The organism is Streptomyces sp. NPDC088810, assembly GCF_044750305.1.
Classification (GTDB): Bacteria; Actinomycetota; Actinomycetes; order Streptomycetales; family Streptomycetaceae; genus Streptomyces.
In genome coordinates this window covers 474,429-658,855 of record NZ_JBIVJQ010000003.1, presented here as the reverse complement: position 1 = coordinate 658,855, position 184,427 = coordinate 474,429, and the positions used below count along the sequence as shown (strand labels likewise).

At 72.2% G+C, this 184,427-nt stretch carries 153 protein-coding genes, 8 pseudogenes and 2 riboswitches (1 of these 163 only partly in view); of the genes and pseudogenes, 85 read left to right on the top strand and 76 right to left on the bottom strand.

Going from position 1 to position 184,427, the window contains the following annotated elements; genetic code table 11:
* Positions 1 to 278 (bottom strand): annotated as a pseudogene (locus tag ACIP4Y_RS13805) (DUF4232 domain-containing protein); the annotation flags it as partial.
* Positions 279 to 526: 248 nt separating this feature from the next.
* Here ACIP4Y_RS13805 and ACIP4Y_RS13800 point away from each other — a divergent pair.
* Together ACIP4Y_RS13800 and ACIP4Y_RS13795 are read left to right on the top strand one after the other, a co-directional pair.
* Positions 527 to 1,600 carry an NAD(+)/NADH kinase gene (locus ACIP4Y_RS13800; protein ID WP_401392122.1) on the top strand — a complete coding sequence of 358 codons (1,074 nt, stop codon included), beginning with the start codon at positions 527 to 529 and terminating at the stop codon, positions 1,598 to 1,600.
* Positions 1,601 to 1,714: 114 nt separating this feature from the next.
* The gene (locus tag ACIP4Y_RS13795) at positions 1,715 to 2,215 is read left to right on the top strand and encodes a peptidylprolyl isomerase (protein ID WP_401392119.1); all 501 of its coding nucleotides are present in this window, start codon (positions 1,715 to 1,717) and stop codon (positions 2,213 to 2,215) included.
* A gap of 49 nt (positions 2,216 to 2,264) precedes the next feature.
* Here the strand turns inward: ACIP4Y_RS13795 and ACIP4Y_RS13790 are convergent, their stop codons facing one another.
* The gene (locus ACIP4Y_RS13790; protein WP_401392116.1) at positions 2,265 to 3,038 is read right to left on the bottom strand and encodes a thioesterase II family protein; all 774 of its coding nucleotides are present in this window, start codon (positions 3,036 to 3,038) and stop codon (positions 2,265 to 2,267) included.
* A 161-nt stretch (positions 3,039 to 3,199) separates the two neighbouring features.
* On the opposite strand from ACIP4Y_RS13790, the gene ACIP4Y_RS13785 reads away from it, so the two are divergent.
* The 5 genes from ACIP4Y_RS13785 to ACIP4Y_RS13765 all read left to right on the top strand — a co-directional run bounded on the left by ACIP4Y_RS13785 (position 3,200) and on the right by ACIP4Y_RS13765 (position 7,708).
* The gene (locus tag ACIP4Y_RS13785; RefSeq protein ID WP_401392113.1) at positions 3,200 to 3,874 is read left to right on the top strand and encodes a transcriptional regulator; all 675 of its coding nucleotides are present in this window, start codon (positions 3,200 to 3,202) and stop codon (positions 3,872 to 3,874) included.
* A gap of 14 nt (positions 3,875 to 3,888) precedes the next feature.
* The gene (locus ACIP4Y_RS13780; protein WP_401392110.1) at positions 3,889 to 5,058 is read left to right on the top strand and encodes a DSD1 family PLP-dependent enzyme; all 1,170 of its coding nucleotides are present in this window, start codon (positions 3,889 to 3,891) and stop codon (positions 5,056 to 5,058) included.
* 46 nt (positions 5,059 to 5,104) lie between these two features.
* Positions 5,105 to 6,088, top strand: coding sequence for a threo-3-hydroxy-L-aspartate ammonia-lyase (locus tag ACIP4Y_RS13775; protein ID WP_401392107.1), 984 nt, complete (start codon positions 5,105 to 5,107; stop codon positions 6,086 to 6,088).
* A 326-nt stretch (positions 6,089 to 6,414) separates the two neighbouring features.
* The gene (locus ACIP4Y_RS13770) at positions 6,415 to 6,549 is read left to right on the top strand and encodes a hypothetical protein (RefSeq protein ID WP_358636749.1); all 135 of its coding nucleotides are present in this window, start codon (positions 6,415 to 6,417) and stop codon (positions 6,547 to 6,549) included.
* 259 nt (positions 6,550 to 6,808) lie between these two features.
* Positions 6,809 to 7,708, top strand: coding sequence for a hypothetical protein (locus ACIP4Y_RS13765; protein WP_401392104.1), 900 nt, complete (start codon positions 6,809 to 6,811; stop codon positions 7,706 to 7,708).
* Between the two features lie 20 nt (positions 7,709 to 7,728).
* On the opposite strand, the gene ACIP4Y_RS13760 is transcribed toward ACIP4Y_RS13765, so the two are convergent.
* Positions 7,729 to 8,067 (bottom strand): hypothetical protein, encoded by a 339-nt coding sequence (locus ACIP4Y_RS13760; RefSeq protein ID WP_358636752.1) that lies wholly within the window; start codon positions 8,065 to 8,067, stop codon positions 7,729 to 7,731.
* Positions 8,068 to 8,156: 89 nt separating this feature from the next.
* A complete protein-coding gene (locus ACIP4Y_RS13755; RefSeq protein ID WP_401392101.1) occupies positions 8,157 to 8,660 on the bottom strand; it encodes an NUDIX domain-containing protein in 504 nt (167 codons plus the stop codon).
* A 222-nt stretch (positions 8,661 to 8,882) separates the two neighbouring features.
* Here ACIP4Y_RS13755 and ACIP4Y_RS13750 point away from each other — a divergent pair, with 222 nt between their 5' ends.
* Together ACIP4Y_RS13750 and ACIP4Y_RS13745 are read left to right on the top strand one after the other, a co-directional pair.
* Positions 8,883 to 9,902 (top strand): RNA polymerase sigma factor RpoD/SigA, encoded by a 1,020-nt coding sequence (locus tag ACIP4Y_RS13750; RefSeq protein WP_401392098.1) that lies wholly within the window; start codon positions 8,883 to 8,885, stop codon positions 9,900 to 9,902.
* Between the two features lie 119 nt (positions 9,903 to 10,021).
* Positions 10,022 to 10,474: a YbhB/YbcL family Raf kinase inhibitor-like protein gene (locus ACIP4Y_RS13745; protein ID WP_358636758.1), complete on the top strand. Its 453-nt coding sequence runs from the start codon at positions 10,022 to 10,024 to the stop codon at positions 10,472 to 10,474.
* 16 nt (positions 10,475 to 10,490) lie between these two features.
* Here ACIP4Y_RS13745 and ACIP4Y_RS13740 read toward each other — a convergent pair whose 3' ends face one another.
* Both ACIP4Y_RS13740 and ACIP4Y_RS13735 read right to left on the bottom strand, forming a co-directional pair.
* Complete coding sequence (locus ACIP4Y_RS13740) at positions 10,491 to 12,560, bottom strand: SpoIIE family protein phosphatase (protein WP_401392095.1); 2,070 nt, start codon at positions 12,558 to 12,560, stop codon at positions 10,491 to 10,493.
* 141 nt (positions 12,561 to 12,701) lie between these two features.
* Positions 12,702 to 13,184, bottom strand: a complete 483-nt coding sequence (locus ACIP4Y_RS13735) for an ATP-binding protein (protein WP_401392092.1) — start codon at positions 13,182 to 13,184, stop codon at positions 12,702 to 12,704.
* Positions 13,185 to 13,402: 218 nt separating this feature from the next.
* On the opposite strand from ACIP4Y_RS13735, the gene ACIP4Y_RS13730 reads away from it, so the two are divergent.
* From ACIP4Y_RS13730 to ACIP4Y_RS13720, 3 genes are all read left to right on the top strand, one after another.
* Positions 13,403 to 17,173: a CHAT domain-containing protein gene (locus tag ACIP4Y_RS13730; RefSeq protein WP_401392089.1), complete on the top strand. Its 3,771-nt coding sequence runs from the start codon at positions 13,403 to 13,405 to the stop codon at positions 17,171 to 17,173.
* Between the two features lie 43 nt (positions 17,174 to 17,216).
* Positions 17,217 to 18,113, top strand: a complete 897-nt coding sequence (locus tag ACIP4Y_RS13725; RefSeq protein ID WP_401392086.1) for an endonuclease/exonuclease/phosphatase family protein — start codon at positions 17,217 to 17,219, stop codon at positions 18,111 to 18,113.
* A gap of 145 nt (positions 18,114 to 18,258) precedes the next feature.
* The gene (locus ACIP4Y_RS13720) at positions 18,259 to 19,233 is read left to right on the top strand and encodes a trypsin-like serine peptidase (protein WP_401392083.1); all 975 of its coding nucleotides are present in this window, start codon (positions 18,259 to 18,261) and stop codon (positions 19,231 to 19,233) included.
* Positions 19,234 to 19,279: 46 nt separating this feature from the next.
* Here the strand turns inward: ACIP4Y_RS13720 and ACIP4Y_RS13715 are convergent, their stop codons facing one another.
* The 3 genes from ACIP4Y_RS13715 to ACIP4Y_RS13705 form a co-directional block, all read right to left on the bottom strand.
* On the bottom strand, positions 19,280 to 20,515 hold the full coding sequence (locus ACIP4Y_RS13715; RefSeq protein WP_401392081.1) for an epoxide hydrolase family protein: 1,236 nt from the start codon (positions 20,513 to 20,515) through the stop codon (positions 19,280 to 19,282).
* Between the two features lie 148 nt (positions 20,516 to 20,663).
* Positions 20,664 to 20,864 carry a hypothetical protein gene (locus ACIP4Y_RS13710; RefSeq protein WP_401392078.1) on the bottom strand — a complete coding sequence of 67 codons (201 nt, stop codon included), beginning with the start codon at positions 20,862 to 20,864 and terminating at the stop codon, positions 20,664 to 20,666.
* 165 nt (positions 20,865 to 21,029) lie between these two features.
* Positions 21,030 to 22,238 (bottom strand): MFS transporter, encoded by a 1,209-nt coding sequence (locus ACIP4Y_RS13705; RefSeq protein ID WP_401392075.1) that lies wholly within the window; start codon positions 22,236 to 22,238, stop codon positions 21,030 to 21,032.
* 239 nt (positions 22,239 to 22,477) lie between these two features.
* Here ACIP4Y_RS13705 and ACIP4Y_RS13700 point away from each other — a divergent pair, with 239 nt between their 5' ends.
* Positions 22,478 to 23,059 (top strand): histidine phosphatase family protein, encoded by a 582-nt coding sequence (locus tag ACIP4Y_RS13700; RefSeq protein WP_401392072.1) that lies wholly within the window; start codon positions 22,478 to 22,480, stop codon positions 23,057 to 23,059.
* Positions 23,060 to 23,254: 195 nt separating this feature from the next.
* Here ACIP4Y_RS13700 and ACIP4Y_RS13695 read toward each other — a convergent pair whose 3' ends face one another.
* The 4 genes from ACIP4Y_RS13695 to ACIP4Y_RS13680 form a co-directional block, all read right to left on the bottom strand.
* Positions 23,255 to 24,007 carry a CbtA family protein gene (locus ACIP4Y_RS13695; protein ID WP_401392070.1) on the bottom strand — a complete coding sequence of 251 codons (753 nt, stop codon included), beginning with the start codon at positions 24,005 to 24,007 and terminating at the stop codon, positions 23,255 to 23,257.
* A 22-nt stretch (positions 24,008 to 24,029) separates the two neighbouring features.
* Positions 24,030 to 24,251: a CbtB-domain containing protein gene (locus ACIP4Y_RS13690; protein WP_358636779.1), complete on the bottom strand. Its 222-nt coding sequence runs from the start codon at positions 24,249 to 24,251 to the stop codon at positions 24,030 to 24,032.
* Between the two features lie 36 nt (positions 24,252 to 24,287).
* Positions 24,288 to 24,429: riboswitch (cobalamin riboswitch) on the bottom strand.
* A gap of 101 nt (positions 24,430 to 24,530) precedes the next feature.
* On the bottom strand, positions 24,531 to 24,908 hold the full coding sequence (locus tag ACIP4Y_RS13685; protein WP_358636780.1) for a (2Fe-2S) ferredoxin domain-containing protein: 378 nt from the start codon (positions 24,906 to 24,908) through the stop codon (positions 24,531 to 24,533).
* Between the two features lie 60 nt (positions 24,909 to 24,968).
* Positions 24,969 to 25,092, bottom strand: a riboswitch (cobalamin riboswitch).
* A 153-nt stretch (positions 25,093 to 25,245) separates the two neighbouring features.
* A complete protein-coding gene (locus tag ACIP4Y_RS13680) occupies positions 25,246 to 25,893 on the bottom strand; it encodes a superoxide dismutase (RefSeq protein ID WP_401392065.1) in 648 nt (215 codons plus the stop codon).
* Positions 25,894 to 26,279: 386 nt separating this feature from the next.
* On the opposite strand from ACIP4Y_RS13680, the gene ACIP4Y_RS13675 reads away from it, so the two are divergent.
* The 4 genes from ACIP4Y_RS13675 to ACIP4Y_RS13660 are packed head-to-tail and all read left to right on the top strand — an operon-like array spanning position 26,280 to position 29,750.
* Positions 26,280 to 26,618: an antibiotic biosynthesis monooxygenase family protein gene (locus tag ACIP4Y_RS13675; protein ID WP_401392062.1), complete on the top strand. Its 339-nt coding sequence runs from the start codon at positions 26,280 to 26,282 to the stop codon at positions 26,616 to 26,618.
* Positions 26,615 to 27,502, top strand: a complete 888-nt coding sequence (locus ACIP4Y_RS13670; protein WP_358636786.1) for an NAD(P)-dependent oxidoreductase — start codon at positions 26,615 to 26,617, stop codon at positions 27,500 to 27,502. The genes ACIP4Y_RS13675 and ACIP4Y_RS13670 overlap by 4 nt, the downstream gene beginning before the upstream one ends.
* The gene (locus tag ACIP4Y_RS13665) at positions 27,499 to 28,512 is read left to right on the top strand and encodes an amidohydrolase family protein (RefSeq protein ID WP_401392058.1); all 1,014 of its coding nucleotides are present in this window, start codon (positions 27,499 to 27,501) and stop codon (positions 28,510 to 28,512) included. Before ACIP4Y_RS13670 ends, ACIP4Y_RS13665 begins: the two co-directional genes overlap by 4 nt.
* Positions 28,509 to 29,750, top strand: coding sequence for a cytochrome P450 (locus tag ACIP4Y_RS13660; protein ID WP_401392055.1), 1,242 nt, complete (start codon positions 28,509 to 28,511; stop codon positions 29,748 to 29,750). Before ACIP4Y_RS13665 ends, ACIP4Y_RS13660 begins: the two co-directional genes overlap by 4 nt.
* A gap of 216 nt (positions 29,751 to 29,966) precedes the next feature.
* Here the strand turns inward: ACIP4Y_RS13660 and ACIP4Y_RS13655 are convergent.
* From ACIP4Y_RS13655 to ACIP4Y_RS13640, 4 genes and pseudogenes are all read right to left on the bottom strand, one after another.
* Positions 29,967 to 30,111: pseudogene (locus ACIP4Y_RS13655) on the bottom strand (XRE family transcriptional regulator); the annotation flags it as partial.
* 119 nt (positions 30,112 to 30,230) lie between these two features.
* Positions 30,231 to 31,259 carry a DMT family transporter gene (locus ACIP4Y_RS13650; protein ID WP_401392052.1) on the bottom strand — a complete coding sequence of 343 codons (1,029 nt, stop codon included), beginning with the start codon at positions 31,257 to 31,259 and terminating at the stop codon, positions 30,231 to 30,233.
* The gene (locus tag ACIP4Y_RS13645) at positions 31,256 to 31,846 is read right to left on the bottom strand and encodes a TetR/AcrR family transcriptional regulator (protein ID WP_401392049.1); all 591 of its coding nucleotides are present in this window, start codon (positions 31,844 to 31,846) and stop codon (positions 31,256 to 31,258) included. Before ACIP4Y_RS13645 ends, ACIP4Y_RS13650 begins: the two co-directional genes overlap by 4 nt.
* A 69-nt stretch (positions 31,847 to 31,915) precedes the next feature.
* Positions 31,916 to 32,587: a TMEM175 family protein gene (locus ACIP4Y_RS13640; RefSeq protein ID WP_401392046.1), complete on the bottom strand. Its 672-nt coding sequence runs from the start codon at positions 32,585 to 32,587 to the stop codon at positions 31,916 to 31,918.
* Positions 32,588 to 33,024: 437 nt separating this feature from the next.
* On the opposite strand from ACIP4Y_RS13640, the gene ACIP4Y_RS13635 reads away from it, so the two are divergent.
* A complete protein-coding gene (locus ACIP4Y_RS13635) occupies positions 33,025 to 34,005 on the top strand; it encodes a helix-turn-helix domain-containing protein (RefSeq protein WP_401392043.1) in 981 nt (326 codons plus the stop codon).
* 34 nt (positions 34,006 to 34,039) lie between these two features.
* Here the strand turns inward: ACIP4Y_RS13635 and ACIP4Y_RS13630 are convergent, their stop codons facing one another.
* Together ACIP4Y_RS13630 and ACIP4Y_RS13625 are read right to left on the bottom strand one after the other, a co-directional pair.
* On the bottom strand, positions 34,040 to 35,026 hold the full coding sequence (locus tag ACIP4Y_RS13630) for an alpha/beta hydrolase (RefSeq protein ID WP_401392040.1): 987 nt from the start codon (positions 35,024 to 35,026) through the stop codon (positions 34,040 to 34,042).
* 203 nt (positions 35,027 to 35,229) lie between these two features.
* On the bottom strand, positions 35,230 to 36,255 hold the full coding sequence (locus ACIP4Y_RS13625) for a helix-turn-helix domain-containing protein (protein ID WP_401392037.1): 1,026 nt from the start codon (positions 36,253 to 36,255) through the stop codon (positions 35,230 to 35,232).
* A gap of 332 nt (positions 36,256 to 36,587) precedes the next feature.
* Between ACIP4Y_RS13625 and ACIP4Y_RS13620 the strand changes: the two genes are divergently transcribed.
* A complete protein-coding gene (locus tag ACIP4Y_RS13620; RefSeq protein WP_401392034.1) occupies positions 36,588 to 37,559 on the top strand; it encodes a helix-turn-helix domain-containing protein in 972 nt (323 codons plus the stop codon).
* An 18-nt stretch (positions 37,560 to 37,577) separates the two neighbouring features.
* Here the strand turns inward: ACIP4Y_RS13620 and ACIP4Y_RS13615 are convergent, their stop codons facing one another.
* The 4 genes from ACIP4Y_RS13615 to ACIP4Y_RS13600 form a co-directional block, all read right to left on the bottom strand.
* Positions 37,578 to 39,851 (bottom strand): tetratricopeptide repeat protein, encoded by a 2,274-nt coding sequence (locus ACIP4Y_RS13615; RefSeq protein WP_401392031.1) that lies wholly within the window; start codon positions 39,849 to 39,851, stop codon positions 37,578 to 37,580.
* 76 nt (positions 39,852 to 39,927) lie between these two features.
* A complete protein-coding gene (locus ACIP4Y_RS13610; RefSeq protein ID WP_401392029.1) occupies positions 39,928 to 40,803 on the bottom strand; it encodes a universal stress protein in 876 nt (291 codons plus the stop codon).
* Positions 40,804 to 40,938: 135 nt separating this feature from the next.
* The gene (locus ACIP4Y_RS13605; RefSeq protein WP_401392026.1) at positions 40,939 to 42,681 is read right to left on the bottom strand and encodes a GAF domain-containing protein; all 1,743 of its coding nucleotides are present in this window, start codon (positions 42,679 to 42,681) and stop codon (positions 40,939 to 40,941) included.
* Between the two features lie 634 nt (positions 42,682 to 43,315).
* Positions 43,316 to 44,008, bottom strand: coding sequence for a response regulator (locus ACIP4Y_RS13600; protein WP_401392023.1), 693 nt, complete (start codon positions 44,006 to 44,008; stop codon positions 43,316 to 43,318).
* 187 nt (positions 44,009 to 44,195) lie between these two features.
* Between ACIP4Y_RS13600 and ACIP4Y_RS13595 the strand changes: the two genes are divergently transcribed.
* Together ACIP4Y_RS13595 and ACIP4Y_RS13590 are read left to right on the top strand one after the other, a co-directional pair.
* Positions 44,196 to 45,563: an alkaline phosphatase PhoX gene (locus ACIP4Y_RS13595; protein ID WP_401392020.1), complete on the top strand. Its 1,368-nt coding sequence runs from the start codon at positions 44,196 to 44,198 to the stop codon at positions 45,561 to 45,563.
* A gap of 90 nt (positions 45,564 to 45,653) precedes the next feature.
* Entirely contained in the window at positions 45,654 to 46,325 is a 672-nt protein-coding gene (locus ACIP4Y_RS13590; protein WP_401392017.1) for a precorrin-8X methylmutase, read from the top strand.
* Positions 46,326 to 46,346: 21 nt separating this feature from the next.
* Here the strand turns inward: ACIP4Y_RS13590 and ACIP4Y_RS13585 are convergent, their stop codons facing one another.
* Positions 46,347 to 47,090, bottom strand: a complete 744-nt coding sequence (locus ACIP4Y_RS13585) for a cobalt-precorrin-6A reductase (protein ID WP_401392014.1) — start codon at positions 47,088 to 47,090, stop codon at positions 46,347 to 46,349.
* Positions 47,091 to 47,404: 314 nt separating this feature from the next.
* Between ACIP4Y_RS13585 and ACIP4Y_RS13580 the strand changes: the two genes are divergently transcribed.
* The 3 genes from ACIP4Y_RS13580 (at position 47,405) to ACIP4Y_RS13570 (ending at position 54,513) form a co-directional block, all read left to right on the top strand.
* Positions 47,405 to 48,790 (top strand): hypothetical protein, encoded by a 1,386-nt coding sequence (locus ACIP4Y_RS13580; protein ID WP_401392011.1) that lies wholly within the window; start codon positions 47,405 to 47,407, stop codon positions 48,788 to 48,790.
* Positions 48,791 to 49,295: 505 nt separating this feature from the next.
* Entirely contained in the window at positions 49,296 to 53,495 is a 4,200-nt protein-coding gene (locus ACIP4Y_RS13575) for a molybdopterin-dependent oxidoreductase (protein WP_401392008.1), read from the top strand.
* Positions 53,496 to 53,556: 61 nt separating this feature from the next.
* The gene (locus tag ACIP4Y_RS13570; protein WP_401392005.1) at positions 53,557 to 54,513 is read left to right on the top strand and encodes an alpha/beta fold hydrolase; all 957 of its coding nucleotides are present in this window, start codon (positions 53,557 to 53,559) and stop codon (positions 54,511 to 54,513) included.
* Between the two features lie 120 nt (positions 54,514 to 54,633).
* Here the strand turns inward: ACIP4Y_RS13570 and ACIP4Y_RS13565 are convergent, their stop codons facing one another.
* Positions 54,634 to 55,722, bottom strand: coding sequence for a substrate-binding domain-containing protein (locus ACIP4Y_RS13565; RefSeq protein ID WP_401392002.1), 1,089 nt, complete (start codon positions 55,720 to 55,722; stop codon positions 54,634 to 54,636).
* On the bottom strand, positions 55,719 to 58,277 hold the full coding sequence (locus tag ACIP4Y_RS13560) for a SpoIIE family protein phosphatase (protein ID WP_401391999.1): 2,559 nt from the start codon (positions 58,275 to 58,277) through the stop codon (positions 55,719 to 55,721). Before ACIP4Y_RS13560 ends, ACIP4Y_RS13565 begins: the two co-directional genes overlap by 4 nt.
* A 248-nt stretch (positions 58,278 to 58,525) precedes the next feature.
* On the opposite strand from ACIP4Y_RS13560, the gene ACIP4Y_RS13555 reads away from it, so the two are divergent.
* Genes ACIP4Y_RS13555 through ACIP4Y_RS13545 form a run of 3 tightly spaced genes read left to right on the top strand, consistent with a single transcriptional unit; the run spans position 58,526 to position 61,854 of the window.
* Positions 58,526 to 59,773: a substrate-binding domain-containing protein gene (locus tag ACIP4Y_RS13555; RefSeq protein ID WP_401391996.1), complete on the top strand. Its 1,248-nt coding sequence runs from the start codon at positions 58,526 to 58,528 to the stop codon at positions 59,771 to 59,773.
* 21 nt (positions 59,774 to 59,794) lie between these two features.
* A complete protein-coding gene (locus ACIP4Y_RS13550; RefSeq protein WP_401391993.1) occupies positions 59,795 to 60,577 on the top strand; it encodes an ATP-binding cassette domain-containing protein in 783 nt (260 codons plus the stop codon).
* A gap of 5 nt (positions 60,578 to 60,582) precedes the next feature.
* Positions 60,583 to 61,854: a sugar ABC transporter permease gene (locus tag ACIP4Y_RS13545; protein WP_401391990.1), complete on the top strand. Its 1,272-nt coding sequence runs from the start codon at positions 60,583 to 60,585 to the stop codon at positions 61,852 to 61,854.
* 49 nt (positions 61,855 to 61,903) lie between these two features.
* On the opposite strand, the gene ACIP4Y_RS13540 is transcribed toward ACIP4Y_RS13545, so the two are convergent.
* The 4 genes from ACIP4Y_RS13540 to ACIP4Y_RS13525 all read right to left on the bottom strand — a co-directional run bounded on the left by ACIP4Y_RS13540 (position 61,904) and on the right by ACIP4Y_RS13525 (position 64,659).
* Positions 61,904 to 62,362: a Fur family transcriptional regulator gene (locus tag ACIP4Y_RS13540; RefSeq protein ID WP_401391987.1), complete on the bottom strand. Its 459-nt coding sequence runs from the start codon at positions 62,360 to 62,362 to the stop codon at positions 61,904 to 61,906.
* On the bottom strand, positions 62,359 to 62,700 hold the full coding sequence (locus ACIP4Y_RS13535; protein WP_401391984.1) for an ATP-binding protein: 342 nt from the start codon (positions 62,698 to 62,700) through the stop codon (positions 62,359 to 62,361). The genes ACIP4Y_RS13540 and ACIP4Y_RS13535 overlap by 4 nt, the downstream gene beginning before the upstream one ends.
* Positions 62,701 to 62,833: 133 nt before the next feature.
* Positions 62,834 to 63,655, bottom strand: a complete 822-nt coding sequence (locus tag ACIP4Y_RS13530; protein ID WP_401391981.1) for an SDR family oxidoreductase — start codon at positions 63,653 to 63,655, stop codon at positions 62,834 to 62,836.
* Positions 63,652 to 64,659 (bottom strand): NADP-dependent oxidoreductase, encoded by a 1,008-nt coding sequence (locus tag ACIP4Y_RS13525; RefSeq protein ID WP_401391978.1) that lies wholly within the window; start codon positions 64,657 to 64,659, stop codon positions 63,652 to 63,654. Before ACIP4Y_RS13525 ends, ACIP4Y_RS13530 begins: the two co-directional genes overlap by 4 nt.
* Before the next feature lie 176 nt (positions 64,660 to 64,835).
* Between ACIP4Y_RS13525 and ACIP4Y_RS13520 the strand changes: the two genes are divergently transcribed.
* Positions 64,836 to 65,198: a DUF485 domain-containing protein gene (locus ACIP4Y_RS13520; protein WP_358641934.1), complete on the top strand. Its 363-nt coding sequence runs from the start codon at positions 64,836 to 64,838 to the stop codon at positions 65,196 to 65,198.
* A complete protein-coding gene (locus ACIP4Y_RS13515; protein WP_401391975.1) occupies positions 65,195 to 66,811 on the top strand; it encodes a cation acetate symporter in 1,617 nt (538 codons plus the stop codon). The genes ACIP4Y_RS13520 and ACIP4Y_RS13515 overlap by 4 nt, the downstream gene beginning before the upstream one ends.
* 90 nt (positions 66,812 to 66,901) lie before the next feature.
* Here ACIP4Y_RS13515 and ACIP4Y_RS13510 read toward each other — a convergent pair whose 3' ends face one another.
* Positions 66,902 to 69,319, bottom strand: a complete 2,418-nt coding sequence (locus ACIP4Y_RS13510; protein WP_401391972.1) for a SpoIIE family protein phosphatase — start codon at positions 69,317 to 69,319, stop codon at positions 66,902 to 66,904.
* A gap of 47 nt (positions 69,320 to 69,366) precedes the next feature.
* Positions 69,367 to 70,554, bottom strand: a complete 1,188-nt coding sequence (locus ACIP4Y_RS13505; RefSeq protein ID WP_401391969.1) for a PucR family transcriptional regulator — start codon at positions 70,552 to 70,554, stop codon at positions 69,367 to 69,369.
* 166 nt (positions 70,555 to 70,720) lie between these two features.
* On the opposite strand from ACIP4Y_RS13505, the gene ACIP4Y_RS13500 reads away from it, so the two are divergent.
* Positions 70,721 to 71,323 (top strand): carboxymuconolactone decarboxylase family protein, encoded by a 603-nt coding sequence (locus ACIP4Y_RS13500; protein WP_401391966.1) that lies wholly within the window; start codon positions 70,721 to 70,723, stop codon positions 71,321 to 71,323.
* On the top strand, positions 71,316 to 72,125 hold the full coding sequence (locus tag ACIP4Y_RS13495) for an SDR family NAD(P)-dependent oxidoreductase (RefSeq protein WP_401391963.1): 810 nt from the start codon (positions 71,316 to 71,318) through the stop codon (positions 72,123 to 72,125). Before ACIP4Y_RS13500 ends, ACIP4Y_RS13495 begins: the two co-directional genes overlap by 8 nt.
* 92 nt (positions 72,126 to 72,217) lie before the next feature.
* Here the strand turns inward: ACIP4Y_RS13495 and ACIP4Y_RS13490 are convergent, their stop codons facing one another.
* The 5 genes from ACIP4Y_RS13490 to ACIP4Y_RS13470 are packed head-to-tail and all read right to left on the bottom strand — an operon-like array spanning position 72,218 to position 77,094.
* The gene (locus ACIP4Y_RS13490; RefSeq protein WP_401391960.1) at positions 72,218 to 73,495 is read right to left on the bottom strand and encodes an ABC transporter substrate-binding protein; all 1,278 of its coding nucleotides are present in this window, start codon (positions 73,493 to 73,495) and stop codon (positions 72,218 to 72,220) included.
* Between the two features lie 5 nt (positions 73,496 to 73,500).
* The gene (locus ACIP4Y_RS13485; protein ID WP_401391957.1) at positions 73,501 to 74,649 is read right to left on the bottom strand and encodes a branched-chain amino acid ABC transporter permease; all 1,149 of its coding nucleotides are present in this window, start codon (positions 74,647 to 74,649) and stop codon (positions 73,501 to 73,503) included.
* The gene (locus ACIP4Y_RS13480) at positions 74,646 to 75,527 is read right to left on the bottom strand and encodes a branched-chain amino acid ABC transporter permease (RefSeq protein ID WP_401391954.1); all 882 of its coding nucleotides are present in this window, start codon (positions 75,525 to 75,527) and stop codon (positions 74,646 to 74,648) included. Before ACIP4Y_RS13480 ends, ACIP4Y_RS13485 begins: the two co-directional genes overlap by 4 nt.
* Before the next feature lie 5 nt (positions 75,528 to 75,532).
* A complete protein-coding gene (locus ACIP4Y_RS13475) occupies positions 75,533 to 76,339 on the bottom strand; it encodes an ABC transporter ATP-binding protein (RefSeq protein ID WP_401391951.1) in 807 nt (268 codons plus the stop codon).
* Positions 76,336 to 77,094 carry an ABC transporter ATP-binding protein gene (locus ACIP4Y_RS13470; protein WP_401391948.1) on the bottom strand — a complete coding sequence of 253 codons (759 nt, stop codon included), beginning with the start codon at positions 77,092 to 77,094 and terminating at the stop codon, positions 76,336 to 76,338. The genes ACIP4Y_RS13475 and ACIP4Y_RS13470 overlap by 4 nt, the downstream gene beginning before the upstream one ends.
* 221 nt (positions 77,095 to 77,315) lie before the next feature.
* Between ACIP4Y_RS13470 and ACIP4Y_RS13465 the strand changes: the two genes are divergently transcribed.
* The 3 genes from ACIP4Y_RS13465 to ACIP4Y_RS13455 all read left to right on the top strand — a co-directional run bounded on the left by ACIP4Y_RS13465 (position 77,316) and on the right by ACIP4Y_RS13455 (position 81,093).
* Entirely contained in the window at positions 77,316 to 78,578 is a 1,263-nt protein-coding gene (locus ACIP4Y_RS13465) for a PucR family transcriptional regulator (RefSeq protein ID WP_401391945.1), read from the top strand.
* Complete coding sequence (locus ACIP4Y_RS13460) at positions 78,575 to 79,231, top strand: TetR/AcrR family transcriptional regulator (protein WP_401391942.1); 657 nt, start codon at positions 78,575 to 78,577, stop codon at positions 79,229 to 79,231. The genes ACIP4Y_RS13465 and ACIP4Y_RS13460 overlap by 4 nt, the downstream gene beginning before the upstream one ends.
* A gap of 1,028 nt (positions 79,232 to 80,259) precedes the next feature.
* The gene (locus tag ACIP4Y_RS13455) at positions 80,260 to 81,093 is read left to right on the top strand and encodes a peptidoglycan-binding protein (RefSeq protein ID WP_401391939.1); all 834 of its coding nucleotides are present in this window, start codon (positions 80,260 to 80,262) and stop codon (positions 81,091 to 81,093) included.
* Between the two features lie 93 nt (positions 81,094 to 81,186).
* Here ACIP4Y_RS13455 and ACIP4Y_RS13450 read toward each other — a convergent pair whose 3' ends face one another.
* Both ACIP4Y_RS13450 and ACIP4Y_RS13445 read right to left on the bottom strand, forming a co-directional pair.
* Positions 81,187 to 82,911, bottom strand: a complete 1,725-nt coding sequence (locus ACIP4Y_RS13450) for an acyl-CoA dehydrogenase family protein (protein WP_401391936.1) — start codon at positions 82,909 to 82,911, stop codon at positions 81,187 to 81,189.
* A 97-nt stretch (positions 82,912 to 83,008) separates the two neighbouring features.
* A complete protein-coding gene (locus tag ACIP4Y_RS13445) occupies positions 83,009 to 83,584 on the bottom strand; it encodes a PadR family transcriptional regulator (protein WP_358641904.1) in 576 nt (191 codons plus the stop codon).
* A gap of 140 nt (positions 83,585 to 83,724) precedes the next feature.
* On the opposite strand from ACIP4Y_RS13445, the gene ACIP4Y_RS13440 reads away from it, so the two are divergent.
* The 4 genes from ACIP4Y_RS13440 to ACIP4Y_RS13425 all read left to right on the top strand — a co-directional run bounded on the left by ACIP4Y_RS13440 (position 83,725) and on the right by ACIP4Y_RS13425 (position 89,797).
* A complete protein-coding gene (locus tag ACIP4Y_RS13440; RefSeq protein WP_401391933.1) occupies positions 83,725 to 86,106 on the top strand; it encodes a SpoIIE family protein phosphatase in 2,382 nt (793 codons plus the stop codon).
* Positions 86,107 to 86,148: 42 nt separating this feature from the next.
* The gene (locus tag ACIP4Y_RS13435; RefSeq protein WP_401391931.1) at positions 86,149 to 86,295 is read left to right on the top strand and encodes a hypothetical protein; all 147 of its coding nucleotides are present in this window, start codon (positions 86,149 to 86,151) and stop codon (positions 86,293 to 86,295) included.
* A gap of 545 nt (positions 86,296 to 86,840) precedes the next feature.
* Positions 86,841 to 88,136 carry a choice-of-anchor Q domain-containing protein gene (locus tag ACIP4Y_RS13430; protein WP_401391928.1) on the top strand — a complete coding sequence of 432 codons (1,296 nt, stop codon included), beginning with the start codon at positions 86,841 to 86,843 and terminating at the stop codon, positions 88,134 to 88,136.
* Positions 88,136 to 89,797, top strand: coding sequence for a carboxylesterase/lipase family protein (locus ACIP4Y_RS13425; RefSeq protein ID WP_401391925.1), 1,662 nt, complete (start codon positions 88,136 to 88,138; stop codon positions 89,795 to 89,797). The genes ACIP4Y_RS13430 and ACIP4Y_RS13425 overlap by 1 nt, the downstream gene beginning before the upstream one ends.
* A 40-nt stretch (positions 89,798 to 89,837) precedes the next feature.
* On the opposite strand, the gene ACIP4Y_RS13420 is transcribed toward ACIP4Y_RS13425, so the two are convergent.
* The gene (locus ACIP4Y_RS13420) at positions 89,838 to 90,497 is read right to left on the bottom strand and encodes a TetR/AcrR family transcriptional regulator (protein WP_401391922.1); all 660 of its coding nucleotides are present in this window, start codon (positions 90,495 to 90,497) and stop codon (positions 89,838 to 89,840) included.
* 127 nt (positions 90,498 to 90,624) lie between these two features.
* The gene (locus ACIP4Y_RS13415; RefSeq protein WP_401391919.1) at positions 90,625 to 91,743 is read right to left on the bottom strand and encodes a PP2C family protein-serine/threonine phosphatase; all 1,119 of its coding nucleotides are present in this window, start codon (positions 91,741 to 91,743) and stop codon (positions 90,625 to 90,627) included.
* Positions 91,744 to 91,909: 166 nt separating this feature from the next.
* On the opposite strand from ACIP4Y_RS13415, the gene ACIP4Y_RS13410 reads away from it, so the two are divergent.
* The 3 genes from ACIP4Y_RS13410 (at position 91,910) to ACIP4Y_RS13400 (ending at position 98,087) form a co-directional block, all read left to right on the top strand.
* Positions 91,910 to 94,645 carry a SpoIIE family protein phosphatase gene (locus tag ACIP4Y_RS13410; protein ID WP_401391916.1) on the top strand — a complete coding sequence of 912 codons (2,736 nt, stop codon included), beginning with the start codon at positions 91,910 to 91,912 and terminating at the stop codon, positions 94,643 to 94,645.
* A 104-nt stretch (positions 94,646 to 94,749) separates the two neighbouring features.
* Entirely contained in the window at positions 94,750 to 95,565 is an 816-nt protein-coding gene (locus tag ACIP4Y_RS13405; protein WP_401391913.1) for an intradiol ring-cleavage dioxygenase, read from the top strand.
* Between the two features lie 248 nt (positions 95,566 to 95,813).
* The gene (locus ACIP4Y_RS13400; RefSeq protein ID WP_401391910.1) at positions 95,814 to 98,087 is read left to right on the top strand and encodes an ATP-binding protein; all 2,274 of its coding nucleotides are present in this window, start codon (positions 95,814 to 95,816) and stop codon (positions 98,085 to 98,087) included.
* Positions 98,088 to 98,173: 86 nt separating this feature from the next.
* On the opposite strand, the gene ACIP4Y_RS13395 is transcribed toward ACIP4Y_RS13400, so the two are convergent.
* Entirely contained in the window at positions 98,174 to 99,184 is a 1,011-nt protein-coding gene (locus tag ACIP4Y_RS13395) for a hypothetical protein (RefSeq protein ID WP_401391907.1), read from the bottom strand.
* Between the two features lie 425 nt (positions 99,185 to 99,609).
* On the opposite strand from ACIP4Y_RS13395, the gene ACIP4Y_RS13390 reads away from it, so the two are divergent.
* Positions 99,610 to 100,797 carry a type III polyketide synthase gene (locus ACIP4Y_RS13390; RefSeq protein WP_401391904.1) on the top strand — a complete coding sequence of 396 codons (1,188 nt, stop codon included), beginning with the start codon at positions 99,610 to 99,612 and terminating at the stop codon, positions 100,795 to 100,797.
* A 25-nt stretch (positions 100,798 to 100,822) separates the two neighbouring features.
* Here ACIP4Y_RS13390 and ACIP4Y_RS13385 read toward each other — a convergent pair whose 3' ends face one another.
* The 7 genes from ACIP4Y_RS13385 to ACIP4Y_RS13355 all read right to left on the bottom strand — a co-directional run bounded on the left by ACIP4Y_RS13385 (position 100,823) and on the right by ACIP4Y_RS13355 (position 108,704).
* Positions 100,823 to 102,979: a SpoIIE family protein phosphatase gene (locus tag ACIP4Y_RS13385; protein ID WP_401391902.1), complete on the bottom strand. Its 2,157-nt coding sequence runs from the start codon at positions 102,977 to 102,979 to the stop codon at positions 100,823 to 100,825.
* 216 nt (positions 102,980 to 103,195) lie between these two features.
* Entirely contained in the window at positions 103,196 to 104,734 is a 1,539-nt protein-coding gene (locus tag ACIP4Y_RS13380; RefSeq protein WP_401391899.1) for a patatin-like phospholipase family protein, read from the bottom strand.
* 25 nt (positions 104,735 to 104,759) lie between these two features.
* On the bottom strand, positions 104,760 to 106,445 hold the full coding sequence (locus ACIP4Y_RS13375; protein ID WP_401391896.1) for a GMC oxidoreductase: 1,686 nt from the start codon (positions 106,443 to 106,445) through the stop codon (positions 104,760 to 104,762).
* 113 nt (positions 106,446 to 106,558) lie between these two features.
* Positions 106,559 to 107,455, bottom strand: coding sequence for an alpha/beta hydrolase family protein (locus ACIP4Y_RS13370; RefSeq protein WP_401391893.1), 897 nt, complete (start codon positions 107,453 to 107,455; stop codon positions 106,559 to 106,561).
* Between the two features lie 38 nt (positions 107,456 to 107,493).
* Positions 107,494 to 107,733 carry a hypothetical protein gene (locus tag ACIP4Y_RS13365; protein WP_401391890.1) on the bottom strand — a complete coding sequence of 80 codons (240 nt, stop codon included), beginning with the start codon at positions 107,731 to 107,733 and terminating at the stop codon, positions 107,494 to 107,496.
* A gap of 187 nt (positions 107,734 to 107,920) precedes the next feature.
* Positions 107,921 to 108,346, bottom strand: a complete 426-nt coding sequence (locus ACIP4Y_RS13360) for a DUF3592 domain-containing protein (protein WP_401391887.1) — start codon at positions 108,344 to 108,346, stop codon at positions 107,921 to 107,923.
* Between the two features lie 196 nt (positions 108,347 to 108,542).
* Entirely contained in the window at positions 108,543 to 108,704 is a 162-nt protein-coding gene (locus ACIP4Y_RS13355) for a hypothetical protein (RefSeq protein WP_358641882.1), read from the bottom strand.
* A gap of 466 nt (positions 108,705 to 109,170) precedes the next feature.
* Between ACIP4Y_RS13355 and ACIP4Y_RS13350 the strand changes: the two genes are divergently transcribed.
* Positions 109,171 to 109,446, top strand: coding sequence for an alpha-amylase (locus ACIP4Y_RS13350; RefSeq protein WP_401391884.1), 276 nt, complete (start codon positions 109,171 to 109,173; stop codon positions 109,444 to 109,446).
* Between the two features lie 55 nt (positions 109,447 to 109,501).
* A complete protein-coding gene (locus ACIP4Y_RS13345; protein WP_401391881.1) occupies positions 109,502 to 110,071 on the top strand; it encodes a GNAT family N-acetyltransferase in 570 nt (189 codons plus the stop codon).
* A gap of 33 nt (positions 110,072 to 110,104) precedes the next feature.
* Here the strand turns inward: ACIP4Y_RS13345 and ACIP4Y_RS13340 are convergent, their stop codons facing one another.
* The 4 genes from ACIP4Y_RS13340 to ACIP4Y_RS13325 all read right to left on the bottom strand — a co-directional run bounded on the left by ACIP4Y_RS13340 (position 110,105) and on the right by ACIP4Y_RS13325 (position 115,759).
* Positions 110,105 to 111,448 carry a VWA-like domain-containing protein gene (locus ACIP4Y_RS13340; protein WP_401392522.1) on the bottom strand — a complete coding sequence of 448 codons (1,344 nt, stop codon included), beginning with the start codon at positions 111,446 to 111,448 and terminating at the stop codon, positions 110,105 to 110,107.
* A gap of 38 nt (positions 111,449 to 111,486) precedes the next feature.
* Positions 111,487 to 112,764, bottom strand: a complete 1,278-nt coding sequence (locus ACIP4Y_RS13335) for an AAA family ATPase (RefSeq protein WP_401391878.1) — start codon at positions 112,762 to 112,764, stop codon at positions 111,487 to 111,489.
* 93 nt (positions 112,765 to 112,857) lie between these two features.
* Complete coding sequence (locus tag ACIP4Y_RS13330) at positions 112,858 to 114,336, bottom strand: hypothetical protein (RefSeq protein ID WP_401391876.1); 1,479 nt, start codon at positions 114,334 to 114,336, stop codon at positions 112,858 to 112,860.
* A 136-nt stretch (positions 114,337 to 114,472) separates the two neighbouring features.
* The gene (locus tag ACIP4Y_RS13325) at positions 114,473 to 115,759 is read right to left on the bottom strand and encodes a PAS domain-containing protein (protein WP_401391873.1); all 1,287 of its coding nucleotides are present in this window, start codon (positions 115,757 to 115,759) and stop codon (positions 114,473 to 114,475) included.
* A 269-nt stretch (positions 115,760 to 116,028) separates the two neighbouring features.
* On the opposite strand from ACIP4Y_RS13325, the gene ACIP4Y_RS13320 reads away from it, so the two are divergent.
* From ACIP4Y_RS13320 to ACIP4Y_RS13205, 24 genes are all read left to right on the top strand, one after another.
* The gene (locus tag ACIP4Y_RS13320) at positions 116,029 to 117,402 is read left to right on the top strand and encodes an acetyl-CoA carboxylase biotin carboxylase subunit family protein (RefSeq protein WP_401391870.1); all 1,374 of its coding nucleotides are present in this window, start codon (positions 116,029 to 116,031) and stop codon (positions 117,400 to 117,402) included.
* Entirely contained in the window at positions 117,399 to 119,411 is a 2,013-nt protein-coding gene (locus tag ACIP4Y_RS13315; RefSeq protein ID WP_401391867.1) for a PEP/pyruvate-binding domain-containing protein, read from the top strand. Before ACIP4Y_RS13320 ends, ACIP4Y_RS13315 begins: the two co-directional genes overlap by 4 nt.
* Before the next feature lie 8 nt (positions 119,412 to 119,419).
* Entirely contained in the window at positions 119,420 to 120,754 is a 1,335-nt protein-coding gene (locus ACIP4Y_RS13310) for an MFS transporter (protein WP_401391865.1), read from the top strand.
* Positions 120,755 to 121,412: 658 nt separating this feature from the next.
* Complete coding sequence (locus ACIP4Y_RS13305) at positions 121,413 to 122,891, top strand: sugar transferase (RefSeq protein ID WP_401391862.1); 1,479 nt, start codon at positions 121,413 to 121,415, stop codon at positions 122,889 to 122,891.
* A gap of 73 nt (positions 122,892 to 122,964) precedes the next feature.
* The gene (locus tag ACIP4Y_RS13300) at positions 122,965 to 124,281 is read left to right on the top strand and encodes a nucleotide sugar dehydrogenase (protein ID WP_401391859.1); all 1,317 of its coding nucleotides are present in this window, start codon (positions 122,965 to 122,967) and stop codon (positions 124,279 to 124,281) included.
* On the top strand, positions 124,271 to 125,536 hold the full coding sequence (locus ACIP4Y_RS13295) for a glycosyltransferase family 4 protein (protein ID WP_401391856.1): 1,266 nt from the start codon (positions 124,271 to 124,273) through the stop codon (positions 125,534 to 125,536). Before ACIP4Y_RS13300 ends, ACIP4Y_RS13295 begins: the two co-directional genes overlap by 11 nt.
* On the top strand, positions 125,533 to 126,885 hold the full coding sequence (locus ACIP4Y_RS13290; protein WP_401391854.1) for a Wzz/FepE/Etk N-terminal domain-containing protein: 1,353 nt from the start codon (positions 125,533 to 125,535) through the stop codon (positions 126,883 to 126,885). Before ACIP4Y_RS13295 ends, ACIP4Y_RS13290 begins: the two co-directional genes overlap by 4 nt.
* A complete protein-coding gene (locus ACIP4Y_RS13285) occupies positions 126,882 to 128,435 on the top strand; it encodes a Wzz/FepE/Etk N-terminal domain-containing protein (RefSeq protein WP_401391851.1) in 1,554 nt (517 codons plus the stop codon). The genes ACIP4Y_RS13290 and ACIP4Y_RS13285 overlap by 4 nt, the downstream gene beginning before the upstream one ends.
* A gap of 3 nt (positions 128,436 to 128,438) precedes the next feature.
* Entirely contained in the window at positions 128,439 to 130,373 is a 1,935-nt protein-coding gene (gene asnB, locus ACIP4Y_RS13280) for an asparagine synthase (glutamine-hydrolyzing) (protein WP_401391848.1), read from the top strand.
* Between the two features lie 17 nt (positions 130,374 to 130,390).
* Positions 130,391 to 132,571, top strand: a complete 2,181-nt coding sequence (locus ACIP4Y_RS13275; protein ID WP_401391845.1) for a bi-domain-containing oxidoreductase — start codon at positions 130,391 to 130,393, stop codon at positions 132,569 to 132,571.
* Positions 132,568 to 134,526: an alginate lyase family protein gene (locus tag ACIP4Y_RS13270; protein WP_401391843.1), complete on the top strand. Its 1,959-nt coding sequence runs from the start codon at positions 132,568 to 132,570 to the stop codon at positions 134,524 to 134,526. Before ACIP4Y_RS13275 ends, ACIP4Y_RS13270 begins: the two co-directional genes overlap by 4 nt.
* Before the next feature lie 8 nt (positions 134,527 to 134,534).
* The gene (locus ACIP4Y_RS13265; RefSeq protein WP_401391840.1) at positions 134,535 to 136,070 is read left to right on the top strand and encodes a right-handed parallel beta-helix repeat-containing protein; all 1,536 of its coding nucleotides are present in this window, start codon (positions 134,535 to 134,537) and stop codon (positions 136,068 to 136,070) included.
* 1 nt (position 136,071) lies between these two features.
* Positions 136,072 to 137,304 (top strand): O-antigen ligase domain-containing protein, encoded by a 1,233-nt coding sequence (locus ACIP4Y_RS13260; protein ID WP_401391837.1) that lies wholly within the window; start codon positions 136,072 to 136,074, stop codon positions 137,302 to 137,304.
* Between the two features lie 2 nt (positions 137,305 to 137,306).
* Positions 137,307 to 138,515, top strand: coding sequence for a glycosyltransferase (locus tag ACIP4Y_RS13255; RefSeq protein ID WP_401391834.1), 1,209 nt, complete (start codon positions 137,307 to 137,309; stop codon positions 138,513 to 138,515).
* Positions 138,512 to 139,762 (top strand): class I SAM-dependent methyltransferase, encoded by a 1,251-nt coding sequence (locus ACIP4Y_RS13250; protein WP_401391831.1) that lies wholly within the window; start codon positions 138,512 to 138,514, stop codon positions 139,760 to 139,762. The genes ACIP4Y_RS13255 and ACIP4Y_RS13250 overlap by 4 nt, the downstream gene beginning before the upstream one ends.
* On the top strand, positions 139,759 to 140,553 hold the full coding sequence (locus tag ACIP4Y_RS13245) for a sugar phosphate nucleotidyltransferase (RefSeq protein ID WP_401391828.1): 795 nt from the start codon (positions 139,759 to 139,761) through the stop codon (positions 140,551 to 140,553). Before ACIP4Y_RS13250 ends, ACIP4Y_RS13245 begins: the two co-directional genes overlap by 4 nt.
* On the top strand, positions 140,550 to 141,197 hold the full coding sequence (locus ACIP4Y_RS13240; protein ID WP_358641838.1) for a PIG-L deacetylase family protein: 648 nt from the start codon (positions 140,550 to 140,552) through the stop codon (positions 141,195 to 141,197). Before ACIP4Y_RS13245 ends, ACIP4Y_RS13240 begins: the two co-directional genes overlap by 4 nt.
* A gap of 3 nt (positions 141,198 to 141,200) precedes the next feature.
* A complete protein-coding gene (locus ACIP4Y_RS13235; protein ID WP_401391825.1) occupies positions 141,201 to 142,226 on the top strand; it encodes an NAD-dependent epimerase/dehydratase family protein in 1,026 nt (341 codons plus the stop codon).
* On the top strand, positions 142,214 to 143,497 hold the full coding sequence (locus ACIP4Y_RS13230; RefSeq protein ID WP_401391822.1) for a DUF4910 domain-containing protein: 1,284 nt from the start codon (positions 142,214 to 142,216) through the stop codon (positions 143,495 to 143,497). Before ACIP4Y_RS13235 ends, ACIP4Y_RS13230 begins: the two co-directional genes overlap by 13 nt.
* Positions 143,494 to 144,792 (top strand): hypothetical protein, encoded by a 1,299-nt coding sequence (locus tag ACIP4Y_RS13225; RefSeq protein WP_401391819.1) that lies wholly within the window; start codon positions 143,494 to 143,496, stop codon positions 144,790 to 144,792. Before ACIP4Y_RS13230 ends, ACIP4Y_RS13225 begins: the two co-directional genes overlap by 4 nt.
* Positions 144,789 to 145,736, top strand: a complete 948-nt coding sequence (locus ACIP4Y_RS13220; RefSeq protein WP_401391816.1) for a glycosyltransferase family 2 protein — start codon at positions 144,789 to 144,791, stop codon at positions 145,734 to 145,736. Before ACIP4Y_RS13225 ends, ACIP4Y_RS13220 begins: the two co-directional genes overlap by 4 nt.
* Entirely contained in the window at positions 145,733 to 146,953 is a 1,221-nt protein-coding gene (locus ACIP4Y_RS13215; protein ID WP_401391813.1) for a polysaccharide pyruvyl transferase family protein, read from the top strand. Before ACIP4Y_RS13220 ends, ACIP4Y_RS13215 begins: the two co-directional genes overlap by 4 nt.
* Positions 146,950 to 147,501, top strand: coding sequence for a dTDP-4-dehydrorhamnose 3,5-epimerase (gene rfbC / locus ACIP4Y_RS13210; RefSeq protein ID WP_401391810.1), 552 nt, complete (start codon positions 146,950 to 146,952; stop codon positions 147,499 to 147,501). The genes ACIP4Y_RS13215 and rfbC overlap by 4 nt, the downstream gene beginning before the upstream one ends.
* A gap of 7 nt (positions 147,502 to 147,508) precedes the next feature.
* The gene (locus ACIP4Y_RS13205; RefSeq protein WP_401392519.1) at positions 147,509 to 148,834 is read left to right on the top strand and encodes a glutamate-1-semialdehyde 2,1-aminomutase; all 1,326 of its coding nucleotides are present in this window, start codon (positions 147,509 to 147,511) and stop codon (positions 148,832 to 148,834) included.
* A gap of 27 nt (positions 148,835 to 148,861) precedes the next feature.
* Here ACIP4Y_RS13205 and ACIP4Y_RS13200 read toward each other — a convergent pair whose 3' ends face one another.
* Positions 148,862 to 149,521: a phosphatase PAP2 family protein gene (locus tag ACIP4Y_RS13200; protein WP_401391807.1), complete on the bottom strand. Its 660-nt coding sequence runs from the start codon at positions 149,519 to 149,521 to the stop codon at positions 148,862 to 148,864.
* Positions 149,522 to 149,765: 244 nt separating this feature from the next.
* Here ACIP4Y_RS13200 and ACIP4Y_RS13195 point away from each other — a divergent pair, with 244 nt between their 5' ends.
* Together ACIP4Y_RS13195 and ACIP4Y_RS13190 are read left to right on the top strand one after the other, a co-directional pair.
* Positions 149,766 to 150,980 carry an Ig-like domain-containing protein gene (locus ACIP4Y_RS13195; RefSeq protein WP_401391804.1) on the top strand — a complete coding sequence of 405 codons (1,215 nt, stop codon included), beginning with the start codon at positions 149,766 to 149,768 and terminating at the stop codon, positions 150,978 to 150,980.
* Between the two features lie 93 nt (positions 150,981 to 151,073).
* Entirely contained in the window at positions 151,074 to 151,229 is a 156-nt protein-coding gene (locus ACIP4Y_RS13190; protein ID WP_401391801.1) for a hypothetical protein, read from the top strand.
* Positions 151,230 to 151,471: 242 nt separating this feature from the next.
* Here the strand turns inward: ACIP4Y_RS13190 and ACIP4Y_RS13185 are convergent, their stop codons facing one another.
* Positions 151,472 to 151,876 carry a hypothetical protein gene (locus tag ACIP4Y_RS13185; protein WP_401391798.1) on the bottom strand — a complete coding sequence of 135 codons (405 nt, stop codon included), beginning with the start codon at positions 151,874 to 151,876 and terminating at the stop codon, positions 151,472 to 151,474.
* 405 nt (positions 151,877 to 152,281) lie between these two features.
* Here ACIP4Y_RS13185 and ACIP4Y_RS13180 point away from each other — a divergent pair, with 405 nt between their 5' ends.
* Positions 152,282 to 153,373 (top strand): glutamate--cysteine ligase, encoded by a 1,092-nt coding sequence (locus ACIP4Y_RS13180; RefSeq protein WP_401391795.1) that lies wholly within the window; start codon positions 152,282 to 152,284, stop codon positions 153,371 to 153,373.
* A gap of 364 nt (positions 153,374 to 153,737) precedes the next feature.
* Here the strand turns inward: ACIP4Y_RS13180 and ACIP4Y_RS13175 are convergent, their stop codons facing one another.
* Both ACIP4Y_RS13175 and ACIP4Y_RS13170 read right to left on the bottom strand, forming a co-directional pair.
* Positions 153,738 to 154,280: a DUF1360 domain-containing protein gene (locus tag ACIP4Y_RS13175; RefSeq protein ID WP_401391792.1), complete on the bottom strand. Its 543-nt coding sequence runs from the start codon at positions 154,278 to 154,280 to the stop codon at positions 153,738 to 153,740.
* Positions 154,264 to 155,232, bottom strand: a complete 969-nt coding sequence (locus ACIP4Y_RS13170) for a Rieske 2Fe-2S domain-containing protein (RefSeq protein ID WP_401391789.1) — start codon at positions 155,230 to 155,232, stop codon at positions 154,264 to 154,266. Before ACIP4Y_RS13170 ends, ACIP4Y_RS13175 begins: the two co-directional genes overlap by 17 nt.
* A gap of 212 nt (positions 155,233 to 155,444) precedes the next feature.
* Between ACIP4Y_RS13170 and ACIP4Y_RS13165 the strand changes: the two genes are divergently transcribed.
* Positions 155,445 to 155,615: a hypothetical protein gene (locus ACIP4Y_RS13165; protein WP_401391786.1), complete on the top strand. Its 171-nt coding sequence runs from the start codon at positions 155,445 to 155,447 to the stop codon at positions 155,613 to 155,615.
* 142 nt (positions 155,616 to 155,757) lie between these two features.
* Positions 155,758 to 156,363, top strand: a complete 606-nt coding sequence (locus tag ACIP4Y_RS13160; RefSeq protein ID WP_401391783.1) for a hemerythrin domain-containing protein — start codon at positions 155,758 to 155,760, stop codon at positions 156,361 to 156,363.
* A 127-nt stretch (positions 156,364 to 156,490) separates the two neighbouring features.
* On the opposite strand, the gene ACIP4Y_RS13155 is transcribed toward ACIP4Y_RS13160, so the two are convergent.
* From ACIP4Y_RS13155 to ACIP4Y_RS13140, 4 genes are all read right to left on the bottom strand, one after another.
* Entirely contained in the window at positions 156,491 to 157,027 is a 537-nt protein-coding gene (locus ACIP4Y_RS13155; protein ID WP_401391780.1) for a GNAT family N-acetyltransferase, read from the bottom strand.
* 263 nt (positions 157,028 to 157,290) lie between these two features.
* The gene (locus tag ACIP4Y_RS13150) at positions 157,291 to 158,022 is read right to left on the bottom strand and encodes an SDR family oxidoreductase (protein WP_401391777.1); all 732 of its coding nucleotides are present in this window, start codon (positions 158,020 to 158,022) and stop codon (positions 157,291 to 157,293) included.
* 254 nt (positions 158,023 to 158,276) lie between these two features.
* Positions 158,277 to 160,748: a SpoIIE family protein phosphatase gene (locus ACIP4Y_RS13145; protein ID WP_401391774.1), complete on the bottom strand. Its 2,472-nt coding sequence runs from the start codon at positions 160,746 to 160,748 to the stop codon at positions 158,277 to 158,279.
* A 141-nt stretch (positions 160,749 to 160,889) separates the two neighbouring features.
* Entirely contained in the window at positions 160,890 to 163,166 is a 2,277-nt protein-coding gene (locus tag ACIP4Y_RS13140) for a restriction endonuclease (protein ID WP_401391771.1), read from the bottom strand.
* Between the two features lie 381 nt (positions 163,167 to 163,547).
* On the opposite strand from ACIP4Y_RS13140, the gene ACIP4Y_RS13135 reads away from it, so the two are divergent.
* Both ACIP4Y_RS13135 and ACIP4Y_RS13130 read left to right on the top strand, forming a co-directional pair.
* Positions 163,548 to 164,156, top strand: a complete 609-nt coding sequence (locus ACIP4Y_RS13135; protein ID WP_401391768.1) for a TetR family transcriptional regulator — start codon at positions 163,548 to 163,550, stop codon at positions 164,154 to 164,156.
* Position 164,157: 1 nt separating this feature from the next.
* Positions 164,158 to 165,123, top strand: a complete 966-nt coding sequence (locus ACIP4Y_RS13130; protein WP_401391765.1) for a hypothetical protein — start codon at positions 164,158 to 164,160, stop codon at positions 165,121 to 165,123.
* A gap of 24 nt (positions 165,124 to 165,147) precedes the next feature.
* Here ACIP4Y_RS13130 and ACIP4Y_RS13125 read toward each other — a convergent pair.
* Together ACIP4Y_RS13125 and ACIP4Y_RS13120 are read right to left on the bottom strand one after the other, a co-directional pair.
* Positions 165,148 to 165,413: pseudogene (locus tag ACIP4Y_RS13125) on the bottom strand (hypothetical protein); the annotation flags it as partial.
* Positions 165,414 to 165,633: 220 nt separating this feature from the next.
* On the bottom strand, positions 165,634 to 166,443 hold the full coding sequence (locus ACIP4Y_RS13120) for an AraC family transcriptional regulator (protein WP_401391761.1): 810 nt from the start codon (positions 166,441 to 166,443) through the stop codon (positions 165,634 to 165,636).
* A 107-nt stretch (positions 166,444 to 166,550) separates the two neighbouring features.
* Here ACIP4Y_RS13120 and ACIP4Y_RS13115 point away from each other — a divergent pair, with 107 nt between their 5' ends.
* Positions 166,551 to 166,922, top strand: coding sequence for a cupin domain-containing protein (locus tag ACIP4Y_RS13115; RefSeq protein ID WP_401391758.1), 372 nt, complete (start codon positions 166,551 to 166,553; stop codon positions 166,920 to 166,922).
* 256 nt (positions 166,923 to 167,178) lie between these two features.
* Here ACIP4Y_RS13115 and ACIP4Y_RS13110 read toward each other — a convergent pair.
* The 3 genes and pseudogenes from ACIP4Y_RS13110 to ACIP4Y_RS13100 all read right to left on the bottom strand — a co-directional run.
* Positions 167,179 to 167,448 (bottom strand): annotated as a pseudogene (locus ACIP4Y_RS13110) (helix-turn-helix domain-containing protein); the annotation flags it as partial.
* A gap of 174 nt (positions 167,449 to 167,622) precedes the next feature.
* Entirely contained in the window at positions 167,623 to 168,321 is a 699-nt protein-coding gene (locus tag ACIP4Y_RS13105) for a type 1 glutamine amidotransferase domain-containing protein (RefSeq protein ID WP_401391755.1), read from the bottom strand.
* Between the two features lie 22 nt (positions 168,322 to 168,343).
* Positions 168,344 to 168,736 carry a nuclear transport factor 2 family protein gene (locus ACIP4Y_RS13100; protein ID WP_401391752.1) on the bottom strand — a complete coding sequence of 131 codons (393 nt, stop codon included), beginning with the start codon at positions 168,734 to 168,736 and terminating at the stop codon, positions 168,344 to 168,346.
* Between the two features lie 200 nt (positions 168,737 to 168,936).
* Here ACIP4Y_RS13100 and ACIP4Y_RS13095 point away from each other — a divergent pair.
* Positions 168,937 to 169,032: pseudogene (locus ACIP4Y_RS13095) on the top strand (IS5/IS1182 family transposase); the annotation flags it as partial.
* A 56-nt stretch (positions 169,033 to 169,088) separates the two neighbouring features.
* Here ACIP4Y_RS13095 and ACIP4Y_RS13090 read toward each other — a convergent pair.
* From ACIP4Y_RS13090 to ACIP4Y_RS13070, 5 genes are all read right to left on the bottom strand, one after another.
* Positions 169,089 to 170,225 carry a serine hydrolase domain-containing protein gene (locus ACIP4Y_RS13090; protein ID WP_401391749.1) on the bottom strand — a complete coding sequence of 379 codons (1,137 nt, stop codon included), beginning with the start codon at positions 170,223 to 170,225 and terminating at the stop codon, positions 169,089 to 169,091.
* A gap of 9 nt (positions 170,226 to 170,234) precedes the next feature.
* Positions 170,235 to 171,161 carry a DUF6895 family protein gene (locus tag ACIP4Y_RS13085; protein WP_401391746.1) on the bottom strand — a complete coding sequence of 309 codons (927 nt, stop codon included), beginning with the start codon at positions 171,159 to 171,161 and terminating at the stop codon, positions 170,235 to 170,237.
* Positions 171,158 to 171,997 carry a hypothetical protein gene (locus ACIP4Y_RS13080; protein WP_401391743.1) on the bottom strand — a complete coding sequence of 280 codons (840 nt, stop codon included), beginning with the start codon at positions 171,995 to 171,997 and terminating at the stop codon, positions 171,158 to 171,160. The genes ACIP4Y_RS13085 and ACIP4Y_RS13080 overlap by 4 nt, the downstream gene beginning before the upstream one ends.
* A complete protein-coding gene (locus tag ACIP4Y_RS13075; RefSeq protein ID WP_401391740.1) occupies positions 171,994 to 172,185 on the bottom strand; it encodes a hypothetical protein in 192 nt (63 codons plus the stop codon). The genes ACIP4Y_RS13080 and ACIP4Y_RS13075 overlap by 4 nt, the downstream gene beginning before the upstream one ends.
* A gap of 83 nt (positions 172,186 to 172,268) precedes the next feature.
* Complete coding sequence (locus tag ACIP4Y_RS13070) at positions 172,269 to 172,481, bottom strand: hypothetical protein (protein ID WP_401392545.1); 213 nt, start codon at positions 172,479 to 172,481, stop codon at positions 172,269 to 172,271.
* On the opposite strand from ACIP4Y_RS13070, the pseudogene ACIP4Y_RS13065 reads away from it, so the two are divergent.
* A pseudogene (locus tag ACIP4Y_RS13065) lies at positions 172,378 to 172,636 on the top strand (DUF5994 family protein); the annotation flags it as partial. The gene ACIP4Y_RS13070 and the pseudogene ACIP4Y_RS13065 sit on opposite strands and share 104 nt — an antisense overlap.
* Positions 172,637 to 172,671: 35 nt before the next feature.
* Here ACIP4Y_RS13065 and ACIP4Y_RS13060 read toward each other — a convergent pair.
* The 3 genes from ACIP4Y_RS13060 to ACIP4Y_RS13050 form a co-directional block, all read right to left on the bottom strand.
* Positions 172,672 to 173,865, bottom strand: a complete 1,194-nt coding sequence (locus ACIP4Y_RS13060) for a PP2C family protein-serine/threonine phosphatase (protein WP_401391737.1) — start codon at positions 173,863 to 173,865, stop codon at positions 172,672 to 172,674.
* Positions 173,866 to 174,004: 139 nt separating this feature from the next.
* A complete protein-coding gene (locus ACIP4Y_RS13055; protein ID WP_401391734.1) occupies positions 174,005 to 174,340 on the bottom strand; it encodes a DUF5994 family protein in 336 nt (111 codons plus the stop codon).
* Between the two features lie 217 nt (positions 174,341 to 174,557).
* The gene (locus ACIP4Y_RS13050) at positions 174,558 to 175,547 is read right to left on the bottom strand and encodes an STAS domain-containing protein (protein ID WP_401391731.1); all 990 of its coding nucleotides are present in this window, start codon (positions 175,545 to 175,547) and stop codon (positions 174,558 to 174,560) included.
* Between the two features lie 836 nt (positions 175,548 to 176,383).
* Here ACIP4Y_RS13050 and ACIP4Y_RS13045 point away from each other — a divergent pair.
* Positions 176,384 to 176,950: pseudogene (locus ACIP4Y_RS13045) on the top strand (transcriptional regulator); the annotation flags it as partial.
* Positions 176,951 to 177,203: 253 nt separating this feature from the next.
* Here the strand turns inward: ACIP4Y_RS13045 and ACIP4Y_RS13040 are convergent.
* Positions 177,204 to 177,913 (bottom strand): annotated as a pseudogene (locus ACIP4Y_RS13040) (helix-turn-helix domain-containing protein).
* A 280-nt stretch (positions 177,914 to 178,193) separates the two neighbouring features.
* Between ACIP4Y_RS13040 and ACIP4Y_RS13035 the strand changes: the two are divergent.
* The 6 genes from ACIP4Y_RS13035 (at position 178,194) to ACIP4Y_RS13010 (ending at position 183,667) form a co-directional block, all read left to right on the top strand.
* A complete protein-coding gene (locus ACIP4Y_RS13035; protein WP_401391728.1) occupies positions 178,194 to 178,526 on the top strand; it encodes a carboxymuconolactone decarboxylase family protein in 333 nt (110 codons plus the stop codon).
* A gap of 69 nt (positions 178,527 to 178,595) precedes the next feature.
* Entirely contained in the window at positions 178,596 to 179,003 is a 408-nt protein-coding gene (locus tag ACIP4Y_RS13030) for a cupin domain-containing protein (protein WP_401391725.1), read from the top strand.
* Positions 179,004 to 179,037: 34 nt separating this feature from the next.
* Complete coding sequence (locus tag ACIP4Y_RS13025) at positions 179,038 to 180,054, top strand: zinc-dependent alcohol dehydrogenase family protein (protein WP_401391722.1); 1,017 nt, start codon at positions 179,038 to 179,040, stop codon at positions 180,052 to 180,054.
* A gap of 575 nt (positions 180,055 to 180,629) precedes the next feature.
* Entirely contained in the window at positions 180,630 to 181,001 is a 372-nt protein-coding gene (locus ACIP4Y_RS13020) for a DUF2255 family protein (protein WP_401391719.1), read from the top strand.
* A 67-nt stretch (positions 181,002 to 181,068) separates the two neighbouring features.
* Positions 181,069 to 182,655, top strand: a complete 1,587-nt coding sequence (locus tag ACIP4Y_RS13015) for a Na+/H+ antiporter (protein WP_401391716.1) — start codon at positions 181,069 to 181,071, stop codon at positions 182,653 to 182,655.
* Between the two features lie 52 nt (positions 182,656 to 182,707).
* Positions 182,708 to 183,667 carry an amidohydrolase family protein gene (locus ACIP4Y_RS13010; protein WP_401391714.1) on the top strand — a complete coding sequence of 320 codons (960 nt, stop codon included), beginning with the start codon at positions 182,708 to 182,710 and terminating at the stop codon, positions 183,665 to 183,667.
* 32 nt (positions 183,668 to 183,699) lie between these two features.
* Here the strand turns inward: ACIP4Y_RS13010 and ACIP4Y_RS13005 are convergent, their stop codons facing one another.
* On the bottom strand, positions 183,700 to 184,427 hold the 3' portion of the coding sequence (locus tag ACIP4Y_RS13005) for a helix-turn-helix domain-containing protein (protein ID WP_401391711.1). It continues 142 nt past the right edge of the window; 728 of the gene's 870 nt are visible here — the last part of the coding sequence; its start codon lies off the right edge, out of view; the stop codon is at positions 183,700 to 183,702.

Below are 184,427 nucleotides of genomic sequence, written 5' to 3'. Positions count from 1 at the left end.
CGGGTGGAGCCGGTGGAGCCGGTGGAGCCGGTGGAGCCGGTGGAGCCGGTGGAGCCGGTGGAGCCGGTGGAGCCGGTGGAGCCGGTGGAGCCGGTGGAGCCGGTGGCCTGGGCGGGCCGGGGAATCGCCGCGGCCGCGACGGTGGCAGCGGAGGCCTTCGAGGTCGGGGCCGTGCCCGCTGCTGCGCCGCTTGGCGTCTGGCAGGCCGTCAGCGACAGGGTGGCGGCGACGGCGGCCAGGGCCGCCGCGGTGACGCGGCTGGTGTGTCGGTGGTGCATGAGGTCCCCCGGTTGTCGGTGGTGCGTGGTCAGGGCGACCGGCAGGGCGCCGGTGCTCAACGACCCAGACCGGGCGGCGGGACCCGGGGTTCCCCTGGGCGGCTGTTGTGACACGCCGGTGACGAAACGAGGGCCGGACGTGCACGGAAGGCCGCGAGGCGGCCTCGGCGTGGCGCGCGCCGGGCCGGCGGGGTCCGCGGCGAGGATGGCGCTCGGTACGGAGCCGACCGGGAGGCGGGTGTGCGGGTATGACGGTGAACCGTGTCGGCCTGGTCGTGCACGGCGGGCGCGCCGAGGCGGTGGCCGCCGCGCGGACGGTGCGCGCGTGGTGCGCCGAGCACGCGGTGGGGTGCCGGGACATCGACGTGTGGCAGGAGGGCGCCCGGCACAGCGCCCGCGAGGAGGTCGACAGCGCGGGCGACCCGGACCTCATCGTCACCCTGGGCGGCGACGGCACGTTCCTGCGCGGGGCCCGGCTGGCGGCCGAGAACGACGCCCTGGTGCTCGGCGTGGACCTCGGCCGGGTCGGCTTCCTCACGGAGGTGCCCGCCACGGGGGTGCGGGCCGCGCTGGACGCCGTACGGGAGGAACGGATCGGTATCGAGCGCCGGATGCTGCTCACCCTGCGGGCGTCGTGCCGGCTGGAGGTGCCCTCGCAGATGGAGGCACTGCTGCGGTACGGCCGCGGGCCGATGCTGCCCCCGCCGCGGGTGCGCACGGAGTGCGAGGCGGGCGGCGACTGGGGGGTCGCCCTGAACGTCACCGCGCTGAACGACGTGGTGCTGGAGAAACTGGCCCGGGACCGGCAGGTGTCGGTCGGGGTCTACCTGGCGGGCCGGCTCCTGGCCTACTACTCGGCCGACGCGCTGCTGGTGGCCACGCCCACGGGCTCGACGGCGTACAGCTTCGCCGCGGGCGGTCCGGTGGTCTCGCCCCGCGCGGAGGCCCTCGTGTTCACGCCGGTCGCCCCGCACATGGTGTTCAACCGCTCGGTGGTGGCCGCACCGGACGAGCCCATCGCGCTGCGCGTGCTGGAACGGTCGGGCCAGGCCGCGGTCAGCATCGACGGCCAGCTGCGCGGGGTGCTGAGCCCCGGCGACTGGATCGGCGTGTACGCCGCGCCGCGCCGGCTCAAGGCGGTACGGCTCGGTCCGACGGACTTCTACGGCCGGCTGCGCGAGCGCATGCACCTCACCGACGCTCCGGCCGCGCTCGCCGACGGGGAGGCCCCTCCGCTGTGGCCGGTGACCACACCGCCGCCGGGCGACCTGGCCCACCTGGCCCTGCCCCCGGCGCCGGGAGACACTCCCCCGCTGCCCTGACGCACCCGGATGGCCGTTCGGACCACGGGGCGCTGCGACACGGTGCGTGTGCTGTGTGGTCGTATATTCCGTAGCGTAGGCGTGGGCAAGCCCCACCGGAATAAGGAGATTTTGATGTCGTCCGTCGAGCTGAACACCAACTTCGGCCGGATCGTGCTGGAACTCAACGACGCCGAGGCGCCGAAGACCGTCGAGAACTTCCTGTCGTACGTGCGCAGCGGCCACTACGACGGCACGATTTTCCACCGGGTAATTAACGGCTTTATGATCCAGGGCGGCGGTTTCACCCCGGACATGGCCCAGAAGCCCACCCAGGCGCCCATCCAGAATGAGGCCGACAACGGGCTGAAGAACAACAACTACACCGTGGCGATGGCGCGGACGAACGACCCGCACTCCGCGACGGCGCAGTTCTTCATCAACGTATCGGACAACGCCTTCCTCAATTACTCGGCGAAGACCCCGACCGGCTGGGGCTACGCCGTGTTCGGCAGGGTCACCGAGGGCCAGGATGTCGTCGACTCCATCAAGGGGGTCAAGACGGGCAGCCGGGGCGGCCACCAGGACGTCCCGACGGAGCCCGTGGTCATCGAGTCCGCCAAGGTTCTCGGCTGACGCACGCCGCCGGGGCGGCACCGGTCCACCGGTGCCGCCCGCGCCGGCATCAGGCCGCCGCTCCGGCGCCGAGCCGCCGTAGCGTGGTCTCGATCCGGGACAGTACGGCCTGTTGCTGCGCCACCAGGTAGAAGTGGCCTCCCGGGTACACGTGGAGCTCGAACGGGCCGCCGGTCTCCTGGGACCAGGTCCGGGCCTCCTCGGGGGTCACGCGGGGGTCGGCGTCGCCCGTCAGCGCGACGAAGGGGCAGCTCAGCGGCGGCCCGGGGGTGCGCCGGTACGTCCCCACCGCGCGGTAGTCGGCGCGCAGCGCGGGCAGGATCATCCGCAGCATCTCCTCGTCCTGCAGCACGGCCGCGTGGGTGCCGTCGAGCTTGGTGACCTCCTCGATCAGCCGCGCGTCGTCGCCCTGGTGGACGTCCTCGACCTGCTCGACGGACGGGCCCCGGCGGCCGGAGACGAAGAACACCGCGGGCGGCCGGCCGGCGTCCTCCAGCAGCCGGGCCAGCTCGAAGCCGACCATGGCGCCCATGCTGTGTCCGAACAGGGCGAGCGGCGTGTCGTCCCGCTCGTCCAAGGCGCGGAACACGCCCTGCGCGAGTTCCTGGACCGAGTCCACCGGGGGTTCCGGGAGGCGGTCCTGGCGGCCGGGGTACTGCGCCGCAAGCACGTCCACCGCGGGCGACAGCTCCTTGGAGAAGGGGAAGTAGAAGCTCGCGGAGCCACCCGCGTGCGGCAGGCAGAGCAGCCGCGGCGCACCCGGTGTCGGCTGGTGGAAGCTGCGCAGCCACAAGCGGTGTTCTGCGCTGGACCGGTCGGCCATGTGTCCCCCTAGGTGAAACGTTCCGGACGTGCTCTGTGCGAAGGGTCTCGGTCTAGAAGGTAGTTGACGGCACCGGCGGGCCGGTGCCGGGCCGGTGTACCCCTCCGCTGCCCGTGACGGTTGACGCGCCCCGCCCCGCTACTTAGACTCCGAATCCAGAGATGGACAGCAAGTCGACGGAGGGTGGCGTGGACGACGCCGGCAGGGGCGAGGACGGCGCGGACGAGCACCTCATCCGGGAGGCCGAGAAGATCGCCGTCGCGCTGGGCCGCATGTTTCCCGGCCTGTGCGAGGTGGTGCTGCACGACCTGCGGGACCCCGACCACGCGATCCGCGCGATCGAGAACAACCTGTCGGGCCGTCAAGTAGGCGACTCCGCAACCGAGTTGGGCCTGGCCCGCATCGCCGACCCGCAGTACCCCAGCGTCATCCAGAACTATCCCAACCGCTTCCCCGACGGCCGCCCGGCGAAGTCCACGTCCATCGGCATCAAGAACGCCGCCGGGGAATACGTCGCGGCCCTGTGCCTGAACCTCGACGTGTCCGTCCTGTCCCCGGTGACCCTCGCGTTGTCCAACCTCGTCGCCACGGACACCGAGCACCGCGACCAGCCGCTGGAGACCCTGCGGGACCGCACCGCGCGCGAGCTGCGCCAGGCGGTCGAGGCCCGCGCCGCCGAGCGCGCCGCCACCCCCCGCTCCCTCAGCCGGGAGGACAAGAGGGCCCTCGTACGGCAGTTGCAGCGCGACGGCTACTTCGACTCGCGCGACGCCGCGCAGACCATCGCCGACCTGCTCGGCGTGTCCCGGGCCACGGTCTACAACTACGCGAAGTGAAGGGGCACTCGTCCATGTCCACCGCCGCCTCCCCCACCGCCCGGACGCTGGCCGACCCCGACACCCCGTTCGCCGTCGTCGACGTGCACCGGGCCCGTCGCAACATCGCCCGGCTGCGCACGAGGGCGGACCGGCTCGGGGTCGCGCTGCGCCCGCACGTGAAGACGGCCAAGAGCCTCGACGCCGCCGCCCTCCTGCACGACGGCGGCCCCGGCCCCGTCACCGTCTCCACCCTCGCCGAGGCCGAGGCGTTCGCCGACGCCGGTCACCGCGACATCACCTACGCCGTCGGCATCGACCCGCACAAACTTCCGCGCGTGGTCGCCCTGGTGCGGCGCGGTGTCACCCTGCGCGTCCTGCTGGACAGTACCGAGCAGGCGGCGTTCGTCGCCGCGGCCGTGCGGGAGGCGGGCGTCGCCCTCCCCGCGCTGATCGAGATCGACTGCGACGGCCACCGCGGCGGACTCGGGCCCGACGCCCCGGGGCTCCCCGGGATCGCCCGCGTCCTGCACGACGCGGGGTGCCTGGACGGCGTACTGACCCACGCGGGCGAGTCGTACTTCTGCCACACCGCCGAGGAGCGGCGCGAGGCGGCGCGGAACGAACGCGACGCCGCGGTCGCCGCCGCGGAACGGCTCCGCGCGGCCGGCCTGCCCGTGTCCACGGTCAGCGTGGGCTCCACCCCGACCGCCCACGCCGCCGACGACCTCACTGGAGTCACCGAACTCCGCGCCGGCAACTACGTCTTCTTCGACCTGGTGATGGCCGGCCTCGGCGTGTGCGACCTGGACGACCTCGCCCTGTCGGTGGTGGTCACCGTCATCGGCCACCGCCCCGAGTACGGCTGGATCGTCACCGACGGCGGCTGGATGGCCATGTCCCGCGACCGCGGCACCGCCGCCCAGCCGCAGGACCAGGGCTACGGCCTGGTCACCAACCTGAGCGGCACCCTGATCCCGGACCTGGTCATGACCGCCGCCAGCCAGGAGCACGGCACCCTCACCACCCGGAACGGCGCCGACCTGCCCGAGCTGCCCATCGGCACCCGCCTGCGCGTCCTGCCCAACCACGCCTGCGCCACCGCCGCCCAGCACCACGGCTACCACGTCGTCGACGGCACCCGGGACACGGCAGCGCCCGCGCCGGCGGTCGAGGCGTACTGGCCGCGCGTCACCGGCTGGTGACCCCCTCCCAGCCTCTTCCCCTGCCAAGGACACAGTGAGGACTCCCATGGCCGCCGCCCCCCTGCCCGTTTCGTTCGCCGACGTCCGCGAGGCCGCCGCCCGCCTCGACGGCATCGCCCACCGCACCCCGGTCCTCACCTCCCGCACCCTGGACTCCCTCGTCGGAGCGGAGGTGTTCATCAAGGCCGAGAACTTCCAGCGGATCGGGGCCTTCAAGTTCCGCGGCGCCTACAACGCCGCCGCCCAACTCCCCCCGGACCAGCTGGCGAAGGGCATCGCGGCCTACTCCTCCGGCAACCACGCCCAGGCCACCGCGCTCGCCGCCCGCGAACTGGGCACCACCGCCGTCATCCTGATGCCCGAGGACGCCCCGCGCTCCAAGCGGGAGGCGACCGCCGGGTACGGAGCGGAGATCGTCACCTACGACCGCTACACCCAGGACCGCACCGCGCTCGGCCACGCGCTGGCCGAGGACCGCGGCCTGGCCCTGATCCCGCCCTACGACCATCCCCACGTCATCGCCGGCCAGGGCACCGCGGCCCTGGAACTCCTGGAGGAGACCGGCCCGCTGGACGCCCTCCTGGTACCCGTGGGAGGCGGCGGGCTCATCGCCGGCAGCGCCACCGCCGCGACGGCGCTGCACCCCGGGATCCGCGTCATCGGTGTCGAACCGCAGGCCGGCGACGACACCAAGCGGTCCCTGGAGGCCGGGACGCGCGTCACCATCCCGGTCCCCCGCACCATCGCCGACGGCCAGGCCCTGCCCACGCCCGGCGAGATCACCTTCCCCGTCAACCAGCGCCTGGTGGACTCCATCGCCCTCGTCAGCGACGACGAGATCGTCACCGCGATGCGTTTCGCCTTCGAGCGGCTGAAGATCGTCCTGGAGCCCAGCGGGGCCACGCCCCTGGCCGCCCTGCTGGCCGGACGCGTCGGCAACCCGCCGCGGCGGATCGGCGTCATCGCGTCCGGCGGAAACATCGACGTCGACCGCTTCGCCGCGCTCACGAAGCGCCCGGACCAAGGGTGACGCGGGTGTAGTACTCGGTGCCCGGGATGCGGCCCCCGGGTCTCCGCCCGGAGACGCGCGAGGATCCCGGACAGCGCCCGCTCCCGCGCCACCTCGCTGCGATGCGCCGGCATCGCGGCCCACTTCCGGTCGCGCCACGGCCGTTCCACCGTGCCGGTGACGTGACGGCTGCGCGGCGACGCCGGGTACGACGCGGAGCCTGCCGGCGGCCGGGCCTGGCACGTGCGGTGTGACCTGCGGCATTGCAGGCGCAAGCGGGGAGCTCCCACGATGAGGCGGACGACGGGCGTCACGGAAGGCAGCTCCACATGGGTGATCATGTGCACGTGCGACTCAGCCAGGGGCTGAGCGTGTCGGAGGAAGGCGAACTGGTCGAGTACTCCCGCTGCCGCTGCGGTGCCACCTGGACCAAGGTGTACGACGCCGACGGCGGGGAGCCGGAGGACCCGAGCCGGTCCTGACTCCGCGCGGGGCCCGCCCTGCCGCTGCGCCTCACCCGGACGGTCGAACCGCCTTGAAGAGCGTCCCCGTGCCCGCTAGGCGCGGGGAAGACCGGGCGCCGGCACCGTTGCCACCCGGGGGCGAGGACGCTCCCGGCGGGCGATCTTGGCGCGGATCTCGCAGGATGATCGCGGTTGCCCCGCGGCAGGAGTACGGCCGGCCGGGCAGCCGTATCCTGCGCGGCTGAACGCCGCCCGACCTCCGCAGGGAGCAGCCCCCATGGCGATGACGCAGGCCTTGATACCGGCGCTCGAGGATGCCCAGCATGCCCATGCCGCAGCGCGCGACCGACTGCGGGCGGATGCGGAGACCGCACCGCCCGGCCCCCACCGGCAGATGCTGCAACGCCAGGCCGACGACATGCAGGACCAGCTCCGCAGCATCGAACTGCACCTCAGCGGTCTGCGGCCCCGCGGCCTGCTCGGCGGTGTGACCGACATGGCGCGCTTCGCCGCCCGCACCACGGTGAGGACGGCCACGCTCCCGTTGACCCTCGGGCAGAAGGCCGTGACGGGCCTGATGCGCGGCCGGGGGCCGGCCGACGAGCGGCAACTGCTGAGAAACACCGAGGACGAGTACGCCGCCGCGGCCCGGGCCCTCGCCACCACCCAGGCCGGCGAGGTCCTCGCCGACCAGGCCCAGGACCGCGTCACCCTCGACCTGTTTCTGGAGATGCGCCACCACGACCGGGAGCTGCTGGACCAGCTGGAGGACAGCCTCGCCCGGCAGGCCCGGGCCGTGGCCACCGCCGGCGACGGCTTCCGGGTGGAACAGACGGCGAGCGGCAGCCTCGCCCAACGGGCCACCCGCCCGCTGCTGGCCGTCGCCGACCGGCTGCGCCACGCGGCGCGCCCCGGACAGCGCCCCGGGGGAGCCGAGGAGCCGGCGGGAGAGAGGACCGAAGTGACCGCCGCGGCCGAGCAGGTCCAAGGAGCGGTGAGCAGTGAGGAGAGCCTGCCCATCGTCGGTTTCAGCCAGCTCAGCGTGGAGGAGATCGAGCGGCGCCTGCCCACGCTGTCCGAGTCCGACCTGCAAGTCCTCCAGGGCTACGAGCGCACGCACGCCCAGCGCAGGGGTGTCCTGGAGGCCATCGAACGGCTGAGCGCCCACCCGTACTGACCGACCGAGCCGCTCGGTGATCACGGTGTCCGCGTCGTCGCCGTACGCCGGCCTGCATTCCCCTGCCGCAGCTGTGCCGCGAGCGCCTGCGGGTCGCGGACGGACAGCGCGAGGCGGGTGTACGGGCTCTGCCAGGGGTGGAAGTCGACGATCAGGGCGGGCCGGCCCGCCCTCAGCGCGACGAGGTCGCGGCCCTTGGCGTGCACCAGCTCACCGGCACACCACCGCCCCGGACGGAAACAGGGGTGCCGGCCCGGCGCGCCGATTCGCAACGCCCGCCACCAGGACGGCTCGACCCGCACCCCCGACAGGGCGTCGAGCGGCACCTTCACGGTCCGCCGCCGCGCGGCCACGGCCATGCGCCAAGGCAGGCGGACCAGGAGTTGACGACCGTGGACAGACGCCCGTACCGGCACGCCCCTCACCTCCTAGTCGAGCTGCTGTCACGTCATCTCCCTCCCCAGCCCATCTCCGTGTACAACCGCCCGGCGCCGATGCCGCCGATGGCGGCCCGGGTGTAGGGAACGACCGGGTCCGGCAGGGCGTCCGGTGGCCACCACCGCCAGGCGAGGCACTTGTCGGGCTCACGCACCTCCGGGGTGCCCTGCCAGCGGCGGACGCGGAACACCAGCTGCATGCGCGGCGCCGAGCCGGGACCGTCGAGGAGGTGCACGGCGTGCACGTACTCCGCGTCGGCCGGGTCGATGACCAGCCCCGCCTCCTCGTGGGCCTCCCGGACCAGGCACCCGAGGGCCGGTTCCCGCTCGCAGTGCCCCGCGAGGAAGTGCCAGGTCCGGCCGGCGTAGGCGGAGTCCGGATGCCGCAGCCCGAGCAGGACCCGGCCCTCCTCGTCCTCCAGGTACAGGTGCACCCCGATCACGTGCTGCGCGGCCTCTGGCCGCCGGGCCTCGTGCGGCGCCGCCGGGCGGGGCGTTCGCCGGTTCTCCGACATCACCGTGCTCCCCCTCTCATCGGACGGCACCGTATCCGGGGAGGACCGCATCCCGGGAGGTTCTGACGGGCGTCCACCGCGGCATGGTGCAGGCAGCGGTGCGGCCGGTCGACCACCGCCTGCCCTCGGTGTCGTGCCCTCGTGCCCGGGTACCCGGGCCTTTCTGGACGCAGAGGCCGAAGCGACCGACAGGAGACCGAGAGGAATCGGAGGGCCGTAACCATGCCTGCCCGGGCTCGATCCGCCGTGGCGGATCCCCGAGAAAGCCGTCGAGCCGCCGCCCGCGCCGCGCGCCCGCGCAGCCGGGTCCCGGAGACCGGCGAAGATCCTGATCTGCTGGGCCAGTATCTGGCCCAGATCGGCGCGACCCCGCTGCTCACCGCCGAGGACGAGGTGCTGTTGGCCCGGCGCATCGAGGCCGGAGTGCACGCCGCCGAGGAGCTGGAGCGGGCCGACGCCGGCGAGCGGCGCCTGGCGCCGCGGCGGCGCCGGGAACTGGAGGCGGCCGTACGGGACGGCTGGCACGCCAAGGACCACATGATCCGGGCCAATCTGCGGCTGGTGGTGTCGATCGCCAAGCGGCACGCGCACCGGGGGGTGCCCCTGCTGGACGTGATCCAGGAGGGCAACCTCGGGCTGATACGGGCGGTGGAGAAGTTCGACCACTCCAAGGGCTTCAAGTTCTCCACGTACGCCACCTGGTGGATCCGCCAGGCGATCGAACGGGGCCTGGCCCAGCACGCGCGTACCGTGCGGCTGCCCATGCACGTCGTGGAGGAGCTGCAGAAGCTCGCGAAGGCCGAACGGCGGCTGCAGCTGCGCCTCGGCCGTCAGCCGGCGGTCGAGGAGGCCGCCCGGGAGAGCGGCTTCGACGAGGGCCGGGTGGCGTGGCTGCGCCGGGTGGGCCGGCAGACCCTGAGCCTCGACACGCCTGTGGACGACACCGGCGAGACCGTCGTCGGCGATCTCATCCCCGCCGCCGACGTGCTGCAGGCTCCCGAGGTGGCCGAGTACCGGGCGCTCGCCGAGGACCTGAGGGACGCGCTGGGCCTGCTGGCACCCCGCGAGGCCATGATCCTCAGTCTGCGCTACGGGCTGCACGACGGGCAGCCGCGCACGTTGCAGCAGGTGGCCGACCAGGTCGGGCTGACCCGGGAACGCGTCCGCCAGCTGGAGCGGGAGTCGCTCAGCCGGCTGCGGGCGCCCGAGACCGGGGAGCGCCTGCTGGAGTGGGCCGGCTGACGGTCGGTACACGGCGGGCACGGCCGCGGTCCGGTCGTGGTCTCGGCCCGCTTCGCGTGTCGTATGCCCCGGCCCGCGTCGGGTGTCGTATCCCGCGGTCCGTCGGGTACTCCGGGAGCATGTCCGGTATCGAACTCAGCAGCGCCGCATTCAGCGATCACAGCATGATCCCGCGCCGCCACGCCCATGACGCGGACAACGTCTCCCCGCCGCTCACCTGGTCCGGCGTGCCGGAGGAGGCGGCCGAGCTGGTCCTGCTGTGCGAGGACCCGGACGCGCCGTCCGGGACCTTCCTGCACTGGCTCGTCACCGGTATCGACCCACGGGCCGGGGGCCTGGACGCGGGCGGGACGCCGCCGGGCGGCCAGGCGCATCGCAACGGCTTCGGGGAACGGGGCTGGGGCGGCCCGCAGCCCCCGGTCGGCGACGACGCGCACCGGTACGTCTTCCGGCTGTACGCCCTCCCCGCACCGGTCTCGCTCCCGGACCGGGCGAGCGCGGAGGAGGCCCACGCCGTGCTCGACCGGCAGCAGCTGGCCAGCGGCACCGTCGTCGGGCTGTACCGGCGCTGACGTGGTTCCGGGCCGGTCAGGGCTCGGCACGGGCCACGAGGAGGGCGACGTCGTCGTCGCCACCGGGGGGCCGGAGCGTCTCCAGCACCCGGTCGCACGTCTCCCTCAGATCCTGGGCGGCCGTCGCGGTCAGGGCCTCCAGGAGGGTGCCGAGGCGGGCGTCGATCGGGTCGCTGCGGGTCTCGACCAGGCCGTCGGTGTAGAGAGCGAGTTGGTCACCGGGGCGGAAGGGGAAGACCGTCGTCTCGAACGCCGTCCCGCCGACCCCCAGCGGCACTCCGGACGGCAGGTCGAGCAGCTCCGCGGGCCGGCCGGACCGCAGGAGGGCCGGGGGCAGATGGCCGGCGAGGCTGATACGGCACTCCCCGCGCTCGGGGTCGTACCGGCAGTAGGCGCAGGTGGCGATGGTGTGCTCGACGTCCTCGGTCAGGCGGTCGAGGTGCCGGAGCACCTCCGCCGGGTCGAGATCGAGCTCGGCGAACGCGCGGGTGGCGCTGCGCAGCTGCCCCATGCTGGCGGCGGCGTTGATACCGCTGCCCATCACGTCCCCGACGACCAGAGCGGTCTTGTCGCCGGGCAGGCGCATGGCGTCGAACCAGTCACCGCCGATCTCGCTGACGGCTCCGGCCGGCAGGTAGCGGCAGGCGATCGCCAGGCCGGGCAGGCGGGACGGCAGCTGCGGCAGCAGCCGGCGCTGGAGGGTGAGGGCGGTGTTGCGCACGCTCTGGTACCAGCGGGCGTTGTCGATGCAGGTCGCGGCCCGGCTGGCCAGCTCGCAGGCGAGGAGCGTGTCGTCCTCGTCGAAGGAGGCGGGCGTGCCGGTGCGGATGAGGCTGAGGGCTCCCAGGACCTCGCCGCGGGCCAGGAGCGGCACCGCGAGGTAGGAGTGCACCCCCGCCTGTTCCAGGGGGGCGGCCTCGCCGGTGCGGGCGATGCGCCGCAGGTCCTCGCCGGTGGTCTCGGCCACCAGGACCGGTCGGCGGGTGCGCACACACCGGGTGAGCAGCCGGTCGCTCTCGTAGCGGGCCAGTTCTCCGGGCGGGTCGGCGACGTCGGCGGCCTCCGTGGCCTGTGCCGCGGCGACGGCGGCGACGCGGAAGCGGGCGGGGCCGGCGACCGACGGGGTCCGTCCGTGCAGGAGGCTTTCGAGCACGTGGACGGAGGCGAGGTCGGCCAGGTCCGGTACGACGACACCGGCCAGCTCGCGTGCCGTCTGCTCCACGTCGAGGGTCGTACCGATGGAGGCGGAGGCGGAGGCGATCATGGCCAGCCGGTTCCGGGCCTGTGTCGCCGAGATGGTGGCCTCGTGCCGCTCCGTGATGTCGATGACGGACGTGGCCACTCCCAGCACCCGGCCGGCGGCGTCCTCCAGCCGGTGGTACGACACGGACCAGGCGTGATCGCGCTGCGGATCGGAGGCGGGGCGGCCGACGACGTATTGGTCGGTCACCGGCTCCCCGGTCTCCAGGACCCGGCGCAGCCTGTTCTCGATGGCCTCGCCGTCCAGGAAGGTCAGGACCTCGCGGACCCGCCGGCCGCGATGGTCGGCGGCGGACATGCCGTGGATCCGCTCCAGCGCCGGGTTGACGTTCAGGTAGCGCAGGTCGGTGTCCAGGATGGCCAGGCCGATCGGGGACTGGGTGACCAGGCGTGCCGACAGGGCGACGCCCCGCTCGACCTGGGCCAGCATCGCCTGGTCCACGGCCAGTCCCAGGGCGTAGGTGTCGCCGAGGTCGTCGAGCAGGCGCATGTTGCGGAACTCGACCAGCCGGGTGCTGCCGTTCTTGTGCCGGACCGGAAAGGCGCCGGCCCAGTCGGTGCCGGACTCCAGGACCTCGGCGAACAGCGCGATCACCTCGTCCCGGTGCTCCTCGTGGACCAGCAGCTGCGCCGCGAACTGGCCCAGCGCCTCCTCGGCGGTGTAGCCGAACAGCTCGACCGCCTGGGGGCTCCAGAACACCACGCGCCCGCTCGTGTCCAGCACCACCGCGGCCACGCTGAGCAGATCGAGCAGGCCGGTGGGCGACGAGCCGGCACCGGCCAGGGGGCGTCCCCGGCCGGGTCGCGAGGTGTCCGTGCTGCCCATGCCCGTGCTCCTCTCCCACTCGGTGGGAGCGCGCGCCGCGTCGGCGGCCTACTGCCTGCCTTCTTCCTACCTTCTACATAGTCACCGCGTTCGAGTCGACGTGCCTCGCGGCGACCGGCACGAGTGGGACGGGGCCGCTCGTCACAGCCCCGGAGCGCGCCCGGCCACGTCACCTCCGGGGTCGTCCGCCAGCACCACCGAGGCGGTGGTCCGCTTGCCGACCGGTTCCCGGTGCACCTCGAAGCCCTGGCAGACGGCCATCACGATCTCGAGGCCGTGCTGCCCCACCCGGCCCGGATCGGCGGCCCTGGCCACCGGCAGTGTCGGCGCGCCGTCCCAGACCGTGATGTCGACGCTGCCGCCGGAGAGCTCCAGATCGACCAGGCACGGCCCGGGCGCGTGCTTGCAGGCGTTCGTCACCAGCTCGCTGACCACCAGCTGGACCACATCCATCGCCCGGTCCGACACCGGCAGACCGTGATCGGCCTGGACCCGGGTCAGGAAGTCCCGCGCCAGGTCACGGGCCTCGGCGATGTCGGTGGGACCGCCCTCGTACGCGGCCGACACCATGACGGGCGCCGCCTGGTCGGACCGCGGCTCCCCGCTGCGGGCAACCTCGTCCATACCCACCGCCCTTTGCCTGAGCGCCTGATGCCTACCCGGCGTGTACCCAGAAACCGGCGCGGTCCCGATGGGAACGGGTGGGCGAGGGGGGCGGGGTGCGGTCGTCATCGGTCTGCCCGGGCGGCGCGGGGCCGGCACGCGAGCCCCGTCTTCGGTGGTGGATCGGCCCCCGTGCCGGGCATGATGCGGGAACGAGGCGGGCGCACGGCGGGGGGCCGATGGGCAGCGAGGTACGGCGGGACGAGGGCGGTGCCGGGGCGGCGGAGCGGCAGAGGGAGCTGGCCGAAGTCCTCGACGAGGTCCACCGGTTGTGGCACACCGCCACCGGGGAGGAACTCGCCGGGGCGTGGGGCCCGGTACTCGACCGACTGGGCCGCGTCGAGGCCGCGTTGGCGGAGCACGGGGAGGACTTCTGCCTCGTCTTCGTCGTCCGGGGCCTTGTGCTCGGCATGCGCTGCCACAGCAGGAGGGAGCACGCGCCGTCCGACTCCGATTCCGCGGACCGGGCGGAGGCGCTGCGGCGCCTGCGGTGGACGGATCGCCATGCGCCGACGGCCGACCAGCTGGCCGTGCACGCCCGCGTGATTTTGGTCTTCCTGCTCGTGCCCTGGGCCGTGCCCCGCGCCGACGGCGCCCCCACCGTGCTGCGGGACGCGCTGCTCACCGCGGGTCACAAGGAAGAGCTGCTGACCGAGTCGTTGCGCCGGGATCTCGAAGAGGCCCAGGAGGTCGTCGGCCGGATCGCCGCGGCCCCGCTCGACGCGAGGTTCCGGCAGCAGACCGCGAACGTCAAACGGGTCATCGAGCGGATGCTGGCCCCCGGTGCGGACTGGGCGGATCCGTCGGCCGATACGCAGGCGCCGGCCCCCGAGGCGGGGGCCACGGACACGTCCGCGTCCGGGCAGGACGGTGATGACCCGGACGACCCGGAGGAGGCACTGCTCGACGCCGTCCGCGGCCTGGTGACCCTGGCCGGCGCCCGCAGCACGGCGCAGTTCACCCGCATCCTGGTCTGGCTGGGCGCAGGGCTGGGGTCTGCGGCCGGACGACCTCACCACAGCGTGCTGGAGCAGGACGCACAGGCCGCGGCACTGCTGCACCGGGCCGCCGCCGGCAGCGCGGCCGGGACCGACGGCGTACGCCGCGCCGCCGGCCTGATGCTGCGGACGCTCCACACCCTGCCGCCGGACGCACCGCAACGGGCCCGGGTCGCCAGGCTCCACGCCCACCTGCTGGTCACGCTGGAACTCCTGGACAAGGGATCGGCCGACTTCAGCCTGGCGGAGCGGCCGGCGCCGGATGCGGCCGACGACAGCGGCAACCGTCTGGACGACTGGCCGCTCGGTCTGGCCCTGGAGCCCGGTCTGGCCGCTCACCTCGACGGCGGTGCACGGGACTTCGCTCTGCAGATCGGCGTGTACGAGCGGCGCCACGTGGCCCGCATCGACCGGCTGCTGGCCTACCGGACCGGTGACACCGGCTACTTGGACGACGCGGCCGCCCTGCTCAGGGAGGCGATCGACGCGAGCCCGCCCGACTCCTGGTGGGTCGTGGCCCTGCGGGTGGACCTGGCCGAGATCCTGGAGCAGGCCGCCCTGCACGGCGGCAGCTTCCATGACGCGGACGGCTCCCTGGCCACCCTGCGGGAGCTGGGCGCGCGACTGCGCCACGACGGCTCGCTGCCGCCCGACGCGCCGTTCACCCTGGAGCTCCTCCTCTCCACCGCGGACCTCGAACTGAGCCACGCGAAGCGCACCGGTGACCACGCGGCCCTGCCGCCACTGATCGAGGAGCTGCGCGCCCGGCACACCGCTCTGCCTGCGGAGAGCACATGGCGCGGCGAGCTGGCGCGGCGGCTGGACGAGCTGGAGCAGCTGGGCGCGGACGGGCGGCAGGCCTCCCGCGGCGAGGCGCCCGAGGCGCTGGACGTCGCCGCCGAGCTGGCGGACCTCAGGCGCACGGTCGAGCAGGTGCACCGTGAACTTCAGGCGCCCGTGGTGTACCAGCAGCAGGAGTACGACCGGCGTGCCCTGCTCGGCCTGCGGCTGTTCCTCTCCGTCCAACGCGGCCTGAACGACCCGGTACTGCTGGACGGCGCCATCGCCCAGCTGACCCGCGCCCGCACGCTGCTCGCCGAGGGCAGGGGCGAACACCGCCGGGTGGACGTCCTGACGAAGCTGGCCGAGGCCCACGTGATGCGCGCCGCCACGCGGCGGGGGCCGCACGCCGGAGCGGACGAGCGGGCGTTCCTCGAGGTCACCCGCGAGGCATTGGACGAGCTGGCCGCCGACGTCCTGCTCCAGACCGGGGCCGACCACGGCCTGTCCGCCGCCCTCAACGGTGACGTGCTGGCGGAGCGGCTGGCGTGGGCCGCCCTCATCCGGCGCCGGCCGGCCGACGCGGTCGCCGACCTGGAGAAGGGGCGTGGCCTGGTGCACCAGGCCGCCGTCGCGTCGCGCGGCATCCCCCGACTCCTCGACGCGGCAGGCCATCCCGGGCTGGCCCGGCGGTGGCGGGCGCACGTTCGCGCCGGCCCGCCGCGTCCGGAGGCCGGCGACGCGGCGGGCCGGCCGGCCGGCAGTCCGCCGGTCCCCAGTGCCCTGCGGCGGGAGGCACTCGCCGTGCTCGGCGTCCGTGCCCGCCCCGGGCGGGGCCGGGGCACCCGGCAGATGGCCGGCACGGCGGACGTGGCCGCGCTCACCGAGGGCCTCGCCGCCTCGGGCACCGACGCGTTGGTCTATCTCGTGCCCGGCGTGCCCCTGCCCACGGGTTCGTTCCCCGGCCACGCGCTGATCCTGCGTCCCGGCACCGCACCCGCCATGCTGCCGCTGCCGGAACTGATCCGGCCCGGCAGCGAACCGCTGGAGCGGTACCTCGACGCCGCGGCGCGTCGTTCCCGGGCACTCGCCGATCCGCGCATGCACGTGACCTGGCAGTCCGCCTACGACGGGCACTGGCAGGTCGTGCTGCGCGAGCTGTGCGACTGGGCGTGGCCTGCCGTGATGGAGCCGGTGCTCTCGGCGGTGCGCACGCTGCCGTCCGCGCAGGGGCCGCCGGACCGGCCGCCGCGGCTCGTGCTGGTGCCCTGCGGACGGCTCGGCGTCGTACCGTGGCACGCCGCACGGACCGACCGTGCCGACGGGCAGGGCCACCGGTACGCCTGCGAGGAGGCCGTCATCAGCTACGCCCCCTCCGGCACGCAGTTCCTCGCCGCGGCCGGCCGGCGCCGGATGTCCCCCGCCGACGGGCCGCAGGTGCTCGTCGCGGACCCCGAACTGACCCTCCCCTGGGCCGAGGTGGAGGCGGAGGCGCTGCGGGCCGCGTGCTATCCCGGGGCGCTGCGCTACGGCGAGTTCCTCGGCACCGAGGAGGAACCGGACGCCGCGGGCACACCGGCGGAACTGCTCGCGGTGCTGCCCGGCGGCACGTCGCCGGCGTCCGTGGTCCACCTGGCCTGTCACGCCCGGGCCGCGCCACGGCCCACGGACTCCGCGCTGCGGCTGGCCGGCGCTCCCCGAGCGGACGAGGAGACCGGCCGGCTCACCGTGGCGGGCATCCTGGACGGTGCCGCCGACGTCCCACCGGACAGCGCCGGCCCGCTGGTGGTGCTGAGCGCCTGCGAGACCGATGTGAGCACCCGTGACCACGACGAGGCGCTGACCCTCGCGACCGCGCTCGTCACGAGCGGTGCCGCGGACGTCGTGGGGTCGCGGTGGGCGGTGCGGGACGGTCCGACCGCCGTGATGATGGCCGTCTTCCACCACCACCTCACGGCCGGCGGGCTGGCCCCGCCGGACGCCCTGCGTGCCGCGCAGTTGTGGATGCTCGACCCCCACCGCAGTCTCCCGTTCCCGCTGGACGGCCCGCTCCGGCACGAGGCGACCCGTTCCGACCTGCACCACGTCCATCACTGGGCCGCCTTCACCCACCAGGGCAACCCTGCGCCCTCGGGCCGGGGGACGGGTCCCCGACAGCAGCGCCACGGGTGAACGTGCGCCCCCGAACCCGACCGGATCACCGCTGGAGGATGCAGTGGACCGCAAGCCCCGACGCCCTGTGCACCGCGCACCGGCCGCCGCCGTCGCCGCCGTGCTCGCCGTCGCCGCCGCTCTCGGAGTGGCGGCGACGAGAGCCACCGCGGCGGACCGGACGGGCGGCACGGGACCGGACGCCGCGCGCGTGCCGTTGCGCGTGGCCACCTACAACATCCATGCCGGAGCCGGCCAGGACAACGTCTTCGACCTCGACCGCACGGCGGCGGCGATCCGGGACCTCGACGCCGACGTGGTGGGCCTGGAGGAGGTCGACGTGCACTGGGGCGCCCGGAGCGACTTCACCGACGAGGCCCGGGAGTTGGCCGACCGGCTGCGCATGCGGGTCTTCTTCGCGCCGATCTACGACCTCCCTCCGGCCACTCCGGGCGGGGAGCGCCGGCAGTACGGCGTCGCGGTGCTGAGCCGCTTCCCGGTGCGCGGCGCCTGGAACCACGAGATCACCCGGCTGTCCACCCAGACACCCGATCCGGTGCCGGCCCCCACGCCGGGCTTCGCCGAGGTGAAGGTCAGGGTCCGGGGCATCTCCGTGCACGTGTACGCGACCCACCTGGACTACCGTGCGGACCCCTCGGTCCGGCGGGCCCAGGTCGACGACATGCTGGCGGTCCTGGCCGAGGACCGCGGCCCGAAGGTCCTCCTCGGCGACTTCAACGCCGAGCCGGGCTCCCCCGAACTGGCCCGGCTGTGGGGGCCGTTGACCGACGCCGCCCCGGACGGCGGCAAGACCTACCCGGCGCTCGACCCGGTCAGGCGGATCGACCTCGTGACCGTCTCCCCGGACGTGACCGTCACCGGCGCGTACGAGTCCGGGACGACGGCCTCCGACCACCGCCCGGTGGTCGCCGACCTCCTGCTGCGCCGCCGGGGCCGCTGACCGCACCGACGGAAACGTCGTTTACGTGCTCCTGACAATTCACGCAACCCATGGCACCCTGCCTCACGCACGTCCTTCCGCACCGTTCTTCGTTCCCCCACCCTGCCCGGGCCGACCGTCCCGGGCACGGCAGAAGGAGACCTGCGTGAGACGCCATCGCACCGCAGCGGGCATTCTGTTGACCGTCGGAGCCCTGTTCACCGGCGGCCTCGTCCAGGCCGGAGCCGCCGACGCCGCGCCCGCCGGACCGTCGGCCGCGGCCCACACCGCCTCGGCCGCCGCACAGCACAAGGCCCGCACCTTCTGGACCGCCGAGCGCATGCGCAGCGCCACTCCCCTCGACCTGCTGCTGACCGAGCGGACCGCCAAGAACCTCAAGTCCCCGAAACACAACGGGAGTTCGGTCACCGTCGCCGCCACCCGCCCCGCGCTCGCCTCCTTCCCGCAGGCCGGCGGACCCTGGACCGGCGGCGGCGCCGTCGTCACGACCTCGGGCCGGGTGTTCTTCACCTTCCAGGGGCGCACCGCCTCCTGCACCGGCTCCGCCGTGACCAGTCAGAACGCCGGCACCGTCCTCACGGCCGGGCACTGCGTGAAGTACCAGGGCAGCTGGCACACCAACTGGGTCTTCGTGCCGGGCTACGACAACGGCAAGGCGCCGTACGGCCAGTGGACCGCGGCCAAGACGCTCACGACCCCGCAATGGGAAGCGAGCGAGGACATCAACTACGACGTCGGAGCCGCGGTCGTCACTCCCCTGAACGGCAGGACCCTCACCTCGGTCGTCGGCGCGCAGGGCGTCCAGTTCAACGGCGGTTACAACAAGCCGATGTACTCCTTCGGCTTCCCTGCGGCCTCGCCGTACGACGGCACCAAGCTCATCTACTGCAGCGGCAACAGCTCGAAGGACTTCCTCTTCTCGCAGGACCACGGCCTCGGGTGCAACATGACGGGCGGCTCCAGCGGCGGCCCCTGGTTCACCGGCTTCGACGAGGCGTCCGGCACCGGTCTGCAGGCCTCCGTGAACAGCTTCGGCTACACGTTCCTGCCGAACCGGATGTTCGGCCCGTACTTCGGTGACGTGGTCAAGGCCCTGTACGACAAGGCCCAGGCCTCCTGACTCGCCCAAGAAGGGCCCGGCGCCGCAAGATCGGCGGCGCCGGCGTTCAGGGCCTGCGGCCGTGGAAGGTGCGGCGCAGGTCGCTCACCCAGGCGTCGGGGTTCTCCCAGGGGATGAAGTGGCCGCCGTGGTCGTGGGCGTTGACGTTGACGTGATGGAACCAATCGGCCTGCGGGCCGGTCTCGAACGCCCGGACGCGCTCGTGGGCGGTGCGGATGCCGGGCGGGTTCTCGTACGTGACGAAGGTGAGGCCGACCGGGGCCTGCACGACCGGGGTGCGGTCGTGGGCGGGGCTCCAGGGATGGCGGTTGGCGTTGGCGTAGTAACGCATCGATGTGGCGATCGAGTTGTTCGCCCAGTAGATGGTGGCGTGGGTGAGCAGGTCGTCCTTGGTGAAGACGGATTCGAGGTCGCCGCCGTTGTCGCTCCAGGCGTTCCAGCGCTCCAGCAGCCAGGCGAGCAGTCCGGCGGGTGAGTCGCTCAGCCCGTGGGCCAGGGTGGCGCCGTCGAGCATGTGCACGGCGAGGTGGGGCGCCCAGCGGTGGTCCAGCTCGATGATGCGGGCGCGGACGTCGGCGGGCTGGTCGTCGGTGAGGGGCCGGTTCCGGGCGAAGTCCCAGGCGCGGGGGCCGGTGAAGAAGTCGAGCGGCAGCCCGGAGCCGATGTGGATGCCGTACAGCTCGTCGGCGTACTTGTGGCCGAGCTGGCTGGAGACGATCCCGCCGATGTCGCAGCCGCCGGCAGCGTACTTCTCGTATCCCAGGGTCTCGGTCATCAGGGTGTGCCAGAGATCGGCGACCTTCCAGAAGTTGACGTCCGGAAAGCCGGTGAGCGGGCCGGGGAAACCGAAACCGGGCAGGGACGGCACGACGACGTCGAACGCGTCGGCCGGGTCACCGCCGAACGCGGCCGGGTCGGCGAGCGGGTCGATCACCTTCGACCAGTGCCAGAACGTCCACGGCCAGCCGTGGGTGAGGATCAGCGGGATGGGGCGGGGGCCGCGGCCGGGCTTGCGCATGAAGTGCACCGGGACACCGGCGACGCTCACCTGGTAGTGCTCGTAGAGGTTGATGGCGGCCTCGGCCTTGCGCCAGTCGTAACCGTCCCGCCAGTAGGCGACCAGCTCACGGAGATAGCTGTCCGGGACGCCGTAGGACCAGTCCTCGTTCCCCTCGTCCAGCGGCGGACGGGTCAGTTCGAGACGGACACGCAGGTCGTCGAGGACGTCGTCGGACACATGGATCGGGCCGGGCTCCAGGGGGAAGGCGTGCGGGGCGGTCATGGCGTGATCCCTTCTGAGCAGGGGGAAGCGGTGCCGTCGGGAACGTTCCCCCGTCTCCGGTCCCCCTGAACGCACTCGGCCTCGGGCCGGCTCCGTCGCACGTTTCGAACCCTCCGCCGCCCGCCACCTCACAGCGGCGGGGCCGGCGTCAGCGGGCGCAGCCGACGTCCAGCACCTCGACCACGTCGCCGTGGACCGTGTACACCAGCCAGCACCATTCCCCGAACGCGGCCGCCAGGTCCGGCGCCCGTGTCAGGGCGTCGTGGGTGACCGCGTCGATGAGCGTGATGATCTCCGCGTGCATCTCGTCCGGCACGTCGAAGAGAACGTCGGCGGCCCTTTGGATCATTTCGACTTTCATGACACCCCCCGGGACGAGCAGGAGCGGAACGGCCCGGCGGAACCGGGTAGCCCGGGCTGCGCCCGGTGACCGGGCAGAGCCTTCGTCACCACCGTAGACCCGCCGGGCGCCCGCCATCGACGGCAACGGACGAGCGGGCGGGTCTGGCCGTCGTCACGCGCGGCGAGGGCCGGTCACGGCGAGCAGGAGGAGGGCGAGGGCCTGGATCGCGGCGACCACCGTGATCAGGAGCGGGATCGAGTGGCCGTACAGGGCTCCGGTCAGGGCGCCGCCCGCCAGGCTCGCACCGCCCACCACCCCGGCGAAGACGCCGTACGCGGTGGCCCGGCGCCGCGGGGGCACGAGGTCCGCGACGGTGGCCCGGAGCGTGGACTCCTGGATGCCCATGGCCGCGCCCCACACCAGCGACCCGGCCACGGCCAGGCCGGTGGTGTGCGTGAAGGCCAGCGCCGGGACGGCGGCGGCCAGCACCGGCAGCACGGCCAGCACGTGCGGGCCGATCCGGTCGTACAGCCAGCCGGTGGCGAGCGCGGCCACCGCGTCCACGGCCATCGCCGCCGCGTACAGCACCGGCACCCAGGGCGCCGTCATCAGGTGCCGTTGGACGAGGTGGTACGACAGGACGCCGAACGTGGCGAAGCCGGCGGTGGTGGTGGCGGTGAACGCCGCGTAGGTCCAGAACGCGGCGGGCAGCCAGCCGTCCGGTGGCGGCGCCTTGGCCGGCGCGGGTGCCTGCCGCTCGTACGCCTCCGGGTCCGGGACCCGTGCCCGGAGCCAGAACAGCAGACCCAGCACCGCCACGCCGGGTGCGGCGAGGACGCCGAGCGCGGGGCCGTAGGCGTCACTGCTGAGGGCGAGGACGCCCGCCACCGTCAGGGGGCCGACCAGCGCGCCCACCTGGTCCATCGCCTCGTGGACGGCGAAGCCCCGGCCGCGTCCGGTCACGGCCGTGGCGTGCGAGAGCAGGGTGTCCTTCGCCGGGGAGCGCACCGCCTTGCCGACCCGTTCGGCGACGACCAGGGCGCAGGCCGCCCACAGGACGCCGACCACGCCCAGCGGCGGCACGCAGAGCACGGTCAGGGCGTATCCGGCGATCGACAGGCCCCAGAAGCGGCGCGTGCGGTCGGCCAGCGGGCCGGACACCAGGCGCAGTCCCAGTGCCGCCGCCTCACCGGCGCCGGTGACCACACCGACGACCAGGGCGGAGGCGCCGAGGGACGCCAGCAGCGGGCCGGTGACGGAGCGGGCCCCCTCGTACACGAAGTCGGCGAGCAGGCTGACCACGCCGAACCACACGACGAACCGCCACGGCCCCATCCCGCCCGGCCCCGGCCCTTCCGTCCCCGCTGCTCTCTCGCCCACGGCGCCTCCGCAACCCCCATGCCGAAGCATGCCGCACACCGTCGCCGCACCGGGCCTCGTGCAGCCGAGGCCTGCGTATCCGCGGATGGTGCACCTCGTGCGGATGCTAAGTTCGCGAGGGCGCGGCACGCGGTGGGCGGCTCGGAGGACGAGGAGGTGCTCGCCGCCGGTGCCGGCGTCCGCAGGGGCCTTGCCCGGCCGAGTCCCGCGCCCAGGACACCAGTGACAGGAGCGACCGTGTGACCAGCCGAGTCCTTCTCGTCTCGCCCGCCATGAGCGTCTCGCTGCGGCAGGCCCGCTTCGACGACGGCGGCTCTCTCGACGACGGCGGTGCGGCGCGGGCCCGTTCGGCGGCCGGGTCGCTGCCCTCCGCGGCGCGGGTGCTGGTCTCCCCCGGCGTGCGCTGTCGTGAGACGGCCGCGGCACTGGGTCTGGACGGCGTGCCGGCAGCGGACCTGGCCGGTCTGGATGTGGGCCGCTGGCGGGGCCGCACGCTGGACGAGGTGGGGGCCGCCGAGCCGGAGGCGGTGGGGCGCTGGCTCACCGACCCCGCCTGCGCACCCCATGGCGGCGAGTCGGTCCGGGACCTGTGCGGACGGATCGCGCGCTGGCTCGCCGACGCCCGAGCCGTGGAGGGTCGTACGCTCGCCGTGGTCGAACCGGAGGTGGTGCGGGCCGCGGTCGTGGAGGCGCTGAACCTGTCTGCCGCGCTCTTCTGGCGTCTCGATGTGCCACCGCTGACCGTGACCGAACTCAGCGGCCGGACCGGGCGGTGGAATCTGCGGCTGGGGCGTCCGCTGGCGGCGCCGCACGCGGACTAGGGTCTGCCGGCCCGCGCTGCGCGGTGCCGGCGGAGCAGACGCGGCCACCGTGCAGCGCAGACAGCCGCGGTCGGGCACCCGGCGCGGCTGGGGGTGTCGTGCCGCTGCCGGGGCGGGCCCGGTGAGCGTCGGTGTCCGGAGAACGCCGGAGGGCCCCCGGTTGGTTCCGAAGGGCCCTCTGTCGTCCGGAAGAGGTCAGTGCGCGGCCGGAACCGCTCGCGCGCTCTCGGCCCTGACCGGCCGGGGGTTCAGCAGCCGCTCGGCCAACTCGCCGAAGGCGAGCCCGAATCCGCCCCACAGGACGGCCTGGATGGCCAACGCGGACAGCCGGAACCGCCACAGCAGGGTGGCCGGGAAGTCCTGCGGCACCTCGTTGACGGCCGGCAGGAACGCGTAGGCCAGACCGACGGCGACGGCGAACGCGGCCACCGCGGCCACGGTCGCCCACCAGGTGCCCAGCGCGGGCGCCAGGCGTTTGCCGAGGAGGGTCGCGGCGACCGCCAGGAGGACGCCGAGCAGCATCATCAGGAAGTACAGGCTGGTCCGCTTGCCGATGGTGTCGGGGTCGCCGACCGACGGCGGGTTGGCCGGGTACTTCAAAAACGGCACGACGTACACGGTGAGCAGCGCGCAGCCCGACAGCAGCAGTGCCGTGGCGCGCGGGCCGAATCGGCCGACCCGGCCGAGCGCGAAGCAGAAGGCGAGCGCGGCGATGCCGCCGAAGGCGACCCCGTAGACGAGGACGCCGGTGGCGAGGCCCGCGGTGGACTGGAGGGAGCGCGAGACGACTTCCGCCTCGTGCTCGTGGGAGTGGGCCTCCTCGAAGCCGATCGCCTTGTCGACGCTCGGCTCACCGAGGAGATAGGCCGCGATCAGGGCGAGCACGCCGGCCGCGAGGCCGGCGAGCATGCCCCGTACGAGGAGGTTCCGTACGGTTGCGGAATTCATGGGCGGGCGGTGTCCCCTCGCGTCAGTGGCAGGGGAAACCGAGCAGATGGCGGGCGTCGTGCACCCATTCGTGGACGTCCGTGCCGTTGAACACGGAGGTGGCGCCCTGCTCGGCGCCGACGAAGTAGAGCAGGACCAGCATCAGGATGCCGAAGAAGACCGCCCAGGGAGCTATCGCCTGCAGCGGCAGCTTGGCGGGGACGGCGGGCGTGGTGGCTGTCGGCGGGGCGACGGTCTGCGCCATGGCAGAACCTCCTCTGGGAATTCGCGTCCCATCTCGGTGGTGCACAGGACGACGGCCCCGGGTCTGACTCGCGAGCACCCTCGCGGGGCCCGCACACAGTGGCGCGACCGTTCCGGATTCTCACCGGCTTCCGTCATGCCGTCGTCGATATCGGACAGACCGTACCGCGGGACCGGCACCCCGCCAAGACCGCCTCCGACCGGCGTGATCTTCCTCTCGTGCCGGGTGGGCGGCCGTGTGCCCGGTGGGTCGGCGGTGGCGCGATTCGACTGGTCCCGCTCAGGGTTCCGCGCGCCGGCGCGGTGGGGTGAAGGCGTACAGGTCGAGGATGTCCGGCCGGGGCGCCACGCCCGGACCGCCGGCGCGTACCCAGGTGACGATGTCCTCGGTCGCGGCCGGGTCGTTGACCAGCCCGAGCCAGACCGGTCGCGCGCCGGCGGCCCGGCCGGCCGCGGAGGGCTGTACGACGATGACGTTGGCCTGGTCGCACACGTCGAGGCAGTCGGAGATGCGCACGGGCACCTCCGCCCGCAACCGCGCGGTCTGCGCCGCGTGATCACCCGTCACCTTCGGGCTGCCACAGCAGCAGTCCCGGCACACGACGACCCGGCACGGCACCGGTCCGCCCGCTGTCTCTTCCGTCGGCCTGTCGGGCATACCGCGCCGCTCCCCTCCCGGGGAGATCCGCCCCGGTGTCGCCTGAGGAGGCGACCGCGTGAGTCTCCTGGCTCCCGGGTCGTCGCCCGTCCCGCCTTCCCGCCCCGCTCGGGGGCGGTGGCCTGCCGGGACTCGCTCACCGGTCACAGTGGCGGGACCGCGCCGGATTCGCACCGGCTTCCTCGGACCGCCGTCGCCTTGTGTCGCCGGTCATCATGTCATCACCGGTGGCGGCCCGTCACCCGGCCGCCGTTCGGAGGGGCTCCCGCGGGAGCCCCTCGCCTGCCGTGAACGGTGAGAAGACGATCACGAGCAGGACCCTTCCGGGACTACGGCGTCACGGGGCGAGCAGCAGCAGATCCGTGCGGGACTTGGCCGCCTCGTAACGACGGGCCACGTCCTGCCAGTTGACGACCTGCCACATCGCCTCGATGAAGTCCACCTTCTGGTTCTTGTACTGGAGGTAGAAGGCGTGCTCCCAGGCGTCGAAGACCAGGATCGGGGTGGAGCCCTGGCCGACGTTGCCCTGGTGGTCGTAGACCTGCTCCACGATCAGGCGTCCGCTCAGCGGCTCGTGGGCGAGTACGCCCCAGCCCGAACCCTGCGTGGTGGCCGCGGCCTTGGACAGCTGGGTCCTGAAGGCGGCGAAGGAGCCGAAGGACTCCTTGATGGCCTCGGCCAGCTCGCCGACACCGTCGGCGGCTAGGGGCTCGCCACCGCCGTCCTTCGGACCGGTCATGTTCTGCCAGTAGATGCTGTGCAGGATGTGCCCGGAGAGATGGAAGGCCAGGTTCTTCTCCAGGCCGTTGATCGACCCCCAGGCGTCCTTGTCCCGTGCCTCGGCGAGCTGCTCCACGGTGTCGTTCGCGCCCTTCACATAGGCCGCGTGGTGCTTGTCGTGGTGCAGCTCGATGATCTCCGGGCTGATCACCGGTGCGAGCGCCGAGTAGTCGTACGGAAGCTCCGGGAGCGTGTACAGCGCCATGTCCAACGTCCTCCGACATTATTGCGAACGAGATGCAAGTGCACGTTAACAGCAAGAACAGCCGCATGCCGATCAGGCCTTGGACCTAGGACTCGTGACGTCGGCCGGCACGGCAGCGCCCACCGCGCCTGCCGGGTGGCGTCGCCGAGCGGGAGAGCCAGCGCGGCGAGTGCACGTCAGTTCCCCTGATCGTGTACCCCGGCTCCGTGTCATGGCCGGGACCCTGCGCGGACCACGCGCGTCGGGCCGTCAGTCACCCGATATGACTAATGACGCAGCGTGCACCCCTTGTCCCCACTGGGCCGTCCCCCGTTCGGAGTTGCAGCCGTCCGAGGGACATGAGTCCGTTGGTGTCGTGTCCGTCCGGCTCTCACTCAGGAGGAGACATGGGCGCCAACGACAACGGCCGATCGGCCGACAAGCTGAGCGTGGTTTTCGCGGTCCGCGTGATCGAGGGCGGCGAACAGGGATTCCTGGATCTGTACGAGCAGCTCCGGAAGTCCGTGTCCAGCACCCCCGGACACATCATCGAGCGGCTCGGCGAACCCGTCGACGACTCCCGCCAGTGGGTGATCACCAGCGAATGGCGGACCGCCGAGGACTTCTTCGCCTGGCAGCAGAGCGCGGAGCACCAGGAGTTGGTGGCCCCGCTGCGCCAGTTCGTCGACCAGCGGCAGTCCATGCGGTTCCGTGTGATCAAGGAGACCAAGGGGGTGGCGTCTTGACTCCCCCCGTGCGCGGCCCCGTCGCCGTCCTCGGTCTCGGCACGATGGGCGCCGGCCTGGCCGGTCGCCTCCTCGACCAGGGGATGCAGGTCCGGGTCTGGAACCGGACCCCGGAGCGCACCGCCCCGCTCGCCGAGGCGGGCGCCTACGCCGCCGCCAACCCCGCCGACGCCGTCGCGGGCACCAGCGCCGCCCTCTGCGTCGTGGCCGACGGCCAGGCCCTCGGCGCGGTGCTGCACGGACCGGGCGGCGTGCTGGCCGAGGGCCCGTACCCCGGCGTGCTGATCTGCGCCAGCACCGTCGCCCCCGACGAGGTCGTGCAGATCGCCGGAGAGGTCCCGGCGGTCCTCGACGTCGGCATGCTCGGCAACCGCGACCACGCCCGCGACGGAGAGCTGCGGCTGTTCGCCGGCGGCGAGCAGCGGGCGTTCGAGACCGCCCGCCCGTTGCTGGAGACGCTGGGCAAGGAAGTGGTCCATCTGGGCGCACTCGGGTCCGGCATGCGGATGAAACTGCTCCTCAACCTGCTGATGGGCATAGAGGTGCAGGCCCTGGCCGAGGCCACCGAACTGGCGGAGGCCTGCGGCCTCGACCGGCAGCTGGTTCTCAGGACCATCGCGGGCAGCGGCTTCGCCTCGCCGGTGATGGCGTTCAAGTCGCGGCGCCTGGCCTCCGGCCGCTTCGAGGAGCCGGACTTCCGGCTGCGGCTGATGGCGAAAGACCTCATGCTCGCTTCCAAGCAGGCAGCAGCAGTCGGCCTGAGCCTGCCGCTGGCGACCGCCGCGGCGGAGACCCACGTCCGCGCCACCGAGCAAGGGCTGGGCGACCAGGACTGTGCCGCGGTCACCCGCGCACTCGCACCGAAACCGGAAACCGACACGTGATCATCGACATCCACGGGCATCTGTCCCCACCGGAAGCGGCGAAGCGCTTCCCCATGCCCCCGAGTCTGACCGACGTCGACGGCATGCTCGCCGCTCGCGCCGAGGCCGGCATCGACCTGACCATCATCGGCAGCCCCGTCGGGGCCGGCGCGATGGCGCGGGTTCCGGGCGTCGACAACTACGCGCAACCACGCGACCGGCTGCGCAGCTTCCACGCCTGGATGTCGGGGCTGATCCGGAAGTTCCCGGACCAGTTGCGCGGGTACGTCTACGCCAACCCGTTCGGCGACGACGATCACCTCGAAGGGGTGCGCGAGACCCTGGCGGACCCCGCCTTCGTCGGCCTGATCACCACGTCCAGCGTGCACGGAGAGCTGCTCGGCTCGCCGCGCGCCGACTCCTTCTTCGCGCTGGCCGCGGAGGCCGGGGTGCCGGTGCTGGTGCACGCGCCGGCCGAACCGCTCGGCACGGAACGGGTCGAGGAGCTCGGCTTCGTGGAGCAGATCGGCCGCTTCGGCGACGTCACCCTGGGCATGGCCATGATCGCGTTCGCGGGATGGCTGGACAAGTACCCCGGTCTGCGGCTGATCGGCGCTACCGGCGGCGGCGCGATGGCGCTGCTGCCGGAGCGCCTGCAGACGGCGGCGCGCCCCCGGCACTGGGCCGGGGGCGCACCGCCCTCCGGCCGGCCCGGGGCGGCCTCCGCTCCGCCGGCGGAGCAGCGGGCACCCCAGCAGGACCCCGCGGCCCTGCGGCCCTCGGCCGACCCGGCCGCGGCGCTGCGGCGCATGTACGTCGACACCAGCCCGTTCAGTGCGGCGCACCTGAGCCTGAACGCCGAAGTGCTGGGCCCCGAACGGATGCTGTTCGGCACCGACTCACCGCCGATGGCCGCGCCGCTGGAGGACTTCATCCACATGATCGAGAAGCTGCCGGTCGACGCGGCCGCCCAGCAGCGCATCCTCGGCGGCAACGCCCAAGCCCTCTTCGACCTCAGGAGTCGTCCGTGACCACCACCCAAGAGGCCGTCACCGCAGCCGAGCGGTGCACCCCGGAGTTCCGGCGCGATCCGCACGCGGTCTACGCCCATCTGCGCACAGCGGCGCCCGTCTGCCCCATGAGGCCGCCGCACGGCAACGACACGTACCTGATCACCCGGTACGACGACGCGCGGGCCGCCCTGTCGGATCCGCGGCTGAGCAAGGACATGTACGGGGCCATGGACGCCTACCGGAGGATCTTCGGTGACTCGTCCGTCGCGCTGGACGACAACATGCTCAACTCCGATGCGCCGAAGCACACCCGGCTGCGCCGGCTGGTCAACTCCGCGTTCACACCCCGGCGCGTGGAGGCGCTGCGGCCGCGGATCGAGGAGATCGTCCGGGACCTGCTCGACGCGTGCCCGACCCGGGAACCCTTCGACCTGCTGCCCGAGTTCGCCTTCCCGCTGCCGATCATCGTGATCTGTGATCTGCTCGGCGTGCCGCCCGAGGACCGGTCGCGGATGCAGCACCTGTCCACCACGGTGGCGCAGACCGGTTTCGGCGAGGAGGCCAAGCGGGCCCAGCAGCGGGCCGAGGAGGACCTGCACGCGTACTTCACGCAGCTCATCACCGCCAAGCGGGACCGTCCGGGCGACGATCTGCTGAGCGCGCTCATCGCGGTCCGGGACAACGACGACGGGCTCACCGAGAGCGAGCTGGTCTCCACGGCGTTCCTGCTGATGTTCGCCGGTCACAAGACGACCGCGTACCTCATCGGCAACGCCGTCCACCACCTGCTGTCGCATCCCGCGCAGCTGCGCGCCGTACGGGAGAACCCGGAGCTGATCCGCGCGGCGGTGGAGGAACTGGTGCGCTACGACGGCTCGGTGGAGAGCGCCACGTTCCGCTACGCGACCGAGGACGTGGAGTACAGCGGGACCCTGATCCCCAAGGGCGCCCTGGTGCAGATCGCCATCAGCTCGGCCAACCGCGATCCGCAGAAGTTCGACCACCCCGACGAGCTGGACGTGATGCGGCCGGGCAACGCGCAGGACGCCCATCTCGGTTTCGGGCACGGCAGCCACTACTGCCTGGGTGCCCCGCTGGCCCGGATGGAGACGCAGCTCGCGCTCACCCGGCTGTTCGACCGGTTCCCCAGGATGGCCCTGGCCGACCCGGCCGCCGGGCCACGGTGGCTGGAGGTGCCCTTCCCGGCCTTCCGCGGCCTCGCCGAGCTGCCGGTGGTCCTCGACCCCGCCGGCTGAGCGACCGCGCCCACCCGTCCGCGCCGCCTCGCCACCATGACCGGCCGGGCGGCGCGGCCGCGTGGGACCAGGCGGTGGGCGGCAGTCGGGCCGGGCCGACCCGTTCGCCCGGTACGTCGGCTCGGCTCCGTGTCGAACGGCAGGCGGACCGGGCGCAGGCGACGGGACGCTTCTGCTTCGTCGCCGCCGTGGCGGTCCTCGTCTTGCCGGCCGTCATCACGCTGCCGGGCCGGGCGGCAGCTGGACCGTCGTGATCAGGTGGCAGGCCCCGGTGCCCGAGCCGCGGTAGGTGTGCGGGGGCGTCGGCGTCGAAGGTGGCGGTCCGGCCGGCTTCGACGGTGTGCTCGGTGCCTTCGACGACCGGCCTGCTGAAGGTCGCGGCGGAAGAACTGCAGGGCCTGCTCGCCCCGCACGCCCGACAGACCGCCGTCCACTATCGCGGCCCCGCGAGTCCCAGGCATCCGTCCGAGGCCGGCGTCGTCAGCCGCCGTCCGCCTCCGCACCGGGCAGCAGCACCGTGGCCGGGTGCGCCGTACCGCGGGCCTCGCCAGCCCGAGCCGGCCCGTCGGACCGCCGCTGCCGGCGGCGGGCGGCCGGTGACGGGGTGGTGAGGACGGCGAGGCAGGCGATGACGAGGGCGATGCCCATCCACCCGGCGGCGGGCAGGCGTTCGCCGACGACGAGGACGGCGAGGACGGCCGCGACGGCCGGTTCGAGCTGGGACAGGGTGGTGGCCGTGCTGGCGGGCACGCGCGCGAGACCCCAGCCGAACAGGACGTACCCGGCGAACATGGGGACCACCGCCATGTAGGTGCCGACGGCCGCGTTGGACCAGGAGCCGACGAGCGGCGCGCCGGTGGCCAGCAGGACGGGCAGCAGGAGCACTCCGCCGAGCCCGAAGACGGCGCCCATCGCCGCCCGCGAGGGGAGGCCGCGGCTGATGAGCCGGTGCGCGGCCCAGGAGTACAGGGCGTAGGTCGCGGCGGCGACCAGGCCGAGGCCCACGCCGAGCAGCGTCCCGGCCACGGACGCCGGTCCCGCGCCGTCGGCGGCGTGGCCGGCTTCGGCGACGCACAGCAGCACGGTGCCCAGCAGGCCCAGGGCTGCCGCGGTCGTCCAGCGGCGCGTGAGCCGGCGGCCGTCCATGACGCGTTCGATCAGGGCCGAGGCGAGCGGGGCGGTACCGATCGACACCACGGTGCCCACGGCGACTCCCGCCAGGTGCATGGAGCTGTAGAACGCCAGGGGGTAGACGGCCACCGAGGCCGCGCCGAGCAGGACCGCGCGGCGCCGCTCGCGCAGGCGGGGTGCGTGCCGGGCGAGCTGCGCGGCGGCGGCGAGGGCCTGGAGCAGCCCGCCCAGGCCCATGGCGACGGCACCGATGGCGAGCGGGCCCACCTCCGGGGCGAAGGTGGCGGCCGTACCCGTCGTCCCCCACAGGACGGAGGCGGCCAGCACGCACAGGGCGCCGGTTCCGGCGGACCGGCTGTGGCCGGCGAGCGGCTTCACAGGCGGTCCAGCAGGTCCGCCGCCAGGGAGCGGGCGTGCCGGAGGCGGTCGCCGTCGCCTTCCAGCCCGGCGCGGGCCATCGCGCCCTCCAGGAGGAAGGCCAGGTGCTCGGCCGTCGCGTGCGCCTCGTCGGGACGCTCGGGCAGCAGCTCCCGCAGGTGGCCGGCGATCAGCCGCTCGACCTCCTCCTTGTGGGCGCGCACCACCGCCCGGCCCGCGTCCCCGGCGGGAAGTTCGGCGGCGGCGTTCAGCAGGCCGCAGCCGCGGAAGCCGTGCTCGTAGGCGAACGCCGCGTGGTCGGCGTAGGCGTCGAAGACCGCGAGGACGCCGTCGCGCGGGCTCCGGGCCTGCTCCAGCCGGGCCCGGTACAACCCGAGCCACTCCTCGTGCCGGGCGTCGAGGTAGGCCCTGACCAGGTCGGCCTTGGAGGCGAAGTTGTTGTAGAGGCTCATCTTCGCCACGCCGGCCTCCGCGGTGATCGTGTCGATGCCGGTGGCCGCCACGCCGTCGGCGTAGAAACGGCGGGCGGCGGCCGCCAGCAGCCGCTCCCTGGCCGGCCGCCGCCGGCCGCTCTCCGCGGTCGTCACACCGCTCTCCTCATCGTCGTAAAACTAGGTAGGTAGGTCTACCTAGCGTACGGGACGATGCCGTCGGTGTCAGCGGGTGGCCTCGCCGGGTCGGGTGTCCGGTCCCTCGGGGAGGCCCTCGCTGGTGAGGAAGTAGAAGACCGGGAGGGCGACGAAGACGGCGACCGCCCACAGGGGTGCGACGAGCACGCCGAGCAGCCCGGCCGCGCCGTACGCGAGGGCGCCGGCCCAGGAGCGCAGCCGCCCGTGCCGGACGTAGGTGGGCTCCACGTCCGGTTCCAGCAGCTCGGGCCGGCGGGCGAGCTGGTGGTAGAAGGCCACCCAGCTCAGACACATCGCGGCGGCCAGCCCGGCGTAGAGCGCGACGGCGACCCGTGCGTCGGAGCCCGCGGGGTCCGCCCGGAGTGCGTCGGCGACCACCGCGGTGGGGAACGAGAGCGCCGCCGTGGTGAACAGCAGCAGCAGATTGGCGGCGTGCAGCCCGCGGTCCATGACGCGGACCCGTACGAAGGCCTGGTGGTGGTTGAGCCAGATCACCGACACATAGCCGAAGGAGGCCAGGTAGCCCAGGTAGGAGGGCCACTGGGCCAGCAGGGCGTGGCCGAGGCCGCCCGGCCGGTGCGGTGGGCCGGCGAGGCCGAGGGCCAGCAGCGTGACGGCGATGGCCAGCACGCCGTCGCTGAAGGCTTCCGCGCGGCTGGTGTCGGAGCGGGAGAAACCGCGGAGGCGGGTACGGGACACGCTGGCTCCTGAGGTGCTCGTCGGTTCGTCAGGCACCGCTGCCCGGCCGGAAGGCGCTCAGCGGGGCCGGTGCGAGGACGGGCGGCGGGTGGTGTCAGTGGCCGGTCTGCCGGACCGGGACGTGGGGAAACTCCCTCGTCGTGGGGTCGGGCCGGCCGCTGCCCGGGGGGGCGCGGGGGCAGGTGCCGGGGCCGGAGGACGTCCGGTCCGGGGCCGGCGGCGCGCCGAGCGCGTGGCCCGCAGGACGGTCGCGCCCGCCCGGGTCGCCGTGCCGAGGGGGACCCACCGGCACGTACGAGACCCTAGGGCGGGCGGTCAGGGGTGGCTTGACTGTGTGTGCACCGGCTGTGGCCTGTCCGCGCTCACCGGCCGCAGCCCCGTTACCGTGCGCCGTATCGTCGGACCGCGATGCCGGGTACCTGACTTCGGGGGGTTGTGTGCTGCTGCTCGATCTCGCCACCGTGGCGCCACGTGACCGGGTCGACGCGTTCCATCACGCGTTGACGGACTCGTCGGTGCCCAACGACGTGGTCCACGAGGAGCCCGCCTCCGGTATCCACGCCCGCATGGAGATGTGGCGGGTGGGCGGGCTGCACCTCTTCGCCACCCGTAACTCCGGCTTCGAGGTACGACGGACGGAACGGCACGTACGTCACCACCGGAGCAGCCCCGTGGTCTCCGTCTCACTCCAGCCGGAGGGCGTGCACCGGGCCGAAGTCGCCGGTGAGCGACGGCTGTTGGGCCTGGACGACCTCTGCGTCTTCCACGAGCTGTCGCCCCGCGTGTACGGCTGGTCCGGTGACGGGGCGTCCCGGTCCGTGATGTTCGACGTGCGCCGACTCGGCCTGCCGGTGGACGTGGTGGCGAAGGCGGCCGGGCGACTGCGCGCCAGTCCGCTGCACGACCTGGTCCTGAGCCATCTGCGCGAGGTGTGGCGCGATCCGGACCGCCTGGAAGCCGACCCCGGCGCACCGCACCTGGCGTCCGCGACCACCGACCTGGTCCGCGCCCTGCTGCTCTCGGCCGCGCACACCGAGGAGTCGACCGCGGTCCGGTCCGCCATGGACGACACCCTGCTCACCCGGATCATGTGCTACGCGCGGCGGCACCTCGCGGACCGCGATCTGACACCCGAGCGGATCGCCGCCGAGCACGCGGTTTCCGTACGCCGGCTCTACCTGCTGTTCAGCGAGGCGGGGTGCAGCCTGGAGCAGTGGCTCATCACGGAACGCCTCGGCAGGGCGCGGGAGATGCTGGCCTCCCCGCGGTACGACCGTCTCACCGTGGCCGCGGTCGCCGCACGCTGCGGGTTCAGCAGCCCCAGCCACTTCAGCCGCCGCTTCCAGGCGGCGTACGGGTCCGCACCGAGCGAGTGGCGGCGGCACCGGCGCACGGAGGCGACCGGCGCGGCCGGCTGATCCCGGCGGGCGCCCGCGGCGGCGGACTTGCGGGTCAGCCGGTGTGCAGGGCGGTGTGCAGGGTGTCCGTCACCTGGATGCGTGCCGCCCTGGACGCGTCCGTGCCGCGGAGCAGGTCGAACAGGAGGAATCCGTGGATCGTCCCGTGGTAGCGGAGGGAGACGACGGGGACGTCCGCCGCCCTCAGATGCGCGGCGTACGCCTCGCCCTCGTCGCGGAGCACGTCCGCCTCCGCGGTGAGGACGAGCGCCGGCGGCAGCCCCCGTAGCTGACGGGCGGGTGCGCGCAGCGGGGAGACGGTGTCGTGCGTGCGGATCCGGGGGTCCGGCGCGTACCGCTGCCAGTAGTCGCGCATGGCGGCGCGGGTCAGGAAGTAGCCGTCGGCGAACCGGTGGTAGGACGGGGTGTCCATGGCCGCGTCGGTCACCGGGCAGATCAGCACCTGGTGCCGGAAGCCGGGACCACCGCGCTGCCGGGCGGCCAGCAGGGTGAGGGCGGCGGCGTGCTGGGCGCCCGCGCTGGCCCCGACGACGGCCATCCTGCTCCCGTCCAGCCGGCAGCCCGCGCCGTGCCGGGCGATCCACCGGGCCACGGCGTACGCCCGCTCGACGGCCGCCGGGTAGCGGACGTCGTCGGGGACGTCGTACTCCGGGACGACCACGGCGGCGTCCGCTCCGAGGACGAGGTCCGTCACCAGGTGCCGGTGGGCGTAGGCGTCGGTCAGCATCCAGCCGAGCCCGTGCAGGTACAGCACGACCGGCAGGGTCTCGTCGCTGCCGGCGGGGCGCAGGACCCGGACCCGGATCCGGCCGCCGTCGTGTCCTGGCAGCGCCAGCCACTCCTCCTCGACGTCCGGCTCGGCGCCATCGTCACCGGTCCACAGAGACGCCATCCGCGCCCTGGCAGCCGCCGCGCCCGCGTCCGTGTCCGACGGCGCGGGCAGTTCGTACGCCTCGGTGAAGGCGCGAGTGAGCCGCTCCAGGACAGGCTCGGCCCCGGGAGGCGGAACGTCGTCTTGCAAGAGAACTCCTGCGCGGGTTCGCGGGCCGTTCGGGAGAGGGGCCGTGGGGATGAGCCACCGGCCCTCCCCCGTGGCCGGGCAGGCAGGCGCTCGGCGCCGGAGGCGGCTCCACCGGCACGGGTGACCAGCGTAGGGCGCGCCCTGCGGGGTGCGAGCGGCGCCGTCGGACGAATACTTGCCGCTGCGTGCACAGTTCCGGCCGGTCAGCCGGTTCCGCTCCCGGGGGCGCCGGACGGCCGGGTACGGCTGCGCCAGTCGCGGGGTGACATGCCGTAGGCCGCGCGGAAGCTGCGGCTGAAGTGGGTGGCGTTGACGAAGCCCCAGCGCCGGGCCACCGCCGACACCGTGAGGTCGGCCGAGCCGGGCCCGGCCAGCTCGCGCCGCGCCTCCTCCAGGCGGCGTTGCTGGATCCACCGGCCGATCGTGCTGCCCTGTCCCTCGAAGAGCTTGTGCAGATAGCGGACCGAGATGTGCTGGGCCGCGGCGACGGTGGCGGGCGTCAGGGTGCGGTCCCACAGCCGCGCGTCGACGTAGGCGCGCACGCGGCGGAGCAGCTCCTGGTGTTCCGGTCCGGGCGCCGGCCGCGCGGGCTGCGGTTCCCCGGCTTTCGACGCGTCTCCCCCGGCTGCAACGGCTACGGCGGCTTCGGCGGCCAGCGAATCCACGAACCCGGTGATCGTCGTGGCGAGCCGGAGCGCCGTCCGTGGCGGGTACTCGGGCAGCGTGTCGAGGAACGTCCGCAGGAGGGGTCCGAGCAGGGGCGCCACCGGGCCGTCGGCGAAGGGCGGGCGGCCGGCGAGAGCCCCCGCCTGGCGGTCGGTGAGGGTGAGGGCGAGCCGCGGCACGCGGACGAGGTGCAGCTCGAAGGGCTCCGACTCGTGCAGCAGCAAGGGGACCGCTCCGTCGCACACGAAGAGGTCGCCGGGACCGCAGGGCGCGGTGCCGGCGCCCCGGACCAGGGTCGCCCGGCCGGCGGCGTGCACGCCCAGCAGCAGGTGCGGTTCGCTGGTGTCGTCGGCGGAGCGGACCAGGGACCGGGCCGCTCCCCGGTAGGTGGTCATCCGGAGGAGGCCGAGGGTGCGGACCCGCGCCGGTTCGGTGAAACGGGCGCAGGCGCGGGCCCCGGCCGGCAGGAAGGACCGCACCGGCGTGCTCGCCCACGTCAGGTCGGGATACGGGGCTCGGCCGGCGTCGCCGCCGGTCGCGGCGGGCGGGCGCATCAGGTGCATGGGTCCCCCTGGTCGAAGCGGTGGTTCGGACGCCGGGACGGTCCGGCGGTGGACGTCCGCCGAGGGAGCCCACGACGTCAGCCTGGGCCGCCCGGGGAACGGCGGGGAGAGCGTCCGGCGTTCCGTGCGGACAGGGGCACGAGCCGTGCGCGGTGAGGCACCGCGCCGTGCGTTCCTCGGCACGAAGCGCGCGTTCGCCGCGTTGCGGCGGCACTTCTCCCGGCTGTTTCTGCCTGTCTTCTTCCTGGTGGTCCGCAGGGGCCCGCTGCTTGGCTGGTGCGGGCGGGACCGCGAGTGCGGCCCCGGCCCACCCCATGCCGAGGGAGAGCAAGTTGAGCGTGGTGCTGTCGACCGATGCGGTGCCGGACCAGGACAAGGTCGCCTACTGGAGCGACGCGCTGGGCCGGGCTCTGGTGCCGGTCGCCGTCACCCCGCGGGCCGGCAAGCCGTTCGACGGCAGGATCGTCACCGACCGTCTCGGCTACCTCCGGATCTCCCGCATGGAGGCCGACGCCAAGCGGGTGACCCGCACCCCGGCCCTGATCGGGCGGTCGCCCGAGGACCTGGTGGCGGTCGGTCTCCAGCTGGCGGGCACGGCCACCTTCGTCCAGGACGGCCGGCGGGCCGAGCTGGGCAGGGGCGACCTGGTGCTCTACGACACCGCACGGCCCTTCTCCGTCACCTATCCGGAGCGGTTCGCCAGCCACGTCTTCCACGTGCCGCGCCAGGTGCTGGGCGTCTCGGACAGCGACATCAGGCTGGTCGCCGGTACCGCCATCGGTACGGGCCGCGGCTTCGGCGCGGTGCTGCGGCCGTTCCTCGCGACGCTGGCCGCTTCGGCCCCCTCCTACGCGCCCGACGTCGGGCAGCGGCTGGCCGGCCACGTCGTGGACCTGTTCGCCACGCTGATCACCGATCAGGCCCACCGGGAGCCGGACGGCAGCCGCGACCACCTGGTACGGAGTGTCCGCGCCCACATCGACCGGCATCTCGGCGAGGCATCCCTGTCACCGGAGTCCATCGCCCGGGCGCACCACATGTCCGTCCGCTACCTGCACCGGCTCTTCGAGGGCGAGGGCATCACCGTGAGCCGTCTGATCCAGCAGCGGCGGCTGGAGGCGTGCGGGCGTGAACTGGCCCGGCGCGGACGGGTGACCCCCACCGTCTCGGCCGTGGCCCGGCGCTGGGGGTTCGTCAACCCGGCCCACTTCAGCCGGGCGTTCCGCGCCGCCTACGGGGTCTCCCCGCGGGAGTGGCGCACCCTGCACCTGGAGCAGGGCGTGGGCGGGCTGGCGCACAGCTGACTCGCGGCGGCGCGCGTGTCAGCCGGTGTCCAGGCGGACCAGCCGGGCGCGGGCCTCGGCGACCCGTTCCGCGTCCGCTTCGGGGCCGAGGGCGACGCACCGCGCGAACACCTCGCGTGCCTCGGTGGTGCGGCCTGCGCCGAGGAGGACGTCGCCGAGCGAGAGGAGATAGCGGCTCTCCAGGGCGATGTTGCCGTCCGTCCGGGACAGTTCGACCGAGGTGCGCAGGTGTTCCACCGCTTCGTCCCAGCGGCCCATGCCGCCGTAGCCGGCTCCCAGGCCCGCGAGCACGTTGGCCCGGGTGAAGGCGGCGATGTGCGGTTCGACGCGGTCGCCGGCCTCGTCCAGCCGGGTCAGGGTCTGCCGGTAGGCCTCGATCGACTCCTCGTAGCGCCCGGATCTGCGCAGTTCCGTGGCGCGTGAGATCAGGGCCTGGAGCATGCCGTGCAGGTCTCCGGCGGCCCGGAACAGCGCGACGGCCTCGGCGGTGTGCTCGGCGGCCCGGCCGTGCTCGCCGAGCAGGCGGTGGGCCCACGAGGCGTACTGGTGCGCCCACGCCTGCTGCCCGGTGTCACCGGCCCGCCGGGCCGCGGCGAGCGCACGCGCGGAGTACCGGAGGCCGTCCTGGGGCCTGCCCTCGCACAGGATGAGGGCCCAGGCGTAGTAGTTGAGGTGGGTCGCTTCGAGCAGCGGGTCGCCGAGGGCCTCGGCGGACCGGGCGGCGGTGCCGAAGACCTCCGGCCAGTGCCCCCAGAAGATCCACTGGTCGGAGAACCAGTGGAGGGCCTCGGCCACCTCGACGACGGCGGCGTGGTCGCCGTCCGCCGCGGCGGCGTGCAGGGCCGCCAGCCAGTTGGCGGCCTCGGCCTGGAGCCAGTCGCGGGCCTTGTCGGCGCTGGAGAGGTCGGCCGTGCCCTGCCAGGACGGGGGCGGGGCGCCGTGGTCGGGTTCGTACCACCGGCCGGCCACGACGGCCGTCTCCAGCAGCCAGCGGAACATCGACCGGCGGGCCCGCTCGATGTCCGCCGCCTTCTCCTCGGCGGTGAGGCGGTCACGGCCGTACAGGCACAGCAGGTCGTGCAGCCGGTAGCGGTCGTCCCCGGTGTCGAGCAGGCCGGCCTCGACCAGTTCCTCCAGGGTGTCCTCGGTGTCGTAGAGGTCCTGGCCGGTGAGCCGGGCGGCGCAGGCGGCGCCCACGTCCGGGCCGGGGACCAGGGACAGGCGGCGGAACATGCGGGCGGCGGGGGGCGTGAGCTGCCGGTAGGACAGGTCGAAGGCGCTCGCCACCCGTACGTCGCCGGCGGACAGCGTCTCCAGCCGACGTTCCTCGCGCGTCAGCCGGTCCGCGAGCCGGCGCACGCTCCAACCGGTGCGCGTGGCCAGCCAGTTGCCCGCGATCCGGAGGGCCAGCGGCAGGTGTGCGCACAGCCGGGCGACCTCCTCCAGGGCGTCCGGTTCGGCGGTGGCCCGCTCCTTGCCGACGAGGGAGGCCAGGAAGGCGGCCGACTCGGCGGGGTCGAGCCGGCCGAGCGGCAGCCGGTGCACGTCGTCCAGTCCGGTGAGCATGCGGCGGCTGGTGAGCAGGACCAGCGTCCCGCCGGCGCCCGGCAGCAGCGGACGGACCTGTGTCTCGTCGCGGGCGTCGTCCAGCACCAGCAGGCAGCGGCGGTCGGCGAGCACCTGCCGGTAGAGGGCGGGGTGGGCCTGTGATCCCGCCTGCGCCAGGTCCCGGTCGGGCACACCGGCGGCCTTGAGCACCCGGACCATCAGCTCGGGCGGTGCGGGCGGGCTGTCGTCGGTCCCCCTGAGGTCCAGCATGAGCTGGCCGTCGGGGAAGCGGTCGGCCAGCCGGCGGGCGGCGCGCAGCGCGAGGGTGGTCTTGCCGGTGCCGGGTGCGCCGTGGATGGCGACGACGACGGGCTGGGCCTGCGGGGCGGCGCCCTCGTCCTTCCCCGGTCGCGCGAGTTTCTCCAGGCTGCTCAGCTCGTCGACGCGGCCCACGAAGTCGTCGGTGCCGCGCGGGAAGGAGCGGACGCCGACGGGGCTGTAGCCGGGGGTGCGTCCGGCGCGGGCGGCGGTGAGCAGCCGTTCCCGTTCGGCGTGGGCGAGACCGAGTCCGTCCGCGAGCGCGGCCACCGTCCGCCGCTGGGGTGCGGCCCGCCGGCCGCGCTCCAGGTCGCCGATGCCGCGCACGCTGACCCCGGACGCTTCCGCCAGCGCCTCCATGGTCAGCGACTTCGCCAGTCGCAGCTCCCGTAGCAACGGCCCGAACGCCGCCTCTGCTGCGGACACGCCAGCCCCCTCCCCCTGAAGATTGAACATTCTAATACTTGTGGAGGGTCGTTGATCAGGCGCGCGCGTCGATCGGTCACCGCTGCGGCACGAGCGCCACGGGGCACAGCGAGTGGTGCAGCAGGGCGTGCGCCACCCGGCCGAGCTGGTGCCCGAGACGGCCGTGCCGGGGGCGGGCGCCGACGACGACCAGGTCGGCGGCGGCCGAGCGGTCCACGAGCACCTTCCGGGCGTGGCCCTCCAGCGTCGCGCGGTCCACCCGGACCCGCGGATGGTCCGCGGTCACCTCCCGCAGCAGGGTGTCCAGCAGCTCGGCCGCCTCCCGCTCGTGCCGGGGCGCCAGGTCCTTGCCGAGCAGCGGACGGCCGGCGCTCTCACGCGCGGGGCGGTGCCAGACCCGTACGACGTCGAGGACGCAGCCGCGTGCCTCGGCCTCCTGGAAGGCGAAGCGCACGGCATCGCCGGCGGTGTCCGGTTCCCCGGCGCCGAGCAGGACACGCCGGTGGGCGCCGGCCAGACCGGCCCGGTCCCCGCGGACGACGACGACCGGGCAGCGGGCGCGGGCGGCCACGGCGAGGCCGACCGAGCCGGGCAGCAGCTCCTTCACCACGCCCCGGCCGCGTGCTCCGGTCACCACGGCGAAGGCCTTGTCGCCTTCGCTCAGCAGGGCGGCCACCGCCTCCTGCGGGACGATCTCGGTGGCCGTCCTGACCTGCGAGGACCGCTCCCGGGCCCGGGCCGCCGCCGAAGCGACGATCTGCTCGGCCAGCACCTGCTCCGAGAGGGGTTCCTGGCTGCCCGACGGTGCGGCGCCCTCGTAGCGCGCCCAGAGACAGGCGTACACCAGCCGCAGCGGCAGGCCGCGGCGGGCCGCCTCGTCCACCGCCCAGTCGACCGCCGTCAGACTGGCCTCCGATCCGTCCACTCCCACGACCAGGGGCAGTTCCGTCATCGGGCTCACCGCCTTTCGCCGGGCCGCCGTGCCTGCGGCACAAGCCCTCGATGCCACCGTGACACGCCCCGGCGCCGGGCACGAACAGGTCGCTTGGCCCGGCCGCCGGGACCTGCGGCAGCCGGGGGCCTGGCCCTAGTCCTCGGGAGCCGCCGCCCCGTGCAGCGGCGCGTGCCAGACCAGCCGGGTGCCCCCGCCGTCCGGGCGGCCCAGTTCCAGGCCGCCGCCGAGACCGCGCGCCCGTTCCGCCAGGTTGCGCAGACCGCTGCGGCGGCCCTGGGGCGGGATGCCGACGCCGTCGTCGGTGACGGTGAGCCGCACCTCGGTCCCGTCGGTCTCCAGCACCACGTCGGCGCGGCGGGCACGGGCGTGCCGGGCGATGTTGGTGAGGGACTCGGACAGGACGGCCACGACATGGTCGGCGGTCTCCCGCGGCACATGGGTGTCGAGCAGGCCCTCCATCCGGAGGCTGGGCGCGAAGCCCAGTACCGGCGTGGCCTCGCCGGCCACCCGCACCGCGCGGGCCCGCAGCCCGGGTGCCCGGTCGCCGTCGGGGGTGCGCAGCCCGAAGATCGTCGACCTGATGATCTTGATGGTCTCGTCGAGGTCGTCCACGGCCCGCCGCACCCGCTCCGCGGCCTGCGGGTGCTCGATGAACCGGCCCGCGCTCTGCAGCGTCATGCCGGTGGCGAACAGCCGCTGGATGGCCAGGTCGTGCAGGTCGCGGGCGATGCGGTCGCGGTCCTCCAGCAGTGCGATCTGCTCGGCGTCCCGACGGCGCTCCGCGAGTTCCATGGCGACGGCGGCCTGCGCGGCGAACCCCTGCAGCAGCTCCGTCTCGGTCGCGGAGAAGTCTCTCGCACCCGTCTCCCGCGCCAGCAGGACCACGCCCCGGACGCGCTCCTGCCGGCCGATCGGTACGGCGACGGCCGGGCCCAGTCCGGCGAACCGCGGCGGTCCCGCCGTGACCCGGTCGTCACGCGAGACGTCCGGGCTGCTCACCGGCGCGCCGCGGGCGAAGGCCTGTCCGGTGAGACTCCCCTCGACCGGCAGCACCAGCCCGCGGTGCGCCTGCGCCTCCCGGCCGATGGCCAGCTCCACCGCGAGGGTGCCGGTGTCCTGCACGGGGGTGGCCACCGTGGCGAGCGCCGCGCCGGTGATGTCCCGCGCCCGCCCGGCGATCAGCCCCAGCACCCCGTGCTGGCCCGTACCGGACATCAGGCTCCTGCTGATCTCCGCGCTGGCCTCCAGCCAGCGCCCCCGCAGCCTGGACTCCTCGTACAGGCGGGCGTTGTCGATCGCCACGCCCGCCGCCACGGCCAGCGTGGACAGCACCGACTCGTCGTCCTCGTCGAACTGCAGCCCGCCCCGCTTCTCGGTCAGGTAGAGGTTGCCGAAGACCTGGTCGCGCACCCGGATGGGCACGCCGAGGAAGCTGTTCATCGGCGGATGGTTCGGCGGGAAGCCGTACGACGCCGCGTGCTCGGAGAGCTTGGCCAGCCGTAACGGCGCCGGGTGGCGGATGAGTTCGCCGAGGATGCCGCGGCCCTCCGGGTAGCGGCCGATGCGGGCGATCCGCTCCGCGTCGACGCCGGCCGTGACGAAGGCCGAGAGCCGCTCGCCGTCCGAGCCGATCACGCCGAGCGCCGCGTACTCGGCGTCGACCAGGGCCGCCGCGGCCTCCACGATGCCGCGCAGCACCTGCTCCAGGTCCAGTTCGCGGCCGACGGAGAGCACCGCCTCCAGCAGGCTGTGCACCCTGTTCTGGGTGCCGCGGGCCGCATCCAGGCGGGCCTGCAGCTCGTCCAGCAGTTCGTCCAGCCGGAACTGCGGCAGCCGCACAGCCCGCGCCTCGCGCCCGTCCTCGGAGCCTCCCACTGCCGTTCCTCCAGCCCCGTCCCCGCGTCCGGCCGTCCCCGCCGAGGTTCACCGTAGCGGGCCCCGGACCGGACCCCTCGGGCAGGGCCGATCGGCCCTGCCCCCGCCGGGGTGCCGGCGGGGCCGATGGCCTGGTGCCGGCCGGCGCGCGACCGCCGGGCCGGGCAGCGCGACCGGGTGGTGATCGTGGGCACGGCCCGCGGGCGGACGGCGGCGCCTTCCGGTACGAGGGGCTTCCCCCGCGGCAGGTGCCGGCCCCGGCGGAGTTCCGGCCGACGGCGTACCGCCCACCTGGACCCGGCGCACCGGCCCGGACGGGGACCGGGCCCCGCTGGCCGGCGGGGTCCTCCTGCTGCGGATGCCCTAGCTCACCGGCGACCAGCTCCGCCGGGAGACCGGGCGCAGACAGCGGCGCACGGAACCGGAGAGCGGCACGAACCGGCGCGGAGCCGGTGCGCGCGGTCGACCGGGCGGTGGGGCCTTCGAGGCGGACGCGTCTGGAGTGTGCCGGTGACCGGCCGGGCCGCCCTCGTGACGGACCCCGCCGAGCAGGTACGGGGAGTTCGTACGGATCGCGCCGGCCCTGGTCACCGGGTGCCGGCCGACCGGAGTCCCAGCAGACGGGCCGGGGCGCTCAGTGGCCGTCGGCGCGCAGACGGTCCCGGGCCCGGGTGGCGATGACGGCTGCCTGGACGCGGCGTTCGACGCCGAGCTTGGCGAGCAGCCGGGAGATGTGGTTCTTCACCGTCTTCTCGGCCAGGTACAGCCGCCGGCCGATCTGCCGGTTGGTCAGACCCTCGCCGATGAGGGCCAGGATCTCCCGCTCCCGCTCGGTCAGGCCGGGCAGGACGCCGGGCTCGGTCTCCTGCTGCTGCCCGGCCCGGAGCCGGGCCATGAGCCGGGTGGTGGCGCTCGGGTCCAGCAAGGACTGCCCGCGGGCCACCGTGCGCACGGCGGAGACCAGGTCCGCGCCCTGGATCTGCTTGAGGACGTACCCGGAGGCGCCCGCCATGATCGAGTCGAGCAGGGCCTCCTCGTCGTCGAACGAGGTCAGCATCAGACAGGCCAGCCGGGGCAGGTGCGAGCGCAGTTCCCGGCAGGCGGTCACGCCGTCACCGTCCGGCAGCCGGACGTCCAGCACCGCGACATCGGGGCGCAGGGCGGGGACGCGCACCAGCGCCTGTTCGACGGTGGCCGCCTCGCCGGCCACCGTGATGTCCGGCTCGTCGTCCAGCAGGTCGCGCACCCCGCGCCGAACCACCTCGTGGTCGTCGAGGAGGAAGACCCGGACCGGCCGACCGGGCCCGGCCTGCTCGCGCTGCACCATCTCGCTCCTTGTGACGTGTTCGGTCCTGTCCGACGATCCTTCTCCTCCCCGGAATGTGAGACCAGGGCCGAGCGGCCCTCCTTCGCGCGAAGTGACACGGCTACGCGCGTGGTTCCCGCGGCCCGCACCAGGTGATAGACACAGCGGGATCACAGTTCCTGTCCGCCAGCAGGAAGGTTGCTGCCGCATGTCTGCAACACGCCGTCAGATCCTGTCCCGCGCGAGCGCCTTGGGAGCGGGCATCGCCTTCACCGGTGCCCTGTCCGAGCTCTTCGCGGGCACCGCCGCCGCGCAGAACCTGGGCCACACCGGCTACGGCCCGCTCGCCTCCGACCCGAACGGGCTGCTCGACCTGCCGAAAGGTTTCCGCTACACGGTGCTCTCCCGCGAGGGCGACCAGCTCCGTTCGGGCGAGGGCCGAGTCCCCTCCAACCACGACGGCATGGCCGCGTTCGGCGGCCGAGGGGGCCGTACGCACCTCGTCCGCAACCACGAGAACCGGGTCACCGCGCGGATCCCGGTGCCGACCGTGAGCGGTCTCACCTACGACCCGGCGGGCAAGGGCGGCTGTACGGCCCTGACGCTCGACGCGGACCACCGCGTGCTGTCCGAGCGGGTCGCCATCGCCGGTACGGCCGTCAACTGCGCGGGGGGCCGCACCCCTTGGGGTACCTGGCTGACCTGCGAGGAGACCGAGGACCGGGCGGGCACCAACGGCTACACCAAGGACCACGGCTTCATCTTCGAGGTCCACCCCACCGACCCGCACCGCACCGGCGCGGTCCCGCTGACCGCGATGGGTCGATTCCAGCACGAGGCGATCGCGGTCGACCCGCGCAACGGCACCGTCTACGAGACGGAGGACGCCTTCCTCAAGCCGTTCGGCCTCTTCTACCGCTTCCTGCCCGCCAAGCCGCTGGGCGGTGTCGGTTCGCTCCGCGCCGGCGGCCGGCTCCAGGCGATGCGCGTGCCCGGCGTACCGGACCTCTCCACCATCCAGGAGACCGGAGCGCGCTTCGACGGCATCGAGTGGGTGGACGTACCCGACCCGCTGGCCGCCTCCACACCCACCCGGCTGCAGGACTACGGCCCCGGCGGCATCACCCACGCGCAGAAGCTGGAGGGCTGCTACTGGGGCGGCAGCTGTGTGTACTTCGTGTCGTCCTTCGCCCGCAGCGCGGACGGCTCCGCGGCCGACCACTACGGCCAGATCTGGCGCTACGACCCGGCGCGCCGGCGGCTGACCCTCGTCGTCGTGTTCGGCCCGGACACCGACGTCCAGCTGCCCGGCGAGTCCCCGGACAACATCTGCCTCGCGCCCAGCGGCGGCCTGATGGTGTGCGAGGACGGCAACGGCGCCCAGCACGTGTTCGGCGTGACCCGCAAGGGCGAGGTGTACGCGATGGCCCGGGGCCGCCAGAACATCGGGACGCCGGAGCAGCCCGAGTGGGGCGAGTTCGCCGGGGTCACCTTCTCCCCCGACGGCGGGACGATGTTCGTCAACTGCTACACGCCCGGCACGACGTTCGCGGTGACCGGTCCGTGGCGCAGGTGACCACCGCTCGCCGACGGTCCCCGGGTTCCCCGACGCTGCGTCCGGTGGTCCGGTAGGTATGCTCACCGCCGTGCCGCAGGCGATCACCTCATGCGCCGCAAGACGACCGAGAGCAGCGAGAAGAGCACCGTGACCACCCACGTCTACGAGAAGGACGGCGCGGCCATCTACCGCCAGTCGTTCGCCACCATCCGTGCGGAAGCCGACCTCGCGGGCCTGCCCGCCGACGTCAGCCAGGTCGCGGTGCGCATGATCCACGCCTGCGGGATGGTCGACCTCGTCCGGGACCTGGCCTACACGCCGGGGGTGGTGGCCCGCGCCCGTGCGGCCCTGCGCGCCGGGGCGCCGGTCTTCTGCGACGTCCAGATGGTGGCCAGCGGCGTGACCCGCAGGCGGCTGCCGGTCGGCAACGACGTGCTCTGCACGCTGTCCGACCCGGCCGTCGCGGAGCTGGCCGCGCGGCTGGGCACCACGCGCAGCGCCGCGGCGGTGGAACTGTGGCGGGACCGGCTGGAAGGCGCGGTGGTCGCCATCGGCAACGCGCCCACCGCGCTGTTCCACCTCCTGGAGATGATCGAGGCGGGCGGACCCCGGCCCGCCGCCGTCATCGGTGTCCCGGTCGGGTTCGTCGGCGCCGCCGAGTCCAAGGACGCCCTGGCCGCGCACCCGTCCGGGCTGGAGCACCTCGTGGTCCGCGGCCGGCGCGGCGGCAGCGCCATCGCCGCCGCCGCGGTCAACGCGATCGCGAGCGAGGAGGAGTGACGGCACGGGCGGCGGCACCGGTCAGGGTGTGAGGCGCTCGCCGATCCAGCGGGCCGCGCTCTCCGGGTCGGATACGACCGGCACACCCTCGGGAACCGGTGGCCTGCGCACCACGACGACGGGCAGCCCGGCCTCCCGGGCGGCCGTCAGCTTCGGCGCGGTGGCCGCCCCGCCGCTGTCCTTCGTTACGACGACGTCGATGCGGTGGCGCCGCAGCAGTTCGCGCTCCCCGTCGAGGGTGAAGGGGCCGCGGTCCAGCAGCACCTCCGTCCGGGACGGCAGCGGGGGCCCGGGGGCGTCCACGGACCGGACGAGGAACCACAGGTCGTCCAGGTCCGCGAAGGCGGCCAGGCCCATGCGCCCGGTGGTGAGGAACACGCGCCGGCCGAGTGCGGGCAGTGCCCGTGCTGCCCCCTCCAGCGAGTCCGCCTCGTGCCACCGGTCGCCCGGGACGGGGACCCAGCCGGGCCGCCGCAGGGCGAGCAGGGGAACACGGGCGGCGGCAGCGGCCTGTGCCGCGTGGAAGCTGATCGTCCCGGCGAAGGGGTGGGTGGCGTCGACGACCGCGCCGACCGTGTGCTCCCGCAGCCACGCCGTCAGCCCTTCCACCCCGCCGAAGCCGCCGACGCGCGTCCCGCCCGGGAGCGCCCGGGGACCGGCGACCCGTCCGGCGAGGGAACTGGTCAGCCTCAACCCGGGTGTGCCGTCGAGCAGTTCGGCAAGGCGGCGGGCCTCCGTGGTGCCGCCGAGGATCAGTACGTGCATGGGCAGTCCGGGTTCCGTTCATGAGGAGCAGCGGGTGCGGGCCGGGGCCGGAGCGGCGAAGCGGTCATCTTAAGTCCGGGTTCACCGTCCGGATGGCTCGGAGGTCTCGGCCCGCAGCTCCGCCGTCACGCCCTCGACGGTCGAGCGGGCCGTCTGGTCCGGAACGCCCGCCGCGATCAGGGTGGCGTGAAATACTCAGTACATCCCTGATGATCTCATCAGTTTCTCTCGCGGCTGCTATCCGTCCGCCGCTGCCGGGAGCATGACGAAGCCCGAGGTGAGGGGCGGCCCGCCCCGGCCTACCGTCGGAACCGATGGAGGCACACGCGCAGTACGGTTCGGGAGCGACCCTGCACGACCTGTGGCACCGGCTGCCGGGCGGGGCGCGCTCGGAGCTGCTGCGCCGGAGCGCCGAGGCCGACTGGTGGATCCTCGACGCGCTGCCGAGCCACTGGGAGGCGCTGCGCCCCCTGGTGTTCTCCGAAGCGGCCTACCACCGGTTCGGCGCACTGGCGGCAGGCGTGCTCCGGTGCGCCCTGCTCGCGTGCCGGCGCCGGGCCGGGACCGCCGGCGAGCTGTACCGTGCCCTGCACGACCACCGCGACCTGCGGCTCCTTGACCCGGCACAACGGCTGTCCGCCGCCGTCCTGCTGCGCATGGCTCGTCCCGACGCGCTCCTGGTCGGCGGTACGCCGTGGTTCGTCGAGCTGAACATCGGCCCCAACATCTACGGCGTCCCGGGCCTGGAGCAGCGGAGCGCGGCGTTCGTCCGCGGCTGGCGGGACGGCGTCCTGGCCGAGCCGCCCTCGACCCTGCGGGCCCGGGCGAGCTGCCTGGCCGGAGCCGTACCGGCCGGCAGCCGAGGTAGCCGGACGCTCGTCCCCACCTGGCGGGCGACCTCGGGCATCGCGGCGAAACTGGACGGCACCGGCGCCCTGCGCCGCTACCTGGGGCCGGCGGCGGCAGCCGCCCGGGCGGCGGGTCTGGACGTGTCCGTCGCGGACCTGTCCGAGGTGCGCGGCGGCGCCGGCGGGCTGTGGGTCGGCGACGACCGCATCGACGTGGTCTTCAACCAGTTCGCCAGTCCGGTGCTGGCGGACGGCGGATCCGTCGGCGTCCTGCGTGCCGCGGTCCTGGCCGGCAGCGTGCAGTTGTTCGTCCCCGAAGCCTCGTGCCTGCTGAGTGCCAAGCAGGTACTGGCCTGGATGCACGAGGATCTGGACCTGTACGAGCCCGCGGACCGCGAGCTGATCCTCGCGCACGTGCCGTGGACGGCGTGGCTGGGCCCGGAGCAGCCGCCTGAGCTGCGCCGGAGCGTCCTGGCGCGCGCCGTGCGGGAGCGGGCCGGCCTCGTCGTCAAACCGTCGTGCGGCCGTGGCGGCGCCGGTTTCGCCGCCGGTCACCAGGTCCCGGCGCGGGACTGGCTCGACCTGCTGACGCAGCGGTCCCGCGAGCGCACGCTCGTCCTCCAGCGCCGGCTCGTGCCCGACCGCACCCGGATGCACTTCCGCAGCCGCGACGGCGCCCGGAAGGTCGCCCTGGTGCCCTTCGTCCTGTCCCCGTTCTTGCTGGACAGCCGCATCGCGGGCGCCTACGTCCGCCATCCCGGCCCCGAGGCGGACGCCGCCGACGCGCCCGTGAACACCGCGGCGGGAGGCGTCTCCAACACCGTGCTGCTGCTCCCGGACACGGAGCCGTGACGCCGCCTCACGGCCACGCTCAGAAGGTGAGGACCAGACGCCACCGGAGGCCGCCCGCCTCCGGCAACCGGTGGGCTTCGGGTGCCTGTGCGGCCGGCAGGGTGCGGGCGCCCCTCGGGGTGAGACGGGCCTTCCTGGGCGAGCTGCCGGATGCGGTCCCGTTCGGCGTGTTCGCGCGCGTACCGCGGTACGAAGGTGTTGCGGGTGACGGTGCCGCGTTCTCCGGGCACCTGCACACCACCGGCCGGCCACGCCACCCGGCCACCGTCGCGCACCGCCCGGGCGGCTCGGGCCTCCGGCGCCGACGGGGTACGGCAGGTGAACGGCACCGACGGCGCCCCCTCCCGTCTCACACGGCGTCGCCGCGGCATGTGCGCGGGGCGTAACCCCGTGCGCTCCCGAGGCGTGACGGTCCGGTAATTCGATCTTCCTACGGTGCTTGTCCTGGGGCCGCCCGCCAGCTGCGGGCCGGTCTGGAACGTACACGCACGGCGGTGGGGGTTCGGTGGCGGCTGACTCGAAGGACGGCAGTGTCCGCACGGTCTGCTCGTACTGCGGTGTCGGCTGCGGGATCGTCCTCGACATCACCCGGGACCCCGCCGACGGCAGGCGGATCGCGGCCAAGGCCTCCGGTGACAAGGCGCACCCCACGAACGCCGGCCGCCTGTGCACCAAGGGCGCCACGAGCGCGGACATGATGGCCGCTCCCGGACGGCTGGCGAAGGCCCTGGTGCGCGCCGAGCGCGAGGCCCAGCCGGCCGAGACGGACGTGGACGAGGCCGTCACGGCGGTCGCCGGACGGCTGCGGGCGATCCTGGACGAGCACGGGCCGGACGCGCTGTCGTTCTACGTGTCCGGGCAGATGTCCCTGGAGGCGCAGTACCTGGCGAACAAGCTGGCCAAGGGCTTCGTCCGGACCAACCAGATCGAGTCGAACTCACGGCTGTGCATGGCCTCCGCCGGCACCGGCTACAAGCTGTCGCTGGGCGCGGACGGCCCGCCCGGTTCGTACCAGGACTTCGACCACGCGGACGTGTTCTTCGTCATCGGCGCCAACATGGCCGACTGCCACCCGATCCTCTTCCTGCGCCTGATGGACCGCGTGAAGTCGGCGGGCGCCAAGCTGATCGTCGTCGACCCGCGCCGCACCGCCACCGCCGACAAGGCCGACCTCTTCCTGCAGATCAGGCCCGGCACCGACCTCGCCCTGCTGAACGGCCTGCTGCACCTGCTGGTCGCGAACGGCCACAGCGACGAGGAGTTCATCGCCGAGTTCACCGAGGGCTGGGAGGAGATGCCCGGCTTCCTCGCGGACTACCCGCCCGAGAGGGTCGCGGAGATCACCGGCATCCCCGAGAGCGACCTGCGCCGGGCCGCGCGGTGGATCGGCGAGGCCGGTGAGTGGATGAGCTGCTGGACCATGGGCCTGAACCAGTCCACGCACGGCACCTGGAACACCAACGCCCTGGTCAACCTGCACCTGGCCACCGGCGCCCTGTGCCGCCCGGGCTCCGGCCCGTTCTCGCTGACCGGCCAGCCCAACGCCATGGGCGGCCGGGAGATGGGCTACATGGGCCCCGGTCTGCCCGGCCAGCGCTCGGTCCTGGTCGACGCCGACCGCGCCTTCGTGGAGAAGCTGTGGGACATACCCGAGGGCACCCTGCGGACCGGGGCGGGGCGCGGCACGGTGGAGATGTTCGAACGGATGGCCGCGGGCGACATCAAGGCGTGCTGGATCATCTGCACCAACCCGGTCGCCTCGGTCGCCAACCGCAGGACCGTCATCGCCGGCCTGGAGGCCGCCGAACTCGTCGTCACGCAGGACGTGTTCGCCGAGACCGAGACCAACGCGTACGCCGATGTCGTGCTGCCCGCGACCCTGTGGGCGGAGTCCGACGGCGTGATGGTCAACTCCGAGCGGAACCTCACCCTGGTCCAGGGGGTCGTCGACCCGCCGGGCCAGGCGCTGCCCGACTGGCAGCTGATCGCCCGGGTGGCCTGTGCGATGGGTTTCGCCGACGGCTTCACCTACGCCTGTGCCGAGGAGGTTTTCGAGGAACTCAAGCGGGCCTGGAACCCCGCGACCGGCTGGGACCTGCGCGGTGTGACGTACGACCGGCTGCGCGCCGCCCCCGTCCAGTGGCCGGCACCGGACGCCGACGGCCCGGACCGCAACCCGATCCGCTACCTCAACGACGGCGTCAGCCAGACCCTGCGCGAACGCGAGGACGGCACCCGGCCCCGCCTGGCCTTCCCCACCGCGAGCGGACGTGCCCGGTTCTTCGCCCGCCCGCACCTGCCGGCCGCCGAACTCCCCGACGACGACTACCCGTTCGTCCTCAACACCGGTCGTCTCCAGCACCAGTGGCACACGATGACCAAGACCGGGAAGGTCGCCAAGCTGACCAAGCTCAGCCCCGGACCGTTCGTGGAGGTCCACCCCGAGGACGCCCGGGCGCTGGGCGTGGCCGAGGGCGACCACCTGGAGGTCGCCTCCCGCCGCGGGCGTGCCGTACTGCCCGCCGTGGTCACCGACCGCGTCCAGCCGGGCACCTGCTTCGCGCCGTTCCACTGGAACGACCTGTTCGGCGAGTACCTGAGCGTCAACGCCGTCACCAACGACGCCGTCGACCCGCTGTCCTTCCAGCCCGAGCTGAAGGTCTGCGCCGTCGCCCTCGCGAGGACGGCCGCCCCCGTCCCGGCGGGCCGCCCCGACGCCCGGCGCGAGCCCGTGCCGGTAGCGGTCGCCGCGGCCACCGCACCGGCGGACTCCCCCGTCCGGACGCTCGCCGCGGTCTTCGGCATCACCGACCTCGCCCCGTCGCCGCTGGCGGAGCCGGAGCGCCGCTACCTCTCGGGCTTCCTGTCCGGCCTCGCCGCGACGCCGCCCGACGGGCGCGTCCCGGTGCTGCCGCCCGGCGCTCCCTTCGCACCGGACCGCGCCCTGTGGGTCGACGGCGTCCTCGCCGGCATGTTCTCCCGCGCCGCCACCGAAGCGCCTGCGCAGCCGGCTGCGCAGGCCGCCGGTACGGCCGTACCCACCCGGCGTCTGCTGGTCCTGTGGGCCTCGCAGACCGGTACCGCCGAGGAGTTCGCCGCCCAGGCCGCCGCCCACCTCGCCGAGTCGGGCCGGCTCCCCGAGCTGCTGCCCATGGCCGACGCGACCCCGGCCCACCTCGCCACGGACGCCGATGTCCTCCTGGTCACCAGCACCTTCGGCGACGGTGACGCTCCCGACAACGGGGCCGGCTTCTGGCAGGCGCTGTCCGAGCCGGACGCACCCCGGCTGGAGGGCATCCGGTACGCGGTCCTCGCCTTCGGTGACTCCGCCTACGACGACTTCTGCGGCCACGGCCGCCGCCTGGACGAACGTCTCGCGGCACTCGGCGCCACCCGTCTCGTCCCCCGTACCGACTGCGAACCCGACTTCGAGGAGACGGCCGGGCAGTGGCTCGGCGAGGTGGCCACCGCCCTGGCCACCGCAGTCGGCCGGCAGCCGGTTCCCGCGCGCCCGGCCGAGACGACCGCACCCGAGGCCGCCGTCACCTCGGCCGGCACACCGCGGGTCGCCGCCCCGCCGGCCCGCTACACCAAGGCGTCACCGTTCGCCACCCTGCTCATCGGCAACAGACTGCTGAGCCTTCCCGGTTCCGGGAAGGAGGTACGGCAGTTCGCCTTCGACACCCGCGGCGGCGAACTCGCCTACGACGCCGGTGACGCACTCGGCGTGTGGCCGGCCAACGGCGCCGGGCTGGTCGCCGAATGGCTCGCGCTCACCGGACTCGACCCCGCCGAACCGGTGGACCTCGGCGACGGCACGCCCCTGTCGCTCGAGGAGGCACTGCGCACCCGACTGGACATCGCCCGTATCACCACCGACCTGCTCAGGTTCGTGACCGAGCGCACCGGCAGCCACGACCTCAAGCGGCTGCTGCGCCCGGACAACAAGGACGCACTGGCGCAGTGGAGTTGGGGCAAACAGGCCGCCGACGTCGTCGCCGCGTACCCCGTCCGGGCCTCCGCCGCGGACTGGGCGGGCGTGCTCAAGCGCCTCCAGCCCCGGCTGTACTCCATCTCCTCCAGCCCGCTCGCACACCCCGGCGAGGTCCGCCTCACCGTCTCGGTCGTCCGCTACACCAACGACCTGGGCCGGGACCGCAAGGGCGTGTGCTCCACCTACCTCGCCGACTGCGCCGACGACGGCCCGGTCCAGGTGTTCGTGCAGCGCGCACCGCACTTCCGCCCGCCCGCCGACCCCGCCACTCCCATGATCATGGTCGGCCCCGGAACCGGCGTGGCGCCCTTCATCGGCTTCCTCGAAGACCGCCTGGCCCGCGGCCACACCGGCCCCAACTGGCTCTTCTTCGGCGAACAGCGCCAGGCCACCGACTTCTACTACCGCGAGGAGCTGGAGGCGTACCGGGCGTCCGGCCACCTCGACCGTCTCGACCTCGCCTTCTCCCGCGACCAGCGCAACAAGGTCTACGTCCAGGACCGGATGCGCGAGCACGGCCCCCGCCTGTGGCAGTGGCTCCGGGACGGCGCCCACTTCTACGTCTGCGGCGACGCGGGACGCATGGCCAAGGACGTCGACCAGGCGCTCCGGGACATCGTCGTCCACCACGGCGGCATGGACGCCGACGAAGCCGCCGCGTACGTCAGACGCCTGGCCGCGGACAAACGGTACGTCCGGGACGTCTACTGACACCGCGACAGACCCGGGGCGGTACCGCCGTCCGAAGATCACCGAGCGTACGCTCGTGCACATGGTTGAACATCGCATGGTCGACGTGAACGGCATTCGGCTGCACATCGCCGAACAGGGCAGCGGCCCCCTGGTGGTGCTCCTGCACGGCTTCCCCGAGTCCTGGCACTCCTGGCAGCACCAGTTCGGCCCGCTGGCCGACGCCGGGTTCCGCGTGGTCGCCCCCGACCAGCGCGGCTACGGCCGGAGCGACCATCCCGAGAACGTCGACGCGTACACCATCCTCCACCTGGTCGGTGACGTCGTCGGACTGATCCACGCCCTCGGCGAGGAGAAGGCGTACGTCGTCGGGCACGACTGGGGCGCGCCGGTCGCCTGGCACACCGCGCTGCTGCGCCCGGACATGGTGCTCGGGGTGGCCGGCCTGAGCGTGCCGCCGCCCTTCCGCGGGACCCAGCCGCCGCTGGCCGCCATGGCCAAGAGGTTCGACGGCCGCTTCTACTGGAACTACTTCAGCCGCCCCGGCGTCGCCGACGCCGAGTTCGCCAAGGACCCGCGCACCACTCTGCGGAAGATCTTCTACTGGGGTTCCGGAGACTCACCCGACGCCGGCGCGGGCAAGCAGCCGCTGGTCGACCCGGAGCGGGGCTGGCTCGCGACCATGCCGGACGCCGAGGTGCTGCCGGACTGGTTCACCGAGGAGGACCTGGACGCGCTCACCGAGAGCTTCTCCAAGGGCTTCACCGGGGCGCTCAACTGGTACCGCAACCTCGACCGCAACTGGGAACTGACCGCTCCCTGGCAGGGAGCGGTCGTCACCCCGCCCGCCCTGTACGTCTACGGCGACCGCGACGTCGTCCCCGCCTTCCCCGGCACCCCCGAACTCATCGCGAAACTCCCCGAGCTGATGCCCAACCTGTGGCGTGCGCCCCTGAAACTGACGGGCTGCGGACACTGGACACAACAGGAACGCCCCCACGAGGTCAACGAGGCACTCATCGACTTCCTCCACGCCTAGCCAGGCGGCGGCCCGCGTGGGTGCCGGTGTTCCACGACGCGGTGCGGTGGTCGGCCAGACGGGTCCGTACGGGCGGGGAGTCGAGCACCGGGGCGGGGATGCCGTCGGGGTCCAGTGTTCCTAGCTGTCCGCGCCGAGGCCGGCCTTCCTGCAGGCGGGGCGCAGTTCCCGGGTGCAGATCTGGTCGATGGTGTACACGCTGTCCTTCACGAGCGTCTGCCTGATGGTGCCGACGGTCACCGCGCGCGGAGTGAGCAGCACGGACGGGATGTGCTTCGTGGTGGGGCTGTCGATCGCCGTCTTGGCGAAGTCGCGCGGATCGCCGCCGCGTCCCAGGCTGACGGCCATCGCGGCGACTGCGTCGGCCTCCGCCCGGAAGGGTTTGTAGACGGTCATGTACTGCTCGCCCTTGACGATGCGTCGTACGGCGTCGAGCTCGGCGTCCTGGCCGGTGACGGGCGGGAGTTCGCGGACATGGGCACCCTTGAAGGCGGAGATGACACCCGCGGCGATGGCGTCGTTGGCCGCCAGGACGCCGTCGATCCGTTCCGGGCGCACGGCCGCGATGGCCGCGGACATGTTGGCGTGGGCGTTCTCCGTGCTCCAGCCCTGGGTGTCGTACGACCTGCCGATCTTCACCTTGCCGGTGAGGACGGACAGCGCGCCCTTCCTGAACCAGGCCGCGTTCGGGCTGGCCGGATCGCCGTTCATCATGACCACGTTCCCGCCGCGCGCCCTGTCGCCCATGGCCGTGAGGAGGGTCTCGGCCTGGAGCCGGCCGACCTGCGCACCGTCGAAGCTGACGAAGCCCGAGATCGGACCCTCGGCGAGCCGGTCGTACGCGACGACGGTGACGCCCGCCTCGTGCGCCTCCTGGATGGAGGAGCGCAGGGCCCTGGTGTCGGCGGCGTCGAGGATCAGGACCCTGACCCCTTTGGTGATCATGGAGGTCATCTGTTGCCGCTGTCGCGTGGGGTCGTTGTCGGCGTTGGCGTACTCCATGCCGCAGCGGGGACACAGTTCCTTCAGCCGCTTCTCGATCAGCGGCTTGTCGAACTGCTCCCAGCGGGGCAGGACGCGGCCCGGGAGCAGCAGGCCGACGGTGAAACTGTCCGGGCGTGTCCCCTCGTGTGCTCCGCAGGCGGCGGCGGGCACGGTCATGAGCCCCGCGACGAGCGCGGCGACGACGTGCCGGGAACGGGTGTTCACGGCAGCTCGCCCCGGTCCGCCGGGAGTCCCGGGTCCGGGCCGGACGGCTCGCGGTGCGGTACGACGATCTCGCTCCACACCTGCTTGCCGCTGGCGACCGGCACCGAGCCGAAGGTCTCCGACACCGCTTCGACCAGCATCAGACCCCGGCCGCCGGTCGACTCCCAGTCCACGATCACCGGCTTGGCGGGCGCGCGTGGCGACGAGTCGCTCACACTGATCCGCACCCGGTCCCCGCGGAGCACCAGGTCGACGTGGACCGGCCCCTGGGTGTGCACCAAGGCGTTGGTGACCAGTTCGGAGACGACCAGCAGGACCACGTCCGCCACTTCTTCGACATGCCACCGGCGCAGCGTGCGCGCGGTGAAACGACGGGCGTGCATGACGGCGTCCGGCAGCCGCCACACCGCCCAGCCGGCGCGGATGGGCCGGGTCTTCATGCCGTCGTAGCGGAGCAGCAGCAGGGCCACGTCGTCCTCGCGGCGGCCGGCGTCGCCCAGCAGTTCGTCGGCCACCCGTCCCGGATCGGAGGGATCGGCGGCGGCGAGCGCGGTGCGGGTGCGCTGCATGCCGTCGTCCAGGGGCAGGTCGGCGGCCTCGACCAGGCCGTCGGTGACCAGGGCGAGCAGCGTGCCGGGGGCCAGCGCGACCGCGGTCATGGGGAAGTCCGCGTCCGCGGAGACCCCGAGCGGCAGCGCGCCCTCGACCCGCACCTCCTCGGCGCTGCCGTCGGGATGGCGCATCAGCGGTGAGAGGTGTCCGGCCCGGACGAACAGGACGTTCCCCTCCTCCATGTCCAGTTCGGCGTAGCAGCAGGTGGCGAACAGGTCGGTCTCCATACCGACGAGGAGTCGGTTGGCGTGCGAGACGACCACGTCCGGTGGGTGGCCCTCCACCGCGTACGCCCTGACCGCGGTGCGCATCTGCCCCATGATCGTCGCTGCTCCGGCGCTGTGTCCCTGCACGTCACCGATGACCAGCGCCACCCGGTCTTCGGAGAGGGCGATGACGTCGTACCAGTCGCCGCCCACCTGCAACCCCCGCCTGGCGGGCAGGTAGCGGGCGACGGCTGTCCCGCCGGACAGTTCGGGCAGACGCCGGGGCAGCAGGCTGCGCTGGAGCATCGTCGCGAGCTCCTGCTCGGCGTCGTGCGCGTGCGCGCGTTTGACGGCCTGCCCGATCAGCGCCGCGGTGGCGGTCAGCAGGGACCGCTCCTCGGGCACGAACGCGTGGGGCTGGTCCCAGCCGATGAGGCACACGCCGACGGGCCGGCCCTTGGCGGGCAGCGGCAGGACGGCCAGACCTCCGGGGCCGACGCCCGCGAGACCCGGTTCGAGGGCGGCGCCGGCCGGCCACAGCCCCATGTGTCCGTCCCGCAGTGCCGTCTGCAGGGTGGGCAGGGCGGCGACCGCTGGATCGGGCCACTCCGAACGCCACTCGGAGCGCCACGCCTCCGGCCAGGCGGCGGGCTCCGGCGGATCGAGCACGGTGACCGTGAGCCGCTCGTCCTGCAGTTCGGCGAGCGCCACCCGATCGGCGCCGAGCGGCTCCCGGAGCGCGGTGACCACCACGCGGCTGACGTCGGCGACGGTGGTGGCGTCGTCGAGTGCGGCGGTCAGCCACTGGATCCGGGAGACGTCGTCGCTGCTGCGGGGGAGGACCGAGGTCGCCGTCACCACGCCCAGCACCCGGTCCGGCCGGTCGCCGGTACTCGCGAGCGCTCGGTACCGCAGGCTCAGCCAGCGCGTCTCGCCGCCGGGGCAGCGCACCCGGAACTCCAGCTCCCGGCCGCCGAGCGCCTCGGCGGCCGGCTCCAGGACTGCCATCAGGCCGGGCATGTCCTCCGGCAGGGCGTGCCCGAGCAGGGTGGCCGCCTTCCCGTCGAAGGTGTGCGGCACGATGCCGACCAGCTGGAGCAGGGTCTCGTCGGCCTCGATGAGGCCGGTGTCCGGCATCAGGGCGAAAGAGCCGACGCCCAGACTGCGCAGGGCGGGGCCCAGCAGCAGCGGCGGCGCGGGACCCGGGTCGCCGGCCTGGAGCAGGCCGGCGACCGCGTCGGCGTACCGCGCCAGGAAGCGCTGCTGCTCGGCGTCGAAACCGTCCGCGGTGGTGCCGACGACGACGAGGCAGCCCAGGCGTCTGCCCGCCGCCGCCAGGGGCAGTGCGCCGAGCGACGCCTCCGCGCCCGGGGGTGTCGGGCCGCCCCCGGAGAAGGAGGAGAGTGCCGCGGGTTTCAGCCACAGGGGCCGGCCGGTGCGGAAGGCATGGGCCGCGGGTGAGTCGCCGGTCAGGATCAACCGCTCCGGCAGCCCGCGCTCGGGAGTGGCGCTGCCCGCGGCATCCACGAGGTGCAGCGCTTCCGCGCCAGGACCAGGACCGGGCACATAGACCGCTGCCAGCGCCGCTCCGGCGAACGTCAGGACACGAGCACTCGCGGCGGCTTCTGGCGCAGGGGGCGGCGGACCGGTGCCGAGGGCGCCGGCCTGGGATGCCCGCAACTGCGCGACTCCGGTCCGGGCGCTGCCGTCATGAGGCATGTCCGCACCTACCTCCATGTCCGCACCTACCTCCCGTCCAGGCCCAGGTGCCGACAGGGCGAAGACCCCACACCAGAATCGCATATACGAGCTAATGGGACAGAAGGCCGATATGCCGCCTACCGCCGGGTTCGCGGATCACCGCAGCCGGTGTCAGACTGGCGAGGTGGTCGTCTGGCCACAACCACGTGGTCCGGGCGGGCGTCGGACGCCGGTGTCGCGGCCGTTCATCGGCTCCCGGATTTCTGCCCGGTGCTGCGCATGGCATGGTGGGGAAGCCGGGTGTCGTCATGGTCGACGAGGAAGGCGCCGGTACCGGGCTTGTCGGGCGGAAGCCGCGCCCCGCCCCGGCGGACAACGCTGTACGGTCCGGCCGGCCGCCGCGCGAAAGCCTCGACGCCGTGCACCGGCCCCGCCGTTCCTTCCTGAGCCGGTGGGCCTTCGTGCGCCACGCGGCCGTGGCCGTGGCCTCGACCACCCTCGCCGTCGCCTCCTGCGACACCGGGGCCGGTACCACCTCCGACGGGAAGGACCCGCCCAGGATCGGGGTGCTGCTGCCGGACGCCACCACCGCTCGGTGGGAGACGCAGGACAGGCCCCTGCTCGAGAAGAAGATCAAGGAGCTGTGCGACGACTGCCGGGTCGAGCACGCCAACGCCAGGGGCGATGTGGCGATCCAGCAGGAACAGATGGAGTCGCTGATCACCGAGGGCGCCGACGCCATCCTGCTGGTGCCCGTGGACGCCAGGGCGCTCGCCGCCTCGGTCAGAAAGGCACACGCGGCGGGTATCCCGGTCGTCTCCTACGACCGCCTCGCCGGGGGCCCGATCTCCGGATACGTCTCCTTCGACGGCGAGGAGGTCGGCAGGCTCCAGGGCAGGGCGCTGCTGAAGGCCATGGGCGACAAGGTGCGCAGCGGTCGGATCGTCATGATGAACGGCGACCCCAGCGACCCCAACGCGGTGTCGTTCAAGCAGGGCGCGCTGTCCGTGCTCAACGGGAAAGTGAAGATCGCCAAAGCGTACGACACCCTCCAGTGGAGTGCGGAGGCCGCGAACATGAACATGTCCGGTGCCATCTCCGCGCTCGGCGCCGGCCACATCGACGGGGTGTACGCCGCGAACGACGGTCTCGCGGCCGGCAGCATCTCCGCCCTCAAGGCGAACAAGGTCCGCCCGCTGCCGCCCGTCACCGGGCAGGACGCCGAACTCGCAGCCGTGCGGCGTATCGTCGCCGGTGATCAGTACATGACGGTCTACAAGCCGTTCGGGCCAGAGGCGTCCGCGGGCGGCGCCATGGCCGTGGCCGCGGCCCGCGGTGCCGGCCTCGACCAGGTCGCCACGGGCAAGGTGAGAACCAGCGAGGGGACGGCCGTTCCGGCCGTGCGGCTCACCCCGGTGTCCGTGACCGTCGCCGACATCAAGCACGTCCTCGTGAAGGACGGGATGTACACGATCCGGCAGATCTGCACCCCCCAGCTCGCGGCAGCCTGCGCCAGGGCCGGGCTGACCTGAGCGGCGGTTCCCGGGAAGGAGATGGTTCTCGTGCCGGCTCCCCCCTTGCTGGCGCTGCACGGCGTGTGCAAGCGCTTCGGCGTCGTCGAGGTCTTGACGGACATCGAGCTGGAGATCCACGCCGGTCAGGTCCTCGCCCTGCTGGGCGACAACGGCGCCGGCAAGTCCACCCTGGTCAAAGTGATCTCCGGGGTCGCCCCCGCGGACAAGGGCGCCATCGAGTGGGAGGGCCGGCCCGTCCACATCAGGCGTCCCCACGACGCCCGCGACCTCGGCATCGCGACCGTCTTCCAGGACCTCGCGCTGTGCGGGAACCTCGATGTCGTCGGCAATCTCTTCCTCGGCCGGGAGATCCGCAGGTTCGGGCTGCTCGACGAGGTGGAGATGGAGCGCCGCACCCAGCAGCTGCTGGAACGGCTGACCCGGCGCGTCCCGGATCTGCGCGGCCCTGTCGTCTCCCTGTCCAGCGGCCAGCGGCAGACCGTCGCCATCGCCCGCTCCCTGCTCGGCGAGCCGAGGATCCTGCTCCTGGACGAACCGACCGCGGCCCTGGGGTTCGAGCAGACGACCGAGGTGCTGGACCTCGTCGACCGGTTGCGGGACCGCGGCCTCGGGGTCCTGCTCATCAGCCACAACCTGGGGGACGTGAAGGCCCTCGCGGACCGGGCCGCCGTACTGCGGCTGGGCCGCAACAACGGCTTCTTCGACGTGAACACCGCGTCCCAGGAGCAGATCATCTCCTCCATCACCGGTGCCACGGAGAACGCGTCGCGCCGGATGGCCCACCGCGAGGCGGGGTGGTGAACGGGATGCACGACATGACGGACAACACGCGGGCCGAACCCCCCGCGCCCGCCGCAGGCGCCCGCCGGCCACACGGCACGCGGGCCGCCGCCGGCGCCGTGGAGAGGTCGGCCGCCGTCTTCCGGGACAGGCTCCGCGCCGGCGAACTGGGCTCGCTGCCCGTCGTCCTCGTCCTCGCCGTGGTCTGGATCGTCTTCCAGTCCCTCAATGCGAACTTCCTCTCCCCCCGGAACCTGTCCAACCTGAGCGTGGACATCGTGGGCACGGGGCTGATCGCGGTCGGCATCGTCTTCGTACTGCTGCTCGGTGAGCTCGACCTGTCGGTGGGCTCGATCAGCGGCCTCGCGGCGGCGGTCTTCGCCGTACTGAACGTGAACCACGGCGTTCCGGAGTGGCTCGCCCTCATCGTGGGGGTCCTCGCGGGCACCGTGGCGGGAACCGTCCAGGGTTTCTCCTACGCCAGGACCCGGGTGCCGGCGTTCGTCGTCACCCTCGCCGGGCTGCTCACCTGGAACGGCGTCATGCTCTCCGTCCTCGGCACGAGCGGCACCGTCAACCTCGACGAGAACGGGCTCGTCGCCAAGCTGACCAGCTCCTACTTCACCGACCCCGCTGCCGCCTACGGTCTGGCGGCACTCGGCACGGGCATGGTCTTCCTCTCCTCCTACCTGGACAGACGGCGCCGCAAGGCCGCCGGTATGCCGCACCGCTCGCTGCGGGACATCGCGGCACGTACGGCGGGACTTGCGGTCATCTCGTTCGCCGCGGCGTACGTGCTGAACCGGTTCCAGGGTCTGCCGCTCGCCCTCCTGATCTTCCTCGTGGTGGTGGCCGGCCTGGACATCCTGCTGCGGCGCACGCACTACGGACGGCAGGTGTACGCACTCGGCGGCGGCGTCGAGGCGGCCCGTCGCGCCAGTCTGAGCGTGACGCGGGTACAGACGACGGTGCTCGCGGTCTCCGGCACCATGGCCGCGGTCGGCGGCCTGTTCATGGCCTCGCGCATCACCTCGGTGAGTCAGGGCTCGGGTTCGGGCGTCCTGCTGCTCAACGCCATCGCGGCGGCCGTCATCGGCGGCACCAGCCTGTTCGGAGGCCGCGGCACGACCTGGTCCGCGGTGCTCGGCATGCTGGTCATCCAGTCGATCGCGTCGGGCATGGCGCTCACCGACACCCCTACGGCCGTCCAGCTGGTCATCACGGGCGGGGTGCTGTTCGCCGCGGTGGTCATCGACTCCCTGGCCCGCCGCTCCCAGGAGGCCCACGGACGCGCTTGACGCAACTCCCACCGGGTGTCACGTCGTGGCCGGCCCGTCGAGGGGTACGTCAGGTTGCCGGGGCGGCAGCCCGGCAGTCGGGGCACACCCCCCAGAAGGTCACGGCGGCCTCCTGGACGTCGTACTCCGCCGGCAGCCGTGGTTCCAGGCAGGGGGCCGCGCCCACCGTGCACTCGACGTCGCGGATGGCGGCGCAGTGCAGGCAGACGAAGTGGTGGTGGTTGTCGCGGTGCTCGACCTCGTAGCGGGCCGGGTGACCGGGGATCTGGGTGCACCGGACCAGGCCGGCTTCCGTGAGGGCGCGCAGCACGTTGTAGGTGGCCTGCAGGGAGAGGCCGCCCGTGACCCGCTGCGCGCGTCGGCGCAGGGCGTCGGCGTCGAGGTGGCCGGCCGCCTCGGATACGGCCGCCAGCACGGCCATGCGCTGGACGGTCACCCGCATGCCTGCCGTGCGCAGGCGTGCCGCGGCCAGGGCCATCGGCTCCTCGCCGGTCGCCGGCTCGGTCATGCGGCCTCGCCCCTCCCCTCGGCCTCCCCCTTGCGCTCGCCGGTGACCAGGCGATTCACGACGCCGTCGCACCGCCGCACCGCGTCCTCCGCCCCGGCGGGGAGTTCGAACCACACGGTCTTGCCCGAGGGCAGGCCGCGCTCGTAGCCCCACCGTGCGGCCAGCGTGTCCACGAGTGCCAGTCCGCGGCCGCCCTCGTCCTCGGGACCGGCCTCGGTGGGGCGCGGCGGCTGCGACGAACCGTCGCTCACCGCGCAGCGCACCACCGGGGCCCGCTCGAGGGTGAGGCGCAGCGGGCCGGCGCCGTGCCGCAGCGCGTTGCACACCAGCTCGCTCACCAGCAGTTCGGCGACCGGGACCGGCTCCGGCGTTCCGCGCCAGGCCGCCCGCGGTCGGCGACCACGGCAGGGACCAGGGCCCGGTTGCGAACGACCCGGGGGCGGCTGGGCCGGGGAGCGCTCCCCCCGAGGTTCATGACGGAATCAAGGTGCCGGTGGCCGTCGGGTCGACGGGCCTGGCCGGACCCGGGACGTTGCGGAAGCGGAACGGCTCCGGTTCGCGGCCGGCCTGGACGAACCAGCACTCGCCCGTGCCGTCGCCGGCGAGGATCCGCAGCACCGTGTCCGCGACGGCCTCGGCCGGGATGACCGGCAGTCCCTGGTCGGAGAGCAGGCCGCGCAGGTGGTCGATGATGCGCGACTCGGCGAAGCCCGGGCATACCGCGTTGAAGCGCACGTTCTCCGGCGCGAGCGCCGGCCCCAGGGAGCGCGCGAGTCCCACGACCGCGTGCTTGTTGGCCGCGTACAGCGGATCGAGCGGCACCGCCGCCAGACCCGCCAGGGAAGCGGTCGCCACGATGGATCCTCCGCCACGCGCCCGCAGCGCGGGCAGTACCGCGTGGGTACCGAAGACCACGCCGTCGAGGTTGGCGCCCATGGCCCGGCGGTAGCGTGCGGGATCGAAGTCCTCGCCGACGCCGCATCCGGTCGCCACCCCCGCGTTGAGCAGCGCGATGTCCACCCCGCCGTACCGCTCCTGGGTGAACTGCACCAGGGCGCGGTTGGCGTCGAGGTCGGAGACGTCACAGGCGCGGAAGTCGCCGTCGACCATGTCGGCCACCTCCCGCCCGCCCTGCGCGTCGAGGTCGGCGACGACCACGCGCGCGCCCGCCCTCGCCAGGGCCAGCGCCGAGGCACGGCCCAGTCCGCTGGCGGCGCCGGTGACGATCGCCACCTTGCCCGCGAGCGCGGTGCCTTCCGTCTGCCCTCTTCCGAGGGCCTCGGCGGCGCTCACGCCAGTTCCAGGACGAGCTTGCCGACGTTCTCGCCGCGGAAGAGCATCTGCAAGGTCGCGGGGAAGTCGTCGACGGTGCCCTTCACCACGTGTTCCTTGACCTTGATGCGGCCGGCACCGATCCAGGCGGAGATCTCCTGGGCGGCCTTGGCGTACTGCTTGGCGTAGTCGAAGACGACGAAGCCCTCCATGCGGGCCCGGCGCACCAGCAGCGAGAGGTAGTTGGAGGGGCCCTTGACCGGCGTGGCGTTGTTGTACTGGCTGATCGCGCCGCAGATCACGACGCGCGCGTGCATCGCCAGCCGGGTGAGGGCGGTGTCGAGGATGTCCCCTCCGACATTGTCGAAGTAGACGTCGATGCCGTCGGGGACGTGCTCGCGCAGCGCCTTCTTGACGTCCTCGGCCCGGTAGTCGATCGCCGCGTCGAATCCCAGCTCGCCGGTGAGCATGGCGCACTTCTCCGGCCCGCCGGCGATGCCCACGACACGGCAGCCCTTGGCCTTCGCGATCTGCCCCGCGATGGTGCCGACCGCACCGGCCGCCCCGGACACCACGACGGTCTCGCCGTCCTGCAGCGCGCCGACGTCCAGCAGGCCGAAGTAGGCGGTCATGCCGGGCATGCCCAGCGCTCCGAGGTACGTCGAGGGCGGGGCGAGGGAGGTGTCGATCTTCATGGCGCCCCGGCCGTCGGAGACCACGTACTCCTGGACGCCGAACGTGCCGACCACATGGTCGCCGGGCCGGAAGTCGGGGTGGTTCGACGCGGTGACCTCGATGACCGATCCGGCCCGCATCACCTCTCCGATGCCCACGGGCGGCAGGTAGGAAGGACGGTCGTCCAGCCAGCCCCGCATGGCCGGATCGAGGGAGATGACGCGCGTACGGCCCGCGAACCGGCCCGGGCCCGGTTCCGCGAGCGGTTCGGAACAGTGCTCCCAGTCTTCGGGCTTCACTTCGCCCACGGGGCGGGCTGCCAGACGGATCTGGCGGTTGGTCGCGGACATCACGCCTCCTGTTGGTACGGCCTCCCGTGACCATACCGACCAGTAGGTACGTCGGTGCACGTGATATTCCCCACAGGCCCAGGCTTTATCGCGCATTCCAACCAGTCGGTATCGTGCGCCGCCACACCCTTCACCGCCACCTCCCACGGACCCGAGCCGCACCGGAAGGCCATGCGATGACACACCCCGACGACGACCGGTACCCACCGCCACCGCACGCGCACCAGCCCCAGCCGCCCGCCGCCGACCTCGCCGCCCTCCGCTCGGCCTACCGGGGACTGCGCCGGGTCTCGACGCTCACCGCGCTCGGCTCGTTCGTGGTGTACGTGGTGCTGTCCTGCTGGGCGCCCGACCTGATGGGTTCCGCGATAGCCGGGGAGCTGAGCCTGGGCATGGGCCTGGGGATCCTCCAGCTCCTCGTCACCTTCGCGGCCGTCTTCTGGTACGGACGCAGCGCACGGCACTCGGTGGACCCGCTGGCGCGGGCCGTCAGGGAGCGCGCGGTCCGGCCGGTCCGGGATGCCGGAGTGGCGAGATGAACGACTACGGCTCAGGGACCCAGGCACTCGTCCTGGTCCTGTTCAGCACCCTGGTGACCCTCACGCTGCTGATGTGTGTGATGGCGGGGCCGGACCGCGACGACCTGACGAACTTCTACACCGGCTACCGCTCCCTCACCCCGCTCAAGAACGGCCTGGCGATCGCGGGCGACTACATCTCCGCGGCCACGGTGCTGAGCACCACCGGCATCATCGCGCTCGCCGGCTACGACGGTTACGTCCTGGCGGTCAGCACCGCCCTGTCGCTGGTGCTGCTGATGTTCCTGCTGGCCGAGCCGCTGCGCAACGCCGGCAGCTTCACCATGGGCGACGTCCTGGCCCGCACCATGCCCGGGCGGGCCGTCCGCATCGCCTCCTGCGTGGTGACGCTGTCGGCCACCCTGCCCTTCCTGGTGGTCCAGCTCTCGGGGGCCGGGTCGCTGCTCACCTTCATCCTGGGCCTGTCGCACGAGGCGGGCGCCAGGACGGTGTGCATCGTCCTCGTCGGCAGCCTGATGATCATCTATGCGGCGATCGGCGGCATGCGGGGCACCGCGCTGGTCCAGATGATCAAGATCGTGCTGCTGCTCGGCACGAGCATCACCGTCGCCGCCCTGGTCCTCAACCGCTTCGACTGGAGCCCCGGCGAGGTGCTCCGGGCCGCCGAGCGCGGCAGCGGCACGGGCCCGGCATTCCTCCACCAAGGCCTCCAGCTGGGCACCTCGGCAGCCCAGCGGCTGGACTTCGCCGGCCTTCAGATCACCGTGATCCTCGGCGCGGCCTGCCTGCCGCACATCACGATGCGGCTGTACTCCGCACGCGACGTGCCCGCCGTGCGCCGCTCCATGTCGTGGGCGGTCGGTACGGTCACCACGTTCTGCCTGCTCGTGATCATCCTGGGTACGGGCGCGGCGGCCCTGGTGGGATCGCCGGACATCACGGCGGCCGATCCGCACGGCAGGACGTCGGTGCTGATGCTGTCCCGTGCGCTCGGCGGCGGCGCCGGCTCCGCGGGTACGACCGTCCTCTACGCGGCCGTGGCGGGCACGGTGTTCATCACCCTGCTGTCCTCGGTCGCGGGGATGACCCTGGCCGCGGCCTCCTCGCTCGCCCACGACCTGTTCGCCCATGCGCTGCGGCGGCAACGGGCGGCACCGCGTACGGAGATGACGGTGGCGGCGTGGACGAGCGTGGCGGTGGGGACCGTCGCCGTGCTGCTCTCGGTCCTGGTCCAGAACTGGGACGTCGGCGTGCTGACCACGCTGGCCATCTGCATCGGGGCATCGGCGGTCGCCCCCGCACTGACCTACTCCCTGTTCTGGCGCGGGTTCACGCGCACCGGCGTGCTCGCCAGCCTCTACGGGGGCACGGCCTGCGCGCTGGTGCTGATGGTCTTCTCCAAGGCGGTCTCGGGCACGCCGTCCGCGGTCTTCCCGCACACGGACTTCAGCTGGTTCCCCCTGCAGTCCACCGGCCTGGTCTCCATCCCGTTCGGCTATCTGGCGGGCTGGCTGGGCAGCCGGCTGGACCACCGGCGCCGCGCCGCCGAGAGCCGCGAGAACCGGCGGCTGTACGAGGAGAGCGAGGCACGGCTGCTCGCCGCAGCCGAGTGAGCACGGCGGCGGGGCGGGCTACGGGAGCGGCCATAAACGCCGCCCCTGTGGTCCGCCCCGGGCCCGCGTCCCGGCGCCCGGCCCGGACGGTCAGGTGAGTGTGCCGGTCAGTGGTTGTTCGGTCCAGACGGTCTTGCCCTCGCGGGTGTAGCGGGTACCCCAGCGTTCGGCCATCCGGGCCACCAGGAACAGGCCGCGCCCACCCTCGTCGGTGGTGCGGGCACGGCGCAGGTGCGGTGAGGTGTGGCTGGTGTCGCTGACCTCGCACACCAGGGTCCGTTCCCGGATCAGCCGTAGGGTCGCGGGGCCGCTGGCGTACCGGTAGACGTTGGTGACCAGTTCGCTGGCGATCAGCTCCGTCGTGAACGCCAGGTGTTCCAGACCCCATTCGGTCAGCTTGGCCGAGGTCAACGCCCGAGCCCGGGCCGCGCTGGCAGGCTCCGGCGGCAGCTGCCAGGAAGCGACATCGTCCGGTGGCAGCATGCGGGTGCGGGCGATCAGCAGCGCGACGTCGTCACTGGGGCGCGAGGGCACGAGCGAGTCGACCACCGCTTGGCATGTTCGTTCCAATGCGTCCGAGGGGCGGGTGAGGGCTGCGCACAGCTTCGTCAAGGCGGTGTCGGCGTCGATGTGGCGTTCGCCGATGAGTCCGTTGGTGTACAGGCACAGCAGGCTCCCCTCGGCCAGGTCGATCTCCCGCGCCTCGAACGGCAGGCCGCCCAGTCCGAGGGGCGGGCCGGCGGGCAGGTCGAGCGGAGCCACCCGTCCGTCCGGAGCGGTCACCACCGGCAGCGGGTGACCGGCCCGGGCCACGGAGCAGCGCCCGGAGGCCGGGTCGTACACGACGTACAGGCAGGTCGCGCCGACGACCTGCTCGTCCACCGGCCGTTCGCCGGCTGCTTCCTGTTCGGCCGCCAGCAGGTCGACCAGGTCGTCAAGGCGCGAGAGGACCTCGTCCGGTTCCAGGTCGAGGCTGGCGAGCGTGTGTACGGCGGTACGCAGTCGGCCCATGGTGGCGGCAGCGTGGATCCCACGTCCCACCACGTCCCCGACGACGAGGGCGACCCGGGCCCCGGACAGGGGAATGACGTCGAACCAGTCGCCGCCCAGACCCGGGGCCGCGCTGGCCGGGAGGTACCTCAGGGCGACCTCGACGGCCGACTGGTCCGGTACGGCCCGGGGCAGCAGGCTGCTCTGCAGGGTGAACGCGGTCTGCTGCTGCTGCGTGAAACGCCGGGCGTTGTCGATGGCGAGGGCGGCGCGCGAGGCGAGTTCCTGGGCGAGGGTGAGATCGTCCGCCTCGAAGGGATCGGGGCGGCGCGAACGCCACAGGGTCATCACGCCCAGCACCAGGCCACGTGCGACAAGAGGTACCACGATCAGCGAGTGGACGCCCAGGTCCGGAGTGCGGGGCCCCTGGCGGCCTCCCGCCGAGAACCAGTCGGGCGGGAGAACCGGTTCCAGGACCGGCCGCCCCTCGGCCAGGCACCTGGCCTGCGGCGTGTCGGACGCGAACGCCACGGGTTCGCCGTGGGGGTGGGGCGGGCCGGTTTGCTGGACACCGACGCTGCAGGCTCCCAGCCGGACCAGGGGCCCGGCCAGGGTGCGCGCCGGTTCCTCACCGCGCGTCACCGGCTGGAGCAGGTCCACCGATACGTGGTCGGCCAGGTGCACCATCACCTCGGCGAGTTCCCGGGCGGTCTCGGCCACATCGAGGGTGGTTCCGATACGGCTGCCGGCCTGGTCCAGGAGCGCGAGCCGACGCTGGGCGCGATGGCGTTCGGTGATGTCCTCGATCATCTCGGCCACACCCAGGATGCGGCCGGAGGGGTCCGTCATCGGGAACGACGAGACCATCGCGACCCGCTCTCGTGCCGGATCCCACTCCAGGCGGACGAACTGCTCGGAGTAGACCATCGGCCTTCCGGTCTCCATCACCTGGCGCACACGGTCCACGGCCTCGCGCGCGTCGTCGGGGACGAGGAAACGACCGGTGGGCAGCCCCTGGAAGTCTGCAGCCGGGACGCCGCTGAAGCGTTCGATGGCCCGGTTGACCCGGAGAACCGTCAGGTCGGTGCCGTGGACGACCAGGCCGATCGGGCACCGGCGGTACAGTCCGTCGAGAATCGCGCGGTCTCTTTGCCATTCCAGGACGTCGACCGCGGGAGCGCCGGCGAGAATCCACTCACGGACCCGGTCGCCGCGGGAGAGCGCATGAGCCCTCAGCCCCATGTCCACGAGCCGCCCGTCGAGGTGCCGCAAGGGGAGCAGGCCGGCCCAGCCGCCGGCTCGTCTGCACTTCGCCACGGCCTCCATGGCAGCCGGCAGATCGCGAGGATCGACGAGGACCTCGAACGCCCGACGACCGAGCACGGCGGCGTCCGGATGGCCGAGCAGTTCCTGCGCCCGCCGGCTCCATCCGACCACGACTCCCCGGTCGTCCAGCACCGCCAAGGCGGCGAGGTGCAGGGCGAACGGATCGTCGTGTCCTTCGCCGAGCTCCGTCATCCGCTTCTCCACCGCTGGACACCACCTTGTACGAGGCCACCGATCGCCTATTGAAACCCGGTGGACGCCCGGCCTCGTGGAGGTGTCCTCAGCGCGCGTGCCGCCAGGGCCCAGCCGACCTCCACCGCGGTGTCCGGAGCGTCCAGGCTGGTGCCGGTGAGCTCCTCGAAGCGACGCAGCCGGTAGCGGACGGTGTTGACATGGACGTGTGCGCCGCGGGCGACCTCGCGGATGCGCCGTCCGCCCTCCAGGTATGCCCGCACCGACTCCTCGACGAGGGCGCCGAACTCCCCCTCCGCCTCCAGCGGGCGCAGGTAGCGGTCGAGCAGCAGCTCGGCGAGTTCCGGTTCGGCGACGACCGCCACCCGCCAGGACAGGTCGCTCAGGTCGTACACGCCGCGCAGACCATAGGCACGGGCGGCTTGCAGCAGCCTGCCGGCGGCGCGGAAGGAGCGGTGCACCGCGGCCAGGTCCGCCGGCGGGCCCAGCCCGGCCGTCATCTCCAGGCCACCGGTCTCCGGCCTGGCCTCGACGACCCCGACGACAGCGTCGTCCAGCACGGTGAACAGCGCGCCCCGGCCGTTCCTGCGGCTCCGGGACTCCAGGGAGCGGTCCAGCGCGTCCGGACCGGCATCGCCGTACGGGACGGCTCTGACGGCCCGGTACGGCCGCGACGCGTCCAGTCCGTAGACGGCCGCACCACCGTGGACCTCCGCGGCGCTGAGCGTCCCGTACAGCAGGCCGCGCAGGAACTCGGCGCGGCGGCGGGCGTCGAACAGGGCGGAGGCGACCTCGGCCTGCCGGTGGACGGCGGCGATCTGCAGGCTCGCGACGTCCGCCAGCTCCCACAGGCACTTGGTGCGGTCGACGATGAGGCCCGGGTCCAGCCCGCGTTCGGTCGCCTCGGCGATGAACAGGTCCCGTATCGCGCTCAGCGCCCGGCGGAAGGCGCTGAGCCCGTCGCCGAGCGGCACGCCTCGGGCGACCCGGTCCCGGGCCACGTCGGCTTCGCGGAGGTCCTCCGGCGCGGGCACCGTCCCCTCCCGCACCACGGCGAGAGCCCGCTGGAAGTGCCGGTGCCAGATCCCGTCCAGGAGGTCCCGCGGAACCGCGCGGTAGGACGGCACGTGTCCCACCAGTTCCGTGTACAACCCCCCGCCCACGGGCCCCTGTCGGGCGGTCATCGCGGCGATGACCCGCTTCAGGGGCGCCGCCGCACCCGTCTGTCCGGACATCGATCCCGCCTCCGCCCTCCGGCACCGGCCGTTGTGCATCTGAACAATATGCCGCCCCGCGGCCTTGGCCAGGGAGCCGTCGACAACTCCCCGCCGCCGAAAGGACAGTGGCACGGCGGCACCGCCCTGGTGCCACGCACTCCTGACGACCCGTACGGAGACCCGCATGACCGACGAGCACCCGCACCACCCGCGCCTCGCGCCGCTGCCCGAGGACGGCTGGGACCCGTCCGCCCGGGAGCTGCTCGCCCCGATTCCCCGGGACGCCGACGGCCGCCTGCCCAACGTGTTCACCACCCTGGTGCGGCACCCTGGCCTCTTCCGGCACTTCCTGCCGTTCGGCACCCATCTGCTGCGCGACGGCCGGCTTGCGGACCGGACCCGGGAACTGCTGATCCTGCGCACCGCCCGCAACGCCCGGGCCCCGTACGAATGGGGGCGGCACGTACCGCTGGCCAGGGCGGCCGGACTCACCGACGAGGAGATCCGGCGGGTCGGTGCGGGCCCGGACGCTCAGGGCTGGACGCCGGCCGACGCCCGGCTGCTGCGTGCCGCCGACGAACTGCACCGGGACGCACGCCTGTCCGCGGCCACCTGGTCGGCACTCGCCGCCGACCACGACGAGGCACAGCTGATCGAGATCACCATGCTGGTCGGCCAGTACCACATGGTCGCCTTCTTCCTGAACTCCGCCGGCACCCCGCTCGAACCCGGCTTCGCGACCGACACCCTGCCCGCTCCTACCAGGACGGGAGATGACGATGCCTGAGCCGCAGCACACCGCGAACCACCCGGCCGGCCTGCTGACCGGCCGGAACGTACTGGTCGTCGGAGCGGGCACCCGTCCCGCCGACGATCCGGAGGCACCGGTGGGCAACGGGCGGGCGTTGGCCGTGCTCGCAGCCCACGAGGGAGCCTCCGTCGCCTGCGCCGACGTCTCCGCCTCCGCGGCGGCGGCCACCGCCGCTCTCGTCGGCGCGGAAGGGGGTCGTGGCCTCGCCCTGGTCGGTGACGCCACGGATCCCGACCGGTCCTCGGCCATGGTCGCCGAGGCCGTCCGCGAACTCGGTGCGCTCGATGCGCTCGTGGTCAACGTCGGCATCGGTCTCGGCACGGGCCTGGCGGGCACCTCACCGCAGCAGTGGGAGCAGGTGCTCTCGCTCAACCTGAGCGCCCCCTTCCTCGCCGCCAAGTACGGGCTGCCCGCGATCGCCGACGGAGGGTCGATCGTCTTCGTCGGTTCCGTGGCCGGGCTGCGCGCGGCCACCGATTCGCCCGCGTACGACAGTTCGAAGGCGGGCCTGTTCGGTCTCACCCGGCATGTCGCCAAGGAGGGCGGGCTGCGCGGGGTCCGCGCCAACCTGGTCGTTCCGGGCCTGATCGACACCCCGATGGGCCGTGCGGCCTCGGCCCGGCGGGCGTCCCGCACCACCTCGTTCAGCCGCATTCCGCTCGGCCGCCAGGGCACCGCCTGGGAGGTGGCCGAGGCCGTCACCTTCCTGCTCTCCGACCGCGCCTCCTACGTCACCGGGCAGAGCCTGGTGGTGGACGGAGGGTTGAACGCCGTCTGAGCACGTGGGTCCGCTCACGTCGGTGACGGGGCGGTGAGGGGGGCGGGGGCGGCCCAGGGGTCGGGGCATCGACCGGGACCGCCCCCGCCGGCTCACTTCGTCAGCGGGCCGAACTCCTTGCGGGTGTCCACCGGCTTGCCGAACAGCTGCCACCGCTCGCCCTTGAACCGCATCAGCTGCATCGTCTCGATCGGGAAGGCGTCGCCCGGACCCGTGGACAGGGTGACACCGGGCAGCAGCATGCCCACCTTCACGTCCTTCAGATCGCGCACCGCATCCCGCAGTCCTTCCCTGGTCGGGCACTTCATCGCGTCCAGGGCCTGGTGCAGGCTGGAGGCGACGGCCCAGCCGTAGGCGTTGAACTGGTTGGCCGGGTCCGCGTCGGGGGCGTACGCGTGCAGGGCCTTCTTGTACGTCTTCACCTCAGGGTCGTCCGCCCACTGCGGGTCGGCGGGGTCCTTGAAGTAGGTCGCCGAGACCACGCCCTGGACGTTCTTGAACCCGACGGGCCGGAGCACGGCGGCGGACGAGGCCACGTTGTTCACGATGTGCAGCGGGTTCCACTTGGTGTCCTTGGCGTCGGCGGCGAGAGCCTGGCTGCCGAACTTGGGCGTGGTGATGTCGAGCAGCACGTCCGCCTTGGAACGGGCGAGGCTCGCCATCTGTGCCGACACGGAGGGGTCGGTCACCTCGTAGCTCTCCGCGGCGACCACCTTCACGCCGCTGCCGGCGAGGGCCTTCTTGAACCCGCCGAGCAGGTCCTTGCCGAAGTCGTCGTTCTGGTAGAGGACCGCCACCTCGGCCTTCGGCTTCTCCTCCTTGAGGTATTTGGCGTACACCCGGGCCTCGGCCACGTAGTTGGGCTGCCACCCGATGGTCCAGGGGTGCTTGTCGTCGCTGCCCCAGACGGAGGCTCCCGTGGCGACGAAGGGCTGCGGCACCTTCTGCTTGTTCAGGTAGTCCCACACGGCCGCCGTGGACGGGGTGCCCAGCGTCTGGAACACCGCGAAGACCTTCTCCTGCTCGACGAGTCTGCGGGCCTCCTCGACCGCCTTGGGCGGCTGGTAGCCGTCGTCGCGGACGGTGAACTCGACCTTGCGGCCGTCTATGCCGCCCTTGTCGTCGACGTACTTGAAGTAGGCGGCCACACCCTTGCTGATCGTGCCGTACGCGGAGGCGGGCCCCGACAGCGGGTAGACCCCGCCCAGCTTGATGGTCTTGTCGGTGATGCCCGTGGTCTGCTGCCCCTTGCACGCGCCGTCGGCAGCGGTGTCCTGGGCGTCCTGACCTCGCTGACTGCTGCAGGCGGTTGCGGTGAGCAGGGCGGCGGTGGCGGCCGCGGCGGCCCGCAGAGCGGTCGTCTTGCGCATGTGAATCATTCCTTTTCCGTGCGGGGCGGGGCGCCCACGGGTTCGGCGTCGGCAACTGCGGAGGCGGCAGGGGTGAGGGTCACGCAGGGTCCGGTTCCGGCCTGCGGGTTCGCCTCCGGATCAGGCGTGGAACCGGCCTCCGGCCTCCGGTCGGGGGCGGTGGCGGCGCGGGGCACACGACGGGCGACCGCGCCCAGGACACGGCCCGGCAGACCGGCCAGGCCGGTCGGGGCCACGAACATCACCGTGATGATCAGCAGGCCGAACACCACTCCCGGTGCGGCCTCGCTCAGGTCCTGGGAGACACTCGGCACGTACATCACGAACGCCGCGCCCAGCAGGGGTCCGTACAGCGAGGCGAGCCCGCCGACGACCAAGCCGGCCAGCAGGGTGACGGACAGGACGAAGCCGAAGGAGTCGGGCGAGACGAAGCCGATCACCCAGGTGTACAGACATCCGGCGACACCCGCGAACATCGCGCTCCACGCGAAGGCGAGGGTCTTGTGCAGCGCCAGCCGCACGCCCATGACCTCGGCGGCGCTCTCGTTGTCCCGCACGGCGCGCAGTGCCCGGCCGACCCGGGAGCGCAGCAGGTTGCGGGCGAGCAGCAGAGCCACCGCGGTGACGGCGAGGACGACGAAGTACGTCCACTGGTCCTCCGCCAGCCCGCTCCAGGCGGGCGGCCGCAGCTTGTCCACGGTCAGTCCCATGGAGCCGCCCGTCACCGGTTCCAGCCGCTTGAGCAGCGGCGGCAGGAACACCGCGAACGAGAGGGTGACCAGGGCGAGGTACAGCCCGCGCAGCCGCAGGGCGGGCACGCCGAAGCCGAGGCCCAGCAGGAAGCTTCCGGCGGCCGCGACCGGCAGCGTGGCCAGGTGGCCGGTGTCGTACCGGTCGAGCATGACCGCCGCCGTGTAGGCCCCGGCCGCGAAGAACGCGCCGTGGCCGAGGGAGATCTGCCCGCCGAAGCCGACCAGCAGGTTCAGCCCGGCCAGCGCCACGGCGTACAGCAGCACCATGGTCAGCTGGAAGACCTGGAAGGGGGCGAAGTAGAAAGGTGCGCCGACGGCGGCGGCCGCCGCGAGCAGCACGGTGAGCGCGGCCCGCAGGCGTCGGGCGCGGTCCGTGCCGAGTACGGTCGTGATCGTGCTCATGCGCGTTCCACCGCCGCCCGTCCGAACAGACCCTGGGGCCGTACCAGCAGCACCGCCAGAATGATCACCAGGGGTACGCCCACCTTCAGATCGGCACCGATCACATCCACGTACGCCCCGGTCAGCGTCTCGGCGACGCCCACGAACAGGCCGCCGACGACCGCACCCACCGGGCTGTCGAAGCCGCCGAGGGTGGCGGCGGCGAAGGCATAGATCAACACCCCGCCCATCATGTTGGGCTCCAGGAAAAGCACCGGGGCGACGAGTACGCCCGACACCGCGCCGACCGTCGCGGCCAGCCCCCAGCCGAGCATCAGCACCCGGCCCGCCCGGATGCCCGACAGCCGGGCGGAGGTGGGGTTGCAGGCGACCGCCCGCATCACCAGGCCGACCGAGGTGTGCTGGAACAGCAGGTACAGCAGGCCCATCACGACGGCCACCACACCGAGGATCCCGAGCGTCGACCAGTCCACGCGCACGCCGGCCAGGTCCAACCCGCCGTCGGGGAACGGCTGCGGGAAGTCCTTGACGGTGAACGACCAGATCAGGCCGGCCAGCGCGTTGACGAAGATGAACAGGCCGACGGTGACGATGACCACCGTCAGCTCGGGTGCGCCCTGCACGGGACGGATGACGATCCGCTCGACCAGCATGCCGCCGGCGAAGGACACCGCGAGGGTGACCGGCAGCGCCAGCCAGAACGGCATCCCGGACGCCACCAGCTGCCAGGCGACGTACGTGGAGAGCATGGCCAGCTCGCCCTGCGCGAAGTTGACGATCCCGGTGAACCGGTGGATCAGCACCAGGGCCAGCGCCAGGCTCGCGTACACCGCGCCGGAGCCCAGTCCTTCCACCACTTGTTGCAGAAGGTCGGTCACGGCGCTCACCCGGCCTTGCGGGAGCCGACGGAGACACCGAGGTACACCTCGGCGACCTGCCCGTCCTCGCGGATCCGCCGGGCCGGACCGGACAGCACCAGGCGGCCGGCCTCCAGTACGTGCGCCCGGTGCGCTATGTCCAGCGCGAGCTGGGCGTTCTGCTCGACGACGATCACGGTGGTGCGTTCCTCCTCGTTGACGGCACGGACGATCTCGAACAGCTCGCGGGTGACCAGCGGGGCGAGTCCCAGGGACGGCTCGTCCAGGAGCAGCAGGGAAGGCCGCAGCATCAGCGCCCTCCCGATGGCGAGCATCTGCTGCTCCCCGCCGCTGAGGCTGCCGGCGGCCTGACGCGAGCGCTGGCGCAGCTTGGGGAAGTGGCCGTAGATCCGTTCCAGATCGGCCGCCACGGCCGCACGCCCGGCACGGCCCCGCCATGGGGGGCCGGTGCGTACGTGGGCGCCGATACGCAGGTTCTCCTCGACGGTCAGGTCGTTGAAGGTGCCGCGGCCCTCGGGCACGTGCGCCACGCCGGCCCGGGCGGCCTGCTCGGGCGAGCGGCCCAGCAGTTGCCTGCCGTTCAGGGTGATCGAGCCACGGCCGCGGACCATGCCGCACAGCGCACGCAGCGTCGTGGTCTTGCCCGCCCCGTTGGGTCCGAGGATCGCGCACACCTCACCGCGGGCCACGGAGAAGTCGAGGCCCTGCAGCACGCGGGCCTGGCCGTATCCCGCGTGCAGGTCGGACACCGTCAGGAAGTCCGGCTCCGCACTCGCCGCGGCCTCGGTGCGGTCGGTGGTCGGCTCGGTCACGCCGCCACCCCCAGGTACGCCTCGACGACGGCCGGGTCGCGCTGGATCTCCTCCGGCGAGCCTTCGGCGATCCTGCGCCCGAAGTCCAGACACACGATCTTGTCGCACAGGCCCATCACGAACCCCATGTGGTGTTCGACCACCACGAGCGTGAGGTCGAACTCCTGGCGCACCGAGCGGACCAGATCCGCGAATTGGCCGACCTCGCCGTGGCTGAGCCCGTTGACGGGTTCGTCGAGCAGCAGCAGCCGGGGGCGGACCGCGAGCGCCCGGGCGAGTTCGACGCGTTTGAGCGTGCCGAACGGCAGCCCGGAGGCGGGGTGGTCGGCGATGTCCGCCAGGTCGAGCCGCCGTAGCAGGTCGTCCGCCTGGTCACGTAGTTCCCTCTCCTCCCGCCGGACGCGGGGCAGCCGGAGCGCCGCGGCGAGGTGTCCGGTGCGCCCCCGGCTGTGGGCGCCGACCATGACGTTCTCCCGAACCGTGAGCTGCGGGAACAGGCCGAGGTTCTGGAAGGTGCGGGCGATGCCGCGCCCGGCCACGGCGTGCGGAGGGAGGACGAGGAGGTCCTCGTCGTCGAACCGCACCGCTCCCGCATCCGGGGTGCAGCACCTGGTGAGGCAGTTGAACAAGGTGGTCTTGCCGGCTCCGTTCGGCCCGATGAGCCCCACGGCGGTGCCGGGCTCGACGGTGAAAGCAACACCGTCCAGTGCCGTGATGCCGCCGAAGCGCACGGTGATACCTTCGACCGCGAGCATGAGTGACGCCCCTTCCGACGTGCTGGGGGGTGGGCGAGCGTCACAGTAGGTGGGGGCGTTCCAGGCGCACATTGGGTGCGAGCACCCAACTTCCCGGTCGCCGGACTGTGCGCCGCGCACAGGTACCGCAAGAAGTCTCACGCCGAGCCTGTTGACGGAGCACGATCGGGACGACGACGATCGGCGCCATGCTTCTCGGTCCTGCCCGGGACACTCCCCCGATGCCCGAACCGCTCCGCCGGGAGCGGCAACGGATCCTGCACGCCGTCCACGACCGGATCGAGGAGGTGGCGGAGACCGCCGTCGCGGTGATGCGTGCGGAGATCCCGTCGTACGCACTGCAGGACGGACGGTTCTTCGACGACGTACGGGACCAGGTGCTGGAGCACTACCGGATGCAGCTGGCGGCACTGGCCGGCGACCGCGACATCGCTGCCGAAGACCTCGTCTTCAGCCGGGCGGCCGCCATGCGCCGGGCCCGCGCGGGGTTCGCCCTGGAGGACTGGATCAGCGCCTTCCGGGTCGGCCGGCAGGTGATGTGGGACGCGCTGCTGGACTGCGCGGGCACCTCCGTCGAGGCACAGCAGGCCGCACTGTCCCTCGTCACTCCGCTGATGCGGTACGTCGACTACGCCAGCACCCACGCGGCGCAGGCGTACGTCGAGTTCCAGCAGCACGTGGTGGCGGACGCGGACCGGGAGCGCCGGGACCTCCTGGACCAGCTCCTGGCGGGCGTGGCCCCGACGCGCGGTCCGCTGTTCGCCGCGGCGCAGGCGTACGGCATCGGACCGCGCTCACCGATGATGGCGGTGGTGGCGATGTGCGTCGGCGACACCCGCACGGGGGACCTCACCACGGCCGAGCACGGGTACGCCACCAGCGCGTCGATCAGCGTCGCCGGGCCCTGGGCCGGCCGGACCCTGGTCGTCGTACGCCACGGAGAGGTGGTGGCCGTACCCGTGGTCCGGGCCGGCATGGACGCGGAGGACATATGCGCCCACTTCGAGGCCGTGCAGGAGCGGCTCGCACGGGAGGGAACCATGCTCTCCATGGGCATCAGCACGGTCGCCCGGGGCGCGTCCGAACTGCCGCGCGCGTACGAGGAGGCGCGGGCCGCCCTGGACCTGGTGCCGAGCGGTGGCGGGGTGGCGGCCCTGCCGCGGCTGTCCCCGTTCGACTACCTGGCGCTGCGCGCCGACGACCTCGCCCGCCAGCTGGTCGATCCCCGGGTACGTGTGCTGCTGGAGGAGGACCGCAGACGCGGCGACACGCTGGCGGCCACCATCCGGGCCTTCGCGGAGGCCGACCTCAACCTGCGGCTGGCCGCCGACCGGCTGCGGGTGCACCACAACACGGCGCACTACCGGTTGCGCCGGATCGAGGAACGCACCGGCCGCAATCCGCGCCGGATCGCCGACCTCCTGGAACTACTGGTCGCCCTCGCCATCCGCGACGGCGCCGCGGAAGGTGAGGATTGCAGGTGAGCGGCATCATGGAGTCCGCCGGGACCGGGACGGCAGGCCGGCTGCCCGGCGGACAGGAGGGCCCGGCCCTGCCGGCCGGGCAGCGGCAAACGGTCCGGCGTGCGCTGCTGGGCGCCGCGCTGGAGGTGTTCACCGAGCGCGGTTACACCGACGCCGGCCTCACCGAGATCGCCACACGCTCCGGCATTCCGGTGGGCACCCTCTTCCAGCACTACGGCGGCAAGCGAGGACTCTACCTGGCCCTCTGGGAGGAGTTCCGGGAGGAGCAGGAGGGCCGGACGGAGGCCACGCTGACCTCCGAGCGCAGCCGTGGTGTGGACGACCCCATCGCCCTCTTCGCGGCGGGAGCCAGGGCGTACCTGGAGGGCGCCTGGGACAACCGGCGGCTCGGCAGACTCCTCGCGGAGGACGACGGCCCCTCGGGCTTCGACGCGCTGCGCCGCCAGTGGGACCGCGCGTGGGTACGGCGCAACGCCCGGCTGCTGCAGGTGGACGAGCGGCGGCGCGCCGGCCGGGTCCGGGTGAGCGTGCTGACCACCGTGATCGGAGGGGCGGCGCGCGAGCTGGCCGACTGCGGGGACGAGACGGAGGCCCGGGAGATCGTGGACGAGGTCTGCGGCATCCTGGTCCACCTGTCGACTCCACCCGGCTGAAGCCGCCGCCCGGGGCTCCGTGGTTCCTGGCCGGCTCGGGTCCGCTCGGGGATCAGCGGCCGGGGGAAGCCGACGTGCTCGGTGAACCGCTCCTGGTGGGAGAGGCGCTGATGCTGCCCGAAGGACTGGCGGAGGGCCGCGGGGAAGGGGTTGCCGTTCGCGAGGGCGGGCTGGGCCGGCGGCTGCTGGAGGGTCGGGGGGTGGGCTTCTCCTTCACCGGTGGCGGCGCACTGGTGGTGGCGGTGGAAGGCCGGGAGACCGGTGACGTGCGGCGCGGTGGCGCCGGCACCGGTTGCCGGTTGCCGTCGCTGTTGCGGTCCCGGACGCCCCTTCGCGCCGGATGCGTGGGCTCCCGCTCCGGCGAAGCGGGTGCATCGGTGACGCGGACCTCGGCCTCCGTGAACGACGGCTCCGGGGGCGAAGCCGCTCGTGGGGAGGTCGACTCGAGCAGCACCGACGCCGTGGCCAGGCCGCCGAGGATGGTGAAGGCGGCTGCGGCGAGGGAGTGGACGGCATACTTCTTCAGCCGCGACGGACGCTCGTGCCGTTCTGCCGGCAGGTCCTGCGAGGGAGCCGGTGGTCCGGGGAAGGACGCCTCCGCGGAGTCCGGCCCCCCGTCGAAGCGGACTTCCGGCATCGTCGCCTCGATGGCCGGAGCGCCGTCTCTCCGCTCGCTCGGCTCTGCCATGCCGGAGTCGTACGCCCCGCATTCGGGGCAGGTGACGGCACCGTTGAGCGTGCGGTTGCACGGAATGCAGTAGTCCATGGAGCGACCGTTCTCAGTTCTCGAGTCGACGGAGGGGAGGCCCAAGCCGGGCAGCGGTCAGTGGCTACCGGGGTCAACGAGGCGGATCGGACGAGTGCTCAAGCGTCGGCCGAGATGTGGGGTACGTAACCCTGCCGGCAGCAGCGTTGACGACCGGGCTTCGCATGAGGCGTGGGTTACATACCGGCCGTGGGACGAAGACAGAGCCGCGCGGCCTACGTATTGCCTCGCGAAGAGGAACAAGGCGAGCCGAGGAGGAACCGTGGGTCGCAACGACGGCAACCGGGAACGGACTCCGGCCTCGGACCGTGACCTCGTGCAGGAGACCAGGGACTCCTTCCAAGCCGTACTGGACGCGTTGGACGCCGCACGCGCCGACCTCCTGCGCGAGGAGCAGCAGGAACCCGTCGGGGGCCCGTCGCAGTCCCGGAGCCGGCGCGGCCACCCGACCGGCGATGCCCGCTCTCGGCCCCACCGGCCGAGTGCCGAGCCGGGCACCGTCCCGCCCCCGCCGGTGGGAAAGCCGCCGACGGTCAATGGACCGAGCCCGGAGCCCGCGGCACCCGCCGCGGCTCCCCCGGACCGCTCCTACGGGAGGAAGACCGTTCACGGACGGCGGCGATGCGCCGGCCACAGGGACCTGCGAGTCGCCGCAGTCCTCGGGCTGGGCGCAGCGAGCGGACTGGTTCTCGCCACCTGGCTGCTGATCCACCACGACGCCGAAACAGCGGCTTCCCCTCCGCCGTCCGGGCACACGGGAGCCCCCCTGCCGGCGAGTCCCGCGCCGCAGGAGCCGGCTTCCCCGGCTCCAGGGCAGACGGACCGGCCCCGGCCCGGCGCGTCAAATCCGCCGCTCCCCGAGATCCCGGGCACGGGCGTCCTGCGCCAGGGGGACAGCGGCCATGGCGTCTTTGAGCTCCAGGTACGCCTCCAGCAGATACCGGGCATCTATGACGGCGGCGCGATAGACGGCCGCTACGACGCGGAGGTCCGGGCTGCGGTGACGCTCTTTCAGGAGCGGTACGCGGTCCACGGCGACGAGAGCGGAGTCTACGGCGCCCGCACGCGTTTCGCCCTCATGCTGCGCACCAAGTGACCAGCGGCAGACGCTCGTCCCGTGTCTGCGGGGCTGAGAGCCTGACCGTCCGGGGGCCGGGCCCGCGCGGCCCGGCCCCCGTGTACGGCGCTGCTAGGGGGCCATCTCGTACGCGCCGGACAGCGCCTCGACCCGCTGCCAGACCCGGTCCGTGCGTGCCGCGTCGACGACCGGCCGCCGGACCGCGCCGAGCGCCCACTCCTGCTGCTGCGCGGTCGCCGAGTCCTTGCCGTGCAGTTCGACGGCGTGCGCGGAGAAGTCCCGCACGAGGACGGCGAAGAGTTCGTCGAGCACGTCCTCGTCGAGTCCGGTCAGGGCGACCTGCTCCAGGACGAGCTGACCGTGCACGACGAGGGCGAAGAGCTGACCGACCGCGAGGAGGAGGTCGAGGTCGCGGCTCTGCTCCTCGTCGGGGGCGGCCGTGGCGACGAACGCACAGAGGGCGTCGGCCTGTTCGCGGAAGCGGCTCACGTTGGGCAGGTGCGCGTACGCGTCGAAGGCGGGCCGCCAGTCGTGGAAGCGCACCGAGCCGAGACCCCGGGCCGGCCCCTGCCGGAACAGGAAGTCGTCGTCGGCCGCGTCGAGGCGGGTCGGCACGTCCGGGTAGTCGACCGGGTCGAGGAGGTGGCTGCGCATGAACTTCAGGATCAGCGCCAGGTTGACGTGGACCGTGCCCTCCAGCTTCGGCAGGCCGCGGATCTCCACGGCCGCCTGGCCGAAGTAGTTGTCCTTTTCGAAGCCCTTGGCCGCGATGACGTCCCACATCAGGTCGACGACCTTCTCGCCCTCCGTGGTCACCTTCATCTTCGTCATCGGGTTGAAGAGCAGGTAGCGGCGGTCGTCGGGGCCCGCGGAGCGGAAGTAGTCCACGGCGCGGTCGCTGAAAAGCTTCATGCCGGCGAGCCTGACGTACGCGTCGGTCAGCTCCCGCCGCACGTGCGGGAAGCTGGTGACGGGGCGGCCGTACAGGATGCGGTTGTGGGCGTGGGTGACGGCCTCGTACATCGCGTGCTCGCAGATGCCGATCGAGGCGGTGCACAGGTTGAACTTGCCCACGTTGACCGTGTTGAGGGCGGCGTCGAAGGCGGCGCGGCCGGTGTGCAGGACGTCCTCGGCCGCTACCGGATAGTCCTCCAGGCGGAACTCGCTGACGAACTTCGAGGAGTCGACGACGTTCTTGACCAGGTGATAGGCCGGGTGACGGCTGTCGGCGGCGAAGAACACGTAGCCGTCGGGGCCCTCGACGTCGGTGCGGCGGCCGAAGACGGAGACGAGCCCGGCGGCGTTGCCGTTGCCGATGTAGTACTTGGAGCCGGTGGCGCGGAAGCCGCCGTCGCCGTCGGGCTCGAGCAGCATGTCGGTGGAGTAGATGTCGGCGCCGTGGGTCTTCTCGGACAGGCCGAACGCGAACACCTCTCCCTGGGCGAGGAGTTCGGCGGCGCGGGCGCGGGCGGCGGCGTTGTCGCTCTGCCACACCGGGCCGAGGCCGAGGATCGTGACCTGCCAGGCGTACCAGTAGTCGAGGCCGTAGAAGCCCAGGATCTCGTTGAGCGCGGCTATCCGGGCGGTGTCCCACCGCTTGTCGGATTCCCCCTCCCCCGCGGCGGACGACGGTGTCAGGAAGGTGGCGAACAGGTTCTCCTTCGCTGCGAAGGCGAGGAAGTCGCCGAGCCACGCGCGGTTCCGGTAGTCCTCGATCAGCCGCCCCTTGCCGCGCTCCTCGAACCAGTCGACGGTGGCACGCAGCAAGCGGCGCGTCTCGGGGTCGAAGTGCGCGGGGTCGTAGGTGCGCGGGTTGAACAGCAGCTGGTCAGCCATGGGAGATGACGCCTTTCGGCTGGTGGACGGGGGGGGTAGGGAGGTCTGGCGGCTGGGCGGGCCGGGCCGGGAGGACCGGCGGCGGGTACGGCGGCGATCAGCGGCCCGGACCGAACCGGGCCAGCGTGGCCAGCACGTCGTCCAGCCAGTCGATCATCATCCGCTCGTAGGCGATGCCGCCGCGCAGGACGACGTGCTGGAGCTCGCGCTCCGCGTCGAGCGGTGTCCGGGGGCCGGCCTCGCTCGTCTCGGGCGCCGTGAAGTCCCGGGCCTGACCTGCGAGATAGTGCGCCAGCCGGTCCTGGTGCGCCTGCCGGTGCCGTTCCACCTCGCGGATCAGGGCGGCCGGGTCGTCGTCGAAGGCGGCACCCCGGATCTTCACGGCCAGATCGTGACGGACGCTCTCCGGCTCGATCGGATCGTGCAGCCAGGAGGTCAGCGCGGCCCGGCCGAGGTCGGCGACGGAGTACTCCTTCTTGTCCGGCCGGCCCTGCTGCGGGACGTCCCGGACGTCGACCCAGCCGTCGTTCTCCATGCGCTTGAGCACGCGGTAGATCTGCTGGTGGGTGGCGGTCCAGAAGTAGCCGATGGACCGCTCGAATCGCCGGGCCAGCTCATAGCCGGAGCCTGGCTTCTCCAAGAGCGACACCAGGATCGCGTGTTCGAGCGCCATGACGCCGATCATGCTATGCAACTCGTTGCATAGCAAGAGTCCCCCGCCCCGATGCGACGCGGCTCACCCCGCGGAGGGCGTGCGGTTGTCGTCCGCCACTCGGCACGGGATCCTGAGGGGGCACGAAGGGAAGCGGTGCCATGGATCGTTTTCCGAATGCCCCCCATGTCGACTTCCACAGTCCGCTGGACCTCTCCAAGGCCGCCGCCGCGGTGCTGGACGCCGAAGGCCGTATTGCCGGGTGGGGACCCTCGGCCCAGCGCCTGCTCGGCCACTCACCCGAGGATGTGCTCGGGCAGCCGGCTGCCCGGCTGCTGGCAGCGGCGCCCGGGCAGCGGCTGTCCACCCTCTGCAGGATCTGCACGGCGCACCAGCCCCGCAGCACGGTGCTGGACCTCTGCTGCCGGGACGGTCATACCCTGCGCGCGGCCGTGACGTTCAGCCCGCTCGCGCACCGGGGCGCCGCGGCGACCGTCGTGGTCGCGGCCGACCTGGAGACGCTGCGCGGCTGGGAGGCGCAGCTGGCGATGCTGCAGGGACTGGCGACCGAGTCCGACGTGGGCCTGACGATCTTCGACACCGACATGCGCGTCGTCTGGGCGAACGTCTCGACCGATCTGGAGCTGGCCGGCATCGCCCAGTACATCGGCCGACCGGCCGCGGACCTCTTTCCCGAGGGCGAGTTCGTCTCCCGCCACCATCCGCCGGACGAAGACCAGATCATGGAGCACGTGCTGACGACGGGCGAACCGATCACCGGCATGCACTACCGCGGGCGGGCCCCCGCCGACCCGGTGCGCGAGCACGTCTGGTCCTGCTCCTACCACCGGCTGGTGGACGCCCGGGGCGAACTGCTGGGCCTCTTCGAGGAGTCGCTGGACATCACGGAGCGCTACCGCGCCCAGGAACGACTGTCGCTGCTCGTCCGGGCCGGAAAGCGCATCGGTGCCTCGCTGGACGTGCGCCGTACGGCCGCGGAGCTCGCGGACGTGGCGGTGCCGCAGCTGGCCGACGAGGTGCTGGTGGACCTGCCGCCGGCGGTCATCGAGGGGCGCCAGCCGCCCACGGGCTCGGCGCCGGGCCACAGTCTGCTGCGGATGCACGGCCGGACACCGGAAGAGTTCCGGACCAGCCCCGTCTCCTACCCGCCCTGGTCGCCGCAGGCGCAGAGTCTGGCCACCAGCCGCCCCGTCATCGACGCCTCCCCGCCCGAGTCACCGGACGTGTCGGGAGCGCCCGCCGCGCACTCCTGCCTGTTCGTCCCGCTGCTCACCCGCAACGCGGTCCTGGGCCTGGCCACCTTCCGGCGCAGCAGCAACCCCGACCGCTTCGGGCCCGAGGAGCAGACGCTCGCCGTGGAACTGGCCGAGCGGGCCGCCGTCGGCATCGACAACGCCCGCCGTTACACCAGCCAGCACGCGGCCGCCCTGGTCCTGCAGCGCAGCCTGCTGCCGCAGCACCTGCCCGAGCAGAGTGCGGTCGACGTCGCGTACCGCTACCTGCCGGCCGACAGCCGCGTGGGCGTGGGCGGCGACTGGTTCGACCTGATCCCGCTGTCCGGTGCCCGCGTGGGCCTGACCGTCGGCGACGTGGTGGGCCACGGCATGCACGCGGCCGCGACCATGGGCCGGCTGCGCGCCACCGTACGGACCCTGGCCCTGCTGGACCTGGACCCGGCCGAGCTGCTCACCCGGCTGGACGGCCTGGTCGCACAGGACTCGGAACCCGGTGCCGAGGACGGGCTGGGCGACGAGACGCTCGGGGTGACCTGCCTGTACGCGATCTACGACCCGGTCAGCGGCCGGTGCGTCTGGGCGAGCGCGGGACATCCCCCGCCGATCGTGGCCGACGCGAGCGGTTCGGTGGCCCTGTCCGCGCTGGCGCCGGGGCCGCCGCTGGGGCTGGGCGGCCTGCCGTACGAGAACGTCGAGCTGAGCCTGTCCGGCGGCAGTGTGGTGGCGTTCTTCACCGACGGGGTCGTGGAGGACCGCAGCACCGACATCGACAGCGGAATCGACCGCCTGTCCCAGGTGCTCACCTGGCAGCGCTGCCCGCTGGAGGAACTGTGCGACCGCGCGCTGTCGGCCCGGCCGCCCGGCCCGCAGGCGGACGATGCCACGCTGCTGCTCGTCCGCACCCGGCGGCTCGGCACCGACCACGTGGCGGACCTGGAGCTGCCGCCCGACCCGGCCATGGTGGCGCACGCCCGCACGGACACCGAGCGCCGACTGGCGGCCTGGGGCCTGTCCGACCTGTCGTTCCCTGCCGCACTCGTGGTGAGCGAGCTGGTCACCAACAGCATCCGGTACGCCACCGGGCCCGTCATGCTGAGGCTGATCAGGGACCGCTGCCTGCTGTGCGAGGTCTCCGACAACGCGCACACCGCGCCCCACCTGCGGCGAGCACGCCGGGACGACGAGGGAGGCCGCGGCCTGTTCCTCGTCGCCCAGATGTCCCAGCGCTGGGGCACCCGCTACACCGCGTCCGGGAAGACCATCTGGGCCGAGCTGGCCATCCCCTAGACGACCGCCCGGCGGTTCACGCATGCGTGGATCGACGTCGTCTTGGACGGAGCGCTGTCCTACGAGGTCCGCTTCGGTCCGTTCGGCTCGGACCGCTCAACGAGCGTCAACGCCCACGCGGACCATGTCGAGCTTCTCGTACGCCGTTTCGACGCGCTGTGGAACGCCGCCGGACCGGCCGACAGCTGACCACTCAGCCGAGCGTGTGCGCCGGCATCTCGGTACGTCGCCGGCGTCACCGGTACAGCCGCGCACGGTCTGGCTGGAAGGCCGCGTCGGGCGTTGCCCGGTCACGGGGACACAGGCTCCGGCCCGGGGCATGCGGTGGCGAGTCGAGGGCTGGTTCGGTGCGGCGGCGCGCCGGAGGACGCCGGTGTGGCCGAGAGCGGGGCGAGCGCACTGACCAGTAGGTACGGAGCGGGCATGAGGGGCCCTTCGGGGCTCGCCCGGTCGCTGCCGGAGCGGTCCGCCCCCCTTCCCTGAGGCTCACCCGGCTTCCGTCCGCCTCCAGAGGCCTCGCCTCTATCCGGTCATTCCATTACCCGTCAGTAGACACCGAACTCCGTGAATGGAACGCTCCTTACAGAGCGGACGGGACACGACACACACCCTCCCCGTACCGCCGGCTCCCCTGCTCCGGCCCACCCGGCCGCGTTTGTCACGCGATCCACATGCCCCAGCAGCAAGGTCGTCGCATCAGCCGAGTACCTCTTCCTCGCCGAGGAGTTCCCCTGATGAACCTGCGTAGCAGCCCTGCGGCGCTCGCCGTCGCCCTCGCCACGCCCGTGGCCCTCGCCACGTCCATGGGCCTCGCCGCCCCCACCGCCAGTGCCGCCGCGCCCGCAGCTGCCGGGCCCGTGGAGTTCACCGTGGACACCACGGCCGACGCGGTCGACGCCGACCCGTCGGACGGTCTGTGCCGCACCGCGTCGGGCGCCTGCAGCCTGCGCGCCGCCGTGATGGCCGCCAACGCCCGCCGAGGCAGCACCATCAACCTGCCTGCGGGCCACTACCGGCTGACCATCCCGCCCGATCCCCGCAAGATCATCGGAGATCACCCCGACCCGACCACGGGTGACCTGAACGTCGACGCCCCCACCACCATCCGTGGTGCCGACGCGCGGACCACCGTCATCGACGCCAACCACCTGGACCGCGCCTTCCGCATGCAGGCGGACACCCGGCTGTCCGACCTGACGATCACCGGAGGGACGGCCGTGGAGCGCGAACTGCCCGTCACCGACACCGGTGGCGGCGGTATCGCCAACGGACACCGCATGACGCTGCGACGGGTGGCCGTGACCGGGAACTCCGCGGGCTACGGCGGCGGCATCTTCAACATCCCCGGCTCGCACCTGGATCTGATCGACAGCACCGTCAGCGGGAACGTCGCGGGAGAAGCCGGGGGCATCAGGTTCGACGACAGCGGCACCGTGACCAACTCGACGGTCGCCGACAACCGCGTGACGAACCCGGGCGACCGCCCCGGCAGCCTCGCCGGCTACGGCGGCGGGATCGACATCCGCGGCCGCGGACCCGTGGAGATCCTCAACTCGACCATATCCGGGAACAGTTCGAGTGACGGTGGAGGCGGAATCAACATTGCCCCCGCCTACCTCGACAGCTTGCCCTTCCCGATCCCCGATGTCGTCGACCTGCCCCTGGGACGACTGACGCTGCGCAACTCCCTCGTCGCCGGCAACACCGTCGACGGCAAGGCCGCCGACTGCAAGAAGGCCTTCGCCACCATCGCGTCGGAGGGTCACAACATCGACGGTGACGGAAGCTGCCGGCTCACCGCCGCGGGCGACCTGCCCAGCCGTACGCCCCTGATCGGCCCGCTCGCCGACAACGGCGGCCCCACGGACACCGCCGCCCTGCTGCCGGGAAGCCCCGCCCTGGACGCGGCCGCCGGCTGTCCGGCCACCGATCAGCGCGGTGTCCCCCGCCCCCAGGGCGCCGCCTGCGACATCGGCGCCTACGAGCACACGTCACGACCGCACCGCTCGCACCGGGAACAGGAGTGGTGATGAGTTCGCCGAGCCTGCGCACCACCGTGCTGCGCGCCCTGACAGCGGTTCTGGCCCTGCTGCTGCCGGCCCTCGCCGTTCCCCCGCACACGGCCCGGGCCAATGCCGCTCAGGGCTCCCTGGTCGTGCGTACCGACCGCGGCTGGGTGCGCGGTGCGGCGCACAGCGACGGCGTCAGGGTCTTCCAGGGGATTCCCTTCGCCGCCCCGCCGACAGGCAAGCTGCGCTGGCGTCCCCCACGGCCCGCCGACCGATGGCCCGGCGTGCGGGACGCCACCGTACCGGCCCGCCCCTGCCCCCAACTGCCGCTGACGCTGCTCCCCGACGGCGGCCCCGTCCTGCCCGGCGAGTCCAACCGCACCGGCAGCACGACGGAGGACTGCCTCTACCTCAATGTGTGGACACCCGCCCGCACCGACGGCCGGTCCCTCCCGGTACTGGTGTGGCTGCACGGCGGCGGCAACGCCTACGGCGCCGGCAGCGACTACGAGGGCTCGGCGCTGACCGCGCGTGGCATGGTCGTGGTGACCGTCAACTACCGCCTGGGAGCACTGGGGTTCCTCGCCCACCCGGCCCTGTCGTCGGAGAGCGAGGACCACGCCTCCGGTGACTACGGCCTGATGGATCAGCAGGCCGCGCTGCGCTGGGTCCGGCACACCATCGGGGCCTTCGGTGGCGACCACGACCGAGTCACCCTCGGCGGCCAGTCCGCCGGTTCGGTGGACACCTGTGCCCACATCGCCTCCCCGACCGCCGAGGGCCTGTTCCAGCGGGCGATTCAGCAGAGCGGGAGCTGCGCCTCCGACGGCGGTCTGACACCGCTCACGCTCGGCGCGGCCGAGCAGAGGGGAAGTGACTTCGCGGCCTCGGTCGGCTGCGCGGGCCCGAGGACCGCGGCGACCTGCCTGCGCGCCCGGACCACCACCGAACTCCTTCGCGCCACCGGGACCGGGACAGCCTCCGTGTGGGGACCCAACACCGGGCCCCGCGTCCTCCCGCTCGCTCCGCGGCGGGCGTGGGCCGAGGGGCGGGTGAACGCCGTGCCTACGCTGAACGGCACCACCCATGACGAGTACCGCTACTTCACCGCGCTGTACGTGGATCTGCTCGGCGGCGGCCCCCTGACCGCGGCCTCGTACGCCGCCCTGATCGGCCTCCAGCACGGCGACCGCGCAGCGGCGGTCCTGCACACGTATCCGGCCTCGGCGTATCCCTCCCCGAACCTGGCCTATTCCGCCGTCAACACCGACCAGCGGTTCGCGTGTCCGGCACGGGCCGACAGCCGGCTGTACGCCAGCCGGGCACCCGTCTACGCCTACGAGTTCCACGACCCCCAGGCACCACCGTTCATCCCGGCGCCGCACACACCGCAGGGTGCGTTCCACGCCTCCGAACTGGCCTATCTCTTTCCCATGGACTCCCTGCGCCTGACGTCCGCGCAGCGGCGGCTGTCCGCCACCATGACCGCCTACTGGGCACGGTTCGCGGCCACCGGCGACCCCAACGGCTCCCGTACACCCGCCTGGCCTCGCTACACGCCTTCGGAGGACAGCGTCCAGGCGCTGGCGCCCGACCGGGTCGCATCCACCAACGGCTTCGCGGCCGACCACCACTGCGCGTTCTGGGGCCCCTCCCCCACCTCCCGGGCCGCCGTGCCGTGACATCGTTCGGGATCCTCCCGGGGCGGCGCCCACCAAGTCGTCATGCCCTGTCCGTGACGTCACGCGACCGGGCGCCCTCGTCCCGGGACCCGTGCACCAGAACCTCGTGGTGAGCCGCGAGCGCCAGCAAGGCCACGTGCAGCGCCCCGGTGTCCAGGACGGCGCTCGGGTCGAACCAGCGCGCGACGACGGTGCCGCTCACCATTCTGAGGGTGAAGCGGGCCAACTCGTCCGCGACCTGCGGCCGGTCGTTCAGCCGGAAGACGGCGCTCAGCGCATCCCGGGTCCAGGCCACCAGCGCGTCGCGGTAGTGGTGCACCTCGGCCACGGCCGCCGCGCTGGCGTCCTGCTGCACCATGCCAAGCCCCAGCAGCAGTTTCAGACCGTGCGGCTGGCGGTGGAAGGCGTCCTGTACCTCCGCGAGGAAGGCGTCGAGGCGCTGCGCGACGTCGGCGCCGGGAAGCTCGGCCGGGGGCAGGGCTGTCAGCAGCGCCGTCCTGGCCCGCTCCAGCACCGCGACGTAGATCCCGTCCTTGCTGCCGAAGTGCCAGTAGATGGAGCTGGCCGGCAGACCGCACTCGGCAGAGATCATGGAGATGGACGTGGCGGCGTAGCCGTACCGCGACATCAGTTCGCCGGCGCTGTCGAGAATCGCGTCACGGGACCGTGCGCCGCGGTCCTGGGCCGGTGCCTCCGCCATACAGCCGACTCTAGGCGAGAAGCCGGTCTCCGCTCAGCCTCTCCTCGCTTCTCGGCCTTGCCTGCGGCCGCGTCCGGCGGCTGCACGCCCCCGGGACCGGGCCGGCCGCGACACGGCTTCCAGCCACCTATGCGGAGCCCTGTGGAGCCCCGGGCTGCCTGCAGCGTACGGCGACGGCCGCGATGTCGTCATCGAGCCTTCCGCCGCTGTAGTGGAGCAGGTCGCGGTGAAGCCGGTCCAGCAGCTCGCGGGGTGCAGCGGGGCCGAGCTGCCGTACCCACTCCGGTAGGGGGAAGAACGTTCCGGAGCGGTCCCGGGTCTCCGTCACACCGTCGGTGTACAGCAGCATCTGGTCGCCCGAGGTGAAGGCGACGGTGTCGATGGTGTACTCGTCGCCGATGAGCGAGGCGAGGTTGAGCGGCGGCGAGGGGACGGTGGGCTCCAGGACGCGGATCTCTCCGCTCTGCACCAGGAGGGGCGGGGGGTGTCCGCAGTTGAGGATCTTCACCTGGCCGCCGCCGTACTGGATCTCGGCGATCAGCGCGGTGGCGAAGTGCTCGGGCTGGTCCGGGTCGAGTCTCGCGACGCTGTAGCGGCCCATGCTGGTCTCCAGGCGATGGATGATGCCCCTCAGGTCGGGCTGGTCGTACGCGTTCTCCCGGAAGCAGTTGATCACCGCCGAGGCGGCCCCCACCGCCGACAGCCCCTTACCGCGCACGTCACCGATGAGCAGCCGTACCCCGTACGGCGTGTCGGCCACCTCATAGAAGTCGCCTCCGATCCGGGCCTGCTCCTGGGCCGCCAGATACAGCGACTCGATCTCGACGTCCTGGACCCGGCGCGGCAGCGGGCGCAGCAGCACCTGCTGGGCGGCGTCGGCGACGAGCCGGATCTGGAAGAGTGCCTCCTCTCGCTGGAGCCGGAGATGGCTCGTGTAAGCGGACGCCAGGGTGACCGCGACGATGGCAGCCGCCGTGTAGGGCGTTCCCAGATCGGTGTAGACGAGGCTGAGCCCGACCATGACCAGCAGGCAGAACGCCCCCAGCAGGATCGTCGGGACCACGGGCCACATCGCGGCGGCGAGGGCGGGTGCGGCGGGCAGGAGACGGCTGAAGGCGATCTCCCTGGGCGTGACGAAGGCCAGGCCGGTGATGACGACGGTGAGGATCACGGGGGACAACACCACGGTCTCGCGTCGGCCACCGTAGGGCGGGCGGTGACGCCGAGGCCGTCCTGTCCTGATCACAAAAGCATCTTATCGGGACAGAAGGGTCTTCGTTTGTGCACGAGCCGCCCTCTCAGGTGCGTGACAGTGGTGTTATCAAGGGTGTATGGAGGTATTTTCCGGGCGCCATCGAAGCCCGGAACGTCATCCGCCGGCCGGACGCCCACGTGAACGTCGCGCCTCTCTCATGGACGTGCGCAGTGCGGCCGGTCAGGTGTTCCTTCTCCAGGTCGTCATCGTGGTCCTGCTGGTCGCGGCCGCGGTGGTGGGCATGATGCTCCAGGCGGCGCGTGACGCTCTGCAGCAGGGCCGACGGGAGTCGGTCATCGCGGCCCAGTCGTTCGCGAATGCCCCCGGCACGGCCGCGGCGCTGCAGAGCCGGGACCCGTCAGCGGTGCTCCAGCCGCGGGCCGAGGCGGCGCGCAAGCGCGCGGGCGTGGATTTCATCGTCGTCATGAGCACGACGGGAATGCGGTACACGTACCCCTACCCGCGGGAGATCGGGAAGCAGTTCGTCGGCACCATCGAACCGGCGCTGCGGGGCCGTACCGTCGTCGAGCAGGCCGGCGGACCGCCCCTGCCCGCGGGCAGGGGCACGGACGTGCAGGCGGTGGTCCCGGTGACCGACTCGCACGGCAGGGTGGTCGGCCTGGTCTCCGCCGGGCTCACGGTCAAGAACGTGGCGGCACTGTGGCTGCCGCAGCTGCCGATCATCCTGGGCAGTGGCGGGGCCGCGGTGGCGCTGGCCATGACCGGAACGACGCTGGTGTCCCGGCGGCTGCGGCGGCACACGCACGGCTTGTCCCCGGTGGAGCTGGCGCAGTTGTACGAGCACCACGACGCGGTCCTGCACGCGGTGCGGGAGGGGGTGCTGATCACCGGTGCCGACGGACGACTGCTGCTCGCGAACGACGAGGCGACGCGGCTGCTCGGGCTGCCGGAGGACGCGCAGGGGCGCCCGGTGCGGGAGCTGGGACTGCCGGAGCCGGTCATGCGCCTGCTGTCGTCGCCGGAGGCGGTCACCGACGAGGTGTATCGCGCGGAGAACCGGTTGCTGGCGGTGAACAAGCGGCCGACGTACCCGCAGGCCGACCGGGGAGGCAGCGTGGTGACCCTGCGCGACACCACGGAACTGGCGGCGCTCTCGGGACGGGCCGAGGTCGCACGGGAGCGGCTGCAGCTGCTGTACGAGGCCGGCGTGGGAATCGGCACGACGCTGGACGTGGGGCATACGGCCCAGGAGCTGGCCGAGGTGGCGGCGCCGCAGTTCGCCGACCTCGTGACGGTGGACCTGCTCGACGCGGTCCTGCGGGGGTGGGAGCCGACCGCGGAGGGCTGGCGGCATCTGCGCCGGGCGGCGATCGGCGGCGCACAGCGGATGATGCCGGTGTATCCGCTGAGCGAAATGATCACGTTCTCGGCCCGGAGCCCGCAGATGCGGACGCTGCGGGAGGGGCGGGGCGTGCTGGAGGCGGACCTGCGGCAGGCCGAGGGGTGGCGGGAACAGGATCCGGAGCGCGCCCGAAAGGCCCTGGAGTGCGGGCTGCGGTCGCTGGTGACCGTGCCGCTGCGGGCACGGAACGTAGCGCTGGGTGTGGTGAACTTCTACCGGACGGTGGATTCCCCGGCCTTCGAACCGGAGGATCTCGCCTTCGCGGAGGAACTGGCGGTACGGGCGGCGGTGGCCATCGACAACGCCCGGAGGTTCACCCGGGAGCACGCGATGGCGGTGACGCTGCAGCGCAGTCTGCTGCCGCGGGGGCAGCCGGAGCAGGACGCGCTGGAGGTGGCCTGGCGGTATCTGCCCGCGGAGGCGGGGGTGGGCGGGGACTGGTTCGACGTCATCCCGCTTCCGGGGGCTCGCGTGGCCCTGGTGATGGGCGACGTCGTCGGGCGCGGCCTGCACGCGGCGGCGACGATGGGCCGGCTGCGTACCGCGGTGCACAACTTCGCCGTCCTGGACCTGCCCGTGGACGAGGTGCTCGGGAACCTTGACGACCTGGTCGTCCGCATGGACAACGAGGAGCACACCGGTGATGCGGCGGAGGACCACGAGGGCGAGGGCGTCACCGGAGCGACCTGCCTCTACGCGGTCTACGACCCGGTGGTGGGGGCCTGCACCATGGCCCGTGCGGGGCACCCGGAACCGGTGGTGGTGCGCCCGGACGGGACGGTCACCTGTGCCGGGGTGCCGGCCTCGGCGCCCCTCGGTCTGGGCGGCTACCCGTTCGAGACCACCGAGCTGCCCCTGCCGGAGGGTTCGCAACTGGTGTTGTACACCGACGGCCTGGTGGAGGACCGCACCCAGGACGTCGACGTCGGTATGGAGAGGTTGCGCCGTGCGTTGGTCGGGGCCGGCAGCCGCACCCCGGAGGAGACGTGTCAGGCGGTGATCGACGCGCTGAAGCCGTCGCACTCCTCCGACGACATCGCGCTGCTGACGGCACGTACCCGGACGTTCCCGCCCTCACGCGTGGCCGAGTGGGACGTGCCGCCGGACCCTGCGCTGGTTCCCTCGGTGCGGGCACGGTGCAGGGAGACGTTGCGGGAGTGGGGGCTGGAGGAGACGGGATTCGCCACGGAACTGATCGTCAGCGAACTGGTCACGAACGCGATCCGGTACGGCTCGCCGCCGGTGGGTGTGCGACTGCTGCACGGACGCTGTCTGATCTGCGAGGTGTCGGACGGCAGCGGCACCTCGCCGCGCCTGCGGCGGGCGGCGACCACCGACGAAGGCGGGCGGGGGCTGTTCCTGGTGGCACAGTTCGCCCAGCGATGGGGGACGCGGTACACGACCCGCGGCAAGGTCATCTGGGCGGAACAGGTTCTTCACGACGGCACTTCGGCCGCCTCGCGCCTCGCACCGGTCGACTTCCTTCTCGACCAGTTCGACCTCGACCAGCTGGATGATCCCGCCTTGTGAACCGAAGCGGACCCCCGAGCCGGCCTTCGAGTTTCGTAACGCGCGCCCGATTCACCGGTCATCCGATCGATGCGACGGACCGTGACCCCCGCCATTCTGACAGCATGACTGACATCCCCCGCCCCCCTTCCGCACCACGCCCGCGCGACCCCGAGCCGGCCGGCGGCCCGGTCGGCGCGAGCCGCAGGACCGTCATAGCCGCCCTGGGCGGTGCCGCCCTCGGAGCGGCCGCTCTGGGACTCACGGCCGGGCAGGCGACCGCGGCCGCGGACCGGAACAACGCGGCACAGGCCCCGGCCCGGGAGGCCGCCGACTGCGTCCTCACGCCCGAGCAGACCGAGGGGCCTTACTACCTGGACCTGGAGACGGTCCGCAAGAACGTCACCGAGGGCAAGGCCGGCGTACCGCTCACCCTCCGCGTCAAGGTGATCGACACGGCCACCTGCGCCGTACTGCCCGGCACGGCGGTCGACATCTGGCACTGCGACGCTCTCGGCGTCTACTCGGGATACGTGGCCGGCGGCTCCACGCCGGACACGACGTTCCTGCGCGGCGTGCAACTGACCGACGCCACCGGCGTCGCGGAGTTCACCACCATCTACCCCGGCTGGTACGTCGGCCGTGCCCTCCACATCCACGTCAAGACGCATGTCGGCGGCACGGTCGCCAACGGCAGGTACCAGGGAGGCCACGTCTCCCACACCGGCCAGCTCTACTTCCCGGAGACGTACAACAGCAGGGTCGCCGCACTGGCCCCCTACCGGAGCAACACGGCCACCCGCACGCTCAACGCCAGGGACGGCATCTACCGCAACGGCGGGTCGTCCACCCTGCTGACCCTCACCCAGACCGGCAGCGACCTCGGCAAGGGAGTGACCGGCACCGTTGTGCTCGGCATCGATCCCGACGCCGTACCCTGACCCGCCGTCCGAAGAACCCGAATGGGCGCGCGGAAATCGGGGATGACCGGAGCATGACATGCGAGTCGTGCGGCGCGCCTCTGACCGGTCGGCCCCGCCGCGGTCGACCGGCTCGCTACTGCTCCGGCGCATGCCGGCAACGGGCGTTCAGGCAGCGCTCGGCGCGCCGGGCGCAGACGGTCACGTCACCGCCCGCACCGAGCGCTGCCTCCTCGGCCGGCGGCCTGCCCCGGGCCCTCGACTCCTTCGTGGGCCGACGGGCGGAGCTGTCCCGGCTGCGCGCTCTGTCGAGGACGTCGCGGCTCCTGACGCTGACCGGTGCCGGCGGCGTCGGCAAGACGCGGTTGGCGCTGGAGTTCGCCAGGGGTCTGCCCGGCCGCCACGGGCGGGTGGACCTGGTCGAACTCGACGCACTGCATGACGGCGCCGCGCTCGCCCAGTCCGTCGCCGCCGCGCTGGCCGTGGGGGAACGGGCGGGGCGATCCGGTGCCGACGTCCTGGTCCACGCGATCGGTGACGCCCGCCGGCTGCTGGTCCTGGACAGCTGCGAGCATCTGGCCGAGCCGTGCGCCCGGCTGATCGCGACCTTGCTGAGCCACTGCCCGCGCCTGCGGATCCTGGCCACCAGTCGAGAGGCCCTCCGGGTGCCCGGGGAGACCGTGCTCCGGGTCGGTGAGCTGTCGCTGCCGCCGGCCGACGCCGGAGACGACCCGGTGGTCCTGCTGCGGGCGGACGCCGTCCGGCTGTTCGTCGACCGTGCCTCCAGTTGCTCACCGGGGTTCACGCTCCACCGGGGAAACGGCCGGACGGTTGCCGAGATATGCCGCAGGCTGGACGGCCTGACGCTCGCCGTCGAACTGGCGGCCCGCCGGGCCGGAACCCTTCCGCTGAGGGACATCCTGGCAGGACTGGACGACCAGATGTCCCAGCTGTCCCTCCTGGCAGGCGGACACAGGACCGGACCCGGGCGCCACAGTGAGCTGGCCGCCGCGATCGACTGGAGCCACCGACTGCTCGATCCGGCCGAACAGGCGGTCTTCCGGCGCCTCGGGCTCCTCGTCGGCGGGTTCGACACGGCTGCGGCGCGGGCGGTCTGTGCCGGCGACGGGGTCGCCGCGGCGCAGATACTCGGCATCCTGTGTGCCCTCGAGGCCAAGTCCCTGATCGTGCGGCTCTCAGGAGACGCGGAGACGTCACGGTTCAGACAGCTGAGCGCCATCCGGGCCTACGCCCTGGAGTGCCTGCGCGCCTCCGGCGAGCTGCATGCCACCGGGCACCGGGTGGTGGAGTGGCTGAACACGCTGGCGGACGAGGCCGGCGACGAGGTGTTCCCCGACCAGGCCGGCAGCCCGCTGGCCGTGGAACAGGACAACCTCGCGGCGGCGTTGGCCTGTGCCACCGCCCGGCACGGTGCCGCGCAGCCACGGCTGGTGCTGGAACTGGCGCGCGTGCACTACGAGCGGGAACAGCCGTCAGCCGCCCACGCCCTGCTGACGGGGCTGCTGCGGGAGACCGGCGCCCGGGCGCTCGGCGGGGCGGTACCGGCGCTTGCCGCGCGCGTGGCCTGCCAGCGGGCCGATCTCGCCCAGGCACTGCGCCTCGGCGAGCAGGCGGTGAGCACGGAGCGCACGCGCCATCACCCCGCCGGACTCGCCAACGCCCTGGACGCGCGCGCCGCGGCGCGGTTGTCCCGCGGGGAATTCGCGGCGGCCGTCGCGGATCTGCGCGAGTGCCTGGACGTCCTCGCCGCGCTGGGCAAGCCCCAGGACACCGCGTGGTGCACCCATCACCTGGCCTGGGCGCTGCTGCAAGCGGGCGGGGAACGCGAGGCCGACATGCTCATGTCCCGCTGCCTGCCCGTGCTCAGGGCTCACGCCCCCTGGAGCCGGGTCGCGGCCGCTCTGCACACAGCGGGCGCCGTGCGGCTGGCCCTGGGGCATCTGGACAGTGCCGAGGCACTGTTCGCCGAGGTGCTGCGGATCGTCCCCACCGCCGGTTTTCACGCGCTCTACCCCGTGGAGGGCCTGGCCCTCGTGGCCGCCGAGAGCGGCGACATGCGGCGAGCCCTCCTGCTGTACGAGGCAAGCGCGCAGGCACGCCGCCGACTCGACACCGTGTCCGAGGCTCCGTGGCGACTGCGGCTGGAACGAACCGTGGCTCGTGCCAGGACAGGGCTGCCGGCAGCCGCTCGGGAGGCGGCCGTCAGCGGCGGTCGTCGGCTGCGCGGGGACCGGCTCGTCGCGTACGCGCTGCGGACGAGGAGCGACGACCACCGAGCGACGACGGACGAAGGGCAGGCCGTCGACGACCGGTCCGCGCTGACCGGAAGGGAGTTCATGGTGGCCGAACTCGTCGCCGACGGACTGACCAACCGCCAGATCGCGGAGCGGCTGGGTCTTTCGGCCCATACGGTCGCCACGCACCTGGACAAGGTGCGCGACAAGCTGGGTATGCGGTCACGCACACGGATCGCCTTGTGGGTGGCCGCACGGACCAAGGCCGGGCAGCACCCGTCCGGGTGACGCATCCCCGCTCCCGGGTACGGCTCCCGAGCCGCCTCGGCGCGTCCGCGCATGCACCGAGGCGACACGTGCCCGACCGGGTTGCCTCAGAACTCGTCCTGCGGGAGGTCCTGCCCGGCGAGGTCGCCGTCGCCGAACTCGGCATCGTTCATCGCCGGGCCGGCGAAGAAGCCCCCCATGAGTTCCTTCAGGTCCAGCTCCTTGGCACCGGCCGGGGCGGTGGGCCTGGTGCCGTCGCTCATCCGCAAGGTAACGCCCAGTTTCTTGACCTTGGCGTTCTCGGCCAGGGCGGCGAGGTCCACATCCACCTCGGACAGCTCACCGTTCTTGAGCGTGAAGTCCGCTGTCACCTTGGTGTCGGGGGCGTCCTTCAGGTCCTTGTCCGTCGGCAGCTCCATGCCCGGCGGCAGGTCCTTCGCCAGCGGACGGATCTCCCGGAACAGCTCGGTGATCAGCGTACGGAAGGGGGCCGTTGCGGTGACGTGCTCGGTGCCGTCCCCGCCGCCGGCCGTCTTGAACCGCACCTCACGGGCGACGACCTCACGGAGGGACTGCACGAGCTTCTTCTGCGTCTTGGCGTCGAGGGACCGGTCGCGCGCGGAACCGCCCCGTGCCCCCTGGCCCTCCGCAGCCGACTTGCCCATCTCCTTGATGCTGAACTTGACCCACTTGCCCGCGAGGACGTCCTTGAGAGCCCCGGCCTCGGGGGGCAGGTCTTCGGCGGCCGGTACGGGGCTTCCCGTCATCTTGCCCAGGGTGTCGGTGTCTGTGCGGAGGTAGACGTAGTCGCCGATCACCCGGTACTCGGCGAGGTCGCCGTCCGGGCTGCTGATCTTCATGGCCATGCCGACGAAGTCCTTCTCCCCGGACTCGTCGATCGGCTTCTTCGACTGCACGGTGAAAGTGATCGTCGCACCGCTCATCATCTTGGCGGCGTCATCCGGTATCTCCTCGCCGGGCGCGGGGTCGGACTCGGCGTCCAGCGCCTTCAGGGACGCGACGTCGGTGTCCAGGTCGAGCTCGAAGGAGAGCGTCTTCTTCTCACCCAGCTTCTCGAAGGCCCGGTCGAGCTTCTTGCCTGCGGAGAGCTGCTCCACCGTTCCGCAGGCGGCGGAGCCCGCGAGGACGGCGCCGACGACGGCGGTGGCGGTGAGGGTCTTGCGTATGGCGTTGATGATGTCTCCTCGTGGATCCCGATCACGGTGTGATCGATCAGGAGACTCACGACCCGCCCATGAGGTTGCCCCGTCCCGCCGCACCTCCTCGCTGACGGTCAGTCAGGTGGACCGGCGGAGCTCCTCCGCGGGCCCTTGATGCAGCGGTGTGTGCCGTGTCACGCGTTCCAAGCGTGCCTAAGTTGTCTGCATCACAGCGGAAATGTCCATTTAGCGTCCATGCTCGAAGCGGATACCGACCCACGAAGTGCTGCTTATCGGAATTCTCTTGGGCACAACGCTGCAAAGTGACCCATGACACAGCATTCGTGATACTCCCCCCGTTGCCGCTGAAAAGGTGCCCCATTATGGCCGCTTACCTGTGTCCTCCTGCCGTGATACACGGCGAGCACGCCGTGAAGACCAGCCAGATCGTGGCGGAGGTGCGCGACCGCCACCCGCACGCCGCGTGGGCGCCGCGGATCGACGGCATCGCGGCCAGTACGGGCATCGAGACCCGCGGGTGGATGCTGCCGCTGGAGACCGCCGTCGCGCCCGGCAACGGCGGCGCCCTGCGCGCCGTCGGCATCGAGCCGGCCCAAAAGGCGCTGGCCGGCGAGGGGTTCACCCAGCAGGACGTGGACCGCGCGATCGCCGCCCTCGAGACCGTACCCGTGCCGCAGACCGTCCAGGAGCGCACCGCGCCGGCCTGGGAGGCCGTACAGTCCTACGGGGAGCATGCGGCCCGCGGGGCCCTGCAGATAGCCGGCCTGGACGTCGCGGACGTCGACTGCCTGATCACCAGTCACTCCACCACCCCGGCACTGCCGGGTCTGGACATAGCCCTCGCCAACAAGCTGCAGCTCCGCAACGACGCGATGCTGCTGCCCGCCACGCAGTGGGCCTGTATCGCCGGGACCCGCTCCCTGGCGCTGGCGGCGGATCTCGTGGCCGCGGACCCCGACCGGGTGGTCCTCGTCGTCATCGCGGAGGCGCTGAGCACCACCTACCAGCCCGCGGACGACACCCTCGAGTCGCTGATCGTCCGGTTGCTGTTCGCTGACACCGCGGTCGCCGCGGTGGTCACGGGCCGCCCGAGGCGCGAGTCGGTGCTGCGGCTGGACGCCGCCTGGCACCACACCCTGCCCGGCACCCAGGACCTGCACCGCCTGGAGACGCGGGCGGACGGCACCCACTTCGTGATGGACCGGCGCGGGCCGCGGGCCGTACAGGAGACGGTCACCGCGATGTGGGAGTGGCTGCGCACCCGGTACCAGGACTCCCCCGACGCCTGGCACCCCGACGTACTGCTCGCGCACCCCGGGGGGACGCGGGTGCTGGAGTACATGGAGCAGACGATGCCCGACACGTGGCCGTCGGGGCTGCTGGACTACAGCCGGGACAGCTACACCAGCGGCAACCGCGGAGGCGCCGCCGTGTTCGACATCCTGCGGCGGGCGCACGACGCCGGGCGGCAGAAGCCGGGCAACCGCGCCGTCCTGTACGCGGCGGCACCGGGCCTCACCGCCACCGCCCTGGAAGGGGAGTGGCTGTAGCCGCGTCCCCGGCGCGTGGCCGGGGTCACCTCGCGACCTCGGCCCAGATCACCTTGCCGGTGTCCGTCCACCGCACCCCCCACCGGGTGGTGAGCCGGTGCACGACGTGCAGGCCGCGACCGGCGTCGTCGAACGGGCCGCCCCGCCTCAGCCGCGGCCTGCCGTTGCCGGTGTCACCCACCTCGCACAGCAGGCCGTGACCGGCTCTGATCAGCCGTACCGTGATGGGGCCGGTGGCGAAGCACACCGCGTTCGTGACCAGCTCGCTGACCAGCACCAGCACGGCGTCCCGGGTGTCGTCCCTCGTGCCCCACTGCCGCAGCAGCGCGGAGACCTGTGCGCGCGCCCGGGCGGGGGCGTCGTAGCGGGCGGGCAGCCGCCAGGTCGCGGTGTCCCCCTTGCGGTAGCCGATCATCCGCGCGAGCAGCAGGGTCACGTCGTCGCGCTGGTGCGCGGGTGCCAGCGCGGAGACGACGTGCCGTGCGGCCTGCTGCAGGGTGTCCCAGGGGTGCACCGTGGACACGGCGTCCGCCAGCCTGCCGATGCCCTCGTCGATCGACACGGCCGGATCCTCCACCAGGCCGTCGGTGTAGAGGGCGAGCAGGCAGCCCGGGGGTGCGTCGAAGGTGTGCACGTCGAACGGTTCCCGCAGCGCGAACTCGGCACCCAGTCCGGGGTGGGGGCGGACCGCGAGCGGGCTCGCGCGCCCGTCCGGGGAGATCAGTACCGGGGGGAGGTGGCCGGCGCTGGACAGGGTCACCTGGTGGCCGACCGGGTCGTAGAGGGCGATGCAGCAGGTCGACCCGAGGGCGCTGTAGCCGGCCGTCAGCCCGGACTCCGTGTCGTCCAGCAGCGACACGGTCTCGTCCAGGTGCTCCAGTACCTCGTCGGGGGCGAGCCCCGCGGACAGCAGCGCGCGGGCCTCCATGCTCAGCTGGCCCATGGTCGCCGCGGCTCCCAGGCCGTGCCCGACGACGTCACCGACCACCAGCGCGGTACGGCCGTCCGGCAGCGGGAAGCTGTTCACCCAGTCGCCGCCGACGCCCGCGCTGTCGGGGGTGGCGGGCTGGTAGACGCTGGCGATCTCGACGGTGTCGCCGCCGGTCCGGGGCAGGAGCCGGCGCTGCAGGGCCAGCACCTGCGTGTGCTCGCGCTGGTGCTGACGCGCGAGGTCGACGTGGTGGGCGGTCCTGGCCACGAGTTCCTGCAGGTCGAACAGCTCGCTGTCGCGGAAGGGGCAGTCCGCCCGCCGCCAGACCTCCGCCACGCCCAGCACCACGGGCGGCGTGTCGTCCAGGACCAGCGGGATGCACGCCACACCCGCCGACCGGTCGCCGGGCACCAGGGCACGCACCACCCGTGGGCTGCCCAGTACCCGCTCGACCGCCTCCCGGTCGGGTATGACGATGGTCTGCGGGGCGTCGTCCCGCAGCACCGCCTGCGCCAGCAGGCGACTCGCGTCGCTGGGAAGATCGTCGCCCGGCGTCACGTAGCCCTCGGGCCAGGCCCGGTCCGGCACCAGGGCCGCCCGCCGCAGCCGGATGCGCCCCTTTGCCTGCCCGGTGACTCCCTCGCCCGTCCACACGGCGAAGTCGAGGTCGACGGCGGCCACGTCGCCCCAGGCCAGCAGGGACTCCGCCAGCGACTGCGCGGTCTCGCCGATGTCCAGCGAGGTACCGATCGCGGTCTCGGCGGCGTAAAGGTGCAGCCTCCTGGCCATCGCGATCACGGAGACGGTCAGGCCCTCCTCGGGTTCCGCGGCGGGCAGGATGCTCATCGAGACCACCAGCTCCGACCCCTCGCCGCGCCGCAGACGCTGGATCCGGGCGACGTGCGCCTCACCGGTCTCCAGGACCTGCCACAACCGCCGGGTGACCGTCGGTACGTCCCTGGGCGGCAGGAGATCGACGAACGGCCTCCCGACCCTGGCGTCCAGGCCCGCGAACACGGGGGCGTCCAGGTTGCAGCGGGTGATGAGCAGCTCCCTGTCCAGGTTGACCGCACCGAGGATCTGCTCCTGCCGGCCGGCCGCCGAGTCGCCGGGCACGCGCGTGCCGCGGTCGCCCTGCGCGTCCGCAGAACCGGCGTCCCGAGCCGCTCCGCCGCGCGGGATGTACCGCCCCAGGGCGCTGCTGACCAGGTCGAACGCCGAGGAGGACGAGGGGGAGGGGGTGGCGTCCATGCGGCTCTCTCAGCAATCCCCGGCGCGGCGCCGGGGCCGTACTCGGACCACACCTCATTGAATAACAGAGGGGGTCGGTTCGCCCACATCAGGGGGTGGCGGCGGCACCGAGAGTGAGGGGACGCCACGAGCGGTGGGCGGCGGCGCGCCTGGCGACAGGCACTGACGATCCGAGGTCACTCCCGGCGGCCTGGCCGACTCGTGCCCGGCGCCCTGTCAGAGCGGTGACCAGGCGAGGGCGCCCTGGAAGTACACGTCCCAGAGGCGGCCGGCGAAGAACTGGGCGAATCTGCCCAGTGCGGTCAGTCGGCCACGGGTCGTGTCCGCCCGTACCCGGAAGCTCGCGAGCTCGCGGACGAAGTCCGGCAGCCGGAGACGTACGACCCCGGTGGCCACCACCTGGGCGTCCGCCTCCTCGCCGGCCGGCACCGTGCCGCGCAGGATGCGGGTGTGCAAGGTCGTGGTGTCGGCCCACAACCCGTGGCCGGAGTCCTCGTCCACGGTCTTGCAGCCGCTCAGCGTGAGCGGGTTCCCGGCCCTGTCGGTGAAGAACAGGCGGTAGCGCATGCGCAGATGTTCCGGGTCGCCCTCCTCCACGAAGAGGTTGAAACGGCCCGACTCCACCTCGCAGCGGCCGCCCAGCGCCGCGCAGTGGATCTGCCCTGTGATCGTCGCCTGGTGCTCGGGGTGGACGAGGAAACGGTCCAGTTCGTCGATGTGCACGGTCAGGCGCACCGACAGTTGCTCCCGCCCCGGCCCGCCGTTGTACGGCGCGCGGGTGCCGGGTGCCCCGGAGCCGAAGGTGATCGCACCGGTCATGCGTTCACTGAACCGCAGCCGGCCGCCGTCGCCGGCCGGACAGGGCAGCGGAGCGGACAGCGGTATCCCTTGCTCCGCGCACCAGGCCCTGGCCTGGTGCACCCCGAGTTCCACGGCCTGCCGGAAACGGTCCCGGCTGAAGTTGATCAGGTAATGGAGCGGGACCTCACGCTGCAGCATCCTGACGGTGATCGGGCGGCCGAACTCGCCCCGGCCGCCCTCGCGCAGGGCGGTGTTGTTGGCGTCGATCCGCCGCTGCCACTCCTGCAGCCGGCTGTTGGCCGCCGTCTCGATGATCTGGAAGTAGTGCGCCACGAAACCGTCGTGCCAGCGACCGCGTTGGCTGACCGTCCAGATGATCCACAGTTCGTCGCAACCCCGGCGTATCGCCTCACCGATGTTCGCGTCGGTGACGTAGACGGGGTCGATGTAGACCCTGCCGTCGAGGGTGACCGGCGGGAACCACATCGGCAGGGACACGGCGGCGGCGAGCCGGTCCTCGTCCATCCGGTCGGCGGTCAGCACCTCCAGCTCGTTGCGGGAGAAGTCGTAGAGGTTGAAGGTGGCGAGCCGGTCGGTCGCCCGGATCTTCTCCCAGTCGAGCCCCCAGCCGCGGAAGACGTTCCGCCGGTAACCGTCGAGCGTGAACAGCGAAGAGCCGTACGGCCCCTTCGGGTACTGCCGCCAGTGGGGACTGACCCCCTTCAGGGGGCGTATCTCCCGCCAGTTGTCGGCGATCTGACGCCCGGTCATGCCCTGGCAGTACATGGCCAGGTTGAACGTGCCGCCGCTGGCGCCGTCCGCGTGATCGAAGCGCAGGCCCGCCTCGTCGAGCCACACCTGGAGCACACCTGCCTGGAAGGCGACCTTGACCCCGCCACCGGCGAGGATCAGCGCCCGGCGGGTGTCATCGGTGCCATGGCCGTCGTCCGTCATCCGTCCGTCACCGCCTTGCCTGGGGTCATCGCTTCCCTGCGTCGAAATCGTCGAGGACGGCGTCGGCCGCACGCTCGGCGAGGGCCGCGATGGTGAGCGAGGGATTGGCACCGACCGGGCCGGGCATGATCGACCCATCGACGATCGACAAGCCCGGACAGCCGTACACCCGCCCGTAGGAATCGACCACGCCCTCCTGCCGGTTGCGGCCCATCGGAGCCCCGCCGAGCGGGTGCACGGTGATGAGCCGGTTGAGATACGACAGGGGGTCCGAGGCGTAGCAGCCGCCCAACGCCGAGGACAGTGCGCGCATGGTCCCGTTCATCCGGTGGAAATAGGCGTCCGAGGCGGCGGTGTCCCAGTCCAGGTCCAGGTATCCGTCCCGCAGCCGCATCCGGCCGGTCGGCATGTCCCGCCCCATGCCGAGGAGCGGTAGCGACGTGGCCGTGAACAAGCCCTTGCTCATGGCGTCGGACAGCTGACGTCCGACCTCGCTCCTGGGGCTGTGGGTCAGCCGGGACCAGCCTCTGCGCAGGAGGAAGCGCAGCACGTGTCCGGAGGCGGTGAGGGCGTTCTGCTCCACCAGCCAGTTGATGAAGTCCGGGTATCCCGCGTCCTCGATGAAGAACCCGCGTCCGGTACCGCCGTCGAGCCGGTCCGGCGAGCGCATCGCGCTGGTGATGACCGGACCGAAACTGGGGTGCAGCAGGCGGGGCGTCTCCTGGCCACCGTGCCGTTCCCGGGCCTTGAAGACGAATCCCAGGAAGTCGCCGTTGCCGGAGAAGTGGGTGCCGAGTGCGGGGCCGAGGTCCGGGAGTTGGCTCCGGTTCCGCAGGAGCAGATAGGGCGTGCCGAGCGCCCCGGCCGCGAGAATCAGCCGGTGTGCCCGTACGACCCGCGGTACGGCCGTGTCCCGTTCCCCCTCCGTCCGGTCCAGCTGCCGGTCGAGGTACGTGATCAGGAACCCGTCGGACGTGGGCGTGAAGGACTTCACCTCACAACCGGTGCGGAGCACGGCCCCGTGCTCCTTTTCGGCGGTGGTGAGGTACGTGAGGTCCAGGGTGTTCTTACTGCCGAAATTGCAGCCGATGTCGCACTCGCCGACCAGCCGGCAGGTGTAGCGCGGAACTCCGTACCGGTTCCCCGCGCCGCCTGCGATGGGCACCCCTGGTACCGGCTTCTCTTCCGGGTTGCCGAAGGTCACGGCCAGGTGAGGGAGCTCCCAGTCCAGGCCCAGCCGCTGCGCCGCCTCCTGCATCGCCAGGGTCTTCGGCGTGCTCCGGTAGGGCTCGTGGTCGGTGGGGTACCGTTGCACCCCCATCGTCTCCTCGACCTTCTCGTAGTGCGCGACCAGCTCTTTGTAGCCGATCGGCCAGTACTCACCGGATCCCGCCAAGGTGTCGTCCTGGGGGAACCAGTTCTCGGGTTTCCGCAGCAGGACGTTGGCGTAGATCAGCGAACCGCCACCGAGTCCGCTGCAGACGACGGCGTCGAGTTCCGAGAAGCTCCACACGTCGAACATGCCGTACAGCCCATGGTCCGGGGCCCAGAAGTTGGACGCGGTCGCGTGCGGCCCGCGGGGGAAGGTGCCCGGCGCGTACGCCCTGCCGCGTTCCAGCAGGCAGACGCGCTTCTGTGCTTGCGCCAGTCTTGCCGTCATGACCGAGCCGCCGAATCCCGACCCGATCACCACGGCGTCGAAGCTTTCCATGCCGGCTGCCTCCGAGAAGCGTCAAGCCCCTGCGCAGGACAGGCAAACGTTCATGTCCTCTCATTGTGGCGCAGCCGGTCGCGAGGCGCATGCCGAGCGTCTTCGCGCTCGTGTCAGGGCAGGAACGTCACCTCCGGGAACGCCCGGGACGGGCCGTCGAGCAGAGGCCCGCGTCGGTGCCGCAGGTGCAGGTCGAAGAACGCGAGGGGGTACGCCTGCTGGATACGTACCGCCCGAGCGGGGGCGAGGGTGCCGATCCAGCCGAGCAGTTCCGCATCGCTCATGCCCACCGCCACCGCCAGTTGCGGGATCAGCACCTGGTTGTCGCCGTAGGACGCGTGGACGGCGCCCTCGGCCTGGATGTTCAGCCGCCATCCGCGCAGGCGCGTCCAGAACTCGGCGACGCCGGGCTCCGCGGCCCGCGTGAATGCGGCCGTCGTCATCATGAACGGCCGGTCCAGGTCGCCGGTGACGGCCGGCAGCATCGGTCCGTCGAGGCTCAGCCCGGCCCGGACCCGCGGATCGTCGAGCATGAGGCGGGCGGTGGCCGTCCCGCCCTTCGACCAGCCGAACATGCCGATGCGCCGCGGATCCACCCCGCCGGCCAGGCCCGTCGGCAGGGGTCGGCCGTCGGCATCGGGATTGCGTCCGGCAGCCAGGTCCTCGACACAGTCGAGGATGAATCGGATGTCGGCGGCGAAGTCCGCCGGGCCCATCGCGTGCTGCGGGTCCATGAGCGGCGTGAGGATCCGCCCGTCGGGGAACTCGGTGAAGGCGTCGTAGGTGTGGTCCGCCGTCACCACCACGTAGCCGTGGCTGGCGAGTTCTTGCACCATGACGGTGTGATCGGCCCGGTGGCTGTGCGCGCCGTGCGAGAAGACGACGACGGGCAGTTCCCGGCCGCTCCGTCGCACCGGGGCGCCCTGGTGGCCGGATGTCAGCGGCGCCTGTACGGCGTCGACGGGAAACCCCGCGGACGCGAGCAGCTCCCGCAGCGCGCCGGCGGGCATCCACGGCGCGAGCGGATACCGCCGGACGTCCCGGGCGGTTACCAGACACTCGCCATCAGCTCCCGACGGCGCCCGGGGCCGGCCACCGGATCCGGGCGTGCGGTGTCGACAAGGTGCAGCGCCACCGTGCCCACCGGGTACGGCCCGGTCGGCGCGGGCAGTGTCAGCTGCGCGGGAGCGGGCGCGCCCGAGGCCGTGGCCCGGGCCGCCCCGACGAGCCCGAGCGGTACGGCGGCGCCGGCCGCCAGCGCGGCCCCCAGCAGGCGACGGCGCGTCAAGGCCTCTCGGCCGTCCGCTGCACCCGCAGTCGAACGTCGTTGCATTGCATCGGAGTTGATACGCATGGGGGCAACGCTGTCATCGGCCGCAGCCGTGCCGCATCCATCCACCGGATGCAATGCAGGGTGGCATCAGACCACTGGTCTACGTCCGGAAGCTGACGGCTACGAGGATCACGGCGCCGTGTCAGAGGGTGAGCAGCCGGACGAGCAGTGCCGTCACCGTGCCTGCGGTCAACACCGACCCCAGCACCGTGAACAGCAGGTCGAGCCCGTTCATGTCCCAGCCCTCGATCGAAAACCGGTGTGGGGCCCGGGGGTCGTACCGGACCGTGACGCGCACCCCGACTCCGAAGGTGTTTCGCACGGCTGCGCGGCCGTACCTGGACGAGTACTCACACGCGGTTCCGTCCTGGGCCGTCCAGGCCGCGACCGGGTAGTAGAACGTGGCACCCTCGTCGTTCCGCACGACCTTGTGCCGGACGATCCGCGCCTCCGCATCGACGCCTGTGCGGCGAAGCATGCCGGCGCGGCGCAGTCCGTAGACACCGAAGGCGAGGAAGACCACGCCGATCGTCAGGGGGATGAGGGAGATGAGCCATGCACGTTCCATGTGTCCTGCGACGCGTGCGCCGGCGTGTCAGTTGCGCATCAGGCGATGGTGGCGGTCCTGCGAGATGCGGATCACGTGAGTGACCGGGGTGAAAGGGGCCCGGCCGCTGCGGCCGGGCGGACGCCTCGCGACGGCGGCTGTGCGAGGTTCTGCACCGCCTGTCGGCGTCGGCCCGCCCGGCCGCGAACCGGTGGGGTCACATTCCCGACGCCGACCGGCGGGTGCGCAGCTTGCCGAAGAGTCGCTGGGCCTGGGCTCGGCGGCGCGGATCGGCCGCCGTACGGCGTACCTGCTCGATCGTGCGCCGGCCCTGCGGACTCCTCGCGAACTCCTTGAGTCGCTGGAAAACTCCTGCCATGACACTCCTTTCGCCAGGGGTGCCCTGCTCTTGTCGGGCCCCGCGAGGTTCGACTACCCGGTGACGGGCGGTCCAGCCTCTTTCGGCCGAGGGCGGGCCGTCACGGCGCCACGCGGCTTGCAGACGTCCCGGAGCTTCGGCCCGCACCGGGGGCGCTGCCTGGGAGAACGGAGCGAACGCGCCGGGCGGCGCTGAAATGGTTGAAGCCTCACTTGGGTCGCCGGCACGGCCCGGGCCGCCTCACCGCAGGGCAACGACCGTCCTCACCGTGCAACCAGCGTGGTGTCCGAAGGCGGACGCAGGCGTGTTGCTCCTGGCCACGCCCTCTGATTACTTCGACACCTGAACACATGAGGGGCCGTACGTACCGGCTCTTCAGTTTCTGCGTACGTCTTCTGTCGACAAGTCAGGGAGTTTTATCGTGCAGAGTTGGACGAAGTGGTCCGTACGGACGGCGGGATGCATCATGTCTTCGATCCTTTCCACCGCCCTTGCAGCGCCGGCCTTCGCGGGGTCCTGGAACTCTGAGCCGGCACCCGCCTGCGTCGCCATGTACGAGAGCTGGCGGTACACCGACGCCGCCAGCAACTGCGCCTCCACCGTGGGGGTGAGGGTCGTCTACCAGGACGGGGCCACCGGTCTGTGCTACGCCCTGCCGCCGGGTGCTTCCCGCACGGTCGGCGAGGGGTACCTCGGTGCACACGGTCACCCCGACCACCTCGCCCTCTGCGAGGGCTTCTGACGACACGGAGACTACGCTGGCCGGGTGACTCACTGGCAGCACACGGGGAGGTCCGATGACCGCTGTCTCGCCTGGCGTCCAGGCACCAGTTGCCACCGAGCGGCTGATCCTGCGGCTCTTCACCCCTGACGACATCGAGGACCGGTATGCGTACCAGCGCCTTGCCGAGGTAGCCCGGTTCCTGTACCGGCCGCCGCTCACGCGCGAGGACTGCGCAGAGTCCATCGCCGCGCGGGCGGGCGGGACGCCGTGGACAGCGGACGGCGACGTGTTGCTGCTGGCCGTGTGCCGGGCGGAGGAGCCGCGCGTCGTCGTCGGCGAGGTGGTCCTCACGCTCACGAGTGCCCGCGCCCGGCAGGCGGAGATCGGCTGGGTCTTCAACCCGCGCCACGCCGGGCACGGTTACGCCACCGAAGCGGCGCGCGCCCTCGCTTCGCTGGCCTTCGGCCGGTTGGGCGTCCACCGGCTCTCCGCCCGGATCGATGTCCTCAACACCGCCTCGGTGCGCGTGTGCGAGCGTCTGGGCATGCGGCGGGAAGCGCATCTGGTCGACAACGACCTCGACGGTGATCGCTGGGGCAGTGAGTACGTCTACGCGGTCCTCGCACGCGAGTGGAAGAGCTGAGCCGAGGCAGGCCGGCCCGGGGGCGCCGCGGGCTCAGCCGATGGTGACGACACGTGCCCAGGGTGGTGGGGCGTCGGGGACGTAGTCGGGATCGTCCTCGTCCACGGCGCGCGGGGGGCGGGGGAAGAGTCCCACGACGGTGCGGCAGGGCGGCTGTGCCGAGGGCCACGGCGTCTGGCCGTCGGTGAGGGCGACGATCACGTCCGGGCGGGGTCGGGAGCGGAGCGCGCGGGCGAAGCCGGAGCGCAGATCGGTTCCCCCGCCGCCGAGCAGTTCGATGTTCTCGGCCCGGCAGAGCGGGACCGCGACTCCGGCCGCCGCGTCGCAGGAGATCACCGAGACCAGGTCGCGCCGCCCGCCCACCGCCCGCGAGATCGCCGCCACCTCCAGCAGTGCGCTGCCGAGTTCGGCGTCGCTCACCGACCCGGACGTGTCGATCACGACGCAGACGTGGGGCGGCGTCCGGCGCAGGCTCGGCAGCAGGACGCCGGGGATGCCGGCCGAACGCCGGGAGGGGCGCCGGTAGCTGTGGTTCTCGCCCACGCCCGGCGCGGCCGCCGCCGAACGGACGGCCGCCCCCAGCAACTGCCGCCAGGGCTGCGGTGGATGGAACGCCTCGTCCGCCCATCGGCGCCATCCCTCCGGTGCGTCGCCCGGACGGCCTTTGATGCCCTCGGCGACCCGGAAGCGGACCGCGTCCCGCTGCTGCCTGCTCAGCCCGCGGGCGCCGTCGGGACCCAGCTCCCACGGCCGGGCCTGCCCGTCGGCGCCGCTGCCGCAGTCCAGCCAGGCCAGGTCGGCGGCGAGCCCGGACATCGACGCCGTCCGCAGGTACTCCTCCATCAACAGGCCGTCGGGCAACCGCAGCAGCGACGGCAGCACCGCTCCGGCAGGCCGGGGCAGACCGTCACCGTAGATGTCGTCGTTGATCTCGAAGTCGGCGGCGATGTTGCGTCGCAGCCTCCCCCAGCCCTCGGTCGCGGAGGCCACCGTCCCGGTGCGTTCACCCGGCCCGTGCTCCTCGTGCTCCCGCGCGTACCGCTCGCCGCGTTCGTGGTGGTCCCGGAGCAGGTGGGAGACCTCGTGCACCCAGACACCCGCCAGCTCCTCCACCGGAGTGCGCGCGACGAAGCCGGGCGAGACGTAGCAGCGCCAGTGCGCGTCCACCGCCATCGTCGGCACCGCGCGGTCCTCCACGACGTGCAGCGCGAAGAGGGCGGCGGCCAGGTAGGGGCGTACCTTCACCGCGTGCAGCCGGGCGGCCAGCAACTTCTCGGTGTCCAGGGGGAGCTCCGGCCGGTCGTACGGGTCACCGGTGCCGGCCGGGGGCCCGGGTACGGCAGCCCGGACGGGGCGTGGCGGCGCGGGCGGGGCCATGGGGCGCGGCAGCGGGACCGGGCGCTTCGCGGCCCCCGTCACCGGCGCGTCCCCGTCGCACGCCCGGCACCTGCCGTGGCCCGGCCCACCGACTGGTCCGCGCGCCGGGCGAGGCCGACCACCCCGGCCAGCCGCTCCACCGTATCCGGCACCTCCCAGTCGTCGCGCCGCAGCGCGGCCAGCGTGGTCGCCGGGGCGACCAGCAGGTCCGGGGCGCCGGTCTCCAGGGCCCGGGTCAGCACCTTCCAGGCCGCCTCCCACCGCGCCCGCTCCGGTCGTGCGCCGACGGCGGCCACCACCGCCTCCAGCGCCGCCTGCCGCAGATCGCCGCGTTCCGGCAGCTCGGCCATGGGGGGATCGGCCAGCAGTGACTCGGGGTCCGGCAGGTCCATCCGGTCGAGGTGGGCGAGCAGTTCGAGCCCCGGACCGTCCCCCACCGCGCCCCGTACCAGCAGCGCGAGCACTTCCCGGGAGACGGCGGCCGCCGTGCCGAAGGCCAGCAGGGTCAACGCGGCTTCCCAGCTGCGGGGCGAGGGCCAGGCACCGCCGCGCCGCGTCTCGGTGCTCGGCAGCCGGTGGATCAGTGTCGGCCGGGCCTGGAGGAAGCCGCAGACGGCGCGCCGGGCGTACGCCACCGCCTCCGGCAGCCGATCCGGCTCCAGCCGGGGCAGCTCCGCCCGGGGCCAGACCCCGCCCAGTCCGCGCACCACCACGTCCCGGTCGTGCACCCAGTACAGGTGCACGAACCGGTTGGCCAGCGGCGGGCTCAGCTCCCAGCCGTCCGCCGCCGAGGCGCGCGGATTGGCGGCGGCCACGATCCGCACGCCCGGCGGTAGTTGCAGGGCACCGACCTTTCGTTCCAGGACGACTCGGAGCAGTGCGGCCTGGACGGCCGGGGTGGCGGTGGAGAGTTCGTCCAGGAAGAGCAGGCCCTTGCCGGCCCGTACCAGCTCCACGGCCCACTGCGGCGGCGCCATCGGCACGCCCTGCACCGCCGGGTCGTCGCCGACGATGGGCAGTCCGGAGAAGTCGGACGGCTCGTGGACGCTGGCGATCACGGTAGTCAGCGGCAGGTCGAGGGAGGTGGCGAGCTGGGTGAGGGCCGCGGTCTTGCCGATGCCGGGTTCTCCCCAGAGCAGCACGGGCAGGTCGGCCGCGACGGCCAGGGTGAGTGCTTCGAGCTGCTCGTCGGGGCGCGGCTCGGTGGTGGTCGTCCGCAGCAGCCCCAAGAGGTCGCCGGCGAGGGCGAGCTGGGCGTCTGTTGCGGGCGCGCCGGTGGTCGGTGCCGAGGCGCGCAGGAGGGTGCTGGAGGTCATGGGTATCACCTGGGATGGGTTCGAGGGTACGGAACGGCGTGCCGGTGTGCAGCGTCGAACGCCCGTATGCCGTGCGGGAGTTGGAGGGAAAGGTCAGCGCATCAGGCCGGTGCGTGGCCGGGCCCGGCTGATGTGCTTGCGGAGCAGGTCGTGAGGCACATGGCGATCGAGCCGGGGACGACGGCTCGCGTCCGCGTGTCCCGCGCCCGGGGCGGCCTCGGCGGCGGGGTGCACGGTGACCAGCCCCGAGCGGAAGAGGCCGTGGTCGACCCGGCGGGCTGCGGCCGATTCCAGTTCCTGCCGGAGCGGCCCGTCGGGCAGGACGGCGCGGGGACCGAGCAGCCCCTCCACCACGGCCAGCGCCCCGGCGATGTCGCCGTGGAGCAGCCGCTCCCGGACCGCGGGCAGTGCCTCCGGGTCGCGGTGGACCGCGTGGATCGCCCGCACGCAGGGCAGCGCCGGCCCGCCGAGCGCCACCAGCAGTTCCTCGCGCCGGAGTTCGGACGGTTCGTGGTCGATCGCTGTGAGCGCCCCGTCCCGCAGCGCGATCCGGTGGATGTCGCCCCGGCACTCGACCTGGTGCGGATCACCGGGCGCGGGAGCGGGTACGACCGCCGGTGCCGGGCCCGGCTCCGCCAGTGCGGCGGCGACGAGCGGATGCAGACGGTCGGCCGCGACGAGCCCGGCCCGCAGCAGTTCCAGATCCGGAAGGACCCGGGCCGCGGCCTCGGGGAGCACCGGAAGCGCCGCCACCTGCTGCGGCGGCAGCGGTTCGCGCAGCGGGCGGAACGCCGGGGCATGGCTGTCGTCGGGTGCGACGAGTTCGAGGACGGCGCGGCTGCGCGCACCGAGCCGCACGGTGAAGGCCCCGCGAGGGCGCTCCTCGGCCCGGAACAGCAGCTCCGCCTCGGCGGCCCACCGGGCCACCGCCCACGACGCGTCGTCGACGGCGGGCCGGTCCGGGAGGCCGGGCGGGAGGGTACCGCCCGTTCCGTGGGGCCGGTCGGGCGGTGCCGCCGGCGGTGTCGCGTCCGCTCCGCATCGCCGCGCGAGTTCGCCGCTGCGTCCGGCGTCCCAGAGGTGCCGGTGCAGGTCGAGCCGGAAACGCCGGTCGGGATGCGGGTGCGGGTGGTGCCGGGGGGCGCCGGTCCCGGATCCCTCCCACAGCGCCAGTGACATCCGCTGGCCGGCATCGGCCCAGGTCGGCGGTGTGCGCACCACCAGCTGCACCGGTGCGGCGCCCGAGCCGCCGTAACGGGCCAGGGAGAGGGTGAGGCCGGGGCGCAGCCGCCCGTCGGGCGCGCTGCGGGGCATGTGCCAGCGGAGCAGATCGGGCGCCAGCCGGCGCAAATCCGCACGGAGGCGGCTGGCGAGCTCGGTGCCGTGGCGGTTGCGCACGGCGCGCAGATCGAGATCGACGTCGACGCGGGTGGCGGCGCAGGCCCCCGCCCAGTCGCCGACCGCACGCCGTGCGGTCGCGGTATCGATCATGGACGGTGGCACCGCGTACTCGCGCACGCGCTGCCACATCAACAGGCGGGACGGGAAGTCGTTCGCGAAGTGATGTGCCATCAGCACTCACCTTGCACGAACGATTCCCCCAATCCGTACGAGGAGAAGTTCTTCATCCCGCGCATCATAACCACACCCCCGAGCAACTGTCCTCGATCTTTTTCCTCGCCCCTCGCGGCACATGGCGTCCGGCGGCTCAGACGGGGCTGAGCGGATGTGCCGCCGTGGCGGACCGGGGCGGCCAGGCCTGCGGGGAGAGGATGCCGAGCACATAGGCGCGGGCGACCAGGGCGGGGCGGGTGGCGGCGCCCAGGAGGTCGCGCAGGCGGCTCAGGTGGTAGTCGACCGTCTGCCGTGAGAGGTGCAGGGTCCCCGCGATGTCCGCGTTGCTGCGCCCCGCGGCCAGCAGCGCGAGGATGCGCACCTGGGTGGCCGTGAGCGGCGGCTGCGCCTCCTGGCGCAATCCGACGTGCGTCATGACGGCCCACACCCCGGACACGCGTTCCGCAGCACCGGGCACCGCGCTCAGGTGGACCCACACGCGGCGCAGCCCGCTGTCTTTGTCGACGAGGACCGCGGCGGCACGGGCGCTTCTGCGTCGGCCGCCTATGAGGTCGTCCCAGATCCGGTGCAGGGCGCTGCGCTCGGGTGTCCTCGCCAGGAGGCTGTCGGCGGGCAGCCCGATGAGCTCGGAGAGGCGGATGTGCAGGAGGTCCGCGACGGCGGTGCCGGCCTGCCCGACCAGTCCGTCCACGGACAGGCGGACGCAGAGCAGGCCGCTGTGGTCGCGCAGGGTCCGTAAGTCCTCCTCGGCCCGGCGCCGTTGGTCAAGGGCCCGGACGGAGTCGGTGACGTCGACGTAGATGCCGGCCACACAGCGGCGCCCTGCCCAGCGGACGGGGAAGCGGTACCCCGTGGCCTGCCCCGAGGAGCCGTCGGGGCGCCGGTAGGCGAGGGTGTGCCGTACGGGCCTGCCGCCGGTCAGCACCTCACGGTCCAGGGCGAGGAACCGGGCGACGTCACCGGGTTCGTCCACGTCGGCGAGGTGGCGGCCGATCACGGCGTCGCGCGTGGTGCCGTACAGATGGGCGTACGCGTGGTTGGCCCACAGGTAGCGGCCGGTCGCGTCGCGCACGAAGGCCGCGGCCGGGGTGAGGTCGGCGAACGCGGCGTACGGGTTCTCCTCCGGCCGGCCGCTCACCTCGACCGCCACTCCCCTGCTGCGGTGCCGACCGCTACCGGCGTGACGGGTGGGCCAGTTGACGTCGAAGGTGCGGCCCTCGAAGCACGCCTGGTAGGGGCCCGCCTCCGGGGCACCGGACGGGCCGTCGCGGTCGGCGCGGAGGGCTTCCAGGAAGCGGCGGGCGGTCCGCTCGTCGGCGAACGCGCCGCCTCCGCTGTCGACCACTTTCTGCCCGCCGTCGGCTTCCCACCAGGACACCGGAAGGGGCGCGAGCAGCGTCTTGAAATCGGCCTCGTCCACGGCCCAACTCCTTCAATTGTCCACCATGTCACGGTGAGTGACACCTCATGCGTATCCCGTAGCGCACCGGTCATGCGTGCTCCCGGCACTGCGGCATTTGCCTGAACGCCTCGCTGATTTCGGTGCCGGGCACGTGAGTTGAGGCTGCTTCGCTGGAAGGAGGGGCGGCGCGGCGGACTTCGCACCGGCAGCGCGTCGCCGGCCGCCGCAGCCGTTTCGGGCGCGGCCCGTGCCCGGGACTTCGGGACGATCGAGGGAGTTGGGTTTCCGTGAGCAAGGTGCTGTACGTGCATGCCAAGGGCGGGCCGCCGGCGGGGCACGCCCTGAAGCGGGTGGCCGCGAGGTCCGCGGTGCACCTGCTGGCACTCAGCGAGCTGCCCCCCGGCGTGGCGGCGGAAGCCGCGAGGCTGTGCGACTCGGTCGTCACCCACGCCACCGCGGAAGAGCGCGATCTCGTCGAGCTCATCACCGCCCGTGCCCGCGAGGTGGGCGCGGACGCCGTCGTCACCTTCTCGGAGTACGCGGTGGTGGCGGTCGCCGAGGCCTCCCGGCGGCTCGGGCTGCGGGGCGCCGGGCCCACCGCCGCGCTCGCCCGGGACAAGCGGCTGATGCGTGCGGCCTGGGAGCGCCGGGGCTTACCGCAGCCCCGGTTCCGGTCGGTCACCACCGCCGTGGAACTCGAGCGTGCAGCAACCGAGTTGACCTTCCCGCTGCTGCTGAAGGCCGCGTGGAGCGCCGGTTCCACCGCCCACCAGATCATCGCGACGCCCGGGGACCTGCGCGAGGCCTGGCAGCGCTCGCGCGCGGTGATGGCGGAGTCGGCGCTGCTCGGGTACGCGGAACTCCATGTGGCCGGCGCCGGCGAGGACTTCATCGTGGAGGAGATCGTCAGCGGGTGCGCCGGGGACTGGTTCGACGGTTCCGGCTGGGGTGATTACGTCAGTGTCGAGGGCGTGGTGGTCGACGGCGTCTTCCGCCCGGTCTGTGTGAGCGGACGGATGCCCACGGTGGCGCCGTTCACCGAGCGCGCCGGCATCACCCCGGCGGCCCTCGGGAGCGCCGCACAGGCCGGGATCGTGGAGCTGGCCCGGCGGGCCGTGGACGCCCTGGGTCTGGAGAACTGCGGTACGCACACGGAGATCAAGCTGGGCGCACACGGCCGTATGTGGCTGATCGAGACGGCCGCGCGGTTCGGCGGCGCGATGACGGTGCCGCAGATCGAGCAGGTCTTCGGGCTCGACCTGGTCGGCATGTTCACCGATCAGCTGCTCGGCGGCTCTCCCGCCTGGCCCGCGCGGGCGCTGACACCGGACGACGCCGTCGGGGCGGCCGGGTCCCTGGTGGTGCTCGCCGTGAACGGAGACGGCTCGCCGTGGGCCCGTCGCCATCTGTGGGACTCCGCGTCGGTCGTCCGCTCGGCCCCGGTCAGCCCCGGCAGCACGCTGTCCGTCGTCGCCGAGAGTTCCCTGCCGGACGGCGCCCTCGTGCCGGTGTACGACCCCGCCGCCGGCGCCAACACCATGGCGGCGGTGTGTCTGCTGTCGGCCGACCGGCCACAGACCGTCGTGGACGACTTCACCGCGGTGGTGGACGCCCTCCCGCGGATCCTGCCCACGGACGTCACCGAGGCGGTGCGGGCATGACCGGCACACTGCACGAGGCGGGCGTGCCCGACGCCGCGAGCGACCGTACCGTCGTCGGCGCCAACCTGTCGCTGCCGCTGTTCCGCGCGCTGTCCGGGGTGCTGGCCGGACACGCGTACCTCAAGGTGGTCGTGGACCGTGCCCAGAACACCTGGCATCTGCTCGACACCCGGGTGCACCCCTTCCACGTCGACTACATCGCGACCCGCGTCCTCGGCATGACGCTGGACGAACTCGACGCGAACCTGGACGCGTTCAACTCCTCGGTGTACATGGACCCCGAACGCCGGTTCCTGCTCGGTGTGTTGTCCCTGCACACCGAAGAGGAGGCCGGCGGCTCCGAGCGACCCTTCCTCGTCCTGGAGACCACCGAGGCGGACACCATGCCCGGGTCGCTGCTGGAGGAGTTCTACCACTATGTGCGCGGACGGGTGGACGGTCGGCTGCCGCTGTTGCTGAAGCCGGCCAACCACGGTCAGGAACAGGAACTGGCCGCGGTCGGCGAGGCACGGGTGCCGCGCATCCTCAGCCATGAACTGTTCGGCAACCGGATGCGCACCTGCCTCAACCCGGGCGAGGCCGAGGGACGGCTGCGCTACTTCCGCACCACCGCCGAGTACGAGAGCGCCGCCGCGGACCTCGGCTGGCCGGACATCATCGCCATGCCCCGCCTGCCCGACGACGTGCCCCGCACCGCAGGGTTCATCAACACGGCCCCCACCACGCCGCTTTCGCACACCAACGTCCTGGCCGCGGGCTGGGGCATTCCGAACGCGATCGTCCGCGATCTCGACGCCGTCGTCCGGCGCGAGGGTCTCGACGGCGCGTGGGTCCGCTTCTCCGTGCGCGAGGACGCCATCACCCTGGAACGGCTGCCCGGCGCACCGGCTCTGGAACGGCCCGCCTGGCACCGGCAGCGCATCCGTATCGAGACACCGCTGCTCCAGCAGGCCCCGATCCTGGCGCTGCACCGGCTGCGGCGCACCGACCGGGACGGTTACGGCACCAAGGCGGCCAACCTCGGGGAGCTGCACCACGTCCTGGACAGCCGCACCGCGGACCTGACGAGGTTCTACGCCCGCCCGCGTCCGCCACGGCCCGATCTCCTCGGCCACCTCGCCGCCCGGCTCGGCGAGTCGGGGGCGTCGCCGGAGCGGCTGCGGGCCGCCGCGGCGGAACGCGTGGCCGAGACGGTCCGCGCGCCCCGGGGGGTGGCCCTGCCGTTCCGGCTGCACCATCTGTTCCTCACCTCCTCCCCCGCGCTGCAACAGGGCATCGGCAGGCTCAAGATGGCGCTGGAACTCGACGCGCTGGACGTGGTCGACTCGCTGTCGCTGCACCTGCAGCGTCTGACGTGCAGTACGCCGATGCCCGAGGAGGTGGCGCGGGCGATCACCGCCTCCGTGACGGAGCTGATCGCGGACGGGCGTCGTCTGGTGGTGCGCTCCTCGTCCAACGCCGAGGATCTGCCCGGCTTCTCCGCCGCCGGGATCTACGACTCCGTCACCACGGTGCGCGGCACGGACCAGCTCATGGACGCGGTACGGCAGGTGTGGGCGTCGCTGCTGTCACCGCGCAGCGTGCGTCTGCGGCACCAGGCCGGCATCCCCCTGGACGACACCTACATGGGAGTGATCGTCCAGGAGTACACGCCCGCCGACCTGGGGGGTGTGCTGGTGACCTGTGATCCGACCCGGCCCGAGGACTTCCGCAACGTGTACCTGAACTGCACCCCCGGCTCGCCCGAGCGGGTGGTCGACGGCACCGTCCTGCCGCAGCAGTACCTGTACAACACCGTCGAGGGGGGCGGGCGCACGGTCGACCTGGGCTCCTCGCGCGAGGACCTCCCGGCGGCGACACGTGCCTCGCTGGCCCATCTGGCACTGGCAGGGCGCCTGTTGCAGTCCCACTTCAGCGAGGCCGACTGCGACGACGCCCTGGACATCGAGTGGCTGATGACCGCAGAGGGGACCTTCCACCTGGTCCAGGTCCGCCCCTACGCCCGGTGAGCCGCCGTATGTCCCTGCTGCGGTCCTCCTCCCCCGCGATGGCGCCGTCCCCGGCCGCACGCCGGATCATCCGCCTGAACAACGGGTTCCAGCTGCTGTTCAACCTGCTTTGGTGGATGCCGGTGTTCTACGCGTACCAGCGTGACGCGGGCTTGTCCGACGGCCAGATCTTCGGCATCCAGAGCATCTACTACATCGCCTTCTGCCTGTTCGAGATACCGACCGGAGTCGTCGCCGACCATATCGGCGCCCGCAACTGCCTGCGCGCGGGAGCGGTGGTCATGACGGCGGCGAATCTGCTGCCGGTGCTGGCACCGACGTACACCGGTTTCCTCACGCACTTCCTGGCCATCGCGGCCGGACGGTCCCTGACGTCCGGCGCGGCGAGCGCCTACCTCTACGACGGGCTCCGCGCGGAGCGGGCCGACGCCCACTACCTGAGGGCCGAGGGCACGGCGCGTGCCCTCGGGCTCGCCGCCAAGGTGGTCTGCTGGCCGCTCGTGGGGCCGCTGATGACACTGGCGCCGCAGACACCGTACGTGCTGAGCGCGGCGAGCGCGGCCGGTTCCCTCGGCTGCGCCCTCGCCCTGCCGCGGCTCGCCGCGCACGGGACGCAGGCCCGACCGCGTTCCCCGGCGCGGCCCGGTGGAGGCTTCCTGCGCGACACCGGCGCCGCGCTGCGTGCCCTGCGGTCCTCACCGTGGCTGGCCCTGCTCATGGTCCAGGGCGTGGCCGTGTTCACGCTGTCGCGGATCTGCCAGGTCAACCTGTTCCAGCCGGTGCTTCTGGAGCACGGCATCGGGGAGAACGCACACGGCAGTGTGCTCGCGGCCATGACCGTCGCCGAGGCGGTGGCGTCGGCCCGCCCGCAGTGGCTGAGCCGCCGGGTGCCGCCTGTCGTCTGGGTGTCCCTGCTGAGCGTGGCGCTCGCCGCGGCCCTGGCGGGCACCGCCGTGGGCGGGCCGTGGACCGTGGTCGCCCTGCTGTGCGCATTCGCCGCGATCACCGGGTTCGTCTATCCGGTGCAGCGCAAACTCGTCAACGACGCCGTCCCGGCGCACGCACCGCGTGCCACGCTGCTGTCGGTGGAGAGCATCGTGGACCGTGCCGTGTGCGCGCTGGCCGCGGTGGCCGCGGGGGCCTACCTGGCGGCGGGCCGGCTGGACGCGCTGCTGTGGCACAGTGCCGCGATCACCTGCATCCTGATGCCGGCTCTCCACCTGGCACTGCACCGGGTCAGCCGGGCGGGCCCCCCGGACGGGAAGGACGGCACCGCCTCGGACACGGCCTCGGCCGGCCGACCCGTCTCCCTGCCGGCCGACGAGGGCGCGGCGCCACGCTGACACGGTGTCATCGGCGGGAGCGGGTCCGGTGATGCTCAGCTCTCGCCGCCCGGCTCCGTCGGGCCTTGATGCATCCAGGCGATACGTGGAAGGCACACGTGCTCCGCCCCCCCCGCTTCCGCCCAGACGTTCGAAATATGCGCGCGGAATAGAACAGGTCACCGCTCAATGGTTGTCCGGTGAAGTACTCGGTCAACAGGCGCACGGACTACTCGTCGTCCCGGTAACGCTCCGGGATGTTCAATTCGATCATCGATTGCCCTTCCAGCCAGGCTCGGCCGCGCGGGCTGCCGGAGCGCGTGGTGGCGTGAAGGCACCCATAGGCGGTGACGGCTCAGTGGATCAAGCCTCAAACCTTGAACACAAATTACACACATCCCCTCTCCATACCGGCCCCGATGGTCTAGATTGACCGTGCTTCAGCTGTTCGGAGGCGAGGCGACCAGTAATGATCTCGGGGTTGATCAATTCCTGGTCCGGCAAGGGGGCCTTGGGTGCGGGGAGCACCCGGGGTTTTTGAAATATCCCCGGATGTCATGCGCTAGGGGGGCGGGGGCTCCGAGGGGAGGAACAGCGCATCAAGGGAGGCGGGGGCCTTCCGAGGGGAGCAAACAGTGTTGGGCGAAAACGTCGAATCACTGGGAACCTGGGGGGTTCTGTGCGGCAAGGGGGACTTGTCAGCTCGGCTCCGTCGGCGCGCGGGCGTCTGGAGAACGAAGCGATCAGCCGGCCCGCGATCGAATGGGAGCAGCGGTACCGCCGTACCGTGATCATCAGCGATACCGTGGCCACCGCCTTCGTGGTGGCGGCGATCGGCAACTTCTTCGGGGCCCGTGACGCGGCCAACTGGCACGAGAAGTGGGGAATTCTCGCATTCGGCACCGAGCTGCTGGTGCTGGGGGCGCTCGCGGTGAGCCGGTCGTGGGCTCCGGCCGTGCTCGGCCAGGGCGCCGAGGAATTCCGCCGGCTCGGTCGCTCACTGTTCACGGCGACCGTCGTACTGGCGCTCGGCGGAATCGCCCTCACCTCACGCAACATCAAACTCTGGATCTTCGTCGCGATTCCCGCGATCGCGCTCGTCACCATGACAGCGCGGTATCTGCTGCGCCTCTGGCTGCACAAACAGCGCAAGGAAGGGCGGTGCCTGAGACCGGTGCTCGCTGCCGGGAGCCCGGCCACCGTGCGCGACCTGATCACCCGGACCCGCAAGTTCCCGCACCTCGGCTGGCGGGTGGAGGCGGTGTGCACGACGGACGGACGCGGGCTCGACGGTGACCAACTGGACGGGGTGCCGGTCGTCGGTCAACTGGCGGACGTCGCCAAGCACGTCCGTCACGACGGCTACCGCGTCGTCGCGGTCACACCGGACCCGCACTGGTCACCGGACCGGCTGCAGCGGCTGGCCTGGAACCTCGAAGGAAGCGACGCCGAGATGGTCGTGGCCCCCGTGCTGATGGAGGTGGCCGGCCCGCGGCTGCACGTCGACGCGGTGCTCGGGATACCGCTGCTGCGGGTCAGCATGCCGACCTTCACCGGGGGCCGCCGGGCGGTCAAGGGGGTCGTCGACCGGATGGGCGCGGCGATCCTGCTGGTGCTGTTCGCGCCGCTGATGGTGCTCGTCGGGCTGCTCGTGCTGGCGGACAGCCGGGGTGGGGCGTTCTACCGCCAGCGCAGGGTCGGCAAGGACGGCCGCGAGTTCACCATTCTCAAGTTCCGCACCATGGTCGCCGGGGCCGACCGGGCACGTGCCGAGCTGGCCGACCGCAACGAGGGCGCCGGCCCGCTGTTCAAGCTCCGCCGGGATCCCCGGGTGACGCGGGTGGGAGCGGTGCTGCGCCGGTACTCGATCGACGAGCTCCCACAGCTTTTCAACGTGCTCACCGGATCGATGTCACTCGTCGGTCCCCGGCCTCCGCTGCCGGAGGAGTGCGCCGCGTACGGCCCGGACATCCGGCGGCGGCTGCTGGTCAAGCCCGGACTCACCGGCCTGTGGCAGATCAGCGGACGCAGCGACCTGTCGTGGGAGGAGGCGGTCCGGCTGGACCTGCGGTACGTGGAGGACTGGTCGCTCGCCCTGGACACAGTGATCTTGTGGAAGACGCTGCGTGCGGTGCTCCACGGGCAGGGCGCCTACTGATGCGCGGGGGCCGTCGTCCGGCCCGGCGCACGGACCGCAGGCCAGGAGGCCTGCCTGGGGGGAGGAACGAGTCATGAAGGTCAGCGTTTTCGGGCTCGGCTACGTGGGCTGCGTGTCGGCCGCGTGCCTGGCCAGCATGGGCCACGAGGTCGTCGGGGTGGACGTGAACCAGGTGAAGGTCGACCTGGTCAACGACGGCAAGGCCCCCGTGGTCGAGGAACGGATCGGCGAACTCATCGCCGACGTCGTGCGGACCGGAGCCCTGCGCGCCACCGGCGACGTCCGCGAGGCGATCAGGGACAGCGAGGTGTCACTGGTCTGCGTGGGCACGCCGTCGGAGCCCAACGGCAGCCTGTGCACGACGTACCTGGAACGGGTCACCGAGGAGATCGGCGCCGCGCTGGCCGAGCGCGGTGGGCGGCACACCGTCGTCTTCCGCAGCACCATGCTGCCCGGCACCTGCCTGAACCTGCTGGTACCGATCCTGGAGAAGTACGTCGGCGGCACGGCCGGGGTGGACATCGGGATCGCGGTCAACCCGGAGTTCCTGCGCGAGGGCACGAGCGTGCGGGACTTCTTCGACCCGCCCAAGACCGTCATCGGCGAGCTGGACCCGTTAAGCGGCGACGCGGTGGCGGCGCTCTACGACGGCTTGCCGGGCGAGGTGTTCCGGGTGCCGATCCCGACGGCCGAGGCGATCAAGTACGCGGACAACGCGTTCCACGGCCTCAAGATCGGCTTCGCGAACGAGCTGGGCGCGGTGTGCCAGGCGCTCGGGGTGGACTCGCACCAGGTGATGGACGTCTTCCTGGCCGACCGCAAGCTGAACATCAGCCCCGCCTACCTGCGGCCCGGCTTCGCCTTCGGCGGCTCCTGCCTGCCCAAGGACCTGCGCAGCCTGGTCCACGCGGCGCAGCGGGCCGACGTCTCGGTGCCCATCCTCGCCCACGTGCTGCCCTCCAACTCCCACCACCTGCAGCGCGCGGTGGAGCTGGTCGAGCGCACCGGCAAGCGCCGTGTGGGCCTGTTCGGGCTGTCGTTCAAACCCGGCACCGACGACCTCCGCGAGAGCCCGCTCGTCGAGCTGGCGGAGAGGCTCTTCGGCAAGGGGTACGACCTGAAGATCCACGACGCCAACGTGAGCCTCTCCCGGCTGCTCGGCGCGAACCGCGAGTACATCGAGACCCGGCTGCCGCACCTCGCGCAGCTGCTCGCGGAGTCCGTCGAGGAGGTGCTGGAGCACGCCGAGGTGTGCCTGGTCGGGACCAGGGACCCGGCCGTGCTGTCGGCGCTGCCCCATGGCAACGGTCCGGTGATCGTCGACCTCATCCGCCTTCCCGACGCCGAGGCGCGCCGGGCCGAACCGGGGTACATAGGCCTTGCTTGGTGAAAGAAGCAGCGGTGACCGGCCGGCCCGGCGCGCGCTGATCCTGGTGGAGAACCTGTCGGTGCCGTTCGACCGGCGGGTGTGGCAGGAGTGCACGACGCTGCGCGACGCGGGCTGGGAGGTGCACGTCATCTGCCCCCGGGGGACGAAGCGGGACACGGAGCCGGAGGCGGAGATCGACGGGGTGCGGATCCACCGCTACCCGTTGCGCGCCGCCACCGGAGGGCCGGCCGGCTACCTGCGGGAGTACGGATCGGCGTTGTGGCACACGGCCCGGCTGGCCCGCAAGGTCGGCCCGGTCGACGTGGTCCACGCCTGCAACCCGCCCGACCTGCTGTTCCTGCCGGCACTGTGGCTGAAGCGGCGCGGAGCGCGGTTCGTCTTCGACCAGCACGACCTGGTACCCGAGTTGTACCTCTCCCGGTTCGGCCGCGGCGAGGACCTGCTCTACCGCGCGGTGTGCGGGCTGGAACGGCTGACCTACCGGGCCGCGGACGTCGTGCTCGCCACGAACGAGAGCTACCGGGACGTCGCGGTGCGCCGGGGCGGCCGGCGGTCGCAGGACGTGTTCGTGGTGCGCAGCGCCCCGGACATCGACCGGTTCCGTCCCGTACCGGCCGAGCCGGAGTTGAAGCGTGGCAAGTCCCATCTGCTGTGCTACCTCGGCGTCATGGGCCCGCAGGACGGCGTCGACTACGCCCTGCGGGCCCTCGCGAAGCTGCGCGCCGAATTCGGGCGGACCGACTGGCATGCGGTGTTCGTCGGTGCCGGCGACACCTTCGACGCGATGGTGGAGCTGTCCCGGCGGCTCGGACTCGCGGAGCAGGTGGAGTTCACCGGGCGCATCCCGGACGCCGACCTGGTGCGCTACCTGTCCACCGCGGACGTGTGCCTCTCCCCCGACCCGCGCAATCCGCTCAACGACGTGTCGACCATGAACAAGGTCCTGGAGTACATGGTGATGGGCCGGCCGATCGTCTCGTTCGACCTGAAGGAGGCGCGCGTCTCCGCCGGTGACGCCGCCGTCTACGCGCCCGCCAACGACGAGGCCGAGTTCGCCAAGCTCATCGCGCTGCTGCTGGACGATCCGCAGAAGCGGGCCCGGATGGGCGAGATCGGCCAGGAGCGGGTCAGCGGGCCGCTCTCCTGGCGGAACTCGCAAGCGTCGCTGCTCGCCGCCTATGCCGCTGCCTGTCGTGACAACTCTCCGGTGCCGGCAGGCGACCCGGACCGGGCAGGGAAGAGGCAGCCCAGTTGAGCGACGACACGATACGCCTGGTCACGATCGGGCGGATTTTCCGCCGGCGTTGGCGGCTTCTCCTCACCCTCGCCCTGGTGGGCGCGCTCGTCGGCTACGGCACCTCGTTGCTGTTCCCGCCGCGCTACACGACGTCGGCATCGGTGCTGCTGCCGGGTGCGTGGGAGGAGCGCGAGCTGCTGACGCAGACGGAGATCGCGACCAGTTCGGTGGTGGTCGACCGCGCGGCCGCCACGCTCGGCTGGGCCGGGGTCGGCGGCCGGGAGCTGCGGGACCGGGTGAGCGCCCAGGCCTCCGACGGGAACATCATCAAGATCTCGGGCACCGCCGACACCCCGAAGCGCGCACAGCAACTCTCCGACCAGGTGGCCCGGCAGTTCGTCACGTTCGCCACGCAGATCGTGGGCGACAACACCGACCCCGAAGCGGCGGCGCAGCTCGAGGCACTGCGGCAGACGGTGAAGCAGACCAGCCGCCGCATCACCGAGCTGGCCGACGCGGCCGATCCGGGGCAGACCGTGGAAAGCGTGCAGGCCCGCACCGACCTCGAGAAGCTGCGCACCACGCTGCAGGAGGCCATCAACAAGCTGGACCAGGCCGACCCGGCCGCCAACAAGGCCGGCATGGTCGTCATGGGGCCGGCGCCCCGGCCGGCCGGCCAGGCACCGCCGACGCGGATGCAGCTCGTCGTCGGCGGGGCGCTGCTGTTCTTCCTCCTCGCGGTCATCGGCCATCTCGCCGCCGCGCGGATGAGCCGCCGGCTGCGCACCGAACCGGAGATCGCCGCGGCGCTGGGCTCGGCGCTGCTGGGTGCCGTCGACGTACCGGGTGAACGGCCCGGCGGCCGTGGCCCGCGGGCCGGGATCCGCCGGCTGCTGGGCATCGACGTCCGGTGGGACACACCCAGCCCGCAGACGTCCGACGAGGCGGGCAGGCGGATCCGCTACCGGCGGGTGTGCGCCCGCCTCCGGGACCGGCTGCCGGCCCCCCGGCGGCTGCTGGTCGTCGTCCCGGACGGCGACGAGATCGCCCGCCGGGCCGCCGAGCAGCTCGTCGCCGAGGCCGGGAGCGACCCGCTGCTTCGGGTGGTGGGGGTTTCGGTGTCCGAGCCGATGGTGCCGGACCGCGAGCACGAGTCCGGTGTCCTGGTCGTGGTCAGCGCGGGCAGCTGGACCTCGGGGGAGCTCGCCGGCGTCGCCGAGGCCTGCGCCGACGCCAGGCACAAGGTCGTCGGCATCGTCCTCGCCGGCACGGTCCGGGTCCGTTCTACGCGGTCCGCCGGCCGTCCTCGGGATGCCGCCGAACCGCCACTCGCGGTCGGCGCCGACGCGGGGGGCGGTGCGAGGTGACGACGCATACGACGCCGGAGCCGTCAGCCGCGGCTCCGCTGCTGGACCTTCAGGCGCTGGTGGTGGCGGTGCGCAGGCGGCGCCGTCTGTGGTGCTCCGCGGCGCTGCTCGGGCTGCTCGTCGGCGTGGCGGTGGCGGTCCTGCTGCCCCCGCAGCCGACCGCGGTGACCAAGGTGCTGGTCGCGCATCAGGAGGACCAGCCGAACGACCCCGGAACGCTGATCCGCACCGACGTCGCGCTGCTGCACACCACGCGCATCGCCGGTGCGGCCCTGAAGTCCCTCGGGTCCCCGGCGAAACCGGAGGACTTCATGCAGGACTACGGGGGCATCGGCCTGACCAACAACCTGCTGCAGATCACGGCGACAGGGCACAACGACGCGGAAGCGGTGGCCCGCGCCGAGGCGCTGGCCGACGCGTTCGTCGCGGACCATGTGAAGCGGATGCAGGGAGCCGCGGACGCCGAGGCCAAGAGCCTGCTCGACCAGCGTGACCGGCTGCAGCGCGAACTCACCCAGGTCAACAAGACGATAGGAGACGGATCGCCGCAGAGCGGGCCCAAGGCGGCGGCGAACCTGGAGTCGCTCTTCGCTCGCCGGGCCCAACTCACCTCGCGGATCGCCGACTTCACCCAGCGCGCCGCCGAAGCACGCGTCGGCACACCCCAGCTCATCGCCGGCACGCAGATCGTGGACGCCCCGCACGCGGTGCGGCACTCCCTGACCAGAACCGCTGCCACCGACGCCGCGATCGGGCTCGTCCTCGGGCTCGTCCTCGGGCTCGCGGTGGCCGCGGTCGGCACGGTGGTGGCGGACCGCCCCGTGCTGCGCCGGGAGATCGCCGCCAACCTCGGTGCCTCGGTCATCACCGAGCTGCCCCGCCGGTCGCCCAGGCTGTGGCAGCGCCGACGGATCCGGGCGGCACGGACACGGCTCACCGCGTCCCTGGTCCGCACCGTGCGCACCTCCGCGGAACCGGTGTCACTGCTGGAACTGGGCTGTGCGCGCAGCACGAGCGTGATCGCCCTGGACCTCGCCAGGGCGCTGGCGGCGCAGGGGCCGGTGGTCGTCGTCGACGGTCTGCCCGGGCCGCAGCTCGCGGGCCGCCGCCCGAAGCCGGGAGACCCCACCGTGGTCAGCGGCGAGCGTGCCGCGGCCCTGGCGCCCGAGGAGTCCCGGATCGGCGTCGGCTCGGTGGCGCCCGGCACGGCCTGGACCGACCTCCGGTACCTCGGCACCCGGACCGTGCTCGTCGTGCGTGCCGGGCACGCCAACGCGGCCTGGCTGCACACCGTGGCGCGGCAGCTCGCGGACCAGCGCATCGCGGTGATCGGTGTGGTGCTGATCGACCCCGATCCGCGTGACCGGACCGACGGCACGCTGTGGGACGGGCCGCACACCGCGCTGCGCGGCCGGAACGAGCTGCCGGCCCAGCAGAACGGTGGGGGTACCTCCCACGCCGTTCAGGCAGTGGGGGAAGGCCGGCATCGGACGGAGCGGCTGCCGATCCGGGCGGCACGGGTCCCGGACAGCGACCAGGAGGCGCGGTAGCACATGTGTGGCATCGCAGGCACGTACCGGTGGCCGGACGGGAAGGCCGTGACCGACCGGCTCACCGACACCCTCGCCCACCGCGGTCCGGACGGGGCGGGCCGGTACAGCCACCCCGCCGGTGACGGCGAAGTGCACCTCGGGCACCGCCGGCTGTCCATCATCGACCTGTCGGAGACCGGCGCCCAGCCGATGGGCAAGGACGGCCTCGTCCTGACGTACAACGGCGAGCTGTACAACGCGCCCGAGCTGCGGGCCGAACTGGCCGCCGCCGGGGTGCGCTTCCGCGGTACCTCCGACACCGAGGTGCTGCTGGAGGCCTGGCGGCGCTGGGGCACGGACTGTCTGCCCCGGCTGCGCGGCATGTTCGCGTTCGGGATCTTCGACGAGCGCACCGGGGACCTGGTGCTCGCCCGTGACCAGCTCGGCATCAAGCCGTTGTTCCTGCTCCGGCGTGGCGAGGGTCTGGTGTTCGCCTCCGAGCTCAAGGCGCTCGCCGCCGTGACCGGCGGGTCGCTCCAGGTGGACCCCGCGGCGCTGGTGGCCTCGCTGCTGTACTACTGGGTGCCGGACTCGCGGTGCGCGTTCCGCGAGGCGGAGAAGCTGCCGCCGGGGAGCTGGCTCAGGTGCCGGCCCGACGGGCGGGTGGAGCGCGGCCGGTTCTGGAACCTGAAGGACGTCGCCGCCGAGGGCCGGGAGCGGGCCCGGGCCGGTGAGCAGCCGGACGTGGCAGCCATCGTCGAGGAGTCGACCCGGCGGCACCTGCTCTCCGACGTCCCCGTGGCGACCTTCCTGTCCGGCGGGCTGGACTCCAGCTACCTGACCGCGCTGGCGGCCCGCGACCGGCCCGGGATCTCGGCGTACACGATCGGATTCCGCGCCGAGGACGCCAGGTTCGAGGCGATGCCCGACGACCTGCGCTATGCCCGGCAGGTGGCCGAGCGGTTCGGCGTCGACCTGCGGGAGATCGAGATCGCCCCGGACGTGCTCGACCTGCTGCCGCAGATGACGTACCACCTGGACGAGCCGATCGGCGACCCCGCCGCGATCAACACGTTCCTGATCTGCTCGGCCGCCCGGGAGGCCGGGGTCAAGGTGATGCTCTCGGGCATGGGTGCCGACGAACTCTTCGCCGGCTACCGCAAGCACCTGGCCAATCTGATTGCGCTGCGCTACCAGCGCGTCCCGCGCCCCCTGCGGCGCGGGATGTCCGCGGCCGTGGACCGGCTGCCGGTCGCCACGAGCCGCCGGGGGTACCGGTCGGTGCGCTTCGCCAAGCGGTTCCTCTCCTTCGCCGAACTGCCGGAGGAGACCGCGTTCCGGCGCAGCTACACCATGTACGACCGGGGCGAGCTGCTCGCCCTGCTCGATCCGGACCTGGCCGGGACGGTCGAGGACGTGCTGACCGAACATGCGGACACCTACCGGGACAACGACCTCGACGACTTCGTCAACCGCATGTGCCTGACCGACGCCCGGATGTTCCTGCCGGGCCTGAACCTCGCGTACACGGACCGGTCGAGCATGGCCGCGTCGACCGAGGTGCGGGTGCCGTACGTGGACGTCGAGGTGGTCAAGGCGGCGTTCGCCGTGCCCGGTGACCGGAAGATCGTCGGACGGCAGGGCAAGGCCGTCCTGAAGGAGGCGGCCACCTCGATCCTGCCCCGGGAGATCGTGTACCGGCCCAAGGGCCTGTTCAGCGCCCCGCTGCGCGCCTGGATGAGCCGGGATCTGGCGCCGCTGGTGCGCGAGGTGGTCAACGACGGCGAGCTGGTCCGTTCCGGGTTCCTGCGCCGCGACGCGCTGGCGCGGCTCGTCGCCGAGGACGCCGCCGGGCAGCGGGACTTCTCCAAGCATCTGTGGCATGTGCTGACCCTCGAATTCTGGTATCGCAGCGCGACCTCCCGGTCCGGCCAGAACTCCCCCTCGACGGCGTAGAGACAAGAGGACTTCAGGTGAAACAGGTAGTGCAGAACTACAAGAGCGGCGAGCTGGCGCTGCTCGACGTGCCGGTGCCGGGGTGCAAGCCGGGGGGTGTGCTGGTCCGCAGCGCCTACTCGCTGATCTCCACCGGGACCGAGCTGATGAAGGTGTCCGAGGCCGGCATGTCGATGCTGGGCAAGGCCCGCTCCCGGCCGGACCAGGTGGCCAAGGTCGTGCAGAGCGTGGCCACCAACGGGGTCCCCGCCACCTACCGCAAGGTGATGGGCAAGCTGGACTCCTACACGCCGCTGGGCTACTCGCTGTGCGGGGTGGTCGAGCAGGTCGGCGCCGGGATCGACGAGGTGAAGGTCGGCGACCTCGTGGCCTGCGCCGGCAACGAGCACGCGCTGCACGCCGAGTTGAACTGGGTGCCGAAGAACCTGTACGCCCGGGTGCCGGACGGTCTCGCGGCGCGGCATGCGGCCTTCGGCACCGTCGGGTCGATCGCGCTGCAGGGCGTCCGTCAGGGCGAGTCACAGCTCGGCGAAGTGGCGCTGGTCATCGGCCTCGGGCTGATCGGGCAGCTGGTGGTGCAGCTGCTGGCCGCCTCCGGAGTCCGGGTCGTCGGGGTCGACCCGGACCCGGTGCGCTGCGAGCTGGCGGCGCGTCTGGGCGCGGCGGCCTGCGGTGATCCCGCGTCCGCGGCCGTGGAGGCCTCCGTCGCCGAGCTGACCGGCGGTCACGGCGTGGACCAGGTGTACCTGGCCGCCGGCGGCGGCAGCAACCAGCCCGTCGAGCTGGCCGCCCGGCTCTGCCGGGACCGCGGCCGGGTCGTCGACATCGGCAAGTGCCGCCTGGACCTGCCGTGGAACGCCTACTACGAGAAGGAGCTCGACGTCCGGTTCTCCCGCAGCTACGGCCCCGGGCGCTACGACCCGGAGTACGAGCTGGAGGGGCGGGACTACCCGATCGGCTACGTGCGCTGGACCGAGCGCCGCAACCTGGCGTGCTTCCTCGATCTCCTGGCCCGCGGCAGCGTCGACGTGGAGCCCCTGGTCTCGCACATCGCCGACTTCGACGACGCCGTCGAGACGTACCAGCGCCTGAAGGACGGCGACCTGAAGGCCGTGGCCGTGCTGTTCCGGTACCCCGAACATGCGGAGGAGCCGGAGGACACAGCGGCCCCGGCGGTGGCCGTGCCCGCGGTGAACGTGGGGCGGGCTCCGGCCCGGGCCGCCACGACGCCGGTGCGCCTCGCGTTCGTCGGCGCGGGCAACTACGCGACGTCGATGCTGCTGCCGCACCTGGCGCAGCGGGACGGCGTGCAGTTGTCGACCGTCGTCACCACGACGGCGCTGTCCGCGGCCAACGCGCAGCGCAAGTTCGGCTTCGAGGAGGCGACCACCGACCTCGACGCCGTGCTCGGCGACAAGTCCATCGACGCGGTGTTCGTCGTCACCCGGCACAGTTCGCACGCCGAACTGACCCGAAAGGCACTGCTGGCCGGCAAGACCGTGTTCGTGGAGAAGCCGTTGGCGCTCACCGAGGACGAGCTGGCCGGCGTGCTCGCGGCGGTGGAGGAGTCCGGCAACGACCGGTTGCAGGTGGGCTTCAACCGCCGGTTCGCACCGCTGCTGCGGGAGGCCAGGCAGCGGTTCGGCGCCCGGACCGGTCCGGCGAACCTGCGCTACCTGGTCAACGCGGGCCGCCTCGACCACGGCAGCTGGTACCTCCAGCAGGGCACCGAGGGCTCGCGGTTCGCCGGTGAGGGCGGACACTTCATCGACACGGCGAGCTGGCTGCTCGGCGCCGACCCGGTCTCGGTGTACGCGGTCGCCTCGTCCGGCACCGAGGACCTGCAGGTCGTGCTGCGCTACCCGGACGGGTCCACCGCCACCATCAGCTACGTCACCAGCGGCCCGGCCGGCTTCCCCAAGGAGACGCTGGACCTGGTCGCGGACGGCAAGGCACTGCGGCTGGACGACTTCGTCCGCGCCTCGGTGTACGCCCCCAAGCGGTGGGTCAGTTCGCGGCTGCCCAAGGCCCGGGACAAGGGCCAGAACGCCGAACTGGCCGCGTTCGTCAAGGCGGTGCGGACCGGCGGGCCGATGCCGGTGCCGCTCCAGTCGCTGGTCGCCACCACGGCGGCCACCCTCGCCGTGCAGGCCGGCCTGGCCGGCGGTGCGCCGGTGACGTTGGCGAGGACGCGATGACCATGAGCGCGGGCTGGTACCTCCGGCGGCTGTCCCGGATGGGGCCGCGGGAGGTCGGCGGGCGGGTGGGCGACGCGGTGCGCAGACGGCGGTGGCGGTCGGTGCGGCCGGACTGCCCGCGCGTGACCGGCGCCCGGTTCACCGCGCTGCTGCCCGCGGGAACGATCGCCGCGGTGTCACCGGACGCCGCCAAACGTCTCATCGCCGAGGCGGACCGGCTGATGTCCGGGCACGCCGAGTATTTCGGGGTGGTCCGCGACGACCTGGCCGACCCGGACTGGTGGTACGACCCGAAGACCGGGCGCCGGGCTCCGTGGGGCTACGCCTTCGACGTGCCCTACCGCAACGAGGACGCGGTCGGGGACATCAAGCAGATCTGGGAGCTGTCCCGGCATCAGTACCTCACCCAGCTCGCCGCCGCCTACGCGCTCACCGGGAACGAGCGGTACGCCGAGCGCGTGGCCGAGCACCTGCGGTCGTGGTGGGCGGGCAACGCGCCGCTGCGCGGGGTGCACTGGACCAGCGGCATCGAGTTGGGCATCCGGCTGCTGTCCTGGGTGTGGATCCGCCGGCTGCTCGACGGCTGGCCCGGCGCGGCCGCTCTGTTCGAGGGCAACCCGGTGGCGCTGAACCAGATCTGGCACCACCAGCGCTGGCTGGCCGCCTTCCCCAGCCGGGGGTCTTCGGCGAACAACCACATCATCGCCGAGGCCGCAGGGCAGTTCGCCGCGGCCTGTGCGTTCGGGTGGTTCCCCTCCTCGGCTCGCTGGCGGGCCGACGCGCTGCGGTCGCTGGAGCGGCACCTGCGCGGCAACACCTTTCCCTCCGGCCTCAACCGCGAGCTGGCCACCGAGTACCACGGACTCGTGCTGGAGCTCGGCCTGGCCGCGGTGGCCGAGGCGGATGCCGCCGGCGTGCCCGTCCCCGCGTCGATCCGGCTGGTGCTGCTGCGGATGACCGACGCGCTCGCGGCCGTCGTGGACAGCCGGCTCCGGCCGCCGCGCCAGGGGGACGCCGACGACGGACACGGTCTGGTCGTGGACGGCGCGGGCACCGACCGCTGGGCCTCGCTGCTGGCCACCGGGGACGCCGTGTTCGGCCGGCTCGCCTGGTGGCCGGCGGTGACCGGCACCGATGTGCGCACCCCGCTGCTGACCGCGCTCATCCGGCCGTACGCGAAGAACCGGACCGCACCGGCCGTGTCCCGCCCGGCAAGCCGGCCGGCCCACTTCGCCGACGCGGGGCTCACCGTCCTGCGCGGTCCGGAGGAGATCTGGTGCCGCTGCGACGGCGGTCCGCACGGCTTCCTGTCCATCGCCGCGCACGCCCACGCGGACGCGCTGTCCGTGGAGGTCCGGCACGACGGGGTCGACGTGCTCGCCGACCCGGGGACGTACTGCTACCACGGGCAGCCCGAGTGGCGGCAGTACTTCCGGTCGACCCTCGGCCACAACACCCTGCAGCTGGACGGCGGGGACCAGTCCGTCTCCGGCGGCCCGTTCCTGTGGACCCGGCATGCCGAGAGCCGCGTCCTGGTCGCGGACACCTCCGGCGAGGGTGTGGCCCGCTGGTGTGCCGAGCACGACGGTTACGGGCCCTCCGTGCACCGCCGTCGGGTGGAGCTGACGGCCGCGAGCCGGGAGCTGAGGGTGGTCGACGAGGTGTCCGGCCCGCGCCGGGCCGCGCGCCTGGCGTTCCACCTCGGCCCGGCCGTCACCGCGGACCTGGCGGGCCATCGGGCGGTGCTGACCTGGACCCGGGACGGCGAGGACCGCTCCGCCGTGCTCGACCTGCCCGGGCAGCTGTCCTGGCGGGCGCACCGCGGCGAGACCGGCCCTCCGCTGGGCTGGTACTCGGCCGGCTTCGGGCGCAAGGAACCCACCACCACGCTGGTCGGCACCGGTTTCACCGACGGCACGGAGGGCTTCACCACCGTGCTCAGGTTCCACGGCTAGGGGGGCGCGTGGGGATCAAGAGGCGGCACTGGGCGTTGGCGGCGGCACCGCTGACCCTGGCCCTGCTGACGGCGACCGGCTGCGAGAGCACGCCGGGCGCCCGGGCGGCGGAGCCGACCGCTGCACCGTCGACGTCCGCGGCCCGATCCGTGGCCCAGGTGTGCGCCAAACCCGCGGCCGGGCCCGCGAAGGCGCCGGCGGGCGCGGTGACGGTCGACCCCGCGGTGGTCGGTGACCTGGCTGCGAAGACCAGGAGCAGCCCCCCGAACACCACGTTCTGGCTTCGACCGGGCAAGCACAGGCTCGACCCGGACCGCTACGCGCAGGTCATCCCCAAGAAGGGGGACAGCTACCTCGGCGCGCCGGGCGCGGTGCTCGACGGCCGGAAGAAGAACCAGTACGCGTTCGGCGGGACCGCCCGCGGCGTCACCATCGGCTACCTGACCGTGCAGGGTTTCGTCGCGCCGGAGAACGAGGGCGTGGTCAATCACGACTCGGCCGACGGGTGGGTGATCGAGCACGCGACGATCCAGTACAACTCCGGTGCCGGGCTGATGGCCGGTGCCCGCCAGCAGGTCCGCGCCAGTTGCCTGCGCGGCAACGGTCAGTACGGCATGAACGCGTACAAGTCCGGTGGCCGTATCAGCGGCCTGGTGGTCGAGGGCAACGAGATCGCGGGCAACAACAGGGACGACTGGGAGCGGCGGCGGCCGGGCTGCGGCTGCACCGGAGGCGTCAAGTTCTGGGCCGTCGACGGCGCCGACGTACGCGGCAACTGGGTGCACGACAACCGCGGGGCCGGGTTGTGGGCGGACACCAACAACAACGACTTCCGTATCGAGGACAACGTGCTGGAGGCCAACGACGGTGCCGCGCTGATCTACGAGACCAGCTACAACGCGGTCATCCGCGACAACACGATCCGGCGGAACAACTGGGTCGAGGGCCGCAAGGAAGCCGAGCGCGGCGACAGTTTCCCGTTCGCGACCGTCTACCTGTCCGAATCCGGCGGCGAACCACGGATCCGGGCCCGCACCGACAAGATCGATATCTACCGGAACGTGCTGGAGAACAACTGGTCCGGGATCACCCTGTGGGAGAACGCCGACCGGTTCTGCAACAGCCCGGCCAACACCTCGTCCGGTGACTGCACGTTGCTGGTGAGGAACACCAAGCGCTGCGCACAGCCGGCGATCGCCAGGCAGCCGCTCTACGGCGACTGCCGGTGGAAGACCCAGCGGGTGGACATCCACGGCAACCGCTTCGTGCTGGACAAGTCGGTCGTCGACTGCACGGTGAAGTGCGACCGCATGGCGGTGCTGGCCAACTACGGCACCTACCCGGACTGGTCGCCGTACAAGGGCGAGCGGGTGGCCCAGGCGATCACCCACCGGCAGCACAACCGCTGGCACGACAACGTCTACCTCGGGCCATGGAAATTCGTCGCCCTCGACCCCAGCCGGATCCTCGACTCCGGGCAGTGGCAGGGCGCGCCGTACCGGCAGGACGCGGGCAGCACCTTCCGTGCACGGGACGGTGGTTGAGATGCGCGCGGATCCCACGACGAGGATCGTCGCGACGGTCTGGGGGCTGCTGGTCCTCAACACGCTCGGCTCCGCCGGGGCGAAGACCATCGTCCCGCTGCCCCGCTCCCTCATCCAGATGGTCACCATGGGCGCGCTGGTCGCCGCGTTCGCGCTGGCGCTCGTACTCAATCCCCGGCTGCGCATCAGGGCCAGCGCCTTTCTGCTCCTGCTCACCCTGCTGCTGGCGCTGAGCGTGATCTCCAGCGTGCACCTGGAGTCCGGGTTCGGCGCGCTGTTCCGCTGCGCCCGGCTGGCGCTCTTCGTCGGCACGCTGTGGCTGCTCAGCCGCTGGTGGGACGGCGGCCTGACGTTCGTGCGGCATCACATCCGGATGTACTTCGCGGTGCTCGGGTCGGTCGCGGCCGGCCTGGTCATCTCCCCGGGCGCGGCCCTGCCCGACCTCTACGGCGGGCGTCTGGTCGGCGCGTTGTGGCCGCTCACGCCGCCGCAGATAGGACAGTACGCCGCGGTGATCACAGGGCTCACCGTGCTGCTCGTCCTGGGCCGCAGGGCCGACAAGGCCGGCGCGGCGGTCGTCATCGTGCCGTCACTCGTCCTGCTCGCGCTGACCCATACCCGCACGGCCACGCTCGGCCTGCTCATCGGGCTGGCGCTGGCGATCGGCTCGCTCATCCTGACCAGCGCGCCCGCCCGCCGGTTCTTCACCTGGGCGGTGCTGTGCGCCGTGGTGGCCGCGGTGGGGTTCGCCTCCGCGCTGCAGGCGTGGTTCCTGCGCGGACAGAGCAAGGAGAACTTCTCCAACCTCACCGGTCGGGCCAAGGTCTGGGACGCCCTGCTGGCTGCACCCCGGTCGACCCCGGAGCAGTTGTTCGGCGTGGGCCTGGGCGACAAGTCGTTCGGCGGGCTGCCGATCGACAACAGCTGGCTGGCCGTCTACAACGAGCAGGGTCTGATCGGCGTCACCCTCGTCGCGGCGATCGTCGTCGTGCTGGGCGGCGTCGCGTTGCTGCGGCCTCCGTCGCTGCAGAGGGCCTGCGCGATCTTCCTGATCAGCTACTGCGCGATCGCCTCGTACACCGAGGCCGGGCTGGGCGACGCCTCGCCGTATCTGCTGCATCTCGCCGTGGCCGCCTCGCTGCTGGCGGCGCCTGCCGCGGCCGCTCCCCCGCCGACGCCCGAAGTCCGCCGGCGGCGCGCCCCGCGATGGGCCCGGACATCGGAGGTGGCCTGAGCATGCACGTCCTCGTGGTGCACAACCGCTACGCCTCGGCGCAGCCGAGCGGGGAGAACAAGGTCGTCGACCAGGAGGTGGCGCTGCTGCGCGGGGCCGGCCACCGGGTCGAGGTGTTCGAGCGGCGCAGCGACGACATCGCCGGCCGGTCCCTGCTGGGCAAGGCCGCACTGCCGCTGCTGGTGCCGTGGAACCCGGCGGTCCGCACGGAGCTCGCCGCCCGGCTCCGCACCGGGCGGCCGGACGTGGTGCACGTCCACAACGTCTTCCCGCTCCTGTCGCCCGCGGTGCTGGCCGCCTGCGCCGACGCCGGCGTGCCCGCCGTCGCCACGCTGCACAACTACACCCAGATCTGCCCGCCCGGCACGCTGCAGCGGGACGGCCGGCCGTGCACCGAGTGCGTCGGGTCCACGCCGCTGCCCGCCGTCCGGCACGGCTGTTACCGCAACTCCCGGCTGGCGACGGTGCCGCTCGCGGTGAGCCTGTCGGTCAACCGGCGGCGGTGGTGGTCCGGCGTGGAGCGGTTCTTCTGCATCTCCGCGGCGCAGCGCGCCGTCCTGGTGCGGGCCGGCATGCCGGCCGAACGGCTGGCGGTGAAGCACAACTTCGTGCCCGACCCGGGTGCCTGCCGGACGGGCGAGGGCGAGCATCTGCTCTATCTCGGCCGGCTCGCGGAGGCCAAGGGCGTGCGGCTGCTGATGGCCGCGTGGGACGAGATCGCCGCCGACGGCGGTGTGGGCGTGCCGCTCCTGATCGCCGGCACGGGGCCGCTGGAGCGGGAGGTGGCCGCCTGGGCGGCGGGCCGGGACGACGTGCGCTACGCCGGCCTGTACGACACGGCTCAGTGCCGGCAGGCCATCGCGCGGTCGGTCGCCGTGGTGGCCCCCTCGACGTGGCTGGAGGCGTTCGGCCTGGTGGTCGTGGAGGCGATGGCGGCGGGGGTCCCGGTCGTCGCCGCCGGTCACGGCGCCTTCGTCGAACTCGTCGAGGACGGGGTGACCGGACTGCTGCACCGGCCGGGCGAGGCCGCCTCGCTCGCGTCCTGCCTGCGCCGGATCACGGCCGGGCCGGCGCTGGGCCGGGAGATGGGTCAGGCGGCCCGGCGCCGTTACGAGCAGGACTTCAGCCCGGCCGTCGGGCTGGAGCGCCTGGTGGAGGAGTACCGCACCGCGATCGCGGGTCGGACGGAATCAATGGGGGGCAGTACATGACACGATGCCGACTCTGCGGCTCGGCGACGCTGGCGAGCGTCGTCGATCTGGGGGCGACGCCACCGTGCGAGAGCTTTCTCGCCGCGGACCAACTGGACCAGCCCGAACCCGCGTACCCGCTGCACCTGCGGGTCTGCACCGACTGCTGGCTGGCGCAGATCCCGCCGCTGATCACGCCGGAGGAGACGTTCAAGGAGTACGCGTACTTCTCCTCGTACTCGACCTCCTGGGTGGAGCACGCGCGCACGTTCGTCGCCGACGCCGTGCAGCGGCTGGGTCTCGGCCCCGACGCCTTCGTGGTCGAGGTCGCGAGCAACGACGGGTACCTGCTGAGGCACGTGGTGGACCGCGGGATCCGCTGCCTCGGCATCGAGCCGTCGGTGAACGTCGGTGCCGCGGCGCGGGACGCGGGTGTGCCCACGCTCACGGAGTTCCTGAGCCCGGAAACCGGCTCGGCCGTGCGCGCCGGACACGGCCCGGCGGACCTGGTCGTGGCCAACAACGTGTACGCGCACATCCCCGACGTGGTCGGTTTCACCCGGGGGCTGCGCGCCCTGGTCGCCGACGACGGCTGGGTCTCCATCGAGGTGCAGCACCTGTTGACCCTGATCGAGGAGAACCAGTACGACACGATCTACCACGAGCACTTCCAGTACTACACGGTCGCGTCCGCGATCCGCGCGCTGGCGAGCGGCGGGCTCGCGCTGGTGGACGTGGAGTTGCTGCCCACGCACGGCGGCTCCATCCGGCTGTGGGCCCGCCCGGCCGGGGTGGCGGGCGAGCCGACCCGGCGGGTGGCCGACGTGCTGGACCGGGAGAAGGCCGCCGGGCTGCAGGAGCTGTCCGGGTACACCGAGTTCTCCGCCCGGGTCGCCAAGGTGCGCCGGGACCTGCTGCGGTTCCTCATCGAGGCGGCCGAGCGCGGCGAGACGGTCGTCGGCTACGGCGCCCCGGGCAAGGGCAACACCCTGCTCAACCACTGCGGCATCCGGCCGGACCTGCTCGCTTACACGGTCGACCGCAACCCCTACAAGCACGGCAGGTTCACCCCCGGCACCCGCATCCCGATCCTGCCGCCCGAGCAGATAGCCGCCGACAAGCCGGACTACGTTCTGGTCCTCCCGTGGAACCTGCGCGCCGAGCTGGTCGAGCAGCTGTCCTTCGTGCACGACTGGGGCGGCCGGCTGGTCTTTCCCATCCCGGAACTGAGCATTGTCGAGGTCGCGTCCCGAAAGGTCACAGCATGAAGGTCGTTCTGTTCTGCGGCGGTTACGGGATGCGGATGCGCAACGGAACCGCCGACGACGTGCCCAAGCCGATGGCGATGGTCGGCCCGCGACCGCTGATCTGGCACGTCATGCGCTACTACGCGCACTTCGGGCACACGGAGTTCATCCTGTGCCTCGGGTACGGGGCGCACCACATCAAGGACTTCTTCCTCCACTACGAGGAGACGACGTCCAACGACTTCGTCCTGCGGGGCGGGCGGACCGAGCTGCTGTCCACCGACATCGCGGACTGGACGATCACGTTCGCGCAGACGGGCATCGAGTCGCCGATCGGGGAGCGGCTGCGCCGGGTGCGGCACCATTTGGACGGCGACGAGATGTTCCTCGCCAACTACGCGGACGTGCTCACCGACGCCCCGCTGCCGGAGATGATCGAGAAGTTCTCCCAGCGCGACGCCGGCGCCTCGATGATGGTCGTGCCGCCCCAGTCCTCCTTCCACTGCGTGGAGTTGGGCGAGGACGGCCTGGTCGGCGGCATCACCGCGGTGAGCGAACTGCCGCTGTGGGAGAACGGCGGCTACTTCGTGCTGCGCCAGGAGGTCTTCGACCACATCCCGGAGGGCGGGGACCTGGTCGCCGACGGATGCGCTCAACTGGCCAAGCGCGGGCGGCTGGTGGCGCACCAGCACCGCGGCTTCTGGAAGCCGACCGACACCGTGAAGGAGCGGGCCGCGCTCGACGACGCCTACGCCCGGGGCGACCGCCCGTGGGCCGTATGGGAGCGGGACAGCGCCGGGGTGAGCGCGTGATCCGGCTCGGGGCGGGGCGGCTGGACCGGATCGTCGCGGTGGGCGCGCACTGTGACGACATCGCCATCGGCGCCGGCGGCACGCTGCTGACGCTGTGCCTCGCGCGGCCGGGTGTCCGTGTCGACGCGCTGGTGCTGTCCGGCGGTGGCAGCGAGCGCGAGCAGGAGGAGCGGGCCGCGCTCGCCGCCTTCTGCCCGGGTGCCGACCTGCGGCTGACCGTGCTCAAGTTGCCGGACGGCCGGCTGCCCGTGCACTGGGACGAGGCCAAGGCCGCGGTCGAGGAACTGCGCGCGCAGACCGACCCGGAGGTGATCCTGGCCCCGCGCACCGACGACGCGCACCAGGATCACCGCGGCCTGGCGCAGCTGATGCCCACCGCGTTCCGCGACCACCTGGTCCTCGGCTACGAGATCGTCAAGTGGGACGGCGATCTCGGCCGTCCGGCGGCGTACCAGCCGCTGTCGCCGGAGATCGCCGAACAGAAGGTGCGGTTGCTGCAGGAGCACTACCCCTCGCAGCGGCACCGGCCCTGGTACGACCGGGAGGCCTTCCTCGGGCTGGCCCGGATCCGCGGCATCGAATGCCACGCGCGTTACGCCGAGGCGTTCGCCGTCACCAAACTCACGCTCAACCTGGGGGGTTGAACCTTGCGCGTACTGCTGACCGGACACCAGGGCTATCTGGGCACCGTGATGGCCCCGGTCCTCAGGGCCGCCGGGCACGAAGTCGTCGGCCTCGACGCCGGCCTGTTCGCCGACTGCGTCCTCGGGCCGGCCCCCGCGGACCCGCCGGGGCCGCGAGTGGACCTGCGCGACGTCACGGCCGAGCACGTGGCCGGGGTGGACGCCGTGATCCACCTGGCCGCGCTGTCCAACGACCCGCTGGGAGCGCTGGCCCCGGAGCTCACCTACGACATCAACCACCACGCGTCCGTGCGGCTGGCCCGGCTGGCCCGTGACGCCGGAGTGCGGCGCTTCCTGTACGCGTCGACGTGCTCGGTCTACGGCGCCGCCGGCGGCGCCGACCTGGTGGCCGAGGACGCCCCGCTGCGCCCGGTGACGCCGTACGCGGAGTCCAAGGTGCGGGTGGAGGACGACCTGCACGCGCTCGCCGACGGCGACTTCAGCCCGGTGTACATGCGCAACGCCACCGCCTTCGGCTACTCGCCCCGGCTGCGCGCCGACATCGTGCTGAACAACCTGGTGGGCCACGCGCTGCTGTCCGGCGAGGTGCTGGTGCTCTCCGACGGCACCCCCTGGCGTCCGCTGGTGCACGCCGCCGACATCGCACGGGCCTTCGCGGCCGCGCTGACCGCGCCGCGGGAAGCGGTGCACGACCGGGCGTTCAACATCGGCAGCGAGGTCAACAACGTCACGGTCGCCGAGATCGCCGAGCAGGTCGCCGAGGCGGTGCCCGGCTCGAAGGTGGTGATCACCGGGGAGACCGGTGCCGATCCACGGTCGTACCGGGTGGACTTCTCCCGGTTCCGCGCCGCGGTGCCCGGCTTCGACTGCGAGTGGACGGTGAAGCAGGGTGCGCTCGAACTCGCCGAGGCCTACCGGAAGCACGGGCTGACCCGGGAGGACTTCGACCGGCGCTTCACCCGGCTGGCCGTGCTGCGCGCGGCGTCCGACGCCGGCGCGGTGGACGACACCCTGCGGTGGCGCCGATGACCACGGCCGGCGAAGAGATGTACGCGCTGGTGGAGCGGCTGTACCCGCTGTGCCGGAGCATCACCGGCGACGGTGTGCGCGCCACCCTGGACATCGTCGGCGAGTACGTCCCGCTGCACGTGCACGAGGTGCCGACCGGGACCCAGGTGCTCGACTGGACGGTGCCGCAGGAGTGGAACATCCGGGACGCGTACATCGCCGACCCCGCCGGCCGGCGGGTCGTCGACTTCGCCGCGTCCAGCCTGCACGTGCTCGGCTACAGCGTGCCCGTGTCGACAACCATGCCGCTGGCCGAGCTGCGCGCACACCTGCACACGCTGCCGGACCACCCGTCCTGGGTGCCGTACCGCACGAGTTACTACAAGCCGGAGTGGGGGTTCTGCCTGGCCCAGGAGACCCTGGACGCGCTGCCGGACGGCGAGTACGAGGTGCGCATCGACTCCACCCTCACCGACGGCCACCTCACCTACGCCGAGCACGTGGTCCCCGGGCAGGTCCCCGACGAGGTGATCGTCTCCTGCCACGTCTGCCACCCGTCGCTGGCCAACGACAACCTGGCCGGCATCGCGGTGGCGACGTTCCTGGCCCGTGCGCTGGCGGAGCGGACGCCGTACTACACCTACCGGTTCCTCTTCGCGCCCGGCACCATCGGGGCGATCACCTGGCTGGCCCGCAACGCGGAGCGGGTGGAACGGGTCAAGCACGGGCTGGTGCTGGCCTGCGCCGGCGACCCGGGCCAACTGACGTACAAGCAGAGCAGGCGCGGCGACGCGGAGATCGACCGGGTGCTGCGGCACGTGCTGGCCGCCTCCGAACGCCCGCACCGCGTCACCGAGTTCACTCCGTACGGCTACGACGAGCGGCAGTTCTGCTCGCCCGGGTTCGATCTCGGCGTGGGCTCGCTCAGCCGGACCCCCTACGCCGGCTACCCCGAGTACCACACCTCGGCGGACAACCTGGACTTCGTCTCCCCGGAGGCGATGGCGGACACCCTTGCAGTCTGCCGCGAGGCGTTCGCCGTCCTCGACCGCAACCGGCGGTACGTCAACCTCAGCCCCTACGGCGAACCGCAGCTGGGCCGGCGTGGGCTGTACGACTCGCTCGGCGGCCGCAGCGACGCGAAGGAGGCCCAGATGGCCATGCTCTGGGTGCTCAGCCTCTCCGACGGCGAGCACGCTCTGCTGGACGTCGCCGAGCGGTCCGGTCTGCCGTTCGACACCGTCGCCGCCGCGGCCGGCGCCCTGCACGGCGCCGGACTGATCAAGGCATGACGCCGGTGCCCATCGAGGGGGAGAAGGCGACGGCACCGGCCGGATCCACCCGGCGGGCCCTCGCCGGCCGGCTCTCCTGGGGACTGGCCGACCAGGCGGCCTCCAGCATCAGCAACTTCGCGGTGGGCGTCTACGTGGCCCGCTCGCTGGGGGTGACCGCGTTCGGCGTGTTCAGCCTGGCCTGGGTGACCTACGGCGTGGTGCTGAACGTCTCCCGCGGGCTGGCCACCGACCCGCTCGTGGTGCGCTTCAGCGGCGTGCCGGACGCCTCCTGGCGGGGGGCGGTGGTCCGGTCGACGGGGACCGCGCTCGGCGTCGGCGCGGCCATCGGCGCGGTGTGCCTGGTGGTCGGGCCGGCTCTCGGCGGCCGCGTGGGACCCGCGTTCCTCTGCCTCGGCGTCGGCCTGCCGGGGCTGCTGCTGCAGGACGCCTGGCGTTTCTCGTTCTTCGCCGCCGGCGCCGGGCGGAAGGCGTTCGTCAACGACCTCGTGTGGGGCGTCGCGCTCGTCCCGGCCATGGTCGTCGCGGCCCGGGTGGGCAGCGTCGCCGCCTTCGTGCTCGCCTGGGGCGCCTCCGCCGCGGTGGCCGCCGCGTACGGCTGCCTCCAGTCCGGCGTCCGGCCGGGGGTGGCCCAGGCGCGTGGGTGGCTTCGCGAGCAGCGCGATCTCGGCTACCGGTACCTGGTCGAGAACGTCAGCCTCAGCGGCGCGAGCCAGCTGCGCGCGTACGGACTCGGCGCGATCGTCGGGGTCGGCGCGGTGGGCGCGGTGCGGGGCGCCGAGCTCCTGATGGGTCCGTTCCTCGCCGTGCTGATGGGACTGTCGCTGGTCACCGTGCCGGAGGCGGCACGGGTGCTGCGGCAGGCCCCGCACCGCCTCGGCTCGTTCTGCCTCCTGCTGGGCGGCGGGCAGGCCGCCGCCGCGCTGCTCTGGGGCGGGTCGCTGCTGCTGATGCCGGACCGGCTCGGCGAGCTGGTGCTCGGCGACGTCTGGCACTCCGCCTCGCAGCTCATCGTGCCGATCACCCTGGGCGTCGCGGGCGCGGGCCTGGGCACCGGCGCGGCAGCCGGGCTGCGCGCGCTCGGCGCGGCCCGGCGCAGCCTGCGCTGCCAGCTGTTCGCCTCCGCCTGCTACGTCGGCGGCGGGCTCGGCGGGGCGGCCGCGGCCGGCACGGTCGGCTCGGCCTGGGGCGTCGCCGCCGCGACCGTCAGCGGCTCGGCCGTGTGGTGGCTGCACCTGCGGTCCGCCCTGCGCGAGCCCCGCCAGAACCCCATTCCCGAAGTGAGGACCGCATGACCGACCGACCGAGGCTGAGCATCGGCCTGCCCGTCTACAACGGCGAGGAGTACCTGGCCGAGTCCCTCGACGCCCTGCTCGGCCAGACCTACGAGGACTTCGAGCTGGTCATCTCCGACAACGCCTCGACCGACGGGACCGAGGACATCTGCCGCAAGTACGCCGCGCAGGACTCGCGTATCCGGTACGTCCGGCTGCTCCGGAACGTCGGCGCCACGCCGAACCACAACTACGTGTTCACCCAGTGCCGAGGTGAGCTGTTCAAGTGGGCCTCGCACGACGACCTCTACGCCCGCGATCTGCTGCGGCGCTGCGTCGAGGCGCTGGACGAGCGGCCGGACGTGATCCTCGCGCACGCCGACCAGGCGGTCATCGACGGCGACGGCCAGGTGAAGGTCCCGTACGAGTACACGCTCGCCACCGGCTCACCGCACGCGCCGGAGCGCTTCCGCAGCATGCTGTTCGAGCCCGGCGGTGACGACTTCTACGGGGTGATCCGGGCCGACGCGCTGCGCCGGGTGAAGCCGATGGACAGCTACCACCACGCGGACCGCACGTTCGTCGCCGAGATCGCCCTGCACGGGCGCTTCCACCAGGTGCCGGAACTCCTGTACTTCCGCCGCGACCACCCCACCCGCGCCGAGCGGGCGAACCCGAGCAAGCGCGCCCGGTGCGTCAACCTGGACCCCCGCCGGGCCGGCCTGCTGCACCCGACGCCCCGGCTGCTCGCCGAGTACGTCTGGGGCTTCGCCTCGGCGATCCGGCGGGCCCCGTTGTCCCCGGCCGACCGGCGCGAGTGCTACCGCCACCTGGCCGCATGGATGACCAGCCGGGTCCGGCCGGGCGCCGGTGAGCGGGTCGAGGACCGCGCCCCGGTCGACCCGGCCAAGCTGACCGTCTCCGTCGACGCCCTGGTCGCCGGACGTGAGGGGCGGCGCGCATGAAGACTGCGACACGTGTAGGGGTGTTCGGCCTGCTCGGCTCCGGCAACCTCGGCAACGACGGGTCGCTGGAGGCCGTCCTCGGGTACCTGCGCGCCGAGCACCCGGAGGCGGTCGTGGATGCGCTGTGCGGCGGACCCGAGGTCGTCACGGCCCGGTTCGGGATCCCCGCCGCGCGGCTGCACTGGAACCGCGCGGAGTACCGGACCGCGTCCCGTGCGGGCGCGATCGCGGCGAAGGGCCTGGGCAAACTCGTCGACGCCTTCCGCACCGCCGCCTGGGTGCGCCGGCACGACGTGGTGATCGTGCCGGGCATGGGCGTCCTGGAGGCCACGCTGCCGCTGCGGCCGTGGGGCTTCCCGTACGCGCTGTTCCTGCTCTGCGCGAGCGGCCGGCTGTTCGGCACCCGGGTCGCGCTGGTCAGCGTCGGCGCCGCCGAGATCGGGAACCGGCCGACCCGGGCCCTGGTGCGCTGGTCGGCGCGGCTGGCCGCCTACCGGTCGTACCGGGACGCCCCGTCCCGCGACGCGATGCGGGCGATGGGCGTGGACACCACGCGCGACGAGGTCTACCCGGACCTCGCGTTCTCCCTGCCGACGCCGCCGGCGAGCACCCCCTCGGGCCCGCCGGGCCGAGTCTGCGTCGGCGTCATGGACTTCCACGGCGGCAACGACGACCGGGCCCGGGCCGAGGAGATCCACCAGCGCTACCTCGACGGGACGATCCGGTTCGTCCGCGCGCTGGTCGAGGAGGGCAGGCCGGTCCGGCTGCTCACCGGCGACCGGTGTGACGCACCGGTGGTCGCCGCGATCCTCGACGCGGTGGACTCGCCGCTGGTCACCGCCGCCGAAGCGACCTCACTGGCCGACCTGATGAACGAGATCACGGCTGCCGACACCGTGGTGGCGATCCGCTACCACAACCTGATCTGCGCGCTGAAGACCGGCACGCCGACGCTCGCCGTCACCTATGCGGCGAAGAGCGACGCGCTCATGGCCGGGATGGGGCTGGCCGCGTACTGCCACCCGGCCCGCGAGATCGACGCGGACCGGCTGCTGGACCAGTTCCGGGCGCTGGAGAAGCGATCGGCCGAGCTGCGGCAGACCCTCACCGAGCGGAACCAGGCCGCCGCCCGGCAACTCGAGCACCAGTTCACCGCCTTGACCGCGGCCCTGTTCCCGGCGACCGGCCACGCCCACACCCTGCGGGAGGCTCCATGAAGGCGACCCAAGTCCCGGAAATCGACGGCGCGTACCTGTTCGAGCCGACGCCGTACGCCGACGAGCGCGGCTTCTTCTGCCGGACCTTCGACGCCGACGTGGTCCGCTCGGCGGGCCTCGACCCGGACGCCTTCGTCCAGGACAGCCTGTCCCGCTCGGTCCGGGGCGTGCTGCGCGGCCTGCATCTGCGCTCCGGCGCCGGCGAGGCCAAGCTGGTGCGGTGCTCGTACGGGAGGATCTTCGACGTCGTCGTGGACCTGCGGCCGGACTCGCCGACCTATCTGGGCCGGGCCTTCTTCGAGCTGTCCGGCGAGACGCAGGTGACCCTGTACATCCCGGCGGGCTGCGCGCACGGCTTCCAGGCGCTGACCGACACCGCCGACACCTCGTACCGGATCGACCGCCCGCACGATCCGGCCGAGGACGTGACGATCGCCTTCGACGACCCGGAGCTCGCCATTCCCTGGCCGCTGCCGGTCACCTCGATGTCCCAGCGGGACCGGGAGGCCCCGAGCCTCGCCGAGGTCCTGAAGCACAAGGAAGGGTGAAGTGGGCTTGGAAACCGGAGAGTTCCCGCTGCCCCGGTCACGGGAGGCGAACGAGCGGCTGCACGCCCTGATCCCCGGGGGCGCGCACACCTACGCCAAGGGCGACGACCAGTACCCCGAGGACCTGGCCCCGGTCATCAGCCACGGCCGCGGTGCCCACGTGTGGGACATCGACGGCAACCGCTACGTCGAGTACGGCTCCGGCCTGCGCTCGGTCAGCCTCGGCCACGCCCACCCCCGCGTGCTCGAGGCGGTGCGGCGGGAACTCGACCGCGGCAGCAACTTCGTCCGGCCGTCCGTCGTGGAGCTGGAAGCGGCGGAACGCTTCCTGGCCACGGTGCCGACCGCCGAGATGGTCAAGTTCGCCAAGAACGGCTCCGACGCCACCACCGCCGCGGTGCGCCTCGCCCGCGCCGCCACCGGGCGCACGCGGGTGGCCCTCTGCGCCGACCAGCCGTTCTTCTCCGTGGACGACTGGTTCATCGGCACCACGCCGATGTCCGCCGGCATCCCGGAGTCGACCAACGAGCTGACCGTGGCGTTCCCCTACGGTGACCTGGCCGCCACGGAGGAGCTGCTCACCCGGTACCAGGACGAGGTCGCCTGCCTGATCCTCGAACCCGCCACCCACACCGAGCCGCCGCCCGGATACCTCGCCGGCCTGCGCGAGCTGGCCGACCGGCACGGCTGCGTACTGATCTTCGACGAGATGATCACCGGCCTCCGCTGGTCCGAGGCGGGTGCCCAGGGCCTCTACGGCGTCGTCCCCGACCTCTCCACGTTCGGCAAGGCGCTGGGCAACGGATTCGCCGTCTCCGCGCTGGCCGGGCGCCGCGAGCTGATGGAGCTGGGCGGGCTGCGTCACTCCGGCGACCGGGTCTTCCTGCTGTCCACCACGCACGGTGCGGAGACGCACTCCCTGGCAGCCGCGATGGCCGTGCTCACCACCTATGTCGAAGAGGGCGTCACCGCGCGGCTGCACGCCCTCGGCGAGCGGTTGGCCGCCGGTGTCCGCGAGGCCGCGGCCGCCATGGGCGTCGGCGACCACGTCGTCGTCCGGGGGCGGGCCAGCAACCTGGTCTTCGCCACCCTGGACGAGAACAGGCAGCCGTCGCAGCCGTACCGCACCCTGTTCCTGCGCCGGCTCCTCGCGGGCGGGGTGCTGGCCCCGTCGTTCGTGGTGAGCAGCGCGCTGAGCGACGCCGACATCGATCACACCGTCGAGGTGGTGGCCCAGGCGTGTGCGGTGTACCGGAAGGCACTGGACGCCGCCGACCCCACCCCCTGGCTGGCCGGACGACCGGTGAAGCCGGTGTTCCGCCGCTTCGCGTGACGGAGCGTGACGTGATGTGACGTCACATCAGCGGCGCTCCGGCCGACCGGCAGCGGCCGTCCGGTCGACCAGCCGGTCAGCCGTCCGGTCGACCAGCCACGCGGTCGCCGGTACCACCGCCAGCGCGGTGCACCAGCCGCCGAGGGCGTCGGTCGGGTAGTGGGCGCCCAGAGCGACCTGCGCCCAGCCCATGGCGGCGCCTGCCACCAGCGCCGCGGCGAGCACGAGGAGCGCGCCGCCCGTCCTGCCGAGGCCGAGCCGGCGCGGGGCGAGCAGCGCCGCCATGAGGGCGAGCGCGGTCAGGAAGGCGGTGTGCCCGCTCGGGTAGGACAGGTTGCCGTCGCCGTGGATGGTGCGTCCCACCACGTGCTTGAGCAATGTCGCCGTCCCCACGGTCACGCCGACGCCGGCAACGATGAGCACCGCCGCGCGAGGACGGCGAAGCAGCAGGCAACCCGCCACGGTGGCCACGATCAGCATGGCCGATCCGGCGGGCTCGCCCAAGAAGTCCAGGGCCAGAGCGACGTGCCGCCACGGCGGCCCCACACCGTCCGCGACCGCCGAGATCCGCGCGTCCACCCTGCCGGGCGTGCTGTCGTCGGCATACCGGAACCCGAGCACGACGACCACCAGCGCGGCGAGCGCCGCAACCGTCCCGAGCCACGCGCGCGGCAACGGGGGCAGCACCGCGGGCTCCGACCGCCCGCTCCTTACCACCAAGGCCCCCCCGTCGTGCTCGACCGGCACCAGTCTCTTCGTGCCACCCTAGCCAACCGCCGCAAGCCTCACGTGTGTGCTCGACAATGCGTGGCCTTCACCACAATTTGCCCATATATGGACAGAGGCGTGTCTATAAGTGGTTTTATAACTGGTCGCGCTCCTTCGGCGATCAGTACAGGACTGCAAAGACCAGCGGCATGGGAGAAAACACTTGATCACGCTGAGTAAACGACGCACCGGACTGGTGGCTGCGGCCGGCGTACTCGGCGGCGTACTCTCCGTCACGGCCCTCGGCGGTACCAGCAACGCTGCCATCAGTGGCAACGAGCCCGGGAACCACTCGACATCGCAGGAAGCCTCCGACGCCCGCATAGAGATCACGCCCGGGCAAGGTGCCTACGACGTCGGGGTCAACGGCCCGGTCGGTGTCACCGTCGGCCACGGCAAGCTCACCAAGGTGACCATGACCGCCGTCGCGACCGGCGCCGAGATCCCGGGCACTCTGTCCGCGAACGGCACCTCCTGGAAGCCGAACGGCCGGCTGGAGCGTGCCACCAGGTATCAGATCGCCGCAGAGGCCGTGGACGCCAAGGGCCGCTCCGTCACCGGAAACGCCACGATCACCACGGTCTCCCCGGCCAACGACTTCATCGGGCACGTCTCCCCCGAGAACGGCTCGACCGTCGGCGTGGGCATGCCGGTGACGGTCAGCTTCGGCAAGGCGGTCAGCGACAAGGCCGCCGTGGAGTCGGAGATCCGGGTCGGCTCCAGCAGCGGCCAGCGGGTCGTCGGTCACTGGTTCAACGACCACCGCCTGGACTTCCGCCCCGAGCACTACTGGAAGCCCGGCTCCACCGTCACCGTGACGCTCAGCCGACAGGGCATCCAGAAGACGGTCACGTTCAAGATCGGCCGGAGCCAGATCAGCACCGTCGACGCAAAGACGAAGCAGATGACCGTCGTCCGGGACGGCAAGACGATCAAGACCATCCCGATCTCGTCGGGCAGCCGCGAGCACCCGACGTACAACGGCCAGATGGTGATCTCCGAGAAGTTCAAGCACATCCACATGAACGGTGCGAGCGTCGGCCTCACGGAGAAGGACGGCAAACCCTCGTACGACATCAAGGCCGTACCGCACGCCATGCGCCTGACCGACTCGGGCACGTTCATCCACGGCAACTACTGGGGTGCCGACTCGGTCTTCGGCAAGGCCAACACCAGCCACGGCTGCGTGGGCCTGAAGGACGTCAGGGGCGGCGGCGACGGCAGGCAGCCCGCCGCGTGGTTCTTCGATCACTCGATGATCGGCGACGTCGTGGTCGTCAAGAACTCCGATGACAAGACCACACTGGCCCCGGACAACGGCTTCAGCGACTGGAACATGCCGTGGAGCGAGTGGGTCGCGGGCAGCCCGACCGCCTGACACACGGCGGCGCACGGGAGGTCGGCCGGGGAGGGAGCGCCGGAGGCCGCGACGCGGTGACGTGCGTGTCCTGACGCTTGCGGGCGGTATGAGGTGAAGAAGGCCGTCTACGCCTTCACCACCGGCGCCGCGGCCGACGCACTCGCGGCCCGGAGCAGACCCGGCCGCGGACAGGCCCACGCCGCGCTGCGCGAGGGCCGCCGACGCGATGTCGGCCCGCTGCCCCGCACTGACGCCCACGGCCGGTGATCACCCGGTCGGCGAGCCTTGCGCCCGGGCCCAGGCGAGCGACGGACACCGCCCGCGCTCTCCGCGGCGGCCCGCCCGGGGCCCTCGGGCGGCCGACGCGGGGCCAGGCGTGAACTGCCGGCATCGCGCGCGTGGATGTCCAGGCCCGCGCTCACCCGTCCGGGTGGCGAACCGGAGTTCCCGGGTGGTCCGGGGCCCGGCTGTGCCCGGCGCCGCCGTGCGGGCCTGCCGTGATGTCTCGCTCATCGGTCCGCGCACCTGGCTGCTCCCTCGCTGGTCGGCCAGGTGGTACGCAGCCAGGCTGCGATCCAGCCCGTCTGCATGACGGCGTCGAGAAGGTACGTGGCGCGGATCCGTCCCTTGGGCACGTAGACCAGATCGACGGCCAGCAGGGTCAGCGCGGTGCCCAGGCCGACACGGCGGGCATGGGCAGCACCCTGCGGGTCCGACGCCGCCGCGATCTGCACGAGCCCCGCGGAGACCAACAGTCCGCCCGTCGTCATCTGGAGCCAGTCGTCGGTCTTCGGCCCGAAGACCCACTCGAAGCTCCGCAGATGGACCAGCGGCCACAGCCCGCCGACGACGTTGAAGGCGCCGTGCGCGACCGCGATGCCATCCGCGGATTCCCGTACTTTCGGCCTGCGCAAGGCTTCTCCCTTCGTACGGACAGCCCACCGGGTACCCCCGGGGGGGTTGGCATCCCTCACTCGGGCCCGAGGGCCACGGTCGTCGTGACGGACACGAGGCAATTGTCGGCAGCAGACGGGCCGGCGCGCACGGTGTCGAAGACGTACGCCGCACATGCCTGACTCCGCCTCGTGCTCGTCCACGACCAGAGGCTCGGGCACCAGCGCCTGGGGAAACGCACGTGGGGGCACGCGGTCCGCACGCGCGCGCGAGCGGCCTCATCGAGAGATGTGTCATGGTTTGTCATGAAGTGACTGCGGCACTCGGTCACTGCGAGTGACCCCTTCCGAGATGGCCACCGCTGTGGGATGCACCAGCGGGGCGTCGATGTCCAGCCCGGCATCCGGGCGGAACAGAGGCGATCGATGACGACGATCGGTGTGGAAGAGGAGTACCTGCTGCTCGACCCGGTCACGGGTCTACCGGTACCCCTGGCGGACAAGGTGCGTGCCGCGGCGGGCCTGGGGCGTCTCGTGGCCGACCAGGAAGTGCAGTGCGAGCTGCTGCAGGCGCAGGTAGAGGTGGCCACCCCGGTGTGCGGCACGCTGGAGGAAGCGGGAGGACACCTGCTGCGGCTGCGGCACGCCGTCGGAGCGGCCGCCGAAGCGCACGGCTGCCGGATTGCGGCCTGCGCGACACCCCCACTGCGCCACGGTCACCCCGTGGCCGTCACCGACCAGGCCCGTTACCGGGCCATGCTCACGCAGGCGCCCCAGCTGGTGGCGGAGCAGCTGGTCAACGGCATGCACGTCCATGTCGGCGTGCCCAGTCGGGAGACGGGCGTACAGGTCCTGAACCGGATCCGGGTGTGGCTGCCGACGCTCACGGCCATATCCGCGAACTCTCCGCTGTGGGACGGCCACGACACCGGCTTCGCCAGCTGGCGCACCGTGATCTTCAGCCGCTGGCCGGTCAGTGGCATGCCACCGTTCTTCCCTGACGCCGCCGACTACGACCGGCGCGTGCAGCAACTGCTGGAGAGCGGCCTGATATCAGACACCGGTCAGTTGTACTGGCAGGCCCGCCTCTCGGCGCGGTACCCCACGGTCGAGGTCCGGTGCCCGGACGTTCAGCTGCGCGCGGATGACGCGGTCATGCTCACAGGGCTCGTCCGGGCGCTGGTGGACACCGCCCTGGCGGAGGCAACCGTCGGCGCTCCCGCGCTCGACTGCGCCCCGGAACTGCTGCAGGCGAGCATGTGGCACGCCGCCCGCTACGGCTTGAGCCGTACCTTGGTGGACCCCAGCGGCCGACCACGCCGTGCCGGCGACGTGCTCTACGAGCTCTTGCGGTATGTCGCTCCCGCACTCGACGCATCCGGCGACAGCCGGCAGGTGACGGCACTGGTCCACCGGCTTCTGCAGGCCGGGACCGGCGCGGACCGGCAACGCGCCGTCCTTGCCGAAGGCGGCCTGCCCGCAGTCACCGACCTGATCATCGCCCAGAGCACGCCCTGAAACGGCCGGGCGGCACCCTCAGGCGCATGCCCGTGCGTTCCCCTCGATCGCGCGTGGGGAATATGACGGCGCAGGCACGAGCGGATGCGCCGGGTTCTCGGTGTAATCGGCGAAGCGGGGCGGGCGGCGGCATGGCGCTGTCCGGGGCCGGGCCCACTGCGCGCGGCGACCGCGTCGGCTTCGGGCCGGTGGTGAGCCGAGTCACGACTCCTCCGGCGGTGCCGGCGAGCAGTCCCTGCCACAGTCCGCCGCGCCTGGGCATGTCCCGGCGGACACACCCGCTACCACCGCGGTCACCCGCGCGGTCGGGTGCGCCTGCACCAACACCAGGACGCGGACGCCCATGAAACACTCCGCTGCCGGGTCACTCGCCGGTTGTCTTCTCGACCAGCGCGCTGTACGCCAGTTGCAGCGTGTCCGCCCCGGCCAGGGCGGTGAGGGCGCCCATGGCGGTACGCGTCGCGCGTGGCCAGAGCAGCTGGCCGGCGGTCAGCGTGGAGGCCACCCAGACGCTCATGCAGAAGGGGCAGGTCGCCAGTTCTCCGACGGTGTGCTTGCCATCCTCGGGCTGCGCCTCCTCGTGCAGTTCGGCCGGGCCCTGCGGGGCGACGTACCTGGTGAACGGGGCGCGCAGCGGGCTGGTGACCGATGCCTTGGTCAGCAGCCGGCTGAGCCGGAACGTGGCGACCGAGGTCAGGACCACATCCCACGGCTCGGGCCGGTCGGGCAGCGGGCGTCCGCGGAGCCGTACCGCGGTGGCCCAGGCCGTCGTGTACGCGGCGAAGCCCGTCATGGCTGCGAGGTAGCCGCCCAGCGGTCGGTCGTGCCCTGCCGCGTACTGCCTTCCGGTCCGCTGCAGCAGCCCGTGCAGACGTCGTGTGAGGCGGCCGTCAGCTGTCGTGCCCATGAGCTCCCGTTTCCGTGCGTCGCTGCTCCGCTTCGGCCTCGTCCGGCGCCTGCCCGTCCCGGTCCTGTTGACGCAGGCGTATCTCGACGTGGCCGTCGGTGATCCGGGTGTCGAAGGCCGGCTGGGGTGCGGTGGCCGGGCCGCGGACGTTCCAGCCGTCCGAGAGCCGGAAGACACTGCCGTGCCAGGGGCACTGGACGCATCCGTCGCTGACCGTGCCCTCGGAGAGCGGCCCGGCGAGGTGGCTGCACCGCTCGGCCAGGGCGTGGATCGCCCCTCCGGTTTCCCGGACGACCAGGACCGGGACGTCGTCCACGCTGCGCCGCACCGGCCGGTCGGCCGGGAACTCCGCCACGGCTCCGATCCGGTGCCAGCCCTGGGTGACGACATGGGGGACCTCTTCGGCGTGGTTGGCGCCGGATGCCTGGCGATAGGCCAGGTGGCCGCCCAGCATGCCGCCGACTGCGACCGCCGTCAGCCCCAGGAAGCCGTAGGCCCGGCCTGCCGCGTGCCGTCCCTTGGCGCGGCTGGTGAGCGAGGCCGCGTACAGACCGACAGCCACCGAGTTCGTGAGGGCGTGCACGAGTCCGACACGCTGCTGCCGGTGGTGCAGTTCCGCCCAGTCGACCCAGCCCGCCAGGGCCGCGGGTGCGGCGGAGGCCAGGCCGACACCGACCAACAGCCCCGCCTCGCGGGAGCGGCCGGGGTACAGGTCCAGTACCGCCGCCGACAGCCAGCTGCCGATCGGCACCTGCACCATCAGCGGATGGACCGGGTGCCCCAGCCACCTGCCGTGCAGGAGGTCCCGCCCGTTGCCGAGCGGCAGGGCCTGCACCCCCTTGCAGACCGCGTCGATCACCGGGTCGGCCCTGGGCTCCCGCTCCAGGCGGTCCAGCAGCCACAGGAGGCGGTTCTGCCGCATCCGGGGGCGGCGGCGTGGCGTAGTGCTCATGGTCGGCCGGGTCCCCACCTGCGCGGACGGCAAACGGAGCGGAGCCGCCCGCGGTGGCACCCCGGTCAGTCGCCCGGCCGGATCACCGCGCGCACGCAACCGTCCTGCTTCTTCAGGCGTCGCCCGGCCCGTGACAGCCTCTCCAAGCCTCGTTTGACACCGCGGTCCGGGGAACTCGGTACGTCCGCAGCGGCGCCCCGAGGGAGGCAGCCATGAGCAGTTCCGGAGAACCGAAGCGCGAGCCCTCGTCACCTTTGGAGCGGGAAACGGGCGAGCGGGACGTCCACCCGGAGGAGGAAGGACGCCCCCAGCCCGACACATCCGGCGAGACCACCAACGACACCCTGAAGGAACGAGCAAAGTCCGAGGAGAGCCCCGGCTGACACCGTCTCCGCCGGCGGGCCCAGATGCCTCGGGGTCGGCCTGCCGGCGCTGACCCGGCCCCGGGTACCCGGGCGGGCGTCGAGATCCGGGTGGCGCCGGCAAGCGTCGCGGCCCGTCTCCGCCGCAATCACGGGAGCGGCCATGTCGAAGACCATCAAGGACCAGAGCGTCGATCAGCTCGGTGGAAGCAGCAGCATCCTGGTGCGGCAACGCCGTGAGCACGAGGAGATGGACCGGCTGATGGACCACTACCTGACCCTTGACGACCTCCACGAACGGGAACAGGTCCTGAAGCAGGTGGTGCAGCTGGTCTTCAGCCATGCCTTCGCGGAGGAGACGGTGCTGTGGCCCGCTGTACGAGCCTCGGTCCCGGACGGCGAGGAACTCACGGCCCGGGTCGAGGAGGAACATCAGCAGATCAACGATCTTGTCGCGGACATCGAACGCCTTCCTGCCGGCGATCCCCGGCGTGAGGACAAGGTGCAGCGGGCCTTCGCGCTGATACGGCAAGACATCAGGGACGAGGAAGACCTCCTCCTGCCCCGGTTGCAGGACACGATGAACACCGCCCGGCTCCGCACACTCGGCACCGCCTGGGCGGCGGTACGACAGACAGCCCCGACGCATCCACACCCCGTCATCCCCCGGCGGCCTCCCGGGAACGCCCTGCTGGGTGTACCGCTGAGCGTCTACGACCGCGTGCGTGACGCCCTGGGCATCGGCAGCTCGGCCTCACGCCGAGGGTGACCCCCGGCCCGGCCGAGATGCACGCCGCCGCCTCGGAAGCGGCATAGAGCGCCCTACACGCAACGGTCCTGAACGTCCCCCAATGCGCCGGGTGGGCCGGCGGCGCTGCCGCCGGCCCACCCGGGGGCTACTTGCCGAGGTCGTGCCGTGTGATCGCGAAGCGGGCCATGCCTTCGGCGTCTTCGGCCGTGGTGGTGTCGTCCCGTTCGAAGCCGGCCTTTTCCAGCACGCGGACGGAGGCCGGGTTCGACAGTTCCACGCCGGCGGCCACGGTGTGGACGCCGGGCGCGGTGAGGGCGAAGGCGGCGAGCGCCCGGGTGGCCTCGGTGGCGTAGCCACGGCCGCGCCGGGAGGCGACAACCCCGTAGCCGAGTTCGAGGACCCCGTCGGCGGGTGGCCAGAACAGACCGATCGAGCCCACGACGAGACCGCTGTCCCGCTCGACGATCAGCCGGTGCCCGTACGCACCGAGCCATGCGGGGTTGTCACCGAGGAGGCTCGCGATGACGCGGTCGCCTTCGGAGGGGAAGTCCCCGGCCCAGTCGGCAGGCCGGGCGCTGCCCTCGCATTCGAGGACGGCGAGGGCCTCTGCCACCGCCCAGATGCGCAGGACGAGCCGATCGGTCGTCAGCTCGGTGAGGTCCTTGGAAAGAGAGGAATGCACGTTTGACTCCTGGTCGTTGGAACGACCCGGACCGCGTCGCGTCGCTTCAGCGCGCGGACCGGAAAAGGGCATGCTGAGGAGGGCCGCTGACGGCCATATTCATCAACCTCCCTGGACCAGAGCTGTGTCCGCACGCTTTCTGCGCCGAGGTGACCGTAACAGACCGAACGCAGAGCACCGAACTGGATCCGGGCTCACGCCAGTTACCGCCTTCGGTGATCTTCCAGGGGCGGCGACGCCGTCGGTGCTCTGGGCTGGGTGGTTCAGGAGAGCCAGTCGCTGTAGTGGGTGGGGGCGATGCGGGCGTCGCCCTTGCCAGTGAGGGCATCGCCGTGGACGGCGGCGAACATGCCGGCGGTGTCGTCGGTGACGACCGTGCGGCCGTCGGGGTGGGCGCTCAAGGTGATCCGGCCGAGTTCGTCGAGGGGGAAGACGTCGGGTCCGGCGATGTCGAGGGTGCCGTTCAAGGGGGGACCGGCGGCGACTTCGGCGACGATGTCGGCAATGTCCTGGGCGGCGATCGGCTGGAGCGGGGTGGTGGGCAGGCGTACGGTGTCGCCCTCGGTGGTCCAGGACATGACGGCGTCGACGAACTCCATGAACTGGGTGGCGCGGACGATGGAGTAGGGGATCGGCCCGAGCTTGAGGAGGTCTTCCTGCAGGACCTTCGCCCGGTAGTAGACGAGGTCGGGCACCTGGTCCGCGCCGACGATCGAGAGAATGACGACGTGCCCCACCCCGCCTCTGCGGCTGGCGGCCAGGAGGTTGTCCATCGAGGTTCGGAAGAACGCCGGGGACGCGTCGTCGAAGGTCGGGGAATTCGTCAGGTTGACGACCACGTCGGCCCCGGCCACCGCGTCCGCCAGGCCCTGACCGGTGATCACGTCGACACCTGTGGACAGCGAGTGCGGCACGGCCTCGTGCCCGGCCGCGTTCAGCTTCTTCACGACCTGCGAGCCGATCCGGCCGGTACCGCCGATGACTGCGATGTTCATGGAGCACCTTTCGTCGCGTACCGATAGGTCATACGTCCAGACTGCGACTGTGCAGTACCCGGCGCACGCGGACCGTGCGGACCCGGATCGAACACGGGGACAGCGGGGCGGCCCGCGGCTCTCAGAGGTTTCAGCGAGCGCGGGAGTTGCGGCGGGTCGCGTACCTGGAGCTGATGGAACGCGCTCACGTCACCGGTGAGTTGTACCGCAGGGCTTGCTTCTTGGTCAGGGCGTAGCGGGCCAGGCAGGTCCTGTTACGGCTCCATCGGGTTGGATCCGTGTTCGGTGACCAGCAGGGCGATGTCGTCGGCCCGGTACGAGGAGCCACGGGCGTGATGGAGGAGCCGGTCGGCGAGCTCGTCCAGTGAGTCCGCGCGGGCGTGGGCCAGCGATACGCGCAGGCGGTCGATCGCCATGCCGATGTCGGCTCCGGGTTTTTCCACCAGGCCGTCGGTATAGAGGGCGAGGACGGAGCCCGGCGGAAAAGCGATACGGGTCGGGATGTAGGTGCTCTCGTGGTCCACGCCGAGAACCGGACCGATATTGAGGTCCAGGGCGGTTGTCGTGCCGTCGGGGAGGCGGAGCAGGGGGGCGGGGTGGCCTGCGGTGACTCCGTAGGCGTGATCGCGGTGGGGCTGGAGATAAAGGTAGCAACAGCTGGCCAGCAGGTCGCTGTCCAGCTCGATGAGGGTGCGGTTGACGCCCGCCATCACGTCGCCGGGTGCGTGGCCGACGGCCACGAACGCGCGTACCGCACTGCGCAACTGCGCCATGGTGGCTGCGGCGGCGATGCTGTGTCCCTCGACGTCACCGATGACGAGGCAGACCCCGTCGCCGGTGGGGATGACGTCGTACCAGTCTCCGCCGATGTCCATACCGCTGGTGGCGGGCAGGTAGCGTGCGACGGTGCGGATACCTGGGACTTTCGGCAGGCGGTGCGGCAGGAGCGTCTGCTGCAGGCCGTGCGCGACGGCGAACTCGGAGTCGTACAGCCGGGCGCGTTCCAGAGCCTGGGCGATCAGTCCGGCGAGTGCGGTCAGCAGACCGCGGTCCTTCTCCGTGAAGTGATGGGGGTCGTCGAAGCCGAGGACGCAGGTGCCGACGGGGCGGCCGGAAGCGATCAGGGGCAGGTACGCCCAGGAGCTCACCTGCCCTGTGGGGATACCGGGGTAGCCCCTGACGAGATCCCTCTGGGACTCGATGAACAGGGGAGCACCGGAGGTGAGGGTCTCTGTTCCGGGCAGGCGGGCGTGCAGGGGAACCCCCTGGAGCCAGTCGAGGAATGCCTCGTGATGGCCGGTGTGGTGCAAGAGGTGCATCGCTTTGTTGCGGACCACGTAGATCGCCATCTGCTGTCCTCCGAAGGCCGGCAGGAGCTGGTCGGAGACGACTTCGCAGACCTCGCGTGTGGTGACCGCCTCGGTCAGCGCGCTGCTGAGCTGCAGGACGTGGTACATCGCCCCCAGGCGCGCCGGCGCGGTGGCGGGTACGGACACCGGTGGCGGCGCGGGTGCCGGCGCGGCCGAGGACGGCCGGGCGGCGGGGGTCACCCGGCAGGTCACCCCGTCGGGCTGTGGGTGGAGGGAGAAGGCGAGCCACTGGTCGGGGGGCCGGCTCAGCAGGAAGGAGGACGGCGCCTGGGAGATCATCGCGGAGCGGTGCCGGTACTCGATGCTGGGGTCGGACAGCCACGGCAGCACGTCCCACAGGCACTGGTCGAGTACCTCGTCGGCGGAGACGTCCAGGAGGTGCAGGGCCCGGCGGTTGGCGTACGTGACACGCCCGTCGGGGGCAAGGGAGAACAGCCCGTCCCGCAGCCGTTCGGCCGCTGCGACGGCTGCAGTGCCCGCCCGGGCGTCCAGGACCGCGCCGACCAGATGCGTCGCCGCGCGCGGGTCGTCGGCTTCCGGTGCACGGCCCCACAGCTCGACCGTGCCATACCTGTCGCCGCCGCCGCTGCCGTGCCGTACGCGTAGCCGCCGCGCGGTGATCCGTCCCTCGGCCGCCTCGCGCGCGCAGGCCCGGAAGGTTGCACGGTCACCAGGGTGCAGGCGGGCGGCGAGTGTGTCGGGACGTCCGTCGAAAACGCCGGGATCGAGACCGAAGATCGCGCAGAACGTGTCGTCCACGCTGAGGACGCCGGAGCCGAGGTTCCAGTCGAACAGGCCTACCTGCACGGCCGCCGCCGGGTAGGCAGGGGTCTCGACCGGAGGCGTCCCCGGGTCGCACTCAATAGGATCACCGGTACGGGCGCCGAACTCGGCCAGGCAATCACCGAGCCGACAGGCGATGTTCCGCAGGCGGCGGCGCTGGGCCCTGGACAGCCCCTCGCTGCCCGGTGACGCCGGCCACACGATCGCCAGTGATCCGAAAAGCTCCCCGCCACCATCGCGCACCGGCACGGAACAGGAGCCGAAGGCGTACGGCAGAGCCATGGCGAGCTGCGGATAGCGCCGCATCGTCTCTTCGGCGCTCGCCAGGTGGACCGTATGCCCGGAGGTGTACGCCACGGCGACCGGGATCGGACTCCCGGCCGCGATAAGACGCCAGCCACCCAACAGCGAGGGCGGCACACCGCACGTCGCGGCGAGCACGATCGACCGACGGTCACGGGAACGCAGGAACACACTCCCCGCATACGCGTCCGTTCCCTGGACCGCCTCCATGACAGCAGCCGCGAGCATGTCCTCACGCTCCACCGCCCCGCCGGCGGTCAACCCGCGCATGTATCCAGTATGCGCAGGTCATGGCGCCGAGCCCAACCCAGCACATGATCCAGCAGCGACGGCACAACCAACCAAAAGGTCGGCCGCCTGCACGCCAGTCGGCCTCCTCAGCTGTGAGAAGCCAAGCAGACACGACCGTCCCTACGCACCGGGCGTGACGTCCGGGTCCCTCAGCCCCTTCATCAGCTCGGTGATGACGTCGCGGTCCCGCACCTCATTGGTGTACGGGCCCGGAGCGGCGGTCTCCTGGCGAGGCACGAAGCGTGGCACGTCACGGAGTCCGGCGAACCGGTCGACCAGCTTCTGGACAGCGGCGAAGTCCTCGGCGTACTCGTCGTCCGCGCCGCCCTCGTAGCCTTGGCCGAACAAGAACTGCAGGAGCGCGTCCAGCGGATCCGCGTCGAGGGAGGACTCGTCTTCGCCTGCGACCAGGTGGAGCCCGTCGAGCGCGCACTCCACGAGGGCCTCCAGCACAGGCCCGCTCAGCGAGCCTCCGGGAATCTGCCCCAGGGTGTTGTAGAGGTCGATGGCCCCATACCAGTCACCCGCCTCCACCTGCTCCGCCAGGTCCCGCCGGATTCCGTCCGCCACCTCGCCGGCGAAGCGCGCCACGTCCTCCTGGGCGATCAGCCGGCTGCCTCCCATGGCGTCCACCAGGCTGACGAGGTGCTCGACATGCTCGCCGTGCCAGGGGCCCAAGCGCGTCTCCTTGACGACATGCGCCGCCAGCGGGGCGGAGTCCAGCAGCTCGGCGGTCTCCAGGATCCACTGGAGATGGGACGCTACGCTCTCGTCCGCTGGGGAGGGGGACCACTCGACGAATTCCGCCGTCTCCAGCACTGCGGCCGTCGTCCGTTCGGCTTCCGCCTTGAGCTGCGCGAGGATGCCGGACCCGTCCGCCATGCCGGCCGCATCGATCAGGCTGTGGATCTGCACCGGGTCGATCAGCGCGCCCAGGAGCGCGGCCATCGGGGCCCGCCCGGCGTCGAGGTGGAAGCGGAGGTAGTCCGCGATCGACGGGTTGTGGAAGGACACCATGTGCTGCTCAACCGCGACCATCGTGCCGTCCAGCACCCGCAGCGCCCTGCGGAAGGTCCGGGCGTCCGCCTCCAGCCCGCGCTCCTTGCGGTAGCAGGACCAGGATTCGTTGAGCGTGTCTGGTGCGGCCATCCGCAGGGTGAAGAGGACTTCAAGCAGATGCACCGCCTCGTCGGTCAGATCGTTCTCCACGATCCGCTCCCAGATGCGCCGGGGATCGTCGAGGTTCTTCAGTACGGCGGCGGCGACGTCCTGCTCCCGCCGGGCCGCGAGTCGGAGCGTCTCCTCGATCAGCCGGGGGCTGAAGTTGCGGTGCTCGACGATCGGCTGCCACACCGCCCGGTCGGCGAACGGCCACTTCTGCTCGGCGGGCAGCTGCGCGTGGTGGACGTGGTTGTAGAGGATCTGGCCCCTGACAGCGAGGCTCAGGTCGGTGAGGTGGACGACGCTGGTCGCCTCCGAGACGTCCGGGGCGCCGAGCCTCTCGTGCTTCAGGAGGGCGTGCTCGAGGATGTAGTCACGGGTCGTCATCACCAGGGCCTTGTCCGGAGCCTCCTGGATTCCCCGGATGATGTCGAGGAGACGGGCGTCCTCGTTCTTGTTGAGCTGCGACTCCAGCGTCGTCTGGCCCAGGAAGTCGTCGTAGAGGAACAACTGGGGCGTGTCCTCGCGCCACAGAGCCGTGATCTCCTCGACGTCCTGCGAGATCTCGTGCACCTCGTACCCGTTGCCCATGAGCCACGCCGCGAGCATCAGGGCCACCGTCGTCTTGCCCACCCCCGGAATCCCGGCGATGACGCAGACCCGCTGCTCGTCGAGGATGGCCTTCGCCCGGTCGAAGCCCTCGTGCGGTACGAAGGTGTCCGCCGCGCGCGGTATCCGCTTGCGCAGCCAGGAAGAGCGTACGTACTTCTCCTGGTTCAGCACCGTCTGCAGTACGGCGGTGCCGCTCAGCCAGAGACGGAAGTGGCGCCGGACCAGCTCGGGTCTGCTCTGCAGTTCGGCGACGATCTCGTCCACCCCGTAGAGGTCACCGGTGGTGTGCACGTACGAAGCGAACGCGTCGCGGATCCTGTCCTTGCCGTCCACGGTCAGGCCCACGCTCGTGGCGATGAGATACCGGTCCGGCTTCAACGCGACGACCTTGGGCAGCTCGTCTTTGATCAGACGCGTCGTCAGCGTCGCCTGCGTGGCCTTGGGCCAGTGCTTGCACTGGACGACGGTCGTGGTCCCGTCCGCCGCCGTGTGACGCAGATCGATCCCCCGGTCCCGACCACGCGGGAAGAGCTCCAGCGGCACGCCGAGAATCTCACCGAAAAGATCCCGGCAGACGACCTCGAAGTCATGGTCCGTCAGGCGTCCCAAATCGAAAGAGTCCATGCCGCCTTCGCAGAATCGCAGTGGTGCCGTCAGGCCCCATTCTTCACCGGCGGGGGCCCGCTTCCACACCCCTGACCGCGTCCGCCGAAGGGGCCGAGAGGTTGGCTGCAAAGAGCATGTGCCGCCCGCAGCAGCCAGGGACCGCCATGGCGGCGCAGAGTTGATGGCTGAGCCACGAACCGGCCGCCTAAGTGGCGCAGCGGCCGACCGCCGTTACCGGGGTTGGCCCTGCCGACGGTGTCGCGGGGCGTTCGTCGGAGACCCGCCTGCCCTGCCACGGGACGTAGCGGGAGCAGTCGCCGACCCGCGTGTCATCCGGGCTGTCACCTCCAGAAAAGCTACCGAGTATGTTTCCGTACCGAGTACGGTTATTTTTGCGTTGTGGCAGGACTTCGCGAACGCAAGAGGGAACAGACCAGGCAGCGGATCGCCGCAGTGGCGTTGCGGCTCTTCACCGAGCGCGGCTTCGACACGGTGACGGTCAACGAGATTGCCGAGGTCGCCGAGGTGGCCAAGGCGACGCTCTTCGCGTACTTCCCGACCAAGGAGGCACTCGTACTTCACGGCGTGAGCGGAGACGACCTGGCCGGAATCGTGGCCCGGCGGCCGGCTGACCAGACGTTCCTGGAGGCGCTCCGCGCGCACCATCGCGCGCTCGCCGCTGAACCACCCCGGGAGACGGACCTCGACGCGCTGATGACTCGCGTGCGCGTCATCCAGGACAGCCCGACGCTGCAGAACGCGGCGAACAGTCTGCTCTACCAGCAGCGCCAGGCATTGGCACAGGTGCTGGCCGACGAGTACGGCCCCACGAAAGCCGCGCTGGTGGCGGCCCAGATCGCCGCGTCGCTGCTCACCCTCCAGGAGACGTACTTCCAGCGTTTGTCGGGCGGCGTCTCCGCCAAGGATGCGGGCCGCGCTCTGGCCCAGGACGTCGAGCTGGCCTTCGACCTGCTGGAACACGGACTCGACCACCTGAAAGGGCACTGACGTGCGTGCACGAGGCATCACCTATGACACCGGGACCTTCCCAGGCCGCCTGCTCACCCGAAAGACCTTCGACCCCGAGCAGGTGCGACAGGAGATGACGGTGATCGCCGGTGACCTGAACTGCGACGCGGTGCGCGTCTCCGGACGCGACACCGAGCGGCTGAGCACGGCTGCCCGGCATGCAGCTGAGGCGGGCCTCGAAGTGTGGTTCTCCCCGTTTCCCGTCGACCTTTCCCCGGAACAGATCCTGCCGTTCTTCGCCGACTGCGCGCAGCGCGCCGAGGCCCTGCGACAGAGCGGCGCGCGGGTTGTGTTTGTCACCGGCTGTGAACTCAGCGCCTTCGCCCACGGCTTCCTGCCCGGCGAAACTTACCTCGACCGCCTCCATGCCATGGCCACCGCCGACTTGCACTGGTGGACTTCTCTCGGCCCGGTGCCCGAACGTCTCAACGCCTTTCTGGCCCAAGCCGCGGCGACGGTCCGCGGCCACTTCGGCGGGAGGATCACCTATGCCTCCGGTTCCTGGGAACCCGTCGACTGGGACCCGTTCGACCTGGTCGGCATCGACGCTTACCGCACCGCGCAGAACGCCGACACCTACCGCGACCACCTGCGCACATCCCTGTCCCACGGCAAGCCTGTCGCGATCACCGAGTACGGGACCTGCGCCTACCGCGGCGCAGGCGACCTCGGCGGCATGGCCTGGCAGCCACCGCAGGGAGCGATACCGGACGAGAACGAGCAGGTGCGTTACCTCAACGAACTACTCGACATCTTCGAGGAGGAAGGCGTGGACACCGCGCTGTGGTTCTCCTTCGCCAACTACGACAAGCCTCGCGAGCGCGACATCGCTTCCTATGGCGTCGTGCGCATGCTCGACGAGACCCGCTGGGAACCGAAGAAGGTCTTCCACGCCATGAGTACCCGATACGGACAGTCAAACGGCCACCGCGACTTTGGGTCGTGATACTCCGCGGCTCGACGGGGGCTCTCACCGCCGTCGACACCCGCTCACCGCGGGCGGCGTCCAGTCGTATTGACCTGGAGCGTTGTTCACACGGCTGATCGGTGGGTGGCCGCCGAGTGCGGTGTGGCAGCGGTGGTGGTTGTTGGTGTGCAGGAAGTCTGCCACGGCGGCGGTGCGCTCGTCGTTGCTGGCACAGGGCCCTTGCCATTGGTCTGCGGCCGGTAGATGCGGGTGAGCTTGCCGGTCGCGCCGAGGTCGGCGAGGGCCTGCCGCCAGACAGAACTTTTTCGGCAGGAAGGCCGCCACCTGCGCGGCATTCCTGACACCGGCACAGCATTCCTGGCGGAGTGGCTGTATGAGGTGGCCGAGTCCGGAGGCTCGAGGTGAGGAAGGCCGGGGCAGTTGCCTTTCCTTGCCCGGGGCCGCCGCTCCTGGAGCACGGCGAAACCCTCCCGGCGTGAGCCGGAGGAAGTTCTCGGCCGGTGTGCCGTGGGCCGGCTGACGCGGTGGTCAACCGCCTACCCGTGTGAAGCGCCCGGGTGTGGTGCCCACATGGCGTGTGAAATGCCGGTTCAGGTGGGCTTGGTCGTGAAATCCCACGGTGGTGGCGACCTCTGCGGGCCGGTGACCGTCGAGGAGAAGTCGTCGTGCCTGATCGATGCGCCTGCCGGTGAGGTAGGTGTGGGGCGGCAGGCCGTATGTCTGTTTGAAGCAGCGGATCAGGTGGGTGGGGTGGGCATGCAGGATGGCGGCGGCCTCGTGCAGGGATATGCCGGTGTGTATCCGTGAGTCCAGTAGTTCCCGCAGCTCGGCGGCGAGCCGGTTTGCCTCGTGTCCCGGTGTGCGGGGCTGGAGTGAGCCGAGGTGGAAGTGGAGCCGTTCACGGATGAAGGAGAGGCGGGATTCGGCTTCGAATCCGTCTCCGGCATGGGCGAGAGTGGCGTGCAGCTGGTGGATCCGATGGCGCAGCAGCCCGTCGTCGAGGACCGGAGCGTTGACCGCTCGGCCGGCCCAACGCTGCGGCAGCACCGAGTCGTCGAGGTAGAGGTTGCGCTTGCGGAAACCTGATGCCGTGACGGTCCGGCCGTCGTGGGGGACGCCGGGTGGCAGCAGGAGGACGCTGGTGGTACCGGTCGCCCCATGCAGGCGGCGGTCGAGTGCGAAGTCGACCGAGCCCTCGTCGAGGATCATGAGGTCCCACGTGTCGTGGGTGTGGGCCGGGTACGCGTGGTCGGTGAAGTGTGCGTGGAAGACCTCGGCGATTCCTGGGATTGACGGCCTCCAGGCGCTGATGGACGTGCGGTGTCGGTCTGCGGCCATGTCAGGAACGTACAAGACCGTCGAAGTCCGAGCACGGCAGGCTCGTGAGGCCGGCCGGAGGGCCTGAATGGTCGTTCCCGGTTGACCGGCCCCGAGGAAGGATGCGTATGTCCACGTCCGTTGTTCCTGTCAACCTCGCCGACAAGCTGTCGCTGTTCAGCGAGCTGTGGGCGCAGAAGAAAGTGGCTGTGCTCAACGACTACGAGGTCAAGCTGGCGAAGCTGAAGGGCGCATTCGTCTGGCACACCCACGACGACACCGATGAACTGTTCCTGGTCATCAGCGGACGGCTCACCATCCAACTCAGGGATGCGGATGTGGTGCTGGAGCCGGGCGAGTTGTTCGTGGTTCACCGCGGAGTCGAACACTGCCCCGTGGCGCACGAGGAGACCGCGATCCTGTTGCTCGAACCGGCCGGGACGCTCAACACAGGCAGCTCAGGAGGGCCCATGACCAAGGCGGCCGAGATCCTCGGCTGAACACGGAGTGCGTAGCGTCAGGCCACGGCCGTGAGGGAGGCGTCCGCCCCAGGTGACGCCCCTCTCACTGCGGATCCCGGCGCGTTCGCGGCGGCATCGGTTGGCGCTCCAGCGTCCGTCGACACGTGCGAGGCGCACCGGATGGTCGAAGCACTCGATGAGCTGGTCGCTGGTCAGGACCTCGCCGACCGGTCCGGATGCCAGGCAGCGACCGTCACGTAACAGCATGTGCTGCAGCCTGTCGATCCGCTCGATCAAGCTCGAAGAGGTAGGTGCGCTGGTCGTCGTTCAGCCGGAGCACCTGGGCGATCTCGTTCAGCAGGGGAGCCGACGCCTGCAGGCGGCCCTGCTCGATGCGGGCGTAGTACTCGGTGCTGATCGCGGCCAGAAGGGCCACTTCCTCGCGGCGCAGACCGGGCACCCGCCGGCGCTGTCCGCCGCGCAGTCCCACGTCGGAAGGGTTCCGCTCGGCACGGCGGGCCTTGAGGAACTCGCCCAGCTCGTTCAGATGCGGGTTGCGGTTCACGATCTCCAGCCTCGCACGGAAGTCCGGCGTTGTGAGGGGGAGAGATTCTGCCTACGTTGCGCCTGATCACAGAGGGGAATGAGGTCCGCTTCTCAGCATATGGCCGCAGCGCGAACGAAGCTCGGCGGCCCAGGAGCGCCTCCTGGGCCGCCGGAACAGCACACAGCCGGCGGATCAGCTCAGCGCCTTGAGCACCTCCTGGGCCAGCGGAACCGCCGAACCCGGGTTCTGGCCGGTGAACAGAGTGCGGTCGACCTCCACGTGCGGGGTAAAAGGGTCGGCCTCGCGGTAGTCGGCCTTGAGGTCGCCCACGAGCCGGTCCTGCAGCAGCCACTTCGCGCGGTCCGCGAGACCGTTCTGCTTCTCCTCGGCGTTGGACAAGCCGGTCAGGCGGTACCCGTTGAACGGGGAGGTTCCGTCGGGGCCGATGGTGGCGAGCAGTGCGGCGGGCCCGTGGCAGACCAGGGACACCGGCTTGCCGGAGGCGAGCCACGCGGTGAGCAGCTTGCCGGACTCCGTGTTGTCGGGCAGGTCCTCCATCGGGCCCCAGCCGCCCGGGTAGAAGACGGCGGCGTAGGCGTCGATGTTCACGTCCTCGATGCGCAGCGGCTGCGCCAGCTCGGTCGCCTCGCGCAACGCGGTCCGCATGCGCTCGGCGCCTTCCTCGCCGCCGTTGAACTCGGGGCTCAGGCTGAGGGCGTCCGCCGTGGGCGGCACCCCGCCCGGGGTCGCCGCCGCGATCTCGTACCCGGCCTCCTTGAAGACGGCGTACGGGCCGAGGGCTTCTTCGGCCCAGTAGCCGGCCGGGTGGCGGGTGCCGTCGGCCAGTGTCCAGTGGTCGGACGCCGTGATCACGAAGAGGATCTTCGCCATGGGTGGTCTCCCGGTGGTGGCCTCAGCCCTTCAGGGCCTCGTGGATGAGGTGGCTGTCCGCGGCCTGCCGCAGCTGTACGGCCTTGCCGTCGCGGACGGTCCACAGGTGGATGAACCGGGCGTCGACCTCGTTGCCGGTCTTGGCCTTGCCGTGGTAGTGCCCGTACACGAAGACGTGGCCTGCGTCGTCCGCGAAGTACTCCTCGGGGACCGCACCGAAGGCCTCGAAGTTCGGAGCGAGCCGGCCGAAGAAGTCACTCCCCGCGCTGCTCCAGCCGTGGTACACGCCGCCGTACGGAAAGCCCGGCGTGATGTCCCAGACGAGGTCCTCGGCCATGACCTCCGCGGTGACCTCCGGCGCCATTCCGGACTCGTACAGGCGCTTGATCAGGGTGATGTTCGGGGATTCGGACATGGTGATTCCTCGCGGTGGGTGAATCGGATGCAATGCCGGCTGGAAGAGGCAAAGGGCCTGGTCAGATGGTCCTTGCTCGGTGCGTGGTCCAGCATTGCATCCAAGCGGCGCGGTGTGAGGGGGAAGAAAGTTTCCCCGGCATGCCCTGATCCGGGTGATCGGAGAGGCCCCTCTATGCCCGTGGCAGAAAGGAACCACACCTCCCGGCCTGGAAGATCCTCCGCGACTGCCGCCTCAGAGGTGCCGGCGTCCAACACGCCATGCTCGGCATCGCCCGGATGCACAACCTCGCCCTCACCCGGATAGGCCGGCGGGACGCACGGCGGCCACCATGCCCGAGACAACCAGAAGATCATTTACGGGACTGCCCTTGGCGCCGGCGCGTGTTCCGTGGCTGTAGGGCGATCAGGGTGTTGTACGCGGCTTGGATGAGGTTGTTGTCAGTGCCGGGTGCGGTATTCGCCAGGGCCACCAGGGCGGTGCCGTGGTGGGGGACGAAGCCGGCAAAGGCGGTGCACCCGCGGGTGCCGCCTGAGTGGTGGTAGAGGAGCGAGCCGTCGCGGCGGGAGTGGATGTTCCAGATCAGCGCCAGGCTGCTGCCCCGCGGGAGGCGGAGCCGGGGGCGTGGGACATCGCGCAGGGCGGTCTCCAGTGCGGTCGGGACCTTGACAGAGGCAGGGGCGAGAAGTGCCTCGGTGAGGGTAAGCATGTCGTCGGCGCTGGATCGGAGGGCTCCCGCGGCCGGCAGACCGGGGATGTGGAACGGGGGCCGGGCTCGGCGGCGCCAGTAGCCAGTGACTTGAGTACCTCCTTCTGGCGCGGCTGCGGTGCAGCTGGTGTCCTGCAGGCCGAGGGGCTTGAGGACACGGGCGTCGAGAAGAGCGGGATAGGAAAGGGACCCGGCCGCGCCGGTGAGGACGTGGCCGAGCAGGCCCGCCCCGAAGTTGGAGTAGCGCACGCGGGTGCCGGGGGTGGCTCGCAAGCGGGTACGTGCCAGCGCGTGGAACACGTCGTCGGTGCCGAAGACGGCGTAGGGGTTGGTGAACAGCCGTGGGACGGCGGAGCGCAGCAGACCGGGCGGAAGGCGGGGCAGCCCGGAGGTGTGTGTGGCCAGGTGGGTCAGGGTCATGGCCCTGCCTCCTGGTGGCAGGAGGGTGCCGGCAGGCAAGTGCCGGGCGAGGGGGTCGCCGAGGTTGAGTTCGCCGCGGGCTGCTTGTTCGGCTAGGAGCAGGGCGGTGAACGTCTTGGTGAGGGAGCCGATTTCGAAGCGGGTTCTGGCGTCGGCCGGTACGCCGCCGTGGTGTGCGGTGCGGCCGTGCACGAACAACGCGCGTTGTTCGTTGTGGTGCAGTCCTACCGCGATGGCGCTGGCAGTGGGCGCCGAGGACAGCAGCATGCGCAGTGCCTGATGCGCCGTGGCGGGGGCAAGGAGATGTTCTGCGTTGTCTGGCGGAGTGCTGAGGGCGGGGCCGGTGGGTGTGGCGGTCACGGGTGGATTTCAGGCGCTTTCAAGTGTGGGGGTTTCCAGGGCGCGGGCGAGTGCGATGGTGCCGGCGATGATGGCCACGACGGCGGTGTGCTGGTGGTCGTGGAAGCGGGTGACGGGGTCGTCATCGACGGGCTGGCCGTCCCGGGGCATCAGGCCATCGGCGTGCTGGGTCTTCGCCAGGCGCTCCCAGTCAGTGATCTCTCCGTAGGGCTGGGGCAGGCAGCTGCCGACGATCAGCAGTTCGCCGACCAGGTCCCACTGGCAGCTCTCCACCCAGATGTCGGTCCATACCGGCAGCCAGCACTCCAGGTAGGTGACCAGATCACCGGGCAGTCCCTTCGGATTGCGGCCCCAGTCGGTGAGGTGGAAGACGGTGTGTGTGACGAAGTAGCCGGTCATCCAGTCGATGTGCCAGGGCTCCGGGGTGCTGCCGAGCCAGGTTGCCTGCGTCAGTGTCTGCCAGTCGGGCACGCCCAATGCGTGGTCATGACCGGTGATTCGCAGGGCGTTGGCGACGGCGAGCCTGCGGTTGGGGACATGCTCGACGACCTGCGCGGTGTTCATCGCGGCAAGGTGAGGGATGAGCCGCTCCACACCGGGGTGGCGGTATCCGGCCCGTACGAAGTGGGCGTATCCCTCAAGAGCGTCGGTGGTCAGCGGGTGGCGGAGCATGCGCTCGTAGAGCAGCGCGCCCCCTTTCAGCTGTTGCCAGGCGAAGTCCAGCAGATCGCGGGCCAGCCTGCGCTCGGAGCTGCCGGCGAAGCCGCCCCGCAGGATCAGCGAGGCGGCCAACGCGGACTCCTGCAGAGCTTTGTATGCCTCCCCCTTCCCGGCGAAACCGTCGCCTTCAAGCGCTCCCAGTTCATGATGAGCGTGGAGCCAGTTCAGGGCGCGGGAGCGGATGTCATGCGCATTCTGGGCCAGGGCGGTGATCATTCGCTGTCCAGGCCAAGCAGACGGCGTGAGATCGCTACGTCCAGCAGGCAGCGCTCGCCGCCGCCGCGCAGGGCGATGTCCTGGGTCAACAACGTCACATCCAGGGGCAGGGTGGCACCGCCGGCAGCCAGCCAGGCCAGCCACCGGGTGATCCGCGCGGCAGTGGGAAAGTCGCGCCGCAGCAGCGAGCGGGTAGCGCCGCGGGCCAGCGCCAGGGCATGGGAGCGTGCGGCGTCGTGTACGGGACTGTCCAGGCCGGGCAGGGCCAGCGAGGCGAGCTGCCCCATCCGCAAGGACCACGGAATCCAGCCCTCCCCACTCTCGCCACAGTGGTGGGCGTCGGCTCCGGCTGCCGAATGACGGCGGGGCGCGTTGCCGTCGCACGGCGGCGGCGCGGCGGGGGCCGGCGCACGGAACGCGGCGGAATCGAGCCGGGTCAGCACGGCGACCAGCCCCCAGTCGATCCAGGCCCTCGTCCACGGCGCTTCCGGACCGTGTGGCGGTGCGGCCGGCGGCCGTTGTGCGGGGGGAAGCGCTGAGAGGGCCAGGCGGACAGCGGCCGACTCCTCCGGGACAAGCGCCTGCCCGGCCAGTACATGGGGAGCCAGTGCGTCGGCGCCCAGCAGGCGCACCGCGCCCACCGCAGCCGCCGGGCCAGGCGCCGTGCCGCTGTCGTCGGAGCAGCCCGTCAGGGGCAACTCGCCAAGGGCTGCCGCCTTCTGGAGGAAGGCCGCCACCACAGGTGCGCTGACCCCACCCACCAGAACTTCGCGAGCACCGCGCGCCAAGCAATCCACGGCAGCGCCGTGAGCAGCACGCCACCGCTCAGTGATCACTTGCTGCCGGGCTCCTTGGGCTCCTTCGGCTGCTTCGGCGAAAGCGCCAGGCCGAGGATGAGGACCCCAACGCCTCCCTCCGGGCAGGGCAGCGGAGCATCGCTCACGGCCTCTTCAGAGCTGGTCAGCAGCTCTTCCAGCAGCTCGGCATCCAAGGTCAGGCCCGCATGCAGCGTTTCGCTTGGCATGATCACTCCTCGTCGAGGAAGGGGGCATTCTTGCGGAGAAGCTTTTCCATGCCCGTACGCGAATCACTGCGGATGTGACGAAATCACCCGAACGAGGTATGCCTTGCGACCGCCGTGCCGCCGTGGCTGTCGACGGCAGTCCCGGCGGGCTTCGTGTCGTGTCCTTTCGGCCGCATCATCGGGCCGTCCGTGTTGGACACCGCGGCCTGGGAAGGGCTGCCGACGCGGATCGTCGTCGACGACCGGGTGGTGCACATCGACTCCTTGCCGGTGGGCGACGACACGATCCTGATCACCCGGGCGACCAGGACCTCTTCTCGCTGCCGGTGGTCCTGCCGATCGCGACGCCCGAGGCGGCCGCGCCGCGATGGCCCGGGACATTCGGGCAGACAACATCAGCCAGGCGGAGCGGATCCTCATCGATACCGGGAGCGGGGCCGTGCCTCGGTGAGGCCGGCGGAATGGTGGCGGACGACGGTGGGGAGGTCAGCCGCGCCACTCCACCATGAGCAGTGTCGCGTCGTCTGTGGTGCGTCCGCCCCGCGCCCGCTTGAGCGTGTGGGACAGCGAGCGCGTCACCGCCCGGATCCCGCGGCCGGCTTTCTCCAGCTGGTTCACACAGTCGATCAGCTGGTCCTCCCCGAACTCCGCCCCGCCCCTCTCGTGCTCCTCGATCAGTCCGTCGGTGAAGCACAGGACCCGGTCCCCGGGCTCCAGCCTCAGCTCGCTGACCGGTGGCTTCGGGCCACCCAGTCCGACCGGGAGGGTCGTCGGGGCGAGCAGGCGCTGTGCGACGCGGTGGTCACGGACGAGGATCGGCGGCGGGTGACCGGCATTGACCCACTGCACCTGTCCGGTCGTGGTGTCCAGCTGCATCATCTGCGCGGTGACGAAGTGCTCGGGGCCGAACTGCCTCGCTACGGCGCGATCCAAGAAGTCGTAGATCGCCGACAGTCCGACGCCGAGGCGGCGGGCGTGGCGGTAGGCGCCGATGGCCACGGTGGCCATCGTGGCCGCGTTCAGTCCGTGACCCATCGCGTCGATCATGACCGCGTGAAGGATGTCGCCGTTGAGGGCGTAGTCGAAGCTGTCACCCGCGACGTCATAGGCGGGTTCCAGGATCCCGGCGACCGCCACCCGGGGCATGATCATCGCCAGCGGCGGAAGCAGGGACCACTGGATCTCCGCGGCGACGCTCATCGGTTCGCGGCGCCGGACGCCGAAGAACAGGTCGGAGTAGCCGTGCTTGGTCACCAGCAGGTCGGCCACCAGGCCGGACATCCTCAACAGCAGGCGGCGGTCGTCGTCATCGACGCTGTCCAGCGTCACCGCCATGACCCCGACTTGGTCGCCGCCGTCCAGCAGCGGCAGATGGACCCTTACTCCGCCGTCCTCGGGAAGCTCGACGGGGACCGCGTCGAGAAAGCAGCGGCCCGCCTCTGAGCCGTCGATCACCTGTGGTTCCCCGTCGGTGAGGCCCTCCCCGGGCAGGGGTACGAGCAGCAACTGGCCGTAGTCCTGTAGCAGCACCTGCGGACGGCGGCCCCCCAGCCGTTCCACCACGTCGGCGACCAGCGGCCCGATGAGATGGGGAGGAAGCTCGTGCGCGCGATCGAGAACCGCTCCTAGCAGCGCTTCCCCGAAGCTCTCGGAGCGGTCCGCAGGCCGTTCGGGCGTCATCCGCTCTCCCGCCGTGATCCGCGCCTATCGGTTACGGCGGGGTGGGACGACCAAGAGGTTGTTCGTGCCATCACTCCACCGGGGACGTCGATGACCGGATCAGCCGATCGGTCACATGGGCTCGACAGGCGTCGAGCCCTCACCTGAGTCCGTGTCCTCCTTCCGCCTCCCATGTGGCCTCTTCGGCGAGATCTTCCTCGGCGAGTGCCAGCATGCGCGGCGCCGGCAGCGGGTTGTCGGGGTCGGCGGCGGCCGTCAGCAGCCGGGCGGCCACTCCGGCCGGCTCGTCGGATGGGATCACCAGCAGCTCCCAGCGTCCCACCGTGCCGCAGTCCAGGGTGATGGCGTGCGCCTCGGCGGCGAGGTCGGTCCGGACCACCTCGATAACGTGGCCGGGCACGGTCACTGTCTGCGGGGCATCGGGAAATGCGTCATCTCGTGACGTACCTGCGGCGGGCTTTGTGATCGCGTCCATCGCTGCGATCCCGTCTCGGGCGGCTTGCGGCTGCCCGCGTCTATCACTCGCCGGGAACGGCGCCACCGTGGTCGTGCGCCCGAAAAGCTCTCGGTAAGGTCAGGGTACTACCGGCCCTGACGGGTGGCGCGAAGTGCCGTCCAGGTGGCCGAACCGGCGTGGACGGCGGAGCCGTGTGTGGCCCGCGCAATGGGTGTCGCGGCAGCGCAGCGCTCCATCACCGGCCTGCCGGGGACGGCCTTCCTGGAGGGAGGATCAGCGCACAGGGAGCGACCGGACCGGGCAGACCGACGATCTCTCCCATGTTCTGCCAGCCCCAGGACTCGAAGGCGGCCTGTCCGGCCTGGTCGGCCGGATGAAGCAGGACGACGCCGAGGGCGGCGTGCCGGTCGGTGAGCAGACGACGTTGCAGGCGGTGGGCGATGTCGCGGTTCTGAGCGTGGGGATGGGCCACGACCTGAGTAAGGACGACGAACCGTGCACAGGCGGTGAGCCGCTGGATGCTCTCCCGCAGCATGCGGTCGAACCCACGCTGGCCGGAGCCTTCCGGGCCCACCGGAAAGCCGTAGGCGCAGCCGACCAGCACCGTCGTCTCGGCGATCAGCAGCGCGAAGCCGGGACGCCGAGCACTGACGGCCAGGCGGCGCAGAAACTCTCCCCGGTTGTGGAACGACTCACCGGGAATGTCCGTGATGGACGTCATGGCCAGGTCCGCGATGTCCTCCGCTATGGCCTCGGTCTGCCACCGGGTCAGCCGGCGCAGGCGGATCCCGTCCTTGAGGACCGGCCCACGAGCGGGGTCCCCAGGCATCTGCTTACCGTCGGCCGACAGACCCGAGGAGGCCGCTTCCGGGAGGCCGCGCGGCAGTGCGGGCGACACGGGATCCCTAGGATCCGCGAGGAGCAGGGGAGTGGATCCGGTGACGGCGAGGAGCCGGATGATCTGCGCGCACGGGTGGTGCAGCTGCAGCGAGGCGTGCACTCGGCCGGCACGCTGTGACGCCGACAGGAGGACGTCCAGGCCATTGGTGTCGCAGGAGCCGACCGTGGTCAGATCGATGTCGATGACGGTGACGCCGTCGCGCAGACACTGCTCCAGTGCGGCCCGCAGCAGCGGCGCCGTGGCCGGTCCGATCTCACCGGCGAGCGTGACGAGTGCTCCCTCCCCTCTGTTCCGCCGGTGGACGTCCAGCCGGGAAAGGACCATCACTCCTCCCCTCGGCAGGGGCGCAGGCCGGAGCGGCTATGTGGTACGGGCGCAGCGTTGACGAGCTCGTGTGCAGTTGCTCCGACCGCGGCGGACATGATTGCCGACCTGTCTCCGCGCCGACTGCTGTGGCGGCCCGGAATTCGTCTCTCGCCGAGGACGACCCGACGTGTGCGCCGAAGTGCGTAGGTCCTCGCTACTTCCACCGTACGTCGCCTGCGGCTCCTCCTCGGGCCTGCCGAGTGCCCACTTGCGCTGGAAGGGCAGAGATCTGGCCGGGCCGAAGCGCCGACCGGCGTCCGGTGACCTTGCAGTGACTGTGTCACTCCACAGGGAGGTCCTTGACAGTGTGGTGACCTCAGGAGCGGGGAACCCGGCTGAACGCGGCAGGTCGGTCTGAGCGTCCAGGCCATGACGTTCCGCGGTTCGGCACAGAGCCGTGGGCGCTGTGTCCCGTGGTCCGCCGGCGGACCACGGGGCCAGCCCTCGCTCTCGCTGCGCGGCTGGAGGCGCGCAAGGCGCGCTGCGGCGCGCCGGAGGCGAACTTGGTCGGCCGCGCCATGCCTCATGGCATCGGGCTGACGGGGGGATGTGTGTGTGAGAAACCAGCCGGTACGCGACCCTGCTACTCCTCGCCGTACTCCCTTCACCTTCGGCGGCTCTCGGCGCGTCCGGCATGCAGATCTCAGCTCCCGTCCGCGGCACGTTGACGAGTACGCCGCCATGAGCGGTGATCACGGCTACTCGTCTACGGGGCCCTCTCGGTGACCGGTCTCCATGATCGGCATCGAACGCGTTCCCCGCTGGGAACCGACCATCCAGCAGGTCGCCAGGGCCGACCATCTCCTCGAGTGGACACCCAGCTGCAGCGCATGCTGGACGATCTCACCGCCACCCCGGCCTTCGTCATCGGCCGCCGGACCGACATCCTGGCATGGAACCAGCTCGCCGCCGCCCTGTGGACCGACTTCGCGCGCTACCCGGAGCAGGAGCGCGTGTTCGTCCGGCTCCTGTTCACCGAGCCCTGGATGCGCGAGTTGTACGCCGACTGGGAGGAGGTCACCCGCCTGGCCATCGCCCAGCTGCGCATGGAGAGCGCACGCTACCCCGGAGACCCGCGCCTGACCGCCCTCGTCGACGAACTGTCCGCACGCGACGAGCAGTTCCGGCAGTGGTGGACCGAACACGACGTCGCCATGCGCGGCAAGGGCACGAAGAAGCTCCGACATCCGGTCATCGGCGAGCTGACGCTCGACTGGGACACCCTCACCTGCGCCACGGACCCCGAGCAGAACATCATCGTGTGGACGGCCGCCCCCGGCTCCCCCTCCCACGACGCGCTGCGTCTCCTGGCGTCCTGGGCCGCCGACAGCAAGCGGACGGCGTCCGACACCAACGCCTGACGTATGGCATCCCGGCCCTTCGGAGGGAGCGTTCCTTCCCCTGGTCGGCACTGCCCCGGGCGGCAAATCCCCCCTCCCCAGGCTTGGAGAAGCAAGGAAGCATCGCTGAGCGGCAGAGACCTCACGATGCCCGCGCATACTCATAGGACACAGTGCCAACAGGCCATGGCCATGGCCACAGACTTGTGCGGCGCAGCCCCGAGCCCACCGATCAGCGCGCCGTACTGATCGCCTCACTGGGGAGAGGGCCCGCTCACATCCACGACGCGAGGAACCGCAGTACGTCGTACGACTGGGTACCGGGCTCGGCGGTCCAGATCACCAGCTGCTGGGAAGGGTCGGCCGGCGAGGTCAGGGTGTCCCAGTCGAGCGTGAGGTGGCCGGCCACGGGGTGCAGCAGCCTCTTGCTGCCCATGCACAGGCCGGTCGGCTGGCGGCCGGCCCACCACTGTCGGAATTCGGCGTCCGCCACCGACAACTCGCCGATGAGAGCAGCAAGTTCGTGGTCGCCGGGGCAGGTGGCAGCCTCCACGCGGAGGTGCGCGACACAGCTGCGGGCGATCGTCTGCCAGTCGGGATACATCTCCCTGACGAGTGCGGGGGTCGTGTTCAGGTCGTCGAGGAGACGCCTCAGCTGCGGGTGGACCCTCTGCGCCGGCCGACGGCGCGGGTACACCCGTCCCGCGCGGCGAGATCGATCAGGTGGTCGCGCTCGTCGTCGTCGAGGTGCAGGACGCGGACGAGCGTGGCGAGCACCGAGCCGGACACAGTGGCACGTCCCTGCTCCAGAAGGGTGTAGCAGTCGGTGCTGATCCCGGCGAGCAGGGCGACCTCGTCCCGCCGCAGGCCGCTCACGCGCCGTCGGCCACCGCTGTCGGGCAGGCCGACGGTTCGCGGGCTCAGCGCGCCCCGGTGCGCCTTGAGGCACTGTCCCAGCTCGTTCAGGTGCGGGTCGCTGGTCATGCCGGCCAGTGTCGCACCGGCAGCCACGGGTGAAGGGGGGAAGGATTTCTCCCTGGATAAGCCCTGTCGAGGATGGAACTCTCCCCTTTGCGGGCCCACGTGAAGGTGGCAGGGTCAATGACGAGACCGGTTCGGGATTACGTTCCGACTGCCGCCGAATTTCCCGCAGGCCATTTCGGCGTGCGGCACTCGAGCACCGTAACCGTCGTCCGGCCGCAGTCCGGGCGGTTCTGAAGTCACCGAGCACACGCATCGAACACATGCGAGGAGCACCACCCCCATGACCGAACGGAAGAAGTTCGCACCGCCGGCGATCCAGGAGTTCGCGCCAAAGCTCGCCGAGGTGACCGACACCGTGCTGTTCGGCGACATCTGGGAGCGGCCGGGACTGTCCCCACGCGACCGCAGCCTGGTCACCGTCACCGCTCTCGCCGCGCTCTACCGCACCGATCAACTCGGCTTCCACCTCGGCAAGGCGCTGGAGAACGGCGTGACCAGGGACGAGCTGGTCGAGGGCATTACCCATCTGGCCTTCTATGCCGGATGGCCCAACGCCATGTCGGCGATGACCCAGTTGAAGGCGGTCGTGGACAAGGCCGAACAGTCCGGTTGAGGGCCGCCCCCACCGCCTCCATGCGGCCGTCGCACCGCCCGGCGGCAGCACCCTCCAGGGAAGGACACCATGGAACTGCTGAAGCAGCCACCGACCATGAAGCTTCCCGCCGAGTGGTTCGCCGGCGACGCCTACGCCGACGTGATCCACCGCGGTGAGGAGCCCTCCCGGATGCGGGCCAACATGGTCCGGTTCGCTCCCGGCGCCCGCACCGCCTGGCACTCCCACGGCCTCGGCCAGACCCTCTACATCGTCGAGGGCATCGCGCTGGTGCAGGCCCGTGGCGGCGGCATCATCGAGGCCCACCCGGGCGACATCATCCACACGCCGCCCGGCGAGGAGCACTGGCACGGCGCCGCGCCCGACCATTTCATGACCCACCTCGCCCTGTGGGAGACGGACGACGCCACCTGGCTCGAACACGTCTCGGACGACGAGTACAACGGCCCGCGCGTCAGCACCCGCACCCGCTCCTGACCCCCGACAGACCGGAAAGACCTGAGGCACCGTCATGCGAGCAACGATCATCCACGCGCCAGGTGACATCCGGGTGGAGAACGCCCCCGAGCCGACGATCACGGCACCGACCGATGCGATCATCCGGACCGTCGCCACCTGCGTGTGCGGCTCCGACCTGTGGGACTACCGGGGCATCAACCCGGTGACCGAGCCGCACCCGATCGGCCACGAGTACGTCGGCGTCGTCGAGGAGGTCGGCAGTGACGTGTCGACCGTCAAGCCCGGCCAGTTCGTCATCGGCTCCTTCTTCGCCTCCGACAACACCTGTCCCGTCTGCCGGGCCGGCTACCACACCTCCTGTCTGCACCGGGAGTTCATCAACGGCTGCCAGGCCGAGTACGTCCGCGTCCCCCTCGCCGACGGCACCCTCGTCGCCACCCCGGAACAGCCCGACGAGGAACTGATCCCGAGCCTGCTGACCCTGTCCGACGTCATGGGCACCGGCTGGTACGCGGCCAAGGCGGCCGAGGTCAAGCTCGGTTCGACGGCCGTGGTCGTCGGGGACGGCGCGGTGGGCCTGTCCGGTGTCATCGCGGCAAAGGAGCTGGGCGCCGAGCGGATCATCGCCATGAGCCGGCACGAGTCCCGGCAGAGGCCGGCCCTGGAGTTCGGCGCCACCGACATCGTCAGCGAGCGCGGCGAGGAGGGCGTGGCCCGGGTCAAGGAGCTGACGAACGGCATCGGTGCCGACTCCGTGCTCGAGTGCGTCGGCACCCGGCAGTCGATGCACCAGGCGCTGCAGTCCACCCGCCCGGGCGGCAACGTCGGCTTCGTCGGCGTACCCCACGACGTGGCCGTCGACGGCCAGGAGCTCTTCTTCTCCCACGTCGGTCTGCGCGGCGGCCCCGCCCCCGTCCGCGCCTTCCTTCCCGACCTGATCGACCGTGTCTTCGGCGGCCGTATCCACCCGGGCAAGGTCTTCGACCTGACCTTGCCCCTGGACGAGGTCGCCGAGGGATACAAGGCCATGGACGAGCGCCGCGCCATCAAGGCCCTGCTGCGTCCGTGACCCCGAGTCCGGCGGTGCTGGGTGCGGGATCGGCCGCGCCCACCATCGTCGGCACGATCGAGCGGTGACCCACCTCGGCCGAACTCCCGGCGATTCGCCCGCCCGACCGCCTCCTCCGCCCACCCGGTCTCAGGAGCCCACCCCATGTACGCCCCGCTCACCGTGTCACGCCAGACCTCTGATGTCGCTCGACAGCGCCGGCCCGCCCCCACGCTCGACGCCTCGGTCGCCAACGTCGCCCTGCCGGACATCCGCGGCGACCTCGGCGGCGGCATGAGCGGCCCCCTTGCCATGGCTCCGACGACGGCGGTCCTCCTGGACAGCGTCCCCGCCCACCGCTCCCGAGTGGCCGGCGTCGTGTTCAACACCGGTCACCAGACGGGCGGTGCGCTGGCCGTGGCAGTGTCGGCGCCCTGCTGTCGGCCACGACGGCCTCCTGCACGGCCTGCGCGAGAGTCTGGGCATCACCGCCGTCACGGCTTTCGCCGTCGCCACGGCCGATCTTTTCCTCAGGCCCGCGCCACACCACTGACGAGTCACGCTCTCGCAGATCCAGGAACACGGGAGAACCACCGATGACGACATGGACGAGCGACGAACTCGACCGCATCGGCTCCGCCGAGGAGTTGGAGATGGCGCCGCTCCGGCGCGACGGCACCCCGCGGGGGCCGGTGCCGATCTGGGTCGTCCGCGACGGTGACGAGCTGTACGTCCGCTCCTACCGCGGCACCGACGGCGCCTGGTGGCGCACGGCGCGCGCGAGCCGTGCCGGGCGCATCCGCTCCGGAGGTGTCGACAAGGACGTCACCTTCACCGAGGTGACGGACGAGGACATCAACGACCGTATCGACGCCGCCTACCGCACCAAGTACGGCCGCTACGGCGGAACGTACGTCAACCCCATGGTGGCCGGCCGCTCCACGACGCTCCGGCTGGAACCCCGATGAGCGGGACGGCACCGGAACCGGCCGCCGACCCGCCACCGCCGCCCGGTCCGGCACAGGAGTAAACGCCATGCTCGGTCTCGAACTCGTCGTGCTCCTCGGCGCGGCCGTGTTGGTGGGCAACGTCCTGGGGCAGCGTTTCGGTGTCGCACCGCCGGTCGTACTGCTCGTCGTGGGTGCCCTCCTCGGGCTCGTCCCCGCCGTCCGCCAGACGCAGCTTCCCCCGGAAGTGGTGCTGTTGCTCTTCCTTCCGGTGCTGCTGTACTGGGAGAGCCTGACCACATCGAGCCGTGAGATCCGTTCGAACCTGCGCGGCATCGTGCTGCTCAGCACGGTCCTGGTGATTCTCACCGCGTGGGCCGTGGCGGTCGCGGGCCACGCGCTCGGGCTGCCGTGGGGACCGGCGTGGGTGCTGGGAGCGGCCGTGGCCCCCACCGACGCCACGGCGGTCGGCGCCCTCGCCGGCTCCCTGCCACGCCGCCAGGTCACGGTGCTGCGCGCGGAGAGCCTCGTCAACGACGGCACCGCGCTGGTGATCTACGGCCTGGCCGTCGGCCTCACCGTCGGCGAGGAACACCTCACCCTCCCCCACGTCGGAGCCCTGTTCCTCCTGGCCTACGGCGGCGGGGCCACGGTCGGCGTGGCGGTCGCCTGGGTCAACATGAACTTGCGGCGCCGCCTTGAGGACCCGCTGCTGGGCAACCTCGTCATGATCCTGGCGCCGTTCACGGCGTACCTGCTCGCCGAACTGATCCACGCCTCCGGTGTCCTCGCGGTCGTCGTCAGTGGGCTGATCATGGCCCAGGTGGCCCCCACCCTCATCAGAGCCGACCACCGCAGGCAGGCGCTGGCCTTCTGGCCGCTGGCGACGTTCATCATCAACGGCGCGCTGTTCGTGCTCGTTGGTGTGGAACTGCAGTACGCGCTGCGCCAGATGAGCCGCTTGGACGTGCGTGACGCCCTGATCGCGGTCGGGATGGTCAGCGTGGTGCTGGTCGCCGTGCGGTTCGCGTTCCTGTTCGCCTCCGCCTACCTGATTCGCGCGATCGACCGACGCCCGGAGCAACGGCTGCGCAGAATGAGCAACCGGGCGCGCACCGTCAGCGGGTTCGCAGGCTTCCGGGGCGCGGTGTCGCTCGCCGTGGCGCTGTCGGTGCCGGAGACCCTCGACTCGGGCGCGTCGTTCCCCGGTCGCCCCTTCATCGTCTTCGTCACCTCCGGCGTCATCGTGGTGACGCTCGTGGTGCAGGGGCTGCTGCTGCCGGGCGTGGTGCGCTGGGCCCGGCTGCCGCGCGACACGTCCGTCGAGGAGGAACAGGTCCTCGCCGAGACGACCGCGAGCGAGGAGGCCATCAAAGCGCTGCCGCAGCTCGCCGCGGACCTGGGTACGACCCCCAAGGTCGCGGAGTGGCTGCGCCAGGAGTACGAGGCCCACCTTGCCGCCGTACGGGCCAGAGGGTCGGGATCGGACGGCGATCCCGCCCTGCTGCACAGCCGCCACTACACCGAGCTGAGGCTCGCCCTCATCGCCCACAAACGCGCGACCGTGGTCCGGCTGCGGGACGAGCAGCGGATCGACGACACCGTGCTGCGCCACCTGCAGACAACCCTCGACCACGAAGAGGTACGGCTGTCCGGCCGCGAGCAGGTGGAGTGAGCCCGCAGCAACCCCCTTGGCATGTGTGACCTACGAGAGAGGATTCCCCGCCATGTCCTCCGGCATGATCGACGTCCACGCCCATCTCCTTCCCGGCTTCTACGTGGAGCAGGCCACAGCGGCGGGCCACACCCACCCCGACGGGATGGGCGGCTGGCCGACGTGGTCCGTGGAAGCCCACCTGGAGCTGATGGAACGCAACGGCATCGCGACCGCGATGCTGTCCATGTCATCACCCGGGGTCCACTTCGGCGACGACAAGGCGGCCCGCCTCCTCGCCCGGCAGATCAACGAGTACACCGCCGAGCTGACCCGCGACCACCCGGGCCGCTTCGGCGCCTTCGCCTCGCTGCCTCTGCCGGACGTGGACGGCGCACTGGAGGAGATCCGGTTCGCCTTCGACGACCTCGGTGCCGACGGCGTCGCCCTGCTGACCCACACGCACGGCGTGTACCTGGGCGACCCGCGCCTCGAACCGGTCTTCGCCGAGCTCGACCACCGCCAGGCGGTGGTCGTCCTGCATCCCACCTCACCGGTGTGCTGGGAGCAGTCTGCGCTCGGCAGACCGCGCCCGATGATCGAGTACATCTTCGACACCGCCCGCGCCGTCACCGATCTGCTCATGGCGGGCGTACTGGCCCGTCACCCGAACCTGCGCGTGATCGTTCCCCACTGCGGCGGCGCGCTCCCCGTCCTCTCCGACCGCGTCAACGAGTTCATGCGGCTCTTCCTGCCGACGCAGGAACCACCCGTCCCCGACGGGGTGCAGCAGCTCCGCGGCCTCTACTACGACATGGCGGGCACCGCCTTCCCCCGCCAGGTGCCCGCGCTGCTGAAGCTCGTGGACCCCGACCACGTACTGTTCGGCAGCGACTACTGCTGGACCCCTCCCTCACTGGCCGACGCCCACATCACCGCGATCGACGCGGCCCAGTCACCGGTCGAAGGAGCCACGTGGCGCTCGCTGACGACGGCGAACGCCCAGCGCCTGTTCCCAGGGAGGGTGCGGTGACCACCGGCCGCCCCTGTCGCGGCGCGGCCACCTCACGCGACGCCGTCCAGCCCCTCACCCGACGCCTCGATCTTCGCGGCCAGCTCACGCAACGCCGCGTGGGTCGGGCTGCCGGGCTCGGCGGTCCAGACGACGAGCTGCTGCTCGGGATCCTCGGCACAGGTGAAGGTGGACCGCTCCAGGGTGAGGTCGCCCACCACGGGATGCCGCAGCAGCCTGGTGCCGCCGGCTCGGACGGCGACATCGTGCGAGGTCCACCAGAGCCGGAACTGCGGATCCAGCGTGGAAAGCTCCTCCACCAGCGCCCTCAGCCGCGGGTCGTGCGGGTGACGCCTGCTGTCCATGCGCAGGTGAGCCAGAGCCAGGCGGGCCATGTCCTCCCAGTCCCGGTACAGCTCGCGGATCGCGGGCTCGGTGAACAACAGGCGCACGTAGTTGCGCTCGTCCTCGGGTATGCGGCCGAAGTCCATCACCAGAGCCGCCGCCATGGCGTTCCAGGCCAGCAGATCCGTGTTGCAGCCGATGACGAACCCCGCCGTCAGGGTGAGGTCGTCAAGCAGGGACTGCAGCTGGGGCTGCACCTGCTGCCGAGCCCTCCTGTCGGCCGGAGGCAAGGCGGTCTTCCCGGCAAGAGTCAGCAGGTACTCCTGCTGGTCGCCGTCGAGCCGGAGGGCCTTCCCGAGGGCGCCGAGAACGGCTTCGGACGCCTGCAGCCGCCCCTGTTCCAGCCGGGTGTAGTAGTCGGTGCTGATCGCGGCCA

Excerpts from the sequence above, each read along its gene's own strand:
- ACIP4Y_RS13800 (WP_401392122.1), top strand. The coding sequence starts at position 527 with ATGACGGTGAACCGTGTCGGCCTGGTCGTGCACGGCGGGCGCGCCGAG.
- ACIP4Y_RS13795 (WP_401392119.1), top strand. The coding sequence starts at position 1,715 with ATGTCGTCCGTCGAGCTGAACACCAACTTCGGCCGGATCGTGCTGGAA.
- ACIP4Y_RS13790 (WP_401392116.1), bottom strand. The coding sequence starts at position 3,038 with ATGGCCGACCGGTCCAGCGCAGAACACCGCTTGTGGCTGCGCAGCTTC.
- ACIP4Y_RS13785 (WP_401392113.1), top strand. The coding sequence starts at position 3,200 with ATGGACAGCAAGTCGACGGAGGGTGGCGTGGACGACGCCGGCAGGGGC.
- ACIP4Y_RS13780 (WP_401392110.1), top strand. The coding sequence starts at position 3,889 with ATGTCCACCGCCGCCTCCCCCACCGCCCGGACGCTGGCCGACCCCGAC.
- ACIP4Y_RS13775 (WP_401392107.1), top strand. The coding sequence starts at position 5,105 with ATGGCCGCCGCCCCCCTGCCCGTTTCGTTCGCCGACGTCCGCGAGGCC.
- ACIP4Y_RS13765 (WP_401392104.1), top strand. The coding sequence starts at position 6,809 with ATGGCGATGACGCAGGCCTTGATACCGGCGCTCGAGGATGCCCAGCAT.
- ACIP4Y_RS13760 (WP_358636752.1), bottom strand. The coding sequence starts at position 8,067 with ATGGCCGTGGCCGCGCGGCGGCGGACCGTGAAGGTGCCGCTCGACGCC.
- ACIP4Y_RS13755 (WP_401392101.1), bottom strand. The coding sequence starts at position 8,660 with ATGTCGGAGAACCGGCGAACGCCCCGCCCGGCGGCGCCGCACGAGGCC.
- ACIP4Y_RS13750 (WP_401392098.1), top strand. The coding sequence starts at position 8,883 with ATGCCTGCCCGGGCTCGATCCGCCGTGGCGGATCCCCGAGAAAGCCGT.
- ACIP4Y_RS13745 (WP_358636758.1), top strand. The coding sequence starts at position 10,022 with ATGTCCGGTATCGAACTCAGCAGCGCCGCATTCAGCGATCACAGCATG.
- ACIP4Y_RS13740 (WP_401392095.1), bottom strand. The coding sequence starts at position 12,560 with ATGGGCAGCACGGACACCTCGCGACCCGGCCGGGGACGCCCCCTGGCC.
- ACIP4Y_RS13735 (WP_401392092.1), bottom strand. The coding sequence starts at position 13,184 with ATGGACGAGGTTGCCCGCAGCGGGGAGCCGCGGTCCGACCAGGCGGCG.
- ACIP4Y_RS13730 (WP_401392089.1), top strand. The coding sequence starts at position 13,403 with ATGGGCAGCGAGGTACGGCGGGACGAGGGCGGTGCCGGGGCGGCGGAG.
- ACIP4Y_RS13715 (WP_401392081.1), bottom strand. The coding sequence starts at position 20,515 with ATGACCGCCCCGCACGCCTTCCCCCTGGAGCCCGGCCCGATCCATGTG.
- ACIP4Y_RS13710 (WP_401392078.1), bottom strand. The coding sequence starts at position 20,864 with ATGATCCAAAGGGCCGCCGACGTTCTCTTCGACGTGCCGGACGAGATG.
- ACIP4Y_RS13695 (WP_401392070.1), bottom strand. The coding sequence starts at position 24,007 with ATGAATTCCGCAACCGTACGGAACCTCCTCGTACGGGGCATGCTCGCC.
- ACIP4Y_RS13690 (WP_358636779.1), bottom strand. The coding sequence starts at position 24,251 with ATGGCGCAGACCGTCGCCCCGCCGACAGCCACCACGCCCGCCGTCCCC.
- ACIP4Y_RS13685 (WP_358636780.1), bottom strand. The coding sequence starts at position 24,908 with ATGCCCGACAGGCCGACGGAAGAGACAGCGGGCGGACCGGTGCCGTGC.
- ACIP4Y_RS13680 (WP_401392065.1), bottom strand. The coding sequence starts at position 25,893 with ATGGCGCTGTACACGCTCCCGGAGCTTCCGTACGACTACTCGGCGCTC.
- ACIP4Y_RS13675 (WP_401392062.1), top strand. The coding sequence starts at position 26,280 with ATGGGCGCCAACGACAACGGCCGATCGGCCGACAAGCTGAGCGTGGTT.
- ACIP4Y_RS13625 (WP_401392037.1), bottom strand. The coding sequence starts at position 36,255 with ATGCACCTGATGCGCCCGCCCGCCGCGACCGGCGGCGACGCCGGCCGA.
- ACIP4Y_RS13610 (WP_401392029.1), bottom strand. The coding sequence starts at position 40,803 with ATGACGGAACTGCCCCTGGTCGTGGGAGTGGACGGATCGGAGGCCAGT.
- ACIP4Y_RS13600 (WP_401392023.1), bottom strand. The coding sequence starts at position 44,008 with ATGGTGCAGCGCGAGCAGGCCGGGCCCGGTCGGCCGGTCCGGGTCTTC.
- ACIP4Y_RS13595 (WP_401392020.1), top strand. The coding sequence starts at position 44,196 with ATGTCTGCAACACGCCGTCAGATCCTGTCCCGCGCGAGCGCCTTGGGA.
- ACIP4Y_RS13590 (WP_401392017.1), top strand. The coding sequence starts at position 45,654 with ATGCGCCGCAAGACGACCGAGAGCAGCGAGAAGAGCACCGTGACCACC.
- ACIP4Y_RS13585 (WP_401392014.1), bottom strand. The coding sequence starts at position 47,090 with ATGCACGTACTGATCCTCGGCGGCACCACGGAGGCCCGCCGCCTTGCC.
- ACIP4Y_RS13580 (WP_401392011.1), top strand. The coding sequence starts at position 47,405 with ATGGAGGCACACGCGCAGTACGGTTCGGGAGCGACCCTGCACGACCTG.
- ACIP4Y_RS13570 (WP_401392005.1), top strand. The coding sequence starts at position 53,557 with ATGGTTGAACATCGCATGGTCGACGTGAACGGCATTCGGCTGCACATC.
- ACIP4Y_RS13560 (WP_401391999.1), bottom strand. The coding sequence starts at position 58,277 with ATGGAGGTAGGTGCGGACATGCCTCATGACGGCAGCGCCCGGACCGGA.
- ACIP4Y_RS13555 (WP_401391996.1), top strand. The coding sequence starts at position 58,526 with ATGGTGGGGAAGCCGGGTGTCGTCATGGTCGACGAGGAAGGCGCCGGT.
- ACIP4Y_RS13550 (WP_401391993.1), top strand. The coding sequence starts at position 59,795 with ATGGTTCTCGTGCCGGCTCCCCCCTTGCTGGCGCTGCACGGCGTGTGC.
- ACIP4Y_RS13545 (WP_401391990.1), top strand. The coding sequence starts at position 60,583 with ATGCACGACATGACGGACAACACGCGGGCCGAACCCCCCGCGCCCGCC.
- ACIP4Y_RS13540 (WP_401391987.1), bottom strand. The coding sequence starts at position 62,362 with ATGACCGAGCCGGCGACCGGCGAGGAGCCGATGGCCCTGGCCGCGGCA.
- ACIP4Y_RS13525 (WP_401391978.1), bottom strand. The coding sequence starts at position 64,659 with ATGTCCGCGACCAACCGCCAGATCCGTCTGGCAGCCCGCCCCGTGGGC.
- ACIP4Y_RS13520 (WP_358641934.1), top strand. The coding sequence starts at position 64,836 with ATGACACACCCCGACGACGACCGGTACCCACCGCCACCGCACGCGCAC.
- ACIP4Y_RS13515 (WP_401391975.1), top strand. The coding sequence starts at position 65,195 with ATGAACGACTACGGCTCAGGGACCCAGGCACTCGTCCTGGTCCTGTTC.
- ACIP4Y_RS13510 (WP_401391972.1), bottom strand. The coding sequence starts at position 69,319 with ATGACGGAGCTCGGCGAAGGACACGACGATCCGTTCGCCCTGCACCTC.
- ACIP4Y_RS13505 (WP_401391969.1), bottom strand. The coding sequence starts at position 70,554 with ATGTCCGGACAGACGGGTGCGGCGGCGCCCCTGAAGCGGGTCATCGCC.
- ACIP4Y_RS13500 (WP_401391966.1), top strand. The coding sequence starts at position 70,721 with ATGACCGACGAGCACCCGCACCACCCGCGCCTCGCGCCGCTGCCCGAG.
- ACIP4Y_RS13495 (WP_401391963.1), top strand. The coding sequence starts at position 71,316 with ATGCCTGAGCCGCAGCACACCGCGAACCACCCGGCCGGCCTGCTGACC.
- ACIP4Y_RS13490 (WP_401391960.1), bottom strand. The coding sequence starts at position 73,495 with ATGCGCAAGACGACCGCTCTGCGGGCCGCCGCGGCCGCCACCGCCGCC.
- ACIP4Y_RS13485 (WP_401391957.1), bottom strand. The coding sequence starts at position 74,649 with ATGAGCACGATCACGACCGTACTCGGCACGGACCGCGCCCGACGCCTG.
- ACIP4Y_RS13470 (WP_401391948.1), bottom strand. The coding sequence starts at position 77,094 with ATGCTCGCGGTCGAAGGTATCACCGTGCGCTTCGGCGGCATCACGGCA.
- ACIP4Y_RS13465 (WP_401391945.1), top strand. The coding sequence starts at position 77,316 with ATGCCCGAACCGCTCCGCCGGGAGCGGCAACGGATCCTGCACGCCGTC.
- ACIP4Y_RS13450 (WP_401391936.1), bottom strand. The coding sequence starts at position 82,911 with ATGGCTGACCAGCTGCTGTTCAACCCGCGCACCTACGACCCCGCGCAC.
- ACIP4Y_RS13445 (WP_358641904.1), bottom strand. The coding sequence starts at position 83,584 with ATGGCGCTCGAACACGCGATCCTGGTGTCGCTCTTGGAGAAGCCAGGC.
- ACIP4Y_RS13440 (WP_401391933.1), top strand. The coding sequence starts at position 83,725 with ATGGATCGTTTTCCGAATGCCCCCCATGTCGACTTCCACAGTCCGCTG.
- ACIP4Y_RS13430 (WP_401391928.1), top strand. The coding sequence starts at position 86,841 with ATGAACCTGCGTAGCAGCCCTGCGGCGCTCGCCGTCGCCCTCGCCACG.
- ACIP4Y_RS13425 (WP_401391925.1), top strand. The coding sequence starts at position 88,136 with ATGAGTTCGCCGAGCCTGCGCACCACCGTGCTGCGCGCCCTGACAGCG.
- ACIP4Y_RS13420 (WP_401391922.1), bottom strand. The coding sequence starts at position 90,497 with ATGGCGGAGGCACCGGCCCAGGACCGCGGCGCACGGTCCCGTGACGCG.
- ACIP4Y_RS13410 (WP_401391916.1), top strand. The coding sequence starts at position 91,910 with ATGGACGTGCGCAGTGCGGCCGGTCAGGTGTTCCTTCTCCAGGTCGTC.
- ACIP4Y_RS13405 (WP_401391913.1), top strand. The coding sequence starts at position 94,750 with ATGACTGACATCCCCCGCCCCCCTTCCGCACCACGCCCGCGCGACCCC.
- ACIP4Y_RS13390 (WP_401391904.1), top strand. The coding sequence starts at position 99,610 with ATGGCCGCTTACCTGTGTCCTCCTGCCGTGATACACGGCGAGCACGCC.
- ACIP4Y_RS13385 (WP_401391902.1), bottom strand. The coding sequence starts at position 102,979 with ATGGACGCCACCCCCTCCCCCTCGTCCTCCTCGGCGTTCGACCTGGTC.
- ACIP4Y_RS13380 (WP_401391899.1), bottom strand. The coding sequence starts at position 104,734 with ATGACGGACGACGGCCATGGCACCGATGACACCCGCCGGGCGCTGATC.
- ACIP4Y_RS13375 (WP_401391896.1), bottom strand. The coding sequence starts at position 106,445 with ATGGAAAGCTTCGACGCCGTGGTGATCGGGTCGGGATTCGGCGGCTCG.
- ACIP4Y_RS13370 (WP_401391893.1), bottom strand. The coding sequence starts at position 107,455 with ATGCCCGCCGGCGCGCTGCGGGAGCTGCTCGCGTCCGCGGGGTTTCCC.
- ACIP4Y_RS13360 (WP_401391887.1), bottom strand. The coding sequence starts at position 108,346 with ATGGAACGTGCATGGCTCATCTCCCTCATCCCCCTGACGATCGGCGTG.
- ACIP4Y_RS13355 (WP_358641882.1), bottom strand. The coding sequence starts at position 108,704 with ATGGCAGGAGTTTTCCAGCGACTCAAGGAGTTCGCGAGGAGTCCGCAG.
- ACIP4Y_RS13350 (WP_401391884.1), top strand. The coding sequence starts at position 109,171 with ATGTCTTCGATCCTTTCCACCGCCCTTGCAGCGCCGGCCTTCGCGGGG.
- ACIP4Y_RS13345 (WP_401391881.1), top strand. The coding sequence starts at position 109,502 with ATGACCGCTGTCTCGCCTGGCGTCCAGGCACCAGTTGCCACCGAGCGG.
- ACIP4Y_RS13340 (WP_401392522.1), bottom strand. The coding sequence starts at position 111,448 with ATGGCCCCGCCCGCGCCGCCACGCCCCGTCCGGGCTGCCGTACCCGGG.
- ACIP4Y_RS13335 (WP_401391878.1), bottom strand. The coding sequence starts at position 112,764 with ATGACCTCCAGCACCCTCCTGCGCGCCTCGGCACCGACCACCGGCGCG.
- ACIP4Y_RS13330 (WP_401391876.1), bottom strand. The coding sequence starts at position 114,336 with ATGGCACATCACTTCGCGAACGACTTCCCGTCCCGCCTGTTGATGTGG.
- ACIP4Y_RS13315 (WP_401391867.1), top strand. The coding sequence starts at position 117,399 with ATGACCGGCACACTGCACGAGGCGGGCGTGCCCGACGCCGCGAGCGAC.
- ACIP4Y_RS13310 (WP_401391865.1), top strand. The coding sequence starts at position 119,420 with ATGTCCCTGCTGCGGTCCTCCTCCCCCGCGATGGCGCCGTCCCCGGCC.
- ACIP4Y_RS13300 (WP_401391859.1), top strand. The coding sequence starts at position 122,965 with ATGAAGGTCAGCGTTTTCGGGCTCGGCTACGTGGGCTGCGTGTCGGCC.
- asnB (WP_401391848.1), top strand. The coding sequence starts at position 128,439 with ATGTGTGGCATCGCAGGCACGTACCGGTGGCCGGACGGGAAGGCCGTG.
- ACIP4Y_RS13270 (WP_401391843.1), top strand. The coding sequence starts at position 132,568 with ATGACCATGAGCGCGGGCTGGTACCTCCGGCGGCTGTCCCGGATGGGG.
- ACIP4Y_RS13260 (WP_401391837.1), top strand. The coding sequence starts at position 136,072 with ATGCGCGCGGATCCCACGACGAGGATCGTCGCGACGGTCTGGGGGCTG.
- ACIP4Y_RS13255 (WP_401391834.1), top strand. The coding sequence starts at position 137,307 with ATGCACGTCCTCGTGGTGCACAACCGCTACGCCTCGGCGCAGCCGAGC.
- ACIP4Y_RS13250 (WP_401391831.1), top strand. The coding sequence starts at position 138,512 with ATGACACGATGCCGACTCTGCGGCTCGGCGACGCTGGCGAGCGTCGTC.
- ACIP4Y_RS13245 (WP_401391828.1), top strand. The coding sequence starts at position 139,759 with ATGAAGGTCGTTCTGTTCTGCGGCGGTTACGGGATGCGGATGCGCAAC.
- ACIP4Y_RS13225 (WP_401391819.1), top strand. The coding sequence starts at position 143,494 with ATGACGCCGGTGCCCATCGAGGGGGAGAAGGCGACGGCACCGGCCGGA.
- ACIP4Y_RS13220 (WP_401391816.1), top strand. The coding sequence starts at position 144,789 with ATGACCGACCGACCGAGGCTGAGCATCGGCCTGCCCGTCTACAACGGC.
- ACIP4Y_RS13215 (WP_401391813.1), top strand. The coding sequence starts at position 145,733 with ATGAAGACTGCGACACGTGTAGGGGTGTTCGGCCTGCTCGGCTCCGGC.
- rfbC (WP_401391810.1), top strand. The coding sequence starts at position 146,950 with ATGAAGGCGACCCAAGTCCCGGAAATCGACGGCGCGTACCTGTTCGAG.
- ACIP4Y_RS13180 (WP_401391795.1), top strand. The coding sequence starts at position 152,282 with ATGACGACGATCGGTGTGGAAGAGGAGTACCTGCTGCTCGACCCGGTC.
- ACIP4Y_RS13175 (WP_401391792.1), bottom strand. The coding sequence starts at position 154,280 with ATGGGCACGACAGCTGACGGCCGCCTCACACGACGTCTGCACGGGCTG.
- ACIP4Y_RS13170 (WP_401391789.1), bottom strand. The coding sequence starts at position 155,232 with ATGAGCACTACGCCACGCCGCCGCCCCCGGATGCGGCAGAACCGCCTC.
- ACIP4Y_RS13165 (WP_401391786.1), top strand. The coding sequence starts at position 155,445 with ATGAGCAGTTCCGGAGAACCGAAGCGCGAGCCCTCGTCACCTTTGGAG.
- ACIP4Y_RS13160 (WP_401391783.1), top strand. The coding sequence starts at position 155,758 with ATGTCGAAGACCATCAAGGACCAGAGCGTCGATCAGCTCGGTGGAAGC.
- ACIP4Y_RS13150 (WP_401391777.1), bottom strand. The coding sequence starts at position 158,022 with ATGAACATCGCAGTCATCGGCGGTACCGGCCGGATCGGCTCGCAGGTC.
- ACIP4Y_RS13145 (WP_401391774.1), bottom strand. The coding sequence starts at position 160,748 with ATGCGCGGGTTGACCGCCGGCGGGGCGGTGGAGCGTGAGGACATGCTC.
- ACIP4Y_RS13140 (WP_401391771.1), bottom strand. The coding sequence starts at position 163,166 with ATGGACTCTTTCGATTTGGGACGCCTGACGGACCATGACTTCGAGGTC.
- ACIP4Y_RS13120 (WP_401391761.1), bottom strand. The coding sequence starts at position 166,443 with ATGGCCGCAGACCGACACCGCACGTCCATCAGCGCCTGGAGGCCGTCA.
- ACIP4Y_RS13115 (WP_401391758.1), top strand. The coding sequence starts at position 166,551 with ATGTCCACGTCCGTTGTTCCTGTCAACCTCGCCGACAAGCTGTCGCTG.
- ACIP4Y_RS13105 (WP_401391755.1), bottom strand. The coding sequence starts at position 168,321 with ATGGCGAAGATCCTCTTCGTGATCACGGCGTCCGACCACTGGACACTG.
- ACIP4Y_RS13100 (WP_401391752.1), bottom strand. The coding sequence starts at position 168,736 with ATGTCCGAATCCCCGAACATCACCCTGATCAAGCGCCTGTACGAGTCC.
- ACIP4Y_RS13085 (WP_401391746.1), bottom strand. The coding sequence starts at position 171,161 with ATGATCACCGCCCTGGCCCAGAATGCGCATGACATCCGCTCCCGCGCC.
- ACIP4Y_RS13075 (WP_401391740.1), bottom strand. The coding sequence starts at position 172,185 with ATGCCAAGCGAAACGCTGCATGCGGGCCTGACCTTGGATGCCGAGCTG.
- ACIP4Y_RS13060 (WP_401391737.1), bottom strand. The coding sequence starts at position 173,865 with ATGACGCCCGAACGGCCTGCGGACCGCTCCGAGAGCTTCGGGGAAGCG.
- ACIP4Y_RS13055 (WP_401391734.1), bottom strand. The coding sequence starts at position 174,340 with ATGGACGCGATCACAAAGCCCGCCGCAGGTACGTCACGAGATGACGCA.
- ACIP4Y_RS13050 (WP_401391731.1), bottom strand. The coding sequence starts at position 175,547 with ATGGTCCTTTCCCGGCTGGACGTCCACCGGCGGAACAGAGGGGAGGGA.
- ACIP4Y_RS13035 (WP_401391728.1), top strand. The coding sequence starts at position 178,194 with ATGACCGAACGGAAGAAGTTCGCACCGCCGGCGATCCAGGAGTTCGCG.
- ACIP4Y_RS13030 (WP_401391725.1), top strand. The coding sequence starts at position 178,596 with ATGGAACTGCTGAAGCAGCCACCGACCATGAAGCTTCCCGCCGAGTGG.
- ACIP4Y_RS13025 (WP_401391722.1), top strand. The coding sequence starts at position 179,038 with ATGCGAGCAACGATCATCCACGCGCCAGGTGACATCCGGGTGGAGAAC.
- ACIP4Y_RS13020 (WP_401391719.1), top strand. The coding sequence starts at position 180,630 with ATGACGACATGGACGAGCGACGAACTCGACCGCATCGGCTCCGCCGAG.
- ACIP4Y_RS13015 (WP_401391716.1), top strand. The coding sequence starts at position 181,069 with ATGCTCGGTCTCGAACTCGTCGTGCTCCTCGGCGCGGCCGTGTTGGTG.
- ACIP4Y_RS13010 (WP_401391714.1), top strand. The coding sequence starts at position 182,708 with ATGTCCTCCGGCATGATCGACGTCCACGCCCATCTCCTTCCCGGCTTC.